The organism is Pseudomonas sp. S30 (genome assembly GCF_016518545.1).
Taxonomy (GTDB): Bacteria; Pseudomonadota; Gammaproteobacteria; order Pseudomonadales; family Pseudomonadaceae; genus Aquipseudomonas.
The window spans coordinates 170,316-343,394 of sequence record NZ_JACVTO010000003.1; the positions used below are offsets into that span (position 1 = coordinate 170,316).

The 173,079-nt window shown below is 65.6% G+C and carries 149 protein-coding genes, 1 tRNA gene, 4 pseudogenes and 2 riboswitches (1 of these 156 cut by a window edge); of the genes and pseudogenes, 79 read left to right on the top strand and 75 right to left on the bottom strand.

What is annotated here, in order from left to right; genetic code table 11:
- On the bottom strand, positions 1 to 904 hold the 5' end (the start) of the coding sequence (gene thiC, locus IAE34_RS05290) for a phosphomethylpyrimidine synthase ThiC (protein ID WP_200137811.1). It extends 977 nt beyond the left edge of the window; the window shows 904 of its 1,881 coding nt (coding positions 1-904); it begins with the start codon at positions 902 to 904; its stop codon lies off the left edge, out of view.
- A 159-nt stretch (positions 905 to 1,063) separates the two neighbouring features.
- A riboswitch (TPP riboswitch) is annotated at positions 1,064 to 1,171 on the bottom strand.
- Positions 1,172 to 1,333: 162 nt separating this feature from the next.
- Here thiC and IAE34_RS05295 point away from each other — a divergent pair.
- Entirely contained in the window at positions 1,334 to 2,770 is a 1,437-nt protein-coding gene (locus IAE34_RS05295; protein ID WP_200137812.1) for a TolC family outer membrane protein, read from the top strand.
- Positions 2,771 to 2,839: 69 nt separating this feature from the next.
- Here IAE34_RS05295 and waaA read toward each other — a convergent pair whose 3' ends face one another.
- Both waaA and IAE34_RS05305 read right to left on the bottom strand, forming a co-directional pair.
- Positions 2,840 to 4,126, bottom strand: a complete 1,287-nt coding sequence (gene waaA / locus IAE34_RS05300) for a lipid IV(A) 3-deoxy-D-manno-octulosonic acid transferase (RefSeq protein WP_200137813.1) — start codon at positions 4,124 to 4,126, stop codon at positions 2,840 to 2,842.
- Between the two features lie 44 nt (positions 4,127 to 4,170).
- On the bottom strand, positions 4,171 to 5,061 hold the full coding sequence (locus IAE34_RS05305) for a LysR family transcriptional regulator (protein WP_200137814.1): 891 nt from the start codon (positions 5,059 to 5,061) through the stop codon (positions 4,171 to 4,173).
- 87 nt (positions 5,062 to 5,148) lie between these two features.
- Here IAE34_RS05305 and IAE34_RS05310 point away from each other — a divergent pair, with 87 nt between their 5' ends.
- The 4 genes from IAE34_RS05310 (at position 5,149) to IAE34_RS05325 (ending at position 8,538) form a co-directional block, all read left to right on the top strand.
- The gene (locus IAE34_RS05310) at positions 5,149 to 5,481 is read left to right on the top strand and encodes a DMT family transporter (RefSeq protein WP_200137815.1); all 333 of its coding nucleotides are present in this window, start codon (positions 5,149 to 5,151) and stop codon (positions 5,479 to 5,481) included.
- A 66-nt stretch (positions 5,482 to 5,547) separates the two neighbouring features.
- Complete coding sequence (locus tag IAE34_RS05315) at positions 5,548 to 6,723, top strand: NAD(P)/FAD-dependent oxidoreductase (RefSeq protein ID WP_200137816.1); 1,176 nt, start codon at positions 5,548 to 5,550, stop codon at positions 6,721 to 6,723.
- Positions 6,720 to 7,532, top strand: coding sequence for an aldo/keto reductase (locus tag IAE34_RS05320; RefSeq protein ID WP_200137817.1), 813 nt, complete (start codon positions 6,720 to 6,722; stop codon positions 7,530 to 7,532). The genes IAE34_RS05315 and IAE34_RS05320 overlap by 4 nt, the downstream gene beginning before the upstream one ends.
- Before the next feature lie 37 nt (positions 7,533 to 7,569).
- Complete coding sequence (locus IAE34_RS05325) at positions 7,570 to 8,538, top strand: metal ABC transporter ATPase (RefSeq protein WP_200137818.1); 969 nt, start codon at positions 7,570 to 7,572, stop codon at positions 8,536 to 8,538.
- A 34-nt stretch (positions 8,539 to 8,572) separates the two neighbouring features.
- On the opposite strand, the gene hldE is transcribed toward IAE34_RS05325, so the two are convergent.
- The 3 genes from hldE to IAE34_RS05340 form a co-directional block, all read right to left on the bottom strand.
- Positions 8,573 to 9,994, bottom strand: a complete 1,422-nt coding sequence (hldE, locus tag IAE34_RS05330; protein ID WP_200137819.1) for a bifunctional D-glycero-beta-D-manno-heptose-7-phosphate kinase/D-glycero-beta-D-manno-heptose 1-phosphate adenylyltransferase HldE — start codon at positions 9,992 to 9,994, stop codon at positions 8,573 to 8,575.
- Positions 9,995 to 10,119: 125 nt separating this feature from the next.
- The gene (gene msbA, locus IAE34_RS05335) at positions 10,120 to 11,928 is read right to left on the bottom strand and encodes a lipid A export permease/ATP-binding protein MsbA (RefSeq protein WP_200137820.1); all 1,809 of its coding nucleotides are present in this window, start codon (positions 11,926 to 11,928) and stop codon (positions 10,120 to 10,122) included.
- A 15-nt stretch (positions 11,929 to 11,943) separates the two neighbouring features.
- Positions 11,944 to 13,119 carry an O-antigen ligase family protein gene (locus IAE34_RS05340; protein ID WP_200137951.1) on the bottom strand — a complete coding sequence of 392 codons (1,176 nt, stop codon included), beginning with the start codon at positions 13,117 to 13,119 and terminating at the stop codon, positions 11,944 to 11,946.
- A 97-nt stretch (positions 13,120 to 13,216) separates the two neighbouring features.
- On the opposite strand from IAE34_RS05340, the gene IAE34_RS05345 reads away from it, so the two are divergent.
- A complete protein-coding gene (locus IAE34_RS05345; RefSeq protein ID WP_200137821.1) occupies positions 13,217 to 13,822 on the top strand; it encodes a toluene tolerance protein in 606 nt (201 codons plus the stop codon).
- 3 nt (positions 13,823 to 13,825) lie between these two features.
- Here IAE34_RS05345 and IAE34_RS05350 read toward each other — a convergent pair whose 3' ends face one another.
- The 9 genes and pseudogenes from IAE34_RS05350 to putP all read right to left on the bottom strand — a co-directional run bounded on the left by IAE34_RS05350 (position 13,826) and on the right by putP (position 24,609).
- Positions 13,826 to 14,917 carry a glycosyltransferase gene (locus tag IAE34_RS05350; protein ID WP_200137822.1) on the bottom strand — a complete coding sequence of 364 codons (1,092 nt, stop codon included), beginning with the start codon at positions 14,915 to 14,917 and terminating at the stop codon, positions 13,826 to 13,828.
- Between the two features lie 48 nt (positions 14,918 to 14,965).
- Positions 14,966 to 15,731, bottom strand: a pseudogene (locus IAE34_RS05355) (glycosyltransferase family 2 protein).
- Positions 15,732 to 15,784: 53 nt separating this feature from the next.
- Entirely contained in the window at positions 15,785 to 16,741 is a 957-nt protein-coding gene (locus IAE34_RS05360; RefSeq protein ID WP_200137823.1) for a glycosyltransferase family protein, read from the bottom strand.
- Between the two features lie 25 nt (positions 16,742 to 16,766).
- Positions 16,767 to 18,191: a PIG-L deacetylase family protein gene (locus IAE34_RS05365; protein ID WP_200137952.1), complete on the bottom strand. Its 1,425-nt coding sequence runs from the start codon at positions 18,189 to 18,191 to the stop codon at positions 16,767 to 16,769.
- On the bottom strand, positions 18,188 to 19,084 hold the full coding sequence (locus tag IAE34_RS05370) for a GNAT family N-acetyltransferase (RefSeq protein WP_200137824.1): 897 nt from the start codon (positions 19,082 to 19,084) through the stop codon (positions 18,188 to 18,190). The genes IAE34_RS05365 and IAE34_RS05370 overlap by 4 nt, the downstream gene beginning before the upstream one ends.
- The gene (locus IAE34_RS05375; RefSeq protein ID WP_200137825.1) at positions 19,084 to 20,214 is read right to left on the bottom strand and encodes a glycosyltransferase; all 1,131 of its coding nucleotides are present in this window, start codon (positions 20,212 to 20,214) and stop codon (positions 19,084 to 19,086) included. Before IAE34_RS05375 ends, IAE34_RS05370 begins: the two co-directional genes overlap by 1 nt.
- Positions 20,198 to 21,955 carry a carbamoyltransferase family protein gene (locus tag IAE34_RS05380; protein ID WP_200137826.1) on the bottom strand — a complete coding sequence of 586 codons (1,758 nt, stop codon included), beginning with the start codon at positions 21,953 to 21,955 and terminating at the stop codon, positions 20,198 to 20,200. The genes IAE34_RS05375 and IAE34_RS05380 overlap by 17 nt, the downstream gene beginning before the upstream one ends.
- 221 nt (positions 21,956 to 22,176) lie before the next feature.
- Complete coding sequence (locus tag IAE34_RS05385; protein WP_200137827.1) at positions 22,177 to 23,013, bottom strand: 23S rRNA (adenine(2030)-N(6))-methyltransferase RlmJ; 837 nt, start codon at positions 23,011 to 23,013, stop codon at positions 22,177 to 22,179.
- 117 nt (positions 23,014 to 23,130) lie between these two features.
- Positions 23,131 to 24,609 (bottom strand): sodium/proline symporter PutP, encoded by a 1,479-nt coding sequence (gene putP, locus IAE34_RS05390; protein ID WP_200137828.1) that lies wholly within the window; start codon positions 24,607 to 24,609, stop codon positions 23,131 to 23,133.
- Positions 24,610 to 24,969: 360 nt separating this feature from the next.
- Here putP and putA point away from each other — a divergent pair, with 360 nt between their 5' ends.
- From putA to yccS, 8 genes are all read left to right on the top strand, one after another.
- On the top strand, positions 24,970 to 28,920 hold the full coding sequence (gene putA, locus IAE34_RS05395; RefSeq protein WP_200137829.1) for a trifunctional transcriptional regulator/proline dehydrogenase/L-glutamate gamma-semialdehyde dehydrogenase: 3,951 nt from the start codon (positions 24,970 to 24,972) through the stop codon (positions 28,918 to 28,920).
- A 189-nt stretch (positions 28,921 to 29,109) separates the two neighbouring features.
- A complete protein-coding gene (locus tag IAE34_RS05400) occupies positions 29,110 to 30,912 on the top strand; it encodes an acyl-CoA dehydrogenase (protein WP_200137830.1) in 1,803 nt (600 codons plus the stop codon).
- Between the two features lie 30 nt (positions 30,913 to 30,942).
- The gene (locus tag IAE34_RS05405; RefSeq protein ID WP_200137831.1) at positions 30,943 to 32,385 is read left to right on the top strand and encodes a TldD/PmbA family protein; all 1,443 of its coding nucleotides are present in this window, start codon (positions 30,943 to 30,945) and stop codon (positions 32,383 to 32,385) included.
- A complete protein-coding gene (locus tag IAE34_RS05410; RefSeq protein WP_200137832.1) occupies positions 32,385 to 33,716 on the top strand; it encodes a TldD/PmbA family protein in 1,332 nt (443 codons plus the stop codon). Before IAE34_RS05405 ends, IAE34_RS05410 begins: the two co-directional genes overlap by 1 nt.
- Positions 33,717 to 33,881: 165 nt before the next feature.
- Positions 33,882 to 35,309, top strand: coding sequence for a multidrug transporter subunit MdtD (gene mdtD, locus IAE34_RS05415; protein ID WP_200137833.1), 1,428 nt, complete (start codon positions 33,882 to 33,884; stop codon positions 35,307 to 35,309).
- 111 nt (positions 35,310 to 35,420) lie between these two features.
- Positions 35,421 to 36,758 carry an ATP-dependent RNA helicase DbpA gene (gene dbpA / locus IAE34_RS05420; protein ID WP_233630964.1) on the top strand — a complete coding sequence of 446 codons (1,338 nt, stop codon included), beginning with the start codon at positions 35,421 to 35,423 and terminating at the stop codon, positions 36,756 to 36,758.
- Between the two features lie 112 nt (positions 36,759 to 36,870).
- Positions 36,871 to 38,052 carry an NAD(P)/FAD-dependent oxidoreductase gene (locus IAE34_RS05425; protein ID WP_200137835.1) on the top strand — a complete coding sequence of 394 codons (1,182 nt, stop codon included), beginning with the start codon at positions 36,871 to 36,873 and terminating at the stop codon, positions 38,050 to 38,052.
- Between the two features lie 123 nt (positions 38,053 to 38,175).
- Positions 38,176 to 40,359: a YccS family putative transporter gene (yccS, locus tag IAE34_RS05430; RefSeq protein ID WP_200137836.1), complete on the top strand. Its 2,184-nt coding sequence runs from the start codon at positions 38,176 to 38,178 to the stop codon at positions 40,357 to 40,359.
- Positions 40,360 to 40,369: 10 nt separating this feature from the next.
- Here the strand turns inward: yccS and IAE34_RS05435 are convergent, their stop codons facing one another.
- Positions 40,370 to 41,107 carry a transporter substrate-binding domain-containing protein gene (locus tag IAE34_RS05435; protein WP_200137837.1) on the bottom strand — a complete coding sequence of 246 codons (738 nt, stop codon included), beginning with the start codon at positions 41,105 to 41,107 and terminating at the stop codon, positions 40,370 to 40,372.
- A gap of 186 nt (positions 41,108 to 41,293) precedes the next feature.
- On the opposite strand from IAE34_RS05435, the gene IAE34_RS05440 reads away from it, so the two are divergent.
- Complete coding sequence (locus IAE34_RS05440; RefSeq protein ID WP_200137838.1) at positions 41,294 to 41,761, top strand: GNAT family N-acetyltransferase; 468 nt, start codon at positions 41,294 to 41,296, stop codon at positions 41,759 to 41,761.
- Here the strand turns inward: IAE34_RS05440 and IAE34_RS05445 are convergent.
- Both IAE34_RS05445 and IAE34_RS05450 read right to left on the bottom strand, forming a co-directional pair.
- Positions 41,752 to 42,048, bottom strand: a complete 297-nt coding sequence (locus tag IAE34_RS05445; protein ID WP_200137953.1) for a winged helix-turn-helix domain-containing protein — start codon at positions 42,046 to 42,048, stop codon at positions 41,752 to 41,754. The genes IAE34_RS05440 and IAE34_RS05445 overlap by 10 nt on opposite strands.
- A 13-nt stretch (positions 42,049 to 42,061) precedes the next feature.
- Positions 42,062 to 42,562 carry a M48 family metallopeptidase gene (locus IAE34_RS05450; RefSeq protein ID WP_200137839.1) on the bottom strand — a complete coding sequence of 167 codons (501 nt, stop codon included), beginning with the start codon at positions 42,560 to 42,562 and terminating at the stop codon, positions 42,062 to 42,064.
- A 112-nt stretch (positions 42,563 to 42,674) separates the two neighbouring features.
- On the opposite strand from IAE34_RS05450, the gene IAE34_RS05455 reads away from it, so the two are divergent.
- From IAE34_RS05455 to IAE34_RS05490, 8 genes are all read left to right on the top strand, one after another.
- On the top strand, positions 42,675 to 43,580 hold the full coding sequence (locus tag IAE34_RS05455; RefSeq protein ID WP_200137840.1) for an AraC family transcriptional regulator: 906 nt from the start codon (positions 42,675 to 42,677) through the stop codon (positions 43,578 to 43,580).
- Between the two features lie 165 nt (positions 43,581 to 43,745).
- Positions 43,746 to 45,056, top strand: coding sequence for an ABC transporter substrate-binding protein (locus IAE34_RS05460; RefSeq protein ID WP_200137841.1), 1,311 nt, complete (start codon positions 43,746 to 43,748; stop codon positions 45,054 to 45,056).
- Positions 45,057 to 45,128: 72 nt separating this feature from the next.
- A complete protein-coding gene (locus IAE34_RS05465; protein WP_200137842.1) occupies positions 45,129 to 46,052 on the top strand; it encodes a carbohydrate ABC transporter permease in 924 nt (307 codons plus the stop codon).
- A gap of 10 nt (positions 46,053 to 46,062) precedes the next feature.
- Entirely contained in the window at positions 46,063 to 46,896 is an 834-nt protein-coding gene (locus tag IAE34_RS05470; protein ID WP_200137843.1) for a carbohydrate ABC transporter permease, read from the top strand.
- 111 nt (positions 46,897 to 47,007) lie between these two features.
- A complete protein-coding gene (locus IAE34_RS05475) occupies positions 47,008 to 48,114 on the top strand; it encodes an ABC transporter ATP-binding protein (protein ID WP_200137844.1) in 1,107 nt (368 codons plus the stop codon).
- A gap of 20 nt (positions 48,115 to 48,134) precedes the next feature.
- A complete protein-coding gene (locus IAE34_RS05480) occupies positions 48,135 to 49,610 on the top strand; it encodes a mannitol dehydrogenase family protein (RefSeq protein WP_200137845.1) in 1,476 nt (491 codons plus the stop codon).
- A 14-nt stretch (positions 49,611 to 49,624) separates the two neighbouring features.
- Positions 49,625 to 51,115, top strand: coding sequence for a xylulokinase (gene xylB, locus IAE34_RS05485; protein ID WP_200137846.1), 1,491 nt, complete (start codon positions 49,625 to 49,627; stop codon positions 51,113 to 51,115).
- Positions 51,116 to 51,152: 37 nt separating this feature from the next.
- Complete coding sequence (locus tag IAE34_RS05490; RefSeq protein WP_200137847.1) at positions 51,153 to 52,097, top strand: carbohydrate kinase family protein; 945 nt, start codon at positions 51,153 to 51,155, stop codon at positions 52,095 to 52,097.
- Positions 52,098 to 52,105: 8 nt separating this feature from the next.
- Here IAE34_RS05490 and IAE34_RS05495 read toward each other — a convergent pair whose 3' ends face one another.
- Positions 52,106 to 54,220 carry a putative bifunctional diguanylate cyclase/phosphodiesterase gene (locus IAE34_RS05495; protein WP_200137848.1) on the bottom strand — a complete coding sequence of 705 codons (2,115 nt, stop codon included), beginning with the start codon at positions 54,218 to 54,220 and terminating at the stop codon, positions 52,106 to 52,108.
- A gap of 287 nt (positions 54,221 to 54,507) precedes the next feature.
- The gene (locus tag IAE34_RS05500; RefSeq protein ID WP_200137849.1) at positions 54,508 to 55,728 is read right to left on the bottom strand and encodes an aminotransferase class III-fold pyridoxal phosphate-dependent enzyme; all 1,221 of its coding nucleotides are present in this window, start codon (positions 55,726 to 55,728) and stop codon (positions 54,508 to 54,510) included.
- Positions 55,729 to 55,936: 208 nt separating this feature from the next.
- Between IAE34_RS05500 and IAE34_RS05505 the strand changes: the two genes are divergently transcribed.
- Positions 55,937 to 56,839 (top strand): LysR family transcriptional regulator, encoded by a 903-nt coding sequence (locus IAE34_RS05505; RefSeq protein ID WP_200137850.1) that lies wholly within the window; start codon positions 55,937 to 55,939, stop codon positions 56,837 to 56,839.
- A 293-nt stretch (positions 56,840 to 57,132) separates the two neighbouring features.
- On the opposite strand, the gene IAE34_RS05510 is transcribed toward IAE34_RS05505, so the two are convergent.
- The 8 genes from IAE34_RS05510 to tkt all read right to left on the bottom strand — a co-directional run bounded on the left by IAE34_RS05510 (position 57,133) and on the right by tkt (position 66,769).
- Positions 57,133 to 58,911, bottom strand: coding sequence for an acyl-CoA dehydrogenase C-terminal domain-containing protein (locus IAE34_RS05510; RefSeq protein WP_200137851.1), 1,779 nt, complete (start codon positions 58,909 to 58,911; stop codon positions 57,133 to 57,135).
- Between the two features lie 123 nt (positions 58,912 to 59,034).
- On the bottom strand, positions 59,035 to 60,318 hold the full coding sequence (locus IAE34_RS05515; protein ID WP_200137852.1) for a GGDEF domain-containing protein: 1,284 nt from the start codon (positions 60,316 to 60,318) through the stop codon (positions 59,035 to 59,037).
- Positions 60,319 to 60,499: 181 nt separating this feature from the next.
- The gene (fba, locus tag IAE34_RS05520) at positions 60,500 to 61,564 is read right to left on the bottom strand and encodes a class II fructose-bisphosphate aldolase (protein ID WP_200137853.1); all 1,065 of its coding nucleotides are present in this window, start codon (positions 61,562 to 61,564) and stop codon (positions 60,500 to 60,502) included.
- Between the two features lie 99 nt (positions 61,565 to 61,663).
- The gene (locus IAE34_RS05525) at positions 61,664 to 61,990 is read right to left on the bottom strand and encodes an MliC family protein (protein WP_200137854.1); all 327 of its coding nucleotides are present in this window, start codon (positions 61,988 to 61,990) and stop codon (positions 61,664 to 61,666) included.
- Positions 61,991 to 62,130: 140 nt separating this feature from the next.
- Positions 62,131 to 62,349, bottom strand: a complete 219-nt coding sequence (locus IAE34_RS05530; RefSeq protein ID WP_200137855.1) for a hypothetical protein — start codon at positions 62,347 to 62,349, stop codon at positions 62,131 to 62,133.
- A 32-nt stretch (positions 62,350 to 62,381) separates the two neighbouring features.
- Positions 62,382 to 63,545, bottom strand: a complete 1,164-nt coding sequence (locus tag IAE34_RS05535; RefSeq protein ID WP_200137856.1) for a phosphoglycerate kinase — start codon at positions 63,543 to 63,545, stop codon at positions 62,382 to 62,384.
- A complete protein-coding gene (epd, locus tag IAE34_RS05540; RefSeq protein WP_200137857.1) occupies positions 63,542 to 64,618 on the bottom strand; it encodes an erythrose-4-phosphate dehydrogenase in 1,077 nt (358 codons plus the stop codon). Before epd ends, IAE34_RS05535 begins: the two co-directional genes overlap by 4 nt.
- A 153-nt stretch (positions 64,619 to 64,771) precedes the next feature.
- A complete protein-coding gene (gene tkt / locus IAE34_RS05545) occupies positions 64,772 to 66,769 on the bottom strand; it encodes a transketolase (RefSeq protein ID WP_200137858.1) in 1,998 nt (665 codons plus the stop codon).
- Between the two features lie 246 nt (positions 66,770 to 67,015).
- On the opposite strand from tkt, the gene IAE34_RS05550 reads away from it, so the two are divergent.
- The 3 genes from IAE34_RS05550 (at position 67,016) to IAE34_RS05560 (ending at position 69,809) form a co-directional block, all read left to right on the top strand.
- The gene (locus IAE34_RS05550) at positions 67,016 to 68,014 is read left to right on the top strand and encodes a metalloregulator ArsR/SmtB family transcription factor (RefSeq protein WP_200137859.1); all 999 of its coding nucleotides are present in this window, start codon (positions 67,016 to 67,018) and stop codon (positions 68,012 to 68,014) included.
- 12 nt (positions 68,015 to 68,026) lie between these two features.
- The gene (gene metK / locus IAE34_RS05555; protein WP_200137860.1) at positions 68,027 to 69,217 is read left to right on the top strand and encodes a methionine adenosyltransferase; all 1,191 of its coding nucleotides are present in this window, start codon (positions 68,027 to 68,029) and stop codon (positions 69,215 to 69,217) included.
- A 196-nt stretch (positions 69,218 to 69,413) separates the two neighbouring features.
- Positions 69,414 to 69,809 carry a DUF1090 domain-containing protein gene (locus IAE34_RS05560; protein WP_200137861.1) on the top strand — a complete coding sequence of 132 codons (396 nt, stop codon included), beginning with the start codon at positions 69,414 to 69,416 and terminating at the stop codon, positions 69,807 to 69,809.
- Between the two features lie 24 nt (positions 69,810 to 69,833).
- Here IAE34_RS05560 and IAE34_RS05565 read toward each other — a convergent pair whose 3' ends face one another.
- Positions 69,834 to 70,280, bottom strand: coding sequence for a c-type cytochrome (locus IAE34_RS05565; protein ID WP_200137954.1), 447 nt, complete (start codon positions 70,278 to 70,280; stop codon positions 69,834 to 69,836).
- 119 nt (positions 70,281 to 70,399) lie between these two features.
- Between IAE34_RS05565 and mltA the strand changes: the two genes are divergently transcribed.
- The gene (mltA, locus tag IAE34_RS05570; RefSeq protein ID WP_200137862.1) at positions 70,400 to 71,557 is read left to right on the top strand and encodes a murein transglycosylase A; all 1,158 of its coding nucleotides are present in this window, start codon (positions 70,400 to 70,402) and stop codon (positions 71,555 to 71,557) included.
- 48 nt (positions 71,558 to 71,605) lie between these two features.
- On the opposite strand, the gene IAE34_RS05575 is transcribed toward mltA, so the two are convergent.
- Positions 71,606 to 71,992: an MAPEG family protein gene (locus IAE34_RS05575; RefSeq protein ID WP_200137863.1), complete on the bottom strand. Its 387-nt coding sequence runs from the start codon at positions 71,990 to 71,992 to the stop codon at positions 71,606 to 71,608.
- A gap of 333 nt (positions 71,993 to 72,325) precedes the next feature.
- Between IAE34_RS05575 and IAE34_RS05580 the strand changes: the two genes are divergently transcribed.
- On the top strand, positions 72,326 to 73,561 hold the full coding sequence (locus IAE34_RS05580) for a cation:proton antiporter (RefSeq protein ID WP_200137864.1): 1,236 nt from the start codon (positions 72,326 to 72,328) through the stop codon (positions 73,559 to 73,561).
- A gap of 33 nt (positions 73,562 to 73,594) precedes the next feature.
- Here the strand turns inward: IAE34_RS05580 and IAE34_RS05585 are convergent, their stop codons facing one another.
- Entirely contained in the window at positions 73,595 to 73,996 is a 402-nt protein-coding gene (locus IAE34_RS05585; protein WP_200137865.1) for an acyl-CoA thioesterase, read from the bottom strand.
- Between the two features lie 179 nt (positions 73,997 to 74,175).
- Positions 74,176 to 74,272: riboswitch (S-adenosyl-L-homocysteine riboswitch) on the top strand.
- Between the two features lie 21 nt (positions 74,273 to 74,293).
- Between IAE34_RS05585 and ahcY the strand changes: the two genes are divergently transcribed.
- The 5 genes from ahcY (at position 74,294) to IAE34_RS05610 (ending at position 80,824) form a co-directional block, all read left to right on the top strand.
- A complete protein-coding gene (gene ahcY, locus IAE34_RS05590; protein WP_200137866.1) occupies positions 74,294 to 75,703 on the top strand; it encodes an adenosylhomocysteinase in 1,410 nt (469 codons plus the stop codon).
- 153 nt (positions 75,704 to 75,856) lie between these two features.
- Entirely contained in the window at positions 75,857 to 76,702 is an 846-nt protein-coding gene (gene metF / locus IAE34_RS05595) for a methylenetetrahydrofolate reductase [NAD(P)H] (protein WP_200137867.1), read from the top strand.
- Positions 76,703 to 76,792: 90 nt separating this feature from the next.
- On the top strand, positions 76,793 to 77,869 hold the full coding sequence (locus IAE34_RS05600; protein WP_200137868.1) for a hypothetical protein: 1,077 nt from the start codon (positions 76,793 to 76,795) through the stop codon (positions 77,867 to 77,869).
- 44 nt (positions 77,870 to 77,913) lie between these two features.
- Complete coding sequence (locus tag IAE34_RS05605) at positions 77,914 to 78,702, top strand: substrate-binding periplasmic protein (RefSeq protein ID WP_200137869.1); 789 nt, start codon at positions 77,914 to 77,916, stop codon at positions 78,700 to 78,702.
- 220 nt (positions 78,703 to 78,922) lie between these two features.
- Positions 78,923 to 80,824, top strand: coding sequence for a DEAD/DEAH box helicase (locus tag IAE34_RS05610; protein WP_200137870.1), 1,902 nt, complete (start codon positions 78,923 to 78,925; stop codon positions 80,822 to 80,824).
- Positions 80,825 to 80,943: 119 nt separating this feature from the next.
- Here the strand turns inward: IAE34_RS05610 and IAE34_RS05615 are convergent, their stop codons facing one another.
- From IAE34_RS05615 to IAE34_RS05625, 3 genes are all read right to left on the bottom strand, one after another.
- Positions 80,944 to 81,522 carry a YceI family protein gene (locus IAE34_RS05615; RefSeq protein WP_200137871.1) on the bottom strand — a complete coding sequence of 193 codons (579 nt, stop codon included), beginning with the start codon at positions 81,520 to 81,522 and terminating at the stop codon, positions 80,944 to 80,946.
- A gap of 34 nt (positions 81,523 to 81,556) precedes the next feature.
- Positions 81,557 to 82,108 carry a cytochrome b gene (locus IAE34_RS05620; RefSeq protein WP_200137872.1) on the bottom strand — a complete coding sequence of 184 codons (552 nt, stop codon included), beginning with the start codon at positions 82,106 to 82,108 and terminating at the stop codon, positions 81,557 to 81,559.
- 212 nt (positions 82,109 to 82,320) lie between these two features.
- Positions 82,321 to 84,339, bottom strand: coding sequence for a flavin monoamine oxidase family protein (locus IAE34_RS05625; protein WP_200137873.1), 2,019 nt, complete (start codon positions 84,337 to 84,339; stop codon positions 82,321 to 82,323).
- A gap of 200 nt (positions 84,340 to 84,539) precedes the next feature.
- Here IAE34_RS05625 and IAE34_RS05630 point away from each other — a divergent pair, with 200 nt between their 5' ends.
- Together IAE34_RS05630 and IAE34_RS05635 are read left to right on the top strand one after the other, a co-directional pair.
- Positions 84,540 to 85,946 (top strand): adenosylmethionine--8-amino-7-oxononanoate transaminase, encoded by a 1,407-nt coding sequence (locus IAE34_RS05630; protein WP_200137874.1) that lies wholly within the window; start codon positions 84,540 to 84,542, stop codon positions 85,944 to 85,946.
- Positions 85,947 to 86,009: 63 nt separating this feature from the next.
- Positions 86,010 to 86,729, top strand: coding sequence for a 16S rRNA (uracil(1498)-N(3))-methyltransferase (locus tag IAE34_RS05635; protein ID WP_200137875.1), 720 nt, complete (start codon positions 86,010 to 86,012; stop codon positions 86,727 to 86,729).
- Between the two features lie 43 nt (positions 86,730 to 86,772).
- Here IAE34_RS05635 and trhA read toward each other — a convergent pair whose 3' ends face one another.
- The 7 genes from trhA to pilG all read right to left on the bottom strand — a co-directional run bounded on the left by trhA (position 86,773) and on the right by pilG (position 96,723).
- Complete coding sequence (trhA, locus tag IAE34_RS05640; protein ID WP_200137876.1) at positions 86,773 to 87,390, bottom strand: PAQR family membrane homeostasis protein TrhA; 618 nt, start codon at positions 87,388 to 87,390, stop codon at positions 86,773 to 86,775.
- A gap of 127 nt (positions 87,391 to 87,517) precedes the next feature.
- Entirely contained in the window at positions 87,518 to 87,979 is a 462-nt protein-coding gene (locus tag IAE34_RS05645) for a chemotaxis protein CheW (RefSeq protein WP_200137877.1), read from the bottom strand.
- Positions 87,972 to 93,248, bottom strand: coding sequence for a hybrid sensor histidine kinase/response regulator (locus IAE34_RS05650; RefSeq protein ID WP_200137878.1), 5,277 nt, complete (start codon positions 93,246 to 93,248; stop codon positions 87,972 to 87,974). The genes IAE34_RS05645 and IAE34_RS05650 overlap by 8 nt, the downstream gene beginning before the upstream one ends.
- A gap of 25 nt (positions 93,249 to 93,273) precedes the next feature.
- Positions 93,274 to 95,331: a methyl-accepting chemotaxis protein gene (locus tag IAE34_RS05655; RefSeq protein ID WP_200137879.1), complete on the bottom strand. Its 2,058-nt coding sequence runs from the start codon at positions 95,329 to 95,331 to the stop codon at positions 93,274 to 93,276.
- 26 nt (positions 95,332 to 95,357) lie between these two features.
- Entirely contained in the window at positions 95,358 to 95,912 is a 555-nt protein-coding gene (locus tag IAE34_RS05660; protein ID WP_200137880.1) for a chemotaxis protein CheW, read from the bottom strand.
- Positions 95,909 to 96,274 (bottom strand): twitching motility response regulator PilH, encoded by a 366-nt coding sequence (pilH, locus tag IAE34_RS05665; RefSeq protein ID WP_200137881.1) that lies wholly within the window; start codon positions 96,272 to 96,274, stop codon positions 95,909 to 95,911. The genes IAE34_RS05660 and pilH overlap by 4 nt, the downstream gene beginning before the upstream one ends.
- 47 nt (positions 96,275 to 96,321) lie before the next feature.
- Complete coding sequence (gene pilG / locus IAE34_RS05670) at positions 96,322 to 96,723, bottom strand: twitching motility response regulator PilG (protein WP_200137882.1); 402 nt, start codon at positions 96,721 to 96,723, stop codon at positions 96,322 to 96,324.
- 248 nt (positions 96,724 to 96,971) lie between these two features.
- Between pilG and gshB the strand changes: the two genes are divergently transcribed.
- From gshB to IAE34_RS05735, 13 genes are all read left to right on the top strand, one after another.
- Positions 96,972 to 97,943 carry a glutathione synthase gene (gshB, locus tag IAE34_RS05675; RefSeq protein WP_200137883.1) on the top strand — a complete coding sequence of 324 codons (972 nt, stop codon included), beginning with the start codon at positions 96,972 to 96,974 and terminating at the stop codon, positions 97,941 to 97,943.
- 106 nt (positions 97,944 to 98,049) lie between these two features.
- On the top strand, positions 98,050 to 98,949 hold the full coding sequence (locus IAE34_RS05680) for an energy transducer TonB (RefSeq protein ID WP_200137884.1): 900 nt from the start codon (positions 98,050 to 98,052) through the stop codon (positions 98,947 to 98,949).
- 97 nt (positions 98,950 to 99,046) lie between these two features.
- Positions 99,047 to 99,616 (top strand): YqgE/AlgH family protein, encoded by a 570-nt coding sequence (locus tag IAE34_RS05685; protein WP_200137955.1) that lies wholly within the window; start codon positions 99,047 to 99,049, stop codon positions 99,614 to 99,616.
- Positions 99,616 to 100,041, top strand: coding sequence for a Holliday junction resolvase RuvX (gene ruvX, locus IAE34_RS05690; protein WP_200137885.1), 426 nt, complete (start codon positions 99,616 to 99,618; stop codon positions 100,039 to 100,041). The genes IAE34_RS05685 and ruvX overlap by 1 nt, the downstream gene beginning before the upstream one ends.
- 46 nt (positions 100,042 to 100,087) lie before the next feature.
- Positions 100,088 to 100,606, top strand: a complete 519-nt coding sequence (pyrR, locus tag IAE34_RS05695; protein ID WP_200137886.1) for a bifunctional pyr operon transcriptional regulator/uracil phosphoribosyltransferase PyrR — start codon at positions 100,088 to 100,090, stop codon at positions 100,604 to 100,606.
- A gap of 11 nt (positions 100,607 to 100,617) precedes the next feature.
- Positions 100,618 to 101,622, top strand: a complete 1,005-nt coding sequence (locus IAE34_RS05700) for an aspartate carbamoyltransferase catalytic subunit (protein WP_200137887.1) — start codon at positions 100,618 to 100,620, stop codon at positions 101,620 to 101,622.
- Positions 101,619 to 102,890: a dihydroorotase gene (locus IAE34_RS05705; protein ID WP_200137888.1), complete on the top strand. Its 1,272-nt coding sequence runs from the start codon at positions 101,619 to 101,621 to the stop codon at positions 102,888 to 102,890. The genes IAE34_RS05700 and IAE34_RS05705 overlap by 4 nt, the downstream gene beginning before the upstream one ends.
- A gap of 199 nt (positions 102,891 to 103,089) precedes the next feature.
- The gene (gene hslV, locus IAE34_RS05710) at positions 103,090 to 103,620 is read left to right on the top strand and encodes an ATP-dependent protease subunit HslV (protein WP_200137889.1); all 531 of its coding nucleotides are present in this window, start codon (positions 103,090 to 103,092) and stop codon (positions 103,618 to 103,620) included.
- Positions 103,621 to 103,696: 76 nt separating this feature from the next.
- Positions 103,697 to 105,040 (top strand): ATP-dependent protease ATPase subunit HslU, encoded by a 1,344-nt coding sequence (hslU, locus tag IAE34_RS05715; RefSeq protein ID WP_200137890.1) that lies wholly within the window; start codon positions 103,697 to 103,699, stop codon positions 105,038 to 105,040.
- A 140-nt stretch (positions 105,041 to 105,180) separates the two neighbouring features.
- Positions 105,181 to 105,558 carry a gamma-butyrobetaine hydroxylase-like domain-containing protein gene (locus IAE34_RS05720; RefSeq protein ID WP_200137891.1) on the top strand — a complete coding sequence of 126 codons (378 nt, stop codon included), beginning with the start codon at positions 105,181 to 105,183 and terminating at the stop codon, positions 105,556 to 105,558.
- 232 nt (positions 105,559 to 105,790) lie between these two features.
- Positions 105,791 to 107,470 carry a class II poly(R)-hydroxyalkanoic acid synthase gene (gene phaC / locus IAE34_RS05725; RefSeq protein ID WP_200137892.1) on the top strand — a complete coding sequence of 560 codons (1,680 nt, stop codon included), beginning with the start codon at positions 105,791 to 105,793 and terminating at the stop codon, positions 107,468 to 107,470.
- Positions 107,471 to 107,525: 55 nt separating this feature from the next.
- Positions 107,526 to 108,389: a poly(3-hydroxyalkanoate) depolymerase gene (gene phaZ / locus IAE34_RS05730; protein WP_200137893.1), complete on the top strand. Its 864-nt coding sequence runs from the start codon at positions 107,526 to 107,528 to the stop codon at positions 108,387 to 108,389.
- Between the two features lie 29 nt (positions 108,390 to 108,418).
- Positions 108,419 to 109,033, top strand: a complete 615-nt coding sequence (locus IAE34_RS05735) for a TetR/AcrR family transcriptional regulator (protein ID WP_200137894.1) — start codon at positions 108,419 to 108,421, stop codon at positions 109,031 to 109,033.
- Between the two features lie 57 nt (positions 109,034 to 109,090).
- On the opposite strand, the gene IAE34_RS05740 is transcribed toward IAE34_RS05735, so the two are convergent.
- A complete protein-coding gene (locus IAE34_RS05740; RefSeq protein WP_200137895.1) occupies positions 109,091 to 109,813 on the bottom strand; it encodes a phasin family protein in 723 nt (240 codons plus the stop codon).
- 235 nt (positions 109,814 to 110,048) lie between these two features.
- Positions 110,049 to 110,324 carry a polyhydroxyalkanoic acid system family protein gene (locus tag IAE34_RS05745; RefSeq protein ID WP_200137896.1) on the bottom strand — a complete coding sequence of 92 codons (276 nt, stop codon included), beginning with the start codon at positions 110,322 to 110,324 and terminating at the stop codon, positions 110,049 to 110,051.
- 124 nt (positions 110,325 to 110,448) lie between these two features.
- On the opposite strand from IAE34_RS05745, the gene ubiE reads away from it, so the two are divergent.
- The 13 genes and pseudogenes from ubiE (at position 110,449) to IAE34_RS24700 (ending at position 120,663) form a co-directional block, all read left to right on the top strand.
- Positions 110,449 to 111,219 (top strand): bifunctional demethylmenaquinone methyltransferase/2-methoxy-6-polyprenyl-1,4-benzoquinol methylase UbiE, encoded by a 771-nt coding sequence (gene ubiE, locus IAE34_RS05750; protein ID WP_200137897.1) that lies wholly within the window; start codon positions 110,449 to 110,451, stop codon positions 111,217 to 111,219.
- Positions 111,219 to 111,842, top strand: coding sequence for a ubiquinone biosynthesis accessory factor UbiJ (locus IAE34_RS05755; protein WP_200137898.1), 624 nt, complete (start codon positions 111,219 to 111,221; stop codon positions 111,840 to 111,842). Before ubiE ends, IAE34_RS05755 begins: the two co-directional genes overlap by 1 nt.
- Positions 111,839 to 113,449, top strand: coding sequence for a ubiquinone biosynthesis regulatory protein kinase UbiB (gene ubiB / locus IAE34_RS05760; RefSeq protein WP_200137899.1), 1,611 nt, complete (start codon positions 111,839 to 111,841; stop codon positions 113,447 to 113,449). Before IAE34_RS05755 ends, ubiB begins: the two co-directional genes overlap by 4 nt.
- Positions 113,450 to 113,522: 73 nt before the next feature.
- On the top strand, positions 113,523 to 113,915 hold the full coding sequence (hisI, locus tag IAE34_RS05765; protein WP_200137900.1) for a phosphoribosyl-AMP cyclohydrolase: 393 nt from the start codon (positions 113,523 to 113,525) through the stop codon (positions 113,913 to 113,915).
- Positions 113,916 to 113,917: 2 nt separating this feature from the next.
- The gene (locus IAE34_RS05770) at positions 113,918 to 114,253 is read left to right on the top strand and encodes a phosphoribosyl-ATP diphosphatase (protein WP_200137901.1); all 336 of its coding nucleotides are present in this window, start codon (positions 113,918 to 113,920) and stop codon (positions 114,251 to 114,253) included.
- Between the two features lie 88 nt (positions 114,254 to 114,341).
- Entirely contained in the window at positions 114,342 to 114,665 is a 324-nt protein-coding gene (locus IAE34_RS05775; protein ID WP_200137902.1) for a twin-arginine translocase TatA/TatE family subunit, read from the top strand.
- Between the two features lie 3 nt (positions 114,666 to 114,668).
- A complete protein-coding gene (gene tatB / locus IAE34_RS05780; protein ID WP_200137903.1) occupies positions 114,669 to 115,052 on the top strand; it encodes a Sec-independent protein translocase protein TatB in 384 nt (127 codons plus the stop codon).
- On the top strand, positions 115,049 to 115,840 hold the full coding sequence (gene tatC, locus IAE34_RS05785; RefSeq protein ID WP_200137904.1) for a twin-arginine translocase subunit TatC: 792 nt from the start codon (positions 115,049 to 115,051) through the stop codon (positions 115,838 to 115,840). Before tatB ends, tatC begins: the two co-directional genes overlap by 4 nt.
- Entirely contained in the window at positions 115,837 to 116,544 is a 708-nt protein-coding gene (locus IAE34_RS05790) for a 16S rRNA (uracil(1498)-N(3))-methyltransferase (RefSeq protein WP_200137905.1), read from the top strand. Before tatC ends, IAE34_RS05790 begins: the two co-directional genes overlap by 4 nt.
- A gap of 224 nt (positions 116,545 to 116,768) precedes the next feature.
- Positions 116,769 to 117,713 (top strand): annotated as a pseudogene (locus tag IAE34_RS24685) (methyl-accepting chemotaxis protein); the annotation flags it as partial.
- Between the two features lie 141 nt (positions 117,714 to 117,854).
- Positions 117,855 to 118,568 (top strand): methyl-accepting chemotaxis protein, encoded by a 714-nt coding sequence (locus IAE34_RS24690; RefSeq protein ID WP_442793257.1) that lies wholly within the window; start codon positions 117,855 to 117,857, stop codon positions 118,566 to 118,568.
- 151 nt (positions 118,569 to 118,719) lie between these two features.
- Positions 118,720 to 119,760: pseudogene (locus IAE34_RS24695) on the top strand (methyl-accepting chemotaxis protein); the annotation flags it as partial.
- 198 nt (positions 119,761 to 119,958) lie between these two features.
- Positions 119,959 to 120,663, top strand: a complete 705-nt coding sequence (locus IAE34_RS24700) for a methyl-accepting chemotaxis protein (RefSeq protein WP_442793258.1) — start codon at positions 119,959 to 119,961, stop codon at positions 120,661 to 120,663.
- 82 nt (positions 120,664 to 120,745) lie between these two features.
- Here the strand turns inward: IAE34_RS24700 and IAE34_RS05805 are convergent, their stop codons facing one another.
- From IAE34_RS05805 to hutC, 18 genes are all read right to left on the bottom strand, one after another.
- Complete coding sequence (locus IAE34_RS05805) at positions 120,746 to 121,480, bottom strand: amino acid ABC transporter ATP-binding protein (protein ID WP_200137956.1); 735 nt, start codon at positions 121,478 to 121,480, stop codon at positions 120,746 to 120,748.
- A complete protein-coding gene (locus tag IAE34_RS05810; protein WP_200137908.1) occupies positions 121,473 to 122,435 on the bottom strand; it encodes an amino acid ABC transporter permease in 963 nt (320 codons plus the stop codon). Before IAE34_RS05810 ends, IAE34_RS05805 begins: the two co-directional genes overlap by 8 nt.
- A gap of 121 nt (positions 122,436 to 122,556) precedes the next feature.
- Complete coding sequence (locus IAE34_RS05815; RefSeq protein WP_200137957.1) at positions 122,557 to 123,354, bottom strand: transporter substrate-binding domain-containing protein; 798 nt, start codon at positions 123,352 to 123,354, stop codon at positions 122,557 to 122,559.
- 229 nt (positions 123,355 to 123,583) lie between these two features.
- Complete coding sequence (gene mdoH, locus IAE34_RS05820) at positions 123,584 to 126,157, bottom strand: glucans biosynthesis glucosyltransferase MdoH (RefSeq protein ID WP_200137909.1); 2,574 nt, start codon at positions 126,155 to 126,157, stop codon at positions 123,584 to 123,586.
- Positions 126,150 to 127,895, bottom strand: a complete 1,746-nt coding sequence (locus tag IAE34_RS05825) for a glucan biosynthesis protein (RefSeq protein ID WP_325100969.1) — start codon at positions 127,893 to 127,895, stop codon at positions 126,150 to 126,152. Before IAE34_RS05825 ends, mdoH begins: the two co-directional genes overlap by 8 nt.
- 324 nt (positions 127,896 to 128,219) lie before the next feature.
- Positions 128,220 to 128,657, bottom strand: a complete 438-nt coding sequence (dtd, locus tag IAE34_RS05830) for a D-aminoacyl-tRNA deacylase (protein WP_200137911.1) — start codon at positions 128,655 to 128,657, stop codon at positions 128,220 to 128,222.
- Positions 128,654 to 129,625 (bottom strand): prolyl aminopeptidase, encoded by a 972-nt coding sequence (gene pip, locus IAE34_RS05835; protein WP_200137912.1) that lies wholly within the window; start codon positions 129,623 to 129,625, stop codon positions 128,654 to 128,656. Before pip ends, dtd begins: the two co-directional genes overlap by 4 nt.
- 122 nt (positions 129,626 to 129,747) lie before the next feature.
- On the bottom strand, positions 129,748 to 130,551 hold the full coding sequence (hutG, locus tag IAE34_RS05840) for an N-formylglutamate deformylase (protein ID WP_200137913.1): 804 nt from the start codon (positions 130,549 to 130,551) through the stop codon (positions 129,748 to 129,750).
- Positions 130,552 to 130,561: 10 nt separating this feature from the next.
- A complete protein-coding gene (gene hutI, locus IAE34_RS05845) occupies positions 130,562 to 131,767 on the bottom strand; it encodes an imidazolonepropionase (protein WP_200137914.1) in 1,206 nt (401 codons plus the stop codon).
- A gap of 15 nt (positions 131,768 to 131,782) precedes the next feature.
- Entirely contained in the window at positions 131,783 to 133,186 is a 1,404-nt protein-coding gene (locus IAE34_RS05850; protein WP_200137915.1) for an amino acid permease, read from the bottom strand.
- A gap of 224 nt (positions 133,187 to 133,410) precedes the next feature.
- The gene (gene hutH, locus IAE34_RS05855) at positions 133,411 to 134,943 is read right to left on the bottom strand and encodes a histidine ammonia-lyase (protein ID WP_200137916.1); all 1,533 of its coding nucleotides are present in this window, start codon (positions 134,941 to 134,943) and stop codon (positions 133,411 to 133,413) included.
- A gap of 22 nt (positions 134,944 to 134,965) precedes the next feature.
- A complete protein-coding gene (locus tag IAE34_RS05860) occupies positions 134,966 to 136,489 on the bottom strand; it encodes an HAL/PAL/TAL family ammonia-lyase (protein ID WP_200137917.1) in 1,524 nt (507 codons plus the stop codon).
- Positions 136,490 to 136,497: 8 nt separating this feature from the next.
- Positions 136,498 to 137,328, bottom strand: a complete 831-nt coding sequence (locus IAE34_RS05865) for a quaternary amine ABC transporter ATP-binding protein (protein ID WP_200137918.1) — start codon at positions 137,326 to 137,328, stop codon at positions 136,498 to 136,500.
- The gene (locus IAE34_RS05870) at positions 137,325 to 138,176 is read right to left on the bottom strand and encodes an ABC transporter permease (RefSeq protein ID WP_200137919.1); all 852 of its coding nucleotides are present in this window, start codon (positions 138,174 to 138,176) and stop codon (positions 137,325 to 137,327) included. The genes IAE34_RS05865 and IAE34_RS05870 overlap by 4 nt, the downstream gene beginning before the upstream one ends.
- Positions 138,177 to 138,202: 26 nt before the next feature.
- Positions 138,203 to 139,171, bottom strand: a complete 969-nt coding sequence (locus IAE34_RS05875) for an ABC transporter substrate-binding protein (RefSeq protein ID WP_200137920.1) — start codon at positions 139,169 to 139,171, stop codon at positions 138,203 to 138,205.
- A gap of 106 nt (positions 139,172 to 139,277) precedes the next feature.
- A complete protein-coding gene (hutU, locus tag IAE34_RS05880) occupies positions 139,278 to 140,957 on the bottom strand; it encodes a urocanate hydratase (RefSeq protein WP_200137921.1) in 1,680 nt (559 codons plus the stop codon).
- A 357-nt stretch (positions 140,958 to 141,314) separates the two neighbouring features.
- A complete protein-coding gene (locus IAE34_RS05885; RefSeq protein WP_200137922.1) occupies positions 141,315 to 141,890 on the bottom strand; it encodes a HutD/Ves family protein in 576 nt (191 codons plus the stop codon).
- The gene (hutC, locus tag IAE34_RS05890) at positions 141,887 to 142,555 is read right to left on the bottom strand and encodes a histidine utilization repressor (protein WP_233630970.1); all 669 of its coding nucleotides are present in this window, start codon (positions 142,553 to 142,555) and stop codon (positions 141,887 to 141,889) included. Before hutC ends, IAE34_RS05885 begins: the two co-directional genes overlap by 4 nt.
- Before the next feature lie 185 nt (positions 142,556 to 142,740).
- On the opposite strand from hutC, the gene IAE34_RS05895 reads away from it, so the two are divergent.
- The gene (locus IAE34_RS05895; RefSeq protein WP_200137924.1) at positions 142,741 to 144,105 is read left to right on the top strand and encodes a formimidoylglutamate deiminase; all 1,365 of its coding nucleotides are present in this window, start codon (positions 142,741 to 142,743) and stop codon (positions 144,103 to 144,105) included.
- A 63-nt stretch (positions 144,106 to 144,168) separates the two neighbouring features.
- On the opposite strand, the gene IAE34_RS05900 is transcribed toward IAE34_RS05895, so the two are convergent.
- The 5 genes from IAE34_RS05900 to IAE34_RS05920 all read right to left on the bottom strand — a co-directional run bounded on the left by IAE34_RS05900 (position 144,169) and on the right by IAE34_RS05920 (position 149,512).
- Positions 144,169 to 144,741 carry a lipocalin family protein gene (locus IAE34_RS05900; RefSeq protein WP_200137925.1) on the bottom strand — a complete coding sequence of 191 codons (573 nt, stop codon included), beginning with the start codon at positions 144,739 to 144,741 and terminating at the stop codon, positions 144,169 to 144,171.
- A complete protein-coding gene (bamE, locus tag IAE34_RS05905; RefSeq protein WP_200137926.1) occupies positions 144,738 to 144,992 on the bottom strand; it encodes an outer membrane protein assembly factor BamE domain-containing protein in 255 nt (84 codons plus the stop codon). Before bamE ends, IAE34_RS05900 begins: the two co-directional genes overlap by 4 nt.
- Positions 144,993 to 145,195: 203 nt before the next feature.
- A complete protein-coding gene (locus tag IAE34_RS05910; protein ID WP_200137927.1) occupies positions 145,196 to 145,792 on the bottom strand; it encodes a DUF924 family protein in 597 nt (198 codons plus the stop codon).
- Between the two features lie 3 nt (positions 145,793 to 145,795).
- A complete protein-coding gene (locus IAE34_RS05915) occupies positions 145,796 to 146,806 on the bottom strand; it encodes a class 1 fructose-bisphosphatase (RefSeq protein WP_200137928.1) in 1,011 nt (336 codons plus the stop codon).
- Positions 146,807 to 147,061: 255 nt separating this feature from the next.
- Complete coding sequence (locus IAE34_RS05920; RefSeq protein WP_200137929.1) at positions 147,062 to 149,512, bottom strand: glycogen/starch/alpha-glucan phosphorylase; 2,451 nt, start codon at positions 149,510 to 149,512, stop codon at positions 147,062 to 147,064.
- Positions 149,513 to 149,697: 185 nt separating this feature from the next.
- On the opposite strand from IAE34_RS05920, the gene IAE34_RS05925 reads away from it, so the two are divergent.
- On the top strand, positions 149,698 to 150,102 hold the full coding sequence (locus IAE34_RS05925; protein ID WP_200137930.1) for a YkgJ family cysteine cluster protein: 405 nt from the start codon (positions 149,698 to 149,700) through the stop codon (positions 150,100 to 150,102).
- A gap of 84 nt (positions 150,103 to 150,186) precedes the next feature.
- Here the strand turns inward: IAE34_RS05925 and IAE34_RS05930 are convergent, their stop codons facing one another.
- The 4 genes from IAE34_RS05930 to thiI all read right to left on the bottom strand — a co-directional run bounded on the left by IAE34_RS05930 (position 150,187) and on the right by thiI (position 155,131).
- Positions 150,187 to 150,735, bottom strand: coding sequence for a hypothetical protein (locus IAE34_RS05930; RefSeq protein ID WP_200137931.1), 549 nt, complete (start codon positions 150,733 to 150,735; stop codon positions 150,187 to 150,189).
- Between the two features lie 50 nt (positions 150,736 to 150,785).
- Positions 150,786 to 151,388 (bottom strand): hypothetical protein, encoded by a 603-nt coding sequence (locus IAE34_RS05935; RefSeq protein ID WP_200137932.1) that lies wholly within the window; start codon positions 151,386 to 151,388, stop codon positions 150,786 to 150,788.
- Positions 151,389 to 151,728: 340 nt separating this feature from the next.
- A complete protein-coding gene (typA, locus tag IAE34_RS05940; protein ID WP_200137933.1) occupies positions 151,729 to 153,549 on the bottom strand; it encodes a translational GTPase TypA in 1,821 nt (606 codons plus the stop codon).
- Between the two features lie 127 nt (positions 153,550 to 153,676).
- Positions 153,677 to 155,131: a tRNA uracil 4-sulfurtransferase ThiI gene (thiI, locus tag IAE34_RS05945; RefSeq protein WP_200137934.1), complete on the bottom strand. Its 1,455-nt coding sequence runs from the start codon at positions 155,129 to 155,131 to the stop codon at positions 153,677 to 153,679.
- A gap of 505 nt (positions 155,132 to 155,636) precedes the next feature.
- On the opposite strand from thiI, the gene glnA reads away from it, so the two are divergent.
- From glnA to ntrC, 4 genes are all read left to right on the top strand, one after another.
- Positions 155,637 to 157,043 carry a glutamate--ammonia ligase gene (glnA, locus tag IAE34_RS05950; protein ID WP_039582672.1) on the top strand — a complete coding sequence of 469 codons (1,407 nt, stop codon included), beginning with the start codon at positions 155,637 to 155,639 and terminating at the stop codon, positions 157,041 to 157,043.
- A gap of 150 nt (positions 157,044 to 157,193) precedes the next feature.
- Positions 157,194 to 157,736: a chorismate mutase gene (locus tag IAE34_RS05955; RefSeq protein WP_200137935.1), complete on the top strand. Its 543-nt coding sequence runs from the start codon at positions 157,194 to 157,196 to the stop codon at positions 157,734 to 157,736.
- Between the two features lie 260 nt (positions 157,737 to 157,996).
- A complete protein-coding gene (gene glnL, locus IAE34_RS05960; RefSeq protein ID WP_200137936.1) occupies positions 157,997 to 159,082 on the top strand; it encodes a nitrogen regulation protein NR(II) in 1,086 nt (361 codons plus the stop codon).
- Positions 159,079 to 160,515, top strand: coding sequence for a nitrogen regulation protein NR(I) (gene ntrC / locus IAE34_RS05965; protein ID WP_200137937.1), 1,437 nt, complete (start codon positions 159,079 to 159,081; stop codon positions 160,513 to 160,515). The genes glnL and ntrC overlap by 4 nt, the downstream gene beginning before the upstream one ends.
- 385 nt (positions 160,516 to 160,900) lie before the next feature.
- Here the strand turns inward: ntrC and IAE34_RS05970 are convergent, their stop codons facing one another.
- Positions 160,901 to 161,338, bottom strand: a complete 438-nt coding sequence (locus IAE34_RS05970) for a hypothetical protein (protein WP_200137938.1) — start codon at positions 161,336 to 161,338, stop codon at positions 160,901 to 160,903.
- On the opposite strand from IAE34_RS05970, the gene trmL reads away from it, so the two are divergent.
- Entirely contained in the window at positions 161,337 to 161,792 is a 456-nt protein-coding gene (gene trmL / locus IAE34_RS05975) for a tRNA (uridine(34)/cytosine(34)/5-carboxymethylaminomethyluridine(34)-2'-O)-methyltransferase TrmL (protein ID WP_200137939.1), read from the top strand. The genes IAE34_RS05970 and trmL overlap by 2 nt on opposite strands.
- A 60-nt stretch (positions 161,793 to 161,852) precedes the next feature.
- Here trmL and IAE34_RS24490 read toward each other — a convergent pair whose 3' ends face one another.
- Positions 161,853 to 161,987, bottom strand: a complete 135-nt coding sequence (locus IAE34_RS24490) for a hypothetical protein (RefSeq protein ID WP_267908830.1) — start codon at positions 161,985 to 161,987, stop codon at positions 161,853 to 161,855.
- Between the two features lie 154 nt (positions 161,988 to 162,141).
- The gene (gene gabP, locus IAE34_RS05980) at positions 162,142 to 163,530 is read right to left on the bottom strand and encodes a GABA permease (protein WP_200137940.1); all 1,389 of its coding nucleotides are present in this window, start codon (positions 163,528 to 163,530) and stop codon (positions 162,142 to 162,144) included.
- Between the two features lie 629 nt (positions 163,531 to 164,159).
- Here gabP and IAE34_RS05985 point away from each other — a divergent pair.
- From IAE34_RS05985 to IAE34_RS06025, 10 genes and pseudogenes are all read left to right on the top strand, one after another.
- Positions 164,160 to 164,933, top strand: a complete 774-nt coding sequence (locus tag IAE34_RS05985) for an ABC transporter ATP-binding protein (protein ID WP_200137941.1) — start codon at positions 164,160 to 164,162, stop codon at positions 164,931 to 164,933.
- A gap of 11 nt (positions 164,934 to 164,944) precedes the next feature.
- Positions 164,945 to 165,700, top strand: coding sequence for an ABC transporter substrate-binding protein (locus tag IAE34_RS05990; protein WP_200137942.1), 756 nt, complete (start codon positions 164,945 to 164,947; stop codon positions 165,698 to 165,700).
- A gap of 57 nt (positions 165,701 to 165,757) precedes the next feature.
- Positions 165,758 to 166,453 (top strand): ABC transporter permease, encoded by a 696-nt coding sequence (locus tag IAE34_RS05995; RefSeq protein ID WP_200137943.1) that lies wholly within the window; start codon positions 165,758 to 165,760, stop codon positions 166,451 to 166,453.
- Entirely contained in the window at positions 166,450 to 167,139 is a 690-nt protein-coding gene (locus IAE34_RS06000; RefSeq protein ID WP_200137944.1) for an ABC transporter permease, read from the top strand. The genes IAE34_RS05995 and IAE34_RS06000 overlap by 4 nt, the downstream gene beginning before the upstream one ends.
- 55 nt (positions 167,140 to 167,194) lie before the next feature.
- Positions 167,195 to 168,406 (top strand): methyltransferase, encoded by a 1,212-nt coding sequence (locus IAE34_RS06005; protein WP_200137945.1) that lies wholly within the window; start codon positions 167,195 to 167,197, stop codon positions 168,404 to 168,406.
- Between the two features lie 445 nt (positions 168,407 to 168,851).
- Positions 168,852 to 169,103 (top strand): hypothetical protein, encoded by a 252-nt coding sequence (locus tag IAE34_RS06010; protein WP_325167306.1) that lies wholly within the window; start codon positions 168,852 to 168,854, stop codon positions 169,101 to 169,103.
- 97 nt (positions 169,104 to 169,200) lie between these two features.
- Positions 169,201 to 169,276: transfer RNA gene (locus IAE34_RS06015), tRNA-Thr, on the top strand.
- 241 nt (positions 169,277 to 169,517) lie between these two features.
- A pseudogene (locus IAE34_RS06020) lies at positions 169,518 to 170,063 on the top strand (baseplate complex protein).
- Positions 170,060 to 170,182 (top strand): hypothetical protein, encoded by a 123-nt coding sequence (locus IAE34_RS24495; protein ID WP_267908831.1) that lies wholly within the window; start codon positions 170,060 to 170,062, stop codon positions 170,180 to 170,182. Before IAE34_RS06020 ends, IAE34_RS24495 begins: the two are co-directional and overlap by 4 nt.
- Entirely contained in the window at positions 170,179 to 171,228 is a 1,050-nt protein-coding gene (locus tag IAE34_RS06025; protein WP_233630951.1) for a hypothetical protein, read from the top strand. Before IAE34_RS24495 ends, IAE34_RS06025 begins: the two co-directional genes overlap by 4 nt.
- A 146-nt stretch (positions 171,229 to 171,374) precedes the next feature.
- On the opposite strand, the gene IAE34_RS06030 is transcribed toward IAE34_RS06025, so the two are convergent.
- Together IAE34_RS06030 and IAE34_RS24555 are read right to left on the bottom strand one after the other, a co-directional pair.
- A complete protein-coding gene (locus tag IAE34_RS06030) occupies positions 171,375 to 172,307 on the bottom strand; it encodes a hypothetical protein (RefSeq protein WP_200137947.1) in 933 nt (310 codons plus the stop codon).
- 565 nt (positions 172,308 to 172,872) lie between these two features.
- Positions 172,873 to 173,079: hypothetical protein (locus tag IAE34_RS24555; RefSeq protein ID WP_325100972.1), on the bottom strand; the 207-nt coding region annotated here is incomplete at its 5' end.

The window sequence follows — 173,079 nt, forward strand, 5'->3', positions numbered from 1 at the left end:
CCTCGGCCACGCCACCAACCTTTTCCAGGGCCTGGTAGATCGGCACGGTGCCGATCGGTACCGGCGAGTTGCGGATGATCCATTCGCGGGTCTCGTGGATGTGCTTGCCGGTGGACAGGTCCATGACCGTGTCCGAGCCCCAGCGGATACCCCAGGTGAGCTTGGCCACTTCTTCCTCGATGGAGGAACCCAGGGCGCTGTTGCCGATGTTGCCGTTGATCTTCACCAGGAAGTTGCGGCCGATGATCATCGGTTCCAGCTCGGTGTGGTTGATGTTGGCGGGGATGATCGCACGACCGCGGGCGATTTCCTCGCGCACGAATTCGGCGGTGATCTGGCTCGGAATACTGGCGCCGAAGCTGTGGCCGGCATGCTGCTGGTCGAGCAGGCCGGCGGCGCGGGCTTCCTGCAACTTCAGGTTCTCGCGGATGGCCACGTATTCCATTTCAGCGGTGACGATGCCCTGGCGCGCGTAGTGCATCTGCGTGACGTTGGCACCGGCCTTGGCTCGACGCGGGTTGCGCACGTGGGCGAAGCGCAGCTTGCCCAGTTCGGCGTCGTTCAGGCGCTGCTGGCCGAAGTTCGAGCTCAGGCCCTGCAGGCGCTCGGTGTCGCCACGGGCGTCGATCCAGCTCGAGCGCACATCGGCCAGGCCCTTGCGCACATCGATGATGACGTCGGGATCGGTGTAGGGGCCGGAGGTGTCGTAGACCAGCACCGGCGCATTGGCCTCGCCGCCGAAGTCGGTCGGGGTATCGTGCAGGCTGATCTCGCGCATGGGCACGCGAATGTCCGGGCGCGAGCCCTGGACGTAGACCTTGCGCGAATTGGGCAGGGGTTGCACGGACTGCTGGTCGACCTTGGCCGACTCGCTCAGGTTGAACGTTTTTTCTTGTTTACTCATCTCAGGCTCTCCAGACAGCACGCTAGCGGGCGAAATGTCGGGGCAGAACCTGAAAAGCGTGGACGCACCCCTGGCTGGAGTGCAGTGCCGGATGACGGGGGCGCCTGGCTGCATGAACAGCGTCGACGATCCCGGACCTGGCACAAGAGGCTCCCCGGGAAGGCGAGCAATCTTGTTCCCTACGCAGGCGCTAACCTGATCAGGTTCAACGGGATCCGGACACTCTCCGATCTCAGCCTTCGATTCAAGGCACCCCGACAAGAACTTGCGCAGTCTAGACTGGTCTGGTCTGCAAAGCCAAGCGAGTTACCCGGCCCGGGGACGAAAGGCGAAGGGCGCGCATTGTTGCCGGCTGCGTGCGGCACTACACTGGCGCCTCGCGCGATACTCAACAGTTCAGAAATTATATTTCGTACAAGGATTGCCCCTATGCTGCGCAAACTTTCGCTGGCCCTCGCCGTGTCCTGTGCATCCCACGGCGCGGCCTGGGCGGCGGATGTGCCCACGACGGTGAAGACCGACCTGGTGAGCGTCTACCAGGAAGCGGTGAGCAACAACGCCGATCTGGCCGCCGCGCGTGCCGACTACGGCGCGCGTCGCGAAGTGGTGCCGCAGGCACGGGCTGGCCTGCTGCCGAATCTTTCGGCCGGGGCCGAGACGATGAACACCCGCACCAAGCTCGACGAGCCGTCGATGACCTCCAACCGCAGTGGCACCGCCTGGAGTGCCAGCCTGTCGCAACCGATCTTCCGCGCCGACCGCTGGTTCCAGTTGCAGGCGGCCGAAGCTGTCAACGAACAAGCCGCCCTGGAGCTGTCGGCCACCGAGCAGAACCTGATCCTGCAAAGTGCCGAGAGTTACTTCGCGGTGCTGCGCGCCCAGGACAACCTGGCCTCGACCAAGGCCGAAGAGGCGGCGTTCAAGCGCCAGTTGGACCAGTCCAACGAGCGCTTCGATGTCGGCCTGTCGGACAAGACCGACGTGCTGCAATCCCAGGCCGGCTACGACACCGCCCGCGCAAATCGCATCCTGGCCGAGCGCCAGGTGCAGGACGCCTTCCAGGCGCTGGTGACCCTGACCAACCGCGAGTACGGCTCGCTGCAGGGCGTCGTCCATACATTGCCGGTTCAGGTGCCCATCCCCAACGACGCCAAGGCCTGGGTGGAGACCGCCGCGCGGCAGAATCTCAACCTGCTGGCCACCAACTACGCCGTCGATGCCGCCGAGCAGACCCTGCGCCAGCGCAAGGCAGGCCACGCGCCCACCCTCGACGCCGTGGCCCGCTACCAGAAGGGCGACAACGACAATCTCGGCTTCAGCAACCCCTCGCCACTGCCTGGGGTGCGCTATGCCGGCGACGTCGAGCAGACCACCGTCGGCCTGCAGCTGAACATCCCGCTGTACAGCGGCGGCCTGACCAGTTCGCAGGTGCGCGAGGCGTATGCCCGGTTGAACCAGAGCGAGCAGCAGCGCGAGAGCCTGCGCCGCCAGGTGGTGGAAAACACCCGCAACCTGCACCGAGCGGTCAATACCGACGTGGAGCAGGTGCAGGCGCGCAAGCAGTCGATCGTGTCCAACCAGAGCGCCCTGCAAGCCACCGAGATCGGCTACCAGGTCGGCACGCGCAACATCGTCGACGTGCTCGATGCCCAGCGCCAGCTGTACGCCTCGGTCCGCGACTACAACAACAGTCGCTACGACTACATCCTCGACAACCTGCGTTTGAAGCAGGCCGCCGGCAACCTCAGCCCGCAGGATCTACAGGACCTGGGGCGCTACCTCAAGGCCGACTACAACCCGGACAAGGATTTCCTGCCACCGGACCTGGCGGCGGCGGCGGCGAAGAACTTCGAGCGCAAGCGTTGAAGTTGGTGAGGGTGTCTTTGCAAGTGCGTCGCCGCGCCGCAAGGGGCGGGTGATCGGCCAGGCGCTGGCTCAGCCCCGAACGGGCAGGCCCATCAGCCTGGCCAGCGCCTCCAGCAAGCGCCCCAGGGCGCCCTGGTTGGCCTGCATCACCGCCCTGCCCGCCTCGCCCATGCGCCTGCCGTCCTGCGGCAACTCCACCAGTCGGCGCACCGCGCCCGCCAGCCCCTCGGCGTCGTCCACCTGCTGCAAGGCTCCGGCCTCGCGCAGCAGGGCGCTGATCTCGAGGAAATTGAACACGTGCGGCCCCATGATCAGCGGCAGGCCCAGTGCAGCCGGCTCCAGCGGATTGTGCCCGCCGGTGGGCACCAGGCTGCCGCCGATGAAGGCGATATCGGCCAGGGCATAGAGGAACAGCAATTCGCCCATGGTGTCGCCGAGCAGCACCTGGGTAGCGCCCTGCACCGCCGCGCCGGTGGAGCGACGGACCGTGGCGAAGCGCTCGCAGCACAGTGTGTGCACGGCCTCGAAGCGCTCGGGATGACGTGGCACCAGGATCAGCAAGGCATCGCCATGCACCTGCAACAGACGCTGGTGGGCCTCCAGGATCAAGCCGTCCTCGCCCTCATGGGTGCTGGCGGCGATCCACACCGGCCGCCCGCAGGCGCCCCATTGCTGGCGCAACTGCCGGGCATGGGGCAGCAGCGCAGAGTCGATCTTGAGGTCGAACTTGATCGAGCCGGTCACCTGCACGCACGTCGGTCGCGCGCCCAGGCTGCGGAAACGCTCGGCTTCGGTCTCGGTCTGTACGGCGATCAGGCTCATCGCCTCCAGCATCGGTCGGGTGAGCCTGGCGAAGCGTGCATAGCCGCGCGCCGAGCGCGCCGACAGCCGGGCATTGGCCAGGGCCACGGGAATGCCGCGGCGGGCGCACTGATGGATATGGTTGGGCCACAGCTCGGTTTCCATGATGATGCCAAGGCGCGGGCGCACATGGTCGAGGAAGCGCCCGGCCGCCCAGGGCAGGTCATACGGCAGGTAGCAGTGCTGCACCCGGGGCTCGTCGGCGAACAGGGCGCGGATGCGCTCCGAACCGGTCGGGGTCATGCAGGTCAGGGTGATCGGCAGGTCCGGATAGGCCTGCAGCAAGGCCCTGACCAGCGGCGCAGCGGCGATGCTTTCACCCACCGACACCGCGTGCACCCACAGCCCACCCTGGCGCATGGGCGGCAGCCCAAAGGCCAGGCGCTCGGCGATGCGCTGGCGATAGGCCGGGGCCTTGCGCCCGCGCAGGAACAGGCGCAGCGCGATCAGCGGCAGGCCCAGGTGAAACAGCAGGGTATAGAGTGTTCTGTTCATGGCGGCGCAGTTTACCCGGATCCTGGGCAAAACACCTGGCGAGCCTAACCGATCGCCCGCAAGTGCACGGCGAAGCGCTCGGCCAGCCACTGCCCGGCCGGGCCCAGCGGTTCGTCCCGCCGCCAGGCCAGTTCCGCCACCAGCGCGGGCGGACGCCATTCGCTGTCGAGCTCCACCATCATCGACTGGTAGGCGGGGTACTGCACCACGTGCCGCGGCAGCCAGGCCCAGCCCAGCCCGCGCATCAGCAGCTCGGCCATGGCGTAGAAGCTGTCGGCCCGCCACAGTTGCGGACTCACCGCCTGGCCACCGGGATAGTCGCTGTCTCCGGGGGAAATCAGCAACTGGCGGTGGCGGGCCAGTTGACGCAATGACACGCGTCCCTGCCGGGCCAGGGGATGGTCGACCGCGCACACGGTGACCATCTCGACACTGCCCAATGTACGGCGCTCCAGCGACGCCGGAATGCTTTCATGGTGGAAGAACAGCCCGAGGTCGGCGCGCCTGTGCACCAGTTTGCGCGCGACGTCGCCCTGGGCACCGCTGGCGGCCTGGACCTGCAGGTAGGGAAAGCGATTGGCCAGATCCTCCATGCTGTCGAGCACCGGCTGGTAGGGCATGGCTTCGTCCTGGGCGACCCGCAGCAACGCCTCCTGGCCACGCATCAGCGCCAGCGCGCGGCTGTCGAATCGCTCGCACTCACGCAACAGCTCCCTGGCATCTTCCAGTAACACTTCCCCAGCCTCGGTGAGCGTCGGAGGGCGACCGCTGCGGCGCTCGAACAAGGGCAGCCCCAGGTCCGCCTCCAGCAGCGCGATCGAGGTGCTGATCGCCGACTGCGCCTTGCGCTGCGCGCGGGCTACGGCGGAAAACGAGCGCAGTTCGGCGACCCGGACGAACGTCCTCAGCTGCTCGAGGTTCCACTGATCGCGCATCGACCTATCTCCGAAATAGATGGGCAATGACTTTACCGCATCTGCGCTTTACCTAGAATGTCGAGCCTTCATCCCAGGGAGTCGCACATGAACGCCTACATCTATCTCGCAATCGCCATCTGCGGCGAAGTGGTCGCCACCTCTTCGATGAAAGCGGTGAAGGGACTGAGTACCCCCTTGCCCTTGTTGCTGATGATCGGCGGCTATGCCATCGCCTTCTGGATGCTGACCCTGGTGGTGCGCAGCATCCCGGTGGGCATTGCCTACGCGATCTGGTCAGGCATGGGCATCGTCCTGGTCAGTATCGCGGCGCTGGTGATCTACGGGCAGAAGCTCGACCTGCCGGCCATGCTCGGGATGGCCATGATCGTTGGCGGTGTGGTGGTCATCCAGCTGTTTTCCCAGACTGCGGCACACTGAGGCGCAGGACCTGCGCCCTGGCACACCTGTATACTGGACAATCGTTCCGGTCTACGAGGTTCACGCATGCCATCTGCCATTTCCACTGACGTGCTGATCGTCGGCGCCGGCGTCGCAGGCCTCTGGCTCAATGCCCGGTTGCGGCGCCTGGGGTATTCGACGATCTTGGTGGAGCGCGCCAGCCTTGGCGGCGAGCAGACGCTCAAGTCCCAGGGCATCATCCACGGTGGCACCAAGTACGCCCTGCACGGCGCCCTGAGCGGCGCCTCCGAAGCCATCGCCGACATGCCGCGACGCTGGCGCGAGGCCCTGGACGGCAGCGGCGAGCTGGACCTGCACCATACCCGCTTGCTTTCCGATGCCCATTACCTCTGGTCGCCGGGCACCCTGGCCGGCAACCTCACCAGCTTCTTCGCCAGCAAGGCCGTGCGTGGGCGGGTCGACCAAGTCAAGGGCGAGCAACTGCCACCCGCCTTGCAGGATCGCGCCTTCAAGGGCAAGGTCTACCGCCTGGCCGAACTGGTCATCGACGTACCCAGCCTGCTCGCCAACCTCGCCGAGCTGGCCGGCGACAGCCTGCTGGCCGGCCAACGCATCGTCCCCCTGCTCGAGGGCCAGAACCTGGTCGGGCTGACGGTAGACGGGCGTGAGATTCGCGCGCAGCGCATCGTGCTCAGTGCCGGAGGCGGCACCGAGGACCTGCTGCGCGACCTCGGGCTGGAGCAGCCCGTCCAGCAGCGTCGGCCACTGCACATGGTGCTGGCCAAGGGCCCCAACCTCAAGCCGCTGTACGCCCACTGCCTGGGCGGCGGTCCCAAGCCGCGCATCACCGTGACCAGCCACCCGGCCGCCGATGGCCAGTGGGTGTGGTACCTGGGCGGCGATCTGGCCGAGGCCGAGGGCGTGGCGCGCGAGCCCGCCGCGCAGATCGCGGCGGCGCAACGGGAAATCGCCAGCCTGCTGCCCTGGGTCGACCAGCAGCAGATCCACTGGGCCACGCTGCGGGTCGATCGCGCCGAGCCGGCGCAGTCCGGCCTGGTGCGTCCGGACAACGCCTTCCTGAGCGAACAGGGACGTCTTCTGGTGGGCTGGCCGACCAAGCTGGCGCTGGCACCGGATTTCGCCGATCGGGTGCTGGCGGCGCTGGACAGGGACGCCATCCGCCCCGCTGCCCACCCCGACCTTGCCAACCTGCCGCGCCCGCCACTGGGCGTTCCAGCCTGGGAGCACCTGCTGCCATGAGCCTGCCAACGCTCCACGACCATCATCGCCCGCTGGGCAGCACCGGCCTGAAGGTTTCGCCGCTGGGGCTGGGCACGGTCAAGCTCGGTCGCGACCAAGGGGTCAAGTACCCGACCGGCTTCACCATTCCCGGCGACGACGACGCTCGCCTGCTGCTGGCCCAGGCCCGCGAACTGGGCCTCAACCTGATCGACACCGCGCCCGCCTACGGGCGCAGCGAGGAGCGTCTCGGCCCGCTGCTGCGCGGTCAGCGCGAGCACTGGGTGATCGTCAGCAAGGTGGGCGAAGAGTTCGACGACGGCCACTCGCAGTTCGACTTCAGCGCCGCTCACACCCGCCGCTCGGTCGAGCGCAGCCTGCGGCGCCTGGAAACCGACCGCATCGACCTGATGCTGGTGCATTCGGACGGCAACGACCTGGCCATCCTCGATCAGCAGGAGGTCTACCAGACCCTCGCCGCGCTCAAGCAGGAGGGCAAGATCCTCGGCTACGGATTTTCCGGCAAGACTGCCGCCGGTGGCCTGAAAGCCTTGCAGCAGGGCGACTGCGCCATGGTCACCTACAACCTCGCCGAACAGGCGGAGCGACCGGTGCTGGACTACGCTGCCGAACACGGCAAGGCCATTCTGGTGAAAAAGGCCCTGGCCAGCGGGCACGCGTGCCTGTCGCCGGGCGTCGATCCGGTGCAGGCCAGCTTCGAGCTGCTGTTCGCCCACCCTGGGGTCAGCAGTGCTATTGTCGGCACCATCAATCCGCTGCATCTGGCCCACAACGTGGCCACCGTCGCCCGTATCCTGGGCCAGGCCTGAGCTGCCCACGCGGCGCTCATACGCAAGGAGTCGCTTCGTGGCGCGCACGTTGATCCGCAAGAACCCGAGCACCTTCAAGACCTTGCCGTTGCACGTCGAGGCCACATCGGAGCGCCTGAGCTACCAGAGCCTCGGCACGCCGCAGAACTTCGCCCAGACCTTGCAGCGACGCAAGGCCGTGCAGGTGCAGGACCCTGAACGCTTCGCCATCGAACTGGCCAACCTCGGGGTCTCGGTACGCCTGACCCTCACCTGGCAGAACCGCGACTATTGGGTACTGGTTCGCCAGCGCCGCCAGGACCGGGGCGACGTGGTGCTCAAGCTGATTTCCGGCTACGTGCCCGCCCAGGAACTGAACCTGCCGCTGCACACCGCCATTCAGGAAGTCGCCGAGGAATGCCTGCTGGAAACCTCCGAGGGTTGGCTGGGCGGGCGCTTCAACGAGACCTGGCTACCGACGCCCTACTCGGCCGCGCTGCACTACCGCGAGACCCCGCCGTTCACCCTTCGTCCAGCTTCGGGCGCGGCTCGACCGGTGTTCTGTGCCAACCAGGCGCTGCTCGAGCGGCCCAGGGCCTACGTGCATCTGCCGACCGCTTCGCTGCAACTGATCTACGACCTGCACCTGCAAGTGCCCCGCGAGGCCAAGGCGTTGAGCCTGTTCCACGTGGATGAGCGGCTGGAAGACGATCAACTGGTCGCTCGGCTCAATCGCAAGCGACCCGACCTGTACCTGATGCCCCTCGTGGACGGCCAGCCCGTGGCCGAGCTCTACACCCTGAAGAAAGATCAACTGGTGCCGGCCAGCACGCGCGGGCTGTATCTGGCCGAGAGCTTCGCGCGCCAGGATGGCTGGGTGGTGCGCGAGGAGCGCATACGCTGGAAGGACTGGCTGCGTCAGCAGGGCCTGGTGCAGACCAAACAGCCCAAACCCTCTCACCTGCAGCGTTTCAGCGACAAGGCCCGGGCGTTGCTGCGCCGCGCGCGGACCTCGCTGCACAAGTGACCGGGGCCGAGCCAGGCCCGGGCCGTGCTGGCCCTCAGTTCTGGCGAATCTTCTCGACGATGGCCGTGGTCGAGCTGTTCTCGACCAACCCCAGCACCTTCACGGTGCCGCCATAGCTGTTGACGATATCGGCGCCCACCACCTGATCGATGCCGTAGTCGCCGCCCTTGACCAGCACATCGGGCCGCACTTCGCGCAGCAGGTTCTCCGGGGTGCCTTCGCTGAAGCTGATGACCCAGTCGACCGCTCCCAGGCCGGCCAGTACCGCCATGCGGCGGTCGACGCTGTTGATCGGCCGGCCAGGCCCTTTCAGGCGGCTCACCGAAGCATCATCGTTGACCGCGACGATCAGCCGGTCGCCCTGGGCGCGGGCCTGCTCCAGATAGGTCACATGGCCTGCATGGAGGATATCGAAACACCCATTGGTGAACACGATGCGCTCGTTGTGGGCACGTGCATCGTCGATGGCCAACAACAGCTGCTCGAGCACCAGCACACCGCGCTCGGAGCCTTCCTCGCGCTGGATGGCGCGGCGCAGCTCGGGGGCACTGATGGCCGCGGTGCCCAGCTTGCCGACGACGATGCCAGCGGCCAGGTTCGCCAACGCCACGGCGTGGGGCAGCTCCTCGCCAGCGGCGATGGCCGCCGCCAGGGTGGAAATCACGGTGTCGCCGGCGCCGGTGACGTCGAACACCTCGCGGGCACGGGCCGGCAGGTGCAGCGCCGGGTGGCCGGTGCGCAGCAAGGTCATGCCGTGCTCGCCGCGAGTGACCAGCACGGCACCGAGGTCCAGGTCGGCGAGCAGTTGCAGGCCCTTGGCCACCAATTCGGCCTCGTCGGCGCAGCGTCCGACGATGGTCTCGAATTCGCTGATGTTCGGGGTGATCAGGCTGGCACCGCGATAGATCGAGAAATCCTTGCCCTTGGGGTCGGCCAGCACCGGAATGTTCCTGGCGCGAGCGGCCTGGATCAACGCCTGGTGATTCTTCAGGGCACCCTTGCCGTAGTCGGAGAGTACCAGCACCTTGATGCCCTCGAGCAGCGCATCCACTTCCGCGCCCAGCGACAAGGCGTCGGTGGCGAAGGGTTCTTCGAAGTCGATGCGCAGCAGCTGCTGGTGACGGCTCATGACCCGCAGCTTGACGATGGTGGGCTGATGGGCGATGCGCTGGAAGATCGACCGCACGCCAGCCGCTTGCAGGCTGTTGGCCAGACTGTCGGCCGCTTCGTCCTGACCGGTGACGCCCACCAGCGATGCCGGTGCGCCCAGCGCGGCGATGTTCAACGCCACGTTGGCCGCGCCGCCCGGGCGGTCCTCGATCTGGTCGACCTTGACCACCGGCACCGGAGCTTCTGGCGAAATGCGCGAGGTACCGCCATGCCAGTAGCGGTCGAGCATCACATCGCCGACCACCAGTACCGGGGCTTGATCAAAACGCGGCATGGACAACTTCATGGGCAACCCGAATGAAAAAATGAACAGGGGCAGGATATTAGCACAGGGCAGAAGACGCCTTTAGCGCCAACTGCCGGGCAATGGCCAGCGCGGACAGGCGGGGCCGGCGCCCCACTGCCGAGACCTCAGGTGATGTCGGCCTTGGTCGGTTCGTCCAGGCCCATGGCGTGCAGGCGAGCGTAGTGACCGTTCTGCGCGATCAGCGTGGGGTGGTCGCCGCGCTCGACGATCCGCCCCTGGTCCATGACCAGGATCAGGTCGGCCTTCTCGATGGTGGACAGGCGGTGGGCGATCACCAGCGTGGTACGGCCCTCCATCACGTGGTCCAGCGCCGCCTGGATATGCCGTTCGGACTCGGTGTCCAGAGCCGAGGTGGCTTCGTCGAGAATCAGCAGCGGGGCGTTCTTCAGCAGGGCACGGGCGATCGCCAGCCGTTGGCGCTGGCCACCGGAGAGCAGCACGCCGTTTTCGCCCACCTCGGTGTCGAAGCCCTTGGGCAACTGGTCGACGAATTCCTTGGCGTAGGCATCGGCTGCGGCCGCCTCGATCGCCTCGCGGGGCGCGCCCGCCAGATCGCCATAGGCGATGTTGCTGGCCACGGTGTCGTTGAACAGGGTGACGTGCTGGGTGACCTGCGCCACATGCTGGCGCAGATTGCGCAGGCGGTAGTCTTCGACCTCGACGCCGTCGAGCAGGATCTCGCCGTTGTCGTGGTGATAGAACCGAGGAATCAACGCCGCCAGGGTGGACTTGCCGCTGCCGGAGCGGCCCACCAGCGCGATCATCTGGCCGGGTTCGGCGACGAAGCTGATGTCGAACAACACCTGCCGGTCCGTGCCTGGGTAGGTGAAATTGAGGTTGCGCACTTCCAGCCGCCCTTCGACGCGCGCCTTCTCGACCGTGCCACTGTCGACCTCCGGCGTCTCGTCCAATTGCTCGAAGATGCTCTCGGCGCCGGCCAGGCCCTTCTGGATGGTCGAGCTGACCTCCGAGAGCTGGCGGATCGGCTTGGGCAGCAGGCCGGCCGCCGTGATGTAGGCCACCAGGTCGCCAGCCGACGCATCGCCGCGCAGGAACAGCACGAGGAACATGAGTGCCGCCATGGCGGTATAGATCACCAGTTGCAGCGCGGGGGTATACAACGCGCCGGTCTTGTTCATGCGCAGTTGCTTGTCGGTATTGCTCTGGCTGGCATTCCTGAAGCGCTGTTCTTCGTAGGCCTCGCCGCCGAAGCTGCGCACCACGCGATAGCCCTGGATGGTCTCGGACGCCACGTGGGTGACGTCGCCCATGGCGACCTGGATCTTCTTGCTCTGCTTGCGAAACTTCTTGCTGGCCGAGCCGACCATCAGGGCGATCACCGGCAGGATCGCGACCATCACCAGGGTGAGCTGCCAGTTCATCCACATCAGGTAGATGAACAGGAACACGACGGTCAGGCCTTCGCGGATCACCACCTTGATCGCGTCGGTGGCCGCACCGGTAACCATGGTCACGTTGAAGGTGATGCGCGAGATCAGGTGCCCGGAGTTGTGGCTGTCGAAATAGCGGTTCGGCAGCACCAGCAGCTTGTTGAACAGCTCCAGGCGCAGGTCGTGTACCAGGCAGAGGGAGACCTTGGCCAGGTAGTAGTTGCCCAGGAACGACCCCACCCCTTGCCAGGTGGCGATGAGAATGATCAGCAGGGGCACGGCCTGCAGCAATTGCAGGTCGCGCAGGTAGGGCACGTTGGGGAAGAGCACGGCCTGGGGGTTGCTCAGGCCGTCGACGAAGTACTTCAGGATCCCGGCCAGCATCGGCTGGGTAGAGGCGAAGATGACGAAACCGATGATGCTCAGCAGGAAGATGCCGAGGTAGGGTTTCACGTAGCTCAGCAGCCGGAAGTAGATCTTCAGGCTGCTGGGGTTGTCCGCCGGGCGCGGTGTTTCGGCCATCGTCGAGCTCGCTGTTCAGATTGAACCGCGAATTTTACCACAGGCTTTTGCCGGGGCATCCATCCACGGCATCATCAGCGCCAGGCCCACCGGCAACCAGCTGATGAACCACTCCGCCCGGGGCGTGCCGGTCAGGCTGGCGGCGTCGAGCTGCATGGCGACCGTGGAGAACACCCAGATGCCCAGGGCCAGCTTGCCCAGGGGGGTTGCGCGTGCGCGCACCAGTTCACGCAGCGCTGCCAACCACACGGCCAGCCACAGGATCATGCCGGGCAGCCCCAGTTCGACCGCAACATGGGTGAGCATGTTATGTGTATGGTCGAACTGCTGCCCTGCAGCCTGGATCCGGTAGAAGGCACCGAGTCCAAGACCGGTCAGCGGGTGCTGCTCGATCAACTCCAGCGACGCCTGGAAAATGTCCAGCCGATAGGATGAACCGCGACTCATCCACAGATCGTGGAACAGCAAGACTGCCAGGGCGATGACCAAGAACACCGCGAGGGCCAGCAACTTGCTCGCCCGATTGCGCATCCACCACGGCGCCAACAGGGTGGTGAAGAGCAACGCGATCACCGCACCACGACTCTGGCACAACGCAACGAACGCGGCCAAACATGCCAGCGTGAGCATCCAGCCCAGCTGTCGAGCCAGCCCCACAGGGCGATCGTAGAGCATCGCCAGTGCGAGTACGCTGACGACGTAGGCGCCAAGAATTGGATGACCGATCTGCCCGATCGCATAGAGACGCATGATCAGCGGATTATCGGTCGTGAGATAGAAGCGATAGAACGAGATGAGCGCCGCTACTGCCATGAGTACGCCGCCTACCTGCCAAAGCATGCGTACACGCGCCTCTCCCTTTTGCGCGAGCAAGGGAAACGCCATCAGAAACAGCAGGATGTAAATGAGACGTTTACCCTCGCGCGCACCCTCATCGGTCGTCGACCAGACCAGGCTCAGGGCACCCCAGGCCAGGAATAGCAGGATTGAGGACCACAGCCCAGGCTGCCGGCGCCAACCCGCCATGAACAGATGACGCGCAGGCCAGGCAAGCACCAGCGCCGGCAGCCACAAGAAAAGAATCAGCCCCTGTTGATAGAGCTTGTTGCTGGGGGCCAGGGCAATCGCTGCAAGGAACCAGACGAAACCGAAACCGAGCCAGGCTTGAGCCCAGCGTTTTTCATACCACATTCCTTCCCCCGGGCGCAGCGACACCGTCATGGTGCTACCTCGATATTTTCGGCATTATTGCCAGTCATTTTGCATGCACAAGACAAGGCACACCTCAATGCTATGTTCCCGACTCTCCCAGGCCGACCTCGACCAGCTGACTCACGGTGCCAGGATTCTGGAAGCCGACAGTCACGGGGCGAAAGTCTACCTGCTCGGGGATGGGAATATCCTCAAGGTATTTCGTCGCAAGCGTCTGATTTCATCTGCGCTGCTGCGCCCCTATTCCCAGCGTTTCGTCGATAACGCGACACGCCTGGAACATCTGGGCATTCCTACACTGAAAGTGATCAGCCATCACAAGCTGCAACAGCCCGGACGCACCGCGGTGCTCTATCGTCCGCTACCAGGCGAGACCCTGTCGCAGCGCTCGGGCCAGCCAGGCTTCAGCTGGGACCCTCTACTGCCAGCGCTGATCGATCTGATCAGACATCTTCATGCTGCCGGCGTCTACTTCCGCTCCCTCCACCTGGGCAATGTCGTGGTCACGCCGGATCAACGATTGGGCCTGATCGACATCGCGGACATGCGTTTCCTTCGAGCCCCGCTGTCAGCTCGGATGGCCCGACGCAACGTCCAGCACCTGGCCAACTACCTCGAACGCGAGGGGCTCGACAGCCACTTTCCACTGGCACGCCTGCAGGCTGGCGTACTCCAGCGCTGAGGTTCAGTCACGCAGCAAGGCCCTGGAGCCCAGGCTGAACTGTTGCCAGGACTCATCGGGCGCCAGGGTTCGATGTTGAAGCGCTGCCGTGGCGGCCGCATCGAGGCTGGCGCAGGCTTCGATGGCCTGAGCCCACGCTGCCTGGTCACCCACCGGCACGTAGCGGCCCGCCTCGCCCAGCTGCTCCCTGAACACGTGCAAATCACTGCACACCACCGGAACGTCGGCCATGATTCCCTCCTGCAAGACCAGCCCGAGCCCCTCGGAACGCGACGGGATCAGCAGCCAGTCGAACGCCCGATACAGGTGCAGGACATCGGGCCGATGGCCGCACAACACCAGGCTGTCGCCCAGCCCGAGCGCCTCGCCACGCTGCTGCAACCGCGTACGCAACTCGCCATCACCCATGATGACCAGGCGAATATCGGGCTGACGCTCATGCGCCTCGGCGAAGGCCTCGATCAGCATCTCGAAGCCCTTGCTGGGAACCAGTCGCCCTACTGCACCGAACAGACGACCCGATTTGCCTTCAAGCCCCAGCGCCCGCTGCGCCTGGTCACGGTCGAGCAGTTCGTCGACGAAGGCGTGGGGATTGAGCGCGATACGCAAGGTGTGCACCGGCCGCTGCACCGCGCCTTGCAAAGACTGTGCGAGCGTCTGGGACACCGCGGCGATGCGCAACTGCCTGGGGTCGAGATGGCGCAGCAAGCGCACATCGGCACGCCTCAAGTGGGTGACGCCATGAAACAGTACAGTGACGCGGGTATGAGGAAAGAAAGGCATCAGGGGTAGGATCAATCGAGCCACACCCATGCCGTCGAGCAGGATCAGGTCCGGCTTCTGCTGTTTGAGAGCATTGCGCAGACGTGCGCGTACCACAGGCAGGAACAGGCTCCAAAGCCGACGCCCCTTCAATGCCCGTTGCGGCAGAGCCCACTCGCGGACGCCGCCAATGCCACTGCACAGCCCCTCACTCAACAACAACCAGTTGACGATTTCGGCGTCGTCGCCGAGGTGATGCAGTATCTGCCGGTGCACCGTATGTACGGACATGTACGGCGCACCGCCCGACCACATCACATTGACCACATTCATCGGTGAAGCTCCCTCGGACCCGGCGGCCTTACCATCGGATCAGGTCATTCAGTGAGCAGGAAAGCCGATTCCCATCCCGACCAATGTCCGAATGGCGAGTCCGGCCACAGGCTTGACGCGCTCTCGCTGACGCCTGCGAGCCTTGCATCTGACCTCCTCGAGCAACGTGACGTGGCTGCCGAATCCGGTGCGCAATACCGTATCGCCCTTGAGGGAGACCGCTGCCAGACCGTGCGCTGTGTAACGCCGTGACAGGGCTGTTTGCTCCTAACAGGCGGCGGGATGTGCACGAACCGCTCAATCGAGGCAAGCCTGGATTGAGGGAGAACGCTTGCCAATCGGGTTTGTCCGACAACAGTGGGTAACAAGGGACATTGGCGATGACTTGTCGTTCCCCGATGCGGATGTAGGGGCTATGCACCGACAGGTCGTGGGCGTGACTGCGCAGCCACACTTGCAGACTATGTGGGCTGGACTCGAGAATCAGCCGCGAGTCTTCAACGAAATGTTGCCGGTAGAATGCCCAGTCATCTTCGCAATGGAAGATATAGGGCGTCTTGACATGGCTATAGGCCAGATCGATCGAGGCCAACTGCCCAAGCTTGGGCCGGTTGACGAAGACACGACAATGCGCTTTCCAGCTTTCGGGAACGGCGCCATGAACGGCGTCGTCGCCGGAGTCCTCGGTGATGAAGACCTCGCGAATGGGCGCGGTGTTGCAACGGTCGAAGCTGTCCAGGGTGGCCTTGAGCAGATCGAGCCGACCACAACTGGTCACCACCAGGGTAATGTCACTGTTATCCGAGAAGCGCACCGGCTTCCTCCGCCTGCGGCCCCGTCGGCGCACGCACGGCAGGGCTGGATGATTCAGAACCCAAGTCTCAGGCGCAGACGCTGCCACGCATTGAGCGCAGGTCGTGGCCTGAGTGGGGGTTTCATGTGGTCGACGATGCTACGCCCCACCTGGGAAAAACTGAAGCCCGAGAGCGCCAGCTCCCGGCCGTTGGCCGCGATACGTGCCGCCAGCTGCGGGTCGCCGCGCAGTACCGCGAGCTTGCGCTGGAGCACCGGAATGCTGTCGTACAGCACCACGTTGTGCATGTCCTGCAGACCCAGCGCGTCGTTCTCCGCCGGGCCTTGGTCGAAGGCCAGCAACACGCAGCCGCAGGCCATCGCCTCGAAGTTCTTGATCATGTATTCGCCCATGCCGACATCCGCGCTGACGAAGAAGCGAATGCGGTTGAGCGTGTTGCAGTAGTCCTCTCCGGACTTGGTGCGCGTGACCAGCAGGTTCTCGACCTGGGCCAGCTCATCGAGCAACGCCTTGCGGCCGCTGTACGCCACGCTCTTGGTGCTGCCGACGAACGCCAGCTCCAGGTCGCGCTCGCGGCCCTGGTCGCTGAGCAACTGCTCGTCATAGCCCTTGGGCACGAACACCGCATCGAAGCCTTCCTGACGCAGGCGCTGGCTGACCACGAAACCCGAGCTGATCACCCGTGCCCAGGGCAGCTTGCGGTAATGCGCGCTGAACGCCCCGGTGTACTTGCAGGCAATGTAGTTCTGGTAGGCGTCGTGTTCGAGGATCACCAGGTTTGGAAGGGTGCGGATGAAGCCGACCTGACGAATTTCCTGCTTGAATCGCAGGAAGAAGATGATCCGGTCGTAGCGCTCCACGTCCACTTCACGCTTGAAGTAGCGGCGCAGATTGCGCTGGTCCTCGCTCGAGAGCCAGCGCAAGTCGCACTCGCAGTGGGCCGCGACGCCGTCGTAGAGCCGGTCGAGGATGGCCCGCTGTTCTTTCTGCACCAGAAACAAGACTTTCATTGCATTCCTCGCAAGCGGGTTGCCATCACGATCGATCATCGTTCGCCGGCCATTCGCGGCGCCAGAACAGTTCGTGCCTGCGCACGGCCTTGCGGAAGAACTCGTTCTGGCCATAGGGCGAAACGCGACGACCGGCCAGCCAGCGCTGCAACCAGCGCCGCACACGGCGTTTGAAGGGGGGCGGGGGCTGCAGGTCGTGCATCATGCCCAGCGCCATGGCCTTGTCACGCTGGGTGGCGAGGTCCAGCACCAGGCTGTACGGCGCCCAGGGCTCGCTGGCCTGGAGTTGCGGTGGCAATGCGACGCCATCGCCGCTGTCACCCATGGGCCAACGATCGTTGTCGTGCAGGTGATTGGCGTAGCAGAGCAAGGTCTGTGGCTGCCAGGCCATGCCCTGCAAGGCCTCGAGCACGGCGGCCTGGGCGCACACGTGGTCCGGATGGGGGTCGAGCTGCGGGTGGGGTAGGACCAGGATCTCAGGCCGGGCCTTTTCCAGCAGCGCGCGCAGGTCGGCCAACAGATTGTTCCAGGTCGGCGCGCCGTCGGCGTCGGCCGGCAGTGCACAGGTGTTGAAGCGGCGAAACGGCCGGATGTCGTCCATCTGTGCTTCGCGCGAGCCTGCCGGCTGATCGGGGGCCGCTTGCATGGCCGGCAGTTGCAGGCAGAAATAACCCAACTGCGCGCATTGCGCTTCAGGCACCCCTGCCCAGCGCGGCACCGCCACGCTGTCCCAGGCACGCAGGCGGCCCTTGAGCTGCGCGGCGGCGGCCGGCTCCAGCCCCATGCGCCGGTAGTGATCGGCCTCGATCTCGCCCGCTGTCAGCGTGACGATCCAGGCCTCTTGAGCCTGACTGTAGAGGCCGTAGGCGGCCAGTTCGGCGTCGTCTGCATGGGGCGCGATCACCATGATCCGACGCTGACGCCATTGCATGGCAGGCGTCACCCAGAGACGTGGCGGGCCTTGCAGGCGGCAGTGGCGACCTCGGACTCGCAGCTGGCCATCGCGCAACGGCGCCGCCAGTCCGGTGAGATTGAGCAGGCGCACGCCGTCGACACCTCGTTCGAAGGTCTGCCGGTCGCACTGCTCGCCGGCCACCAGCTCGACGGACGGATCGAGCCAACGTCCGAGCCAGCTGCACTTGAGGCGGACCTGCAGCACCAGGGTATCCTCGTCGCCGATCGACGCCGCGCTGTGCAGCACACCCTGCTGAAGCCGCACCTCGTGCTCCTGGCTGTCGGCCCCGAAGTCGTAGACGTAGTCATCGCCTGGCGCGTAGAAGAGGTGATCGGCGAACCAGGCCTCGTGCGCCACCCACGACAAGGGCAACAGCACCAGCGGCAGCCACCATGCGACGAACACGCCAGCCAGCACCAGCAGGGCCAGCATGACCAGCACGCCGACTCGCTTGTTGCGACGATGACGCCTGAGCAACTGCTGCTTGCGGTTCATGACCGATAGACCGGCACCGGGTGGCACCAGCGCTCCTTGTATTCACGGTCGGCGCGGCCGAACGAGAAGCGCAGCGCCTTGCCACGTGCATTGGCGTCTTCCCAGGCGGCCTGGGTATTGAGGAAGCTGAGTACGCTGCCAGGGCTGAACGCCTTGGTTTCGGGGTCGACCCCACCGTTGACGTACTCGATGCTGATCCACTCGGGCGATTCGACCCGGTACAGCAGCTGGATGGCGATGGGCGCCCCGTCGAGGAACAGCACCGAGCCGACCAGCAGCCCGCGCAGGCCCTCAAGCACCTCGACGAGGTGCGCCGCGCCGGTCGCCGCAAAACCCCAGCGGCGCTGGAACAGGTCGCAGTACATGGCCGCGATGTCGCTGGCGCTGAAGTCGCCTATCGGGCGCACCACACCGCCCGCCTCTTCCAGCAGGCGCAGCTCGCGACGCTGGTTGTAACGAAATTTCTTCGAAAGGTCGTGGGAGGGGCGCGCCAGGGCCAGCTTCTCGGCCTGCTGCTCGATGCCTTCGAAACGCCCATGGTTGAGTTCCGACAGATAGCGCGCTGCGTGGCGCAGCGGTGCACCGGCATCGGCGGCGGCAGGCAGGATGATCTCGGCATTGCCCAGGTCGAACAGGCCTTTCTTGCCCTGGCGCTTGAGCACCTCCTTGGACAGCGCCAGGTGGCGGCCCCAGGTCGGCACGGCGGCCTTCACCTCGCCATCGGCCTGCCAGCCCAGATACCGCACGGGTATCTCGGACAACTGCGCCAGGCATTCGAGTACCAGCGGGTGGGTGGCGACACTGCCGCCGTAGCGCTGCCAGGCCTGGGCATAGGCCTGGGCGTCGATGACCGTCCAGCCGCGCTCGCGCCAGGCGCGCAGATGCTTGAGCATTACCCCCGACCCTCCAGCGCCTTGACCTGGGGCAGTTGCCAGAATTCCTGACGCACGGCCTGATCGGAAAAACGTTCATGCAGGCGCTGCAGCATCGCTGTGGCGCACGCGCCACGCTGCCCGGCGTCGAGCCCGGCCAGGTGCTTCAGGCCGTTGGCCAGTTGCGCGGCATCCCCGAGCGGGAACAGCACGCCCACGCCCTCCACCACTTCGCGCGCACCGCCGCAGGCGGTGGCCAGCAGGGGCACACCGGCCGCCATGGCTTCGAGCAAGACCATGCCGAACGGCTCGTGGTCGGAGCTCAGCGCGAACACGTCGAACGCCTGGAAATACCGCCGGGCATCGGCCACCTGGCCGAGGAAATCGACACGCTCGGCGATTCCCAGCTCGGCAGCCAGCGCCTTGAGCTCGCCCTCCAGCCGGCCCTTGCCCAGCACTGCCAGCCGCGCGTCGCCAGCAAGCCCCGGCAGCGCCTGGGCGAAACCGCGCAGCAGGGTGGCCTGGTCCTTGTCCGGGTGCAGGCGGCCGACATTGCCGACGATCCAGGCCTGAGGGTCCAGCGCGAGGACGCGCCGCGCTTCGTCGCGCGGTACCAGCTCGGCCTGCAGCGCCTCGACATCGATGCGGTTGTACAGCGTCTGGATGCGCTCGGCCGGCCAGCTCGGCAGGCAGCGGCGCATGTCGTCGCGCACCGCATCGGACACGCCCAGCAGGCTCAAGCGTTTGCGCATCAGGTTGGCGAACAGCCGTCGCCCGCGACGCTGGTAGTCACCGAACGCGTGGTGCACGCCGATCACCGGCAGATCGGTGGCCAGCAGGGCGACATAAATGGGCTTGAAGCGGTGCGCGATGCAGAAGCTGAAGCGGCGCTCGCGCGCGATTCGACGCAGCGTCGCGATGGCGCCGAGCTTGAGCCCGCGCACGGCCTGGGAACTGAATTCCAAAAACAGCACTTCGTCGCAGGCACAGCCGGTCACCACCTGCGGATCGGCCTTGCCGGTGAGGAAGACGGTGGTGACCTTGTAGCCCCGCCCCTCGAACAGGCTGGCGTACTGACGGGCACAATCGAGAAACGGCCCATCGTAGCCATGGCAGAACTGCAGGACGCGCAGGTCAGAGCGGCTGGTCATACGCAGGCGCGCCGTCCTTGACCACCAGGATGTTCTCCATGATCAGGTACTGCAGGTCCGAGCCGAAGAACATGTTCAACGCATCGGTGGGCGAGCAGATCATCGGCTCGCCACGACGGTTCAGCGAGGTGTTCAGCGACACGCCATTGCCGGTGAGCGCTTCCAGGGCCTTCATCATGTCGTAGTAGCGCGGGTTGTACTCGCGCTTGAGCACCTGTGCACGCGAGGTGCCGTCCTCGTGGACCACTTCCGGCACACGGGTCTTCCACTCCTCGGCCACTTCGAAGGTGAAGGTCATGAAGGGCGCGGGGTGATCGATCTTGATCATCTGCGGCGCGACGGTGTCGAGCATCGACGGGCAGAAGGGTCTCCAGCGCTCGCGGAACTTGATCTGCTCGTTGATGCGGTCGGCGACGTTCGGCACGCTCGGGCAGCCGATGATCGAACGGCCGCCAAGGGCCCGCGGACCGAATTCCATGCGCCCCTGGAACCAGGCCACCGGGTTGCCGTCCACCATGATCCGCGCAATGCGCTCCGGCATGTCGTCGAGCCGGCGCCATTTCGGTGCGTTCGGATGACGCGCGCAGGCAGCGATGACATCTTCGTTCGAATAAGCCGGGCCTAGGTACACGTGCTCCATCTTCTCCACCGGCACGCCACGGGCATGGGACACGTAGGCGGCGGCACCGACCGCGGTACCGGCGTCGCCCGAGGCCGGCTGCACGAACAGCTCCTTGAGGTCCGGGCGGGCGATGATCTTCTGGTTCAGCTTGACGTTCAGTGCGCAGCCACCGGCGAAGGCCAGCTTGCCGGTTTCCTTGAGGATATCGCCCAGGTAGTGGTCGATCATCTGCAGGGCCAGTTTCTCGAACAAGGCCTGCATGCTGGCGGCGTAATGGATGTAGGGCTCGTCGGCGATGTCGCCTTCACGCTTGGGACCCAGCCACTCGATCAGCTTGGGCGAGAAGTAGAAGCCCTTGCCCTTCTCTTTATAGCGGCGCAGGCCGATGACGTTGGCGTACTCGGTGTTGATCACCAGTTCGCCGTTCTCGAAGCTGGCCAGGCGCGAGAAATCGTACTTGCTGGCATCGCCGTAAGGCGCCATGCCCATGACCTTGAACTCGCCGTCGAGCATCTCGAAGCCGAGGAATTCGGTGATGGCGCCGTATAGGCCACCCAGCGAATCCGGGTCGAAGAATTCCTTGATCTTGTGGATCTTGCCGTTCTCGCCATAACCGAAGAAGGTGGTGGCGTACTCACCCTTGCCATCGATGCCCAGGATCGCGGTCTTTTCCTTGAAACCGGAGCAGTGATAGGCGCTGGAGGCGTGGGCCAGGTGGTGCTCCACCGGCTCGATCTTGACTTTCTTCGGATCGAAGCCCAGTTGTTCCAGGCACCAGACGATCTTCTTGCGGTAGCGCTTGTAGCGGCGGTTGCCCATCAGGATCGCGTCGAGGGCGCGGTCCGGTGCGTACCAGTAGCGCTTGGCATAGTGCCAGCGGGCCTTGCCGAACAGGCTGATGGGCGCGAATGGAATGGCCACGACGTCGACGTCGGAGGGTTTGATGCCCGCCTGCTCCAGGCAGAACTTCGCCGACTCGTACGGCATGCGATTCTTCGCATGCTTGTCACGCACGAAGCGCTCTTCTTCGGCGGCGGCAACCAGCTTGCCGTCGATGTACAGGGCCGCGGAAGGGTCATGGCTGAGGGCGCCGGACAGGCCCAGAATCGTCAATGCCAAGGGACTCGCCTCTTGATTCGGTGAAGATGCGCCAGCGGCCTCGTGGGCGGATGGCGACCAAAGCGCGCGATTATAACGCAAACGGCAGGTGCTGCGCGGTCGTTGTCCGCAGGCCCGTCGGCCAGGGGATCTGCCTCGATGGGCGGGCCACTTCGCCTGCGAGGCGCGCCCGGCCTGGCACCTGGAAACGCCAGGTGATGGTCGAGCGCAGCGGGCCGGCTCTACTCGGCGATCAGCCAGTCCATGCGAAAACTGCCGGCGCTCTGTGCCAGTTCGCTGGCCAGCCAAGGCAGCAGCGTACGCAGCTCGTCTTCCAGGCCCCACGGCGGGTTGGCGATGGCCAGGCCCGAGCCATTGAGACCCTGGGGACTGTCCTGGTGGTGCACGTACAGCTCGACCCGCAGCAGCTTCGGCGCGCCGGTGCTGGTCAGGTCCTGGTAGAAACGCACCAGCGAACGCTGGTCCTTGATCGGATACCAGATCGCCGCGACGGTCTGGCGCATGCGGCCGATGGCTTCCTTCATCGCCTGGGTGCAGCGCTTGAGTTCGTCGGCCTGCTCGAATGGCGGGTCGATGAGCATCACCGCCCGCTTCTCCTGCACCGGCAGCAAGGCACGTGGCACGTGCCAGCCTTCGCCCAGGTGCACGGTGACCCGTGGGTCCTTCTTCATGTTGTCCTTGAGCAGCGGCCCGTCCTCGGGATGCTTCTCGTTGAGCAGGGCACGGTCCTGCTGACGCATCAGGCGTCGCGCCAGCTCAGGGGAGCCTGGGTAGTAACGCAGCTGGCCATCCGGGTTCAGGCGACGAATGACCCGCAGGTAATCGTCGGTCTGGGCGGGCAGGTCCTCGCGCCCCCACAGCCGCGCAACGCCTTCGAGGTACTCGCCGGTGCGGGTCGCCTGATCACCCTGGAGATCGTACAGGCCGAGGCCGGCATGGGTGTCGAGATAGGCGAACGGCTGTTCCTTGCGCGACATCAGGGCGATGAGGCGGGTGAGGACGATGTGCTTGAAGACGTCGGCGTGATTGCCGGCATGGAAGGCGTGACGATAGTTCATGGCGACTCCTGCGGGGGCGGCAAGTTTACCTTGTCGCGGCGCAGGCGTCAGGTGCAGTGGTCGGCGCAGGCTGTTGCGCGGAGAGTCGCGCAGCCTCGGCCGACCACTGGGCAGGCGCTATTTGTCGGTGTGGTACGCCGCGTCAGCCGCCTCGAACCGCGCCACCATGTCGGCGCTCGGGCGCCCCAGGCGGCTCACCACGACGATGGCCAGGGTGGCGAACAGGAAGCCCGGGATGATCTCGTACAGCCCGAGGCCGACGTAGCTCTTCCACAGGATCACGGTCAGCGCACCCACCACGATGCCGGCCAGGGCGCCGTTGCGGGTCATGCCCTTCCACAGCACCGAGAGCAGCACCACCGGCCCGAACGCGGCACCGAAGCCGGCCCAGGCGTAGGCCACCAGGCCCAGCACCCGGTTGTCGGGATCGGCAGCCAGGGCGATGGCGATCAGCGCCACCGCCAGCACCATCAGGCGCCCGACCCACACCAGCTCGGTCTGCGAGGCGCCCTTGCGCAGGAAGGCCTTGTAGAAGTCTTCGGTAAGGGCACTGGAGCACACCAGCAACTGGCAGCTCAGGGTGCTCATCACGGCGGCGAGGATGGCCGACAGCAGCACGCCGGCCACCCACGGGTTGAACAGAATCTTCGCCAGCTCGATGAAGACCCGTTCCGGGTTCTCGGTGACCGGCCCGGCCAGGCCAGGGTTGGCCGAGAAGTAGGCGATGCCGAAGAAGCCCACGGCGCAGGTGCCCATCAGGCACAGGATCATCCAGGTCATGGAGATGCGCCGTGCACTGGCGATCGACTTCACCGAGTCGGCGGCCATGAAGCGCGCCAGGATGTGCGGCTGGCCGAAATAGCCCAGCCCCCAGCCCAGCAGGGAAACGATGCCGACGAAGGTCGCGCCGCGGAACAGGTCGAAGTTGGCCGGATTCTGCGCCTCGATCGCCAGCACGGTGGTGTCGAAGCCGCCGGTGGAAATCAGCACGATGATCGGCGTGAGGATCAGCGCGAAGATCATCAGCGAGGCCTGTACCGTGTCGGTCCAGCTCACTGCCAGGAAGCCGCCGACAAAGGTGTAGGCGATGGTGGCGGCGGCGCCGGCCCACAGGGCGGTTTCGTAGGACATGCCGAAGGTGCTTTCGAACAGCCGCGCACCGGCGACGATGCCCGAGGCGCAATAGATGGTGAAGAACACCAGGATAACGACGGCCGAGATCACCCGCAGCAGGCCGCTGCGGTCTTCGAAGCGGCTGGAGAAGTAGTCCGGCAACGTGAGCGCATCGCCATTGTGCTCGGTCTGCACCCGCAGCCGGCCGGCGACGAACAGCCAGTTGAGGTAGGCGCCGACGGTCAGGCCGATGGCGATCCAGGCCTCGGACAGGCCCGACAGGTAGATGGCGCCCGGAAGGCCCATGAGCAGCCAGCCGCTCATGTCCGACGCACCGGCCGACAATGCCGTGACCACGCTGCCGAGGCTGCGCCCGCCGAGGATGTAGTCCGAAAGATTGTTGGTCGAGCGATAGGCCGCGAAGCCGATCAGCACCATTGCTGCGATGTAGACCACGAAAGTGATCGTGATTGGATTGCCCATGACTGTGCCCTGGCGTTGTTGTTATCGCTTGCAGCCGCACCGAAACAAGGCGGTTGCACCCAGGCGGGGCATCCTATGCGCCAACGCGAAGCAGGTGCAACCCTTTTTCATTTGCAATTCGCCGTAGATCGTGCAATTTCGGGAAAATCCTAGTTTTAGCTACTTTTTTATCAAAAAATCGTATGAAACAGGCCTAAAAGTAGCAAAAACGGTTGTAGGACTGGTCTTTCAGACGCTCTCCGATGAGTTGCACCTTTTTCATCGAAAAAACGGGTTGCACCCGGTTGCACCCCGCCACGCCCACCGCTAATCTTGCCGCCAGCTCAGCCACTGTCGTGGCAACAACGAGGATAAGAAAAAATGGCGACGACCACCCTTGGGGTCAAACTCGACGACCCGACCCGTGAACGGCTCAAGGCCGCGGCCCAGTCCATCGACCGCACGCCCCACTGGCTGATCAAGCAGGCGATCTTCACGTACCTGGAGCGCCTCGAGGGTGGCGCCAGCCTGAACGACATCCATGGTCAGATCGCAGGCCCTGGCGACGATGCCGCCGAGGCGCCCGCCGATCATGCCCACCAATGCTTCCTCGAATTCGCCGAAAGCATCCTGCCGCAATCGGTGCTGCGCGCAGCTATCACCGCCGCCTATCGCCGGCCCGAGCAGGAAGTGGTGCCCATGCTGCTGGAGCAGGCGCGCCTGACTGCGCCGCTGGCCGAGGCGACCAACAAGATGGCCGCCAGCCTGGCAGACAAGCTGCGCCATCAGAAAAGCGCCAGCGGTCGGGCCGGCATCGTTCAGGGGCTGCTCCAGGAGTTCTCGCTGTCGTCCCAGGAAGGCGTAGCGCTGATGTGCCTGGCCGAGGCCCTGCTGCGCATCCCCGACAAAGGCACGCGCGACGCCCTGATCCGCGACAAGATCAGTACCGGCAACTGGCAGCCGCACCTGGGCAACAGCCCCTCGCTGTTCGTCAACGCCGCCACCTGGGGTCTGCTGCTCACCGGCCGGCTGGTCTCCACCCACAACGAGTCCGGCCTGACCTCCTCGCTCACCCGCATCATCGGCAAGAGCGGCGAACCGATGATCCGCAAGGGCGTCGACATGGCCATGCGCCTGATGGGCGAGCAGTTCGTCACCGGCGAGACCATCGCCGAAGCCCTGGCCAATGCCAGCCGCTTCGAATCCAAGGGCTTTCGCTACAGCTACGACATGCTCGGCGAAGCGGCCCTCACCGAGCACGATGCGCAGAAGTACCTGGCTTCCTACGAGCAGGCCATCAACGCCATCGGCAAGGCGTCGAACGGGCGCGGCATCTACGAGGGCCCGGGCATTTCGATCAAGCTGTCGGCGCTGCACCCGCGCTACAGCCGTGCCCAATATGAGCGCGTCATGAGCGAACTCTACCCGCGCCTGCTGTCGCTGACCCTGCTGGCCAAGCAGTACGACATCGGCCTGAACATCGACGCCGAGGAAGCCGACCGCCTGGAGCTGTCGCTCGACCTGCTCGAGCGCCTGTGCTTCGAGCCGTCGCTGGCGGGCTGGAACGGCATCGGCTTCGTCATCCAGGCCTATCAGAAGCGCTGCCCGTACGTGATCGACGCGATCATCGACCTGGCCAAGCGCAGCCGTCACCGCCTGATGATCCGCCTGGTCAAGGGCGCCTACTGGGACAGCGAGATCAAGCGCGCCCAGGTGGAGGGGCTGGAGGGGTATCCGGTGTACACGCGCAAGGTGTACACCGATGTGTCCTACATCGCCTGCGCGCGCAAGCTGCTGTCGGTGCCGGAGGCCATCTATCCGCAGTTCGCCACCCACAATGCGCACACGCTGTCGGCCATCTACCACATCGCGGGTCAGAACTATTATCCGGGCCAATACGAATTCCAGTGCCTGCATGGCATGGGCGAGCCGCTGTACGAGCAAGTGGTGGGCAAGCTCGCCGAGGGCAAGCTGAACCGCCCGTGCCGTGTCTATGCACCGGTCGGCACCCACGAAACGCTGCTGGCCTACCTGGTGCGGCGCCTGCTGGAAAACGGCGCCAACACCTCGTTCGTCAATCGCATCGCCGACCACGGCATCTCCATCCAGGAGCTAGTGGCCGACCCGGTGGTGAGCATCGAGCGCCTGGGTACCCAGGAAGGCAGCGTCGGCCTGCCGCACCCGCGCATTCCCCTGCCACGTGAGCTGTATGGCCAGGAACGGGCCAATTCGGCCGGTATCGACATGGCCAACGAACACCGCCTGGCATCGCTGTCCTGCGCCCTGCTGGCGACCGCCCACCACGAGTGGAAGGCGGCGCCGCTGCTGGGCTGCGCGGCGAGCGAGGCGCCTGCCAGCGCCGTGCTCAACCCGGCCGATCACCGCGATGTGGTCGGTCATGTGCAGGAAGCTACTGTCGCCGACGTGGACAATGCCATCCAGTGCGCCCTCAACGCCGCACCGATCTGGCAGGCCACACCCCCTGCCGAACGCGCCGCGATCCTGGAACGCGCCGCCGACCTGATGGAGGCCGAGATCCAGCCGCTGATGGGCCTGCTGATTCGCGAGGCCGGCAAGACCTTCGCCAACGCCATCGCCGAAGTGCGCGAGGCCGTGGACTTCCTGCGCTACTACGCGGTGCAGGCGCGTAACGATTTCAGCAACGACGCCTGCCGCCCCTTGGGGCCGGTGGTGTGCATCAGCCCGTGGAACTTCCCTCTGGCGATCTTCTCCGGCCAGGTGGCGGCCGCACTGGCCGCCGGCAACCCGGTCCTGGCCAAGCCTGCCGAGCAGACGCCACTGATCGCGGCCCAGGCCGTGCGCCTGTTGCTCGAGGCGGGTATTCCCGAAGGCGTGCTGCAACTGCTGCCCGGACGCGGCGAGAGCGTAGGCGCCGGCCTGGTCGGTGACGAGCGGGTCAAAGGCGTGATGTTCACCGGTTCCACCGAGGTGGCGCGCCTGCTGCAACGCAATGTCGCCGGCCGGCTCGACGCCCAGGGCCGACCGATTCCGTTGATCGCCGAGACCGGCGGGCAGAACGCGATGATCGTCGACTCCTCGGCGCTCACCGAGCAGGTGGTGATCGACGTGGTGTCCTCGGCGTTCGACAGCGCCGGCCAGCGCTGTTCGGCCCTGCGCGTGCTGTGCCTGCAGGAAGACAGCGCCGATCGGGTGATCGAGATGCTCAAGGGCGCCATGGCGCAGAACCGCATGGGCAACCCGGATCGCCTGTCGGTGGACATCGGCCCGGTGATCGATGCCGAAGCCAAGGCCGGCATCGAGAAGCACATCCAGGCCATGCGCGACAAAGGCCGCAGTGTGTACCAGGTGGCCCTCGCCGAAGGCGAGGACTGCAAGCGTGGCACCTTCGTCATGCCCACCCTGATCGAGCTGGACAGCTTCGATGAGCTCAAGCGCGAGATCTTCGGGCCGGTGCTGCATGTGGTGCGCTACCCGCGCAAGCAGCTCGACGCGCTGATCGGTCAGATCAACGCCTCCGGCTACGGCCTCACGCTGGGCGTGCATACCCGCATCGACGAGACCATCGCCAAGGTGGTGGACAAGGTCAACGCCGGCAACCTGTATGTGAACCGCAACATCGTCGGCGCCGTGGTGGGCGTGCAGCCGTTCGGCGGCGAGGGCCTGTCGGGCACCGGCCCCAAGGCGGGCGGGCCGCTGTACCTGTACCGCCTGCTGTCGACCCGTCCGAGCGACGCCATCGCCCGCCACTTCCAGCGGGCGGACGGCGAAGGCAAGGCCGACACCACCCTGCGCGACCAGCAGATCAAGCCGCTGCAGGCACTCAAGGCCTGGGCCGCTGGCAGCCAACCGGAACTGGCGGCGCTGTGCGACACCTTCGCCGAGCAGTCGCAGAGCGGTATCACCCGCGTGCTGCCCGGCCCGACCGGCGAGCGCAACACCTACATCGTGCTGCCGCGTGAGCATGTGCTGTGCCTGGCCGACAACGAAACCGATCTGCTGACGCAGTTCGCCGCGGTACTGGCGGTGGGCAGCTCGGCGGTCTGGGCCGAAGGCGAGCCGGCCAGTAGCCTGCGCACGCGCCTGCCGAAGGAGCTGCAGGCGAAGGTCAAGCTGGTGGCAGACTGGAGCAAGGATGACGTGGCGTTCGACGCCGTGATCCATCACGGCGACTCCGACCAGCTTCGTGGCATCTGCAAGCAGGTAGCCAAGCGTGCCGGTGCCATCGTCGGAGTGCACGGGTTGTCCAGCGGTGATCCGCACATCGCCCTGGAGCGCCTGGTGATCGAACGTGCGGTGAGCGTGAACACCGCGGCGGCCGGGGGCAATGCCAGCCTGATGACCATCGGCTGACCACGCGGGGTGGTCGCGGCTGGGCGGCACCGGTGAATCGCTGGCGCCGCTCGTTCGCGACCGCTGCCCTCGAGGATGCAGCCCGCGCTCGGGGCTGCTTCTATCGCCTTATCACCCGCACCTATTAACCTGTCTCCCACCCTGCCCGCCTGCCTAGACTCGCAGCATCCCGACTTCAGGAATGCCGTCATGTCCGAGCCCCTCCTCAGCAGCCGCAACCTCGCGTTCGAACTCTATGAGGTGCTCGACGCCCAGGCGCTGACCGAACGCCCGCGCTTCGCCGAGCACAACCGAGAGACCTTCGATGCGGCCATCGGCGTCGCCCGCAGCATCGCCGAACGCTACTTCGCCCCGCACAACCGCAAGGGCGACGAGCACGAGCCACGCTACGTGAACGGGCGCGCCGAGCTGATCGCCGAGGTGAAACCGGCCGTGGACGCGTTCCTGGAGGCCGGTTTCCTCAATGCCAACCGCGACTTCGACGTCGGCGGCATGCAACTGCCCAGCCTGATCTCACAGGCCTGTTTCGCGCACTTCCAGGCCGCCAACGCCGGTACCACCGCCTACCCGTTCCTGACCATGGGCGCTGCCAACCTGATCGAAAGCTTCGGCAGCGAGGAGCAGAAGCGCCTGTTCCTGCAACCGATGATCGAAGGCCGCTATTTCGGCACCATGGCCCTCACCGAGCCCCATGCCGGCTCGTCCCTGGCCGACATTCGCACCCGTGCCGAACCTGTCGGCGATGGCCGCTACCAGCTCAAGGGCAACAAGATCTTCATCTCCGGGGGCGACCACGAGCTGTCGGAAAACATCGTGCACATGGTCCTGGCCAGGCTGCCAGACGCGCCTGCAGGGGTGAAGGGTATTTCCCTGTTCATCGTGCCCAAGTACCGCGTGGAGCCGGACGGCAGTCTCGGCCCGCGCAACGACGTGACGCTGGCCGGGCTGTTCCACAAGATGGGCTGGCGCGGCACCACGTCCACCGCGCTGAACTTCGGCGATGAGGGCCAGTGCATCGGCTACCTGGTCGGCCAGCCGCACCAGGGCCTGGCCTGCATGTTCCAGATGATGAACGAGGCGCGCATCGGTGTCGGCATGGGCGCGGTGATGCTCGGCTACGCCGGCTACCTCTATTCTCTGGACTATGCCCGCCAGCGACCCCAGGGGCGCCGGGCGGACAACAAGGACCCGCACAGCGCCGCCGTGCCGATCATCGAGCACGCCGACGTGCGGCGCATGCTGCTGACTCAGAAAGCCTATGTGGAAGGCGCCTTCGACCTCGGGCTGTACGCCGCGCGCCTGTTCGACGATACCCAGACCGCACCCGACCAGACCTCGCGCGCCCACGCCCAGGAACTGCTCGACCTGCTCACCCCGATCGTCAAGTCCTGGCCTTCGGCCTTCTGCCTGAAGGCCAACGAACTGGCGATCCAGATCCTCGGCGGGCACGGCTACACCCGCGACCATCCCGTGGAGCAGTATTACCGCGACAACCGTCTGAATCCGATCCATGAGGGCACCGAGGGCATCCAGTCGCTCGACCTGCTGGGGCGCAAGCTGACGCACAATGGCGGCGCCGGGCTCAAGCGCCTGATCCGCCTGATCGGCGCCACCACCGAGCAGGCCAGCCACCACCCTCAGCTCGATGCATTGCGCCAGCCGCTGGAGCAACTGGTCGGCCGCCTGCAGGCCGTGACCCTGGGCCTGCTCGGCGACATGACCCAGGGCCGGCTGGCGCCGGCATTGGCCAATTCGGCGCTGTACCTGAAAGTGTTCGGCCACTGCGTGATCGGCTGGCGCTGGCTGGAGCAGGCGATTCACGCCGAACTGGGCCTGCTGCGAGGCCTGGAGGCCGACCGCGACTTCTACCGGGGCAAATTGCAGGCTGCGCGTTATTTCCTGACCTGGGAAGTGCCGGGCTGCCATACTGAGCTGGCATTGCTCGAGGCCCGCGACGATACCTGCCTGGGCATGCACGAGGGGTGGTTCTAGGGGGAGCCACCGCGTATCGGAGGTTCCTGCATGTTCGATTCCAGCGCCCTGTTGCGCCAGCGCTTCGCCGCGCTGCGCAGCACGGCCGAGGTGTTCTCGCTGCGCCACGTCAGGCAGGCGCAGCAATCCTTGTCGGTACGGCGCGACGTCGCCGAACCGCCGTTCTTCAGCCACGACGAAGGTGCCATGCTCAGCGTGCGGGTCAAGGGCGTGGAGGCCTACGCGGCCACCGCCGACCTGTCGCAGTCCGGCTTGCAGCAGGCGCTCGAACGCGCCGAGGCGCTGGCCCGGCAGATCGCCGCACGGCGCTTGCTCGACCTGACCGAGCAGCCGGTGCCCAGCGCGCGTCACGACCATGTCTCGCCCAATTTCGACGCTTCGATGCCGAGCCTGGCCGACTGCCTGGCGCTGCTCGCCGCCGAATCGGCCAGCGTGCCCCGGGACGAGCGCCTGGTGGACTGGCAGGCGAGCCTTGGCATCAGCCAGGTCGAACAGATCTACCTGAACTCGGCGGGTGCCGAGCTGCGTCACGCCCAGCGCTTCGTCTTTCCGGGGTTGGGCGTCACCGCCAGCGACGGCCAGGACAGCCAGAGCCGGACCCTGGGCCGGGAGAACTTCGGCCAGCAAGGGGGCGTGGAGGTGATCGAGCGCTGCGGGCTGGTGGGCGCGGCGCGGCGGGTGGCCGACGAGGCCCTGCAATTGCTGCTCGCGCCCAACACGCCGAGCGGCGTGCGCGACCTGCTGCTGATGCCCGACCAGATGATGTTGCAGATCCACGAGTCCATCGGCCATCCCCTGGAGATGGACCGCATCCTGGGCGATGAGCGCAATTACGCCGGCACCAGTTTCGTCAAGGCCAGCGACTTCGGCCATCTGCAATATGGCTCGGCGCTGCTGAACGTGACCTTCGACCCGACCCTGCCCGAAGAGCTGGGCAGCTACAGCTTCGACGACGACGGCAGTGCCGCCAGCAAGCAGTTCCTGATTCGCGAAGGACGCCTGTTGCGTCCACTGGGCGGCGCACTGTCCCAGGCGCGCGCAGGCCTGGACGGCGTTGCCAACAGTCGTGCCAGCGGCTGGAACCGCGCACCGATCGACCGCATGGCCAACCTCAACATCGAGCCGGGCGATCGGTCGCTGGAGCAGCTGATCTCGGGTATCGAACACGGCATCCTCATGCGCACCAACCGTTCCTGGTCCATCGATGACGCCCGCAACAAATTTCAGTTCGGCTGCGAGTGGGGCCAACTGATCGAGCAGGGCCAGCTCAAGGGCGTGGTGAAGAATCCCAATTACCGCGGTATTTCCGCGCAGTTCTGGCGCAACCTCTCGGCGGTCGGCGACCGCAGTACGTTTCAGGTGCTGGGTACGCCCAACTGCGGCAAGGGCGAGCCCAACCAGGTGATCCGTGTCGGTCACGCTTCGCCGGCGTGCGTGTTCCGCGACATCGACGTATTCGGAGGTGACGCCTGATGAACGCCAGCTACCGCCAACGCTTCGAACAGCTGCTCGAAGCCCTGCGACAGGCCGTGCAACCCGGCGAGCGATTCACCCTGGGCTACAGCGCCGAGCAGTCTCGCTTCGTACGCTTCAACCACACCAAGGTGCGCCAGGCCGGCGATGTCAGCCAGGCCAGTGCCCAGCTGCGACTGGTGCACGAAGGGCGCCAGGCCGAGCAGCAGTTCACCCTGGCCGATGATCCGCAGATCGACCGCCAGCGCCTGCACGCTGCCCTGGCGCAGTTGCGCCAGACCTTGCCGCTGTTGCCGCCCGACCCGTTCCTGCAACTCGATGAGCGCGCCTGGAACAGCCACAGCCTGCAGGAGCAGCCCTTGCCGGACTTCGCCGAGGTGCTGCGGCTGATCGAGCACCAGGCCGGCGATCTGGACCTGGTCGGCATCTATGCCGCGGGGCCGATCTGTCGAGGCTTTGCCAGCTCGCAGGGTGCGTTCGGCTGGCACCAGGCCAACAGTTTCAACTTCGACTGGAGCCTGTTCCACGCCAATGGCCAGGCGGTGAAGGCCAACTATGCCGGCCAAATCTGGGACAGCGAGGCGTTCAGCGCACGCCTGCGCCTGGCCAGGGAGCAGCTCGAGCACCTGGGGCGCGCGCCGATCACCCTGAAACCGGGCAGCTACCGCGCTTACCTCGCCCCGGCGGCGATGGACGAGATCGCCGGCATGCTGAGCTGGGGCGGTTTCTCGGCTCAGGCCCTGGCCACCGGCAACAGCCCCTTGCAGCGCTTGTACAGCGGCGATGCGCAACTCAGCCCCCTGGTGAGCTTCGACGAACAGGTCAGCGGCTCCCTGAGCCCGGCGTTTTCCGATGAAGGCTCGCCACGCCAGGACCTTCGCCTGATCGCCGAGGGGCGCGCCCTCGAACGCCTGACCAGCGCCCGCAGCGCCGTCGAGTTCGGCCTGGCCAGCAACGGCGCCGACAGCTACGAGGCGCCCTGCGCCCTGAGCCTGGCACCCGGCTCGCTGGCGACCGCGGACATCCTCCCACGGCTGGGCACCGGCCTGTACATCAGCAACCTCTGGTACCTGAACTACTCCGACCTGCCAGCGGCACGCATGACCGGGCTGACCCGCTTCGCCACGTTCTGGGTGCAGGACGGGCAGATCCAGGGGCCGGTGAACACCATGCGTTTCGACGACAGCCTGTTCAACCTGCTGGGACAGCAGTTGGAGGCGCTGACCTGCGAGCGTGAGATGCTGGTCTCGACCAGCACCTACGGGCAGCGGCATACCGGATCGAGTCATTTGCCGGGCGCGCTGGTCAAAGCGCTGACCCTGACGCTCTAGCCTGTGCGTCACCGGGCGCGCTGGGGCCTCGCGACCGCAGCAACGCCCAGGCGAGGCCGCACCCACGGGTGCGACTGCACGTGCTGGAGCACGTCTTCGCCAAGCGGCCAGAGCGCTCCGAATGGGCCACGCCGCCCGTGAGTTTCGTTGGACAGGAACCGAACCATGCCCGAACGTGCACCGTTGGACCCCGTCACCGCCCGCTGGCTGCCCTGGGTGGTGGCCATCGCCTTCTTCATGCAGTCGCTCGACGGCACCATCCTCAATACCGCGCTGCCGGCCATGGCTCGCTCCCTGGCCGAAGACCCGCTGCGCATGCAGGGGGTGATCATCGCCTACATGCTCACCGTGGCGCTGCTGATCCCGGCCTCGGGATGGATCGCCGATCGCTTCGGCACCAAGCGCATCTTCTTCGGCGCGATCCTGCTGTTCAGCGTCGGCTCACTGTTGTGCGCCGTGGCCAACAGCCTGGGCTTCCTGATCCTGGCGCGGATCATCCAGGGGCTCGGCGGCGCGCTCATGTTGCCGGTCGGCCGCCTGGTGGTGCTGCGCGCCTATCCGCGCTCGGAGCTGGTGCGGATCATGAGCTTCATCACCATCCCCGGCCTGCTCGGGCCGCTGCTGGGGCCGACCGTGGGCGGGTGGCTGGTGGAGATTCTCAGCTGGCACTGGATCTTCCTGCTCAACCTGCCGGTGGGCGCGCTGGGGTGCTACGCGGTGTGGAAATTCATTCCCGACCTGCGCGGCAGCGAGCGCACCAGCTTCGACGGGCCCGGTTTCCTGCTGTTCGGCGCCGCCATGGTGCTGATCACCATCGCCATGGAAGGCCTGGGCGAACTGCACCTGCCGCACCTGCGGGTGATGCTGTTGCTGTTCGCCGGCATGGCCTGCCTGGCGGCCTACTGGCTGCGCGCCGGACGCGACCCGGAACCGCTGTTCTCGCCCAGCCTGTTCCGCGTGCGCACCTTCGCCATCGGCATCCTCGGCAACCTGTTCTCGCGCCTGGGCAGCGGCGCCCTGCCGTTCCTGGTCCCGCTGCTGTTGCAGGTGGCCCTGGGCTACTCGCCGGCGCAGGCGGGCATGAGCATGATTCCCCTGGCGGCGGCGGCGATGGTCGCCAAGTCGGTGGCGCGCCCGCTGATCGAGCGCCTGGGTTATCGCATCATCCTCACCGGCAACACCTTGTTGCTGGGGGTGCTGCTGGCCAGCCTGGGGCTGGTGGACGAACAGACTCCCTACTGGCTGCTGCTGGTGCAACTGGGCTTGCTGGGGGCGGTGAATTCGCTGCAGTTCACGGCGATGAACACCGTGACCCTGATCGATCTGGACGATGTCAGCGCCAGCAGCGGCAACAGCCTGCTGTCGGTGGTGGCGCAGTTGTCGCTGAGCCTGGGTGTCGCCTGCGCGGGCGCCCTGCTCGGCGGGTTCACCGCAGCGGGCAGTGCCGACGGGGTGGAAACCACCCTGGGCGCGTTCCAGCTCACCTTCCTCACCATCGGCGTGATGGCGATGCTGGCTGCAGCGATCTTCCTGCAGCTTTCACCGACGGACGGGAGGCGTACCCGTCGTCCGGAAGAGCACGTGGAAACGTAGGGCGAATCGTCAGGGGCTGGTAGACTGTGCAGCATTTTTCGCTTCGCACCGCAGGCCAGTCCCGTGACCACCGATTCCACCGCTTTCGCCTCCCTGCCGCTGTCCGCCGCCATGCTGGCCAACCTGGAGGCGCTCGGCTACGCCGCGATGACACCGATCCAGGCCCAGAGCCTGCCGGTCATTCTCAAGGGCCAGGACCTGATCGCCCAGGCCAAGACCGGCAGCGGCAAGACAGCAGCCTTCGGCATCGGCCTGCTCAATCCGATCAACCCGCGCTATTTCGGCTGCCAGGCGCTGGTGCTGTGCCCCACCCGCGAGCTCGCCGACCAGGTGGCCAAGGAGTTGCGCCGCCTGGCCCGGGCCGAGGACAACATCAAGATCCTGACCCTGTGCGGGGGCGTCTCCCTGGGCCCGCAGATCGCCTCGCTGGAGCACGGCGCTCACATCGTGGTGGGCACGCCGGGACGGATCCAGCAGCACCTGGACAAAGGCACGCTGGTGCTCAGCGGCCTCAACACCCTGGTGCTCGACGAAGCCGACCGCATGCTCGACATGGGCTTTTTCGACGCCATCGCCGCAATCATCGCCAAGACGCCGGCACGCCGCCAGACCCTGCTGTTCTCGGCCACCTACCCGGTCGGCATAGAGCGACTGGCCGCCGACTTCATGCGCTCACCGCAGCAGGTCAAGGTGCAGAGCCAGCACAGCGACAGCCAGATCGAGCAGCGCTTCATCGAGATCGACCCGCAGCAGCGCCTGGAAGCGGTCACCCGCGTGCTCGGCCACTATCGCCCGCAGTCCTGCGTGGCGTTCTGCTTCACCAAGCAGCAATGCGAAGACCTGGTCGCCCACCTGACGGCCAAGGGCATCGTCGCCCAGGCCCTGCATGGCGACCTGGAGCAGCGCGACCGTGACCAGGTGCTGACGATGTTCGCCAACCGCAGCAGCTCGGTGCTGGTGGCCACCGACGTGGCCGCGCGCGGCCTGGACATCGACGGCCTGGACCTGGTGATCAACGTGGAGCTGGCGCGCGATGCCGAAATCCACGTGCACCGTGTAGGACGAACCGGGCGAGCGGGCGAGAAAGGCGTGGCGATCAGCCTGGTGGCGCCAGCCGAGGGACACCGTGCCCAGGCCATCGAAGACCTGCAGCGGCACCCGCTGCGCTGGGAACCGCTGGACGGCCTGAAGCACAAGGGTGGCGAGCCGCTGCTGCCGACCATGACCACCCTGTGCATCGGTGCCGGGCGCAAGGACAAGCTGCGTCCCGGCGATATCCTCGGCGCCCTGACCGGCGATGCCGGCCTGCCCGGCAAGCAGGTGGGCAAGATCGCCATCTTCGATTTCGTCGCCTTCGTGGCGGTGGAGCGGGCAGTGGCCAAGCAGGCCATGCAGCGCCTGAACAGCGGCAAGATCAAGGGTCGCTCGCTCAAGGTACGTATCATCTGACCGCTGGCCACTCCCCGCAGGCGCGACGGTTCGCCAAGCCTGCAGGCGATCGGCCTGCGCAATCCATTCGCCCTGCACAGGGCTCCGTGTTCATTTTTCGAAGGTTCGAACCGTGCACTCCACCGACGTGATCATTCTCGGCGCCGGCGCCGCCGGCCTGATGTGCGCCCAGCTCAGCGCGCGCCGTGGCCGCGGCGTGCTGCTGCTCGACCATGCCAACAAGCCGGGCAAGAAGATCCTCATGTCCGGCGGCGGGCGCTGCAACTTCACCAACCTGTACACCGAGCCGGCCAACTTCCTCTCGCACAACCCGCACTTCTGCAAGTCGGCGCTGGCGCGCTTCACCCAGTGGGATTTCATCGAACTGGTGGCCCGCCACGGCGTGCCGTACCACGAGAAGAAGCTCGGCCAGCTGTTCTGCGACAACAAGTCCAGCGACATCCTCGACCTGCTGCTGGCCGAGTGCGACGCGGCGGGTGTCGACCTGCGCATGAACACGCAGATCGAGCGGATCGACAGGACCGACCAGGGCTATCGCCTGCACACCAGTGCAGGACCCTTCGCCTGCCAGTCGCTGGTGATCGCCACCGGCGGGTTGTCGATCCCGACCCTGGGCGCCACGGGCTTCGGCTATCAGGTGGCCCGGCAATTCGGCCATGCACTGCTGCCGACCCGCGCCGCACTGGTGCCCTTCACCGTCACCGAGCCTCAGCTCAAGGCGCTGTGCACCGAGCTGTCCGGCACGTCGCTGGACTGCATCGCCAGCTGCAACGGCACGAGCTTTCGCGAGAACCTGCTGTTCACCCATCGCGGCCTGAGCGGCCCGGCCATCCTGCAGATTTCCTCGTACTGGGAAAGCGGCGACACGGTCGAGATCAACCTGCTGCCCGACCACGATGCGCGCCTCTGGCTGGAGCAGCAGCAGGCCGAACGCCCCAACAGCGAGCTCAAGACGGTGCTGGGCGAGGTCTTCACCCGCAAGCTGGCCAACCTGCTGGCCGAGCAGTGGTTCGAATCCCGTCCGCTGAAGCAGTACACGCCGGCGGAGCTGGCGCAGATCGCCGACCGGCTCGGCGCCTGGCAGGTGGTGCCGGCCGGCACCGAGGGCTATCGCACCGCCGAGGTGACCCTGGGCGGCGTGGACACCCGCGAGGTGTCGTCCAAGACCATGGAATCGCTGAAGAGCCCCGGGCTGTACTTCATCGGCGAAGTGCTGGATGTCAGCGGCCACCTGGGCGGCTTCAATTTCCAGTGGGCCTGGGCCTCGGCGAACGCCGCAGCGCAGTTCGTCTGAGGTAGAATCGGCGGCGCCACGGTACGCTCATTGCTTGTCCGTGGCGGGGTGCTGGCGGGAACGACCCGCTGCCCCGCGAGACACCATGGTTCGACTCCCTTTCGCTCACAGCCCAGGGCCACTATGTCATCGAGCTCGTTCCGCCATTCATTGCGTCGCCTGTGGGGCCAAGACAAGTTCAGCTATGCCATCCGGGTGACCATCGCCCTCACCGGCTCCATGGCCTGGTGCTGGTATCACAACGAGATGAGCCTGCTCATTCCGTTGTTCCTGGGCATCATCGCCAGCGCCCTGGCCGAGACCGACGACGGCTGGCAGGGCCGTCTCAGCGCCCTGGCGGTCACCTTGGTGTGTTTCGCCATCGCCGCGCTGGCGGTCGAGCTGCTGTTCCCCTACCCCTGGGTATTCGCGGTGGCGATGGCGCTGGCCGCCTTCTGCCTGACCATGCTCGGCGCCTTGGGCGAACGCTATGGCGCCATCGCCTCGGCGACCCTGATCCTCTCGGTGTACACCATGATCGGCGTCGACCAGCGCGGCGGCCAGGTCAACGACTTCTGGCACGAGCCACTGCTGCTGGTGATGGGCGCCGCCTGGTACGGCCTGCTGTCGGTGCTGTGGCAGGCGCTGTTCTCCAACCAGCCGGTGCAGCAGAGCCTGGCCAAGCTGTTCTTCGAACTGGGCAGCTACCTCAAGCTCAAGGCCAGCCTGTTCGAGCCGGTGCGTACCCTGGACGTGGAGGCCACGCGCCTGGAGCTGGCCAAGCAGAATGGCCGGGTGGTGGCAGCGCTGAACACCGCCAAGGAAATCATCCTGCACCGGGTGGGCAACAGCCAGCCGACCTCCAAGGTGAGCCGTTACCTGAAGCTGTATTTCCTGGCCCAGGACATCCACGAGCGGGTCAGCGCCTCGCACTACCCCTACAACGCCCTGAGCGAGACCTTCTTCCACAGCGACGTGATGTTCCGCTGCCAGCGTCTGCTGCGCAAGCAGGGCTCGTCGTGCCAGGAACTGGCCCGTTCGATTCGCCTGCGCCAGCCGTTCGTACTGGCCAGCGGCTACCCGGAGGCCCTGGAAGACCTGCAGGCGTCGCTGGAACACCTGCGCGAACAGAACAATCCGGCCTGGCGCGGCCTGCTGCGTTCGTTGCGCGCCCTGGCGGCCAACCTGTCGACCCTGGACCGCCTGCTGGGCGCGGCGAGTAACCCCGACAGCCTGGCCGACGCCAGCGACAGCAGCCTGCTGGACCGTTCGCCACGTACCTTCAAGGAGGTCTGGAAGCGCCTGCGCACCCAGCTCACGCCCACCTCGCTGCTGTTCCGCCACGCCCTGCGTCTGCCCCTGGCGCTGTCGATCGGCTACGGCATGGTGCACCTGATCCACCCCACCCAGGGCTACTGGATCATCCTCACCACCTTGTTCGTCTGCCAGCCCAACTACGGTGCGACGCGGCGCAAGCTGGTGCAGCGGATCTTCGGCACCGCCATCGGCCTGACGGTGGGCTGGGCCTTGTTCGACCTGTTCCCCAACCCGTTGCTGCAGTCGCTGTTCGCCGTGGTGGCCGGGGTGGTGTTCTTCGTCAACCGCACCACGCGCTACACCCTGGCCACGGCCGCGATCACGCTGATGATCCTGTTCTGCTTCAACCAGATCGGCGATGGCTACGGGCTGTTCCTGCCGCGCCTGTTCGACACCCTGGTCGGCAGCCTGATCGCGATCCTCGCGGTGTTCCTGTTCCTGCCGGACTGGCAGGGTCGCCGGCTGAACAAGGTGCTGGCCAACACGCTGAGCTGCGCCAGCGAATACCTGCGCCAGATCATGCAGCAGTACGCCGTGGGCAAGAGCGACGACCTGGCCTACCGCCTGGCCCGGCGCAACGCCCACAACGCCGATGCGGCGCTGTCGACCACCTTGTCGAACATGCTCATGGAGCCGGGGCACTTTCGCAAGGAAGCCGACGTGGGCTTTCGCTTCCTGGTGCTGTCGCACACCCTGCTCAGCTACCTCTCGGGCCTGGGCGCGCACCGCGACACGGCGCTGCCTGCCGAGGTGCACGAGCACCTGATCGCGGACGTCGGCAGCAGCTTGGCACGCAGCCTCGACGAGATCGCCAGCGGCCTGGCCGCGCGCGCGCCGGTGGCGATCCACAGCGACGCGGAAGAGGCGCTGGCCCAGCAGCTGGAACAGATGCCCGAGGAGCTGGACGAGCACCAGCGCCTGGTGCAGTCGCAGCTGGCGTTGATCTGCCGTCAGCTGGGCCCGCTGCGCACACTGGCCGCTCACCTGATCAAGGACACGGCGCCGGTGTGAGGCCCGTGGGTCAGAAACCGTGCTGGCGCAGCAGCCGGTCGTAGCTGCCGTCGGCGCGCATCGCGTCGATGGCGCGGTCGAAGGCTTCGACGATCTGGCGGTGCTGCGGATTCTTCAGGCTCACGAGAATATGCAGGCTGCTCTGTCCCAAGGGCGGTGCGACGAACTCGACGGCGTCGCGAACCGCTGGCGGCTCGCGTTGCAGCAGGTAGCGCGCCACGTACTCATCCTCCACGGTCAGATCCACCCGCCCGGCGGCCAGCATTTTCAGGGCCGAGGAGAAGTTGCGCACCGGAACCTTGTGCAGCTCGCGGTCGCCATCGAACGCTGCCGTGTAGGCATAGCCGCGCACCACTGCGATGCTGTAGGGGTACAGATCGGCCAGTCGCCCCACGTTCAGGGCCTCGCCCTTGCGCTTGAGCAAGCGAATACGGTTGCTCAGGTAGGGGCGGGAGTACTCGCCCAGGTGAGTACGTGGCTCGCTGTACCAGGTGGTGATCAGCACGTCGTAGCGGCCTTCGCCGATGCCCATCAGCGCCCTGGCCCAGGGTACCTCCTCGACTGCGCTGGCGTAGCCGGCACGGCCCAGCACCGTGGTGACCAGCTCAGTGGCCAGGCCACCGCCCGGCAGCGACGCGTCGGAGAACGGCGGCCATCTGTCGCCGACCAGGCGCAGGGTCGGCTGGGCCATGGCCTGCGCCATCGCCAGCAACAGCACCCCACCCAACACGCCAAGCAGTGACCGCATGCACCGTACCTCTGGCCGTAGGCAGAATTAGCCGCCGATGTGCCGAGAGTACACAAAGCCGGTGGGTGGCGGGAGCGACAATAGTGTCATATAGCCTCTATTTTGGCCGACCCGCTGGCCGGTCGCTGAGCTCGTATCCCCCGGCAGGATTTGCGATGATCCCTGGCCCAGCACGAGGAGCTTTTCATGACCCTTCAATGGACCTGCGAGCATCACAGCGCACTCGACACCCAGCAGCTCTACACGATCCTGCAACTGCGTACGGAAGTGTTCGTGGTGGAGCAACGCTGCGCCTACCAGGAAGTCGATGGCCAGGACCTGGTCGGGGACACCCTGCACCTGATGGGCTGGCACGAAGGCAAACTGGCGGCCTACCTGCGCCTGCTCGACCCTCAGGCTCACGGCGGCGCCGTGGTGATCGGCCGGGTGGTCACCTCACCGGCCGCGCGTGGCGGCGGCCTGGGGCACCAATTGCTGCTCGAAGGGCTGGCGCAGGCCGAACGGCACTGGCCAGGCATGCCGATTCACCTGTCGGCGCAGGCCCATCTGCAGGACTACTACGCGCGGCACGGTTTCGTGACGGTGGGCGAGCAGTACCTGGAAGACGACATTCCCCACATCGGCATGCGCCGGGATCCCCGCGCTCAGGGGTAGCCGAGGACCTGGCGAATCTGCGTCAGGTTGCGCTCGATCCACTGCCGGTCGATGGCGCCCCAGTCGCGAATACGGTAGTGGCCGGCATGGTTGCGAGCACCGCTCTGCTGTTCGAACTCGCAGACGATGTCCAGGTCGGCCAGGGCGGCGATGGTGTCCTGGGCGGTGCGCCGCGGCATGCCGGTGGCGTCCACCAGGGCCGGCACGCTGGCGGCAGTGTGGCTATCGATCAGCCAGGCCACGTACAGGCGACGGTAGAAACTGCTCTTGGTCTTGCTCACGTCCATACCGACGGATTCCTCAGGCATTGCCCGGCAGTTCGCGCCAGGTCAGGTAGACACGCAGGTCGAATTCCAGCTGATGATAATCCGGCTCCATGTGCTGGCACAGCTGGTAGAACGCCTTGCTGTGGTCACGTTCGCGCAGGTGCGCCAGTTCATGCACCACGATCATGCGCAGGAACTGCGGCGGCGCCTCCTTGAACAGCGAGGCGATGCGCACCTCCTTCTTCGCCTTGAGCTTGCCACCCTGGACCCGGGTCACGGCGGTGTTCAGCCCGAGGGCGCGGTGGGTGAGGTCCAGGCGGCTGTCGTACAGCACCTTGTCCAGCGGCGGCGCACTGCGCAGGAATTGCTGGCGCAGTTCTTGGGCGTAGAGGTACAGCGCCTTGTCGCTCTGCACCTCGTGCCGCTGCGGATAGCGTGCATGCAAGTAGTCGCCCAGGCGATCGCCGGCGATCATCTGGCGGATCTGTTCCTGCAGATGCGGGGGATAGGCCTGAAGATAACGTAGGGGATTCATGGGGATGGCAGTGTACCGGATCGCGCCCGTGCCTACCGATCGCGATGAAACCACCACACTCGCGCAAAGTTGGCTAGGATTTCAGACTCGCCCTTCGCTCGAAGCACTGACCATGCCCAAAGCCAGCAAGACCACCGACCCCTCCTACGAACTGATGGACGATCACGAAGGCCACTCGCTGATCTATCGCCAGCACGGCTTTCCCAGTCCGCTGGTGCGCTGGCACTTTCACAAGGAGTATGAGCTGCACCTGATCGTGGCCAGCGCCGGCAAGGTCTTCATCGGCGACTACATCGGCAATTTCGCCCCCGGCACGCTGTTTCTCACCGGCCCCAACCTGCCGCACAACTGGATCAGCCAGGTGGCCGCCGACGAGGTGGTGGACACCCGCGACAGGCTGGTGAACTTCACCGACGAAGTGCTCGAGCAGGGCAGCCAGGTGTTCTCCGAACTGAGCCAGCTGGCGCCGCTGCTGGCCCGCGCCAGCTATGGCATCGAGTTTCGCGACCCGGCGCTGGTCGAGTCCAGCCAGCAGCTGATGCGCTGCATCGCCGACAGCCGCGGCATGAGCCGCCTGGGATACTTTTTTATCCTCATGGAACAACTGGCAGCCTGCGAGGACTACCAGCTGCTGTCCACCGTCACCTCCTCGCAGTTGTGCGACGAACACAACGTCGAGCGCATCAACCGGGCCGTGGACTACATCTTCCAGCACTACGCCCAGGACCTGACCCAGCAGCAGGTGGCCGAGCACCTGGGCATGACCACCAGCTACTTTTCGCGCTTCTTCAAACAGGCCGCAGGGCGCGGCTTCGTCGAATTCGTCAATCGCCTGCGGATCAGCAAGTCGTGCGAGCTGCTGGCCCGCAGCGAGCTGCCGGTGACCGAAGTGTGCTTCGAATCGGGCTTCAGCAACCTGTCGAACTTCAACCGGCGCTTCCAGCAGCTCAAGGGCATGACCCCCTCGGGCTACCGCCACCTGGTGACCCAGCGCCTCACCGAGCAGAATCTGGGCTGAGGCGATTGGTCATCGAACCGGCCAGGCACTGCGCAAAAAAGTATCGGTGAGAGTGCAGGCAAGGCTTTGTCGGGTGGCGTCGAGCGGGGTGTAATTGGATCCGAGCACGACAAAAACAATAATGACTTCCGCGCCGTCCCACGGTCCGGAAGGGGAGTTCACCGCATGAACGACTCGATCAAGACCTGCCTGGCTGCCGCCTGCCTGAGCCTCACGCCCCTGGCCCAGGCCGCCGAAACCCTGACCATCGCCACCGTCAACAACAGCGACATGATCCGCATGCAGCGCCTGTCCGAGGCCTTCGAGCAGCAGCACCCGGACGTGCAGCTCAAGTGGGTGGTGCTCGAAGAAAACGTCCTGCGCCAGCGCCTGACCACCGACATCGCCACCCAGGGCGGGCAGTTCGACGTGCTGACCATCGGCATGTACGAGGCCGCGCTCTGGGGTGCCCAGGGCTGGCTGGAACCGATGCGCGACCTGCCTGCCGACTACCGGCTCGACGATGTCTTCCCCTCGGTGCGCGACGGCCTGTCGTTCAAGGGCACGCTATACGCCCTGCCGTTCTACGCCGAAGCCTCGATCACCTACTACCGCAAGGACCTGTTCGAACAGGCGGGCCTGAGCATGCCCGAACAGCCCACCTGGACCCAGATGGGCGAATTCGCCGCCAAGCTCAACAAACCCCAGGACGGCCAGTACGGTATCTGCCTCAGGGGCAAGGCTGGCTGGGGCGAGAACATGGCGTTGATCAGCACCCTCGCCAACGCCTTCGGTGGCCGTTGGTTCAATGAGCAGTGGCAGCCCGAGTTCACCGGCAGCGCCTGGTCCCAGGCCTTGAACTTCTACGTCGATACCCTCAGGCAGTACGGTCCGCCCGGCGCGTCGAGCAATGGCTTCAACGAGAACCTGGCGCTGTTCAACAGCGGCAAGTGCGCGATGTGGGTCGATGCCAGCGTGGCCGGCTCGTTCGTCACGGACAAGTCCCAGAGCAAGGTCGCCGACGTCACCGGCTTCACCTTCGCGCCCAAGCAAGTCACCGACAAGGGCGCCAGCTGGTTGTACGCTTGGGCGCTGGCGATTCCCGCGAGCGCCAAGCACAAGGACGCGGCCAAGGCCTTCAGCGCCTGGGCCACGTCCGAGGGCTATGCCCAGCTGGTGGCCGAGAAGGACGGCGTGGCCAACGTGCCGCCGGGCACCCGCGCCTCCACCTACAGCGAGGCTTACCTGAAAGCCGCGCCCTTCGCCCAGGTGACCCTGGAGTCGCTCAAGCGCGTGGACCCCAACCATCCGACCCTCCAGCCGGTGCCGTACGTGGGCATCCAGTTGGTGACCATCCCCGAGTTCCAGTCCATTGGCACCCAGGTCGGCAAGCTGTTCGCCGCCGCCCTCACCGGCCAGATGAAACCGGAGCAGGCGTTGACGGCGGCGCAGTCGTCGACCGAGCGCGAGATGAAACGCGCCGGCTACCCCAAGTAGACCTTGCCGCTGCAGCGACGCCCCATGGGCATCGCTGCCCGCTCGCCCCTTGCTGCCGCACATGGAGTCGTCATGAACACTTCGACCCTGGATTCCCCGACCCTGGCCGCCGAGCGCCGTGGCAAGCGCCGCGTCGGTCCTGGCTGGTTCCTGGTCAGCCCCTCGGTGGCGCTGTTGCTGCTGTGGATGGTCGTGCCCCTGGGCATGACCCTGTATTTTTCGCTGATCCGCTACAACCTGCTGTATCCCGGCGAGAACGACTTCGTCGGCCTGGACAATTTCAGCTTCTTCGTCACCGACGCAGGGTTTGTGCCCGGCGCGCTCAATACCCTCACCCTGGTAGGCAGCGTGCTGGCCATCAGCGTCGTGCTCGGCGTACTGATCGCTGCGCTGCTGGAGGCTGGTGAGTTCTGGGGCCGGGGCGTGGTACGGGTGCTGCTGATCTCGCCGTTCTTCATCATGCCTACAGTCAGCGCACTGCTGTGGAAGAACCTGATCCTGCATCCGGTCTCCGGCATTCTCGCCGCACTGTGGCGGGTGTTCGGTGCCGAACCGGTGGATTGGCTGGCGCACTACCCCCTGCTGTCGATCATCCTGATCGTCTCCTGGCAGTGGTTGCCGTTCGCCATCCTGCTGTTGATGACCGCCTTGCAGTCCCAGGACCAGGAGCAGAAGGAGGCGGCGCGCCTGGACGGCGCCGGTGCCCTGGCGATCTTCTGGCACCTGACCCTGCCGCACCTGGCGCGGCCGATCGCCGTGGTGCTGATGATCGAGACCATCTTCCTGCTGTCGGTGTTCGCCGAGATCTTCACCACCACCAGCGGCGGGCCCGGCTACGAATCCACCAACCTGGCCTACCTGATCTACAACCAGGCGCTGCTGCAATTCGACGTCGGCATGGCATCTGCCGGTGGCCTGATCGCTGTGCTGATCGCCAACGTCGCCGCCATCGTGCTGGTGCGCATGATCGGCAAGAACCTGACCGAGCGCAGCTGAGGAGCCCGCCATGCTGACACTCAAGCAACATCGCCGCCTGCGCGACGCGCTGCTCGGCCTGCTGTGCTGGGGCATCGCCCTGGTGATCTTCTTCCCGATCTTCTGGATGCTGCTGACCAGCTTCAAGACCGAACTGGACGCCTTCGCCACGCCGCCGCAGTTCATCTTCCAGCCGACCCTGGAAAATTACCTGCACATCAATGCGCGCAGCGACTACTTCGCCTACGCCTGGAACTCAGTGCTGATCTCGGTCTCGGCCACCGTGCTGTGCCTGCTGATCGCGGTGCCGGCGGCCTATTCGATGGCGTTCTTCGAATCGCGTCACACCAAGCGCACCTTGCTGTGGATGCTCTCGACCAAGATGCTGCCGCCGGTGGGCGTGCTGATGCCGATCTACCTGCTGGCCAAGCAGTTCGGCCTGCTCGACTCGCGCCTGGCGCTGATCATCGTCTACACCCTGATCAACCTGCCGATCGTGGTGTGGATGGTGTACACCTACTTCAAGGACATCCCGGTCGACATCCTAGAAGCCGCCCGCCTGGACGGCGCCGGCACCTGGCAGGAAATCGTCCGTGTGCTGCTGCCCATCGCCCGCGGCGGCCTGGCCTCGACGGTGCTGCTGTCGCTGATCCTGTGCTGGAACGAGGCGTTCTGGTCACTCAACCTCACGTCTTCGGCCGCCGCCCCGCTGACGGCGCTGGTGGCCTCCTATTCCAGCCCCGAAGGCCTGTTCTGGGCCAAGCTCTCGGCGGTGTCCACCCTGGCCTGCGCGCCGATCCTGATCTTTGGCTGGATCAGCCAGAAGCAGCTGGTGCGCGGCCTCTCGTTCGGGGCCGTGAAATGAACGCCCATCAAGCTCCAGGCACGCGTTCATGTGCGCTCACCGGCAACGCCACTGCCTCCATCCCTGCCGCCGCCCCCGGGGCGACTCCACGCCGCCAAGAAGGTAACCGACATGGCTGATCTGAAGATCCGCAACCTGCACAAAGGCTTCGATGGCCATGCCATCATCCAGGGCATCGACCTGGACGTGAACGACCGCGAGTTCGTGGTCTTCGTCGGTCCGTCCGGCTGCGGCAAGTCGACCCTGCTGCGCCTGATCGCAGGTCTTGAAGAGGTCAGCAGCGGCAGCATCGGCCTGGACGGGGTCGACATCACCGACACCGCGCCGGCCAAGCGCGACCTGGCCATGGTGTTCCAGACCTACGCCCTGTACCCGCACATGACCGTGCGCAAGAACCTGTCCTTCGCCCTGGACCTGGCCGGGGTGGCCAAGGCCGAGGTCGAGCGCAAGGTCGAGGACGCCGCGCGTATCCTGGAACTGCAACCGTTGCTCGAACGCAAGCCGCGCCAGCTCTCCGGTGGCCAGCGCCAGCGGGTGGCGATCGGCCGGGCGATCGTGCGCAACCCCAAGATCTTCCTGTTCGACGAGCCGCTGTCCAACCTCGATGCCGCCCTGCGCGTGCAGATGCGCCTGGAACTCTCGCGCCTGCACAAGGAGCTGGCCGCGACCATGATCTACGTGACCCACGACCAGGTCGAGGCCATGACCCTGGCCGACAAGGTGGTGGTGCTCAACGGCGGGCGGATCGAGCAGGTCGGCTCGCCCCTGGAGCTGTATCACCATCCCGCCAACCTGTTCGTGGCGGGCTTTCTCGGCACGCCGAAGATGGCCCTGCTGCGCGGGCACCTGAGCCGCAACCAGGGCGATCGATGCGAAGTGGCGCTGGAATGCGGTGCGCGCCTCGCCCTGCCGCGCGGTGCTGGCGAGCTGGCCCCAGGCACCGCCTTGACCCTGGGCATTCGTCCCGAGCACCTGAGCATCGCCGGCATTGGCGAGCCAGGCATGCTGCAGGTGATCGCCGACGTCAGCGAGCGATTGGGCAGCGACACCTATTGCCACGTGCGCAGCGCCAGCGGCGAGATGCTCACCGTACGCGTGCCCGGAGACTTCGCGCCGATCTACGGCGAGCCCCTGCAACTGACCCTCGACCCACGCCACTGCCACCTGTTCGACAGCACCGGCAAGGCCCTCGACAAACGACTGCAACAGGCCGCTTGAGCGGCCTGCAAGGATTGCCCATGAAACTCGACCGCGCTCACCTCGACCGCCTGCCGACTTCGGTAGCACGTCCCGCGTACGGCCCCAGCCAACTGCGCCACGGCATCGTCCATATCGGCGTCGGCGGCTTCCACCGCGCACACCAGGCGGCCTACACCGATGCCTTGATGAACCTCGGCCAAGCCCACGACTGGGCGATCTGCGGCGCCGGCCTGCGCAGCGAAGACCGCGCCATGCGCGATGCATTGGCGGCCCAGGACCACCTCTACACCCTCTACGAACTGGGCGATGGCGCCGATACCGAGGTTCGCGTGATCGGCGCCATCAGCGCGATGCTGCTGGCCGAGGATCAGGCTCAGACCCTGCTCGACACCCTCGCCGATCCGGCCATTCGCATCGTCTCGCTGACCATCACCGAAGGCGGTTACTGCATCGACGACAGCACCGGGGAGTTCCTCGCCCATCTGCCGGCGATCCAGCAGGACCTGGCCACGCCCGAGCGACCGCGCAGCGTGTTCGGCTTTCTCTGCCAGGCCCTGCGGCGCCGGCGCGAGGCAGGCCATCGAGCTTTCACGGTGATGTCCTGCGACAACCTGCCCCACAATGGCCGAGTGGCACGCCAGGCGCTGCTGGCCTTCGCCGAACGGCTGGATCCCGAGCTGGCGCGTTGGATCGACGAGCATGTCAGCTTCCCCAACGCCATGGTCGACCGCATCACGCCCATGACCAGCGACGCCCATCGGCGTCAGCTGGCCGAGCGTCACGGCGTCGAGGACGCCTGGCCGGTGGTGTGCGAACCGTTCCTGCAATGGGTCCTGGAAGACAAGTTCGTCGACGGCCGGCCCGCCTGGGAAAAGGTCGGGGTGCAGTTCACCGACGACGTCACGCCCTACGAGGAAATGAAGATCAAGCTGCTCAACGGCAGTCACCTGGCCCTGACCTACCTGGGCTTCCTGCAGGGCTACCGCTTCGTCCACGAAACCCTGGCCGACGAGCGACTGCGCCGCTACATGCGCACGTTCATGGACCAGGACGTGACCCCGCAACTGGCGCCGGTGCCGGGCATCGATCTGGCGCACTACAAGCAAAGCCTGCTGGAGCGCTTCTCCAACCGCGCCATCGCCGACCAGCTCGAACGGGTCTGCTCGGACGGCTCGTCGAAATTCCCCAAGTTCATCGTGCCCACCGCCAACCGCCTGATCGCCGAGGGTCGGCCACTGGATCGCGTGGCGCTGGTGGTCGCAGCCTGGGCGCTGTATCTGGGCGGCGAGGACGAGCAGGGCAACCGCTACAGCATTCCCGATCCGCGCGCCGCGCAATGCCAGGCCCGCGTGGTCCAGCGCGACGGGCTGGCGGCGCGGGTGCTGGGCGACGAGACCATCTTCGGCACGGCGATCCCCAACTCGCGGGCTTTCGTCCAGGCTTTCGAGACGCTCTACGACAGCCTGCGCGAGGTGGGCGTGAGTGAAACCCTGCGCCGCGTACTGGGCGATTGACACGGAGAGCGACGATGGACGGACTGTTCCTCGGCATAGACTGCGGCACCCAGGGCACCAAGGCCTTGATACTGGACGCCGGCAGCGGCGCGGTGCTGGGCCAGGGCAGCGCAGCCCATGCACCACCGCGCGGCGAGCACGGCTGCCGCGAACAGGATCCGGCGGACTGGTTGCGGGCCCTGCGCGAGGCCGTGGCCGACGCGCTGACCGCCGCTGGCGTGGGCGGCCGGGAGATTCGCGCGCTGGCCGTTTCCGGCCAGCAGCATGGGTTGGTGCTGCTCGACGCCCAAGGCCAGGTGCTGCGACCGGCCAAGCTGTGGTGCGACACCCAGACCCGCAGCGAAAACGACGAGCTGCTGGCAGCCCTGGGTGGCGCCAGCGGCTCGCTGGAGCGCCTGGGGTTGGTGATCGCGCCCGGCTACACCCTGTCCAAGCTGCTCTGGACCCGGCGCCACCATCCCGAGCTGTTCGCCCGCGCGGCGCACCTGCTGTTGCCCCACGACTACCTCAATCACTGGCTCACCGGCCGCGCCTGTAGCGAGCCGGGAGATGCCTCGGGCACCGGCTACTACGATGTGCGCAACCGTGCCTGGGCCACCGATGTGCTGGAACTGGTCGAGCCCGGCCCGCGGCTGGCCGCCGCCCTGCCGCAACTGGTGGAGTCGGGCCAGTGCATCGGCCTGCTACGGGCGCAGGCGGCCGAGGCGCTCGGGCTGCCAGCAGGCATCGCGGTCGCCAGCGGCGGTGGCGACAACATGCTCGGCGCCATCGGCACGGGCAACATCACCCCCGGCACCCTCACGCTGAGCCTCGGCACCTCCGGCACGCTGGCGGCACACCTCGACCAGGCGCAAATCAGCCCTTGCGCTGAAGTGGCCACGTTCTGCAGCTCGTCGGGCGGCTGGCTGCCGCTGATCTGCACCATGAACCTCACAGGCGCCTGCGCACTGGTGCAGGCGCTGCTCGACCTGGACCTCGACACCTTCGCCGAACTGGCCGCGCGATCGCCAATCGGCGCCGAGGGCCTGCTGCTGCTGCCGTTCTTCGACGGCGAGCGGGTACCCGCGCTACCCGATGCCAGCGCCAGCCTGCTGGGCATGACCAGCGCCAACCTGACCCCCGCCAACCTGTGCCGTGCGGTGCTGGAGGGCACCTGCTTCAGCCTGCGCCACGGCCTCGACCTGTTGCGCGATGTCGGGCTGATCAGCCAGGAAATCCGCCTGGTCGGTGGCGCGGCCAAGAGCCCCCTGTGGCGCCAGACCCTGGCCGACCTGCTCGGCGTGCCGCTGGTCTGTCCCCATCACACCGAAGCGGCCGCCCTGGGCGCGGCGCTCCAGGCGGCCTGGAGCCTGGGTCGCGAACGCGGCGAGGGGGATACCTTGCAGGCACTGTGCGCGCGCTGCGTGACCCTCGACGAAAGCACCCGCACCTTGCCAAGGCCCGCGTCGCAGGCTGCCTTCGAAGTGGCCTACCAACGTTACCGCGCGCACCTGCCTGGGCAGTGAGCGCGGGCCGCCCCTCCCATCCCCTTTGGAGAAACCCATGTATCTGGTCTGTGGCGAAGCCTTGTTCGACGTGTTCAGCCAGCGCGACAACCCCCGCAGCAGCGAACTGGGCTTCAAGGCGATCGCCGGGGGATCGCCGTTCAACGTCGCGGTCGGGCTGCGTCGCCTGGGTGTGGAGTCGGCCTTCTTTGGCGGCCTGTCCAGAGACTTTCTCGGCGCTCGGTTACGCCAGGTCCTGGAGGAAGAACAGGTCGACTGCCAGCATGTGGTCAGCAATGACGCCCCGACCACCCTGGCCATGGTGGCGCTGGACGCCGACGGCTCGGCCCGCTACCAGTTCCGCGGCGAGGGCTGCGCCGACCGTCAGGTTCGCCTCGGCGATCTGCCGACACTGGAAGACCCGGTGCGCGGCGTGCATGTAGGCTCCTACACCCTGGTGGTGCAACCGGTGGCCGACACCCTGCTGGCGCTGGTGCAGCGCGAGTGCGAGCGGCGCCTGATCAGCCTGGACCCGAACGTGCGGCTCGATCCGGCGCCAGACATCGCCCTGTGGCGCCGGCAGATCGAGGCCTTCGCCGCCCATGCGCACCTGATCAAGGCCAGCGAGGAGGACGTCGCCCTGCTCTACCCTGGCCGTGATCCTGCCGAGGTGGCCCGGGGCTGGCTGGGTCCGCGCTGCCGGCTGGTGTTCCTCACCCATGGGGCACGGGGTGCCAGCGTCCACAGCGCCCACGGCACCTGGCATCGGCCGGCGGATACCTCGCTGCCCCTGCGCGATACCGTGGGCGCCGGCGATACCTTCCAGGCCGCCCTTCTCGGCGGCCTCGCCAGGCTGGGCGCGGTCAGCCCGCAGGGCCTGGCCGCACTCGACCGTGAGGCGATCGATGGCCTGCTCGCCCATGCCATCCGCGCTGCGGCCATCACCTGTTCACGGCAAGGCCCGGACCTGCCGCACGCCAGGGACCTGATCGCCCCGGCGTGAGCACGCCGTCATTTCCAGGCGTGCTCCTCGACGAAGGCCAGGACATCCACAGCGGTCATCGGCCTTGCCACCAGGAAACCCTGCACATAGCCGCAGCCGTTGTCGCGCAGCCACTGCGCCTGCGCCGAGGTTTCCACGCCCTCGGCGATGACGGTGATGCCGTAGGCGATGCACAGCGCGATGACACTGCGCGCCAACGCGGCATCGACCGCCGAATCCGGCAGGCGGGCCACCAGATGGCGATCGAGCTTGAGGGTGTCGATGGGCAGGTCGCGCAGCATGCGCAGCGAGCAGTCGCCGGCACCGAAATCGTCCAGGGCCACCCGCACGCCCAGCTCGCGCAGGCGCTTGACCTGCTTGACCGCCGCGTCGATGTCGTACATCAGTGAGGTCTCCGCCACCTCCACCTCCAGCTGCGCCGGCTGCAACTGGTGCTCGTCGATGGCCCGACGCAGCTCATCGACCAGGTTCGGCTGGGTGAACTGTGCCCGGCTGAGGCTGATGCCCAGCACCATGTCCTCGGCGAACACCGGCTGCCAGGCCTGGCGCTGGGCCGCGCCCTTGAGGTAGATCCAGCTGGCCAGGCGATGGATCAGGCGAGCTTCCTCGAGCAACGGAATGAACAGCCCCGGCGGCACATCGCCGACGCTGGGATGCTGCCAGCGCAGCAGGGCCTCGAAACCGCGCAGGTGACCGTCGGCGAAACCCACCTGGGGTTGATACACCAAGGTGAAATCCTGATGATCGATGGCCGTGCGCACGCTGTCCTCGAGCATCAGCCGCGAGCGCGCGCGGCCATTGAGCTCCTGGTCGTAGAAGCGATACTGGTGGCGGCCGGCGCGCTTGGCCGCGTACATGGCGGTGTCGCCCGCGCGCAGCAGGCCTTCGACGGTGGCGCCGCAGTCCGGATACGTCGCGATGCCGATGCTGATCCCCAGGCACACGTCCTGGCCGTCCACCTGCGGACAGCTGGACATCCGCTCGATCAACACCTCCGCGTGGCGGGCGGCCTGTTCCGGGTAAGGCAGGCCGTCGATCAGCGCGGTGAACTCGTCGCCACCCATGCGTCCGAGCAGCGCCTGGCCGCCCAGGCAATCCCTGAGTTGCTCGCCGACCCAACGCAACACCTGATCCCCGGCCTGGTGGCCCATGGAGTCGTTGATCCGCTTGAAGCCATCCAGATCCATGTACATCAGGGCCTGCACCTTGTCCGGGCGATCGTTGCGCAGCAGCACGCCTTCGGCGGTCTGGTAGAAGCCGCGGCGATTGAGCAGGCCGGTCAGTGGATCGGTCACCGCCTGGTGCTCGAGTTGCTCATGCAGGCTGCGCACCACCGACATGTCCAGCACCGTCACCACCATGGCCTGCTGCTCCACCGGCAGCGGCGCACAGGACAGCGCCACCGGAACCAGCGCGCCCTGCGGGGTACGCAGCTGGGCGTCGTGAACGCGAAAGATTTCCCGGCCCAGGTAGGCGTGGTAGAACGCCGATTCGCGCCACAGGGCGGCACTGGGCAACTGGATGAGGTCCAGCACGTGCGCCCCGCGCAGCGTGTCCGTCGAGACCTGCAACAGGCTCGAAATGGCCGGGTTGGCGAAGCCGATGTTGCCGCACGCGTCCACCACCAGGATGCCTTCGGCGGCGTTTTCCAGGATCGAGGCATTGAATGCCCGCGCCCGCTCCAGCTCCAGGCTCAGGTGCTGCAACGCACGCTGATGGTGTTGCTGCTCCAGCAGGGCCTGGACCTTGGGTTTGAGGATATGCGGGTCCAGGGGCTTGAACAGGTAGTCCACCGCCCCGCTGGCATAGCCCTTGAGCACGGCGGCCTGGGACTGCTCGTTGGCGGTGAGGAAGATGATCGGCGTCAGCCGTGTGCGCTGGCTGCCGCGCATCAGCCGGGCGACCTCGAAGCCGTCCATTTCCGGCATCTGCACGTCCAGCAGGACCAGGTCCACGTCATGTTCGAGCAGCGCGCTCAGGGCTTCCCTGCCTGAGCTCGCGGTGATCACTTGCCGATCGGGGCGGGCCAGCAAGGCCCGCATGCTGATCAGGTTTTCCGGGTAGTCATCGACCACCAGCAGCACGGAGCTGCTTTGCGGTGCCGCGTCTCGAGCTCCATCCATGCCACTTCTCTTCGCGAACGATGTCGTCTTGTATCTGGATCCGATGTCTACTCTAGACTGGAGTTCAGGCGAAGCAATGCAATCAGTTCGCTATCAACGAAATAAATGAGCCCCTCTCACCGATTCAGGCCCTCAGGACCCGGAAAACGGGCGTTTCGAGGGGGTCGTCAGGCTTCGCACATCCGCTTGAGGGCATGGCGGCACGCCTAAAAAAACGCCCCGAACCCAATGAAGCTGGTCCGGGGCGATGCGCATGTACGCCAGACGGTTCGGTGCAGGATTCGGTATCAGCCGCTGGCTTGGCTCAGCGCCCGGGTGTGGCTGTGGCGCAGTCGGGCAAACGCGCGCAGCAGGCGCTTGAGCATGTCGTCGATGGCCGCGCGGCTCACGTCCAGGGCGGGCGACAGGCGCACGCTGTCGGGTTGCAGCGCCTCGATCAGCAGGCCTTCGTCGCGCGCGGCCGCCACCAGGGCGTCAGCCTGAGGCTCACGCAGGCGCAGCGCGCACAGCAGCCCCAGGCCGTCGACCTCGCCCAGGGCATGACGCCGTGCCTGGCGGTTCAAGCCTTCTCGCAGGTATCGGGCGCTGTCCTGCACCTGGGCGAGGAAACCGGGCGCCAGCAGGGTGTCGAGCACCGCCAGCCCTGCGGCGCTGCTCAGCGCGTGACCGGCGTGGCCGGCCAGCGGCCGCGGCGCCTCGTTGCAACAGGCCGTTGCGCGGGTCAGCAACGCGGCCAGCGCCACGCCGCCGCCCAGCCCCTTGCCGAGGGTGACGATGTCGGCGCGCACGCCATAGAGCTGCTCGGCCAGCAAGGCACCGCAGCGGCCAGCGCCGCTGTGCAATTCGTCGAGGATGAACAGGATGCCCAGTTCGCGGCACAGCGTGTGCACGCCGTGGAAATAGTCGCGGGTGGCCGGGGTCGCGGTCGAACTGGCCTGTAGGGGTTCGAGCAGAATCGCGACGGTGCGCGAATCCACCTCGGCGTGCAGCGCCGGCAGATCGTTGAACGGCACCTGACTCACATCCGCCCCACCGTCGCGGCACAGATGCGGCAAGTGCCCCGCGAACGCCTGGCCGACCACGATGATGTGGCGAGCGCCGCCGCGGTGCAGTCGGCCCCACTGGCGGGCCAGGCCGATCGCCCCCTGGCAGGCCTCGGCAGCGCTGTCGAGCAGATGCACCTGGTCGCTGTCGGTGGCCTGGCGCAGCCGCTCGCCGTAGGCCCATGAGGCGTCGGCGGCCATCCCACCGCCCGAGCTGATCAGCGCCTGAGCCTGCTCGCCCAGCGCCCTGGCCAGCACCTGCGGGCTGTGCCCCAGCGTATTGCTGCCACCGGCCTGACAGAAGTCCAGGTAGGCATGGCCCTGGTCGTCCCACAGCCAGGAGCCCTGGCCATGGGTGAACACCTGCGGCGAACGCTCGGGCGGCGCGCAGACCCTGTCAGGTGACTGGGCATGGGCGGAATCGACGACGGCAAGCGCTGCACGGCGCTGCTTGAACAGGTTCATGGTGGCTCCACGGCTATCACGCACGCTGGCAGGGCGCCCCGGTCTCGGCCGTGGGTCGATGTTCTGCTCTGCCTATCAATGAGGGTCCTCGCCCAACCCGGGAAAATCCGCTGGCTGCGCTTAAAGCTGACGAGAGACGGCGCTAGACTAGGCGCCTCGACGCGTTCGGGCCATTTCGATTTAACCGCTTTTTCGATAAGTGAAACTTATGGATTTTCGCCAACTGCGCTATTTCGTCGCAGTCTATGAAGAAGGCCACGTGGGCCGCGCCGCCGAGCGCCTGTCGCTGTCGCAACCCGCCCTGTCGCAGCAGATTCGCCAGCTCGAACGCAGCCTGGAACTGAGCCTGTTCGAACGCAGCAACAAGCGCCTGCTGCCCACCCTGGCCGCCCACACCCTGTACAACCACGCCCTGCCCCTGCTCGATGGGTTGCAGCGGGCGCAGCAAGCCATGGAGGGTTTCAAGGGCCAGTCCTTGCGCACCCTGGCCATCGGCGTGCTGCAGACCGTGCGGCCGAGCCTGGTGCCGCGCTTGCTGGAGAAACTGCGACGGGCGCAGCCGCACCTGATGGTGCAGATCTACGAGTTGTCGGGCCTGGAGATCGAGCGGCGCTTGCTCCACGGTACCCTGGACATCGGCATCAGTTACCTGCCACCCCGGCAACCCGGTCTGCACGGGCACTTGTTGTACGAAGATGAGTTGCAACTGGTCATCCCCAACACCCATGCCCTGAAGGACTTCAAGAAAGTCTCGATCCGACAGGCCGCCGAGCTACCGCTGCTGATGCTTGGCGAGGAGTTCCAGCTGCGCAGGATCTGGCAGGCGCAACTGGCCAACCTGGGGCGTCGGCCGCAGGTGCAGGCGGAAATGAACAACATGGGGGGCATTCTCGACAGCCTGGCCAACACTGCGCTGGCGACCATCCTGCCGGGACGCGCCAAGGAGGCGGCGCAAGACGACCAGGGGCTGTTGTGGAAGCCCTTGAGCGAGCCTCGGATACCGCTGAAGGTAGGGCTGGTATTTCGCGATGCGCAGCGTCAGCAGGCCTCGGTGGAGTTGCTGCGGACCCTGCTGGAGGAGGAGACCGACGCCCGGCTCGGTGCGGTGTAGGCGGCCATCGAGCGACACGCTGGATTGGCGGGGCCCAGACGAAGGAAACCCCGCCGAAGCGGGGTTATCCAGACTGTTTCCCTGACATCCCTATCGTCCCACCATCCTGGCGGGAAATCCTCGTGTGTCCCTGTTCTGTCCTTTGCGCTTCCTGCGCTGCGTCCATGTGAGAAAGATTACTCCTGGATCCAATCTTAGGAAAGAGGCGAAAAGTCACTACGCAGCGTAGGAAAAAGCTTACACAGATGAGGTTATTCGAACGTCGGATTCGGCCGTCCTTGGCCTTGCGACTGTCAGAACTGTTCAGCATCCAGCAGGTACAACGACTCGCTACCCGCCTTGACCGACGCCACCAGCGAATCGAGCCGTGGCAGCAGACGGGCGAAGTAGAAACGGGCGGTACCCAGCTTGGCGCCGTAGAACGCCTCGTCGCCCTCTCCAGCCTGAGCGGCTTGCGCCATCCGCGCCCACATGTAGCCGTAGGCCACATAGCCGAAGGCATGTAGATATTCGACAGATGCAGCGCCAATCTCGTTCGGATTATTCCTGGCTTGCTTTAGAACCCATTCCGTCAGGCCGTCCAGTTGATCGAGGGCGAGACCGAGCGGGCGAGTGAACTCTCCCAGGCCCGCGCCAGCCGAGGCGATGAACTGGCGGATCTCCTCGGCGAACAGCCGGTAGTAGGCCCCGCCGCTGGCCACGACCTTGCGGCCCATCAGGTCCAGGGCCTGGATGCCATTGGTGCCTTCGTAGATCTGGGTGATGCGCACGTCGCGCACCAGCTGCTCCTGCCCCCACTCACGGATGTAGCCATGACCACCGAACACCTGCTGGCCATGCACGGTGCATTCCAGCCCCAGGTCGGTGAGGAAGGCCTTGGCCACCGGCGTGAGCAGGGCGACCAGTTCCTCGCTGCGCTGGCGAGCGGCCGCGTCCTCGCTGAACTTGGCGCTGTCCAGTTGCAGGGCGACATAGGTAGAAAACGCCCGGCCGCCTTCGATCAGGGCCTTCATGGTCAGCAGCATGCGGCGCACGTCCGGATGGACGATGATCGGGTCGGCGACCTTGTCCTTGGCCTGGGCACCGGTTGGCGCGCGGCTTTGCAGGCGGTCGCGGGCGTACTCCACCGCGTTCTGGTAGGAGCGCTCGGCCGAGGCCAGCCCCTGGATACCAACCCCCAGGCGCTCGTAGTTCATCATGGTGAACATCGCGGCCAGGCCCTTGTTCGGCTCGCCGACGATGTAACCCACCGCCTCGTCGAAGTTCATCACGCAGGTGGCCGAAGCCTGGATGCCCATCTTGTGCTCGATGGAGCCGCAATGAGCCGGGTTGCGCGCGCCAAGGCTGCCATCGTCGTTCACCAGGAACTTGGGCACCAGGAACAGCGAAATGCCCTTGGGGCCGGGCGGGGCGTCGGGCAACTTGGCCAGCACCAGGTGGATGATGTTCTCGGTCAGGTCGTGCTCGCCCCCGGTGATGAAGATCTTCGTGCCGCTGACCTTGTAGCTGCCGTCGGCCTGGGGCTCGGCGCGCGTGCGGATGATGCCCAGGTCGGTGCCGGCGTGAGGTTCGGTCAGGCACATGGAGCCGGCCCAGACACCGGCGTACATGTTCGGCAGGTACTTTTCCTTCAGCGCTTCGCTGGCGTGGGCGTTGATCGACAGGCAGGCACCGGCGGTGAGCATCGGGTAGAGGCCGAACGACAGGCTGGCGGCATTGACCATCTCCTCGACCTGGGCCGACACGGCCTTGGGCATGCCCATGCCACCGAACAGCGGGTCTCCGCCGACCCCGACCCAGCCACCCTCGGCATAGGTCTGGTACGCCTCGATGAATCCCGCGGGCGTACGCACCGCGCCGTCCTGCCAGTGACAGCCTTCTTCATCGGCTGCGCGGCTCAGGGGCGCGATGCTTTTACTGGTGACCTTGCCCGCCTCTTCCAGCACGGCCATGGCGGTATCGGCATCGACCAGCTCCGCCAGGCCCGGCAACTGAGTCCAGAGATCGGCAACCTTGAAGACTTCATTGAGTACGAAGCGCATATCGCGCAGGGGCGCTTTATAGTCGGCCATGACAACCTCTCGCTAGCAGAGTCGGGGCGACCCGCCAGGGGCCGCGTGCTGGAATGAAACCAGTGTAACCGAACAACTTTTACGAGACATAGGGTCATCAAGCGACCGAATAGTCAGCTATGGTCACGCCGTGCGCACGGCGCCCCGGCGCAGGGTCTGCCCGGCCTGCATCACGCAGTTGCGCCCCGCCGCCTTGGCGCTGTAGAGCGCCTGGTCAGCCGCCTTGAGCACTTCGTCGGGATTACGGTGCTCGGCCAGGCGCTCGGCAACGCCGATGCTGATGGTCACCGACACCGTGCTGCCCGCAGCTCCCGCGCGGCGCTGACGACCGGCGCTGTCGTTCTGCGGTCGGCTGTTGGGGTCGCGCAACTGGATGGCGTAGTTGGCGATCATCTCGCGAACCGCCTCCAGGTGCGGCAGGCACTCCTCGACGGTCTGTCCGGCGAAGACCAGGGCGAATTCCTCGCCGCCGTAGCGATACGCCCGCCCACCACCGGTCACTTTCGACAGGCGACTGGCGACCAGACGCAGCACCTGGTCGCCGACGTCATGGCCATGGGTGTCGTTGAATTTCTTGAAATGATCCACGTCGGTCATGGCGATCACATAATTGCGTCCCAGCCTCTGCATGCGCTCGTTCAACGCACGGCGACCCGGCAGGCCGGTCAGTTCGTCGCGAAACGCCATCTGGTAGGCCTCGTGGGACACGGCAGCGGCGATCATCAGCATGACCTGGCTGCACATGATGTTCAGGGTGAACGGCAGGATGAAAGTCTGCGGCAGCATCCAGAACAGGCCGATCAAGCCGACGACCTGGGCGGCATGCAACGGCCGTGGCTGGCGCAGGTACTGCACCACCAGCAGCACGAACACGCCGAAGAACAGCGGGTAGGCCAGCTGGATCAGGCTCATCCAGTGGCCATGCAGGGACGGCCAGCGGATCTCCGCCAGCCAGTTCAGCAGCGCCTGTGGATAGCTCTGCTCCAGGGCCAGCGCCACCCCACCCACCGCCACCAGAACGGCGACCCGGGCGAGCAGGTCCTGGGCCAGGTGAGTGCGCTCCTGCCAGGCGCCGAACAGGCCGAACAGGCCCGGCAGCAGCAGGCACACCAGGTGGAACACCACCGCAGCGTCCTCGCGCACCTGGCCATGGTCGCGGTAGTAGTCGGTCTGGGTGTCGAGCAGGAAGTAGGCGATGTACACCGTCACCATCAGGAACAGCTCGCGCTGACGCCGATATACCGCGCAATAGGCCCCGCCCAGCAGCAGAACCAGCGTGGGCAGTACATTGAACAGAGACGTGAAGAACACGCTCAGGTCCCTGACATAGGCCGCGGCCAGGCCGGCCAGCAGCAACAGTGTCGAGGGCAGAAAGTGACTCGGGCGGACTGCAGATAGACGGAACACGGGTAATCTCCGACCCGGAAGATCAATAATAGCATTGTGCCTTAATTCATCGGCCGCTCGTATGAATAGATGAATGTATTGGCAAAGATCGTTTGCGGTCACGGCCAGGGTGCCCAATCCACGGCTGCAGAAACGAAAAAACCCGCATCGCTGCGGGTTTTCTTGGCACTGGCCGGAGGGATCAGATGACCTTGGCGGCCAGCTCGCCCTTGGCGTAGCGCAGGAACATGGCGTCCAGGGAGACCGGCTTGATCTTCGAGGCGTTGCCAGCGGTGCCGAAGGCTTCATAGCGGGCGATGCAGATGTCGCGCATGGCTTCGACGGTCTTGGCGAAGTACTTGCGAGGATCGAACTCGGACTTGTTCTGCTCCAGGAAGCGACGAATCGCACCGGTGGACGCCAAGCGCAGGTCGGTGTCGATGTTGACCTTGCGTACGCCGTGCTTGATGCCTTCGACGATCTCTTCGACCGGCACGCCGTAGGTCTCCTTGATGTCACCACCGAACTCGTTGATGATCGCCAGCCAGTCCTGGGGTACCGACGAAGAGCCGTGCATCACCAGGTGGGTGTCCGGGATGCGCTGGTGAATCGCCTTGATGCGGTCGATCGCCAGGATGTCGCCGGTCGGCGGCTTGGTGAACTTGTAGGCGCCGTGGCTGGTGCCGATGGCGATGGCCAGAGCGTCGACCTGGGTCTTCTTGACGAAGTCGGCGGCCTCTTCCGGGTCGGTCAGCATCTGGCTGTGGTCCAGGATGCCCTCGGCGCCGACGCCATCTTCTTCACCGGCCTGACCGGTTTCCAGGCTACCCAGGCAACCCAGTTCGCCTTCGACCGACACGCCACAGGCGTGGGCGAATGCCACGGTCTGCTGGGTCACGCGCACGTTGTACTCGTAGTCCGACGGGGTCTTGCCATCTTCGCGCAGCGAGCCGTCCATCATCACCGAGCTGAAACCCAGCTGGATGGAGCGCTGGCAGACGTCGGGGCTGGTACCGTGGTCCTGGTGCATGCACACCGGAATGTGCGGGAATTCTTCGATGGCCGCCAGGATCAGGTGACGCAGGAAGGGGGCACCGGCGTATTTGCGGGCACCGGCGGAAGCCTGGACGATGACCGGAGAGTCGGTCTTGTCGGCCGCTTCCATGATGGCGCGCATCTGCTCGAGGTTGTTGACGTTGAAAGCTGGGACGCCATAGCCGAACTCGGCGGCGTGGTCCAGCATCTGGCGCATGCTAATGAGTGCCATTGTGTATCTCTCTCCCGACAAGCGTCGTTGTTTCGTGCAAGCCTGCCGCAGGGGCGGTTGCTGTTCAAGTAGTGTGGACCGCCGTGGCGGACCGGCCAATCACGGCGCCTTGCAGCCCCGCCCAATCAGATCGTTGGTCGCTTCCCAGTACGCCAGGCCTTCGTCGCCCTTGATATGGAAGGCGAGCACGCCATCGCTGTACAACGCACCCGAGGCACCCGGCTCGCTCTTGAGCCGATAGACCTGCTCGGCGCCACCCAGGCGCACGTCCACCGTCTGCCGCGAGGCGTCGGCATAGCGCCACAGCACCTCGGCCTGACTGTCGCAGACCCAGCGCGTCCAGTTGTCCGCCGGAGCGGAAGACGGTTGCAGCAGCGAGCAACCGGCCAGTGACGCCAGGGCCAGTGCGGCCATCAACGCTTTCATCGCGTATCCTCGGTTCGGTCCCGTGGTGAGGCCATCGTCGCCAGGCCCATCCCCCGCAGGAGCGGGTTCGCTCGCGAACGCCTCACCACCGACCCATTGTTCAAGACCACAAAACGGCCCATCCGTTGCCCGCTACCCGATCAGGGGCAGCCGGGCGCCTGGCGCTGGTGCTCGTCATCGTACTTTTCCAGACCATCCGGCCCCAGGCGCTTGTTGATCACCGGAACCGTCTCGGCCTGCCACTGGGACTGGTAGCAGCCGCCCTTGGGCACGTCGGTCGGCTGGCTGTCCGCCGGCCGATCGCTCGAACAGGCGCCCAGCAGCGCGGCCAGGATCATCACAGGCAATTGCTTGACCATCAGGTCGCTCCCTTTGCCGGACGCCATGCCGATCAGCCCTTGGCCCGCTCTTCGAGCACCGCCACGGCAGGCAGCACCTTGCCCTCGACGAACTCGAGGAACGCGCCGCCACCGGTGGAAATGTAGGAGATCTGGTCGCCGACGCCGTATTTGTCGATGGCCGCCAAGGTGTCGCCGCCGCCGGCGATGGAGAACGCCGCGCTGTCGGCGATAGCCTTGGCCAGCACCTGGGTGCCGTTGCCGAACTGGTCGAACTCGAACACCCCGACCGGGCCGTTCCACAGAATGGTCTTCGACGACTTCAGCAGCTCGGCGAACTGCGCCGCGGTCTGCGGGCCGATGTCCAGGATCATGTCGTCGGCCGCCACGTCGGCGATGGCCTTGACGGTGGCCTCGGCGCTCTCGGCGAACTGCTTGGCGACCACCACGTCCACCGGCAGCGGCACGCTCACCTTGGCGGCGATGGCCTTGGCGGTGTCCACCAGGTCCGGCTCGTACAGCGACTTGCCGACCGGGTGACCGGCGGCGGCGAGGAAGGTGTTGGCGATGCCGCCGCCGACGATCAACTGGTCGCAGACGCCGGACAGGCTGTTGAGCACGTCGAGCTTGGTGGACACCTTGGAGCCGGCGACGATCGCCGCCATCGGCTTGGCCGGCGCCTTCAGCGCCTTGCCCAGGGCGTCCAGCTCGGCGGCCAGCAGCGGGCCGGCCGCCGCGACCTTGGCGAACTTGGCCACGCCGTGGGTGGAACCTTCGGCGCGGTGGGCGGTGCCGAAGGCGTCCATCACGAAGACGTCGCACAGGGCGGCATAGTTCTGCGCCAGCTCGTCGGCGTTCTTCTTCTCGCCCTTGTTGAAGCGCACGTTCTCGAACAGCACCAGGTCACCGGCCTTCACCTCGACACCGTCGAGGTAGTCCGCCACCAGCGGCACGTCGCGGCCCAGGGCCTTGCTCAGGTAGTCGGCCACCGGCTTGAGGCTGTTCTCCTGGGAGAACTCACCTTCGCTCGGACGCCCCAGGTGCGAGCAGACCATCACGGCCGCGCCCTTCTCCAGGGCCAGCTTGAGGGTCGGCAGCGCGGCCAGGATGCGCGCATCGCTGGTGACCACGCCGTCCTTCACGGGGACGTTGAGGTCTTCGCGGATCAATACGCGCTGACCTTGCAGGTCGAGGTCGGTCATCTTCAACACGGTCATGAATGCAGTCCTTCAGGGCTGTTTACGGCGGTTTTGTGGACGACGTGCAGGTAGTGTTCCGCGACGTCGAGCATACGGTTGGCGAAGCCCCATTCGTTGTCGAACCAGGCCAGCAGGTTCACCAGGCGCGGGCCGCTGACTCGGGTCTGGCTGGCATCGACGATGGCCGAATGCGGATCGTGGTTGAAATCGCAACTGGCATGGGGCAGCTCGGTATAGGCCAGCAGGCCCTTGAGCGGGCCGTCCAGCGCGGCGTCGCGCAGCACCCGGTTGACCTCGGCGGCATCGGTGTCGCGCGCGGTCTGCAGGGTGATGTCCAGGCACGACACGTTGACGGTCGGCACGCGTACCGCTTTGGCCTGGATTCGCCCGGCAAGTTCCGGCAGCAGGCGCTCGATGCCGCGGGCCAGGCCCGTGGACACCGGGATCACCGACTGGAAGGCCGAGCGCGTACGGCGCAGGTCCTCATGGTGGTAGGCGTCGATCACCGGCTGGTCGTTCATCGCCGAATGGATGGTGGTGATCTGCACGTACTCGATGCCGAACGCCTGGTCCAGCACGCGCAGCAACGGCACCCCGCAGTTGGTGGTGCACGAGGCGTTGGAGACCAACCGCTCCTGGCCGGTCAGGCCGTGCTGGTTGATGCCATACACCACCGTGGCGTCGACATCCGCCTCGCTGGCCATGGGCTGGGAAAACAGCACGCGGGGTGCGCCGGACTCGATGAAGCGCATGCCGTCGGCACGGGTGTGCCAGGCACCGGAGCATTCGAGCACCAGGTCCACGTCCAGGGCGGTCCAGTCGATGCCCTCGGGGGTGGCGCTGCGCAGCACCTTCACGCAGTCGCCATTGATGTGCAGGCAGTCACCCTCGACCCTGACCTCGCCCGGAAAGCGACCGTGGGTCGAGTCGAAGCGGGTCAGGTATTCCAGGCTGGCCTGGTCGGCCAGGTCGTTCAGCGCGACGATCTCGAAGCCGGCATTCGCCCCACGCTCGACCAGCGCGCGCAGGACGCAGCGGCCGATGCGGCCGTAACCGTTGAGTGCAACCTTGTAGGGACGAGCTTGGGTCATTCGCGACTCGCTAACGCATGATGGCCATCGGAGCCGCGACGCAGCCCATCGCGACACAAGGCCGCTTCCACAGGGCACGGAGCGAGCAGTGCCTTGTGGAAGCGGCCTTGTGTCGCGAAACGAGGGCATCGCCCTCGCTTCGCCCGGCAGGGATCAGTCTTCCAGCAGTTCCTCGGCGGTGCCCAGGATGTTCTCCAGGGTGAAGCCGAACTCCTCGAACAGCGCAGCGGCAGGGGCCGATTCGCCGTAGGTGGTCATGCCGATGACACGACCTTCGAGGCCGACGTACTTGTACCAGAAGTCGGCATGGGCCGCTTCGATGGCGATACGCGCCCCCACTTCCAGCGGCAGTACCGACTGCTTGTAGGCGGCGTCCTGGGCATCGAACACGCTGGTGCTCGGCATGGACACCACGCGCACCTGGCGACCCTGCGCGCTGAGCGCGTCGAAGGCCTGTACGGCCAGGCCCACTTCCGAACCCGTGGCGATCAGGATCAGTTCCGGCTCGCCGGCGCAGTCCTTGAGCACGTAGCCACCACGGGCGATGTCGGCGATCTGCTGGGCGCTGCGCGGCTGGTGCTGCAGGTTCTGACGCGAGAAGATCAGTGCCGATGGCCCGTCCTTGCGCTCCAGCGCGGCTTTCCAGGCCACCGCCGACTCGACCGCGTCGCCCGGACGCCAGGTGTCCAGGTTCGGCGTGGTGCGCAGGCTGGTCAGTTGCTCGATCGGCTGGTGGGTCGGACCGTCCTCGCCCAGACCGATGGAGTCGTGGGTATAGACGTGCACCACGCGCTGCTTCATCAGCGCCGACATGCGCACCGCGTTGCGCGCATATTCCATGAACATCAGGAAGGTCGCGCCATAGGGCAGCAGGCCGCCGTGCAGGGTCAGGCCGTTCATGATGGCGGTCATGCCGAACTCGCGCACGCCGTAGAACAGGTAGTTGCCGCTGGCATCGACGGCATCCACGCCCTTGCAGCCCTTCCACAGGGTGAGGTTGGAGCCGGCCAGGTCGGCCGAGCCACCGAGCAGTTCAGGCAGCAGCGGGCCGAAGGCGTTGAGGGTATTCTGGCTAGCCTTGCGGCTGGCGATGGTTTCACCCTTGGCGGCCACGTCCTCGATGTACTGCTGGGCTTTCTCGGCGAAGTCGGCTGGCAGCTCGCCGGCGGTGCGGCGCTGGAATTCGGCGGCCAGCTCCGGGAAGGCCTTGGCGTAGGCGTCGAAGCGCTGGTTCCACTCGGCTTCGGCCTGGGCACCGGCCTGCTTGGCATCCCACTCGGCATAGATGTCCGCAGGAATCTCGAACGGGCCGTGATTCCAGTTCAGCTGCTTGCGGGCCAGGGCGATTTCATCGGTGCCCAGTGGCGCGCCGTGGCTGTCTTCCTTGCCTTGCTTGTTCGGCGAGCCGAAGCCGATGATGGTCTTGCAGCAGATCAGCGTCGGACGGTCGCTTTTGCGCGCGGTCTCGATGGCGGTCTTGATCTCTTCGGCGTCGTGACCGTTGACGTTGCGGATCACCTGCCAGTTGTAGGCTTCGAAGCGTGCCGGGGTGTTGTCGGTGAACCAGCCATGGACTTCGCCATCGATGGAAATACCGTTGTCGTCGTAGAAGGCGATCAGCTTGTTCAGGCCCAGGGTGCCGGCCAGGGAAGCCACTTCATGGGAAATGCCTTCCATCATGCAGCCATCACCCATGAACACATAGGTATGGTGATCGACGATGGCGTGACCTTCGCGGTTGAACTGGGCGGCCATGATCTTTTCCGCCAGGGCGAAGCCCACGGCGTTGGCGATGCCCTGGCCGAGCGGGCCGGTGGTGGTCTCCACGCCCGGGGTGTAGCCGTGTTCGGGGTGACCCGGGGTGCGGCTGTGCAACTGGCGGAAGCCTTTGAGATCGTCGATCGACAGGTCGTAGCCGGTCAGGTGCAGCAGCGAGTAGATCAGCATCGAGCCGTGACCGTTGGACAGCACGAAGCGGTCACGGTCGGCGAAGCCCGGGTTGCTCGGGTTGTGCTTGAGAAAGTCGCGCCAAAGCACTTCGGCGATATCCGCCATGCCCATGGGGGCACCGGGATGGCCGCTGTTGGCCTTTTGCACGGCATCCATGCTGAGGGCACGAATGGCGTTGGCACGATCACGACGGCTGGGCATCGCTGGTCTCCTGAGGCTTGAAGAGGTGGTGTCACGAAAAAGACGGCCATTTTCCCCCACTGCGCGGCCAGGGGCAAACATTTCGAGCTTCGAGCGGCATGTGTAGGGTGGCAAACCCCCACCCTGCATTACCGCCTGTCGCCTGGCCTGGCGCCCGGGGCCGGTCGTTCTGAAGCACATCTCAATATCAAAACTTTTTGATATTGCACTTGCGAGCTCGGGTTGGCCTGACTAGACTCCCGCCCCATGAACCTTCAAGCGCCCGCCGCCCCTCATCGCAGCGAACAGCTCACCGCCCTGTGCAAGGCCGGTGGTGACCCGCTGCGCCTGAACGTGCTGCGCGCGCTGGCCAGCGATTCGTTCGGCGTGCTCGAACTGGCGCAGATCTTCGACATCGGCCAGTCGGGCATGAGCCATCATCTGAAGGTGCTGGCCCAGGCCGAGCTGGTGGCCACGCGCCGCGAAGGCAACGCGATCTTCTATCGCCGCGCCCTGCCGGACAGCCAGCGTCAGGGCGGACGCCTGCATTCGGCGCTGCTCGAGGAAGTCGACGGCCTTGCGCTGAGCCACGACGTGCAGGCGCGCATCGCCCAGGTGCAGCAGCGTCGTGCGGCCACCAGCCAGGATTTCTTCCTGCGCGTGGAGGAGAAATTCCGCGCCCAGCAGGACCTGATCGCCGGCTTGCCGCAATACCGCGAAAGCCTCCTGGCGCTGCTGGACAAACTGCACTTCGGTGCCCAAGCCTGCGCACTGGAAGTCGGCCCTGGTGACGGCGGTTTTCTTCCCGACCTGGCGCGCCGCTTCAACCACGTCACGGCGCTGGACAACAGCCCGACCATGCTCGAACTGGCCCGCCAGGTCTGCGAGCGCGAAGCCCTGGACAACGTCGACCTGCAACTGGCAGACGCTCTGGACAGCGCCCAGCCGCAGGCCGACTGCGTGGTGCTGAACATGGTCCTGCATCACTTCAGCGAACCGGCCGAGGCCTTGCGCCTGCTGGCCGGGCGGGTAAAGGCCGGTGGCAGCCTGCTGATCACCGAGCTGTGCAGCCATGACCAGGGCTGGGCCCGCCAGGCTTGCGGCGACCTCTGGCTGGGCTTCGAACAGGACGATCTGGCCCGCTGGGCCGCGTCCGCCGGGCTCACCCCTGGCGACAGCCTCTACGTAGGCTTGCGTAACGGTTTCCAGATCCAGGTCCGGCATTTCCAGCGGGCCGCTGGCGACATTCACATCGGTACATTCTAGGAACCCTTCGAGATGAGCGAATACTCCCTTTTCACCTCCGAGTCCGTGTCCGAAGGGCATCCGGACAAGATCGCCGACCAGATCTCCGATGCGGTCCTGGACGCGATCATCGCCCAGGACAAGTACGCCCGCGTGGCCTGTGAGACGTTGGTCAAGACCGGCGTGGCGATCATCGCCGGCGAAGTCACCACCTCGGCCTGGGTCGACCTGGAAGAGCTGGTGCGCAAGGTCATCATCGACATCGGCTACAACAGCTCCGACGTCGGCTTCGACGGGGCCACCTGCGCGGTGATGAACATCATCGGCAAGCAGTCGGTGGACATCGCCCAGGGCGTCGACCGCTCCAAGCCCGAAGACCAGGGCGCCGGCGACCAGGGCCTGATGTTCGGCTACGCCAGCAACGAGACCGACGTGCTCATGCCGGCGCCGATCTGCTTCTCCCATCGCCTGGTCGAGCGCCAGGCCGAAGCGCGCAAGTCCAGGCTGCTGCCCTGGCTGCGCCCGGATGCCAAGTCGCAGGTGACCTGCCGCTACGAGAACGGCAAGGTGGTGGGCATCGACGCGGTGGTGCTGTCGACCCAGCACAACCCGGAGGTCTCCCAGAAAGACCTGCAGGAAGCGGTGATGGAGCTGATCGTCAAGCACACCCTGCCGGCCGAACTGCTGCACAAGGGCACCCAGTTCCACATCAACCCCACCGGCAACTTCATCATCGGCGGCCCGGTGGGCGACTGCGGCCTGACCGGTCGCAAGATCATCGTCGACTCCTACGGCGGCATGGCCCGTCATGGTGGCGGCGCGTTCTCCGGCAAGGACCCGTCCAAGGTCGACCGTTCCGCGGCCTACGCCGGTCGCTACGTGGCCAAGAACATCGTCGCCGCGGGCCTGGCCGAGCGCTGCGAGATCCAGGTGTCCTACGCCATCGGCGTGGCCCAGCCGACCTCCATTTCGATCAACACCTTCGGCACCGGCAAGGTTTCCGATGAGAAGATCGTGCAACTGGTGCGCGAGTGCTTCGACCTGCGCCCGTACGCCATCACCAAGATGCTCGACCTGCTCCACCCGATGTACCAGGAAACCGCCGCCTACGGCCACTTCGGCCGCGAGCCGCAGCGCAAGACCGTGGGCGACGACACCTTCACCACCTTCACCTGGGAGCGCACCGACCGCGCCGCCGCCCTGCGCGACGCTGCCGGCCTGTAAACTCGCCTGCCGTGAACCGGCCCCTGCCGAGCGATCGGCAGGGGCTTTTTTATGTTCCGACAAGTCAGCTGAACCACAAATCACGTAGGCGCTTTCTGCATCTTTGCGTGAATACCGCCCGTGCGGTTTCCAAACGGGCAAAATCCGGGCAGGATTTCTTTTTTTGTCACCCCGCCCTGAAAAGAGGCTCCAGTTCATGAAATCAGTATCCACGCTCGTTCTGCTGGCCGCCCTCGGCCTGGCCACCGGCCCTCTCCAGGCCGCCGAGCCCGACGCCGGCCTGACCGGCTGCGCCGCCAAGCGCAGCGCCATCGAGAACCAGTTGAACGAAGCGCGCGCCCATCGCAACGCCGACCAGGCCGCCGGCCTGGAAAAGGCTCTGGCTGAAGTCACCGCCAATTGCACCGACAGCGGCCTGCGCAAGGAGCGCGAGCAGAAGGTGCTGGACGCCCGCCACGAAGTCGCCCAGCGCACCAAGGACCTGGACAAGGCCATGAAGAAAGGCGATTCGGAGAAGATCAACAAGCGCAAGGAGAAGCTCGCCGAGTCCAAGAAGGAACTTCAGGAAGCGGTGGACGAGCTCGAGCGCTGATCACCGCACTCGGAAGATCGCGGCTCAGTGCGTACGAAATTGCGCATGACAGGCCTGGCACGCCGCTTCGACACGGTCCATGGGCGGCTTGAGCGCCCCCTTGTCCAGCGGCGAGGCCGCCGTGACCTGCACCAGTTCACCGGTGGCGCGTTCCAGGTCGCGGGCCAGCGCCTCGAACTGCGCCTGACGCGCCCACACTTCCGGCCGCGCGCTGCTGTCACCGCCATCGCGCACCTTCGGGAAATGCGCCCAAGGCTGATGGGCCAGGGCGTCCAGACGCGCCGCGCCGTCCTTGAAGCCACTCGCCTGAAAAGGCAGGCGGCCGCGCAGCATGCCGCCCAGGTCTTCGCTGGTGCGCAGCATGTCCTTGAAGATCGCCTTGCGCTGCGCCAGGGGCGAGTTCGGGTCGACGCGCTCGCAGGCACAGAGTGCGAGGGTGGCGAGCAGCACTGCGGTCAATCGCTTGCACATCATGGTGACATCGGCCAAGGGAGTCGGGCGCGCAGTATCGCTGGCGCAGCGCAAAAGACCAATAGCCACACAAATCACAAGGACGAAAACCTGTCTTCGTCCCCCACAGGATCGTATTCATGAAGTCTGTTCTGCGCCCTCTCGCCTGGGCATTGCCCGCCCTGGCCGTGCTGGTCGGCTGCAACGGCGGCGACAGCGAAAAAACCCCACCCCAGCCCCATGCCATCGCCACCTACAATAGTGTCGACTGGAAGGACCTGCCCAGCGTCAGCGACGCGGATCTGCTGGCCGGCTTCCAGGCCTGGCGCACGGGTTGCCAGAAGCTCGTCCGCGATCCGGTATGGGCGGCGACCTGCCAGGGTGCGGCCACGGTGCCGGCCGATCCGACCCAGGTGCGTGCGTTTCTCCAGCAGAACCTGCAGGCCTACGGTCTGCGTTCGGCGCAGAACGACGCCAACGGCCTGATCACCGGCTACTACGAGCCGGTGTACCCCGGCAGCCTGACGCGCACCGACAAGGCCACGGTGCCGGTCTACGGCCCGCCCGAGGACATGGTCGTGGTCGACCTGGCCAGCGTCTATCCCGAACTCAAGGGCAAGCGCCTGCGCGGTCGGGTCGAGGGCCGGGTGCTCAAGCCCTACGACACGGCCGAGACCATCTACCGAGACGGCGCCAAGGCGCCGGTACTGGCCTGGCTGACCGATCCCATGGACTTGCAGTTCCTGCAGATCCAGGGTTCGGGGCGCGTGCAACTGCAGGACGGCCGACAACTGCGCTTGGGCTATGCCGACCAGAACGGCCACCCGTACCGACCGATCGGCCGCTGGCTGGTGGAGCAGGGTCAGCTGAAGACAGAAGACGTGACCATGGGCAGCATCCACGCCTGGGCCGAGGCCAACCCGCAGCGGGTGCCCGAACTGCTGGCGAGCAATCCCAGCTATGTGTTCTTCGCCGCAGGACCCGACAGCACCGAGGGGCCACGGGGTTCGCTCAACGTGCCACTGACCGCCGGCTACAGCGTGGCCATCGACCGCAAGGTCATCCCGCTCGGCAGCCTGCTCTGGCTGTCCACCACGCGGCCGGACGGCACGCCGGTGGTGCGCCCGGTGGGCGCCCAGGACACTGGCGGCGCCATCACCGGAGAAGTGCGTGCGGACCTGTTCTGGGGCACCGGCGCAGAGGCTGGCGAATTGGCCGGCAACATGAAGCAGCAGGGGCAGGTCTGGATGCTGTGGCCCAAGGGCGCGGCCTTGCCTGAAGTGCCCAAGGTGCCGTGAATCCGCTGGTCCAGGCTGCGGGTCACCCGCGGCCTGGACGAGCAGGCGTCACACCGACACCACGAAGAACGACACGATCAACGCCAGCCCGATGAACCACACCAGCGAGCGCATCGCGGCCCAATCGGCCAGGTAGCAGATGATGTACAGCAGCCGACTGGTGATGTACATCACCGCCAGCACGTCCTGGGTCACCTGCTCGGCGTTGCCCACCAGATCGGCCACCAGCACCGCGGCCGCGAACGCCGGGAAGGCTTCGTAGCCATTCTGCTGCGCCGCGTGGGCACGCCGCGGCAGGCCCGAGAGAGTGTCGAGGAAGGCGCGCGGGTCGCGGTTGGCGCCCATGCCGAAGCGGCCACTGGCGAGTTTGGCGATCAGGGCGCACAGCGGCGGCAGAAACAGGGCGATCAGGATGCACCATAAGGCGACGGTCATGCTCAGGCTCCTCGAGGATTGACGATCAGAGCGTGATCGCCGGCATGCCTGCCGGGACCTGCCCGCAAGCTAGGAGTCTCGCGCCGGGCAAAGGTTTCTTGCAGCCGCCGCGCCTCTGCCGCGAGCCTGGGTCAGTGCCGCTGGATGTGCCTGATCGTCGGCCGCGCCCGGGCCAGGCGTGACCTGGGCGTCGAGAGCAGGCCGATTCGCCCTGGAGATGAACGACGCCGAGAATTCTGGTCATAAGGTGTGTCCCGATCGCAGTTTCAGGCCATCAAAGAACTGCACGAACCCTTCGGGTACGATTTGGAAGCCATCGCCACAGGACTCAGGATGCTTGAATTAGTTGCCGCGTTCATCTGCCTCACCACCCTCCTCACCTATGTGAACTACCGCTTCATCGGCCTGCCGCCGGCGATCGGCGTGATGGTCACCGCCCTGCTGTTCTCGCTGATCCTCCAGGGCCTGAGCCTGATCGGCTTCCCGGGCCTGGAAGAACGGGTCGAAGGTCTGATGAACCAGATCGACTTCAACGACCTGCTGATGCACTGGATGCTGTCGTTCCTGCTGTTCGCCGGCGCCCTGCACGTCAACCTGGGCGACCTGCGCAGCTACCGCTGGCCGATCGGCCTGCTGGCCACGCTCGGTGTGCTGATCGCCACCTTCGTGATCGGCTACCTGGCGCACTGGGTGTTCGCGATGTTCGGCTGGCAGGTGCCGCTGATCTATTGCCTGCTGTTCGGCGCCCTGATCTCGCCCACCGACCCCATCGCGGTCCTGGGCGCGTTGCGTACCGCCAATGCACCGAAGCCCCTGAAGACCACCATCGTCGGCGAGTCGCTGTTCAACGATGGCACCGCCGTGGTGGTGTTCACCGTGCTGCTGGGCATCATCGAGCTGGGCGAAACCCCGAGCCTGTCGGACACAGCCCTGCTGTTCGCTCGCGAAGCCCTGGGCGGCGTGCTGTTCGGCGGCCTGATCGGGTACGCCACCTATCGCATGATCAAGGGCATCGAGCAGTACCAGGTTGAGGTCATGCTGACCCTGGCACTGGTGATCGGCGGCTCGGCCATGTGCTACGAGCTGCACGTCTCGGCTCCCATCGCCATGGTGGTCGCCGGCCTGATCATCGGCAACCTGGGGCGCAACCTGGCGATGAACGACATGACCCGCCGCTACATGGACGGCTTCTGGGAGCTGATCGACGACATGCTCAACGCCCTGCTGTTCGCCCTGATCGGCCTGGAGCTGTTGCTGCTGCCCTTCAACTGGCTGCACCTGGCGGCGGGCAGCGTCCTGGCGATCGCGGTGCTCGCCTCGCGCCTGCTGACGGTGGCGCCGGCCATCCTGCTGCTGCGCCGCTGGCGCGAGGTGCCGCGCGGTACCGTGCGGGTGCTGACCTGGGGCGGACTGCGCGGTGGCGTTTCAGTGGCCCTGGCGTTGTCGCTGCCGATGGGCGAGGAGCGCGACCTGCTGCTGTCGATCACCTACATCGTGGTGCTGTCGTCGATCCTGGTGCAGGGCCTGACCGTCGGCAAGGTGGTGCGTCGGGTCAGCGCCCAGCCGTGACGCGAGCGGGGCTGGCGTCACAGCCCCTGGGCCTCACTCCTCGGCGGAGTCCGGGAACTGATCGGCGATGTACTTGATCCGGGTCTGTCCATGGGGCGCGGGCAGCCCGTCCTCGCCGAGGTTGACGAACACGATGCGGTCCACGGTGAGCACGCTCTTGCGGGTGATCTTGTTGCGCACTTCGCACTTGAGGGTGATGGAGGTGCGCCCGAACTCGGTCGCGGTGATGCCCAGCTCGATGATCTCGCCCTGGCGCGAAGCGCTGACGAAGTTGATCTCGGAAATGTACTTGGTCACCACTCGCTGGTTGCCCAGCTGGACGATGGCGTAGATCGCCGCCTCCTCATCGATCCAGCGCAGCAGGCTGCCGCCGAAGAGGGTGCCGTTGGCGTTGAGATCCTCGGGCTTAACCCATTTGCGTGTATGAAAGTTCATCACTACTCCTCAGATGCGTGACTGGCGTATCGGCATGATGGCAGAGCGGCCAGCCGGCCTCCACCGACCATCGTCTATCGACACCATTAATCGACAGAAAGTCTTGGGCGTGTCACACGGGCGCGGCTATAATCTGCACGTTTTCAAATGGCCACCCGCTGCGGTGGTCATCCCGCCACCCGTCCGAGGGGCGCTGCAGCAGGTTGTTCCTGTCAGGCTCGGACGGGGCGTTGTCCGCTCCCGCGGACGCTCAACGCACAACGGCGCCCATTCGCACACTACGAATGGAGGCTCTTCATGAGCGCTGTAAACACGCCTGCCGGTTTTTCCGATTTCAAGGTCGCCGACATTTCCCTGGCCGACTGGGGTCGCAAGGAAGTCATCATCGCCGAGTCGGAGATGCCCGCACTGATGGGGCTGCGCCGCAAGTACCAGTCCGAGCAACCGCTCAAGGGCGCGCGTATCCTGGGCTGCATCCACATGACCATCCAGACCGCCGTGCTCATCGAGACCCTGGTCGCCCTGGGCGCCGAAGTGCGCTGGTCGTCCTGCAACATCTTCTCCACCCAGGACCAGGCCGCCGCCGCCATCGCCGCTGCCGGCATCCCCGTCTTCGCCTGGAAGGGCGAGACCGAGCAGGAATACGAGTGGTGCATCGAGCAGACCATCCTCAAGGACGGCCAGCCATGGGACGCCAACATGGTGCTGGACGACGGCGGTGACCTGACCGAAATCCTGCACAAGAAATACCCGGCCATGCTCGAGAAGATCCATGGCGTGACCGAAGAGACCACCACCGGCGTGCACCGCCTGCTGGACATGCTGGCCAAGGGCGAGCTGAAGGTTCCGGCCATCAACGTCAACGACTCGGTCACCAAGAGCAAGAACGACAACAAGTACGGTTGCCGTCACAGCCTCAACGATGCCATCAAGCGCGGCACCGACCACCTGCTGTCGGGCAAGCAGGCCCTGGTGATCGGCTACGGTGACGTGGGCAAGGGCTCGGCCCAGTCGCTGCGTCAGGAGGGCATGATCGTCAAGGTCACCGAAGTCGACCCGATCTGCGCCATGCAGGCGTGCATGGACGGCTTCGAAGTGGTCTCGCCGTTCAAGGACGGCATCAATACGGGCACCGAAGCGGGCGTCAACAAGGACCTGCTGGGGCGCATCGACCTGATCGTCACCACCACCGGCAACGTCAACGTGTGCGATGCCAACATGCTCAAGGCCCTGAAGAAGCGCGCCGTGGTGTGCAACATCGGTCACTTCGACAACGAGATCGACACCGCCTTCATGCGCAAGAACTGGGCGTGGGAAGAGGTCAAGCCGCAGGTCCACAAGATCCACCGTACCGGCACCGGCGTGTTCGATCCGCAGAACGACGACTACCTGATCCTGCTGGCCGAAGGCCGCCTGGTGAACCTGGGCAACGCCACCGGCCACCCGAGCCGGATCATGGACGGCTCGTTCGCCAACCAGGTGCTGGCGCAGATCTTCCTGTTCGAGCAGAAGTTCGCCGACCTGAACAGCGAGAAGAAGGCCCAGCGCCTGACCGTCGAAGTGCTGCCCAAGAAGCTCGACGAGGAAGTGGCCCTGGAAATGGTCCGCGGCTTCGGCGGCGTCGTCACTCAGCTGACCCCGCAGCAGGCCGAGTACATCGGCGTGACCGTCGAAGGCCCGTTCAAGCCGGACGCCTACCGCTACTAAGCGGCCAGCCTCGGGCGTCAGGCGGCAGGCAGGGGCGGTATGCGCCTGCCGCTGCGGCGCTCGAGGCTCGATCATGCCCCGCCAGGTCGGCCATCACCGACCTGGCGTCCACTTGCAGCTCCAAGCGCGACGCTTGAAGCTGAGGAGCGAGAGATGTCACAGGAACGCCGCTACAGTTTCGAGTTCTTCCCGACCAAGACCGATGCCGGACATGAAAAGCTCATGAGCGTGGCTCGCGAGCTGGCCGGCTACAATCCCGATTTCTTCTCCTGCACCTATGGTGCCGGAGGCTCGACCCGCGACCGCACGCTCAATACCGTGCTGCAGCTGGAGAACGACGTGAAGGTGCCTGCGGCACCCCATCTGTCGTGCGTCGGCGACAGCAAGGCCGAGCTGCGCGCGCTGATCGCCCAGTACAAGGCCGCCGGCATCAGGCGCATCGTCGCCCTGCGTGGCGACCTGCCTTCGGGTATGGGCATGGCCAGTGGCGAGCTGCGCCATGCCAGCGACCTTGTCGAGTTCATTCGCCAGGAAAGCGCCGATCATTTCCATCTGGAAGTGGCCGCCTACCCGGAAATGCACCCCCAGGCGCGCAACTTCGAGGACGACCTGGCCAACTTCGTGCACAAGGTCAAGGCCGGTGCCGACAGCGCCATCACCCAGTATTTCTTCAACGCCGACAGCTACTTCTACTTCGTCGAGCGCGTGCAGAAGCTGGGCGTGGACATTCCGATCGTGCCGGGCATCATGCCCATCACCAACTACAGCAAGCTGGCGCGCTTCTCCGATGCCTGCGGTGCGGAGATCCCGCGCTGGATTCGCAAGCAACTGGAGGCCTACGCCGACGACAATGCCAGCATCCAGGCATTCGGCGAAGAGGTGATCACCACGATGTGCGACACGCTGCTGCAGGGCGGCGCGCCAGGGTTGCACTTCTACACCCTGAACCAGGCCGAGCCAAGCCTGGCCGTGTGGCGCAACCTCCAGCTGCCACGCTGAAACCTGCGGATAACATCGTTGTCACCAAGGTTCAGGGTTCCCGATGTAGAATGGGAGCCCTGTTCAATCAGGACCCTGCAGGTCTGCTCAATGCCACGCTCCCACTACGAAACACCCCAGCTCATCTATCTCGCCTTCGGTCCGGCCACGTACCATCAGGAGGCCTGCTTCAGTATCGTCAGTGCCTTGGCACACCTGCGCAGCACGCCAGGGCAGGCCCTGCAGATCCAGGTCTACACCGACGACCCCAAGCCCTACGAGGGCCTTCCGGTCACGCTCCACCTGCTGGACGAGCAGACCCGTCGCCGCTGGAACGAACCCCACGGCTATCATTTCCGCAGCAAGCATGTGGTGCTGCGCGAGGTGCTGACCCGGCACGCGCGCGCGATCCTGATCGACACGGACACCTTCTTCCGCACATCGCCCATGGAGCTGGTGCATCGGGTCCAGGCAGGCAGCCTGCTGTGCAACATGATCAAGGGTCGCTATGACCAACACACCCACTGCCCGCTCTACGTCAACCTCAAGGCGTCGCTGGAACAAAGGGGCCTGGCTGACGGCAGCATGCCCACGGTCAACTCCGGGGTGATCGGGCTCACCGACCAGGATGCCTCCGTGCTCGACCGCTCCATCGCCCTGATGGATGAGTACTATCCTCAGGCCGATGGCGCCTACACCCTCGAGGAGTTCTGCCTGGCCGTGGCCGCCTACCGCACCCTCGCACTCAATGAATGCACCGATGTCATCCATCACTACTGGAGCCGCAAGCAGCTGTTTCGCGCCAAGATCCAGGCATGGCTGCGCAAACACGCCGCCGATCCCCTCAGCGAGGCCGCGCTGGCGGATGTCGACAAGGTCAGCGACCAATTGCCGCGCCCGCCCCTGCTGCATCGCCTGAGCTACAAGGCGATGAGCCTGACCCTGCCCAGCCACCAGCGTCAGTTCGCCCGGGAATTGCTGTATGGCTGCTACGCCTACCCCAACGAGTTCGATCGCGCGAGCGCGTCGGCCTGGTGGGACAAGGCGCTGGAAAACATCGACCAACGACATGGCGGCCTGAGCCCGGAACAGCTGCGCAGGTGCCTGCGTCAGCCCGGACTGCGCCTGACCCTGGGAGCCCGGCGCGAGGAAGTCGAGCGGCACTTGCTGGCTACGCGTCAACACTAGCGCGTCTACTGGCCAGCCCTGCATGGACGGCGTACTCTCGCTGCATGTCCGCTCTGAACCGTCTGGTCTGCTCACTGCTGCTCATCTGCCTGAGCCCGTTGGCCCAGGCCGAGCGTCTGCGCCTGGTCAGCGACGACTGGGCGCCCTACATCTATCGGCAGTACGGACGGCCCACCGGGCTCGACCATGAAGTGGTCAGCGAAGTGTTCAAGCGCCTGGGCGTGGAGGTGGACTGGCAGTTCCTGCCGTGGAAGCGCTGCCTGGCGATGGTCGAACAGGGGCTGGCCGACGGCATCATGGACATTTTCCATGTCGATGAGCGCGAGCCCTATCTCATCTATGCACCCGAACCGCTGTCGACCGTGGAGTTCGTGCTGTACCAGGCCAACGCCCGGCCACACCCCGTGCAGCGCCTCGAAGAGCTTGGCGGGTTGCGCATCGGCACATCGCCTGGCTACACCTACGGTGACGCCTTCGAGGCCGCTCTACCGCTTCGCCGCGAAGATGCCCCGACCCACGAGGCCAATTTCGGCAAGCTGATGCTCGGACGCATCGATCTGCTGATCACCGATCGCCGCGCCGGGCGCTACCTGCGTCAGCGACTGGGGTTGCAGGATGTGGTTCAGGAGTTGCCGTTGATCGTCGGCCATCAGCCGCAGTATCTGGGCCTGGCGCGCAAATCGGGCCGTGAAGCCCTGGCCAGGGCGTTCGGCGAAGAGTTGCAGCGCTTCAAGCGCGAGCCGGCCTACGCGGCGTTGATCGCGCGCTACCGAGAGGCTCCCGAGGATTTTCTCGACGCCGTTGAGCAGCATGATCGCAGCACGATGCGCTAGCTCTGTTATACTCGGGCCTTCCCGCCCGGCTCACGCCCGGACGCTCGGCCTCGCAACAGGCATCTCGACCCGCAGCGCCGCACCCCAAGGTGCCCGCCGCCGCCCTCCCGGATGCGCAGTGTAAGCCCAGCTGGACCGGACGCGATCGCATCCCTTCGATGCCCGTCGCGCCAGGCAGAACATCCCACAGGGCCCAGCCCACACGAGAACAGGATTGCCCATGTCCTTTGCTTCCCTCGGTCTCTCCGAGGCACTTGTCCGCGCTATCGAGGCTGCGGGCTATACCCAGCCTACCCCGGTGCAACAGCGGGCCATTCCCGCCGTGTTGCAAGGTCGCGACCTGATGGTCGCCGCTCAGACAGGTACCGGTAAAACCGGTGGCTTCGCCCTGCCGATCCTGGAACGCCTGTTCCCGGATGGCCACCCCGACAAATCCCAGCGTCACGGCCCGCGCCAACCGCGCGTACTGGTCCTGACGCCGACCCGCGAACTGGCCGCGCAGGTCCACGACAGCTTCAAGGTCTATGCCCGTGACCTGAAATTCGTCAGTGCCTGCATCTTCGGTGGTGTCGGCATGAATCCGCAGGTCCAGGCCATGGCCAAGGGCGTCGATGTCCTGGTCGCCTGCCCCGGGCGCCTGCTCGACCTCGCCGGCCAGGGCAGCGTCGACCTGTCCAAGGTCGAGATCCTGGTGCTGGACGAAGCCGACCGCATGCTCGACATGGGCTTCATCCACGACGTGAAGAAGGTCCTGGCCCGGCTGCCGGCCAAGCGCCAGAACCTGCTGTTCTCGGCGACCTTCTCCAAGGACATCACCGACCTGGCGGACAAGCTGCTGCACAACCCCGAGCGCATCGAGGTCACGCCGCCCAATACCACCGTCGAACGTATCGAGCAGCGAGTCTATCGCCTGGCGGCCAGCCACAAGCGTGCCCTGCTGGCGCACCTGATCACCCTCGGCGCCTGGGAGCAGGTGCTGGTGTTCACCCGCACCAAGCACGGTGCCAATCGCCTGGCCGAGTACCTGGAAAAGCACGGCCTGACCGCTGCCGCGATCCATGGCAACAAGAGCCAGAATGCCCGCACCAAGGCCCTGGCCGACTTCAAGGCCAACAGCGTGCGCGTGCTGGTGGCCACCGACATCGCGGCCCGCGGCCTGGACATCGATCAATTGCCCCACGTGGTCAACTTCGAGCTGCCCAACGTCGAGGAAGACTACGTCCACCGCATTGGCCGTACCGGTCGCGCCGGCCGGTCCGGCGAGGCCATCTCGCTGGTGGCGCCGGATGAAGAGAAGCTGCTCAAGAGCATCGAGCGGGTCACCCGCCAGAAGATCCCGGATGGCGACCTGATGGGCTTCGACGCCTCTCAGGTGGAAGCGGAAAAACCCGAAGTGCGCGAGCGTCAGCCGAGCAATGGTCGCGGCGGCCGTAATCAGCCGCGTGGCGAGAGCAGCAAGGAAGGCAGCGGCGGGCGCAAGGACAAGGGCAAGGACAAAGGCCGTGCCAAGCAGCCCTCTGCGGAAAAACCTGCCGACAAGGAAGGCGCCGGCGAAAAGTCCCAGGCCAGGAAGCAGGAGCCGCGCAAGCCGCGCGACAACCGCAAGCCTCGCCAGGCTCAGAACGGCCAGGCCCAGACCAGCGCGCCCAAGGTGCCGCAGGACCGCGATCCTGAGGTGTTCCTGGACGATGACATCGACAATTTCGGCAACCGTGCCGATTACGTCAGCCCCTACCAGAATGGCAAGGGCCAGGGCCGCAACCGTCGTCCCGGCGGTAATGGCGGTCAGGCTCAGGGCCAAGGCCAGCGTTCCGCAGGCGGCCAGCCACGCAGCAATAACGGCGGTGGTGGTGGGCAGCGCCAGGGCGGCCAGGGCGGCGACAAGCGCCCGCGCAACAATGCCGGCGGCGCACGTCGCGATGGCAATCCAGGTCGCGGTCGCCGTGAAGACAGCTCGCGTCAGGAGCCGGCCGTGCGTAATCCACGGGAATCGCAGCCCGCACCGGTGATCATTCGCAAGGAATCCAAGCTCGATCGCTATCCGACACCCGAGCAGCTGGAAGACTTGCCAAGCCGCCCACGGGGTGAGCGTCCGGCACTATTGACCCGCAAGGGCGGCTAGGCGCCGGTACCGGAGCAGGCGCTATCGGCGATGGCCGGTGGCACCGGCCTGGGGCAGGTGCAAAGGGCTGCTTCGCAGCCCGTCGCGGGGAGTAGCGGCGAAGCGCCGCTACCGAGGGCTCATTTCTGTTTCACGCCTTCCAGGCTGATGTCCAGATCCAGCGTCTGGGAGGTCGGGCCTGGGCCTTTGATGCCGAAGTCGCTCAGGTTCAGCGTAGTCTTGGCATTGAAGCCGGCGCGCTCGCCACCCCATGGATCCTTGCCTTCACCGTTGAACACGGCCTTGAAAGTGACCGGCTTGGTCACGCCGTGCAGGGTCAGGTCGCCGGTCACGTCGGCGGTCTTGTCACCAGTGGACTTCACCGCAGTCGAGACGAACTTGGCCTCAGGGTACTTCTTGACGTCGAGAAAATCGGCGCTGGCGATGTGCTTGTCACGTTCGGCGTGATTGGACCACAGGCTGGCGGTTTTCAGGTCGACGCTGATCTTGCTGGCTTCCGGCTTGGCGCTGTCCCAGCTGAAATTACCGTCGAAGTCCTTGAACGTGCCGTGGATGAAGCTGTAGCCCAGGTGGCTGATCTTCCAGTCGACGAAGGCGTGCTGGCCTTCCTTGTCGATCTTGTACTCGGCAGCCATTGCCTGACCTGCGCCAAGCAGAGCGGTACCGAGGGCCAGTGCTGCAAACGTCTTCTTCAACATCCTTAGTTCCTTCCATTGCGATTGAGGTTGAGGGTCAAGCCTTGCGGCCCAGCATGCGAGTGAGGGTCGCGTCACGGTCGATGAAATGGTGCTTGAGGGCGGCCAGACCATGCAAACCGGCGAAGATCACCAGCCCCCAGGCCAGGTACAGATGGATCGTGCCGGCAACGTCTGCCTGGTCGGGCAGGTTGCTGACCAGCGCCGGTACTTCGAACAGGCCGAACACCGGAATGCCGACGCCGTCGGCGGTGGAGATCAGGTAGCCCGCGGTCATCACCGCGAACAGCCCCAGGTACAAGCCCAGATGCCCGAGCTTGGCCGCGACACGGGTGAAGGTGCCGTGGGTGGCCAAGGTCGGCGGCGGCGGGCTGATCAGGCGCCACAGCACTCGCAGCAGCATCGTCGCCAGCAATACCAGGCCGATGCTCTTGTGCAGGTCCGGGCCAGCTTTGCGCCACGGATCGTAGTAGTCGAGCCCGACCATCCACAGCCCCAGGCCGAACAGGCCGAATACGGCCAGCGCCACACCCCAATGGAGGGCGATGCTGACCGCACCGTAGCGCGAGGCAGAGTTGCGCAGTTGCATGATGGCGTTATCCCCCGAAGAAGCTGAGCACACGATAGCGCGAAAAACATCGAATGAAAGCGGAAAAAACCGCTTCATATTATCGATATATCCGATTTATTAGTGTGTGATCGGCCCATTAAGAAAACATTAACTTGGGCCGAATGTCACCTGCGAGGCGCCGTGAAGCGCTTCGGCGAGAAACCCTCGCCGAAGCTCGATGACGCCAGCGATCAGTCTGCCTTGCTCGGGCTGTCGGAGGCTGACTTGTGCTTGGCCTGCTCAGGCTTGCTCACGGCCTTTTTGGCCGTCTCGGGCTTGCTGGGCTGCTTGGCCGCCGGCTTGTGGGCCGGGGCATGCTTGGCAGGCGCCGCCTTGGCCGGCGTGGACGTGCTCGGCGCCGTTTTGGCGGCAGCCGGTTTCGCGGCAGGCTTGGGCGGCACATCCTTGGCGGCCGGCGCGGCAGCGGGCGTGGCTGGCGCAGGGGCTGGCACCGGAGGCGCCGCCACTGCCGGCTGCGCAGGCGGGGTCACCGGTGCAGGCTGAGTGACGGGTTGATCGTCGCCACCGAACAGGCGCGAGAAGAAGCCGGGCTTCTCCTTGGCCGGCGCGGCGGCAGGTGCCGACGGCGTGGCCGCATCAGGCTTGCTGGCCGCTGCGTCGCTCCCACCGAACAGGCGCGCGAAGAAGCCAGGCTTGTCCTTGGCCGGTGCTGCGGCAGGTGCCGGCGGGGTGGCCGGTTCCGCTTTACTGGCCGGTGCGTCGCCGCCACCGAACAGGCTCGCGAAGAAGCCGGGCTTGGGCTTGGCCGCCGCCGCCCCTGCAGCCGCAGCGCCCGCCACCACGGGTGCAGCCTTGGCCACCGGCTCGAACGACTTGCCCGCCGCCAGATCCTCGACCTGCCCCGCCGCACGCTGGCCGCTGCGCAGTGCGCCTTCCAGGGTGCCTGGGTAGAGCGCATCGGTGTGCTCGCCGGCGAAGGCGACGCGCTGCATCGGACGCTCCCACAGACGCCAGTACTTGCTGATCTGTCCCGGCCCATAGGCCAGGTAGGCGCCACCGGTACCCGGATCTGCGCTGTAGCGCTTGACCTCGTAGCCGGTGAACGCGCCCCGCGCCTGTGGATACAACGCATGCAGGCGAATCAGCACCTGATCGACCATCTGCTTGTCGCCGAAGGCTTGCAACAGGCGCGCGTTATCCCCGGACAGGTTGATCACCAGGTTGGCGCCGCCCTTGAGTGCGGGTTCGACCCACAGCATGCCCAGCCCAGCGTTGCTGTAGATCTCGCCCGACAGGCGCGAGCGACTTTCCCACACCGGGTTCTTGAACTTGAGCAGCAACTGATCGCGCCACCCATAGTTGGTGCCCTTGACCGCAGCCATGTGCTGGGCGTCCAGCGACGGCGTCATCTGGATCCTGGCCAGCGCACGCAGCGGCACCGCCAGCACCACGTAGTCGGCCTGGTAGCCCACGGAGCCGACCTTGACGGTCACCCCGTCCTTGTCCTGGACGATGGCGCTGACCGGCGAGTTGGTCTTCAGGGTCTTGATCTGCTTGACGAAGGCCTGGGCCAGCACCGGGCTGCCACCGGGCAGGCGGGCGGCGCGCAGGTCGCGATCGCCCACCCCGCGATACACCCGCGCCTGCTGGGCGAAGTACAGCAGCGACAGCCGCGACGGCTCGTCGTAGCGGGTGCGGATTTCCTGATTGACCAGCTGGCGCGCGGTGGCGGGCAGTTGCAGTTTGTCCAGCCAGGCCGCCACGTTGATCTGATCGAGGGCGAACAGGGTGTTGTTGGTCGCCGGATTGGCCGGATCGTCGATGGAGGCGGCCAGGTCGTCGAGGGTCTTCTCGTAGCGCTTGATGGCCTCGGCGGTGGCCGGCTGCTTGGTGGCCAGGTCGACTGGGCTGAAGTACTCGCCGTCGATCAGATAGCCGGGCGCGCGCACGAACTCGGGCGCGGGCAGGGTCTCGAGCTTGAAGCGTTGCAGGTACTGGTTGAGCACCGGCTGCGCCTTGTCGTTACCGATCCATTCGCTGGTCGCCAGCCCCGAGCGCCCACCGATACCGGCCTTGGCTTCGAGCAAGGTCACCTGCCAGCCCTTGGCCTGAAGTTCATAGGCCGCCGTCAGGCCTGCCATGCCGCCGCCGACCACGATCGCCGTGGGCGTCTTGTCCTTCGCCAGCGCCCCAGCGCTGGTTGCACCTATCAACACCAATGCGCACAGGCGCACCCAAGCAGCAGCCATGTCGGCGAACTCCGGATCAGAAGCGAGAATGTAAGTGGGGAGGTATTCCCCGAGAGGCGCGTGAAGAATACGTCAGGAGCCCTCGGGCCTGCCAGCGCGATGCATGCTTGCGTGCGTGCGCAAAATCCGAGGTTGTTCCTGCAGGTGGCTTTGCTTAGGCTTACGCCGTCTTACCCGCCACCCCGTCAGGAGATATGCCCATGGGCCTGAATCAACAGTGGATGCAGCGCGACCTCGAGGTCCTCTGGCACCCCTGCACGCAGATGAAAGACCACGAGCACCTGCCGCTGATCCCGATTCGTCGCGGTGAGGGCGTGTGGCTGGAGGACTTCGACGGCAAGCGTTACCTGGACGCGGTGAGCTCCTGGTGGGTCAACGTCTTCGGCCACGCCAACCCGCGCATCAACCAGCGCATCAAGGATCAGGTCGACCAGCTCGAACACGTGATCCTCGCAGGCTTCAGCCATCAGCCGGTGATCGAGCTGTCCGAGCGTCTGGTGGCCATGACCCCGCCTGGCCTGGATCGGGTGTTCTACGCCGACAATGGCTCGTCGTGCATCGAAGTGGCGCTGAAGATGAGCTTCCACTATTGGCAGAACAAGGGCCAGAGCGCCAAGAAGCGCTTCGTCACCCTGACCAACAGCTACCACGGCGAGACCATCGCCGCGATGTCGGTCGGCGACGTGCCGCTGTTCACCGAGACCTACAAGCCGCTGCTGCTCGACACCCTCAAGGTGCCCAGCCCCGACTGCTACCTGCGCCCTGAAGGGGTGAGCTGGGAGGCGCACTCGCGCACCTTGTTCGAGGTCATGGAGCAGACCCTGGCCGAGCACCACGCCAGCATCGCGGCGGTGATCGTCGAGCCGCTGATCCAGGGCGCCGGCGGCATGCGCATGTACCACCCGGTCTACCTCAGGCTGCTGCGCGAAGCCTGCGACCGCTACGGCGTGCACCTGATCCATGACGAGATCGCGGTGGGCTTCGGCCGCACCGGCACGATGTTCGCCTGCGAGCAGGCCGGCATTCGCCCCGACTTCCTGTGCCTGTCCAAGGCACTCACCGGGGGCTACCTGCCGCTGGCCGCCTGCCTGACCACCGACGATGTATACCAGGCGTTCTACGACGACTACCCGACCCTGCGCGCCTTCCTGCATTCGCACAGCTACACGGGCAACCCGCTGGCATGCGCCGCGGCCCTGGCGACGCTGGACATCTTCGAGCAGGACCAGGTGATCGAAGCCAACAAGGCCCTGGCCACGCGCATGGCCAGTGCCACGGCGCACCTGGTCGATCACCCCCATGTGGCGGAAGTGCGCCAGACCGGCATGGCCCTGGCCATCGAAATGGTCAAGGACAAGGCCGGCAAGGTCGCCTACCCGTGGCAGGAACGCCGCGGCCTCAAGGTCTTCGAGCATGCCTTGAGCCGCGGCGCCCTGCTGCGCCCGTTGGGTAGCGTGGTGTACTTCCTGCCGCCGTACGTGATCACCCCGGAGCAGATCGATTTCCTCGCCGAAGTGGCCAGCGAAGGCATCGACATCGCCACCGCCGGGCAGATCAGCGTGGCGGTGCCTGCCAACTTCCATCCCGACTTCCGCGACCCGGGCTGAGCCGAGCCGGCCCCCTGGATGCGCCCCGCACGGGCGCCTGCCCCTTCACCCACGAGCCTGACCATGAGACTGTCCCGCTTCTTCATCGACGCCCCCCTGAGCCTCGGCGAGCACGCGCTCCCCGAGACCCAGGCCCATTACATCGGCCGCGTGCTGCGCATGAGCGCAGGCGACGCAGTGCAATTATTCGACGGCAGCGGTCAGGAATACCTGGGCCAGCTGCTGGAAGTCGGCAAGAAATCGGTGCGGGTCGCACTCGAGCAGGCCATCGCCGGCCAGCCCGACTCACCGCTGCAGGTGCACCTGGGTCAGGGGCTGTCGCGTGGCGAGCGCATGGACTGGGCGATCCAGAAGGCCACCGAGCTGGGCGTGCAGGCCATCACCCCGATCGTCAGCGAGCGCTGCGAGGTGCGCCTGAAGGATGAACGCGCCGACAAGCGCCTGGCCCACTGGCGCCAGGTGGCGATCAGTGCCTGTGAACAGTGCGGCCGTTCGAGCCTGCCGCAGATCCTCGCGCCGGTGACCCTGGGCGAGTGGATCGAGACGGTCGAGGCCGACCTGAAGCTGGTGCTGCACCCCGTCGCCCAGGCGCTGAGCAGCCATGCCAGGCCGCAGCGCCTGGCGTTCCTGATCGGCCCGGAAGGGGGGCTGAGCGACGCCGAAGTCGAGCAGGCCAAGGCCGCCGGTTTCCACGCCGCGCGCCTGGGTCCACGGGTGCTGCGCACCGAGACCGCACCGGTGGTGGCGCTGTCGGTGGCGCAGCAGCTGTGGGGCGATTTCTAGCGCTGTCTGAAAAGACTGGGCGAGGCGTGACGGCCGCGTAACTTCAGGCGACATAGAACGACACCGCGATGAAATGCATCAGGCTGCCGGCGATGACGAACAGGTGCCAGATACCGTGCCAGTGCCGGAAGCGGCTGTCGAAGGCGAAGAAGATGATGCCGACGGTGTACAGCACGCCGCCGGCGGCCAGCCAGGCGAAGCCGGCCGTACCGAGCCGGTGCAGCAGTGGGTCGACGGCGACCAGCACGATCCAGCCCATCACTGCGTAGATGATGATCGACAGGACCCGCGCCTCTGAGCGCGGCTTGATCTCCTGCAGCATGCCGATCAACGCCAGCCCCCAGACCACGCCGAACAGGCTCCAGCCCCAGGGCCCGCGCAGGCTGACCAGGCAGAACGGCGTATAGCTGCCGGCGATCAGCAGGTAGATCGACAGGTGATCGAGCTTGCGCATGACCACCTTCGTGCGTCCACGCGTGCTGTGATAGAGCGTGGAGATGCTGTAGAGCATCAGCAGGGTGAAGCCATAGATGGAGAAGCTGACGATCTTCCAGGGATCGCCCTGCAGGCCCGCAACGGCAATCAGCCAGATGGCGCCAACGGCAGCCAGGAGGGCGCCGACGAGATGGGTCCAGGCGTTGAAACGCTCACCGTGATACATGGGTAAACAGACTCCCTTTATCGCGACCAGTTTCAAGGACAGCAGATACCAGAGGCACTTTGCAAGGGACAGATGACCCTTGCGTGACACGCCGGGCGCGAGGGTGCATGCTTTCCTGGCCTTGCCCTCAGCCCAATGCCGCCTCGCGCACCAGCCGCTCCAGAGCGATGAGGTCCGGCACGCGAGCCACGAGATCGCCCACTTGCACGGCGGCCTGCTCCAGCTCGGCCAGCGGCACGTCCACATAGTTGAGCTGGCTGTCGAGCTTGCACGAGCGCGGAATGCCCTGCAGCAGCAGCGCCAGGTAGCGCTGGTCGCTGTCGCCCAAGGCGTTGAGCACCACGATGCGGGCTCGCTCGCCGCAGGGCGTCTGGCCGCCACAGGCGGCTTCGAAGCCGATCAGCGGCAGGCGCTGCTGGCGCCAGGCGATCCAGCCCATGTGCCAGGCGGGTTGGTGACGCTCGCAGACGAACGCCCGCTCACCGATCAGTTCGGCCACCGCCACGTTCGGCAGCACCAGGGTGCGGTCGCCCAGGGGCAACAGCAGCCCGGTGAGGCTGCTGCGCTGGCCGGCGATGTGTTCAAGCATGGGCTTGGCTCCAGTGGGCGATGCTTTGCAGCAGCACCGATTCCTGATAAGGCTTGCCGAGGTATTCGTTGACGCCGATGGCCATGGCCCGGTCGCGGTGCTTCTGGCCGGTCCGCGAGGTGATCATGATGATCGGCAAGCCATGCATGCGGTTGTCGCGGCGGATGCGCGTGGCCACCTCGAAACCGTCCATGCGCGGCATCTCGATGTCCAGCAGCAGCACATCGGGGCGATGCTGCTCCAGCAGGGCCATGGCATCGACACCGTCCTTGGCGGTCAGCACGCTCATGCCGTGACGCTCCAGCAGGCGGCTGGTGACCTTGCGCACCGTGACCGAGTCGTCCACCACCATCACCAGCAACTGCCGACGCGGCGCCGGGCCGAACAGCGATCGGCCAGACGCATCGTCCACCGGCAGACGCGCCAGGCGTCGCTGCTGGCCGCGCAACTGGCCGAGCAGGTCGAGGATCAGCACCACTCGCCCGTCACCGAGCAAGGTCGCGCCGGACAACCCCGGCACCGCCGCGAACTGCGGGCCCAGGCTCTTGACCACGATCTCGCGGCTCGGCGACAGGCTGTCGACCTGGATCGCGAACGACTGCTCCTGGGCGTGCATCAGCAGCACCGGCAGCGGCACGCTCTGGCCCAGCAGGCGTGGCCGGGCCACTGCCTGCAACAGCTCGCCCAGGTAGCGCAGCCGGTAGTCCTGACCGCCATAGCGGTAACGCGGTGGATCCTGCTGATAGCAGGCTTCGAGCTCGGCCGGGGGCACCCGCACGATACCCTCGATGGTGTCCAGGGGAATGGCGTACTGCTCGTCGCCCAGGTGGACCATGAGCGCCCGGTTCAGCGAAACGGTGAACGGCAGGCGGATCTGAAAGCGCGCGCCCTTGCCGGCGCTGGACTCGATGGTCATCGAGCCGCCGAGCTGCTTGACCTCCTCGTGCACCACGTCCATGCCCAGGCCACGCCCGGAAATCTGGGTGATCTTTTCGGCGGTCGAAAAACCCGGACGCAGGATGAACTGGAGAATCTCGTGGTCGCTCAGCCGCGCCTGAGGCGCCAGCAGGCCACGCTTGATGGCTTTTTTGCGTACCGCCTCGAGCGGCACCCCGGCACCGTCGTCGCTCATTTCGATGACGATGTCCGCGCCTTCGTGCAGCAGGTCCAGGTGAATGGTGCCCTGCTCCGGCTTGCCCGCCGCCAGGCGCACCTCACGCGGCTCCAGGCCATGGTCCACGGCGTTGCGCAGCATATGTTCCAGGGGCGCGACCATGCGTTCGAGCACGCTGCGGTCCAGCTCGCCTTCGGCGTTGCCCACCACCAGTTCCACCTGCTTGCCCAGCTCGCTGGCCACCTGCCGCACGACCCGCTGCAAACGCGGCACCAGGCGCTCGAAGGGCACCATCAAGGTGGCGGTGAGACCTTCCTGCAACTGGCTGTTGACCCGCGCCTGCTGCTGCAGCAGGCCGTGGGCTTCCTGGGTCTGCTGCGCCAGGGTCTCCTTGAGGTCGAGCAGGTCGGACGCCGACTCGAACAGTGCCTGGGACAACTGCTGCAACTGCGAGTGACGGTCCATCTCCAGCGGATCGAAGTCGTCGTACACATCGCCTTCGGCCTGCCAGCGACCGGCCATGCGCGCCTGGGTCTCGGTGTCCAGGCGCAGCAACTGGTCGCGCATGCGTTCCAGGGTGGTTTCCATCTCGCTGAGGGCGAATTGCGCATCGTTGACCTGCTGCTCGATGCGCCCGCGGATGATCGCGTGCTCGCTGGCCAGGTTGCCCAGCTCGTCGAGCAGTTCGGCATCGACCTTGACCATGTCCCCCGGCGTGCGCTCGGCAGCCAGCGCCGGCGACTCCGCGGCATCGGCCTGCACCGGCACCTGCCCGGCGGCGCTGTCGGTCAGCGCGGCGCTGGAGAAGTTGCGGATGAAATCGATCAGCGCCGTGGCCGCATGCAGCGGCTGTGCTGCGCGCACCGCATCGAGCATCTGCGCCAGACGGTCGTGGCAGTTCTGCAACAGGCTGAACAGGGCCGGGGTGGGTGGCAGCCGGCCCGCGGCGAGCAACTCGTAGAGAAACTCCAGTTCGTGGGCCAGATCGCCAATGGCGGCGATCTGCACCATGCGCGCGCCGCCCTTGAGGGTATGCAGGTCGCGCAGCAGGTTCTCCGCTTCGACCCGGCTGCGCGGATCGGCCTGCCAGCGTGCCAGGGCCGCCGCAGCACTTTCGACGATGTCCGAGCTCTCTTCGAGAAACACCTCCAGCAGCTCGGCATCGGCAGGCGCCTGCTCGGGCGGATCGACACGGGTCGGCGACGGCCAGGCCTGGCGGTATTCGCGCAGTTGCGCCAGCAGGGTCACCGCCGAGTCGGGCATCCGGCCCTGACGCAGGTCGTCGAGCATCTGCGCCAGGGCGGCGTGGCTGCGCTGCAACAGCTCGAACGCTGCGTCGTCCAGCGGTAGAGGCCGCTGCGCCAGGGCGTGGTAAACCCGCTCCAGCGCCTGGGCGAGCAGCTCGATCGGCCCGATCGCCGCCAGTTGCGCGCCGCCTTGCAGCGTCTGCAGGTCCTGCTGCAAGGCTGCAGCCACCGAGGATCCAGGCAGCGAGGCGCTCTGCGGGGCCTGCCGCCACCGCAGCAGGGCCTTGTCGGCGCCGTCGAGCAGGTCGCCGGCCTCTTCGAGGAACAGTTGCACCACGGCCGGCTCCGGCCACTGCCCCGCCGCCGCCAGCGGCGTCACACCGTCAGCGCCGACCACCGCGCTGACCGCCGGATCCAGGGCACTGTCGAGCACCCGGCGCAGGTCCTGCAGGCACTGCTCGGCGGGCGTGACGTCCTGACCTGCGGCGATTTCGTCGAACATGTCGATCAGGCATTCGTGGGCCTGGCGCGCCAGGGCGAAGAAGTGCCCGTCGGCACTCAGGCGCCCCTCCTCGACCGCGCCATACAGATCCAGCAGCGCTTCGCAGACGGCGTCCACCTGCCAGAAGTCCGCCAGGTGCGCGCCATGGCTCAGGGTGGTCAGCTCGTCCAGCAGGGTTTCCAGCGCCTGGTGCTGGCGCGGCTGCTCCTGCCAGCGCGAGAGCAGCGACTCGGCATCGAGCAGAATGTCCATGCCCTGGGTGAGAAAGCTGGCGATCAACTGCGGATCCCGTCGGCCATGCGGCCGGTGCGGGGCATGGTCCTGAACCAGCGCCAGACGAGCGTCCACGGCCAGCCCGACCTGCTCGATCAGCTCGGTGGCACCGGAAATAGGTGCCAGGGGCGTCTGTTCGAGCTGCGCCAACCCGCGCCGGAACGCGCCTGCGGCGCTGCACAGCGCGTCGAGGTCTGCCGCCTGCACGTCCAGCCGATGGGCCTTGTATTCGCGCGCCAGTCGGTCGAACGCGGTGGCCAGCTCGGCGATCGGCATCACCCCGGCCATGGCGGCGCTGCCCTTGAGCGTGTGCAAGGCGCGCTGCAAGGCGTCGGTCACGGGCGTGTCCTGCCCCGCCGCCGCCTCGATGAACGCGTCCAGGCTGGCCAGGTGCCCCTCGGCCTCGTTGCGGAAGATGGCCAGCAACTGCCGGTCGAGCCCCTCGACCGCTGTGCGCGACGACCCATGGCGCGCCGCCAGGGCATGCAGGTGGTCGCCCAGTCGCTCCAGCTCGGCCAGGCGCGGCGGTTGGCCGACGGCGAAATCGGCCAGCAGATCGGGCAGGTGTACGAAGGCCTGTTGCAAGGCCACCAGACCGTCGCCGGCTACATCGATGCGCCCTTCCAGTGCTCGGTTGAGCAGGTGCTCGGCGGCCCAGGCCAGCTCGGCCACCACCCCCGCCCCGACCATCCGCCCGCTGCCCTTGAGCGTGTGCAAGGCCCGGCGCAAGGCGACCAGGGCTTCGCGCGGGTGGTCGTCGGCACGCCAGCGCAGCCACTGCCGCTCGATTTCCGGCAACAGGTCGCCGGCCTCTTCGAGAAACACCTCGCGCAGGTCGTCATCGATCCCGTCATCGGCCTGCGGCAATGGCGGCGCTTCGGCTTCATGGCGGCTGTGCAGGCCGAGCCTGGCCAGGCTCGCCGCGGCCAGGTCGAGAAAGCGCTGGGGATCGGCCAGTGGATCGGCCACCTGCCATTGCAGGTAGCACTCCAGCGCGCTGAGGGCGTCGGCCAGCGGTTCCAGCTGCGCCGGCGCGGGCGGCTGCTCCAGTGCAGCGATCGAGTCCTGCACATGCTCGGCGCACAGGCCGAACAGCGCCGCCACGCTCGGCAACATCAGCATGGCCAGTGCCCCGCGTACCTGCTGGAACAGCCCCGGCAAGGGTTGCAGGCGCTGGCGCGACCAGCCCGAATGCAGGCAGTCGCCCAGCAGGTCCCTGGCCTGCTGCAGCACCGACAGCGACTCCTCGAAGACGCGCTGACGAATCTCGTGCTGATCGGCACTGGCAAGGCCACCTTCCACGCCCTCCGCCAGCCCGCCGAGCATGCCGTTGAGCGTCGCCTCGACGTACAGCAGCGCGCCGGCCACGTCCAGCAGCGGCGCATCGGTCACCGCCGTCTCGCCCTCGGCCAGCGCTTGCAGGACCAGTACCTGGTCGATGATCACCCGCCGCGGCTGCTGGAAGCCCAGTACGGCGAGGGTATCGGCGACATGACGCAAGGGCGCCAGCAGGCGCCGCAAGGGCTCGGGCGGCGCGCGGCCGTTGGCCACGAACGGATCGAGGCGTTCCTTGATGCGCAGCAGGTCGTCGCACAGGGCGGTGATCACCGAGCGCAGGGCGTCGCGCCCTTCGCCGACCGCCAGCGGTTGCGGCCACTGGCCCAGCGACAGGTCGAGGCCGGCCAGGTCGCTGGCGCCGGCCAGGCGTCGCGCCGCCTCGCCCATGAGGCTGTCCTGGGCCAGGGCCTCGGCACCCCGGCACGCGCGCAGCTGGTTGAGCAGCGGCAGTACCGTCAGCGGCAGGTCGTGGCGTGCGCCGCGCAGGCGATCCAGATACGCCGGCAGCTGCTCGAGGCCGCGCTGCAAGGCGCCCAGGCAATCGCCGCGCAGGCCGACCTGGCCTGCGTGCAGTGCCCGCCCGAGCTGCTCCAGCTCTTCGGCCAGGCGCGCCGCGCCGTTGAGTTCGAGCATCGCCAAGCAGCCACGCACCTGATGCAGGTGGTCGACGAACAGCGCCAGGGCCTGCGGCTCGTCCGGCGAGCGCTCCAGCGCCTGGCGGGCCTGGGCGAGGCATTCGGCGATGGCCGCCCTGGTCCAGCTCAGGCCGACGGTATCGTGACGCAGGGGGTTCATGGGCATGACAGCCATCGACGGTGCCTCAGCTCTGCTCGGCCGGGGCCGGCAGGGTGAATCCCGACACCGACCGGCGCATCTCGCTGGCCATCTTCGCCAGGTGCCGGATGCTGTCGGCGGTGGCGCCGGAGCCATGGGAGGTTTGCGCGGTGATCTGCTGGATCACTGCCATGGTGTGGGAAATCTGCCCAGCCGAGGAGGTCTGCAACTGCGCGGCGTCGGAGATGCTGTGGATGAGCTCGGCCAGGTTCTGCGACACCCCCTCGATCTCGGCCAGGGCCACCCCGGCGTCCTGGGCCAGACGCGCGCCACGCACCACTTCGGCAGTGGTCTGCTCCATGGAGATCACCGCCTCGTTGGTGTCGGCCTGAATGGTGCGCACCAGCGCCTCGATCTGCCGGGTGGCCGAGGACGAACGTTCGGCCAGGCGCTGCACCTCGTCGGCGACCACGGCGAAACCGCGCCCGGCCTCACCGGCCAGCGAGGCCTGGATCGCCGCGTTGAGGGCGAGGATGTTGGTCTGCTCGGCGATGTCGTCGATCAGGCTGACGATATCGCCGATCTCCTGGGACGATTCGCCCAGGCGCTTGATGCGCTTGGCGGTGTCCTGGATCTGTTCGCGAATGTTGTCCATGCCGTCGATGGTGTTGTGCACCACCTCGTTGCCCTTGTTGGCGATGGCCACCGATCGCTCGGCCACCTTCGCCGACTCGTAGGCATGGGCCGATACCCGGTCGATGGATTCGACCATGTCGCCCACCGCCAGGGACGCTTCGCTGATCTGCTCGGCCTGGTGCTCCGAGGCCTTGGCCAGCTGGCGCGCAGTGTTCTGCGTGTCCTGCACGGCGGCGGCCACCTGTTCGGCACTGTGGTTGATGGTCGCCACCAGGTCGCGCAGCTGGTCGACCGAATAGTTGATGGAGTCGGCGATGGCGCCGGTGAAGTCCTCGGTGACCGAGACATTGACAGTCAGGTCGCCGTCGGCCAGCTCCTCGATTTCGTCGAGCAGGCGCATGATCGCCTGCTGGTTGCGCTCGTTCTTCTGCGCGGTGTCGCGCAGCTGGCGACTGGTCGCGCGCACCATCACCAGGCCGATGAGGATGATCGAGGTGAGCGCCAGCAGCCCCAGCACATAACCGCCGACGGTATCCAGGGTGCGCCCGGCCAGGTTCTCGAAGCCGGTGGCCAGGTGCGAGGCTTCGTCGAGCAGGGTCTGCGACAGGCTGAAGATATTGCTGGCCGCTTCGCGCACGTGCTGAAGCTCGGGCGAGGTCTCGAGGATCTCGTCGACCGTGCCGGACACGAACTGGAACAATTCGGCGATCTCGGCCAGTCGCGCACGGGCGTCAGGGTCTTCGACCCGGGTCACCTGGATCGCCGGGTTGCCGTCGAGCATGCCCTGCAGCACCTGGCCGAAGCGGCTGGCGTCGCGGCCGAAGGTGTCGGCGGCCTGCACCGCGGCCTCGTCGCCGCCGAGCACCGTGTTGACCGAGCCGAGAATGCGCTCGGCCAGCAGCAACTGGCGCTGGGCCACGGCCACCTGGCTGGCCGGTGCGCCGCTCTGCAAGAGGATTTCCACCACTTTCTCGTACTCGATCTGCAGCTGCGGCACGGTCTCGGCCAGGGTCGCCGCCACCTGGTGCAGGGACAGCACGGTCTGCTCGCTGGCCAGGATGACGTCGGTGTTGCGCCGCAGGTTCTCCCAGTCCTGGCGCACCGCATCCATTTCGTCGCGCACCGTGGCGGGGGCCGGTGGCAACCCGGTGGTCCTGTCGCCTTCGCGCAGGTACTTCCAGCGGCGCTCGAAATCGTTGCGCGCATCCGACAGCAGGCGGAAGGCCAGGGCCTTGCCCGCCGCGGCCTCGGTGGCGTTCTTGGCGATGCGCTGGGACAGCACGCGCAGCTCGCCGGCATGACCGATGTACTGCTTGTCGTGGTTGGACTGGGTATTGAGGTAGGCGAAGTTGGCGAACAGCAGCACGATCGACAGGATCAGCACCACGAACAGCACGGTGATCTGCGCGGTGCTGCGAGGACGCTGGGCCACCGCTTCAGGCACGACGGTGGGAGCTGGCTTGTTCATCGAAACACTCACGTTGATGGGTTCCTCTACAGCGCCACATCGAGAAAGCCCGGGGTCTGGGCCAGGGTGAAGGGGCTGAAGATCGCCCAGTTGTGCTCGCGGGGGAAATGCCCCTGGACGAAAGGCGTCGCAGCGCCGATCAGAGGTTGCGGGGGCGACAGGACCAGGCTTTCCACGGCGAAGTGCTGCAGGCCCACGACCTCGTCCACCAGCAGGCCGACGAACAGGTCCTCGTGGTCCAGCACCAGCACCCGCCGCTGCTTGCCCGCCGTCGCCGGGCCGAGACCGAGAAAGGCCGACAGGTCCATCACCGGCAGCAGCCGGCCACGCAGGTTGGCCACGCCGCGCACCCAGGGTTGCACGCCCGGCACGCGACTGCTGCGTGGCTCGCGCAGCACCTCGGCGACTTCCCCCATGGGCGCCACCCACCACTGCCCGGCGATGCGAAAGCCGATGCCGCTCCAGTGCTGCGGGCGACTGTCCTCGGCGGGCTGGGCGGCGACCAGCGCGCGGCAACGGCGATCGATGTCCAGCAGCAGCTCGAAGGCGGTCAGCGACGCGCCCTGGGGGCGGGTGGTCAAGCGCCCAGCACCTCTTTGAGCTTGGCGATCAGCGCGTGCTCCTCCACCGGCTTGGTGAGGAAATCGCGCGCGCCCTGGCGCGTGGCCCAGATACGGTCGGTTTCCTGATCCTTGGTGGTGACCACGATCACCGGGATGGCGCGGGTCTCGGGATCCTTGCTGAGCTGGCGAGTGGCCTGGAAGCCATTCATCCCGGGCATGACGATGTCCATCAGCACGGCATCGGGCTTGTTCAGGCGGGCCAGGGCCACGCCGTCCGCACCGTTGTTGGCCTTGAGGACCTGGTGGCCGTGCTGCTCGAGCCAGCCGGTCAGTTTGTGCATTTCTGTCGGCGAGTCGTCGACAATCAGAACTCGGGCCATGCGGTTTCCCCATCAGAAACATGAAGGCCGCGCCAATGAGGGCGCGGTCAGGGTGCGTGCGATGCGTGTTCGGCGAATCCGGGCACGTGCACGCGGATCGCCTCGAGCAATTCGTCCTTGGTGAAGGGCTTGGTCAGGAACTGGTCGGAGCCCACCACCCGGCCACGGGCCTTGTCGAACAGGCCATCGCGCGAGGACAGCAGGATCACCGGGGTGTCCTTGAACACGCTGTGCTGCTTGATCACCGCGCAGGTCTGATAGCCGTCCAGACGCGGCATCAGCACGTCGACGAAAATGATGCGCGGCGCATGATCGACGATCTTGGCCAGGGCATCGAAGCCATCGCAGGCAGTGATCACCTCGCACCCCACTTCGCTCAGCAGGGTCTGGGCGGTGCGGCGGATGGTGCGCGAATCGTCGATCACCATCACCTTCAGAGCTTGTTCCATAATCGCCTACCAGTGAGGGGGCGAGCTGCCGGCTCGCACGCTGCCAGCCATCAGCGCCAGGGCGCAGGAAAACGCAACCACGCCGACGGGCACTACCTGCCGCTTGCCGCTGAAGGCTCGCAGCTGCTTTTTAACACAGTCAGGATAGGCATTCCATCCGCCTGCCCCTTGACCGGTCGCGCTGGCGGCGCCACCCTGAGCGCCTTTTCATTGTCATCGCGGCCCTCGGTCGCCTAGAGGATCTACCCATGAGCGTTCGCCTCGGGATTGTCATGGACCCCATCGCGTCCATTTCCTACAAGAAGGACAGTTCGCTGGCCATGTTGCTGGCCGCGCAGGCGCGCGGGTGGGAGCTGTTCTACCTGGAGCAGCGCGACCTCTACCTGGGGGGCGGACAGGCCCGTGCGCGCCGTCGGCCGCTGACGGTCTTCGCCGACCCGGCGCGCTGGTTCGAGCTGGGCGAGGAGCAGGACAGCGCCCTGAGCGAGCTGGACGTGGTGCTGATGCGCAAGGATCCGCCGTTCGACATGGAGTTCGTCTACAGCACCTACCTGCTGGAGCAGGCCGAGCGTGACGGCGTGTTGATCGTCAACAAGCCGCAGAGCCTGCGCGACTGCAACGAAAAGCTGTTCGCCACCCAGTTCCCGCAGTGCATGGCGCCGACCCTGGTCAGCCGCCGCGCAGACATCCTGCGCGAGTTCGCCGCCACGCATGGCGATGTGATTCTCAAGCCCCTCGACGGCATGGGCGGCGCCTCGGTGTTCCGCCATCGCCAGGGCGACCCGAACCTCTCGGTGATCCTGGAAACCCTCACCCAGCACGGCCATCAGCAGATCATGGCGCAAGCCTACCTGCCGCAGATCGTCGACGGCGACAAGCGCATCCTGATGATCGACGGCGAGCCGGTGCCCTATTGCCTGGCGCGGATTCCGGCCAGCGGCGAAACCCGTGGCAACCTGGCCGCCGGCGGTCGCGGCGAAGCCCGCCCGCTGACCGAGCGCGACCGCTGGATCGCCGCCCAGGTGGGGCCAACCCTGCGCGAAAAGGGCCTGCTGTTCGTCGGCCTGGACGTGATCGGCGACTCGCTCACCGAGATCAACGTCACCAGCCCGACCTGCATCCGCGAGATCGACGCCGCCTACGGCACCGACATCGGCGGCCAGCTGATGGATGCCATTGCCCGCCAGCTTCAGGACCGGAGCCGTGGCCAGCAGCCTTGACCGGTCCGCTCCAGGCTGCAAGCCCAGCACAGGCTCGCCCTCGCGCGCGCCTGCTTGCGGCTTCTAGCGCCACGCCCGCCGCTGTCGATCGCGCCCAGGATTGCCGATGACCTCGCCTGCCGATATTCCCGCCGACCTGCTGCCACCGCGCGTACGCCCGGTGGATCGGCTCGGCTTCACCTTGTTCCTGGCCGCGCTGGTGCACCTGGCGCTGATCCTCGGGGTGAGTTTCAGCGCGATCAAACCGGCCGAGATCCGCCAGACCATGGACATCACCCTGGCCACGTTCAAGAGCGAGAAGCCGCCCGAGAAGGCCGACTTCCAGGCGCAGGACAACCAGCAGGGCAGCGGCACGCTGGACAAGAAAGCCGTGCCCACCACCACCGAGGTGGCGCCGTTCCAGGACAGCAAGGTCAATACCATCACCCCGCCGCCGGCCGCCCGCAAGGAAACGCCGCCGCCACCGGCCAAGTCCGCGGTGACCACCCGCGCCAGCAAGCCCCAGAAGGCCGAGTCCGCGCCCAAGGAGAGTCCACCCCAGCCCAAGCCGGCCAAGCCGGCGCCGACCTTCGACAGTTCGCAGCTGTCGAGCCAGATCGCCAGCCTCGAAGCGGAGCTGTCCAACGAACAGCAGTTGTACGCCAAGCGCCCGCGCATCCACCGCCTGAACGCCGCCTCGACCATGCGCGACAAAGGTGCGTGGTACAAGGAGGAGTGGCGCAAGAAAGTCGAGCGCATCGGCAACCTGAATTACCCGGAAGAGGCGCGGCGCCAGCAGCTGTACGGCAGCCTGCGCCTGATGGTGTCGATCAACCGCGACGGTTCGCTGTACGAGGTGCTGGTGCTGGAGTCCTCGGGACAGCCGGTGCTTGACCAGGCGGCCCAGCGCATCGTGCGCCTGGCCGCGCCCTTCGCCCCCTTCACCGGTGACCTGGCCGAGTTCGATCGCCTGGAAATCATTCGCACCTGGCGCTTCGCTCGGGGTGATCGGCTGTCCAGCAACTGACCGCCGCCCGAGCTGCACGGCCGCTGGCACAGGCCAACGGGTGAAACCCATGCCAGCACGCTTGAACCCGGCGCGCGCTGGCGCCACACTAGCCTTCATGAAAACCCTCGCCCCCAGCTACCTCAAGCATCAGTTCCTCATCGCCATGCCGCACATGGCCGATCCGAACTTTGCCCAGACCCTCACCTACATCGTCGAGCACAATGCCAACGGTGCCATGGGGCTGGTGGTCAATCGCCCGCAGGAGCTGAACCTGGCCGATATCCTGGAGCAGTTGCGCCCGGACGAAGAACCCCCGGCCAGCACCCTGCAGATTCCCATCTACCAGGGCGGCCCGGTGCAGACCGATCGCGGCTTCGTGCTGCACAGCCAGGAGTGCAGCTATCAGGCGACGGTGGCGCTGCAAGGCCTGTCGCTGTCCACTTCCCAGGACGTGCTGTTCGCCATCGCCGAGGGCATCGGGCCGAAACGCAGCCTGATCACCTTGGGCTATGCGGGCTGGGAGGCCGGTCAATTGGAAGCGGAGCTGGCCGACAACGCCTGGCTCAATTGCCCGTTCGACCCCGAGATCCTCTTCGGTCTGGCCTGTGAACAGCGCCTGCAGGCGGCTGCGCAGAGCCTGGGCATCAACCTCGCCCTGCTCACCAGCCAGGCAGGCCACGCCTGATGGCCGCGCTACGCCTGTTGCTGGGCTTCGACTACGGCACGCGCCAGATCGGCGTCGCCGTCGGCCAGGTCGTCACCGGCCAGGCGCGTGAGCTGTGTACGCTCAGGGCGCAGAACGGCGTGCCGGACTGGCAGCAGGTGGAAAAGCTGATCGAGGAGTGGAAGCCCGATGCACTGGTCGTCGGCCTGCCGCTGAACATGGACGGCACCGCGAGCGACATGAGCGAGCGCGCGGAAAAATTCGCGCGCCGCCTGCACGGGCGCTACAACCTGCCGGTGCACACCCACGACGAACGCCTGACCACCTTCGAAGCCAAGGGCGAGCAGATGGCCCGCGGCGGACCGCGTGGCAGCTACCGCGACAACCCGGTCGACGCCATCGCCGCAGCCTTGCTGCTGCAGGGCTGGCTGGAGGCCAACACCTGATCATCCGCTTTGCCGCCGGTCGCGCCGGCGCCCCAAGGAGCACGCAATGAGCCTACCCGATCCCGCCGAACTGATTCGGCAGATGGCCGTCGACCTTCGCGCCCACCTGGCGCGCCGCGCCATCCTCGAGCCGCGCTTCATCGGCATCCGTACCGGCGGCGTCTGGGTCGCCCAGGCCCTTCAGCAGGCGCTGGACGACAGCAGCGCCCTGGGCACCCTCGACGTCTCGTTCTACCGCGACGACTTCAGCCAGAACGGCCTGCACCCGCAGGTCCGGCCCTCGGAACTGCCCTTCGAGGTCGAGGGCCAGCACCTGGTGCTGATCGATGACGTGCTCATGAGCGGCCGCACCATCCGTGCCGCGCTCAACGAACTGTTCGACTATGGCCGCCCGGCCAGCGTGACGCTGGTGTGCCTGCTGGACCTGGAAGCCGGCGAATTGCCGATCCGCCCCGACGTGGCCGGCGCGACACTGTCCCTGGCGGCCCATGAGCGGGTAAAATTGACCGGTCCCGCGCCGCTCGGCCTCGAGCGCCAGGACCTCGCCCCCGCTTCCGCCCTTTAAGAGTCCCCGCGATGACGCCATTCGACGCCAAGCGCCCGCTGCAGCTCAACGACCAGGGCCAGCTGCGCCATTTCCTCTCGCTCGACGGTTTGCCCCGCGAACTGCTCACCGAAATCCTCGACACCGCCGACTCCTTCCTCGAAGTCGGCGCCCGCGCCGTGAAGAAGGTCCCGCTGCTGCGCGGCAAGACCGTCTGCAACGTGTTCTTCGAGAACTCCACGCGCACCCGCACCACCTTCGAGCTGGCCGCCCAGCGGCTGTCGGCCGACGTCATCAGCCTGAACGTGTCGACTTCTTCCACCAGCAAGGGCGAGACGCTGTTCGACACCCTGCGCAACCTCGAGGCCATGGCGGCCGACATGTTCGTCGTGCGTCACAGCGATTCGGGCGCCGCGCATTTCATCGCCGAGCATGTGTGCCCGGATGTGGCGGTGATCAACGGCGGTGACGGTCGCCATGCCCACCCGACCCAGGGCATGCTCGACATGCTCACCATCCGTCGGCACAAGGGCAGCTTCGAACAGCTGTCGGTGGCCATCGTCGGCGATATCCTGCACTCGCGGGTGGCGCGCTCGGACATGCTCGCGCTCAAGGCCCTGGGCTGCCCGGACATCCGCGTGATCGGCCCGAAGACCTTGATTCCCGTCGGCATCGAGCAGTACGGCGTGAAGGTCTACAGCGACCTGACCGAAGGGCTCAAGGACGTCGACGTGGTGATCATGCTGCGCCTGCAACGCGAGCGCATGGCCGGGGGCCTGCTGCCGAGCGAAGGCGAGTTCTATCGCCTGTTCGGCCTGACCACCGCGCGCCTGGCAGGCGCCAAGCCCGATGCCATCGTGATGCACCCGGGCCCGATCAACCGGGGCGTGGAGATCGAATCGGCGGTGGCCGACGGCAAGCACTCGGTGATCCTCAACCAGGTCACCTACGGCATCGCCGTGCGCATGGCCGTGCTGTCGATGGCCATGAGCGGCCAGAACGCGCAACGTCAACTCGACCAGGAGAACGCCCTGTGACCCTCAGCATCATCGGCGCACGGGTGATCGACCCTCAGAGCGGCCTCGACCAGGTCACCGACCTGCACCTGGACGGCGCGCGCATCGCCGCCATCGGCGCGGCCCCGGCCGGCTTCAGCGCCAGCCGTACGCTCCAGGCCACCGGCCTGGTCGCCGCGCCCGGCCTGGTCGACCTGGACGTGGCCCTGCGCGAACCCGGCTACAGCCGCAAGGGCAGCATCGCCAGCGAAACCCGCGCTGCGGTGGCTGGCGGCGTCACCAGCCTGTGCTGCCCACCGCAGACCCGGCCGGTGCTCGACACCTCGGCGGTGGCCGAGCTGATCCTGGACCGCGCTCGCGATGCCGGCAACAGCAAGGTCTACCCAATCGGTGCGCTGACCAAGGGCCTGGAAGGCGAGCAGTTGGCCGAGCTGGTGGCCCTGCGCGACACCGGCTGCGTGGCGTTCGGCAATGGCCTCAGGGAAATTCCCAACAATCGTACCCTGGCCCGGGCCCTGGAATACGCCGCCACCTTCGACCTCACCGTGGTGTTCCACTCCCAGGACCGCGACCTGTCCGCTGGCGGGCTGGCCCACGAGGGTGCGATGTCCAGCTTCCTCGGCCTGCCCGGCATCCCTGAAACCGCCGAAACCGTGGCCCTGGCGCGCAACCTGCTGCTGGTCGAGCAGACCGGCGTGCGTGCCCACTTCACCCAGATCACCAGCGCCCGAGGCGCGCGCCTGATCGCCCAGGCGCAGCAACTGGGGCTGCCGGTCACCGCCGATGTGGCGCTGTACCAGCTGATCCTCACCGACCAGGCCCTGCGCGACTTCTCCAGCCTCTACCACGTGCAGCCGCCGCTGCGCACCGCGGCCGACCGCGACGGGCTGCGCGAGGCGGTGAAGGCGGGGGTGATCCAGGCCATTTCCAGCCATCATCAGCCCCACGAGCGTGACGCCAAGCTCGCACCGTTCGGCGCCACCGAGGCCGGGATCAGCAGCGTCGAGCTGCTGCTGCCGTTGGCCATGACCCTGGTCGAGGATGGCCTGCTCGATCTGCCCACCCTGCTGGCGCGCCTGTCCAGCGGCCCGGCCCAGGCGCTGCGCCTACCGGCCGGCGAGCTGAAGGTGGGCGGCGCGGCGGACCTGGTGCTGTTCGACCCGGCCGCTTCCACCCTGGCCGGCGAGCACTGGCTGTCCCGTGGCGACAACTGCCCGTTCATCGGTCATTGCCTGCCGGGGGCGGTGCGCTACACCCTGGTCGATGGCCAGGTGTGCCACGAGGCCTGAGCCCGTCGCATCGCAGGCCAATCCGCTCTCACAGACCCACGGCAGTGGCGAACCTGCGGGAGCGGCTTGCCCCGTCGGGGCTGGCAGCCAAGGCTCCAGCCCCGCCCGACCATTCATCCTGCGCGGTTGAAATCCTTCCCCCCTCCCCCCATATGAGTCTGCAACAGGCATTTTCGCCCCGCTGCGTGGAGACTCTCTCTTGACCACCATCGTTTCTGTCCGCCGTAACGGCAAAGTCGTCATGGGCGGCGACGGCCAGGTTTCCCTGGGCAACACCGTGATGAAAGGCAACGCCAAGAAAGTCCGACGCCTGTACAACGGCGAGGTCATCGCCGGCTTCGCCGGGGCCACCGCCGACGCCTTCACCCTGTTCGAGCGTTTCGAGGCGCAGTTGCAGAAGCACTCCGGGCACCTGGTGCGTGCCGCCGTCGAACTGGCCAAGGAGTGGCGCACCGACCGTACCCTGAGCCGTCTGGAAGCCATGCTGGCGGTGGCCAACAAGGACGCCTCGCTGATCATCACCGGCAACGGCGACGTGGTCGAGCCCGAAGACGGCCTGATCGCCATGGGCTCCGGTGGCGCCTACGCCCAGGCCGCCGCACGCGCCCTGCTGAACAAGACCGACCTCTCGGCCCGCGAGATCGCCGAGACCGCGCTGAACATCGCCGGCGACATCTGCGTGTTCACCAACCACAACCTGACCATCGAGGAGCAGGACCTGGCCCAGTGATCGGCTGCTCTGGTGTCCCGCCCGTCGCGGGACTTTTTCCCACGCTGATCACTCACGCCACAGGACCCAATTTATCATGTCCATGACCCCCCGCGAGATCGTCCACGAACTCAACCGCCACATCATCGGCCAGGACGACGCCAAGCGCGCCGTGGCCATCGCCTTGCGCAACCGCTGGCGGCGCATGCAGCTGCCCGTCGAGCTGCGCGCCGAAGTCACGCCCAAGAACATCCTGATGATCGGCCCTACCGGCGTGGGCAAGACCGAAATCGCCCGCCGCCTGGCCAAGCTGGCCAATGCACCGTTCATCAAGGTCGAGGCGACCAAGTTCACCGAGGTGGGCTATGTCGGTCGCGATGTCGAGTCGATCATCCGTGACCTGGCCGATGCGGCCTTGAAGATGCTGCGCGAGCAGGAAATCGTGCGTGTGCGCCACCGCGCCGAAGACGCCGCCGAGGACCGTATCCTCGATGCCCTGCTGCCCCAGGCGCGGGTCAGCAGCTTCAGCGAGGAAGCCCAGCAGTCCAGCGGGGACTCCAATACCCGCCAGCTGTTCCGCAAGCGCCTGCGCCAGGGCGAGCTGGACGACAAGGAGATCGAGATCGAAGTCGCCGACTCGGTCGGCGTGGAAATCGCCGCGCCGCCCGGCATGGAAGAAATGACCAACCAGCTGCAGAGCCTGTTCGCCAACATGGGCAAGGGCAAGCGCAAGACGCGCAAGCTCAAGGTCAAGGAAGCGCTGAAGATGGTCCGCGAAGAGGAAGCGGGCCGCCTGGTCAACGAAGAGGAACTCAAGGCCAAGGCCCTGGAAGCGGTCGAGCAGCACGGCATCGTGTTCATCGACGAGATCGACAAGGTGGCCAAGCGCGGCAATGTCGGCGGCGCCGATGTCTCGCGCGAAGGCGTGCAGCGCGACCTGCTGCCGTTGATCGAAGGCTGCACCGTCAACACCAAGTTGGGCATGGTCAAGACCGACCACATCCTGTTCATCGCCTCCGGCGCGTTCCACCTGAGCAAGCCGAGCGACCTGGTGCCCGAGCTGCAGGGCCGTCTGCCGATCCGTGTCGAGCTCAAGGCCCTGACGCCCGAGGACTTCGAGCGCATCCTCACCGAGCCGCACGCCTCGCTGACCGAGCAGTACCGCGAGTTGCTCAAGACCGAAGGGCTGGACATCGCCTTCGCCGAGGACGGCATCAAGCGCCTGGCCGAGATCGCCTACCAGGTCAACGAGAAGACCGAGAACATCGGTGCTCGCCGCCTGCACACCTTGCTCGAACGCTTGCTCGAAGAGCTGTCGTTCAGTGCCGGTGACCTGGCCAGCGGCCACGATGAGACGCCGGTGAGCATCGATGCGGCGTACGTCAACGGCCACCTGGGCGAGCTGGCCCAGAACGAGGACCTGTCCCGCTACATCCTCTGAACCGAGCGTTACCGGCTGCAAGCGATGTGTCGATGCGCATCGCTTGCGGCGCGCCTGTGTGCAGATCCTGCGCCATGGCTTGAATATCGCTTCTCGAAGCTTGAAGCTTGCGACTCGAAGCTCACAGAAGAGACGCGTCCATGGCTCGCATGCCCTCCGCCATCAACCTGCACAAAGCCTCCAGGACCCTCGCCCTCACCTATGGGCCTGGCGAGGTGTACCACCTGTCCGCCGAATTCCTGCGCGTGCATTCGCCCTCGGCCGAGGTCCAGGGGCATGGCAATCCCATCCTCCAGGTCGGCAAGATCGACGTTGGCCTCAGCGGCCTGGAGCCTGCCGGGCAGTACGCCCTGAAACTGATCTTCGACGACGGTCATGACAGCGGCCTGTTCACCTGGGAGTATCTCGAACAGCTGTGCCTGCGCCAGCAGCAGTTGTGGGCCGAGTATCTCGACGCGCTGCACAAGGCCGGCAAATCCCGCGACCCGTCAGAGTCGGTGGTCAAGCTGATGCTCTAGGTCAAGGCTCGTCATCGTAGTGACGCATTTTCCTGCGAGTTCTGCTTGAATGGCCTATGGACAGCCAGTGACAGGCCGGTCTTGCGCGCGACACAAAGCTCGGGTAACCCGGGGATCCAGCCTGCTCCCGCAGCAGTGTGCGACCCCGCTCACCCGAGCCGCAGCACCCGGCGATGCCCGGGATCGCGCCACAGGTCGTCGCTATTCGTCTAAAGACAACGGAGCGTCGCAGATGAGTGACAAGCACAACGATGAGCTGCAAAAACAGGCCTCGGAAAGCACGCTGGGGCTCAATCCGGTCATCGGCATCCGTCGCAAGGACCTGCTCAGTTCGGCGCGCACCGTGCTGCGCCAGGCCGTGCGCCAGCCCCTGCACAGCGCCAAGCATGCCGCGCACCTGGGGCTGGCGCTCAAGGACGTGCTGCTGGGCCGCTCGCAACTGCTTCCGGCCAGCGACGATCGCCGCTTCAACGATCCGACCTGGAGCCAGAACCCGCTGTACCGGCGCTACTTGCAGACCTACCTCGCCTGGCGCCAGGAACTCAACGCCTGGATCGCCGAAAGCGACCTGCCGCCCCAGGACATCAGTCGCGGGCAATTCGTCATCAACCTGATGACCGAAGCCATGGCGCCCACCAACACCCTGGCCAATCCCCAGGCGGTCAAGCGCTTCTTCGAGACCGGCGGCAAGAGCCTGCTCGATGGCCTGGCCAACCTGGCCAAGGACATGGTCAACAACGGCGGCATGCCCAGCCAGGTCAACATGGACGCCTTCGAGGTGGGCCGGAATCTCGCCACCAGCGAAGGCGCGGTGGTGTTTCGCAACGACGTGCTCGAGCTGATCCAGTACCGGCCGATCACCGAACAGGTCCATGCCCGCCCGCTGCTGGTGGTGCCGCCGCAGATCAACAAGTTCTACGTGTTCGACCTGAGCCCGGAAAAGAGCCTGGTGCGCCACTGCCTGCGCTCCAACCAGCAGACCTTCATCATCAGCTGGCGCAACCCCACCAAGGCCCAGCGCGAATGGGGCCTGTCCACCTACATCGAAGCGCTCAAGGAAGCGGTCGACGCCGTGCTGGCGATCACCGGCAGCAAGGACCTGAACATGCTCGGGGCCTGTTCCGGAGGCATCACCTGCACCGCCTTGCTCGGCCACTACGCCGCCCTGGGCGAAACCAAGGTGAACGCCCTCACCCTGCTGGTCAGCGTGCTGGACACCACGGTCGACACCGACGTGGCGCTGTTCGTCGACGAGACCACCCTGGAGGCGGCCAAGCGCCACTCCTACCAGGCCGGCGTGCTCGAAGGCAGCGACATGGCCAAGGTGTTCGCCTGGATGCGCCCCAACGACCTGATCTGGAACTACTGGGTGAACAACTACCTGCTCGGCAACGAGCCGCCGGTGTTCGACATCCTGTTCTGGAACAACGACACCACGCGCCTGCCCGCGGCCTTCCACGGCGACCTGATCGAAATGTTCAAGAACAACCCGTTGACCCGAGCCGGCGCCCTGGAAGTGTGTGGCACCGCCATCGACCTCAAGCAGGTAGGCTGCGACATCTACAGCGTCGCCGGCAGCGCCGACCACATCACCCCCTGGCCTTCGTGCTATCGCTCGGCGCACCTGTTCGGCGGTCACATCGAGTTCGTGCTGTCCAACAGCGGTCACATTCAGAGCATCCTCAACCCGCCCGGCAATCCCAAGGCACGCTTCCAGACCGGCGAGGACCGCCCCGACGACCCGCAGGCCTGGCAGGAAAACGCCGTCAAGCATGCCGACTCGTGGTGGCTGCACTGGCAGCGTTGGCTGGGCGAGCGCGCCGGGGCGCTGAAGAAGGCACCCGCGCGCCTGGGCAATCGCGCCTACGGCGCTGCCGAAGCCGCGCCAGGCACCTACGTACACGAACGCTGAACCCTGCCCGCCCTTCGTCGGGGCGCGGCGCTTCATTCACCCTAGAGTCAGGCGCATGTCGCAACCTTATGTGTTCAGGACCGTCGAGCTGGACAACCAGTCCATCCGCACGGCGGTTCGCCCCGGCAAGCCGCACCTCACGCCGTTGCTGATCTTCAACGGCATCGGTGCCAACCTGGAGCTGGTATTCCCGTTCATCGAGGCGCTGGACCCGGACCTGGAAGTCATCGCCTTCGACGTGCCCGGCGTCGGGGGCTCGTCCACGCCGCGCCACCCCTACCGTTTCCCTGGCCTGGCCAAACTCACGGCGCGCATGCTCGACTACCTGGACTACGGCCAGGTCAACGTCATCGGTGTGTCCTGGGGCGGCGCCCTGGCCCAGCAGTTCGCCCACGACTACCCCGAGCGCTGCCGCAAGCTGGTGCTCGCCGCCACCGCTGCCGGGGCCTTCATGGTGCCGGGCAAGCCGAAGGTGCTGTGGATGATGGCCAGTCCTCGGCGCTACGTGCAGCCCTCCCATGTGCTGCGCATCGCGCCGATGATCTATGGCGGCGCCTTTCGCCGCGACCCCGACCTGGCCCTGCACCATGCGGCCAAGGTGCGCTCCGGCGGCAAGACCGGCTACTACTGGCAGCTGTTCGCGGGCTTGGGCTGGACGAGCATTCACTGGCTGCACAAGATCCAGCAGCCGACCCTGGTGCTGGCCGGTGACGACGATCCGCTGATCCCGCTGGTCAACATGCGCCTGCTGGCCTGGCGCATTCCCAATGCCCAGTTGCACATCCTCGACGACGGCCACCTGTTCCTGATCACCCGCGCCGAGGCCGTGGCGCCGATCATCATGAAGTTTCTCCAGCAGGAGCGTCAGCGCGCGGTGGTGCACCCGCGACCGGCCTCGCCGGGCACGGGTAAAGCGTAGATGGCCGCAACCCACCGACGGGCACACCCATGAAGACCCGCGATCGCATCCTCGATTGCGCCCTGACGCTGTTCAACCAGCAGGGCGAGCCGAACGTATCGACGCTGCAGATCGCCACCGAACTGGGCATCAGCCCCGGCAACCTCTACTACCACTTCCACGGCAAGGAACCGTTGGTGCTGGGCCTGTTCGCGCGCTTGGAGGAAGAACTGACGCCGCTGCTCGATCCGCCGCTGGGCGTGCGCTTGCGCGCCGAGGACCACTGGCTGTTCCTGCACCTGATCGTCGAGCGCATGGCGCACTATCGCTTTCTGTTCCAGGACCTGTCCAACCTGGCCGGCCGCCTACCCAGGCTGGCGCGCGGTATGCGCCGCTTGATCGACGGGCTGAAACGCGCCCTGTCGAAGCTGCTGGCCAGCCTCAAGGGACAAGGCCTGGTGACCAGCGACACCCAGGCGCTGGGCCTGCTGGTGGAGCAGATCACCCTGACCCTGCTGTTCTCGCTGGATTACCAGCGGGTGCTGGGGCACATGGGCGATGAGGCGGTGGTGGTCTACCAGGCCATGATGCTGGTGGTGCCGCACCTGGCCGAGCCGGCGCGCGGCGCCGTGCAAGCGCTGGCGGGGAAGTACCTGAAGGGCTGAGTGCAAGGCAAACTCAGGCAACGACCGCAGGCGCGCCTGCGATCGTCGTACCCGCCATCAGCCTTGGGCGGAAGTGCCCGAAGAGGCCGGCGTGTCGCTGCTGGCCGACGCAGCACTGGAAGGCGCTGCGGCAGAGGTGGCCGCGGGCTTTTTCGCGGCCGGCTTGCGGGCCACAGCGGGTTTGGCAGCAGCCTTGGCGGCGGGTTTGGCAGCGGTCGCGGGCTTGGCGGACGTGGCCTTGGTGGTGCTGGCCTTGGCGGTGCTGGCCTTGCTCGCCGGTTTGGCGGCCGCGGTTTTCGCCGGCGCCTTGGCCGGGGCCTTGCTCAGCGGTTTGGCCGCGCTTCGGGCCGAGGATGCCTTGGTGGAAGACGCCTTGCTCGAGGTACCGGTTTCACCCGTGAGTTTCTCGATCTGCCGGGCAAGGTGCTCGACCTGCTCGTGCAGCGCCTTGATCTCGTTGCGGCTGGGCACGCCCAGGCGCGAGATGGCACCGTTCAGGCGCTTGTCGAACGCCTCTTCCAGTTCGCTCCACTTGCCCAGCGCACGGTCCTTGACGTCGGACACCCGGGACGTGCCGGCCGACTTGGCCGCACCGGCATCCTTCTTGGCCTGCTTCTCGGCCTTTTCGCCATCCTTGACCAGAGAATCGAACAGCTTGGGGCCGTCCTGATCGATCTTCGAATAGATGCCCAGGCCCGCCAGCCAGATCTTGCGCGAGTACTTCTCGACGCCGCCGATCCAGGAACTGCCTGCCTTTTCGGTGCTTTTCTTGCCAGCCATCCTGCTCTCCTCGATGGTATGCACGACATGCCCGAGCAACCGATGCGCTGTTCGAGCGTGATGGACAACGCTTCAACGTCAGGTGTAGACGCTAAGCGCACGCGATTCAAGGCAGCGGGGGCTCGGTAGCGAACGCCCGCGTGCGTCCCTCGACGCGCAAGACCACTGTAGAGGCAGAAATTAGAATGCTCACCCTAGCCGCTGTCTGAAACGAGCGCCTAGAGCCCAGGGCAGTTCACACCAGCGTCTTGTCCAGCGCCCGTTCGATCTCGCCCTTGATGGTGCCGCTCATCATCGACAGCATCATGCCCAGCTTGAGGTCGATGCGGATGCTGTCCTCGCCGATCAGCACGCTGCCCTTGGCGCCACTGCGCGCCACATCGACCCGGTCGCCGTCCCAGGTGGCCTTCAGGTCGTACTCGCGCGACAGCCGCTCGACCAGGGCCTGGGCCTTGGCCCGGGCGGCTTCGCGGCCAAGGGAATGTTTGCGTTCGACGCTGATCTGAGTCATGCGGGGTATCCAGGCAATTGAGACATGATCGGCATTATGCCCGCCCGTGCCAGCGGGTTCACCCCGCCAAGACAAATCCGCCGGTTCACCCTAGAATGGCGGTACTTTTTCCCGGTGAAGCGATATGAACGACCAGCGCAAAGGCGATTCCGCCGAACCCACCACCCATTTCGGCTATCAGGACGTTCCCGAGAGCCAGAAAGCCAAGAAGGTCGCCGAGGTCTTCCACTCCGTGGCCGCCAAGTACGACCTGATGAACGACGTGCTCTCCGGTGGCATGCACCGCCTGTGGAAGCGCTTCACCATCGAGTTGTCCGGCGTGCGCCCGGGCAACCGCGTGCTCGACATCGCCGGCGGCACGGGCGATCTGGCCGCCAAGTTCTCGCGCCTGGTCGGCCCCACCGGCCAGGTGGTGCTGGCCGACATCAACGAGTCGATGCTCAAGGTCGGCCGTGACCGCCTGCTCGACCGCGGCGTGGCCGGCAACATCGAGTTCGTCCAGGCCGACGCCGAGAAGCTGCCCTTTCCAGACAACCATTTCGACTGCGTGACCATCGCCTTCGGCCTGCGCAACGTCACCCACAAGGAAGATGCCATCCGCTCCATGCTGCGGGTGCTCAAGCCGGGCGGGCGCCTGCTGGTGCTGGAGTTCTCCAAGCCCACCAACAAGCTGATGTCGCGGGCCTACGACGCCTATTCCTTCGCCTTCATGCCGCTGGCCGGCAAGCTGATCACCAACGACTCGGAAAGCTACCGCTACCTGGCCGAATCGATCCGCATGCACCCCGACCAGGAAACCCTCAAGAGCATGATGGTCGCCGCCGGTTTCGACCGCGTCACCTACCACAACATGACCAGCGGCATCGTCGCCCTGCACCGGGGGATCAAGCCCTGATGCTCCTGGCCGGCCTGCTCGCCAGCGTCGAGCACGGGCTCAACCGCGTGCTGCGCCTGGACAGCACGGCACTACCGCGCCTGGGCGCGCTCGAAGGCAAGGTGATCGCCATCGACTGCCGCCAGCCGGCCCTGCAACTGTTCATCCTGCCCGACGACGAGGGCCTGATGCTGGCCGCGCACTGGGAGGGCGAGGTGCACTGCACCCTGCGCGCCCCTGCCGCGAGCCTGGTGCAGTTGGCCCTGGCCAGGGACAAGACCGCCGTGCTGCACAGCCCCCAGGTGCAATTGCATGGCGACAGCGCCGTGCTGCTCGACCTGGTCGGCGTGCTGCAGGACCTGGAACTGGACTGGGAGTACGAACTGTCCCGCTGGCTCGGCCCGGTGCCCACCGCGCTGCTGGCCGGTCACCTGCGCCAGCGCACGCAATGGACCCGCCAGGGCCTGACGCGCTTCGGCCAGAACCTGTCCGAGTACCTGGCCGAAGAGGCCCGTACGCTGGTCGGCCAGCGCGAAGCCGAGGCCGCGTTCAGCGAGCTGGACGCCCTGAAGATCGATATCGAACGTCTCGAGGCGCGCATCCGCCGCCTTTCCTCCACTCCTGATTCCAGCGATATCGCATGAAGCTGCTCGCCGTTCGCCGTCTGTTGCGCATCCAGCGCGTCGTGATCCGCTACCGCCTCGATGACCTGCTGTTCGACCTGCCCCTGCCCTGGTGGCTGCTCAGCCTGCGCCTGCTGCTGCCGTGGCGCTGGCTGCCGCGCAAGCGCAGCGCGCTCAGCCGGGGCGCACGCCTGCGCCTGGCGTTGCAGGACCTGGGGCCGATCTTCATCAAGTTCGGCCAGTTGCTGTCCACCCGCCGCGACCTGCTGCCCACCGACGTCGCCGACGAGCTGATGCTGCTGCAGGACCGGGTCCCGCCGTTCGATCCGCAGCGAGCCGTGGCGCTGATCGAAGCGCAGCTGGGGGCCAAGGTCGGCGAGGTGTTCAGCCGTTTCGACGTCGAGCCGCTGGCTTCGGCCTCGGTGGCCCAGGTGCATGCCGCGCGGCTCAAGAGCGGCGAGGAAGTGGTGGTCAAGGTGGTGCGTCCCGGCCTCAAGCCGGTGATCGCCCAGGACCTGGCCTGGCTGTTCCTGATCGCCAAGGGCGCCGAGCGCATTTCCGCCGATGCCCGTCGCCTGCACCCGGTCGAGGTGGTCGGCGACTACGAGAAAACCATTTACGACGAGCTCGACCTGCTGCGCGAGGCGGCCAACGCCAGCCAGCTGCGGCGCAACTTCGAAGGCTCGGACCTGATGTACGTGCCCCAGGTGTACTGGGATTTCTGCCGCCCGAAAGTGCTGGTGATGGAGCGTATCTACGGCGTGCCGGTCACCGACATGGCCACCCTGGCCGACCAGCGCACCGACATGAAGGCCCTGGCCGAGCGCGGCGTGGAGGTGTTCTTCACCCAGGTGTTCCGTGACAGCTTCTTCCACGCCGACATGCACCCGGGCAACATCTTCGTCAGCACCGTCAAGCCCTGGAGCCCGCAGTACATCGCCATCGACTGCGGCATCGTCGGCAGCCTCACCGACGAGGACCAGGACTACCTGGCGCGCAACCTCATCGCCTTCTTCAAGCGCGACTATCGCCGCGTGGCGCAGTTGCACATCGATTCGGGCTGGGTGCCGGCCAATACCAAGGTCAATGAGTTCGAGGCGGCGATCCGCACCGTCTGCGAGCCGATCTTCGAAAAACCGTTAAAGGATATTTCCTTCGGCCAGGTGCTGATGCGCCTGTTCCAGACGGCGCGGCGCTTCAACATGGAGGTGCAGCCACAGCTGGTCCTGCTGCAGAAGACCTTGCTCAACATCGAAGGCCTGGGCCGCCAGCTGTACCCCGAGCTGGACCTGTGGAGCACCGCCAAGCCGTACCTGGAGCGCTGGATGCGCGAGCGCATGAGCCCCAAGGCGGTGCTGGGCAACCTGTACAGCCAGGCCGAGCAACTGCCCCACCTGGCCGACATGACCCGCGACCTGCTGGAGCGCCTGTCGCAACCGCACCTGCACAATTCGCAACTGCCCGAGCGCCAGCAGCGCGGCGATCGCTGGGCGCTGCGCCTGCTCGGTGCCGGCCTGCTGGCCGGTGGTGCGACCCTCGCCGCCGGCGCGGCCAGCCTCAGCGCACCGGCCGCATGGCCCGCCTGGCTGATGCTCGCTGCCGGGTTGTACCTGGTCGTGCGCCGATAGCCAGGCGCGCGGCTGGCTGGCACACTAGCGGCAATGGACCCGGTATGGGAGCGGGTCCGAGTGGGAGTCGACGATGAAAGACTGGCTGGACGAGATCAAGTGGAACAGCGATGGCCTGGTACCGGCGATCGCCCAGGACCACAAGACCGGGCGCGTATTGATGATGGCCTGGATGAACCGGGAAGCCCTGGCCCTCACCGCCGCCGAGCATCGCGCCATCTACTGGTCACGTTCGCGCGGCAAACTGTGGCGCAAGGGCGAAGAATCGGGCCACGTGCAGACGCTGCACGAACTGCGCCTGGACTGCGACGCCGACGTGGTCATCCTCATGGTCGAGCAGTTGGGGCACATCGCCTGCCATACCGGCCGTGAAAGCTGCTTCTATCGCGTCTTCGAAGACGGCCAATGGAAAATCGTCGATCCGGTTCTCAAGGACCCGGACGCCATCTACAACGCAGGACACTGAACATGAGCGACACGCTTGACCGCCTCGCCGAGGTGCTCGAACAGCGCAAGCAGGCGGCACCCGACAGCTCCTACGTGGCCAGCCTGTACCACAAGGGCCTGAACAAGATTCTGGAAAAGCTCGGCGAGGAGTCGATCGAAACCATCATCGCCGCCAAGGACGCCGCCAACAGCCACGATTGCCGCGATGTCATCTACGAGACCGCCGACCTGTGGTTCCATAGCCTGGTGATGCTCAGCGCACTGGGCCAGCATCCGCAGGCGGTGCTGGACGAACTGGATCGCCGCTTCGGCTTGTCCGGGCACGACGAGAAGGCCGCGCGCCAGCCGTCCGCCTGATCCCGGCCGCAGCGCTGCGCTGCAAGCCTGTCAGCGGTGAGCGCGCGCAGCGGCGCTGCCCGACACATACATTTTCAGGAGCACGAACATGGGTATTTTTGACTGGAAACACTGGATCGTCCTGCTGGTGGTGGTGGTGCTGGTCTTCGGCACCAAGAAGCTCAAGAACTTCGGCAGCGACCTGGGCGAGTCCATCAAGGGCTTTCGCAAGGCCATGAACGAGGAGGAGCACAAGCCGGCCGAGCCGACCACGCCACCGCCCGTCCAGCCTACCGTGCAACCCCCGGTGCAGCCACCGGTACAGCCCTCCGTGCAGCCGGCCCAGCAGCCCCACGGCACGGCGCCGCTGCACACGCCGCAGACCTTCGAGGGCCAGGCGCAGCCGGTCCAAGAACCTCAGCGCAAAGACTGAGCCATGTTCGGTATCAGCTTCAGCGAGCTGCTGCTCGTCGGTCTGGTCGCCCTGCTGGTGCTCGGTCCCGAGCGCCTGCCCGGCGCGGCGCGCACGGCAGGGCTGTGGATAGGCCGGCTCAAGCGCAGCTTCAACAGCATCAAGATGGAGGTCGAGCGCGAAATCGGCGCCGACGATATCCGCCGCCAGCTGCACAACGAGCACATCTTGCGCATGGAAGAGGAAGCCAAGCGCATCCTCGACCCGCAGCGGGCGAACGCCTCGCCCACACCCGCCACCCCGGCCTCGCCGTCGGGCAGTGACGTTCCGGCACCTGCCGCCGACACCTCCGCCACCCCAGCGGCTCCGACCACCGCCGAGCCGCCGCAGCCACCCCGAGCGCCATGAGCCAGACCCCGGAACATGACCAGCCGATGCCGCTGGTTTCGCACCTGACCGAACTGCGTACCCGCCTGCTGCGCTGCGTCGCGGTCATTTTCCTGATCTTCGCCGGGCTGTTCTCCTTCGCCCAGCAGATCTACACCCTGGTCTCGGCGCCGCTGCGCGAGCACCTGCCGGCCAACGCAACGATGATCGCCACCGACGTGGCCTCGCCGTTCCTCACGCCGTTCAAGCTGACCATGATCGTGTCACTGTTCCTGGCCATCCCGGTCATCCTGCAACAGGTGTGGGGGTTCATCGCGCCAGGGTTGTATCGGCATGAAAAGCGCATCGCCATTCCCCTGCTGGTGTCGAGCATCATCCTGTTCTATGCCGGCATGGCCTTCGCTTACTTCCTGGTGTTTCCGCTGATCTTCGGCTTCTTCGCCAAAGCCACGCCGGAGGGCGTGTCGATGATGACCGACATCGCCAGCTACCTCGATTTCGTCATGACCCTGTTCTTCGCCTTCGGCGTGGCCTTCGAAATCCCGGTGGCGGTGGTCCTGCTGGTGTGGATCGGCGTGGTCGACGTCAAGTACCTGAAGAAGATCCGTCCCTACGTGATCATCGGCTGCTTCGTGGTCGGCATGATCCTCACCCCGCCGGACATCTTCTCCCAGACCCTGCTGGCGGTGCCCATGTGGCTGCTGTTCGAGATCGGCGTGCTGTGTGGCGGGTTGATCCGCAAGCGCAGCCACGAACCGCAAGACACCGCGAACGACCACGACGACCAGCCACCAGCGACCCGCGCGTGAACCTGCTGCTGCTCGAAGAGGCCGATTTCGTCGCGGCCGACCGCGTGGTGCTCGGCGACCGACGCCTGACCCACATGCAGCAGATCCACCGCGTGGCGGTGGGTGATCGCCTGCGGGTCGGGTGCATCGACGGCCTGATGGGACAGGCCGAAGTGCTGAGCCTGACGGCGGCCCACGCCGAGCTGAGGGTGGCGTTCGACCAGCCGCCGCCGGCCAAGCTGCCGCTCACCCTGGTGCTGGCCGTGCCGCGCCCGAAGATGCTGCGCCGGCTGTTCCAGACCATCGCCACCCTCGGCGTGCCGCGCCTGATCCTGATCAACAGCTACAAGGTCGAGAAGAGTTTCTGGCAGACCCCCTTCCTGCACCCGGACAGCATCCGCGAAAACCTGATCCTGGGCCTGGAGCAGGCCCGCGACACGGTGTTGCCGGACATCGTCATCGAGAAGCGCTTCAAGCCTTTCGTCGAAGACCGCCTGCCGGCCATCGCTGCCGGCACCCTGGGCCTGGTCGGCCATCCCGGGCCGTACCCGGCCTGCCCGCGTGCCGTGGCGACGCCGGTGACCCTGGCGATCGGCCCGGAGGGTGGCTGGATCCCCTATGAAGTGGATCTGCTGGCCAAGGCCGGGTTGGCACCGGTCCAGCTCGGCGAGCGCATCCTGCGGGTCGAAACCGCCGTGACCGCCCTGCTATCCCGTATCTTCTGACTGGCCAGTCGCTGGAATAAATCGTCAAGTTTCTCCCGCATTGGCCGATGGGCTAGACAACGCCAATAACAACCCAGGCAGGGTCCCGTGTCCAGTTGGAGGACGTCATGTTCGCAAAGGTTGCCCAATCGCTGGGAAACATCAGTGTCAGCCGCAAGCTCACTGCGGGCTTCGGCCTGGTCCTGCTCCTGACCCTGGCCATCGCCGCCACCGGCTGGCGCGGCATGGACAGCGTGATCGACCGTGGCGACAAGCTCGGCAACATCTCGCTCATCCTGGCCAACGCCCAGGACCTGCGCATCGCTCGCCAACGCTACGACCGTGAGCGCGACGACGCCTCGGCCGGCCTGCTGCAGAAATCCATCGATCAGCTCAGTGACCAGGTCGAGAAGATGGCCAAGCGCATCGAGCAGCCGGCAGACCAGCAGCGCCTGGAGCAGCAACGCCAGGCGCTGGTCGAATACCGCAAGGCCCAGGCCGATCTCATCCAGGCCGAACAACGCCGTCAGGCCGCCAGAGGCATGCTCGGCGACAGCGCCGACAAGGCCGCCGCGCTGATCGATCAGGTGCAGCAGCGCCTGCTCCAGGGCGGCGACATCAACCAGTACCAGCACATCGTGCAGGCCAGCGCGCTGCTGCAACAGGCCCGCTTCCAGGTACGCGGCTACACCTACAGCGGCAAAGCCGAGTTCCAGCAGACCGCCTTGCAGGCCATCGACCAGTCACTGGCGGTGCTCAAGGCCCTGCCGGCACAGGTAGCCCCCGAATACGCCGCCAGCATCGATGACTCGGCCACGGCCATGGCGGCGTATCGCGATGCGGTGAACCAGGTGGGCGTGGCCCAGGAAGCGGCGAACCAGGCCTTGCAGCGCATGCTCACCCAGGACCGGTCGATCAGCGACATCGGCCAGCAGATGACCGCCTCGCAGACCCTGGTGCGTGACGAAGGCGCCCGCCAGGCCAAGGCCTTGCTGGGCCTGGCCACCGTACTGGCGTTGCTGCTGGGCCTGATCGCCGCCGTGGCCATCACCCGGCAGATCGTCGCGCCGCTGCGTCGCACGCTGGCGGCGGCCGAGCGCGTGGCCAGCGGCGACCTCGCCGTCGAAGCGCCAGTGCAGCGCCGTGACGAGCTGGGCCAGTTGCAAGCCAGCATGCAGCGCATGACCCAGGGCCTGCGCGAACTGATCGGCGGCATAGGGGATGGGGTGACGCAGATCGCCAGCGCCGCCGAACAGTTGTCGGCGGTGACCGGGCAGACCAGCGCCGGGGTCAACAATCAGAAGGTGGAGACCGACCAGGTGGCCACCGCCATGAACGAAATGACCGCCACCGTGCAGGACGTGGCGCGCAATGCCGAGCAGGCCTCCGAGGCGGCGATGATGGCCGATCAGCAGGCCCGCGAGGGCGACCGGGTAGTGGCCGAGGCCATCGCCCAGATCGAACGGCTGGCCGTCGAGGTGGGGCACTCCAGCGAGGCGATGGGGCAACTGCGCACCGAGAGCGACAAGATCGGCAGCGTGCTCGACGTGATCAAGGCCGTGGCCCAGCAGACCAACCTGCTGGCGCTCAACGCCGCCATCGAGGCAGCGCGCGCCGGCGAAGCCGGGCGTGGATTCGCCGTGGTCGCCGACGAAGTGCGCAGCCTGGCCCAGCGCACCCAGCAGTCCACCGAGGAAATCGAAGAGCTGATCGCCGGCCTGCAAAGCGGCACACAGCGGGCGTCCAGCGTGATGGACAGCAGTCGCACCCTGACCGACAGCAGCGTCGAGCTGACCCGGCGAGTCGGCACCTCGCTGGAAACCATCACCCGTACCGTGTCGACCATCCAGTCGATGAACCAGCAGATCGCCACGGCGGCCGAGCAGCAGAGCGCGGTGGCCGAGGAGATCAACCGCAGCGTGATGAACGTGCGGGACATTTCCGACCAGACCTCGGCGGCCAGCGAGGAAACGGCCAGCTCCAGCGTCGAGCTGGCGCGCCTGGGGACGCACCTGCAAGGGCTGGTGGCACGGTTCAGGCTGTGAAACGCAGCGCCTAGGAAGCTTCACGCTGCACTAGAGGACTTTTCCCACGCCAATCACAGGTCGAGTCCCACGAGCCTCCTGCCGATGAGCAGAAGAGCCATACTGGCAAATGACCAGCATGGCCTTTCTCTCATATGGACGGAGACTCGCCATGTTCGGACCCCTCAATCGCCGCCTGGACAACCTCAGCGTCCGGCTCAAGCTCACCCTCGGCTTCGCCGTGGTCCTGCTGCTCACCCTGGCCACCACCGTGACCGGCTGGCGGGCACTGGACGGCGCCATCAATCGCTCGCAGCAGCTCAGCGAGATCGTGCGCATCAACGACCTGACCAAGGACCTGCGCGCTGAACGCATCACTTTCCGGGTGCTTTCCGACGACACCAGCAAGGCGCGTATCGAACAGATCCTGGAGCAGTTGCAGGGGATGTTCACCTTGCTCCAGCAGCGCAGCAGCGTCGAGGATTCGCGCCAGTTGCTCACCGAGAAGCTGCAGCAGTTGCAGCGGCTGCGCCAGGCCTTCACCGAGCTGCTCGGCGTGGTGCGCGAGCGCGCCGAGCTGCGCAGCACGCTACAGGCCCGGGTGCGGACCCTGGCCGACGCCATCGACGAGCTGCAGACCCAGGCGCTGCTTAAACTGCCGGCCGATGGCCAGCAGCAGGGGCTGCTCAACCTGATGGACACCCTCACCCGTCAGGTCGACAGCGCCAGCCAGCAGAGCCTGGTGCCGGCCTACACCTTCTCGCCCATAGAGGACTTCGCCAAGGTCGGCGACCAGCCCCTGGACGCTGCCAGGACCAGTCTGGAGCAGATGCTCGCCGCTCTCGCGCCACTGGGGCTGCCTGCCGATCTGATGGACCGACCCAAACTCGCCCTGGGCCAGTACCGCGCCAGCCTGGAGCAGTACCGCCAGGTCGCGATCCAGGCCGAGCGCCTGCAGAACAGCATGGAGGCGATCGGCAACGACCTGCGTGCTGCCAGCGTGACCCTCGCCGAGCACAAGGTCGAGCAGCGTGACCAGGAAGCCTTGGCCGCCCACTCGCTGCTCACCGCCGTCGCGCTGTTGGCCCTGGTGGTTGGCGTGCTGGCCGCGTGGCTGATCACCCGGCAGATCACCCTGCCCCTGCGCCAGACCCTGGCCCAGGCCGCACGCATCGCCCGCGGCGACCTGAGCCAGGTGCACAGCGTGCAGCGCCAGGACGAGCTGGGCCAGTTGCAGGCCAGCATGCAGGAGATGACCCAGAGCCTGCGCCAGCTCATCGGTGGCATCGACCAGAGTGTCGGCCACTTGTCCCACGCCGCGACGCAACTGGCCGGTGCCAGCGCCGACACCCTGGAGCGCATCACCCAGCAGCGCGAGGAGACCGACCAGGTGGCCACGGCCATGAACCAGATGAGCGCCACGGTGCAGGAGGTGGCGCAGAACGCCGAGCATGCTTCGCTGGCCGCCACCGACGCCGACCAGCAGGCGCAGGTGGGCGATCAGGTGGTGGGCGAGGCGATTGCGCGGATCGAGCAGTTGGCCCTGCAGATGGACCGCTGCCTGCGCTCCATGCAGCACCTGGCCGGGGAAAGCCAGCGTATCGGCAGCATTCTCGATGTGATCAAGTCGGTCTCCGAGCAGACCAACCTGCTGGCGCTCAACGCCGCCATCGAGGCCGCGCGCGCCGGCGAAGCGGGTCGTGGTTTCGCCGTGGTCGCCGATGAAGTGCGTGGCCTGGCCCAGCGCACGCAGCAGTCCACCGAGGAAATCGAGCACCTCATCGAAAGCCTGCACCAGGGCACCGACGAGGTCACCTCACTGCTCGACAGCAGCCGCACCCTCACCGAACAGAGCGTGGAACTGAGCCGCCGCGCCGGCGACGCACTGGGCCAGATCACCCGCACGGTGTCGAACATCCAGGGCATGAACCAGCAGATCGCCACCGCCAGCGAGCAGCAGAGCGTGGTCGCCGAGCAGATCAACCGCAGCGTGATCAGCGTGCGCCAGGCGTCGGATCACACCAGCACGGCCAGCGAGCAGACGGCCAGTTCCAGTGGCGAACTGGAGCAGCTGGGGCAGCAACTGCGCGGGATGGTGGGGCGATTCAACCTGTAGCGCTCGCTGTCGGAGAGCCCGCTCCCGGAGAGGGTGGGAGCGGGCCTGTAGCCGCGGGATCAGCGGCGAAGCGCACGGGCGCTCAAAGCACCTGGCGCAGGAACGCCTGGGCGCGCGGATCCCGCGGTGCGGCGAAGAACGCTGCCGGGGCGGCATCCTCCAGCAGCTTGCCGTGGTCGAAGAACAGCACGCGGTCGGCCACCTCGCGGGCGAAGCCCATTTCATGGGTCACGCAGACCATGGTCATGCCCTCCTGGGCCAGGGTCTTCATCACGTCCAGCACTTCACCGACCATCTCCGGGTCGAGCGCCGAGGTGGGCTCGTCGAACAGCATGACCTTCGGATCCATGGCCAGGGCGCGGGCGATCGCTACCCGCTGCTGCTGGCCGCCGGACAAGCGCGACGGATACTCGTTGGCCTTCTGGGCGATACCGACCTTCTCCAGCAAGGCGCGTGCCTTGGCCTCGCGGTCGGCCTTGCTGCGCTTGCGCACCACCTTCTGCGCCAGGCACAGGTTTTCCAGCACGGTCATGTGCGGGAACAGGTTGAAATGCTGGAACACCATGCCCACTTCGCGGCGATAGGCATTGATGTCGGTCTTCGGGTCTTCCAGGCGCAGGCCATCGATGGCCACCTGGCCCTCGTCGAAGTGCTCCAACCCATTCAAGCAGCGCAGGAAGGTCGACTTGCCCGAACCGGACGGGCCGAGCACCACCACCACTTCGCCCTTGGCCACCTGGGTGCTCACCTGATCCACCGCGCGCACCACCTGGCCGCGGGTGTCGAAGACTTTCAGCAGGTCACGGACTTCAATCACTTTGCGCAAGCCTCCGCTCGAGCCGGCTGGCGATGTGCGACAGCGGCAGGTTGATCAGCAGGTACAGCCCGGCCACGCAGAACCAGATCTCGAAGGTGGAAAAGGACGTGGTGATGGCCTCGCGACCACTCTTGGTCAGTTCGGTGATGGCGATCACCGACACCAGCGAGGTGTCCTTGACCAGGCTGATGAACTGCCCGGCCAGCGGTGGCAGCACGCGCTTGAACGCCTGCGGCAGAATCACGTGGCGCATCGACTGACCGGCATTGAGGCCCAGCGAGCGGGCCGCCTCGTTCTGGCCCTTGGCGATGGACTGCACGCCCGCACGCACGATCTCGGCCACGTAGGCGCCGGTGAACAGCGCCAGCGCCGCCACCCCGGCGAATTCGCGGGACAGGTTGAGCACCGTGCCGATGAAGAAGTAGAAGATGAAGATCTGCACCAGCAGCGGCGTGCCGCGCACCAGCTCGACGTAGACGGTGGACAGGTCACGCAGGGTCGGGTTGCTGGACAGCCGGCACAGGCCGGCGAACAGGCCGATCAGCAGCCCCAGCGCGCCAGAGGCCATGGAGATCCATAACGTGGTCCACAAACCCCAGGCCAATGGACCGGCCGCCCAGTGACGGGTGACGCCGATCTGGTCGCCCTCGGAGACGTCGTCGCCACGGCTCAGTTGCAGGCTGTCCTTGGCCACCTCCAGCACCTGCTGCTCGCCGCCCTCGGTCTTGAGGGTGACCCACGCCTGATCGCCGGACACCACGATGTCCTCGACCGTGCCGTAGTCGGTGGCCCGTTGCACGTCCTCGGCCTGGAAGGCGAAATACTGAGGGACGCGGTTCCAGCGCCACTCATAGGAAATCATCGACGTGGCCAGGTACAGGCTGCACGCCAGTCCCACCAGGACCAGCGCGGTGAGCGCATGCCAGGGCCACTGGGGTTTGTTGTGTTTGATCACGGGGGTACTCCGCACAGCACCGAGCGGCCAGCACGAGCGGCAAGCGACGAGAATGCGCACTGCGCTGCAGTGAGCGCGTTCCCGTGGCTTGCCGCCGGTAGCTAGCCGCCGGTATCTGGGTTTATTCCATTTCCTTGAGCCAGTCGGTCTTCTTGAACCACTTGTCGTGGATTCGATCGTAGGTGCCGTCGTGCTTGATCTGGTGCAGGAAATTGTTGATGAAGTTGATGCTGTCGTAGTCGCCCTTCTTCAGCCCGAACGCCAGCGGCTCGTAGGTGAAGGGTTCCTCCAGGTAGACCAGCTTGCCGGCGCCGGCCTTGTTCACCGCCACCACGTTGTACGGCGCGTCGTAGACGAAGGCGTCGGCCTTGCCGTTGACCACGTCCATCACCGCTTCCTGCTCGTTGTCGTAGCCGTGGTACTTGGCCTTGGCGATCAGCTTCTTGGCGACCATCTCACCGGTGGTGCCCAGCTTGGAGGTGAGGCGGTACTTCTCGTCGTTCAGGTCCTTGTACGACTTGATCTCGCCTTGCAGCTCCTTGCGGATCAGCAGGGTCTGGCCGACCACGATGAAGGGTTCGCTGAAGTTCAGGCGCAGGTTGCGTTCCTGGGTCAGGGTCATGCCACTGCCGATCATGTCGAACTTGTCGGTCAGCAGGGCCGGGATGATGCCGTCGTAGGCGGTGGACACGGTTTCGAGCTTGACGCCCATGGACTTGGCCATGGCCTTGAGGATGTCCACCTCGAAGCCGATGATCTCGCCACGCTTGTTGGTCATCTCGAACGGCATGTAGGTCGGGTCCATGCCCACGCGCAGCGTACCGCGCTTGACCGCTTCGTCGATGGCACCGGCCTGGGCGGCCGAGACTGCCACCAGCGCCGTGACGCCGAGCAGGATGCGCGACAGGTATTTCTTCATCATCACCAAGTCCCCTAGCAGGAAGTTCGCAGAATCTTGTTGTGTGCAGGGCCAGGCTGGCCGCGGCGTTATGTCGGGACGGATGCTAACGCATGCACGGCCTGGGACCTAGAGCCATTGGGGGACTTTGTTGGCCAAAATGAACCCTGGGGGTGAAAAGCTTCGCGGGTGAACCCGCGCCTGCAGGACAGTACGTCTGCAGAAGCCGGTTCACCCGCGAAAGGGACGATCAGGCGCCGACGAGCGTCGGCTGTCCCTCGCCTTCGGGCTGCAAGGGTAGCAGCGGCGCGTGCGGATCGTTGGCGATCGAACCGCGCCAGGCCTTGATCCACGCCTCGTGACCCTCGGCCCACACCTGCTCGTGCAGGCGCGACAGTGCCACCGGGTCGCTCAGCAATGCCAGGCGGGTGCCACTGTCGATGCCCTTGGGCCCCGCTTCCAGCGCCTTGGCGATGCGCTCGGCACGCAGCGTCTCGATCGCTTCGGCCTTGCCGTGGCGCGCCGTGCCCATGGCGCACGCCAGGGCGTTCTGGCGCGGATCGACCACCGCCCGGACGAAGCCGTCACGCAGGGCGTGCCAGCGGTTCTCGTGGGTGTACTGGTCGGTGGCCAGCAGTTCGTGCGGGGTGGCGTATTCCTCGGGAATGAGGAACAACTGCTCGTCCTTGGCCGCCAGGCCCAGGCGCACGCGGCTGGAAATCACCGACACCGGGATCGACAACAGCAGGGAGCCGACGATAGGCGCCAGCCACCACAGGAAGCTGGGGTTCAGCCAGGCCACCAGGGCGGCCCAGGCAAAGCCCAGCAGGGTCTGCGGACCATGGCGGCGCACCGCTTCGCTCCACGGTGTGGAGTCGTCGTCACGCTGGGGCGAGTTCCAGGTCGCCGCCCAGCCCAGGAACGCAGCCAGGACGAAGCGGGTGTGGAAGATCATCCGCACCGGCGCCAGCAGCATGGAGAACAGCATCTCCAGCAGCATCGACAGCGTGACCTTGATACGTCCGCCGAACTCCGTCGCGCCCTTGGCCCAGATCAGGATGACGCTGAGCAGCTTGGGCAGGAACAGCAGCACGATGGTGGTGGAGAACAGCGCGATGGCCTTTTCCGGGTGCCATTGCGGCCACAGCGGGTACAACTGGAACGGCTCGATGAAGTACTGCGGCTCCATCAGCGTGTTGGTCGCCAGCAGCGCTGTGGACAACACCAGGAACAGGAACCACAGCGGCGCCGACAGGTACGACATCACCCCGGTTAGGAACACCGCACGGTGAACCGGGTGCATGCCCTTGACCAGGAACAGGCGGAAGTTCATCAGGTTGCCGTGGCACCAGCGACGGTCACGCTTGAGTTCGTCGAGCAGGTTCGGCGGCAGCTCTTCGTAGCTACCCGGCAGGTCGTAGGCGATCCACACGCCCCAGCCGGCACGGCGCATCAGCGCGGCTTCGACGAAGTCGTGGGACAGGATCGCACCGGCGAAGGCGCCCTTGCCCGGCAACGGCGCCAGGGCGCAGTGCTCGATGAACGGCTGCATGCGGATGATCGCGTTGTGGCCCCAGTAGTGCGATTCGCCCAGCTGCCAGAAGTGCAGGCCGGCGGTGAACAGCGGGCCGTACACGCGGGTGGCGAACTGCTGCATGCGCGCATACAGGGTGTCCATGCCCGAAGCCCGTGGCCCGGTCTGGATGATGCCGGCGTCCGGATTGGCCTCCATCAGGCGCACCAGGCTGCTCAGGCATTCGCCGCTCATCACGCTGTCGGCGTCGAGCACCACCATGTACTTGTATTCGCCACCCCAGCGACGGCAGAAGTCGTCGAGGTTACCGCTCTTGCGCTTGACCCGACGCCGGCGACGGCGATAGAAGATGCGCCCGAAGCCCTTGGCCTCGCGACACACTTCCAGCCAGGCCTGCTGCTCGGCCACGGCGATGTCGGTGTCGTTGGTGTCGCTGAGCACGAAGAAATCGAAGCGATCCAGGTTGCCGGTGGCGGCCACCGACTCGAAGGTCGCGCGCAGTCCGGCGAATACGCGAGGCACGTCTTCGTTGCAGATCGGCATGACGATCGCGGTGCGCGCATCGGCGGCGATCGGCTCATTGCCGGCGCTGCTGCCGGAAATCTTGTACTTGTCGCGGCCGGTGAGCAGTTCCAGGAAGCCCATCAGCGCGGTCCAGAAGCCGGCCGACACCCAGCAGAACAGGATGCCGAACAGGATCAGGATCGAGGTCTGCAACGCGTAGGGCCAGACCTGCACCACGGTGTCCCAGATCGGCTGGTTGACCACTTCGTCGAAGTCGACGAACGACCAGCCCTGATACGGCAGGATGCCCTTCATGTACCAGCCAGCCACCAGCGTCTGGCCGATCATCAGCAGCAGCAGGATGTAGCGGCGCATCGAACCCACCCAGCGCCAGCGCGCCGGCGGCAGCTCACGCTTGGGCGGCTGCGGGGCGTTGGTGCGGCCGGTCAGGCGGCGCCAGATGCGCACCAGCACGTTGGTGCGCCAGGGTTCGGGCAACACCCGGGTGCGCTTGATGGGCGGGGCGATCTTCAGGCTCAGGCGGCCTTCGGCGTCGACGCCGAGCATCTGCGCCTCCTCCAGCTCCGCGGCACTGCCGACGGTCAGGCGCGGGCCCACCGACGCCTGTACGGCGTCGCTGGGGTTGGTGTGCGGCTGCGCCGACAGGCGCTGATGCAGCTCGCTGAAGGACGAGCAGCTGGCGAGCTCCGCGCGCTGCTCATCGCTCAGTGGGAGGTGGGCCAGGTACTCGCCGAGCGACTCCAGCCTTGCGTTGGGATTACTCATCGGCAGGCAACTGATAGCTCCAGGTCTCGGTCAGCACCTTCTCGGTGGTGGCCGGGGCTCCGGTGGTGGATGCCGCATCGGCGGCGGGTTGCTCGGCGGGCTTCTCGACCTTCTCGGCCTTGCCGTGCTGAGCCTTGGCGTGCTTGGCAGTGGCTTTTTCCGCCTTGGTCTCGGCGGCCTTGTCTTGCTTGGGCGCCTCCACCGGCACGTCACGCAGCAGGGCTGCGCGCATTTCGGTGGACTTCTTCGGATCCTTGACCTTCAACCGCAGGGTCAGGCGCCAGCCCTTGGTCTCGGGGTTGTAGCGCAGGTTGTTCTCGACCACATCGGCGTTGTCGCCGACGCTGACCTGGCTGCGCACGGCGGTATCTTCCGGCAGGTCGGCCAGGGCCGGGCCGTAGAAATCGACCAGGAAGGCGATGCTGCCATCGGGCTGACGGATCAGGTTGGCCTGCTTGACGTCACCGGTGGAACGCAGGGTCTGCTTGACCCACCCCAGGTCCTTGGGCTGGAACTGCGCTTCGTTGATGGTCCAGTGCAGGCGGTAGTTGTACTCGAACGGCTTGCCCGGCTCAGGCAGGGTTTCCGGGCTCCAGAACGCCACGATGTTGTCGTTGGTCTCGTCGGCAGTGGGGATTTCCACCAGGTCTACGGTACCTTTGCCCCAGTCGCCCTTGGGCTCGATCCAGGCGCTCGGGCGCTTCTGGTAGTTGTCGTCCAGGTCTTCGAAATCGCTGAAGGCGCGCTGGCGCTGCATCAGGCCGAAGCCGCGCGGGTTCTCCACGCTGAAGTTGCTCACGGCCAGGTGTTTCGGGTTGTTCAGCGGACGCCACAGCCACTCGCCGTTGCCAGCGTGAATCGACAAGCCCTCGGAGTCATGCAGGGCCGGACGGTAGTTCTGCACTTTCGACGGCTGGTTCGGGCCGAACAGGAACATGCTGGTCAGCGGGGCGATGCCCAGGCGGCTGACGTGATCCCGCAGAAACACCTTGGACTTGACGTCGACCACGGTGTCGTCACCCGGACGCAGGGTCAGCTTGTAGGCGCCGGTGGAGCGTGGCGAGTCGAGCAGCGCGTAGATCACCAGGTGCTTGTCGGCAGGCTTGGGTTTTTCGATCCAGAACTCGCGAAAACGCGGGAATTCCTCGCCCGAGGGCAACGCGGTGTCCAGCGCCAGGCCACGGGCCGACAGGCCGTAGGCATGGCCCTTGCCGACCACGCGGAAGTAGCTCGCGCCCAGCAGGGTCATGATCTCGTCCTGCTTGTCGGCCTTGTTGATCGGGTACAGCACGCGGAACCCGGCGTAACCCAGGTTCTTGGTGGCGTCGGCATCGTGGGGCACGTCGCCGAACTCGAAGCGGTTCGGGTCGTACTTGATTTCCTCGACCTTGTTGGCGGTGATCTCGTTGATGGTCACCGGCGTGTCGAAGTGCATGCCCTGATGGTAGAAGGACAGCTTGAAGGGGGTCTTGTCGTCGGCCCATTCGGCCTTGGACTGGATGAAGCGGATCTTCTGGTAGTCGGCGTACTTCATGTCGCGGAATACCGGCGGCAGGTTGCTCTTCGGAGCCTCGAACTTCTGCCCGGCCAGATCCTTCGCCTTGGCGGCGACATCGTCAAGGTTGAATGCCCACAGCTGGCCAGCGCTCATCAGGCCAACCAGCGCTGCGCCTGCCAACACGGCCTTGCGCAGCCGCTTGCCGGGGATTCTTGGTGCATTACAGGGACTTACAATCACGAGCAACCCTCGCCGTAAACAGATCATGAAACCAACGGCCAGCGACCAATGCCGGGTTGGCGAGCACTGTTCGGACCCCGCAAGGGCGCAATGATTCCCTAGGCGGATCCAGACAACGCTCGAGTCAGGGTGAAACGAGCCTGCGAATGCAGGCCCACGTAGCGCGCGATTATCCAGCAGGCTGAGTGACAACGCATCATGCTTAACAAACTATTTATCAGCCGAATCGGCAAAACCTGTAGGAGTGGTTTTATCCGCGAAGCAGAGACTGCGGCGTCTGGTACAGGCTGGAACCGTGAGAGCGGGTTACCCACGCGCTGGGTATCAAATTTGTAACATGAAGGTTACCGGGCCATCGTTGACCAGGTGCACCTGCATGTCCGCCCCGAACCGACCGGTCTGCACCACTGCGTGCTGGTTGCGGGCCTGCTGCACCAGGTAGTCGAACAGCTCGGCACCCAGTGCCGCCGGCGCTGCCGTGGAGAACCCCGGGCGCATGCCGCTGCGGGTGTCCGCTGCCAGGGTGAACTGCGACACCAGCAACAGGCCGCCACCGACGTCCTTGAGCGAGAGGTTCATCTTGCCGTTGGGGTCGCTGAACACCCGATAATTCAACAGCTTGTGCAAGAGCTTGTCGGCGTGTTCGCGGGTATCGTCCGGCTCGACCGCCACCAGCACCAGCAACCCCTGGTCCACGGCGCCGACCACCTCACCGTCGACCTCCACTCGTGCCCCACGAACCCGTTGCAGCAGCCCCTTCATGCTTCTTCCAGAGGCAGGTCCAGCAGGCGCCGGGCCATCTGGTCGGCGGCACGCACCAGGGCATCGGTGATCCCTGGTTCCGAGGCCGCGTGGCCGGCGTCGCGAATCACCTTCAGCTCACTGTTGGGCCAGGCCTGATGCAGTTCCCAGGCGTTGTCCAGCGGGCAGATCACATCGTAGCGGCCATGCACGATCACCGCCGGCAGGTGGGCGATCCTGGGCATGTCGCGGATCAGTTGATCCTGCTCGAGGAAGGCGTTGTGGGTGAAGTAGTGGCATTCGATCCGGGCGATGGACAATGCTCGCTGCGGCTCGGAGAAGCGGTCCACCACCAGCGGGTTCGGCCGCAGGGTCGCGGTACGCCCTTCCCAGGTCGACCAGGCCTTGGCCGCCTGCATCTGGGCGATCTGGTCGTGACCGGTAAGGCGCTTGTGGAAGGCCTTGACCAGGTCGCCGCGCTCTTCCTGGGGAATCGGCGCGATGTAGTCCTGCCAGTAGTCGGGGAACAGACGGCTGGCGCCGGCCTGGTAGAACCATTCGATTTCCTGCGGGCGGCACAGGAAGATGCCGCGCAGGATCAGGCCGTGCACGCGCTCCGGGTGTTTCTGGGCGTAGGCCAGTGCCAGGGTCGAGCCCCAGGAACCGCCGAACAGCACCCACTTGTCGATGCCCAGGTGCTCACGAATGCGCTCCAGGTCTTCGACCAGGTGCCAGGTGGTGTTGTTCTCCAGGCTGGCATGGGGAGTGGAGCGCCCGCAGCCGCGCTGGTCGAAGGTGACGATGCGGTACAGGTTGGGGTCGAAATAGCAACGGCTCTGGGCGTCGCAACCCGCCCCCGGGCCTCCGTGGATGAACACCACCGGCAGACCTTCGGGCGAACCGCTTTCGTCGACATACAACACATGCGGCGCTTCCACGGCCAGATCGTGCCGGGCGTAGGGTTTGATCTGAGGGTAGAGGGTCTGCATTGCGCACTCCATGAAGGGCTGATCTTCGGCAGGTGCCATCATAAACCCGATTCGTCGCCAGGCGCATGCACGGCGTGCTCGATCCTTTCCTGCCCTGCCCTGCCCTCGGCGTCGAACCGCATTCAGCGCCCGTAGCGCTCCCGTCCCCAGGCCAGCATGGCTTCGAGCAGGCGCTGCAGCACTGCCTGGGTGGGCTGGGCGAGGTCTTCGCGGTAGGCGAAGGGTTCCACTTCCTCCATGTAGGTGCGTTGCGCCAATTCCAGCTGCACGGCGTGGACATGCTGCACCGGATCGCCATAGTGACGGGTGATGTGACCGCCCTTGAAGCGCCCGTTGAGCACATGGCGGTAGCCTGGCGCCTGGGCGCACACCGACTCGAGACGCTCGGCCAGTGCCGGATCGCAGCTGGCGCCGTTGAAGGTGCCGAGGTTGAAGTCCGGCAGGGTGCCGTCGAACAGGTGGGGAATGTGCGCGCGAATCGAATGGGCGTCCCACAGCAAGGCATAGCCGAACGCGTCGCGAAGGCGCTCGAGTTCATCGCGCAGTGTCCTGTGGTAAGGCCGCCAGATGGTGTCCAGGTAGCCGGCCCGCTCCTCGGCGCCAGGCGCGCGGCCGTCCTCGAACAAGGGCTGGCCATCGAACAGCGTGGCCGGGAACAGTCCCGTGGTGGCCCCGGCGTACAGCGGCGCGTCGTCGTCGGGGCGGTTGAGGTCGATGACGAACCGCGAGTACTCGGCCGCCACCACGCTGGCGCCCATGCCAGCCACGAACTCGTACAGCCGGGGGATGTGCCAGTCGGTGTCCGGCAGGCTGCGTGCTGCCGGCACCAGCCCGTGGCGAACCGTGGGCGTGAGCCCCAGGCCCGCGTGGGGCATGCTCACCAGCAGCGGCAGCGTGCCGCGATGAAAACTCAGAACCTTGTCCATGACGCCTCGCTCAATGGGAAATTTCATGACCCAGGCGCACGATGCGCCGGGGCAGTTCGCCGCCTAGCCAGTAGGCGAGGTCGGCGGGACGGTCGATCTGCCAGGCGATGAAGTCGGCCACCTTGCCCACCTCCAGCGACCCGTGGCTGTCGCCCAGCCCCAGGGCCATGGCGGCATGCAGGGTGACCCCGGCCAGGGCTTCTTCCGGCGTCAGGCGGAACAGGGTGCAGCCCATGTTCAGCATCAGGCGCAGCGACAGTACCGGCGAGGTGCCAGGGTTGAGGTCGCTGGACAGGGCGATCTTCACCCCGTGGCGACGCAGGGCGTCCATCGGCGGCAGTTGGGTTTCGCGCAGGAAATAGAAGGCGCCAGGCAGCAGCACGGCGACGGTACCCGCCTCGGCCATGGCGATGGCGTCTTCCTCGGTCATGAACTCCAGATGATCGGCCGACAGCGCATGATGACGCGCCGCCAGGCTGGAGCCGTGCAGCGACGACAACTGCTCGGCGTGCAGCTTCACCGGCAAGCCCAGCTCATGGGCCTTGAGAAACACCCGCTCGACCTGCGCCGGCGAGAACGCCAGGTGTTCGCAGAAGGCGTCCACCGCATCCACCAGCCCCTCGGCAGCCAACGCCGGCAGCATCTGCTCGCACACCAGCGCGATGTAGTCGTCGGCACGCCCGGCGTACTCCGGCGGCAGGGCGTGGGCGGCCAGGCAGGTGGTACGGATCGTCACCGGCAGCTCTTCGGCCAGGCGCCGGGCCACGCGCAGCATCTTGCGCTCGTTGGCCAGGTCCAGCCCATAACCGGACTTGATCTCCAGGGTGGTCACCCCTTCGCGCAGCAGCGCCAGCACGCGCTGGCGTGCGCTGGCCAGCAGATCGTCCTCGCTGGCCGCGCGGGTGGCGCGCACGGTGCTGGCGATGCCGCCGCCCTGGGCGGCGATCTCGGCGTAGCTCACCCCTTGCAGGCGCTGCTCGAACTCGCCGCTGCGGTTGCCGCCGAACACGGCGTGGGTGTGGCAGTCGATAAGCCCCGGGGTGACCCAGGCGCCACCCAGGTCGACCACGCGCTCGGCGTCGACCGGCGACAGTTCGGCCTGCGGGCCGATCCATTCGATCGAGCCTGCCTGGGTCACGATCGCTGCGTCCTCGATGATCGAGTAGCGACCACCGGCCATGGTCGCGACGTGACAGTGCTGCCAGAGGGTTCTCATAAGGCTCTCCACAAGTCAGCGGTGCAACTCGGCCTGCACCCGGGCGACCTGGCCACCCCCTGCGCGCGGCTTGCACCACAGCAGATAGGACAGCACCAGGAACGCCACCCACGCCACGCCGACCAGCAGCGCCGCCTGGGTGTCCGGGAAGTAACCGAGCACACCGAAAATGAACACCATGAACAGGATCGCCAGCGCCGGCCCCCAGGGCCAGAACGGCACCGGGAATGCCAGCGCAGCGACCTGCTCGCGATCCAGGCGCCGGCGCAGGGCGATCTGGGTGACGAGGATCATCAGCCAGACCCACACCGTGGCGAAGGTGGCGATGGAGGCGATCAGCAGGAACACGTTCTCCGGGATCAGGTAGTTGAGCAACACCCCCAGCAGCAGCGCCGCGCCCATCACCAGCACCGTCAGCCACGGCACGCCCTGGCGCGACAGCCGGGCGAAACCGCGCGGAGCCTGGCCCTGCTCGGCCAGCCCGTAGAGCATGCGGCCGGCGCCGAAGATGTCGCTATTGATCGCCGACACGGCTGCCGAGATCACCACCACGTTGAGCAGCGCCGCCGCCGAGCCGATGCCCAGGTGGCTGAAGATCTGCACGAACGGGCTGCCCTGGGTGCCGATCTGCGGCCAGGGGTACAGGCACATGAGCACGAACAGGGTGAGCACGTAGAACAGCAGGATGCGCAGCGGCACGGCGTTGATCGCCTTGGGAATGACGCGCCTGGGGTCCTGCGCCTCGCCGGCGGTGATGCCGATGATCTCGATGCCGCCGAAGGCGAACATCACCACCGCGAACGAGGCGATCAACCCGCCGACGCCGTTGGGCAGGAAGCCACCGTGGGCGAACAGGTTGTCGATGCCGGACGGCCCAGCGCTGCCGCCCGGGCTCAGGCCGAACGCCATGATGCCGAAACCGGCGAGGATCATCGCCACGATGGCGCCGACCTTGAGCAGCGACAGCCAGAACTCCAGCTCGCCGAACACCTTGACGCTGCACAGGTTCAGCGCGCCGATCAGCAGCACGATGCCCAGCACCCAGATCCAGCGCGGCACCTCGGGAAACCAGAAACCCATGTAGATGCCGAAGGCGGTGACGTCGGCGATGCAGACGATGATCATCTCGAAGGCGTAGGTCCAGCCGAGCACAAAGCCGGCCAAGGGACCGAGGTAGGTGCTGGCGTACTGCCCGAACGAGCCGGCCACGGGATTGTGCACGGCCATCTCGCCCAGCGCGCGCATGACCATGAACACCGCCGCGCCGCCGATCAGGTAGGCCAGCAGCACGGCCGGGCCCGCCATCTGGATGGCCGAGGCCGAGCCGTAGAACAGCCCGGTGCCGATGGCCGAGCCCAGGGCCATGAAGCGGATGTGCCGGGCGGTGAGCCCGCGCTTGAGTCCTTGTGCTTGATGCATGGTTCGTCCTTATCGTGATGTAGACGCGGGGTCGGTCGCGATCCAGTGGCGGCCTGGGACCTCCCGCGAGCAGCACCATCGCCCCCAGCGGGCGCGGCGCCTCGTCGCGGTGATCCCGCAATGGCGGCAACCCCGGCCCACCCGCATTCAACCGCAATCCAGCGCTGGCCGAGGGCCGCTGCCCGCCCTATCGCGGGCGTGAAGCCAGCCCTACCAGCGGTCGGTCACAGGCTGGGCAACACGCCCGCCGGCAGCAGCGGGGTCAGGCACGCTCGCCCCAGCAGTTCCACCGCCACTTCGATGTCCGGGGCGAAGAAGCGGTCGCGGTCATAGTGCGGCACTTCGCGGCGCAGCATCTGCCGGGCCTGTTCCAGCTTGGCGGAGGTCTTCAGCCCCTCGCGCAGGTCCAGACCCTGACAGGCGCCGAGCCATTCGATGGCCAGTACGCCCCGGGTGTTATCGGCCATTTCCCACAGTCGCTTGCCCGCAGCCGGTGCCATGGACACGTGGTCTTCCTGGTTGGCCGAAGTCGGCAGGCTGTCGACGCTGTGGGGGTGCGACAGCGCCTTGTTCTCGCTGGCCAGCGCCGCCGCCGTGACCTGGGCGATCATGAAGCCGGAGTTCACCCCGCCGTTCTCCACCAGGAACGGCGGCAACTGCGACATGTGCTTATCCATCATCAGCGAGATGCGCCGCTCGCTCAGGGCGCCGATCTCGGCGATGGCCAGCGCCAGGTTGTCGGCGGCCATGGCCACGGGTTCGGCGTGGAAGTTGCCCCCGGAGATCACCTCGTCTTCGGCGGCGAACACCAGCGGGTTGTCCGACACCGCGTTGGCCTCCACCGCCAGCACCTCGGCGGCCTGGCGCATCTGGGTGAGGCAGGCGCCCATCACCTGCGGCTGGCAGCGCAGCGAGTACGGATCCTGCACCTTGCCGCAGTGCTTGTGCGATTGCGACACCTCGCTGGCCTCGCCCAACAGGTCGCGGTAGCAGGCGGCCGCGTCGATCTGGCCGCGCTGGCCACGCACCTCGTGCACCCGCGCATCGAACGGCGAGCGCGACCCCAGCGCCGCCTCCACGGTAAGGGCACCGCAGGCGATGGCGGCGGCGAACAGGTCCTCGGCCTGGAACAGCCCGCGCAAGGCGTAGGCGGTGGAGGCCTGGGTGCCGTTAAGCAGCGCCAGCCCCTCCTTGGCCGCCAGGGTCAGCGGCTCCAGGCCCGCCACCGCCAGCGCTTCGCGGGCGTCCAGCCACTGCCCGCGGTGCCGGGCCTTGCCCTCGCCGAGCAAGACCAGCGACATGTGCGCCAGCGGCGCCAGGTCGCCGGAAGCGCCGACCGACCCCTTGAGCGGGATGTGCGGGTAGACCTCGGCATTGACCAGCGCGATGAGCGCATCGATCACCAGCCGGCGAATGCCGGAGAAGCCACGGGCCAGGCTGTTGACCTTCAGCACCATGATCAAGCGCACCAGCGCGTCGTCCAGCGGCGCGCCGATACCGGCCGCATGGGACAGCACCAGCGAGCGTTGCAGGTTCTCCAGGTCGTGGCTGGCGATGCGAGTGGAGGCCAGCAGCCCGAAGCCGGTGTTGATGCCATAGGCGGTGCGGTCCTCGGCGAGGATGCGCTCGACGCAGGCGACGCTGGCGTCGATGGCGGTGGCGGCCCCCGGATGCAGGCTCAGACGCACCGGTGCCTGGTGGATGCGGCGCAACTGGGCCAATGTCAGCTGGCCAGGCGTGAGGGTCAAAGCGTCCATGTTTCAGCTCCTTGTCGTGATGTCAGGGCGTCGCGGCCAGCACTGGCTGCGCCAGCCGGGGATCCTTGAGCAGCTCGGCGGCGGCGGCGATGTCCGGCGCCAGCCAGCGGTCCTGGTGGTAGGCTGGCACCGTCTGGCGCAGCAGGCGCCAGGCGGCATCGGTGCCCGCGCCGAAGCGCAGGTCCTTGAGGAATTCGAAGGCCTGGGCGGCCAGCAGGTACTCGATGGCGAGGATCTGCGTGCAGTTCTCCAGCACCTGGTGCAGCTTGAGCGCGGCGTTGGTGCCCAGGCTCAGGTGGTCCTCCTGCAAGCCGGAGGTGACGAAGTTGTCGAGCACCGCCGGTTGCGCCAAGTGCCGGTTCTGCGCGCACAGCGAAGCAGCGACGTACTGGGCGATCATCATTCCCGAATTCACCCCCGGCTCGCTGACCAGGAACGCCGGAAGGCCGCTGACCAGCGGATTGACCAGGCGATCCAGGCGGCGCTCGGCGATCGAGCCGATCTCGGCCATGGCGATGGCCAGCAGGTCGGCGGCCAGCGCCACCGACTGACCATGGGGATTGGCCTGGGACACCACGCGAAACGCCTGGGGCGTGCCCAGCAGCAGCGGATTGTCGTTGGCGCCGTTGAGCTCGGCCTCCACCTGGCGTACCGCATGCGCCATCTGGTCGCGCGCCGCACCGTGCACCTGGGGCATGGAACGGATGCTCAGGGCGTCCTGGGTGCGCAGGCCCTCGCCGCGGGCGATCACCTCGCTGCCGGCCAGTAGCGCCCGCAGTCGCTCGCCCACCACCTGCATGCCGGGATGTGGCTTGAGCGCGATGATCTCGGCGTCGAAGGCGGCGATCTGGCCGCGCTGGGCCTCGAAGCTCATGGCGCCGATGACATCCGCCCAGTCCAGCAGGCGCTGGGCATCGTCCAGTGCCAGGCTGGCCAGGCCGGTCATGCAAGGCGTGCCGTTGACCAGGCACAGGCCGTCCTTGGCACCCAGCCGGATCGGTGCCAGGCCCGCGTACGCCAGGGCCTCGGCGGCCTCGACGATGCGCCCGCGATGGCTGACCTTGCCAAGGCCCAGCAGGCACACGCCCACATGGGCCATGTGGGTGAGATACCCCACCGATCCCTGGGACGGCACCTGTGGCGTGATACCGTGTTCGAGCAGCGCCAGCAGCGCGTGCACCACCGCCCGCTGCAAGCCCGACTTGCCATGACTGTAGTTGACCACCGCCGCGCAGATGATCGCCCGCGTCTGCTCGTCCGGCAGCACCGGGCCGACGCCACAGGCATGGCTGAGCAGGGTGTTGCGCGACAGCGCGGCGAGTTGCTCGCCGGCCAGCGACACATTGCACAGCGCGCCCAGCCCGGTGTTGACGCCATAGGCGCGCTCGCCACTGTCGACGATGCGCCGCACGATGGCCTGGGCATTGTCGATGCGCGCCCAGGCCTGCGCGGTCAGCTCCAGCCGCGCGCCGTGCCGCGCCACCGCGGCGATGTCCTGCCAACGCACCGGCCGGTCGCCCAGTCGCACCACTTCAGGGTTGCCCATGACGCACCTCATACCGCCACGGCGCGGCGCTGGACGAAGCGGTCGACGTATTCGTCGGCCGGCGAGTGAAGGATCTCCCGCGGCGTGCCCACCTGGATCAGCCGCCCGTCCTTGAGAATGGCGATGCGATTGCCGATGCGCACCGCCTCGTCCAGGTCATGGGTGATGAACACGATGGTCTTGTGCAGGGTATTCTGCAGCTCCAGCAACTGATCCTGCATCTCGGCGCGGATCAACGGGTCGAGCGCGCTGAACGCCTCGTCCATGAGCAGGATGTCGGTGTCGGCGGCCAGCGCCCGAGCCAGGCCCACGCGCTGGCGCATGCCGCCGGACAACTGGTGCGGGTACTTCTTCTCGTAGCCCTTCAGGCCCACGGTCTCGATCCACTGCGCGGCACGCGCCTGGCACACCGCCTTGCCTTCGCCGCGCACCTTCAGGCCATAGGCGACGTTGTCCAGTACGTTGCGGTGCGGCAACAGGCCGAAGCTCTGGAACACCATGCTGATCTTGCGCCGGCGAAAGTCGCGCAGGGCGTCCATGTCGTACTGCAGGATGTCCTGGCCATCGACCAGGATCTGCCCGCTGGTCGGGTCGATCAGGCGGTTGAAATGCCGCACCAGGGTGGACTTGCCCGAACCCGAGAGGCCCATGATGACGAAGATCTCGCCGCTGCCGATCGACAGCGACAGGTCGTTGACCCCGACCACGCAGCCGGTCTGCGCCAGCACCTGCTCCTTGCCGCGGCCTTCGCGGATCAGTTGCAGCGCCTCGGCGGAGCGCTCGCCGAAGATCTTGAAGACGTTCTTCACCTCGATCTTGCCCATCGGCTGCTCGCTCATGGGTTCACCTCGTGACGTGGACGGCCGTAGGCCTGAGTGATGCGGTCGATCACCACCGCGAGGATGACGATGGCCAGGCCCGCTTCCAGGCCGCGGCCGACGTTGAGGGTCTGGATGCCCACCAGCACGTCCTCGCCCAGGCCGCGGGCGCCGATCATCGAGGCGATCACCACCATGGACAGGGCCATCATGGTGGTCTGGTTGATGCCAGCCATGATGCTCGGCAGCGCCAGCGGCAGCTGCACGCCGAACAGTTGCTGCCAGCGATTGGCGCCGAAGGCGTTGATCGCCTCCATCACCTCGCGGTCGACCTGGCGAATGCCCAGGTCGGTCAGGCGGATCAGCGGCGGCGCGGCATAGATGACGGTAGCGAAGATCGCCGGCACCTTGCCCAGGCCGAACAGCATCAGCACCGGGATCAGGTACACGAAGCTGGGCATGGTCTGCATGATGTCCAGCAGAGGCATCAGCACCGCGCGCAGGCGGTTGCTGCGCGCCGAGAGGATGCCCAGGGGGATGCCGACGAGCACCGAGATCAAGGTGGCCACCAGCATCAGCGCCAGGGTCTGCATGAGCTTGTCCCACAGCCCGACCGCGCCCACCAGGAACAGCAGCCCGACGATCACCAGGGTCGGCAGCAGGCGCCGCGTGGCGTGCCAGGCCAGCACGCCGACCAGCGCCAGCATCAGCCACCAGGGCGTGGCACGCAGCAGGCCTTCGAGGTTGACGATGGCCCACAGCAGGGTGTCGGAGATGTGCCGGAACACATCGCCGTAATTGGTCACCAATGCATCGACCCAGCCATTGACCCAGTCGGCGATGGAGAACGTGAGGTTGTCAGGAAACATAGGCTGCACTCATCAGGTGAGGACGCTCACAGCGCCGCGGAGATCTTCTTGGCAGCGTCCGGATCGACCCAGGCCTGCCACACCTCAGGATGTTCCTTGAGGAAACGCTTTGCCAGTTTCGCCGACTCGATGCGCTCCTTGCTCATGCGCCCCAGGTTCTGGTTGAGCAGGTCGAGCGGGATGTTGACCTTCTCCAGCACGGCCACCAGTTCGGGCGCCTGGTCGTGGAACGCCTTGGACAGCCCGACCTTGATCGACACGGTCTTGTCGACCCCGGGCTTCTCTTCGAGCTTGACCAGGTCCACCTGGCCCATCAGCGGGGTGGGCGTCCAGTAGTAGAGCAGGATCGGCTCGCCGCGCTTGTAGCTCGACAACGCTGCGGCATCCAGCGCCGGGCCGGTGCCGGGACGGAAGTTGGTGTAGCTGCCTTCCAGGCCGTAGTCCTTGAGCATCTGGGTGTTGTCCAGCTCGCAGGTCCAGCCGGCCGGGCAGTTGTAGAAGCGGCCCTTGCTCGGCTCCTCCGGGTCCCGGAACACGCTGGCGTACTTGGCCAGGTCGGCGACACGCTTGAGATCGGGGGCCTTAGCTTCCAGCTTGCGCTTGGCATCGCCCTCGATCACATAACGCGGCACGTACCAGCCTTCCTCCGCGCCGACCACCGGGGCGCCGACACCGACCACCTTGCCGGCCGCCTCGGCCTTCTTCCACACTTCGCTGCGTCCCACCCACTCTTCGGCGAACACCTGGATGTCATCGCTGCTCAGGGCGTTCTCCATGGTGATGGAGTTGCCCGGCAGGCTGTCGGTCTTGCAGCCATAGCCCTTTTCCAGCACGAACTGCATCACGTCGGTGAGCAGCATGCCGCTTTCCCAGTTCAGACCGGCGAACTTGACCGGCTTGCCGGATTCGCACCAGGTCTCGGCCTGGGCCATACCGGCGCTGCCGAGGAGGCCCAAGGCGAACAGCGAAGCCAGCAAGGTCTTGTTGGTGTTCATTGCGTGACGCTCCCAAACTTTAAGAAGTGGAAATCGGCAGTCCCTGCAAAGAAAGTGGATCTCCCGTAGGTGCGGGGATGCCCGAGGCGCCCCGCCCTGCGATCCTTCACCCGGTGATCATCGGCAGGTTCAGACCCTGCTCTTTGGCGCAGGCCACGGCGATGTCGTACCCCGCGTCGGCATGGCGCATCACGCCGGTGGCCGGATCGTTGGTCAGCACCCGAGCGATGCGCGCCGCGGCTTCGTCGGTGCCATCGCAGACGATCACCACCCCCGAGTGCTGGGAGAAGCCCATGCCCACGCCGCCGCCATGGTGCAGCGATACCCAGGTAGCGCCGCCGGCGGTGTTCAACAGGGCGTTGAGCAGCGGCCAGTCGGACACGGCATCGGAGCCGTCCTGCATGGCTTCGGTCTCGCGATTGGGACTGGCCACGGAACCGGAGTCCAGGTGATCACGGCCGATGACAACGGGTGCCGACAGCTCGCCACTGCGCACCATTTCGTTGAACGCCAGGCCCAGCTTGGCGCGCTGCCCCAGGCCGACCCAGCAGATACGCGCCGGCAGGCCCTGGAAGGCGATGCGCTCGCGGGCCATGTCCAGCCAGTGGTGCAGGTGCTCGTCGTCGGGGATCAGCGCCTTGACCTTGGCGTCGGTCTTGTAGATGTCCTGCGGATCGCCCGACAGCGCCGCCCAGCGGAACGGGCCGATGCCACGGCAGAACAGCGGGCGGATGTAGGCCGGCACGAAGCCTGGGAAGTCGAAGGCGTTGCTCACGCCCTCCTCCTGGGCCATCTGGCGGATGTTGTTGCCATAGTCGAAGGTCGGCACACCGGCCTTCTGGAAGTCGAGCATAGCCTGCACGTGCACGGCCATCGAGCGCTTGGCCGCCTTCACCGTGGCGGCCGGGTCCTGCTTGGCGCGCTCGCGGTACTGCTCCCAGCTCCAGCCGATGGGCAGGTAGCCGTTGAGCGGGTCGTGGGCGCTGGTCTGGTCGGTGACCATGTCCGGGCGCACGCCGCGCCTGACCAATTCGGGGAGGATTTCGGCGGCATTGCCGTGCAGGGCGATGGAGATGGCCTTGCCCTCGGCGGTGTATCGGGCGATGCGCGCCAGGGCGTCGTCCAGGTCGCTGGCCTGCTCGTCGACATAGCGGGTGCGCAGGCGGAAATCGATGCTGGTCTGCTGGCATTCGATGTTCAGCGAACAGGCACCGGCCAGGGTCGCGGCCAGGGGCTGGGCACCGCCCATGCCACCCAGCCCGGCGGTGAGCACCCAGCGACCGGCCAGGTTGCCCTGATAGTGCTGGCGACCGGCCTCGACGAAGGTTTCATAGGTGCCCTGGACGATGCCCTGGCTGCCGATGTAGATCCAGCTGCCTGCGGTCATCTGGCCGTACATGGCCAGGCCCTTGGCATCCAGTTCGTTGAAGTGCTCCCAGGTGGCCCAGTGCGGCACCAGGTTGGAGTTGGCGATCAGCACGCGCGGCGCATCGCGGTGGGTCTTGAACACGCCGACCGGCTTGCCGGACTGCACCAGCAAGGTCTCGTCGTCTTCCAGCGCTTTGAGGCTGGAGACGATTTTGTCGTAGCACTCCCAGTTGCGCGCGGCACGGCCGATGCCGCCGTACACCACCAGCTCCTTGGGGTTTTCAGCGACCTCCGGGTCGAGGTTGTTCATCAGCATGCGCAGGGGCGCTTCGGTCAGCCAGCTCTTGGCGTTGAGCTGCGTGCCGCGAGGGGCGCGAATCTCGACGTCGCGGAAGGTGGTGGGCTTTTGGTCAGTCACGAACAATGCTCCTTGAACGATCTAGGCAAACCCGACGAGAGTGGCGGGCCGAGGTTTCACAGCCGCACGAGAGGGACGGCCTATCCACTGTCGCGCACTTGGCTTTACTTGTACATACAAGCATATGCAATTGGATTGCCAAGTTTGCTCGTGCCTTGGAGCAGGCCACTGCGGAGTCGGGAAATCGCCCAGAGAAACCGGGGGTCTCGAGCCGATGAAACATCGCGCGGGGATCAACGACCTCACGCGGCTGGTCGCCGAAAGCGCCCCTGAGTGGGGCATTCGGTAACAAGGCGCGCCAGAATCGGGCAAGCAATGGGTAACTTTGGAAGGTGAAACGCGGTTGTCGCTCGAGGGTCAGGAACCGAGGGGGCTCAGTTCAATGATGCAGCAGGACCCGCTCGCCGCAACCTCGGTCAAGTGCGTCCCCTGGCTGACGTGCAGGCAGTCGTAGAGCCCCAGTTCAACCTCCTGGTGCCCGATCCGCACCGCCAGCCCGGCCTGGGCACTGAACACCAGGATCGTCTCGGCAGTACTGAACAGCCGGGTATCCGCGACCTGCCACTGCAAGCGTGCCTGGTAACGGTCCGGCGCATAGATGAGGTTGAAGTCGCGAATAGGCCCAGCGGCCAACGTACACTCCACCTGGCTGTCACCAGCGAAGGCGAACGCGTCGAAGGGCTGCAACGCACGGCTCGGTACTTCGTCCACCGTCAGGCGCATGCCTTCGCCTTGCAGCACGGTGATGATCCGCTGGTAACCGGCGAAACGGGAGAACCCACCGCTGGCGGCGATATCGGCGATCGACAGGCGCCAGCCGAAGCCGTCCAGACCCTCGCCGGCATCGCGGGTGATCTCTTCGGTGAAGCCGCCCCCGTTCTTCCAGGGCATGCGCGGATAGTCGCAGGCACGCAGCAGCTGGAGCTGGCTCATTTCCCGAAGCGTCCTTCCAGGCGATGGCGCGAGCCCGGATGGATCAACCGCGCGGCCGTCACCGGCTGGCGGCCTGACCAGGTACGCCGGCGGATGAGCAGGCAAGGCTCACCCCGCTCGATCTGCAGCAACCGGCATTCGTCCGGCTCGGCGAGAATCGCCTCCACCACGTGCTCGCCCTCGGTCAGCGGCGCGACCTGGGACAGGTAGGCGTACGGCGTCTGGCGGGTGAAGTCCTGTTGCAGGTAGTCCGGCGCGATGGCCGCGTTGACGTAGCGGTCCTCGATCTGCACCGGCACGTCGTTCTCGTAATGCACGATCAGCGAATGGAACACCCGCTGCCCCTCGCGCATGTCCAGGGCCAGGGCACGCTCGGAACCTGCGGCCTGCTCTTCGAGCACGATCACCTGGCAGCGGTGGCGATGGCCGCGCGCGGCGATCTCGTCGGCGATGTTGTGCACCTCGAACAGCGCCGAGCGGGTCTTGGGCTCGGCGACGAAGGTGCCCACGCCCTGCATGCGCACCAGCAGGCCATCGGCGGTGAGTTCGCGCAGGGCGCGGTTGATGGTCATGCGGCTGAAGCCCAGCTGGCTGACCAGCTCGCTCTCGGAGGGCACCCGATGATGCGGTGGCCAGCTGCCGTTCTCGATCTGCTGGACGATCATCTGCTTGACCCGCGCATACAGCGGCGCCGGACCTTCGCCTATCTGGGCCACCAGCGCGGAGACGGGAGGTGTCGGCACGGTCGTGCATCCTTGTGCTAAGTGATTGGCGGTAGCTTGCCGCAGTTTACCCGGCAGGCAAACGTCTGTATATGTATATACAAATAACTCATCAGGGTGACCGACCGATGTCCGCCTATTTTGCCGAGCGTGCCCTGCTGCCTTCGGGCTGGGCGAGTAACGTGCGCCTGCACCTGTCCGCCGACGGCTACATCGAGCGTGTTCAGGCCGACGCCAGTGCCGAGGGCGCCGAGCGGCTGGCAGGCCCATTGCTGCCGGGCATGCCCAACCTGCACTCGCACGCCTTCCAGCGCGCCATGGCCGGCCTTGCCGAAGTGGCCGGCGACCCCAACGACAGCTTCTGGACCTGGCGCGACCTGATGTACCGCCTGGTCGGGCTGATCACCCCGGATCAGTTGCAGGTCATCGCTCGCCAGCTGTACATCGAGATGCTCAAGGCCGGCTATACCTCGGTGGCCGAGTTCCACTACGTGCACCACGACAGCGCCGGCAAGCCCTACGCCGACCGCACCGAACTGGCCCGGCAGATCAGCGCCGCCGCCAGCGCCAGCGGCATCGGCCTCACCCTGCTGCCGGTGCTGTACAGCCATTCCGGCTTCGGCGGCCAGGCGCCGAACCACGGCCAGCGGCGCTTCATCAATTCCACCGAGCAGTACCTGCGCCTGCACCAGCAGCTCGCCCCGCTGCTCGCCGCCCAGCCCGCCCAGCACCTGGGCCTGTGCTTCCACTCCCTGCGCGCCGTCACCCCGCAGCAGATCAGCGAAGTGCTGGACGCCAGCGACCGCCACTGCCCGGTGCATATCCACATCGCCGAACAGCGCAAGGAAGTGGACGACTGCCTGGCCTGGAGCGGACGACGGCCATTGCAGTGGCTGTACCAGCATGTGCCGGTCGACTCACGCTGGTGCCTGGTTCATGCCACCCACGCCGAGGCCGACGAAGTGAGCGCCATGGCGCGCAGTGGTGCGGTGGCAGGGCTGTGCCTGACCACCGAGGCGAACCTGGGCGACGGCCTGTTCCCGGCGGTGGATTTTCTCGCCCAGGGCGGTCGACTGGGCATCGGCTCGGACAGCCACGTTTCGCTCAGCGTGGTGGAGGAACTGCGCTGGCTGGAGTATGGCCAGCGCCTGCGCGACCAGCGGCGCAACCGCCTGTACCGCAGCGACCAGCCGCGGGTGGGGCCCACCCTGTTCGACGCTGCGCTGGCCGGCGGCGCCCAGGCGCTGGGGCAGGACATCGGCCAGCTGGCCGTGGGCAAACGGGCCGACTGGCTGGTGCTCGATGGCCAGGACCCGTACCTGGCCACCTCGCAGGGCGACGCCATTCTCAACCGCTGGCTGTTCGCCGGTAGCGACCGGCAGGTGCGCGACGTGATGGTCAAGGGTCGCTGGGTGGTCCGGCAGGGACGCCACGCGCTGGACGAACAGAGCGCGAAAGACTTCGCCCAGGTGCTGCGCGCACTGCTGGGCTGAAACCGCGTCGCCGCCTAGGGCACATGGCTCGGCGGCAGCCCTGAAAGCCGCCGCCTTGCAGGCCTAGTGCCGGGTCACGATCTGCTTGTCAGACACCCGCCAGATCAGCCTACTGGTGTCGTAACCCTGCTGACGCGCCTTGGACAGCAGATGCTCACGCTGCCAGGCCGGCAGGTTCGGCGTGCGCGACAGGATCCACAGGTAGCGGCGGTTGGGGCTGCCGACGATCGCCGTGTTGTAGTGATCGTCCACATAGAGGATCCAGTAGTCGGCGCGGGTCAGGCCCGGTACCAGTCGCGAGAACCAGTTGTCGAACTCCACCCAGAGCTTGTCGGTGTGCCCCGGCTGCTCGATGCCGGCGCGACCCTCGGCGCGCAGCCACTCGTCGCCCTCGGTCCGGCAGCGATTGATCACGCCCAGGCTGCCGTCAGGCTTGAGGTGGTAATGCGCTTCGGACTGCGCACAGTCTTCCTGGAAGCGCATGGGCAGGCGCGCCAGCTCGAACCACTTGCCTTGGTAGCGCTTGAGATCGACGTTGCCCGCGGTCTTCGGCGCCAGCGGGTCTACCTGCGAGCTCGCGCAGCCGCCCAATGCCAGCGCCAGACCCAGCGCCAGCCACCACTGCCAGCGCTTCATTTGAGACCCTGCCCGGAGTACATCAGGACCTTGTCGGCGGCGTACTGCACGCTGATGAAGCTGCTCTCGTCGCCCCAGGTGCAACTGCTCATGCCCAACGCCCCGGAACATTCCTTGGGCGAGCCGAGCAGTTGCTCGACCTCGGCCTTGGTCATGCCGGCCTTGAGCCTGGCATAGTTTTCCTGGTTGATCTTGCTGCACGCGGTCAGCATGACCAGTACGGACAGCAGGGCGAGGGAACGCAATGACATGAAGGGCTCTCCTGGAGATGAATGCAACAGGCGAGACGGCCTGCAGAGCCCTTAGAAGCGAAAATGCCTCCCTGGTTCCCTGTCCACCCCGCTTTCGTATCAGACCGTTGGTCGGCACTCGCCCACGCGCGTACACCCCGCCTGGGCAGGGTGCCTGCGAATGCAATGACGGGGAGACAGGGGCCTGCGAGAGGCCCCGCAGCTCAGAACCGGGAGCCCGGCTCGAGCAGGAAGTCCATCTCTTCGCTGGTGCTGGGACGCCCGAGCACCAGGTTGCGATGGGGGAAGCGACCGAAGCGCTCGATCACTCGCTGATGCTGCTCGGCGTAGTCCAGGAACCCTTCGAACAATCGGCGGTTGGGCTCGGGCTGCTCGTCGAGCAGTGCACGGAAGCGCTCCACGCACAGGTTCTGCCAGTCCAGCACCTCGGCGTGTTCGAGCACCAGCAGCACGAACACCCGCTGGATCGGCAGCAACTGGTAATCCCAGTCTTTCTGCAAGCCCTGCAGCGCCACCACCTGCGCCCGCCGGTCGCCATCGAAGGCACGCGGCGTGTCGCGGTGGATCATGCGCGGCAACTGGTCGAGCAGCAGCAGCAGGCCCAGCCAGCCCTGCGGGCTCTGCTGCCAGTCATCGAGCCCGCCGGCCAGGGCCTGCTCGACCAGATCGCCGAACAGCGCCTGGGCGTCGGCGTCCTGGTGCTTGCCGAACCACAGCGTGCTCTTCTCGTCAGCCACGGCCTGGGCGCCATGGCCCCAACCGAACCACCATTCCAGCAACGGCTGCCAAGGTGCGAGCATGGGTTACTCCTTGTGATAGGCGGTGACGCGCTCGACCTCTTGCTTCGAGCCGAGGATGACCGACACGCGCTGGTGCAGGCTCTCCGGCTTGATGTCGAGGATCCGCTCGTAGCCGTTGGTCGACGCACCACCGGCCTGTTCGATGATGAAGGACATCGGGTTGGCTTCGTACATCAGGCGCAGCTTGCCCGGTTTGCTCGGCTCGCGTGCGTCGCGCGGGTACATGAACAGGCCGCCGCGGGTGAGGATACGGTGCACGTCGGCCACCATCGAGGCGATCCAGCGCATGTTGTAGTTCTTCTGCAGCGGGCCGGTCTCGCCTTCGAGCAACTCGCCCACGTAACGCTGCACCGGGGCTTCCCAGTGGCGCTGGTTGGACATGTTGATGGCGAACTCGGCGGTGGTCTCGGGCACCTGGATGTTCTCGTGGGTGAGCACGAAGCTGCCCAGCTCGCGGTCCAGGGTGAAGCCCTTGACGCCGTTGCCCAGGGTGAGGATCAGCATGGTCTGCGGGCCATAGATGGCATAGCCGGCCGCGACCTGCTCGGTGCCCGGTTGCAGGAAGGCGTTCTCGTTCAGGGTCTCGTTCTGGCTCAGGTACTCGTTCGGGCAGCGCAGCACCGAGAAGATGGTGCCGACCGAAACGTTGACGTCGATGTTCGACGAGCCGTCCAGCGGGTCGAAGACCAGCAGGTAGGCGCCCTTGGGATACCGGCCCGGGATCTGGTAGGCGTTGTCCATTTCCTCGGAGGCCATGCCGGCCAGGTGACCGCCCCACTCGTTGGCTTCGAGCAGGATGTCGTTGGAAATGACGTCGAGCTTCTTCTGCACTTCGCCTTGCACGTTCTCGGTGCCCATGCTGCCCAACACGCCGCCCAGGGCGCCTTTGGACACATGGTGGCTGATTTCCTTGCATGCGCGCGCCACCACTTCGATCAGGAAGCGCAGATCGGCAGGGGTGTTGTTGCTGCGGGTCTGCTCAATCAGATAGCGACTCAGGGTAACGCGGGACATGTATGGCTCCGAAAAGGAAGAGAGGAAAAACCCTCGCAGTTTACAGGGAGAGCCGCGCCCTAGCGAGCGTCGAGGCACGGCTGGGCAGTGAGACGACGAATACGCTCGGGAGTTCAGCGTTCGCCACCCACTTGCGCCCCGCCCGGCCGCGACCCTGCTGCGCCAGGGCCGCCTGCGCCGCGAAAGGGCTACACAGCGGCCCCCGCGGGCGCGGCCGTGCAACCCTGAGCGCTTAGGCCGTCAGGCCGACGGCGCTCAGTCCAGCGCCTTCCAGATTTCCGTGGCGTACTCGCTGATGGTGCGGTCCGAGGAGAACCAGCCCATGCGCGCCGTGTTGAGCACCGCCATGTGCCACCAGTCCTGCGGCGAATGCCAGAGGTCTTCGACGCGGCGCTGGGCGTCCCAGTAGGCATCGAAGTCGGCGCAGACCAGGAAGCGGTCGTGGGCGATCAGGCCATCGATCAGCCCGACGTAGCGCCCCGGATCGTCTGGCGAGAACACCCCGCTGCGGATCGCCTGCAACACGTCGCCCAGCCGCGAGGACGCCTCGATGGCCGCCGTGGCGCCGAAATCGCCTGCGCGCTTGCGGGCTTCCACCTGCTGCGCAGTGAGGCCGAAGATGAACATGTTGTCCGCCCCCAGCTGCTCGCACATCTCCACGTTGGCGCCGTCCAGGGTGCCGATGGTGAGCGCGCCGTTGAGGGCGAACTTCATGTTGCTGGTGCCCGAGGCCTCGTAGCCGGCGGTGGAGATCTGCTCGGACAGGTCGGCGGCCGGAATGATGCTCTCGGCCAGACTGACGTTGTAGTTGGGCAGGAACACCACCTTGAGCTGGCCGCGCACGGTCGGGTCGTGGTTGACCACACGGGCGATGTCGTTGGTCAGCTTGATGATCAGCTTGGCCTGGTGGTAGCTGGCCGCCGCCTTGCCGGCGAAGATCTTCACCCGCGGCGCCCACTGGGTGCCCGGATCGTTGCGCATGGCCTGGTACAGGGCCACGGTGTGCAGCAGGTTGAGCAACTGGCGCTTGTACTCGTGGATGCGCTTGACCTGCACGTCGAACAGCGCCTCGGGGTTCACCGTCACGCCAACCCGGTCCTGGATGATGCTGGCCAGGGCACGCTTGCTGTGCAGGCGCTGCGCGGCGAACTGCTTGCGGAAGGTGCTCTTTTCGGCGAACGGCTCCAGCCCCTTGAGCTTGCCCTGCGGATCGTCGAGCAGCCCGTCGCCCAGTGCCTCCACCAGCATCTTGGTCAGTGGCGGGTTGGCCTGGTACAGCCAGCGGCGGAAGGTGATGCCGTTGGTCTTGTTGTTGATGCGCTGCGGGTACAGCTTGTGCAGCTCGGCGAACACCGTGCTCTTCATCAATTGGCTGTGCAGCGCCGACACGCCGTTGACGCTGTGCGAGCCGAGGAAGGCCAGGTTGCCCATGCGCACACGGCGACCGTTGTCTTCCTCGATCAGCGACACCGCGCGCAGCACGTCGAAATCGTGCTGGCCTTTGGCGCGCAAGGCATCGATGTGATAGGCGTTGATCAGGTAGATGATCTGCATGTGCCGCGGCAGCATGCGCTCCATCAACGCCACCGGCCAGGTTTCCAGGGCCTCGGGCAGCAAGGTGTGGTTGGTGTAGGCCAGGGTGCCGACGGTCAGTTCCCAGGCGGTGTCCCACGGGATCTCGTGCTGGTCCACCAGCAGGCGCATCAGCTCGGCCACGGCGATCGAGGGGTGCGTGTCGTTGAGCTGGATGGCAGCGGCATCGGGCAGGTTGAGCAGGCTGTCGTGCATGTTCAGGTGGCGACGCAGCAGGTCCTGCAGCGAGGCCGAGACGAAGAAGTACTCCTGGCGCAGGCGCAGTTCCTGCCCCGCTTCGGTGCTGTCGGCCGGGTAAAGCACTCGCGAGATGCTCTCGGCCCGCGCCACCTCGGCCACCGCGCCCAGGTGATCGCCGGCATTGAAGCGCTCCAGGTGCAGCTCTTCCAGCGCCCGCGCACGCCACAGGCGCAGGGTGTTGACGCTGGAGCCGCGCCAGCCCACCACAGGCGTGTCGTAGGCCACCGCGCGCACCGTTTCACCGGGCGTCCACACCTGGCGCGCCGTGCCGTGGGCATTGGGCACGGTTTCCACGCCACCGCCGAAGCTGATCGGGTAGATCACCTCGGCGCGCTCGAACTCCCAAGGGTTGCCGAAATCCAGCCAGTTCTCGGTCTGCTCCTGCTGCCAGCCATCGACGATGGCCTGGCGGAACAGGCCGTGCTCGTAGCGGATGCCGTAGCCATGCGCGGCGATGCCCAGCGTCGACATGCTTTCCATGAAGCACGCCGCCAGACGCCCCAGCCCGCCATTGCCCAGCGCAGCATCCGGCTCGAGCAGGCGAATGCGCTCCAGATCGACGTCCAGGCCTTCCAGCGCCTCACGGGCGATGTCCAGGTAGCCCAGGTTGCTCAGGCTGTCGTACAGCAGGCGGCCGATGAGAAATTCCAGGGAGAGGTAATAGACCCGCTTCTGGCTGCGTCGGTAAGCCTGGCGCGTGTGATCCATCCAGTGATCGACCATGTGGTCGCGTGCAGCCAGGGCAATGGCTTCGAACCAATCATGGTCGAAGGCATGCTCCGGATCCTTGCCGACCGCGTAGGTCAGCTTGTCCAGTACAGCGGCGCGAAAGGCAGCCACCTCGGCGTCACGCGCTTGGGGTTCCTGAGACATCGGGCATCCTCGGGCAGGTTGACGAATACAGAGGGAGAGTGATGAGACTAGACGCTCTGACACAGTGATGTGCCCCACGGTTCGCAGTTTTCGTGCCGAGTCGGATGATCCGGCGAAAGGTTGTACATAATTTGTACAACTCCGGTATGATCGCGCGCCCTCAGCCCCTCACCGTTGCCCTGAAGATGAAACAGACCCTGATTGCCGCCGCCGAAGTCGACCGCCTGGAAACCTGGCAACGCTATGCCAGCCATATGTGCGGAGGCTGTCACTCCACCTGCTGCACGCTGCCGGTGGAGGTCAAGATCAAGGACCTGATCCGCATCGGTGTGGTGGACGAATTCGAGAAGGACGAACCACCGAAGAACGTGGCCAAGCGCCTGCAGAAGGAAGGGATCATCGAGCGCTTCAACCAGAAGTCGGGCATCTTCACCCTCACGCGCATGAGCAACGACGACTGCATGTACCTGGACCGCAAGAGCCGCCTGTGCACCATCTACGACAAGCGCCCGGACACCTGCCGCAACCATCCCAAGGTCGGACCGCGGCCGGGGTACTGTGCGTACAAGCCCAAGGTGGTTGGGCGTTGAACAAATAGCGAACAGCGTCGGCATATGTAACGCTGAAGAAACGCCCGCGGTCGCAAGACCCAGGGCGTTATGTTGATACTCGGCTCAAATAGTCCCGAAGAGCTCACGCCGATGACGTATAACGGTAATCAACAAGGGGACCGCGAACACCATCACCATGAGCGCTATTCCAAAAAGCCTGAACATGATAGATCCATTATTCCAGGCCACCACCTGCCGATAAAATCGGTCCTCATAAAGCACCTGCCCCTCCAAGGTCGTCAACCCACGCACCCTGCTACCCTCAGCTAAGCGTTCGACGACTAGCAGAACCTTTGAGTTGATCTGCAACCCAGAGCTTATGTATCGGTCATGGTACATATAGACAGGCTTTCCTTCTCGCCTCCCGTCCAGTTTGTACGAAACGCCAAAATGCACTAACGCGCGATTATGCTCCCAGCTATCCGGATAGCCCGCCACATGACCCTCGATCAGCTCAAGCCTCGAAAAGTCAGGTGCTGTGTAATGTTGCAAGCCACTCAGGTAGAGACCGCCGAATGCCACCAGGGTCACGATGACGATGCAGAGCAGCTTAATACGCCTGATAGGAGGAGATGCCTTGAGCAGGCTAATGAACTCCGGTATTGAGGCCATACACACTCGCAAATCAACTTGGATTCGATTCCGGCATTCGAGCACCGCCTTCAGTGATATTTATCAAGGCCGCCACTGAACCCTCCGGGATTGATTACCTGAACAGGGCCAATATCTATACTCCACCCAGGTGATTCAGGCAGTGGAAATACTATTGGCACATTTCCACTGCTACCGTTCTCAATGTAGCCTTCCCCACCCCCGCCTACCGAATGATAGAGCTGAAAGCTACCACCATCAATTTTGACTTCATTACTATCGGGATCCCACTGACTGACCGCAATTCTATCTACATAGACTGCACCGATGTCAGCCAGTGATGCAAGCCTCAAATCAAGAGCGACCCAATAGTCTGGGCATGCTGCATCTGCATTCTCGGCAAAATGTTTCTGCCATACTGGAAAAATCAACGACTGATATAGTTTACCTGCCACCTCAGAGCTCACTATATCCATTACGTTAGTGGCTATACCCAGAGCCGTAAAGCCCACAGCTACAGGTCCCCCACCCGCTAGAAAGGCGATACTTCCTACAACACCCGAGATATTTCCTACCAAACTCAGTACGTCATCCTTTGCGAAAGTCTGATCAGTACGATATTGAGCCGTACTTTTCAGAAACACTGTGGTTGCCGCCAGTGTGTTCTGCGTCATCAATTCCGTTATCGATAATACAGACATCTCTGCATGCAATGACTCCCGACATATCTTTAACTCCAAAGCACCCAATGAGTATGAGCACGGGAGAGTAAAAGCTATTCAGTTGGTAGAGCACGGGGAAATCGATACCCACACGCTACAATTAATGCACATGCATCACTATCAAAGCGCCGTTACCTTGGGTAAACAGAAGCGCTAACACGCCCATGGGGGATTGGGCACTGACCATCAGACGGTACCCGCGAAGAGGCCAGCAAAGCGAATACAAATCCTGCAGGCAAAAAAACGCCCCCGGCCTTTCGACCGGGGGCGTTTTCATTCAGCCTGAGCTAACTCAGTTCTTGGCTTTCTTGGCAGCGCGGGTACGCTCGCCTTCGTCCAGGATCTTCTTGCGCAGACGGATCGACTTCGGCGTGACTTCGCACAGCTCGTCGTCCTGAATGAACTCCAGAGCCTGTTCCAGGGTGTGGCGAACCGGCGGCACCAGGGCGATGACTTCGTCTTTGCCCGAAGCACGCATGTTGTCCAGCTTCTTGCCCTTGGTCGGGTTCACGCCCAGGTCGTTGTCGCGGCTGTTCAGGCCGATGATCTGACCGTTGTAGATCTCCTGGCCGTGCTCGACGAACAGCTTGCCGCGCGCCTGCAGGGTTTCCAGCGAGTAGGTCAGCGCCTTGCCGGTCTCGACCGAAACCAGTACACCGTTCAGGCGGCCGGACATCTGGCCCGACTTCATGGTGTCGTAGCGATCGAAGATCGAGGTCAGGATGCCTGCACCGTTGGTCAGGGTCAGGAACTGGTTACGGAAACCGATCAGGCCGCGAGCCGGGATGTTGTATTCCAGGCGCACACGGCCCTTGCCATCCGGGACCATGTTGGTCAGGTCGCCCTTACGCAGACCCATCTCTTCCATCACCTTGCCCTGGGATTCCTCAGGGATGTCGATGGTGACGTTCTCGAACGGTTCCTGCTTGACGCCGTCCACTTCGCGGATGATCACTTCAGGACGGCCCACGGCCATCTCGAAGCCTTCGCGGCGCATGGTTTCGATCAGTACCGACAGGTGCAGCTCGCCACGGCCGGAGACCTTGAACTTGTCCGGGGAATCGGTTTCCTGGACGCGCAGGGCCACGTTGTACAGCAGCTCCTTGTCCAGACGGTCCTTGATGTTACGGCTGGTGACGAACTTGCCTTCCTTGCCGCAGAACGGCGAATCGTTGACCTGGAAGGTCATCGACACGGTCGGCTCGTCGACGGTCAGCGGCTTCATGGCTTCGACGGCGGTCGGGTCGCACAGGGTGTCGGAGATGAACAGCTCGTCGAAACCGCTGATGCAGACGATGTCGCCCGCCTGGGCTTCCTCGACGTCGACACGGTGCAGGCCGTGGTGGCCCATCAGCTTGAGGATACGGCCGTTGCGCTTCTTGCCGTTGGTGTCGATGGCGACCACCGGGGTGTTCGGCTTGACGCGGCCACGGGCGATGCGGCCCACGCCGATGACGCCCAGGAAGCTGTTGTAGTCCAGGGCCGAGATCTGCATCTGGAACGAGCCGTCACGGTCGACGTTCGGCGCCGGTACGTTGTCGACGATCGACTGGTACAGGGCGGTCATGTCTTCGCCCATGGCGGTGTGGTCCAGACCGGCGATGCCGTTCAGGGCCGAGGCGTAGACCACCTGGAAGTCCAGCTGGTCGTCGGTGGCGCCGAGGTTGTCGAACAGATCGAAGATCTGGTCCAGCACCCAGTCAGGACGCGCGCCCGGACGGTCGACCTTGTTGATCACCACGATCGGCTTCAGACCGGCTTCGAAGGCCTTCTTGGTCACGAAGCGGGTTTGCGGCATCGGGCCGTCCTGGGCATCGACCAGCAGCAGCACGGAGTCGACCATCGACATCACGCGCTCGACCTCGCCACCGAAGTCGGCGTGGCCGGGGGTATCGACGATGTTGATGTGGTAGCCATTCCAGTTGATGGCGGTGTTCTTCGCCAGAATGGTGATGCCGCGCTCTTTTTCCTGGTCGTTGGAGTCCATGACGCGCTCGTCGTTGAGCTCGTTACGCTCCAGGGTGCCGGACTGGCGCAGGAGTTTGTCCACCAGGGTGGTCTTGCCATGGTCGACGTGGGCGATGATGGCGATGTTACGCAGATTTTCGATCACAACTGTATCTCGTGCAGAGGATTCGGTTGCCGCCAGTGTAGGCGGCGAATATGTACGAACGGAGGCTCAGCGGGCCCGACGGTCGGGAGGGCGATGGCGGATGCTGCCGCCATACAGCCCTGGCGTCTTATGCCGGACGATAAACACGCACATTGGCATGTCCCTCACTGAGCAGGTGGTGTGCGTGCAGACGGCTCATCACACCCTTGTCGCAATACAGCAAGTACTGGCGCGAATCGTCCAGGTGCTTGAACTTGCTGTTGATGGCATAGAACGGCAGGGCCTGCACCTCGATGCCCTCGAGCGCCAGCGGCGCGTCCTCCTGGGCATCGGGGTGGCGGATGTCGATCACGATCTGGCCCGGCACGGCCTCGGCCACTTCCTCGATCTCGATGTCCTTGCCCAGCTCATCGATCACGTGGTCGATGGAAATGAATTTGGCGCGCTCGATGGCGCGCTCCAGCACGGCCATCTCGAACTGCTTCTCCTCGTGCTCCATGCGGTGACGCTTGGCATGGGTGGTCGGGTTCACCGAAATCACGCCGCAGTATTCGGGCATGTGCTTGGCGAAGTCGGCGGTGCCGATCTGGTAGGCGGTGTCGATGATGTCCTGCTTGTGGCTGGCCAGCAGCGGGCGCAGCACCAGCTTGTCGGTGGCCGAGTCGATGATCGCCAGGTTCGGCAGGGTCTGGCTGGACACCTGGGAGATCGCCTCGCCGGTGACCAGGGCATCGATCTGCAGGCGCTCAGCCATGCGCGCGGCGGCGCGCAGCATCATGCGCTTGAGGGTGACGCCCATATAGCTGTTGTCGACCTTGCCGAGGATCTCGCCGACCACTTCCTCGAACGGCACGCTGATGAACAGCACGCGCTGGCTGCTGCCGTATTTCTTCCACAGGAAGTGGGCGACTTCCATCACCCCCAGCTCGTGGGCGCGGCCGCCCAGGTTGAAGAAGCAGAAGTGGGTCATCAGCCCGCGGCGCATCATCTGGTAGGCCGCCACGGTGGAGTCGAAGCCACCGGACATCAGCACCAGGGTCTGCTCCAGGGCGCCCAGCGGGTAGCCGCCGATGCCGTCGTGCTGGCTGTGGATCACGTACAGACGCTGGTCGCGGATTTCCAGGCGCACCATCACTTCCGGGTGCTTGAGGTCGATGCCGGCGGCGCCGCACTGCTGGCGCAGCTGGCTGCCGACGTAGCGGTCGACGTCCATGGAGGTGAAATCGTGGTGGCCGCCGCGCTTGCAGCGCACGGCGAAGCGCTTGCCGGCCAGCAGATGACCGAAGTGCTGCCTGCATTTGTCGACGATATCGTCGAAGTCGCCCAGCGGATATTCCTGCACTTGCAGGAAATGGGTGATCCCCGGGGTGCAGGTCAGGCGTTCGATCATCTCGCGCTGGATCTTCTCGTCCTCGACGCGGGTGACCACTTCGAGATTGTCCCAGACACCGTCGACCGCGAGCGCAGGATCCAGGTCCTTGAGCACGTTGCGGATGTTCTTGCCGAGCTGGCGGATGAAGCGCTTGCGCACCGGCCGGCTCTTGATGGTGATCTCTGGGAAGACTTTGACGATAAGTTTCATTGGGTTAACAGCGCGCGCGAAGCCTGCCGAAAATGAGGGGCGCGAATTATAGCGGAAACGGACGGGAATTTGAGCAACTTTTGATCAGAGGTCTGGAGATTCGTGTCTGCGGGCGCGTTTGGCGGCGTGTGCAGAGGCTTCTAGCTGACGATCCCGCCTCAGGTGGCCGGCGATTCGCGTAGCCACTTCGCACAGGATCGCCCGTGGAAGGCTCATCCACCCCCATTTAAAGCCTTTGGCCCCCAAACAAAGCACGATTCCGAATCCAGCGCACCACAACAGTGCATCATCGGATTGGCGTGCATCGCAGGGGTGCACTCAATGCAGCGCAAGCGCGCCTAAATGCCCATCCACGCCGCCTTTTTCCCTGCCCTCGCCATAATCGGGCACTGGCATGCAATTTGCTCCCTTGTGATGCAGGTAAGCTTGGCCGACTATCCGCGCCCGGCGACACCCTTTTTCCAGGGCGGCGGCCAACCGCACCCTAGACCCTCCGGAGGACAACATGTCGAAGTCGGTTCAGCTCATCAAAGATCATGACGTCAAGTGGATTGATCTGCGTTTCACGGACACCAAAGGCAAACAGCACCACGTCACCATGCCGGCTCGCGATGCACTGGATGATGAGTTCTTCGAAGCCGGCAAGATGTTCGACGGTTCCTCCATCGAGGGCTGGAAAGGCATCGAAGCCTCCGACATGATCCTGCTGCCGGACGACTCCTCTGCCGTGCTGGACCCGTTCACCGAAGAACCGACCCTGATCCTGGTCTGCGACGTGATCGAGCCGTCGACCATGCAAGGCTATGACCGCGACCCACGCGCCATCGCCAAGCGCGCCGAGGAATTCCTCAAGTCGACCGGTATCGGTGACACCGTGTTCGTCGGCCCGGAGCCGGAGTTCTTCATCTTCGACCAGGTCAAGTTCAAGTCGGACATCTCCGGCTCCATGTTCAAGATCTACTCCGAGCAAGGCTCCTGGATGACCGACCAGGACGTCGAAGGCGGCAACAAGGGCCATCGCCCGGCCGTCAAGGGTGGCTACTTCCCGGTTCCGCCGTGCGACCACGACCACGAAATCCGTACCGCCATGTGCAACGCCATGGAAGAGATGGGCCTGGTCGTCGAAGTTCACCACCACGAAGTGGCCACCGCTGGCCAGAACGAAATCGGTGTGAAGTTCAACACCCTGGTGACCAAGGCTGACGAAGTCCAGACCCTGAAGTACTGCGTGCACAACGTGGCCGATGCCTACGGCAAGACCGCCACCTTCATGCCCAAACCGCTGTACGGCGACAACGGCTCGGGCATGCACGTGCACATGTCCATCTCCAAGGATGGCAAGAACACCTTCTCCGGCGAAGGCTATGCTGGCCTGTCCGATACCGCCCTGTACTTCATCGGCGGCATCATCAAGCACGGCAAGGCCCTGAACGGCTTCACCAACCCGGCCACCAACTCCTACAAGCGTCTGGTGCCTGGCTTCGAAGCGCCGGTGATGCTGGCCTACTCGGCACGCAACCGTTCGGCCTCGATCCGTATCCCGTACGTGTCCAGCCCGAAAGCCCGCCGCATCGAGGCCCGCTTCCCGGACCCGGCCGCCAACCCGTACCTGTGCTTCGCCGCGCTGCTGATGGCCGGCCTGGACGGCATCCAGAACAAGATCCACCCAGGCGATGCCGCCGACAAGAACCTGTACGACCTGCCGCCTGAAGAGGCCAAGGAAATCCCGCAGGTGTGCGGCAGCCTGAAGGAAGCCCTGGAAGAGCTGGACAAGGGCCGTGCCTTCCTGACCAAGGGCGGCGTGTTCTCCGACGACTTCATCGATGCCTACATCGAGCTGAAATCCGAAGAAGAGATCAAGGTCCGTACCTTCGTTCACCCGCTGGAATACGACCTGTACTACAGCGTCTGATGAACTCGGCGCTTGCGCCTTGAGCATCTGAAGAAACGGCTTCCCTAGGGAAGCCGTTTCTGCTTTTACGTTCAGTCAGTTCGGACGCATCCTACCCGTACATCCAGCGCCGCTAGCCAGACTCAGGCATCCACCCGTCAGGAGACTGCCATGCGTTTGCCTTCTCTCACCCTGCTTTGCGTCCTTGCCCTCACCGGCTGCCTGAAGAAGCCCGAGTACGACCCCACCTTCAATGCCCTGCTCGACAGCATCGAGCGGCGCCTGGCCCTGGCCGACGCCGTCGCCCTGCACAAGTGGGACCAGCGCCAGCCCGTGCAGGACAGCCCGCGCGAGCAGCAGGTACTGGCCAAGGTGCGCCAGGCCGCCGCCGAGCACGGGCTGTCCGCCGATCGCGCTGCCCAGTTCTTCACCGACCAGATGGAAGCCAACAAGCTGCGCCAGTATCACCTGCTTGGCCAGTGGCACCTGGTCGAGAGCGCCCCCGACACAGCACGGCAAGACCTGAGCAGCGAAATCCGCCCACAGCTGGACCTGTTGCAGAATCAGCTGCTCGATCGCCTGAAACGCTTCGATCGCGCCCAGCCGGCCAACTGCGATCACGCACTGGCCGTGGCCATCGGACTGCGCTCCAGCGACCCCACGCGCCGGCTGATGCTGATTCGTGCAACCGCCAATCTCTGCCAACCTGCCTGACCCATCGTGCTCTATATTGGTGCGCAATCCTGCTGAATGCTCTGCGCTGCATCCCAAATCAGGTCACTTGAAACGATAAAGCGTGAAGGATTGAGCCGATTTTGCGCATAACCTGCGCTTTGTCGGCCAATTCCGCTTCTTTTCGGAGCCTTGGTTTGTTTCTTGCATTTTCCAGACATCAGCGGACCTGCCGGGTACGCGCCCTCGAGCCGTGGCGCCTGCACCCGACCGGATCTGCACCCCTATAGGTGGAACGCCCCATGACCCTCAGCGATGCCCAGCACCGTCTGCTTCTGGACAACCTGACCACCGCGACCCTGTTGCTCAATGGCGAGCTGCGCCTGGAATACATGAACCCGGCCGCGGAAATGCTCCTGGCCATCAGCGGTCAGCGCAGCCATGGGCAGTTCATCAGCGAGCTGTTCACCGAGTCCAGCGAGGCGCTGCATTCCCTGCGCCAGGCCGTGGAACAGGCTCACCCGTTCACCAAGCGCGAGGCCCAGTTGACCTCGCTGACCGGCCAGAGCATCACCGTGGACTACGCGGTCACGCCGATCCTGCACCAGGGCAGCACCCTCCTGCTGCTGGAAGTGCACCCGCGCGACCGGCTGCTGCGCATCACCAAGGAAGAGGCGCAGTTGAGCAAGCAGGAGACCACCAAGATGCTGGTGCGCGGCCTGGCCCACGAGATCAAGAACCCCTTGGGCGGCATTCGCGGCGCCGCGCAACTGCTGGCGCGCGAGCTGCCCGAGGAGGAGCTGCGCGACTACACCAACGTGATCATCGAAGAGGCCGACCGCCTGCGCAATCTGGTCGACCGCATGCTCGGCTCGAACAAACTGCCGTCGCTGTCGATGACCAATGTCCACGAAGTGCTGGAGCGGGTGTGCAGCCTGGTGGATGCCGAAAGCCAAGGCGGCATCACCCTGGTGCGCGACTACGACCCGAGCCTGCCGGACGTGCTGATCGACCGTGAACAGATGATCCAGGCCGTGCTCAACATCGTGCGCAACGCCATGCAGGCCATCAACGGCCAGAACGAACTGCGCCTGGGCCGCATCACCTTGCGCAGCCGCGCAGTGCGCCAGTTCACCATCGGGCACGTGCGTCACCGCCTGGTCGCGCGCATCGAAATCACCGACAACGGTTCGGGCATTCCCGCCGAACTGCAGGACACCCTCTTCTACCCGATGGTCAGCGGGCGCCCGGACGGCACCGGGCTCGGCCTGGCCATCACCCAGAACATCATCAGTCAGCATCAGGGGCTGATCGAGTGCGAAAGCCGCCCAGGCCACACCACCTTCTCGATCTTCCTGCCCCTGGAACAAGGAGCCACAGCCCCATGAGCCGTAGTGAAACCGTGTGGATCGTCGACGATGATCGTTCCATCCGCTGGGTCCTGGAAAAGGCCCTGCAGCAGGAAGGCATGACCACCCAGAGCTTCGACAGCGCCGACGGGGTCATGGGACGCCTGGCCCGCCAACAGCCGGACGTGATCATTTCCGACATCCGCATGCCCGGCACCAGCGGTCTGGACCTGCTGGCGCAGATCCGCGAGGAACACCCGCGCCTGCCGGTCATCATCATGACCGCCCATTCCGACCTGGACAGCGCCGTGGCTTCGTACCAGGGCGGTGCGTTCGAGTACCTGCCCAAGCCGTTCGATGTGGACGAGGCGGTGGCGCTGGTCAAGCGCGCCAACCAGCACGCCCAGGAGCAGCAGGCCTTGCAGGCGCCGCCGATCCTGGCCCGCACTCCGGAGATCATCGGCGAGGCGCCGGCGATGCAGGAGGTGTTCCGCGCCATCGGCCGGCTCAGCCACTCCAACATCACCGTGCTGATCAACGGCGAGTCCGGCACCGGCAAGGAGCTGGTGGCCCATGCCCTGCACCGCCACAGCCCGCGTGCCGCCTCGCCCTTCATCGCGCTGAACATGGCGGCGATTCCCAAGGACCTGATGGAGTCCGAGCTGTTCGGCCATGAGAAAGGCGCCTTCACCGGCGCGGCCAACCTGCGCCGCGGTCGCTTCGAGCAGGCGGACGGCGGTACCCTGTTCCTCGACGAAATCGGCGACATGCCTGCCGACACTCAGACCCGCCTGCTGCGGGTACTGGCCGACGGCGAGTTCTATCGGGTCGGCGGCCATGTGCCGGTGAAGGTGGATGTGCGTATCATCGCCGCGACCCACCAGAACCTGGAGTCGCTGGTGCAGGCCGGCAAGTTCCGCGAAGACCTGTTCCATCGCCTGAACGTCATCCGCATCCATATCCCGCGCCTGTCCGATCGCCGCGAGGACATTCCTGCCCTGGCCCGTCACTTCCTGGTGCGGGCGGCACGCGAACTGTCGGTCGAGCCCAAGCTGCTGAAGCCGGAAACCGAAGAGTTCATGCGCAACCTGCCCTGGCCAGGCAACGTCCGGCAGCTGGAGAACACCTGCCGCTGGATCACGGTGATGGCCTCCAGCCGCGAAGTGCTGATCGGCGACCTGCCGCCCGAGCTGCTCAACCTGCCCCACGATGCCGCGCCGATCACCAACTGGGAACAGGCGCTGCGCCAGTGGGCGGACCAGGCCCTGGCGCGCGGCCAGTCGAACCTGCTGGACAGCGCCGTGCCGAGCTTCGAGCGCATCATGATCGAGACGGCCCTCAAGCACACCGCAGGGCGTCGACGCGATGCGGCGGTGCTGCTGGGCTGGGGGCGCAATACCTTGACGCGCAAGATCAAGGAGCTGGGCATGAATGTGGACGGTGGTGACGAGGATGAGGGCGAGGAGCACTGATCGGTTCGAGTCGCCGTTATGGAAAGGGCCGCACATGCGGCCCTTTTTCATTGGCGAGGTGCACATGCACCGATGTTGTGCCGGACGCACCTCGAATGGGCCGCTCAGCGTCTCAATGCCACCTTAAAATCACCTAGACCATTGATTTATATACGGTTTAAAACTTGGCACGGCGTCTGCAATATGGACTGTAACCACAGTTTCGGGGACCCCGGTACAGGCAGGCCGGGAATCCCCCTCTTTATTCGCAGTACCCGTTTTCGGGGACCTTGGTACAGGCAGGCCAGGACTCCCCTCTTTATTCGCAATACCCGTTTCGGGGACCTTGGTACAGGCAGGCCAAGACTCCCTCTTTTACACCCCGTAGGCGCGGCGCTTGCCGCGCCTACAACGTCAGACGCACCCGCACTCGCCAACGCCCCTCCTCCTGCGCCACCGTCCACTCACCCCGCACCGCACGCGCCGCCACCAGCGACAGCAGCAGCCCTCGATCGCTGCGCTGCACTCGCCAGCTCACCGGCCGCCCCTGCAGCTCGAGCTGACCACGTTGAGGCTTGCCCTCGGCCTGGAACACCACTGCCACCGTCCCCTCGACGTTCTCGCCATGCAGAGAAGGCTCGGCGTTGAACCACAGGTCCAGGCCACCCTGCACCACCTCGACCTGCTCCAGCCTGCGCGGCTCGGGCGCCGTGAGCCGGCCGATCATCAAGCCCACCATCACCCCGACGATCGCCATGGACAGCAACACCCGTGGCCAGGCCTTCGAACGCGGGTCCGGTTCGAGGGTAGAATGCGCGTCATCTTCCTGCCTGGGGCCGTGCATGTTCCACGTCATCCTTTTTCAACCTGAAATTCCGCCGAATACCGGCAACATCATCCGCCTGTGCGCCAACAGCGGCTGCGACCTGCACCTGATCGAGCCGATCGGCTTCGAGCTGGATGACAAGCGCCTGCGCCGGGCCGGGCTGGACTACCACGAGTATGCCACGCTCAAGCGCCACGACAGCCTGGCCCAGTGCCTGGAACATCTCGGCCAGCCGCGCCTGTTCGCCTTCACCACCAAGGCGTCGCATCCTTTTCACGAAGTGGCCTACCAGCCGGGCGACGCCTTCCTATTCGGTCCGGAAAGCCGCGGCCTGCCCGCCGAGGTGCTGGACAGCCTGCCCGCCGAGCAGCGGCTGCGCCTGCCCATGCGGCCAGGGTGCAGGAGCCTGAACCTGTCCAATACGGTGGCGGTGACGGTCTACGAAGCGTGGCGGCAGCAGGGGTTCGCCTGAACCGGCGAAGAAAGGGTGGCCGGCGACGGGGCCAGACCCCGCTGCCGGCAAAGAGAAGCGTTACTCGACGATGCAGATCCAGCGATGGTTGCAACGATACGGCGCGCGGGTGAAGGAAATATCGGCCAGGCGTTTCAAGCCGCGTTGCTTGAGGGCCTGGGTCAGTGCGGCCAGTGTTTCTGCTTCGATAGTCATGCTGTTACCTCGTCAGATTACTGCGTACATAATTCTTGACCGAGGGGACAAACCGGGGATTCAGTTTTTTCCAGGCCGAATTCGACCGCTTGTCCGATAAACGCAAAAGGCCGCACCCTCAAGAGGATGCGGCCTTTTCGATGCAAATGACGGCTCAGTTATCCAAAACGGCGCGTCCGGAGACACCGCGCTTGCGGTGCACCAGCAAGCCGGTCACCACTACGGCGATGCTCAGCAAGGCGGTGGCGATGATCTCGATGCGGTGGTCTTCGCGCAGCGCCATCACACCCAGTACCGCGACGATGAAGGCGATGGTCGCCCAGGTCAGGCCCGGGAACAGCCACATCCTGAACGAGATCTTCTCGCCCCGCGCTTCACGCTGGGCACGCATGCGCAGTTGCGAAACGGCGATCACCAGGTACACCAGCAACGCGATGGCGCCGGAGCTGGCCAGCAGGAACTCGAACACTTCGGCCGGGGCCAGGAAGTTGGCGAACACGCACAGGAAGGCGGCGGCGGTGGACAACAGCACGGCCCAGTGCGGCGTACCGGCACGGGTGGTGCGCTGGGCCACGGCGGGGGCGTCGCCACGCTTGCTCAGGGAGAACAGCATGCGCGAGGAGGTGTACAGCGCCGAGTTCAGGCAGCTGGTGACCGCGATCAGCACGACGATGTCGACGATCAGCTTGGCGTTGGGCACGCCGATCAGGCTCAGCACGGTCTGGTAGGAACCTTTCTCGGCCAGGGTCGGATCGTTCCACGGCACCATGGCCACCACCAGGAAGATCGACACCAGGTAGAACAGGCAGATGCGCCAGATCACCGAGTTGGTCGCGCGGCTGATCTGCCGGCCAGGGTCCTTGGACTCGGCAGCGGCGATGGTGACGATCTCGGTCCCCATGAACGAGAACATGGTGGTCAGCATGGCCGCCAGCACGGCGCCCAGGCCATTGGGCATGAAGCCCTGGGTGTCGAACAGATGGCTCACGCCGCTCACCTGGCTACCCGGCACCAGGCCGAACATGGCCGCGCAGCCCACCACGATGAAGGCAATGATGGCCAGGACCTTCAACAGGGCGAACCAGAACTCGAACTCACCGTAGTTCTTCACGCTGAACAGGTTGGTCACGGTCAGCGCCAGGGTGATGACCAGCGAGAAGGCCCAGAGGTCCACGGCGGGGAACCAGGCGTGGAGGATGGCAGCGGCTGCGTTGGCCTCCAGCGGGATCACCAGCACCCAGAACCACCAGTACAGCCAGCCGATGGTGAAGCCGGCCCAACGCCCGATGGCGCGGTCGGCGTAGGTGGAGAAGGATCCGGTGTCCGGCGAGGCGACGGCCATTTCGCCGAGCATGCGCATCACCAGCACCACCAGGGTGCCGGCAGCGGCGTAGGCCAGCAGCACGGCCGGACCGGCCGCCGCGATGGCGTGACCCGAACCGACGAACAGGCCGGCGCCGATCACGCCGGCGATGGACAGCATGGTGACATGCCGTTGTTTGAGCCCCTGAGCGAGGTCATTGGAATTGTGCTTACCGCTCATAAAACTACCTTTGTAAGGAGTGGACCACTCGATTGCTCGAACGCAGCGCGTCAAGGGTTGGGATAGACGGCTTGGCAATCAGCGCTTAGCAGCTGGCAATAACTGCGCCAGCTGCTAGGGCGCAGTCAAAAGAGTTCCGCAGCACCGCCACGGACGTGGCTTGCCGCCATTCGGCCAGGCTCTGACCGAATGGCCATCGCCTTTATGTGGCGAGTGTGCATTACTGAAATACCCACTTACAAACGCACCAAAGGTAGTCCTTGGTAACACCGCTGCACCACAAAAGCGCACGCAAGGTGCAACCTAAAGGCGCAACCCTGCTGATCGTCTTGAATAGGCGCATGGCTGAGCGATTGACGTCTCGATGGCGCCAGGAGCACCTCAAAGCGCTTCCCTCGTCCGGCCAAAACTGGCACCATCGCGCCTTTTTTCATCAAGGCTCCGGTGCCGAACGCAACCCCGGGCAGACATCCTCGCGACGTTGCACTGCAGCGATGCGACAATCCGTCCCGCCTGCGACCCGAGCCCCCTGCGACCCGGTTGGCCGCCCCGAGCCGCTATGCTAGCGTGGCGCTCGCCAGGAAGGCCGCCAACAGCTGGGAACGCACCCGATCACATGAGGACCGCACATGGCCCAGGCCACGCCCGCGCTGGAAATCCGCAATCTGCACAAACGCTACGGCGACCAGGAAATTCTCAAGGGCATTTCGCTGACCGCGCGCGATGGTGACGTGATCTCGATCCTCGGATCCTCCGGCTCCGGCAAGTCCACCCTGCTGCGCTGCATCAACCTGCTGGAAAACCCGCACCAGGGCGAGATCCTGGTCGCTGGCGAAGCGCTCAAGCTCAAGGCCGACAAGGCCGGCGAGCTGATCGCCGCCGACAACCGGCAGATCAACCGCCTGCGCAGCGAAATCGGCTTCGTGTTCCAGAATTTCAACCTGTGGCCGCACATGTCGATCCTCGACAACATCATCGAGGCGCCGCGCCGCGTGCTCGGCCAGAGCAAGGCCGACGCCGTCGCCGCCGGCGAGGCACTGCTGGAAAAGGTCGGCATCTTCGACAAGCGCCACAGCTACCCCGCCCAGCTTTCCGGTGGCCAGCAGCAGCGCGCCGCCATCGCCCGCACCTTGGCCATGAAACCCAAGGTGATCCTGTTCGACGAGCCCACCTCGGCGCTCGATCCGGAAATGGTCCAGGAAGTGCTTAACGTTATCCGCGCATTGGCCGACGAAGGCCGTACCATGCTGCTGGTGACGCACGAGATGAACTTTGCCCGCCAGGTGTCCAGTGAAGTGGTGTTTCTGCACCAGGGCCTGGTGGAGGAGCAGGGATCGCCGCAGCAGGTCTTCGAGAACCCGACCTCGGCGCGTTGCAAGCAATTCATGTCCAGCCACCGCTAACGGAGCAACACATGCAGACCTACAAGAAATTCCTCCTGGCCGCGGCCGCCACGTTGGTGATGTCGGCCAACGCCCTGGCGGCGGAAAAACTGCGCATGGGCATCGAGGCGGCCTACCCGCCGTTCAACAACAAGGATGCCAGCGGCAACGTGGTCGGCTTCGACAAGGACATCGGCGACGCCCTGTGCGCCAAGATGAAGGTCGAATGCTCGGTCGTCACTTCCGACTGGGACGGCATCATCCCCGCCCTGAACGCCAAGAAGTTCGACTTCCTGGTGTCGTCGCTGTCGATCACCGACGAGCGCAAGCAGGCGGTGGACTTCACCAACCCGTACTACTCCAACAAGCTGCAGTTCATCGCGCCGAAGAACGTCGACTTCAAGACCGACAAGGATTCGCTCAAGGGCAAGGTGATCGGCACCCAGCGCGCCACCCTGGCCGGCACCTGGCTGGAAGACACCTACGGCAGCGATATCACCATCAAGCTGTACGACACCCAGGAAAACGCCTACCTCGACCTGACCTCGGGCCGAGTCGACGCGATCCTGGCCGACAAGTACGTGCAGTACGACTGGCTCAAGAGCCCCGAAGGCCAGAACTACGAGTTCAAGGGCGAGCCGGTGGTGGACAGCGACAAGATCGGCATCGCCGTGCGCAAGGGTGACACCAAGCTGCGCGACGACCTGAACAAGGCCCTGGCCGAAATCAAGGCCGACGGCACGTACAAGAAGATCAACGAAAAGTACTTCCCGTTCAGCATCGAATGATTCACCCCGACCGGCACCGCCTCGGCGCGGTGCCCGTCCCTTGAATGCACCCTGCCCATGAATATCGACCTGCACGGATTCGGTCCGGCCATGTTGGCCGGCACTCTGATGACCGTAAAACTGGCGCTGTGCGCCCTGCTGCTGGGCCTGGTCCTGGGCCTGCTCGGCGCCCTGGCCAAGACCTCGCCGTTCAAGCCCCTGCAATGGCTGGGCGGCACCTACTCGACCCTGGTTCGCGGCGTGCCCGAACTGCTCTGGGTGCTGCTGATCTACTTCGGCACCGTCGGGCTGATGAACAGCCTGGGCGAGGCCCTGAACATGCCTGGCCTGGAACTGAGCGCCTTCGCCGCCGGGGTGATCGCCCTGGGCCTGTGCTTCGGCGCCTACGCCACGGAAGTGTTCCGTGGCGCCATCCTGGCGATCCCCAAGGGCCACCGCGAAGCGGGCCTGGCGCTGGGGCTGTCCAAGGGGCGCATCCTGTCGCGCATCATCCTGCCGCAGATGTGGCGCGTGGCCCTGCCGGGCCTGGGCAACCTGTTCATGATCCTGATGAAGGACACCGCGCTGGTGTCGGTGATCGGCCTGGAGGAAATCATGCGCCACGCGCAGATCGGCGTGACCGTGACCAAGGAGCCCTTCACCTTCTACGCCGTGGCCGCCTGCATCTACCTGTGCCTGACCGTAGTCGCCATGATCGGCATGCACTTTCTTGAACGACGCGCCGCTCGCGGCTTCGCGAGGGCCGCGCAATGAATTGGGAAGTGATCATCAAGTGGTTGCCGCGCCTGGCCCAGGGCGCGACCCTGACCCTGGAGCTGGTGGCCATCGCCGTCATCGCCGGGCTGATCCTGGCCATCCCGCTGGGCATCGCCCGCGCCTCGCGGCACTGGTACGTGCGCGCCCTGCCCTACGGCTACATCTTCTTCTTCCGTGGCACGCCGCTGCTGGTGCAGCTGTTCCTGGTGTACTACGGCCTGGCGCAGTTCGACACGGTGCGCAGCAGCGCGCTGTGGCCCTACCTGCGCGATCCGTTCTGGTGCACGGTGTTCACCATGACCCTGCACACCGCCGCCTACATCGCCGAGATCCTGCGCGGCGCGCTCCAGGCCATTCCCAAGGGCGAGATCGAGGCGGCGCGTGCGCTGGGCATGTCGCGCGGCAAGGCGCTGTGGTACATCATGCTGCCGCGCGCCGCGCGCATCGGCCTGCCGGCCTACAGCAACGAAGTGATCCTGATGCTCAAGGCCAGCGCCCTGGCCAGTACCGTGACCCTGCTGGAACTCACCGGCATGGCCCGTACCATCATCGCCCGCACCTACCTACCGGTGGAGATCTTCTTTGCCGCCGGGGTGTTCTACCTGGTGATTTCCTTCGCGCTGGTGCAAGGCTTCAAGCTGCTGGAACGCTGGCTACGCGTCGACGCCTCCCAAGGCCGCTGACCGCACCCGCTCCTGCACCGGCGCAGGAGCGGATTCCCCCGCGAAGAATCTCGACATGCCCGCCTTTCTCGCCCACCACCAGCTCACCGAACGCTTCCAGGCCCTGGACCTGTTCCTGCACCAGCATGAACACCTGTGGAAACCCCGCCCGTTCACCGCCCTGCGCCTGGAATGGGAAACCCATCACCCGGACCTGTCCCACTGGCTGCGCAGCCGCACCCTGGATGAGGCCGAAGCCGCGCACCATCACCCCGAACAGCTCCGCGCCCCCGCCCCTTTCACGCAACTGGCCAATGACGCCATCCGCCTCAGCACCGTGGGCGAACTCCCGCCCATGGACCTGCACCCCGCTGGCCACCGCCTGGACGTCAACGTCCCCGGCCGCAAATGGCAGCAGATCGAAGCCTTCGGCAGCCGCCTGAGCTTCCACGCCCAGGCACGCCGCTGGCTCGACTGGTGCTCGGGCAAAGGCCACCTGGGCCGACGCCTGCTGCAACCCGGCCAGCAGCTGACCTGCCTGGAATACGACACCGCGCTGGTCGCTGCCGGCCAGGCCCTGAGCGACCACCACCGGCTGCCCGCCCATCACCTGCATCAGGATGTGCTGGCCGCCGACGCCGTCCAGCAGCTGCACCCCGACCACAGCGTGGTCGCCCTGCACGCCTGCGGCGACCTGCACGTGCGCCTGCTGCAACTGGCCAGCGCCCAGGGCTGCCAGCACATCGCCGTGGCGCCCTGTTGCTACAACCGCATCCAGGCCGACCACTACCAGCCCCTGTCCCAAGCCGCCCAGGCCTCTCCGCTGCGCCTGAGCCTGGACGACCTCGCCCTGCCCCTGAGCGAAGCCGTCACCTCCAGCGCCCGAGAGCGCCGCCAGCGCGACACCTCAATGGCACGACGCCTGGGCTTCGACCTGCTGCAACGCCAGCAACGCCAGACCGACGACTACCTGCCCACGCCGTCCCTGCCCACCGCCTGGCTGAGCAAGCCGTTTGAAACCTACTGTCGCGACCTCGCGGCCCTGCGCAATGTGCCCTTCACCGGCCACCCCGACTGGACCGCCCTGGAAGCCGCCGGTTGGCAACGCCTAGCCGAAGTGCGCAACCTGGAGCTGTTGCGCAACCTGTTCCGCCGCCCGCTGGAACTGTGGCTGGTGCTCGACAAAGCGCTCTATCTGCAAGCGCAGCATTACCACGTGCGCCTGGGCACCTTCTGCGACTACCCTCTCACTCCGCGCAATCTGCTTCTATTGGCGGAGCGAAAATAGCGGAGTAACCTGTGGATAAGTCTGTGAACAAGCTTGTGATGAAATCCTTCGGCAGCCTCTGATTCGCGCGATTCTGCAGCGGTGCGCTTATTCCAAATCTCAACCATAGCCAGCAAAAACAGGACTTTGCGCAAAGACCAGCGGCCCGAAGATTCCACTTGCCTTTTCTGAAAAGCGTTTATCCCAATTGTGTATAAGCCTCGCCGGTTGTAGGACAGGATTCATCCACAATGGCCGTAAAACAGCCCCGATCACCCCATCCGGTGTATCATTCCCACCACATTCCACACCTGCGCAAACAGGAACGCCGTCACAACTCCCCCGCCCCGAGCTACCACCCTTTCGCTCGACCCGCTAAAGTTGCGACCGCCCAGCCCGCGCCCACTCCAAGGCCCCGGCCCTGCGCATCCGCCCTTCGGATAGATAGATGAACGGATCTCGACTCGTGAAACAGACCACCCCCCTCACCGCCCTGGCCCTCGCACTGGCCCTCACCGGCTGCGCCCCCAACAGCGCCAACGCCCCGAAAACCCCCAGCCTGGGCTGGGAAACCCCCGGCATGCAGCTAGGCGGCGACCGCGGACTGCCCTTGCAGGCTGAAGCCCCGTGCCGGCGTCGCGGCTGCGACAACCACAAGCTGTTCTTCAACCCCGCCGAGCCCGAACCGAGCGTGAACAGCATCCACCGCGGCTGGTAGGATTTTCTTCTTTTGCGTCGGTGACTTAGGTGATTGCAGGCGCAATGCAAGGAAGTGGTTTACAGCGGCTCGCGGATAGCTATAATGACGCCCCTGTGCCGGTATAGCTCAGCTGGTAGAGCAACTGACTTGTAATCAGTAGGTCCCGGGTTCGATTCCTGGTGCCGGCACCATCTTAGAAGCCCCGCGATGCGGGGCTTTCTGCTTTTTGGCGATGATGAGTCGTGATTTTACAATCACGCAAGCATCCACATTTCGTCCACATTCTTCGACTCCCTCCAATAAATCCCAGTACCTGTCCTTAGCCTTGATGGTGCGTTGAGCAGTCCTCCGTAGTGCATGATGGGATGTCCTCTCGTGCAAGCCTCCCTTCTAAAGTATCAACATGCGATCTGTTCACCAGCTGTCGTGCCTATGACACCGCTCACCGCTCGACAGTACTGCGGGCAGGGTAAAGGCGTGAAAGTGCCAGAAATCCTACGCATTTGGGCGGACGACCTGTCCGAGCAAACAGACAACACGGAAACTGCGCACTAGGACTTCAAGCCCAGGATTCTCACCCTGACGTTGAACATCCCAAACAAGAACGCAGCCTGGCTACGCGATCTGATGCGCGTGGCCGAGGCCACCGAGGGCGGTGGCCAGCTCAAGACGTACCGCGTCGTGAGCGACACCGCAGCAGCTTTCGGGATGCGCCAGGTTCAGTTCTCCGAGGGTGTGAGTGCTCGCGAAGACGATATGTTTGCAATGTGGCGCATCCAGCTCGGACTGACCGAGAAGAAGTCGAACCCGGAGAAGGTAGAGAAGCGCAGCGCCAAGGGCACCGTCACCGCGCAGGCCGGTACCGGATCTGCCGTGGGCGGGACTGGTGGCGGCGGGGACGATGGCCAGAGGCAGGAGCTGACCGGTTTCGAGGCAACCCTGAAAAAGGTGGATGACTGGCTCGAGGGTGGCAAATGAAGCTGCACCAGGCGCTGAGCGTGGCCGGGGTCGGCTATGACCTGGTCAAGGCAGACGTGCGCCTCGAGCTGCGAACCCAGGCCAGGCGACGTTCACTGTCCAGGCCGAGCAGCCGTTGAAAGGTCTGGTGGCCCTCGACCTGGGCTACAACGATAAACCACTGCAGCGGCATTTCCTGGGCTACGTCGAACGAAGCACTGGAGCCAACTTAAAACAGCAGGTGCTGTTCTGCCGCGAGCTGGCCGCGATCCTGGCCAAGCCGATGCCGATGAACCTGCGCCATGGGGATCTGCGTGCCGTGCTCAAGGACGCCAGCCGCCAAACCGGGCCGCGCTTCGGCGTCGATGTCCAGGTGCTGCTGCCAGACGGCGAGCCAGATCCGGCACTGCCGGTGTTCACCAGCTTGCCGCTGCCGGCGCCGATGGGCGGCCAGGAAGCCGGCATGTTTGGCTTTCCCGAGGAGGGCACCACGGTGGTGGTCTCGTTTGCCTACGGCCTGCCGCACAAGCCGTTTATCCAGCAGATCCTGCCGCATGGCCTGAGCCTGCCCAGGGTACCGAAGGGCGACAAGGTCTGGCAGCACAGCGAGGCCTGCCAGCAGCGCGTGGACGCGGACGGCAACTGGCTGCGCCAGACGGATGGAAAGATCCAGGACAAGGCGATCGAGCGCGGAGTGGAGTCACTGACGAATACCGAGCGCCACCAGAGCCACACCAGCCAGGTGGATGGCCATTCGACGGAGACGATCGGGGGCATCAAAAAGATCGAGGCACTGGGCGCCCTCAAGCTGCTGTCGGGCGGTTCCGCTAGCCTGGCGGCGGTAGATGACCTGCACCAAGCCACTGGGCGCGACCTCAACCTGGTGGTGGGGCAGAAGCTGAATGCGGTGATAGGCGAGGATCTGCAGGAGCGCATTGAGGGGATACGCAAGAGCGTGACAGCAGGCAGTCAGCGCCTGCAGGCGCCCAAGACCTGGGTAGGTTCGGAGGGGGTCAACGTATTGCAAGTGCTCTGTGATCTGCTCGACCTAGTGCAGGAGATGAACGCGCAACTGGCGATGCATGTTCACGGACCGTCACCAGCCCCGAACAATGCCGCTGCATTCACTTCTGCCGCGAACAGCGCACAGAGGATGGGCACCCAGCTTAAGCAGATCACCCTATAATCAAAAGTTCAGATACACAACGCACGTGAGCGCTTACTCAATTATGCTCCCTCCAAACCCTATGTAAGATTATAAACTGAGGATCTCAACATGATGCCATGTGCAATTTCCGGGCTGGCCGCTTCATCGAAGACAACTATAGAAGTCTATTTTTTTCTACCCTTAACAATTGCACTGCTTACGCAACGCTTGTCCATATTTGAAATTGATTGATTCTTTTCTTCAAGTTTAATTCGGACGTTGTCCCACTCTAGCGAAATAGACAGTGGTTTCTTGCCTGACTCTGAATCCGACTGGGAATAGGCGGCCAAACCAAAAGCATCGCCTTTATTTATCTCTTCATAGCGATCCGTGAACCCCTGAATTAAATTTCGGGCCTCATCGACTGATGTCTTAGTGAGCGCTCTGACCTCATCCTGAATCTCACTAATAGCCCCCATGTACTTCCTCAAAGTTATTTTCAAATCAATCTTATCTTCGCAATCATTTAAAACCGAACGTTTAAATCCAGCATTCAAAAGTAGCCGTTCCTTAAGCGAAAAAACTTCCAAGTTAAAAACAAGTGTTTCAGCTTGATTATCTTCTCCCATCAGCCAGTTGTGGGGGCTCCCCACAGAATGGACAGCATCTGCGGAGTGCGCAATATGGTTTCTCAATGCTTCTGCAAAACGGTACTCGAAACTGGTGTCGTAGATCTGATGTGAAAGCTGCTTTACTTTTGCGGCGACCTCAACTTTATCCTTGGCACTTTTTGAAGCCATACTGGAAATAAGCTCGGTATAGTTTTTACCCATAATAACAAAGTTAGCAGCTCGCCTATTCAGTACTGAGAGAATATTATAGGCACGCCCATAGTCGAATGAAATATCAAACATCCCATCCATAGTAAGAACAAGCAGTTCTCGCTCGAAGTCAACGAAGTTCCCAAGCACAAGATCATATTTCTCCTCGATAGCGAGTGCAGAATCAAGGATGTCTTTGGCCTTAACAATTTCGTCGTACTCAGACTTATCCAACTCAAGATGCGGTATGTTACCAAGAAATGCTTGCCTTAAATAATACTCGAATTGTTCCGACACACTTCCCTCTCTATAGATAAATTACCAGCACTCTCAATTATAGATCAAACAGATAAAAGTTATCGGAACTAGCTCCCTACACGATAGATATTAGCTGTTCTGAGATAGCTCAGGGGTCATCCGTAACAGATAGGATAAAATATTTCCATGTTGAAGAAATCATTCCGAGAATTCACTTATCCCCCTCACGCCGACGCGCTTCGTCTCAGAAAAAATTGAAGGCACCTGACGGTGCAACCGGAGCCGGGCACAGGCACGGCCTGGGCTCCAAGCGGGGGATAGGGATTGCACCGAGTGAAAGGAATTGAGAGAGAGTGCAGCGCCGAGCCACTGATAGTGTCCGCAAAGTGTCCACACCGCTGCCGGATACCTGGCCAAATATCCTTAAATAACCAGTAAAATCAAGGGATACCGAGGTTTTCTCATCAGGGCCAGGCTGCAAGCGTGGACTTGTAATCATTAGGTCCCGGGTTCGATTTCTAGTGCCGGCACCATGATTGGGTTCTGGAGATGCTTTTTGGGTCTTTGGAATCATCGGAAAACCCGCCTTTTGGCGTAATGCTGTTCACTTAAGCATTTGAGTCCAAGCCGGGGTTTCTAGAAAATCCGATACCAGCCCTCTGGTATCGGATTTTTTATGCCCATTCAGCAGCAATTGCTCGACCTCGGCGATCTTTTCAACTTCTCCGACCTCAGCACTTTTACCCAGAACATCCCTGTCGAGTGGGTTGCCAGTGCGCTCAATCTCTCGGCTCAAGCCACTATCCGGCGG

Excerpts from the sequence above, each read along its gene's own strand:
- tatB (WP_200137903.1), top strand. The coding sequence starts at position 114,669 with ATGTTCGGTATCAGCTTCAGCGAGCTGCTGCTCGTCGGTCTGGTCGCC.
- IAE34_RS05440 (WP_200137838.1), top strand. The coding sequence starts at position 41,294 with ATGACCCTTCAATGGACCTGCGAGCATCACAGCGCACTCGACACCCAG.
- IAE34_RS05375 (WP_200137825.1), bottom strand. The coding sequence starts at position 20,214 with ATGACCAGCCGCTCTGACCTGCGCGTCCTGCAGTTCTGCCATGGCTAC.
- ntrC (WP_200137937.1), top strand. The coding sequence starts at position 159,079 with ATGAGCCGTAGTGAAACCGTGTGGATCGTCGACGATGATCGTTCCATC.
- IAE34_RS05445 (WP_200137953.1), bottom strand. The coding sequence starts at position 42,048 with ATGGACGTGAGCAAGACCAAGAGCAGTTTCTACCGTCGCCTGTACGTG.
- IAE34_RS05860 (WP_200137917.1), bottom strand. The coding sequence starts at position 136,489 with ATGGGCAACCCTGAAGTGGTGCGACTGGGCGACCGGCCGGTGCGTTGG.
- IAE34_RS05875 (WP_200137920.1), bottom strand. The coding sequence starts at position 139,171 with ATGAACACCAACAAGACCTTGCTGGCTTCGCTGTTCGCCTTGGGCCTC.
- hslU (WP_200137890.1), top strand. The coding sequence starts at position 103,697 with ATGTCCATGACCCCCCGCGAGATCGTCCACGAACTCAACCGCCACATC.
- hutG (WP_200137913.1), bottom strand. The coding sequence starts at position 130,551 with ATGGACAAGGTTCTGAGTTTTCATCGCGGCACGCTGCCGCTGCTGGTG.
- IAE34_RS05310 (WP_200137815.1), top strand. The coding sequence starts at position 5,149 with ATGAACGCCTACATCTATCTCGCAATCGCCATCTGCGGCGAAGTGGTC.
- IAE34_RS05650 (WP_200137878.1), bottom strand. The coding sequence starts at position 93,248 with ATGAACCCCCTGCGTCACGATACCGTCGGCCTGAGCTGGACCAGGGCG.
- hutH (WP_200137916.1), bottom strand. The coding sequence starts at position 134,943 with ATGGACGCTTTGACCCTCACGCCTGGCCAGCTGACATTGGCCCAGTTG.
- IAE34_RS05565 (WP_200137954.1), bottom strand. The coding sequence starts at position 70,280 with ATGTGCAAGCGATTGACCGCAGTGCTGCTCGCCACCCTCGCACTCTGT.
- IAE34_RS05735 (WP_200137894.1), top strand. The coding sequence starts at position 108,419 with ATGAAGACCCGCGATCGCATCCTCGATTGCGCCCTGACGCTGTTCAAC.
- IAE34_RS24700 (WP_442793258.1), top strand. The coding sequence starts at position 119,959 with ATGAGCGCCACGGTGCAGGAGGTGGCGCAGAACGCCGAGCATGCTTCG.
- IAE34_RS05550 (WP_200137859.1), top strand. The coding sequence starts at position 67,016 with ATGAACCTTCAAGCGCCCGCCGCCCCTCATCGCAGCGAACAGCTCACC.
- IAE34_RS05530 (WP_200137855.1), bottom strand. The coding sequence starts at position 62,349 with ATGGTCAAGCAATTGCCTGTGATGATCCTGGCCGCGCTGCTGGGCGCC.
- IAE34_RS05850 (WP_200137915.1), bottom strand. The coding sequence starts at position 133,186 with ATGCATCAAGCACAAGGACTCAAGCGCGGGCTCACCGCCCGGCACATC.
- IAE34_RS05575 (WP_200137863.1), bottom strand. The coding sequence starts at position 71,992 with ATGACCGTCGCCTTATGGTGCATCCTGATCGCCCTGTTTCTGCCGCCG.
- putA (WP_200137829.1), top strand. The coding sequence starts at position 24,970 with ATGGCGACGACCACCCTTGGGGTCAAACTCGACGACCCGACCCGTGAA.
- IAE34_RS05865 (WP_200137918.1), bottom strand. The coding sequence starts at position 137,328 with ATGAGCGAGCAGCCGATGGGCAAGATCGAGGTGAAGAACGTCTTCAAG.
- IAE34_RS05505 (WP_200137850.1), top strand. The coding sequence starts at position 55,937 with ATGGATTTTCGCCAACTGCGCTATTTCGTCGCAGTCTATGAAGAAGGC.
- pip (WP_200137912.1), bottom strand. The coding sequence starts at position 129,625 with ATGCAGACCCTCTACCCTCAGATCAAACCCTACGCCCGGCACGATCTG.
- IAE34_RS05740 (WP_200137895.1), bottom strand. The coding sequence starts at position 109,813 with ATGGCTGGCAAGAAAAGCACCGAAAAGGCAGGCAGTTCCTGGATCGGC.
- mdtD (WP_200137833.1), top strand. The coding sequence starts at position 33,882 with ATGCCCGAACGTGCACCGTTGGACCCCGTCACCGCCCGCTGGCTGCCC.
- IAE34_RS05700 (WP_200137887.1), top strand. The coding sequence starts at position 100,618 with ATGACGCCATTCGACGCCAAGCGCCCGCTGCAGCTCAACGACCAGGGC.
- IAE34_RS05610 (WP_200137870.1), top strand. The coding sequence starts at position 78,923 with ATGTCCTTTGCTTCCCTCGGTCTCTCCGAGGCACTTGTCCGCGCTATC.
- IAE34_RS05385 (WP_200137827.1), bottom strand. The coding sequence starts at position 23,013 with ATGAACTATCGTCACGCCTTCCATGCCGGCAATCACGCCGACGTCTTC.
- IAE34_RS05315 (WP_200137816.1), top strand. The coding sequence starts at position 5,548 with ATGCCATCTGCCATTTCCACTGACGTGCTGATCGTCGGCGCCGGCGTC.
- IAE34_RS05370 (WP_200137824.1), bottom strand. The coding sequence starts at position 19,084 with ATGCTCAAGCATCTGCGCGCCTGGCGCGAGCGCGGCTGGACGGTCATC.
- mdoH (WP_200137909.1), bottom strand. The coding sequence starts at position 126,157 with ATGAGTAATCCCAACGCAAGGCTGGAGTCGCTCGGCGAGTACCTGGCC.
- IAE34_RS05645 (WP_200137877.1), bottom strand. The coding sequence starts at position 87,979 with ATGCTTGAACACATCGCCGGCCAGCGCAGCAGCCTCACCGGGCTGCTG.
- dtd (WP_200137911.1), bottom strand. The coding sequence starts at position 128,657 with ATGAAGGGGCTGCTGCAACGGGTTCGTGGGGCACGAGTGGAGGTCGAC.
- IAE34_RS24490 (WP_267908830.1), bottom strand. The coding sequence starts at position 161,987 with ATGACTATCGAAGCAGAAACACTGGCCGCACTGACCCAGGCCCTCAAG.
- msbA (WP_200137820.1), bottom strand. The coding sequence starts at position 11,928 with ATGGCCGAAACACCGCGCCCGGCGGACAACCCCAGCAGCCTGAAGATC.
- IAE34_RS05295 (WP_200137812.1), top strand. The coding sequence starts at position 1,334 with ATGCTGCGCAAACTTTCGCTGGCCCTCGCCGTGTCCTGTGCATCCCAC.
- IAE34_RS05745 (WP_200137896.1), bottom strand. The coding sequence starts at position 110,324 with ATGACTCAGATCAGCGTCGAACGCAAACATTCCCTTGGCCGCGAAGCC.
- trmL (WP_200137939.1), top strand. The coding sequence starts at position 161,337 with ATGTTCCACGTCATCCTTTTTCAACCTGAAATTCCGCCGAATACCGGC.
- IAE34_RS05470 (WP_200137843.1), top strand. The coding sequence starts at position 46,063 with ATGCTGACACTCAAGCAACATCGCCGCCTGCGCGACGCGCTGCTCGGC.
- hutI (WP_200137914.1), bottom strand. The coding sequence starts at position 131,767 with ATGAGAACCCTCTGGCAGCACTGTCACGTCGCGACCATGGCCGGTGGT.
- phaZ (WP_200137893.1), top strand. The coding sequence starts at position 107,526 with ATGTCGCAACCTTATGTGTTCAGGACCGTCGAGCTGGACAACCAGTCC.
- bamE (WP_200137926.1), bottom strand. The coding sequence starts at position 144,992 with ATGTCATTGCGTTCCCTCGCCCTGCTGTCCGTACTGGTCATGCTGACC.
- IAE34_RS05625 (WP_200137873.1), bottom strand. The coding sequence starts at position 84,339 with ATGGCTGCTGCTTGGGTGCGCCTGTGCGCATTGGTGTTGATAGGTGCA.
- IAE34_RS05600 (WP_200137868.1), top strand. The coding sequence starts at position 76,793 with ATGCCACGCTCCCACTACGAAACACCCCAGCTCATCTATCTCGCCTTC.
- IAE34_RS06000 (WP_200137944.1), top strand. The coding sequence starts at position 166,450 with ATGAATTGGGAAGTGATCATCAAGTGGTTGCCGCGCCTGGCCCAGGGC.
- trhA (WP_200137876.1), bottom strand. The coding sequence starts at position 87,390 with ATGTATCACGGTGAGCGTTTCAACGCCTGGACCCATCTCGTCGGCGCC.
- IAE34_RS05680 (WP_200137884.1), top strand. The coding sequence starts at position 98,050 with ATGACCTCGCCTGCCGATATTCCCGCCGACCTGCTGCCACCGCGCGTA.
- metK (WP_200137860.1), top strand. The coding sequence starts at position 68,027 with ATGAGCGAATACTCCCTTTTCACCTCCGAGTCCGTGTCCGAAGGGCAT.
- IAE34_RS05510 (WP_200137851.1), bottom strand. The coding sequence starts at position 58,911 with ATGGCCGACTATAAAGCGCCCCTGCGCGATATGCGCTTCGTACTCAAT.
- tatC (WP_200137904.1), top strand. The coding sequence starts at position 115,049 with ATGAGCCAGACCCCGGAACATGACCAGCCGATGCCGCTGGTTTCGCAC.
- IAE34_RS05460 (WP_200137841.1), top strand. The coding sequence starts at position 43,746 with ATGAACGACTCGATCAAGACCTGCCTGGCTGCCGCCTGCCTGAGCCTC.
- IAE34_RS05655 (WP_200137879.1), bottom strand. The coding sequence starts at position 95,331 with ATGAACAAGCCAGCTCCCACCGTCGTGCCTGAAGCGGTGGCCCAGCGT.
- IAE34_RS05535 (WP_200137856.1), bottom strand. The coding sequence starts at position 63,545 with ATGACCGTGTTGAAGATGACCGACCTCGACCTGCAAGGTCAGCGCGTA.
- IAE34_RS05490 (WP_200137847.1), top strand. The coding sequence starts at position 51,153 with ATGTATCTGGTCTGTGGCGAAGCCTTGTTCGACGTGTTCAGCCAGCGC.
- IAE34_RS05435 (WP_200137837.1), bottom strand. The coding sequence starts at position 41,107 with ATGCGGTCACTGCTTGGCGTGTTGGGTGGGGTGCTGTTGCTGGCGATG.
- IAE34_RS05885 (WP_200137922.1), bottom strand. The coding sequence starts at position 141,890 with ATGAGCCAGCTCCAGCTGCTGCGTGCCTGCGACTATCCGCGCATGCCC.
- ubiE (WP_200137897.1), top strand. The coding sequence starts at position 110,449 with ATGAACGACCAGCGCAAAGGCGATTCCGCCGAACCCACCACCCATTTC.
- IAE34_RS05900 (WP_200137925.1), bottom strand. The coding sequence starts at position 144,741 with ATGAAGCGCTGGCAGTGGTGGCTGGCGCTGGGTCTGGCGCTGGCATTG.
- IAE34_RS05410 (WP_200137832.1), top strand. The coding sequence starts at position 32,385 with ATGAACGCCAGCTACCGCCAACGCTTCGAACAGCTGCTCGAAGCCCTG.
- hldE (WP_200137819.1), bottom strand. The coding sequence starts at position 9,994 with ATGAAGTTGTCCATGCCGCGTTTTGATCAAGCCCCGGTACTGGTGGTC.
- pilH (WP_200137881.1), bottom strand. The coding sequence starts at position 96,274 with ATGGCCCGAGTTCTGATTGTCGACGACTCGCCGACAGAAATGCACAAA.
- IAE34_RS05580 (WP_200137864.1), top strand. The coding sequence starts at position 72,326 with ATGCTTGAATTAGTTGCCGCGTTCATCTGCCTCACCACCCTCCTCACC.
- IAE34_RS05970 (WP_200137938.1), bottom strand. The coding sequence starts at position 161,338 with ATGCACGGCCCCAGGCAGGAAGATGACGCGCATTCTACCCTCGAACCG.
- IAE34_RS24690 (WP_442793257.1), top strand. The coding sequence starts at position 117,855 with ATGAACGAAATGACCGCCACCGTGCAGGACGTGGCGCGCAATGCCGAG.
- IAE34_RS05815 (WP_200137957.1), bottom strand. The coding sequence starts at position 123,354 with ATGAAGAAATACCTGTCGCGCATCCTGCTCGGCGTCACGGCGCTGGTG.
- IAE34_RS05755 (WP_200137898.1), top strand. The coding sequence starts at position 111,219 with ATGCTCCTGGCCGGCCTGCTCGCCAGCGTCGAGCACGGGCTCAACCGC.
- IAE34_RS05560 (WP_200137861.1), top strand. The coding sequence starts at position 69,414 with ATGAAATCAGTATCCACGCTCGTTCTGCTGGCCGCCCTCGGCCTGGCC.
- IAE34_RS05720 (WP_200137891.1), top strand. The coding sequence starts at position 105,181 with ATGGCTCGCATGCCCTCCGCCATCAACCTGCACAAAGCCTCCAGGACC.
- putP (WP_200137828.1), bottom strand. The coding sequence starts at position 24,609 with ATGGGCAATCCAATCACGATCACTTTCGTGGTCTACATCGCAGCAATG.
- IAE34_RS05620 (WP_200137872.1), bottom strand. The coding sequence starts at position 82,108 with ATGCAACTGCGCAACTCTGCCTCGCGCTACGGTGCGGTCAGCATCGCC.
- IAE34_RS05305 (WP_200137814.1), bottom strand. The coding sequence starts at position 5,061 with ATGCGCGATCAGTGGAACCTCGAGCAGCTGAGGACGTTCGTCCGGGTC.
- IAE34_RS05895 (WP_200137924.1), top strand. The coding sequence starts at position 142,741 with ATGTCCGCCTATTTTGCCGAGCGTGCCCTGCTGCCTTCGGGCTGGGCG.
- metF (WP_200137867.1), top strand. The coding sequence starts at position 75,857 with ATGTCACAGGAACGCCGCTACAGTTTCGAGTTCTTCCCGACCAAGACC.
- IAE34_RS05925 (WP_200137930.1), top strand. The coding sequence starts at position 149,698 with ATGAAACAGACCCTGATTGCCGCCGCCGAAGTCGACCGCCTGGAAACC.
- thiI (WP_200137934.1), bottom strand. The coding sequence starts at position 155,131 with ATGAAACTTATCGTCAAAGTCTTCCCAGAGATCACCATCAAGAGCCGG.
- IAE34_RS05635 (WP_200137875.1), top strand. The coding sequence starts at position 86,010 with ATGAGACTGTCCCGCTTCTTCATCGACGCCCCCCTGAGCCTCGGCGAG.
- IAE34_RS05450 (WP_200137839.1), bottom strand. The coding sequence starts at position 42,562 with ATGAATCCCCTACGTTATCTTCAGGCCTATCCCCCGCATCTGCAGGAA.
- hutC (WP_233630970.1), bottom strand. The coding sequence starts at position 142,555 with ATGATCGTCCAGCAGATCGAGAACGGCAGCTGGCCACCGCATCATCGG.
- IAE34_RS05340 (WP_200137951.1), bottom strand. The coding sequence starts at position 13,119 with ATGTGGTATGAAAAACGCTGGGCTCAAGCCTGGCTCGGTTTCGGTTTC.
- IAE34_RS05320 (WP_200137817.1), top strand. The coding sequence starts at position 6,720 with ATGAGCCTGCCAACGCTCCACGACCATCATCGCCCGCTGGGCAGCACC.
- glnA (WP_039582672.1), top strand. The coding sequence starts at position 155,637 with ATGTCGAAGTCGGTTCAGCTCATCAAAGATCATGACGTCAAGTGGATT.
- IAE34_RS05365 (WP_200137952.1), bottom strand. The coding sequence starts at position 18,191 with ATGAACCGCAAGCAGCAGTTGCTCAGGCGTCATCGTCGCAACAAGCGA.
- pilG (WP_200137882.1), bottom strand. The coding sequence starts at position 96,723 with ATGGAACAAGCTCTGAAGGTGATGGTGATCGACGATTCGCGCACCATC.
- glnL (WP_200137936.1), top strand. The coding sequence starts at position 157,997 with ATGACCCTCAGCGATGCCCAGCACCGTCTGCTTCTGGACAACCTGACC.
- pyrR (WP_200137886.1), top strand. The coding sequence starts at position 100,088 with ATGAGCCTACCCGATCCCGCCGAACTGATTCGGCAGATGGCCGTCGAC.
- waaA (WP_200137813.1), bottom strand. The coding sequence starts at position 4,126 with ATGAACAGAACACTCTATACCCTGCTGTTTCACCTGGGCCTGCCGCTG.
- hisI (WP_200137900.1), top strand. The coding sequence starts at position 113,523 with ATGAAAGACTGGCTGGACGAGATCAAGTGGAACAGCGATGGCCTGGTA.
- IAE34_RS05775 (WP_200137902.1), top strand. The coding sequence starts at position 114,342 with ATGGGTATTTTTGACTGGAAACACTGGATCGTCCTGCTGGTGGTGGTG.
- IAE34_RS05935 (WP_200137932.1), bottom strand. The coding sequence starts at position 151,388 with ATGACGCAGAACACACTGGCGGCAACCACAGTGTTTCTGAAAAGTACG.
- IAE34_RS05930 (WP_200137931.1), bottom strand. The coding sequence starts at position 150,735 with ATGGCCTCAATACCGGAGTTCATTAGCCTGCTCAAGGCATCTCCTCCT.
- IAE34_RS05985 (WP_200137941.1), top strand. The coding sequence starts at position 164,160 with ATGGCCCAGGCCACGCCCGCGCTGGAAATCCGCAATCTGCACAAACGC.
- ahcY (WP_200137866.1), top strand. The coding sequence starts at position 74,294 with ATGAGCGCTGTAAACACGCCTGCCGGTTTTTCCGATTTCAAGGTCGCC.
- IAE34_RS05955 (WP_200137935.1), top strand. The coding sequence starts at position 157,194 with ATGCGTTTGCCTTCTCTCACCCTGCTTTGCGTCCTTGCCCTCACCGGC.
- IAE34_RS05525 (WP_200137854.1), bottom strand. The coding sequence starts at position 61,990 with ATGAAAGCGTTGATGGCCGCACTGGCCCTGGCGTCACTGGCCGGTTGC.
- IAE34_RS05870 (WP_200137919.1), bottom strand. The coding sequence starts at position 138,176 with ATGTTTCCTGACAACCTCACGTTCTCCATCGCCGACTGGGTCAATGGC.
- IAE34_RS05475 (WP_200137844.1), top strand. The coding sequence starts at position 47,008 with ATGGCTGATCTGAAGATCCGCAACCTGCACAAAGGCTTCGATGGCCAT.
- IAE34_RS05480 (WP_200137845.1), top strand. The coding sequence starts at position 48,135 with ATGAAACTCGACCGCGCTCACCTCGACCGCCTGCCGACTTCGGTAGCA.
- IAE34_RS05605 (WP_200137869.1), top strand. The coding sequence starts at position 77,914 with ATGTCCGCTCTGAACCGTCTGGTCTGCTCACTGCTGCTCATCTGCCTG.
- IAE34_RS24495 (WP_267908831.1), top strand. The coding sequence starts at position 170,060 with ATGAAGCTGCACCAGGCGCTGAGCGTGGCCGGGGTCGGCTATGACCTG.
- IAE34_RS05585 (WP_200137865.1), bottom strand. The coding sequence starts at position 73,996 with ATGAACTTTCATACACGCAAATGGGTTAAGCCCGAGGATCTCAACGCC.
- mltA (WP_200137862.1), top strand. The coding sequence starts at position 70,400 with ATGAAGTCTGTTCTGCGCCCTCTCGCCTGGGCATTGCCCGCCCTGGCC.
- IAE34_RS05400 (WP_200137830.1), top strand. The coding sequence starts at position 29,110 with ATGTCCGAGCCCCTCCTCAGCAGCCGCAACCTCGCGTTCGAACTCTAT.
- IAE34_RS05405 (WP_200137831.1), top strand. The coding sequence starts at position 30,943 with ATGTTCGATTCCAGCGCCCTGTTGCGCCAGCGCTTCGCCGCGCTGCGC.
- gabP (WP_200137940.1), bottom strand. The coding sequence starts at position 163,530 with ATGAGCGGTAAGCACAATTCCAATGACCTCGCTCAGGGGCTCAAACAA.
- ruvX (WP_200137885.1), top strand. The coding sequence starts at position 99,616 with ATGGCCGCGCTACGCCTGTTGCTGGGCTTCGACTACGGCACGCGCCAG.
- IAE34_RS05990 (WP_200137942.1), top strand. The coding sequence starts at position 164,945 with ATGCAGACCTACAAGAAATTCCTCCTGGCCGCGGCCGCCACGTTGGTG.
- tkt (WP_200137858.1), bottom strand. The coding sequence starts at position 66,769 with ATGCCCAGCCGTCGTGATCGTGCCAACGCCATTCGTGCCCTCAGCATG.
- IAE34_RS05465 (WP_200137842.1), top strand. The coding sequence starts at position 45,129 with ATGAACACTTCGACCCTGGATTCCCCGACCCTGGCCGCCGAGCGCCGT.
- IAE34_RS05920 (WP_200137929.1), bottom strand. The coding sequence starts at position 149,512 with ATGTCTCAGGAACCCCAAGCGCGTGACGCCGAGGTGGCTGCCTTTCGC.
- dbpA (WP_233630964.1), top strand. The coding sequence starts at position 35,421 with ATGCTGGCCAACCTGGAGGCGCTCGGCTACGCCGCGATGACACCGATC.
- IAE34_RS05495 (WP_200137848.1), bottom strand. The coding sequence starts at position 54,220 with ATGGATGGAGCTCGAGACGCGGCACCGCAAAGCAGCTCCGTGCTGCTG.
- IAE34_RS05615 (WP_200137871.1), bottom strand. The coding sequence starts at position 81,522 with ATGTTGAAGAAGACGTTTGCAGCACTGGCCCTCGGTACCGCTCTGCTT.
- IAE34_RS06005 (WP_200137945.1), top strand. The coding sequence starts at position 167,195 with ATGCCCGCCTTTCTCGCCCACCACCAGCTCACCGAACGCTTCCAGGCC.
- ubiB (WP_200137899.1), top strand. The coding sequence starts at position 111,839 with ATGAAGCTGCTCGCCGTTCGCCGTCTGTTGCGCATCCAGCGCGTCGTG.
- xylB (WP_200137846.1), top strand. The coding sequence starts at position 49,625 with ATGGACGGACTGTTCCTCGGCATAGACTGCGGCACCCAGGGCACCAAG.
- IAE34_RS05500 (WP_200137849.1), bottom strand. The coding sequence starts at position 55,728 with ATGAACCTGTTCAAGCAGCGCCGTGCAGCGCTTGCCGTCGTCGATTCC.
- yccS (WP_200137836.1), top strand. The coding sequence starts at position 38,176 with ATGTCATCGAGCTCGTTCCGCCATTCATTGCGTCGCCTGTGGGGCCAA.
- IAE34_RS05350 (WP_200137822.1), bottom strand. The coding sequence starts at position 14,917 with ATGAATGTGGTCAATGTGATGTGGTCGGGCGGTGCGCCGTACATGTCC.
- fba (WP_200137853.1), bottom strand. The coding sequence starts at position 61,564 with ATGGCACTCATTAGCATGCGCCAGATGCTGGACCACGCCGCCGAGTTC.
- IAE34_RS05915 (WP_200137928.1), bottom strand. The coding sequence starts at position 146,806 with ATGTCCCGCGTTACCCTGAGTCGCTATCTGATTGAGCAGACCCGCAGC.
- epd (WP_200137857.1), bottom strand. The coding sequence starts at position 64,618 with ATGACCCAAGCTCGTCCCTACAAGGTTGCACTCAACGGTTACGGCCGC.
- IAE34_RS05360 (WP_200137823.1), bottom strand. The coding sequence starts at position 16,741 with ATGAAAGTCTTGTTTCTGGTGCAGAAAGAACAGCGGGCCATCCTCGAC.
- IAE34_RS05770 (WP_200137901.1), top strand. The coding sequence starts at position 113,918 with ATGAGCGACACGCTTGACCGCCTCGCCGAGGTGCTCGAACAGCGCAAG.
- phaC (WP_200137892.1), top strand. The coding sequence starts at position 105,791 with ATGAGTGACAAGCACAACGATGAGCTGCAAAAACAGGCCTCGGAAAGC.
- IAE34_RS05910 (WP_200137927.1), bottom strand. The coding sequence starts at position 145,792 with ATGCTCGCACCTTGGCAGCCGTTGCTGGAATGGTGGTTCGGTTGGGGC.
- IAE34_RS05685 (WP_200137955.1), top strand. The coding sequence starts at position 99,047 with ATGAAAACCCTCGCCCCCAGCTACCTCAAGCATCAGTTCCTCATCGCC.
- IAE34_RS05455 (WP_200137840.1), top strand. The coding sequence starts at position 42,675 with ATGCCCAAAGCCAGCAAGACCACCGACCCCTCCTACGAACTGATGGAC.
- gshB (WP_200137883.1), top strand. The coding sequence starts at position 96,972 with ATGAGCGTTCGCCTCGGGATTGTCATGGACCCCATCGCGTCCATTTCC.
- IAE34_RS05630 (WP_200137874.1), top strand. The coding sequence starts at position 84,540 with ATGGGCCTGAATCAACAGTGGATGCAGCGCGACCTCGAGGTCCTCTGG.
- IAE34_RS05995 (WP_200137943.1), top strand. The coding sequence starts at position 165,758 with ATGAATATCGACCTGCACGGATTCGGTCCGGCCATGTTGGCCGGCACT.
- IAE34_RS05345 (WP_200137821.1), top strand. The coding sequence starts at position 13,217 with ATGCTATGTTCCCGACTCTCCCAGGCCGACCTCGACCAGCTGACTCAC.